At 70.8% G+C, this 180,653-nt stretch carries 159 protein-coding genes, 5 tRNA genes, 6 pseudogenes and 2 riboswitches (1 of these 172 only partly in view); of the genes and pseudogenes, 59 read left to right on the forward strand and 111 right to left on the reverse strand.

What is annotated here, in order from left to right; all coding sequences use genetic code 11:
- Positions 1-1,202, reverse strand: partial view of a signal recognition particle-docking protein FtsY gene (gene ftsY, locus ACZ5NH_RS22440; RefSeq protein ID WP_468777564.1) — the 5' portion only. 1 nt of this gene lie to the left of the window's left edge; only the first 1,202 of its 1,203 coding nucleotides appear in the window; it begins with the start codon at positions 1,200-1,202; the stop codon is cut by the window's left edge — 2 of its three bases fall inside, at positions 1-2.
- A 361-nt stretch (positions 1,203-1,563) separates the two neighbouring features.
- Here ftsY and ACZ5NH_RS22445 point away from each other — a divergent pair, with 361 nt between their 5' ends.
- Positions 1,564-3,033 carry a cytosine permease gene (locus ACZ5NH_RS22445; protein WP_468777565.1) on the forward strand — a complete coding sequence of 490 codons (1,470 nt, stop codon included), beginning with the start codon at positions 1,564-1,566 and terminating at the stop codon, positions 3,031-3,033.
- 6 nt (positions 3,034-3,039) lie between these two features.
- On the opposite strand, the gene ACZ5NH_RS22450 is transcribed toward ACZ5NH_RS22445, so the two are convergent.
- The gene (locus ACZ5NH_RS22450) at positions 3,040-3,240 is read right to left on the reverse strand and encodes a hypothetical protein (protein ID WP_468777567.1); all 201 of its coding nucleotides are present in this window, start codon (positions 3,238-3,240) and stop codon (positions 3,040-3,042) included.
- 91 nt (positions 3,241-3,331) lie between these two features.
- Between ACZ5NH_RS22450 and ACZ5NH_RS22455 the strand changes: the two genes are divergently transcribed.
- Entirely contained in the window at positions 3,332-4,303 is a 972-nt protein-coding gene (locus ACZ5NH_RS22455; protein ID WP_468777569.1) for an LLM class flavin-dependent oxidoreductase, read from the forward strand.
- 53 nt (positions 4,304-4,356) lie between these two features.
- Positions 4,357-4,716 carry a hypothetical protein gene (locus ACZ5NH_RS22460; RefSeq protein WP_468777570.1) on the forward strand — a complete coding sequence of 120 codons (360 nt, stop codon included), beginning with the start codon at positions 4,357-4,359 and terminating at the stop codon, positions 4,714-4,716.
- A 117-nt stretch (positions 4,717-4,833) separates the two neighbouring features.
- Here ACZ5NH_RS22460 and ACZ5NH_RS22465 read toward each other — a convergent pair whose 3' ends face one another.
- The 4 genes from ACZ5NH_RS22465 to ACZ5NH_RS22480 form a co-directional block, all read right to left on the reverse strand.
- A complete protein-coding gene (locus ACZ5NH_RS22465; RefSeq protein ID WP_451555997.1) occupies positions 4,834-6,252 on the reverse strand; it encodes a sugar porter family MFS transporter in 1,419 nt (472 codons plus the stop codon).
- A 212-nt stretch (positions 6,253-6,464) separates the two neighbouring features.
- On the reverse strand, positions 6,465-10,103 hold the full coding sequence (smc, locus tag ACZ5NH_RS22470; protein WP_468777572.1) for a chromosome segregation protein SMC: 3,639 nt from the start codon (positions 10,101-10,103) through the stop codon (positions 6,465-6,467).
- A gap of 243 nt (positions 10,104-10,346) precedes the next feature.
- The gene (locus ACZ5NH_RS22475) at positions 10,347-10,550 is read right to left on the reverse strand and encodes a hypothetical protein (protein ID WP_023546484.1); all 204 of its coding nucleotides are present in this window, start codon (positions 10,548-10,550) and stop codon (positions 10,347-10,349) included.
- A 380-nt stretch (positions 10,551-10,930) separates the two neighbouring features.
- Complete coding sequence (locus tag ACZ5NH_RS22480) at positions 10,931-11,212, reverse strand: acylphosphatase (RefSeq protein WP_388628077.1); 282 nt, start codon at positions 11,210-11,212, stop codon at positions 10,931-10,933.
- A 478-nt stretch (positions 11,213-11,690) separates the two neighbouring features.
- Here ACZ5NH_RS22480 and ACZ5NH_RS22485 point away from each other — a divergent pair, with 478 nt between their 5' ends.
- Positions 11,691-12,914 (forward strand): CAP domain-containing protein, encoded by a 1,224-nt coding sequence (locus ACZ5NH_RS22485; RefSeq protein ID WP_468777763.1) that lies wholly within the window; start codon positions 11,691-11,693, stop codon positions 12,912-12,914.
- 20 nt (positions 12,915-12,934) lie between these two features.
- Here ACZ5NH_RS22485 and ACZ5NH_RS22490 read toward each other — a convergent pair whose 3' ends face one another.
- The gene (locus tag ACZ5NH_RS22490) at positions 12,935-13,465 is read right to left on the reverse strand and encodes a tyrosine-type recombinase/integrase (RefSeq protein ID WP_468777575.1); all 531 of its coding nucleotides are present in this window, start codon (positions 13,463-13,465) and stop codon (positions 12,935-12,937) included.
- Between the two features lie 451 nt (positions 13,466-13,916).
- Between ACZ5NH_RS22490 and ACZ5NH_RS22495 the strand changes: the two genes are divergently transcribed.
- On the forward strand, positions 13,917-14,129 hold the full coding sequence (locus tag ACZ5NH_RS22495; protein WP_468777577.1) for a hypothetical protein: 213 nt from the start codon (positions 13,917-13,919) through the stop codon (positions 14,127-14,129).
- Between the two features lie 307 nt (positions 14,130-14,436).
- On the opposite strand, the gene ACZ5NH_RS22500 is transcribed toward ACZ5NH_RS22495, so the two are convergent.
- Positions 14,437-15,018, reverse strand: a complete 582-nt coding sequence (locus ACZ5NH_RS22500) for a flavodoxin family protein (protein ID WP_468777579.1) — start codon at positions 15,016-15,018, stop codon at positions 14,437-14,439.
- Positions 15,019-15,126: 108 nt separating this feature from the next.
- Here ACZ5NH_RS22500 and ACZ5NH_RS22505 point away from each other — a divergent pair, with 108 nt between their 5' ends.
- Positions 15,127-15,528, forward strand: coding sequence for a winged helix-turn-helix transcriptional regulator (locus ACZ5NH_RS22505; RefSeq protein ID WP_388628081.1), 402 nt, complete (start codon positions 15,127-15,129; stop codon positions 15,526-15,528).
- Here the strand turns inward: ACZ5NH_RS22505 and mutM are convergent.
- From mutM to recG, 8 genes are all read right to left on the reverse strand, one after another.
- Positions 15,501-16,361 carry a bifunctional DNA-formamidopyrimidine glycosylase/DNA-(apurinic or apyrimidinic site) lyase gene (gene mutM / locus ACZ5NH_RS22510; RefSeq protein ID WP_388628083.1) on the reverse strand — a complete coding sequence of 287 codons (861 nt, stop codon included), beginning with the start codon at positions 16,359-16,361 and terminating at the stop codon, positions 15,501-15,503. The genes ACZ5NH_RS22505 and mutM overlap by 28 nt on opposite strands.
- A gap of 83 nt (positions 16,362-16,444) precedes the next feature.
- Complete coding sequence (rnc, locus tag ACZ5NH_RS22515) at positions 16,445-17,353, reverse strand: ribonuclease III (protein ID WP_468777581.1); 909 nt, start codon at positions 17,351-17,353, stop codon at positions 16,445-16,447.
- A gap of 8 nt (positions 17,354-17,361) precedes the next feature.
- Positions 17,362-17,535 carry a 50S ribosomal protein L32 gene (rpmF, locus tag ACZ5NH_RS22520; protein ID WP_003951102.1) on the reverse strand — a complete coding sequence of 58 codons (174 nt, stop codon included), beginning with the start codon at positions 17,533-17,535 and terminating at the stop codon, positions 17,362-17,364.
- Positions 17,536-17,537: 2 nt separating this feature from the next.
- Positions 17,538-18,182, reverse strand: coding sequence for a YceD family protein (locus tag ACZ5NH_RS22525; protein ID WP_388628088.1), 645 nt, complete (start codon positions 18,180-18,182; stop codon positions 17,538-17,540).
- Between the two features lie 157 nt (positions 18,183-18,339).
- A complete protein-coding gene (locus ACZ5NH_RS22530; RefSeq protein WP_468777583.1) occupies positions 18,340-19,404 on the reverse strand; it encodes an ATP synthase F0 subunit B in 1,065 nt (354 codons plus the stop codon).
- Between the two features lie 66 nt (positions 19,405-19,470).
- Positions 19,471-19,950, reverse strand: coding sequence for a pantetheine-phosphate adenylyltransferase (coaD, locus tag ACZ5NH_RS22535; protein ID WP_055704332.1), 480 nt, complete (start codon positions 19,948-19,950; stop codon positions 19,471-19,473).
- 26 nt (positions 19,951-19,976) lie between these two features.
- A complete protein-coding gene (gene rsmD / locus ACZ5NH_RS22540) occupies positions 19,977-20,564 on the reverse strand; it encodes a 16S rRNA (guanine(966)-N(2))-methyltransferase RsmD (protein WP_451553470.1) in 588 nt (195 codons plus the stop codon).
- Between the two features lie 126 nt (positions 20,565-20,690).
- Positions 20,691-22,910: an ATP-dependent DNA helicase RecG gene (gene recG, locus ACZ5NH_RS22545; RefSeq protein ID WP_468777586.1), complete on the reverse strand. Its 2,220-nt coding sequence runs from the start codon at positions 22,908-22,910 to the stop codon at positions 20,691-20,693.
- A 152-nt stretch (positions 22,911-23,062) separates the two neighbouring features.
- Here recG and ACZ5NH_RS22550 point away from each other — a divergent pair, with 152 nt between their 5' ends.
- Complete coding sequence (locus ACZ5NH_RS22550) at positions 23,063-24,901, forward strand: HSP90 family protein (protein ID WP_468777777.1); 1,839 nt, start codon at positions 23,063-23,065, stop codon at positions 24,899-24,901.
- The gene (locus ACZ5NH_RS22555; RefSeq protein ID WP_468777588.1) at positions 24,898-27,885 is read left to right on the forward strand and encodes a tetratricopeptide repeat protein; all 2,988 of its coding nucleotides are present in this window, start codon (positions 24,898-24,900) and stop codon (positions 27,883-27,885) included. Before ACZ5NH_RS22550 ends, ACZ5NH_RS22555 begins: the two co-directional genes overlap by 4 nt.
- Before the next feature lie 7 nt (positions 27,886-27,892).
- On the opposite strand, the gene ACZ5NH_RS22560 is transcribed toward ACZ5NH_RS22555, so the two are convergent.
- Entirely contained in the window at positions 27,893-29,695 is a 1,803-nt protein-coding gene (locus ACZ5NH_RS22560; protein ID WP_468777590.1) for a DAK2 domain-containing protein, read from the reverse strand.
- A gap of 258 nt (positions 29,696-29,953) precedes the next feature.
- Here ACZ5NH_RS22560 and rpmB point away from each other — a divergent pair, with 258 nt between their 5' ends.
- The gene (rpmB, locus tag ACZ5NH_RS22565; RefSeq protein WP_003993230.1) at positions 29,954-30,139 is read left to right on the forward strand and encodes a 50S ribosomal protein L28; all 186 of its coding nucleotides are present in this window, start codon (positions 29,954-29,956) and stop codon (positions 30,137-30,139) included.
- A gap of 100 nt (positions 30,140-30,239) precedes the next feature.
- On the opposite strand, the gene thiD is transcribed toward rpmB, so the two are convergent.
- Positions 30,240-31,028, reverse strand: a complete 789-nt coding sequence (gene thiD / locus ACZ5NH_RS22570; protein WP_468777591.1) for a bifunctional hydroxymethylpyrimidine kinase/phosphomethylpyrimidine kinase — start codon at positions 31,026-31,028, stop codon at positions 30,240-30,242.
- A complete protein-coding gene (locus ACZ5NH_RS22575; RefSeq protein WP_330337600.1) occupies positions 31,025-31,990 on the reverse strand; it encodes a thiamine-phosphate kinase in 966 nt (321 codons plus the stop codon). Before ACZ5NH_RS22575 ends, thiD begins: the two co-directional genes overlap by 4 nt.
- A 245-nt stretch (positions 31,991-32,235) precedes the next feature.
- Here ACZ5NH_RS22575 and ACZ5NH_RS22580 point away from each other — a divergent pair, with 245 nt between their 5' ends.
- Positions 32,236-32,469: an Lrp/AsnC family transcriptional regulator gene (locus ACZ5NH_RS22580; RefSeq protein WP_003997603.1), complete on the forward strand. Its 234-nt coding sequence runs from the start codon at positions 32,236-32,238 to the stop codon at positions 32,467-32,469.
- A gap of 20 nt (positions 32,470-32,489) precedes the next feature.
- Complete coding sequence (locus ACZ5NH_RS22585; protein ID WP_450980401.1) at positions 32,490-33,011, forward strand: DUF3515 domain-containing protein; 522 nt, start codon at positions 32,490-32,492, stop codon at positions 33,009-33,011.
- 12 nt (positions 33,012-33,023) lie between these two features.
- On the opposite strand, the gene ACZ5NH_RS22590 is transcribed toward ACZ5NH_RS22585, so the two are convergent.
- From ACZ5NH_RS22590 to ACZ5NH_RS22600, 3 genes are read right to left on the reverse strand one after another with little or no spacing between them, the layout of a single operon-like run.
- Positions 33,024-34,181, reverse strand: coding sequence for a D-alanine--D-alanine ligase family protein (locus ACZ5NH_RS22590; RefSeq protein WP_388628111.1), 1,158 nt, complete (start codon positions 34,179-34,181; stop codon positions 33,024-33,026).
- A 58-nt stretch (positions 34,182-34,239) separates the two neighbouring features.
- On the reverse strand, positions 34,240-35,250 hold the full coding sequence (locus ACZ5NH_RS22595; RefSeq protein ID WP_388628114.1) for an NAD(P)H-dependent glycerol-3-phosphate dehydrogenase: 1,011 nt from the start codon (positions 35,248-35,250) through the stop codon (positions 34,240-34,242).
- Positions 35,247-36,026, reverse strand: a complete 780-nt coding sequence (locus ACZ5NH_RS22600; protein WP_388628117.1) for a lysophospholipid acyltransferase family protein — start codon at positions 36,024-36,026, stop codon at positions 35,247-35,249. The genes ACZ5NH_RS22595 and ACZ5NH_RS22600 overlap by 4 nt, the downstream gene beginning before the upstream one ends.
- 155 nt (positions 36,027-36,181) lie before the next feature.
- Here ACZ5NH_RS22600 and cofC point away from each other — a divergent pair, with 155 nt between their 5' ends.
- Both cofC and ACZ5NH_RS22610 read left to right on the forward strand, forming a co-directional pair.
- Complete coding sequence (gene cofC / locus ACZ5NH_RS22605) at positions 36,182-36,820, forward strand: 2-phospho-L-lactate guanylyltransferase (protein ID WP_388628120.1); 639 nt, start codon at positions 36,182-36,184, stop codon at positions 36,818-36,820.
- Between the two features lie 84 nt (positions 36,821-36,904).
- Positions 36,905-37,108, forward strand: coding sequence for a hypothetical protein (locus tag ACZ5NH_RS22610; protein WP_388628123.1), 204 nt, complete (start codon positions 36,905-36,907; stop codon positions 37,106-37,108).
- 69 nt (positions 37,109-37,177) lie between these two features.
- Here ACZ5NH_RS22610 and ACZ5NH_RS22615 read toward each other — a convergent pair whose 3' ends face one another.
- The 4 genes from ACZ5NH_RS22615 to leuC all read right to left on the reverse strand — a co-directional run bounded on the left by ACZ5NH_RS22615 (position 37,178) and on the right by leuC (position 40,480).
- The gene (locus ACZ5NH_RS22615) at positions 37,178-37,825 is read right to left on the reverse strand and encodes an HU family DNA-binding protein (RefSeq protein ID WP_468777595.1); all 648 of its coding nucleotides are present in this window, start codon (positions 37,823-37,825) and stop codon (positions 37,178-37,180) included.
- A 136-nt stretch (positions 37,826-37,961) separates the two neighbouring features.
- The gene (locus tag ACZ5NH_RS22620; protein WP_067130673.1) at positions 37,962-38,192 is read right to left on the reverse strand and encodes an SCO5555 family protein; all 231 of its coding nucleotides are present in this window, start codon (positions 38,190-38,192) and stop codon (positions 37,962-37,964) included.
- Positions 38,193-38,455: 263 nt separating this feature from the next.
- Positions 38,456-39,049, reverse strand: coding sequence for a 3-isopropylmalate dehydratase small subunit (gene leuD, locus ACZ5NH_RS22625; protein ID WP_468777597.1), 594 nt, complete (start codon positions 39,047-39,049; stop codon positions 38,456-38,458).
- Positions 39,050-39,055: 6 nt separating this feature from the next.
- Positions 39,056-40,480 (reverse strand): 3-isopropylmalate dehydratase large subunit, encoded by a 1,425-nt coding sequence (leuC, locus tag ACZ5NH_RS22630; protein WP_388628131.1) that lies wholly within the window; start codon positions 40,478-40,480, stop codon positions 39,056-39,058.
- A 208-nt stretch (positions 40,481-40,688) separates the two neighbouring features.
- On the opposite strand from leuC, the gene ndgR reads away from it, so the two are divergent.
- Entirely contained in the window at positions 40,689-41,405 is a 717-nt protein-coding gene (gene ndgR, locus ACZ5NH_RS22635) for an IclR family transcriptional regulator NdgR (protein WP_009320373.1), read from the forward strand.
- 76 nt (positions 41,406-41,481) lie between these two features.
- Here ndgR and ACZ5NH_RS22640 read toward each other — a convergent pair whose 3' ends face one another.
- Complete coding sequence (locus tag ACZ5NH_RS22640; RefSeq protein ID WP_388628134.1) at positions 41,482-41,991, reverse strand: DUF4188 domain-containing protein; 510 nt, start codon at positions 41,989-41,991, stop codon at positions 41,482-41,484.
- A gap of 79 nt (positions 41,992-42,070) precedes the next feature.
- Between ACZ5NH_RS22640 and ACZ5NH_RS22645 the strand changes: the two genes are divergently transcribed.
- Entirely contained in the window at positions 42,071-42,715 is a 645-nt protein-coding gene (locus ACZ5NH_RS22645) for a MerR family transcriptional regulator (protein WP_468777599.1), read from the forward strand.
- A gap of 51 nt (positions 42,716-42,766) precedes the next feature.
- Here the strand turns inward: ACZ5NH_RS22645 and ACZ5NH_RS22650 are convergent.
- From ACZ5NH_RS22650 to ACZ5NH_RS22675, 6 genes are all read right to left on the reverse strand, one after another.
- Positions 42,767-42,839, reverse strand: a tRNA-Glu gene (locus ACZ5NH_RS22650).
- A 28-nt stretch (positions 42,840-42,867) separates the two neighbouring features.
- Positions 42,868-42,939 (reverse strand) — tRNA-Gln (locus ACZ5NH_RS22655).
- Between the two features lie 21 nt (positions 42,940-42,960).
- Positions 42,961-43,033: transfer RNA gene (locus ACZ5NH_RS22660), tRNA-Glu, on the reverse strand.
- 29 nt (positions 43,034-43,062) lie between these two features.
- Positions 43,063-43,135: transfer RNA gene (locus ACZ5NH_RS22665), tRNA-Glu, on the reverse strand.
- Between the two features lie 21 nt (positions 43,136-43,156).
- Positions 43,157-43,228 (reverse strand) — tRNA-Gln (locus ACZ5NH_RS22670).
- Between the two features lie 90 nt (positions 43,229-43,318).
- The gene (locus ACZ5NH_RS22675; protein ID WP_468777601.1) at positions 43,319-44,050 is read right to left on the reverse strand and encodes an HAD family hydrolase; all 732 of its coding nucleotides are present in this window, start codon (positions 44,048-44,050) and stop codon (positions 43,319-43,321) included.
- A gap of 41 nt (positions 44,051-44,091) precedes the next feature.
- Between ACZ5NH_RS22675 and ACZ5NH_RS22680 the strand changes: the two genes are divergently transcribed.
- The gene (locus ACZ5NH_RS22680; RefSeq protein WP_468777604.1) at positions 44,092-44,376 is read left to right on the forward strand and encodes a type II toxin-antitoxin system RelE family toxin; all 285 of its coding nucleotides are present in this window, start codon (positions 44,092-44,094) and stop codon (positions 44,374-44,376) included.
- Positions 44,377-44,436: 60 nt separating this feature from the next.
- Here ACZ5NH_RS22680 and gltX read toward each other — a convergent pair whose 3' ends face one another.
- The 3 genes from gltX to ACZ5NH_RS22695 form a co-directional block, all read right to left on the reverse strand.
- Positions 44,437-45,921 carry a glutamate--tRNA ligase gene (gene gltX / locus ACZ5NH_RS22685; RefSeq protein ID WP_468777606.1) on the reverse strand — a complete coding sequence of 495 codons (1,485 nt, stop codon included), beginning with the start codon at positions 45,919-45,921 and terminating at the stop codon, positions 44,437-44,439.
- Positions 45,914-46,699 carry a fumarylacetoacetate hydrolase family protein gene (locus tag ACZ5NH_RS22690; RefSeq protein ID WP_388628145.1) on the reverse strand — a complete coding sequence of 262 codons (786 nt, stop codon included), beginning with the start codon at positions 46,697-46,699 and terminating at the stop codon, positions 45,914-45,916. The genes gltX and ACZ5NH_RS22690 overlap by 8 nt, the downstream gene beginning before the upstream one ends.
- A 190-nt stretch (positions 46,700-46,889) precedes the next feature.
- The gene (locus ACZ5NH_RS22695) at positions 46,890-47,081 is read right to left on the reverse strand and encodes a hypothetical protein (protein ID WP_388628147.1); all 192 of its coding nucleotides are present in this window, start codon (positions 47,079-47,081) and stop codon (positions 46,890-46,892) included.
- 573 nt (positions 47,082-47,654) lie between these two features.
- On the opposite strand from ACZ5NH_RS22695, the gene ACZ5NH_RS22700 reads away from it, so the two are divergent.
- From ACZ5NH_RS22700 to ACZ5NH_RS22735, 8 genes are all read left to right on the forward strand, one after another.
- Entirely contained in the window at positions 47,655-51,470 is a 3,816-nt protein-coding gene (locus ACZ5NH_RS22700) for a sensor histidine kinase (RefSeq protein WP_468777609.1), read from the forward strand.
- Between the two features lie 9 nt (positions 51,471-51,479).
- On the forward strand, positions 51,480-51,893 hold the full coding sequence (locus ACZ5NH_RS22705) for a roadblock/LC7 domain-containing protein (RefSeq protein WP_023546525.1): 414 nt from the start codon (positions 51,480-51,482) through the stop codon (positions 51,891-51,893).
- Between the two features lie 110 nt (positions 51,894-52,003).
- Positions 52,004-52,402, forward strand: coding sequence for a DUF742 domain-containing protein (locus ACZ5NH_RS22710; protein WP_030168425.1), 399 nt, complete (start codon positions 52,004-52,006; stop codon positions 52,400-52,402).
- The gene (locus tag ACZ5NH_RS22715) at positions 52,383-52,958 is read left to right on the forward strand and encodes a GTP-binding protein (RefSeq protein WP_351616939.1); all 576 of its coding nucleotides are present in this window, start codon (positions 52,383-52,385) and stop codon (positions 52,956-52,958) included. Before ACZ5NH_RS22710 ends, ACZ5NH_RS22715 begins: the two co-directional genes overlap by 20 nt.
- Before the next feature lie 390 nt (positions 52,959-53,348).
- A complete protein-coding gene (locus ACZ5NH_RS22720; RefSeq protein ID WP_468777611.1) occupies positions 53,349-56,603 on the forward strand; it encodes a nitrate- and nitrite sensing domain-containing protein in 3,255 nt (1,084 codons plus the stop codon).
- Between the two features lie 10 nt (positions 56,604-56,613).
- Positions 56,614-57,027 (forward strand): roadblock/LC7 domain-containing protein, encoded by a 414-nt coding sequence (locus ACZ5NH_RS22725; protein WP_004983065.1) that lies wholly within the window; start codon positions 56,614-56,616, stop codon positions 57,025-57,027.
- Positions 57,028-57,121: 94 nt separating this feature from the next.
- A complete protein-coding gene (locus tag ACZ5NH_RS22730) occupies positions 57,122-57,691 on the forward strand; it encodes a DUF742 domain-containing protein (protein WP_388628155.1) in 570 nt (189 codons plus the stop codon).
- The gene (locus ACZ5NH_RS22735; protein ID WP_026248371.1) at positions 57,672-58,253 is read left to right on the forward strand and encodes a GTP-binding protein; all 582 of its coding nucleotides are present in this window, start codon (positions 57,672-57,674) and stop codon (positions 58,251-58,253) included. The genes ACZ5NH_RS22730 and ACZ5NH_RS22735 overlap by 20 nt, the downstream gene beginning before the upstream one ends.
- A gap of 177 nt (positions 58,254-58,430) precedes the next feature.
- On the opposite strand, the gene ACZ5NH_RS22740 is transcribed toward ACZ5NH_RS22735, so the two are convergent.
- Positions 58,431-58,625, reverse strand: coding sequence for an acyl-CoA carboxylase subunit epsilon (locus ACZ5NH_RS22740; protein WP_351616948.1), 195 nt, complete (start codon positions 58,623-58,625; stop codon positions 58,431-58,433).
- Positions 58,626-58,682: 57 nt separating this feature from the next.
- Positions 58,683-60,278, reverse strand: a complete 1,596-nt coding sequence (locus ACZ5NH_RS22745) for an acyl-CoA carboxylase subunit beta (RefSeq protein WP_388628160.1) — start codon at positions 60,276-60,278, stop codon at positions 58,683-58,685.
- A gap of 398 nt (positions 60,279-60,676) precedes the next feature.
- On the opposite strand from ACZ5NH_RS22745, the gene ACZ5NH_RS22750 reads away from it, so the two are divergent.
- The gene (locus ACZ5NH_RS22750; RefSeq protein ID WP_351616954.1) at positions 60,677-61,273 is read left to right on the forward strand and encodes a YceI family protein; all 597 of its coding nucleotides are present in this window, start codon (positions 60,677-60,679) and stop codon (positions 61,271-61,273) included.
- Between the two features lie 159 nt (positions 61,274-61,432).
- On the opposite strand, the gene ACZ5NH_RS22755 is transcribed toward ACZ5NH_RS22750, so the two are convergent.
- A complete protein-coding gene (locus tag ACZ5NH_RS22755) occupies positions 61,433-62,800 on the reverse strand; it encodes a hypothetical protein (RefSeq protein WP_468777615.1) in 1,368 nt (455 codons plus the stop codon).
- Between the two features lie 47 nt (positions 62,801-62,847).
- Positions 62,848-65,862 (reverse strand): glycoside hydrolase family 3 protein, encoded by a 3,015-nt coding sequence (locus ACZ5NH_RS22760; protein ID WP_468777617.1) that lies wholly within the window; start codon positions 65,860-65,862, stop codon positions 62,848-62,850.
- Between the two features lie 108 nt (positions 65,863-65,970).
- Here ACZ5NH_RS22760 and ACZ5NH_RS22765 point away from each other — a divergent pair, with 108 nt between their 5' ends.
- Together ACZ5NH_RS22765 and ACZ5NH_RS22770 are read left to right on the forward strand one after the other, a co-directional pair.
- On the forward strand, positions 65,971-67,836 hold the full coding sequence (locus ACZ5NH_RS22765; protein ID WP_468777619.1) for a ricin-type beta-trefoil lectin domain protein: 1,866 nt from the start codon (positions 65,971-65,973) through the stop codon (positions 67,834-67,836).
- A gap of 91 nt (positions 67,837-67,927) precedes the next feature.
- The gene (locus ACZ5NH_RS22770; RefSeq protein WP_468777621.1) at positions 67,928-68,527 is read left to right on the forward strand and encodes a GPP34 family phosphoprotein; all 600 of its coding nucleotides are present in this window, start codon (positions 67,928-67,930) and stop codon (positions 68,525-68,527) included.
- Between the two features lie 18 nt (positions 68,528-68,545).
- Here the strand turns inward: ACZ5NH_RS22770 and cimA are convergent, their stop codons facing one another.
- From cimA to ureA, 5 genes are all read right to left on the reverse strand, one after another.
- Positions 68,546-70,156: a citramalate synthase gene (gene cimA / locus ACZ5NH_RS22775; protein ID WP_468777623.1), complete on the reverse strand. Its 1,611-nt coding sequence runs from the start codon at positions 70,154-70,156 to the stop codon at positions 68,546-68,548.
- A gap of 407 nt (positions 70,157-70,563) precedes the next feature.
- Complete coding sequence (locus ACZ5NH_RS22780) at positions 70,564-71,172, reverse strand: TetR/AcrR family transcriptional regulator (RefSeq protein WP_388628176.1); 609 nt, start codon at positions 71,170-71,172, stop codon at positions 70,564-70,566.
- Between the two features lie 17 nt (positions 71,173-71,189).
- Positions 71,190-72,227 (reverse strand): agmatine deiminase family protein, encoded by a 1,038-nt coding sequence (locus ACZ5NH_RS22785; RefSeq protein WP_388628179.1) that lies wholly within the window; start codon positions 72,225-72,227, stop codon positions 71,190-71,192.
- An 8-nt stretch (positions 72,228-72,235) separates the two neighbouring features.
- Positions 72,236-73,918 carry an urease subunit alpha gene (locus ACZ5NH_RS22790; RefSeq protein WP_388628182.1) on the reverse strand — a complete coding sequence of 561 codons (1,683 nt, stop codon included), beginning with the start codon at positions 73,916-73,918 and terminating at the stop codon, positions 72,236-72,238.
- Complete coding sequence (ureA, locus tag ACZ5NH_RS22795) at positions 73,915-74,598, reverse strand: urease subunit gamma (protein ID WP_388628185.1); 684 nt, start codon at positions 74,596-74,598, stop codon at positions 73,915-73,917. Before ureA ends, ACZ5NH_RS22790 begins: the two co-directional genes overlap by 4 nt.
- 143 nt (positions 74,599-74,741) lie before the next feature.
- Between ureA and ACZ5NH_RS22800 the strand changes: the two genes are divergently transcribed.
- Positions 74,742-76,178, forward strand: coding sequence for a cytosine permease (locus ACZ5NH_RS22800; protein ID WP_468777626.1), 1,437 nt, complete (start codon positions 74,742-74,744; stop codon positions 76,176-76,178).
- A 151-nt stretch (positions 76,179-76,329) separates the two neighbouring features.
- Here the strand turns inward: ACZ5NH_RS22800 and ACZ5NH_RS22805 are convergent, their stop codons facing one another.
- The 7 genes and pseudogenes from ACZ5NH_RS22805 to ACZ5NH_RS22835 all read right to left on the reverse strand — a co-directional run bounded on the left by ACZ5NH_RS22805 (position 76,330) and on the right by ACZ5NH_RS22835 (position 82,624).
- Positions 76,330-77,418, reverse strand: coding sequence for a branched-chain amino acid aminotransferase (locus tag ACZ5NH_RS22805; RefSeq protein ID WP_388628191.1), 1,089 nt, complete (start codon positions 77,416-77,418; stop codon positions 76,330-76,332).
- 246 nt (positions 77,419-77,664) lie between these two features.
- Entirely contained in the window at positions 77,665-78,708 is a 1,044-nt protein-coding gene (locus ACZ5NH_RS22810; protein WP_450980430.1) for a 3-isopropylmalate dehydrogenase, read from the reverse strand.
- 80 nt (positions 78,709-78,788) lie between these two features.
- Positions 78,789-78,920, reverse strand: coding sequence for a hypothetical protein (locus ACZ5NH_RS22815; RefSeq protein ID WP_283844273.1), 132 nt, complete (start codon positions 78,918-78,920; stop codon positions 78,789-78,791).
- Between the two features lie 285 nt (positions 78,921-79,205).
- Positions 79,206-79,325, reverse strand: a pseudogene (locus ACZ5NH_RS22820) (LysR family transcriptional regulator); the annotation flags it as partial.
- A 51-nt stretch (positions 79,326-79,376) separates the two neighbouring features.
- Positions 79,377-79,916, reverse strand: a complete 540-nt coding sequence (locus ACZ5NH_RS22825) for a GNAT family N-acetyltransferase (protein WP_468777629.1) — start codon at positions 79,914-79,916, stop codon at positions 79,377-79,379.
- A gap of 110 nt (positions 79,917-80,026) precedes the next feature.
- Entirely contained in the window at positions 80,027-81,658 is a 1,632-nt protein-coding gene (gene pruA, locus ACZ5NH_RS22830) for an L-glutamate gamma-semialdehyde dehydrogenase (protein WP_388628199.1), read from the reverse strand.
- 39 nt (positions 81,659-81,697) lie between these two features.
- Positions 81,698-82,624 carry a proline dehydrogenase family protein gene (locus ACZ5NH_RS22835; RefSeq protein ID WP_468777631.1) on the reverse strand — a complete coding sequence of 309 codons (927 nt, stop codon included), beginning with the start codon at positions 82,622-82,624 and terminating at the stop codon, positions 81,698-81,700.
- A 164-nt stretch (positions 82,625-82,788) separates the two neighbouring features.
- Between ACZ5NH_RS22835 and ACZ5NH_RS22840 the strand changes: the two genes are divergently transcribed.
- Positions 82,789-84,162 carry a PucR family transcriptional regulator gene (locus ACZ5NH_RS22840; RefSeq protein ID WP_388628205.1) on the forward strand — a complete coding sequence of 458 codons (1,374 nt, stop codon included), beginning with the start codon at positions 82,789-82,791 and terminating at the stop codon, positions 84,160-84,162.
- Positions 84,163-84,203: 41 nt separating this feature from the next.
- Here the strand turns inward: ACZ5NH_RS22840 and ACZ5NH_RS22845 are convergent, their stop codons facing one another.
- Positions 84,204-84,794, reverse strand: a complete 591-nt coding sequence (locus ACZ5NH_RS22845; protein ID WP_468777633.1) for a TetR/AcrR family transcriptional regulator — start codon at positions 84,792-84,794, stop codon at positions 84,204-84,206.
- A gap of 98 nt (positions 84,795-84,892) precedes the next feature.
- On the opposite strand from ACZ5NH_RS22845, the gene ACZ5NH_RS22850 reads away from it, so the two are divergent.
- Positions 84,893-86,431, forward strand: coding sequence for an MFS transporter (locus ACZ5NH_RS22850; RefSeq protein WP_468777635.1), 1,539 nt, complete (start codon positions 84,893-84,895; stop codon positions 86,429-86,431).
- Positions 86,432-86,521: 90 nt separating this feature from the next.
- Here ACZ5NH_RS22850 and serA read toward each other — a convergent pair whose 3' ends face one another.
- The 6 genes and pseudogenes from serA to ACZ5NH_RS22880 form a co-directional block, all read right to left on the reverse strand.
- Positions 86,522-88,111 (reverse strand): phosphoglycerate dehydrogenase, encoded by a 1,590-nt coding sequence (serA, locus tag ACZ5NH_RS22855; protein WP_468777637.1) that lies wholly within the window; start codon positions 88,109-88,111, stop codon positions 86,522-86,524.
- Between the two features lie 247 nt (positions 88,112-88,358).
- Entirely contained in the window at positions 88,359-89,357 is a 999-nt protein-coding gene (ilvC, locus tag ACZ5NH_RS22860; protein ID WP_388628216.1) for a ketol-acid reductoisomerase, read from the reverse strand.
- A gap of 131 nt (positions 89,358-89,488) precedes the next feature.
- Entirely contained in the window at positions 89,489-90,013 is a 525-nt protein-coding gene (ilvN, locus tag ACZ5NH_RS22865) for an acetolactate synthase small subunit (protein ID WP_055708145.1), read from the reverse strand.
- A gap of 22 nt (positions 90,014-90,035) precedes the next feature.
- Positions 90,036-91,883: an acetolactate synthase large subunit gene (locus ACZ5NH_RS22870; protein WP_388628219.1), complete on the reverse strand. Its 1,848-nt coding sequence runs from the start codon at positions 91,881-91,883 to the stop codon at positions 90,036-90,038.
- A 243-nt stretch (positions 91,884-92,126) separates the two neighbouring features.
- Positions 92,127-95,200, reverse strand: a pseudogene (locus ACZ5NH_RS22875) (putative bifunctional diguanylate cyclase/phosphodiesterase).
- Positions 95,201-95,587: 387 nt separating this feature from the next.
- A complete protein-coding gene (locus ACZ5NH_RS22880) occupies positions 95,588-96,541 on the reverse strand; it encodes a 2-hydroxyacid dehydrogenase (protein ID WP_468777640.1) in 954 nt (317 codons plus the stop codon).
- A gap of 76 nt (positions 96,542-96,617) precedes the next feature.
- Here ACZ5NH_RS22880 and ACZ5NH_RS22885 point away from each other — a divergent pair, with 76 nt between their 5' ends.
- Complete coding sequence (locus ACZ5NH_RS22885; protein WP_468777642.1) at positions 96,618-97,616, forward strand: aldo/keto reductase; 999 nt, start codon at positions 96,618-96,620, stop codon at positions 97,614-97,616.
- Between the two features lie 115 nt (positions 97,617-97,731).
- Positions 97,732-98,883, forward strand: coding sequence for a PQQ-dependent sugar dehydrogenase (locus tag ACZ5NH_RS22890; RefSeq protein WP_468777780.1), 1,152 nt, complete (start codon positions 97,732-97,734; stop codon positions 98,881-98,883).
- Between the two features lie 15 nt (positions 98,884-98,898).
- Here ACZ5NH_RS22890 and ACZ5NH_RS22895 read toward each other — a convergent pair whose 3' ends face one another.
- The 18 genes from ACZ5NH_RS22895 to ACZ5NH_RS22980 form a co-directional block, all read right to left on the reverse strand.
- Positions 98,899-99,117 (reverse strand): DUF6191 domain-containing protein, encoded by a 219-nt coding sequence (locus ACZ5NH_RS22895; protein ID WP_468777644.1) that lies wholly within the window; start codon positions 99,115-99,117, stop codon positions 98,899-98,901.
- 48 nt (positions 99,118-99,165) lie between these two features.
- Entirely contained in the window at positions 99,166-102,207 is a 3,042-nt protein-coding gene (locus ACZ5NH_RS22900; RefSeq protein ID WP_468777646.1) for a helix-turn-helix transcriptional regulator, read from the reverse strand.
- Positions 102,208-102,410: 203 nt separating this feature from the next.
- Positions 102,411-102,602 carry a hypothetical protein gene (locus ACZ5NH_RS22905; RefSeq protein ID WP_450980444.1) on the reverse strand — a complete coding sequence of 64 codons (192 nt, stop codon included), beginning with the start codon at positions 102,600-102,602 and terminating at the stop codon, positions 102,411-102,413.
- Between the two features lie 196 nt (positions 102,603-102,798).
- On the reverse strand, positions 102,799-103,377 hold the full coding sequence (locus tag ACZ5NH_RS22910; protein ID WP_468777648.1) for a hypothetical protein: 579 nt from the start codon (positions 103,375-103,377) through the stop codon (positions 102,799-102,801).
- Positions 103,378-103,412: 35 nt separating this feature from the next.
- Positions 103,413-103,988, reverse strand: coding sequence for a GNAT family N-acetyltransferase (locus ACZ5NH_RS22915; RefSeq protein ID WP_388628239.1), 576 nt, complete (start codon positions 103,986-103,988; stop codon positions 103,413-103,415).
- Complete coding sequence (locus ACZ5NH_RS22920; RefSeq protein WP_468777650.1) at positions 103,966-106,191, reverse strand: MMPL family transporter; 2,226 nt, start codon at positions 106,189-106,191, stop codon at positions 103,966-103,968. The genes ACZ5NH_RS22915 and ACZ5NH_RS22920 overlap by 23 nt, the downstream gene beginning before the upstream one ends.
- Positions 106,192-106,462: 271 nt before the next feature.
- Positions 106,463-107,977: an Asp-tRNA(Asn)/Glu-tRNA(Gln) amidotransferase subunit GatB gene (gene gatB / locus ACZ5NH_RS22925; RefSeq protein WP_388628245.1), complete on the reverse strand. Its 1,515-nt coding sequence runs from the start codon at positions 107,975-107,977 to the stop codon at positions 106,463-106,465.
- A 16-nt stretch (positions 107,978-107,993) separates the two neighbouring features.
- On the reverse strand, positions 107,994-108,236 hold the full coding sequence (locus ACZ5NH_RS22930; RefSeq protein WP_323377045.1) for a hypothetical protein: 243 nt from the start codon (positions 108,234-108,236) through the stop codon (positions 107,994-107,996).
- Positions 108,233-109,732, reverse strand: coding sequence for an Asp-tRNA(Asn)/Glu-tRNA(Gln) amidotransferase subunit GatA (gene gatA / locus ACZ5NH_RS22935; protein WP_468777653.1), 1,500 nt, complete (start codon positions 109,730-109,732; stop codon positions 108,233-108,235). Before gatA ends, ACZ5NH_RS22930 begins: the two co-directional genes overlap by 4 nt.
- A 5-nt stretch (positions 109,733-109,737) precedes the next feature.
- Positions 109,738-110,034: an Asp-tRNA(Asn)/Glu-tRNA(Gln) amidotransferase subunit GatC gene (gatC, locus tag ACZ5NH_RS22940; RefSeq protein WP_006130840.1), complete on the reverse strand. Its 297-nt coding sequence runs from the start codon at positions 110,032-110,034 to the stop codon at positions 109,738-109,740.
- Between the two features lie 184 nt (positions 110,035-110,218).
- On the reverse strand, positions 110,219-110,713 hold the full coding sequence (locus ACZ5NH_RS22945; protein WP_468777655.1) for a cupin domain-containing protein: 495 nt from the start codon (positions 110,711-110,713) through the stop codon (positions 110,219-110,221).
- A 22-nt stretch (positions 110,714-110,735) separates the two neighbouring features.
- Positions 110,736-111,107: a DUF4267 domain-containing protein gene (locus tag ACZ5NH_RS22950; protein WP_388628257.1), complete on the reverse strand. Its 372-nt coding sequence runs from the start codon at positions 111,105-111,107 to the stop codon at positions 110,736-110,738.
- A 244-nt stretch (positions 111,108-111,351) separates the two neighbouring features.
- Positions 111,352-113,592 carry a putative bifunctional diguanylate cyclase/phosphodiesterase gene (locus ACZ5NH_RS22955; protein ID WP_468777657.1) on the reverse strand — a complete coding sequence of 747 codons (2,241 nt, stop codon included), beginning with the start codon at positions 113,590-113,592 and terminating at the stop codon, positions 111,352-111,354.
- A 262-nt stretch (positions 113,593-113,854) separates the two neighbouring features.
- On the reverse strand, positions 113,855-116,047 hold the full coding sequence (ligA, locus tag ACZ5NH_RS22960; RefSeq protein WP_468777659.1) for an NAD-dependent DNA ligase LigA: 2,193 nt from the start codon (positions 116,045-116,047) through the stop codon (positions 113,855-113,857).
- 15 nt (positions 116,048-116,062) lie between these two features.
- Positions 116,063-117,070, reverse strand: coding sequence for a methionine synthase (locus ACZ5NH_RS22965; RefSeq protein WP_468777661.1), 1,008 nt, complete (start codon positions 117,068-117,070; stop codon positions 116,063-116,065).
- Positions 117,067-117,273, reverse strand: a complete 207-nt coding sequence (locus ACZ5NH_RS22970) for a hypothetical protein (RefSeq protein ID WP_468777663.1) — start codon at positions 117,271-117,273, stop codon at positions 117,067-117,069. Before ACZ5NH_RS22970 ends, ACZ5NH_RS22965 begins: the two co-directional genes overlap by 4 nt.
- Positions 117,270-117,968 carry an SDR family oxidoreductase gene (locus ACZ5NH_RS22975; RefSeq protein WP_468777665.1) on the reverse strand — a complete coding sequence of 233 codons (699 nt, stop codon included), beginning with the start codon at positions 117,966-117,968 and terminating at the stop codon, positions 117,270-117,272. Before ACZ5NH_RS22975 ends, ACZ5NH_RS22970 begins: the two co-directional genes overlap by 4 nt.
- Before the next feature lie 7 nt (positions 117,969-117,975).
- Positions 117,976-118,515 (reverse strand): LOG family protein, encoded by a 540-nt coding sequence (locus tag ACZ5NH_RS22980; RefSeq protein WP_388628274.1) that lies wholly within the window; start codon positions 118,513-118,515, stop codon positions 117,976-117,978.
- 65 nt (positions 118,516-118,580) lie between these two features.
- Between ACZ5NH_RS22980 and ACZ5NH_RS22985 the strand changes: the two genes are divergently transcribed.
- A complete protein-coding gene (locus ACZ5NH_RS22985; protein WP_388628277.1) occupies positions 118,581-118,904 on the forward strand; it encodes a DUF427 domain-containing protein in 324 nt (107 codons plus the stop codon).
- 37 nt (positions 118,905-118,941) lie between these two features.
- Positions 118,942-119,724, forward strand: coding sequence for an alpha/beta fold hydrolase (locus ACZ5NH_RS22990; RefSeq protein WP_468777667.1), 783 nt, complete (start codon positions 118,942-118,944; stop codon positions 119,722-119,724).
- A gap of 19 nt (positions 119,725-119,743) precedes the next feature.
- Here ACZ5NH_RS22990 and mnmA read toward each other — a convergent pair whose 3' ends face one another.
- Entirely contained in the window at positions 119,744-120,868 is a 1,125-nt protein-coding gene (mnmA, locus tag ACZ5NH_RS22995) for a tRNA 2-thiouridine(34) synthase MnmA (protein WP_388628284.1), read from the reverse strand.
- Between the two features lie 92 nt (positions 120,869-120,960).
- On the opposite strand from mnmA, the gene ACZ5NH_RS23000 reads away from it, so the two are divergent.
- Positions 120,961-121,590: an N-acetylmuramoyl-L-alanine amidase gene (locus ACZ5NH_RS23000; protein WP_468777669.1), complete on the forward strand. Its 630-nt coding sequence runs from the start codon at positions 120,961-120,963 to the stop codon at positions 121,588-121,590.
- A 292-nt stretch (positions 121,591-121,882) separates the two neighbouring features.
- On the opposite strand, the gene ACZ5NH_RS23005 is transcribed toward ACZ5NH_RS23000, so the two are convergent.
- From ACZ5NH_RS23005 to ACZ5NH_RS23015, 3 genes are all read right to left on the reverse strand, one after another.
- Complete coding sequence (locus ACZ5NH_RS23005; RefSeq protein ID WP_468777671.1) at positions 121,883-123,052, reverse strand: cysteine desulfurase family protein; 1,170 nt, start codon at positions 123,050-123,052, stop codon at positions 121,883-121,885.
- Positions 123,053-123,781: 729 nt separating this feature from the next.
- Entirely contained in the window at positions 123,782-124,060 is a 279-nt protein-coding gene (locus ACZ5NH_RS23010) for a DUF4190 domain-containing protein (RefSeq protein WP_468777673.1), read from the reverse strand.
- Between the two features lie 32 nt (positions 124,061-124,092).
- A complete protein-coding gene (locus ACZ5NH_RS23015) occupies positions 124,093-124,260 on the reverse strand; it encodes a hypothetical protein (protein ID WP_351619472.1) in 168 nt (55 codons plus the stop codon).
- A gap of 144 nt (positions 124,261-124,404) precedes the next feature.
- Between ACZ5NH_RS23015 and ACZ5NH_RS23020 the strand changes: the two genes are divergently transcribed.
- Positions 124,405-125,031 carry a TetR family transcriptional regulator gene (locus tag ACZ5NH_RS23020; protein ID WP_388628298.1) on the forward strand — a complete coding sequence of 209 codons (627 nt, stop codon included), beginning with the start codon at positions 124,405-124,407 and terminating at the stop codon, positions 125,029-125,031.
- Between the two features lie 126 nt (positions 125,032-125,157).
- On the opposite strand, the gene ACZ5NH_RS23025 is transcribed toward ACZ5NH_RS23020, so the two are convergent.
- The gene (locus tag ACZ5NH_RS23025; protein WP_468777675.1) at positions 125,158-125,538 is read right to left on the reverse strand and encodes a hypothetical protein; all 381 of its coding nucleotides are present in this window, start codon (positions 125,536-125,538) and stop codon (positions 125,158-125,160) included.
- A gap of 106 nt (positions 125,539-125,644) precedes the next feature.
- Positions 125,645-126,613 (reverse strand): helix-turn-helix transcriptional regulator, encoded by a 969-nt coding sequence (locus ACZ5NH_RS23030; protein WP_468777677.1) that lies wholly within the window; start codon positions 126,611-126,613, stop codon positions 125,645-125,647.
- A gap of 109 nt (positions 126,614-126,722) precedes the next feature.
- Between ACZ5NH_RS23030 and ACZ5NH_RS23035 the strand changes: the two genes are divergently transcribed.
- Positions 126,723-127,322 (forward strand): TIGR03086 family metal-binding protein, encoded by a 600-nt coding sequence (locus tag ACZ5NH_RS23035; protein WP_468777679.1) that lies wholly within the window; start codon positions 126,723-126,725, stop codon positions 127,320-127,322.
- 105 nt (positions 127,323-127,427) lie between these two features.
- Here ACZ5NH_RS23035 and ACZ5NH_RS23040 read toward each other — a convergent pair whose 3' ends face one another.
- On the reverse strand, positions 127,428-128,291 hold the full coding sequence (locus tag ACZ5NH_RS23040) for a thioesterase family protein (RefSeq protein ID WP_468777680.1): 864 nt from the start codon (positions 128,289-128,291) through the stop codon (positions 127,428-127,430).
- A gap of 151 nt (positions 128,292-128,442) precedes the next feature.
- Here ACZ5NH_RS23040 and ACZ5NH_RS23045 point away from each other — a divergent pair, with 151 nt between their 5' ends.
- Complete coding sequence (locus tag ACZ5NH_RS23045) at positions 128,443-129,696, forward strand: alpha/beta hydrolase (RefSeq protein WP_388628462.1); 1,254 nt, start codon at positions 128,443-128,445, stop codon at positions 129,694-129,696.
- Here ACZ5NH_RS23045 and ACZ5NH_RS23050 read toward each other — a convergent pair.
- The 10 genes from ACZ5NH_RS23050 to ACZ5NH_RS23095 all read right to left on the reverse strand — a co-directional run bounded on the left by ACZ5NH_RS23050 (position 129,605) and on the right by ACZ5NH_RS23095 (position 140,938).
- Positions 129,605-130,264 (reverse strand): trimeric intracellular cation channel family protein, encoded by a 660-nt coding sequence (locus ACZ5NH_RS23050; protein WP_388628313.1) that lies wholly within the window; start codon positions 130,262-130,264, stop codon positions 129,605-129,607. The two genes, ACZ5NH_RS23045 and ACZ5NH_RS23050, sit on opposite strands and share 92 nt — an antisense overlap.
- Before the next feature lie 46 nt (positions 130,265-130,310).
- Positions 130,311-131,702: a M1 family metallopeptidase gene (locus tag ACZ5NH_RS23055; protein WP_468777682.1), complete on the reverse strand. Its 1,392-nt coding sequence runs from the start codon at positions 131,700-131,702 to the stop codon at positions 130,311-130,313.
- 100 nt (positions 131,703-131,802) lie between these two features.
- Complete coding sequence (locus ACZ5NH_RS23060) at positions 131,803-133,119, reverse strand: ABC transporter ATP-binding protein (RefSeq protein WP_468777683.1); 1,317 nt, start codon at positions 133,117-133,119, stop codon at positions 131,803-131,805.
- A gap of 11 nt (positions 133,120-133,130) precedes the next feature.
- Positions 133,131-134,213 (reverse strand): ABC transporter ATP-binding protein, encoded by a 1,083-nt coding sequence (locus tag ACZ5NH_RS23065; RefSeq protein WP_388628318.1) that lies wholly within the window; start codon positions 134,211-134,213, stop codon positions 133,131-133,133.
- Positions 134,210-135,220 carry an ABC transporter permease gene (locus tag ACZ5NH_RS23070; RefSeq protein WP_468777685.1) on the reverse strand — a complete coding sequence of 337 codons (1,011 nt, stop codon included), beginning with the start codon at positions 135,218-135,220 and terminating at the stop codon, positions 134,210-134,212. The genes ACZ5NH_RS23065 and ACZ5NH_RS23070 overlap by 4 nt, the downstream gene beginning before the upstream one ends.
- Positions 135,221-135,310: 90 nt before the next feature.
- Positions 135,311-137,053 (reverse strand): ABC transporter substrate-binding protein, encoded by a 1,743-nt coding sequence (locus tag ACZ5NH_RS23075; RefSeq protein ID WP_468777686.1) that lies wholly within the window; start codon positions 137,051-137,053, stop codon positions 135,311-135,313.
- Between the two features lie 28 nt (positions 137,054-137,081).
- Complete coding sequence (locus tag ACZ5NH_RS23080) at positions 137,082-138,080, reverse strand: ABC transporter permease (RefSeq protein ID WP_468777688.1); 999 nt, start codon at positions 138,078-138,080, stop codon at positions 137,082-137,084.
- Between the two features lie 386 nt (positions 138,081-138,466).
- Positions 138,467-139,258, reverse strand: a complete 792-nt coding sequence (locus tag ACZ5NH_RS23085) for an enhanced serine sensitivity protein SseB C-terminal domain-containing protein (protein WP_468777690.1) — start codon at positions 139,256-139,258, stop codon at positions 138,467-138,469.
- A gap of 165 nt (positions 139,259-139,423) precedes the next feature.
- Positions 139,424-140,215 (reverse strand): enhanced serine sensitivity protein SseB, encoded by a 792-nt coding sequence (locus ACZ5NH_RS23090; protein WP_468777692.1) that lies wholly within the window; start codon positions 140,213-140,215, stop codon positions 139,424-139,426.
- A 66-nt stretch (positions 140,216-140,281) separates the two neighbouring features.
- Entirely contained in the window at positions 140,282-140,938 is a 657-nt protein-coding gene (locus ACZ5NH_RS23095) for an AAA family ATPase (protein ID WP_468777694.1), read from the reverse strand.
- A gap of 161 nt (positions 140,939-141,099) precedes the next feature.
- Positions 141,100-141,196, forward strand: a riboswitch (glycine riboswitch).
- A riboswitch (glycine riboswitch) is annotated at positions 141,197-141,309 on the forward strand.
- A 41-nt stretch (positions 141,310-141,350) separates the two neighbouring features.
- Here ACZ5NH_RS23095 and gcvT point away from each other — a divergent pair.
- The 6 genes from gcvT (at position 141,351) to ACZ5NH_RS23125 (ending at position 146,476) form a co-directional block, all read left to right on the forward strand.
- Positions 141,351-142,469, forward strand: a complete 1,119-nt coding sequence (gene gcvT, locus ACZ5NH_RS23100; RefSeq protein ID WP_468777696.1) for a glycine cleavage system aminomethyltransferase GcvT — start codon at positions 141,351-141,353, stop codon at positions 142,467-142,469.
- Between the two features lie 109 nt (positions 142,470-142,578).
- A complete protein-coding gene (gene gcvH / locus ACZ5NH_RS23105; protein WP_388628337.1) occupies positions 142,579-142,956 on the forward strand; it encodes a glycine cleavage system protein GcvH in 378 nt (125 codons plus the stop codon).
- A gap of 14 nt (positions 142,957-142,970) precedes the next feature.
- Positions 142,971-144,239 carry a serine hydroxymethyltransferase gene (gene glyA, locus ACZ5NH_RS23110; RefSeq protein WP_450980477.1) on the forward strand — a complete coding sequence of 423 codons (1,269 nt, stop codon included), beginning with the start codon at positions 142,971-142,973 and terminating at the stop codon, positions 144,237-144,239.
- Between the two features lie 82 nt (positions 144,240-144,321).
- The gene (locus tag ACZ5NH_RS23115; protein ID WP_388628343.1) at positions 144,322-145,689 is read left to right on the forward strand and encodes an L-serine ammonia-lyase; all 1,368 of its coding nucleotides are present in this window, start codon (positions 144,322-144,324) and stop codon (positions 145,687-145,689) included.
- A gap of 125 nt (positions 145,690-145,814) precedes the next feature.
- Complete coding sequence (locus ACZ5NH_RS23120; RefSeq protein ID WP_468777698.1) at positions 145,815-146,087, forward strand: hypothetical protein; 273 nt, start codon at positions 145,815-145,817, stop codon at positions 146,085-146,087.
- A complete protein-coding gene (locus tag ACZ5NH_RS23125) occupies positions 146,084-146,476 on the forward strand; it encodes a type II toxin-antitoxin system VapC family toxin (RefSeq protein WP_468777700.1) in 393 nt (130 codons plus the stop codon). The genes ACZ5NH_RS23120 and ACZ5NH_RS23125 overlap by 4 nt, the downstream gene beginning before the upstream one ends.
- Positions 146,477-146,597: 121 nt before the next feature.
- Here ACZ5NH_RS23125 and ACZ5NH_RS23130 read toward each other — a convergent pair whose 3' ends face one another.
- From ACZ5NH_RS23130 to ACZ5NH_RS23140, 3 genes are read right to left on the reverse strand one after another with little or no spacing between them, the layout of a single operon-like run.
- Complete coding sequence (locus ACZ5NH_RS23130; RefSeq protein WP_468777702.1) at positions 146,598-147,458, reverse strand: class I SAM-dependent methyltransferase; 861 nt, start codon at positions 147,456-147,458, stop codon at positions 146,598-146,600.
- A 20-nt stretch (positions 147,459-147,478) separates the two neighbouring features.
- Complete coding sequence (locus ACZ5NH_RS23135) at positions 147,479-147,823, reverse strand: VOC family protein (RefSeq protein ID WP_468777704.1); 345 nt, start codon at positions 147,821-147,823, stop codon at positions 147,479-147,481.
- A 1-nt stretch (position 147,824) separates the two neighbouring features.
- Positions 147,825-148,004: a ribbon-helix-helix domain-containing protein gene (locus tag ACZ5NH_RS23140; protein WP_055704477.1), complete on the reverse strand. Its 180-nt coding sequence runs from the start codon at positions 148,002-148,004 to the stop codon at positions 147,825-147,827.
- Between the two features lie 153 nt (positions 148,005-148,157).
- On the opposite strand from ACZ5NH_RS23140, the gene ACZ5NH_RS23145 reads away from it, so the two are divergent.
- Together ACZ5NH_RS23145 and ACZ5NH_RS23150 are read left to right on the forward strand one after the other, a co-directional pair.
- Entirely contained in the window at positions 148,158-149,195 is a 1,038-nt protein-coding gene (locus ACZ5NH_RS23145) for a phosphatidylinositol-specific phospholipase C domain-containing protein (protein ID WP_468777706.1), read from the forward strand.
- A gap of 36 nt (positions 149,196-149,231) precedes the next feature.
- Positions 149,232-149,786, forward strand: a complete 555-nt coding sequence (locus ACZ5NH_RS23150) for a glycoside hydrolase family 25 protein (RefSeq protein WP_468777708.1) — start codon at positions 149,232-149,234, stop codon at positions 149,784-149,786.
- Between the two features lie 11 nt (positions 149,787-149,797).
- Here ACZ5NH_RS23150 and ACZ5NH_RS23155 read toward each other — a convergent pair whose 3' ends face one another.
- Positions 149,798-150,460, reverse strand: a complete 663-nt coding sequence (locus ACZ5NH_RS23155; RefSeq protein WP_468777710.1) for an NADPH-dependent F420 reductase — start codon at positions 150,458-150,460, stop codon at positions 149,798-149,800.
- A gap of 123 nt (positions 150,461-150,583) precedes the next feature.
- On the opposite strand from ACZ5NH_RS23155, the pseudogene ACZ5NH_RS23160 reads away from it, so the two are divergent.
- Positions 150,584-151,117 (forward strand): annotated as a pseudogene (locus ACZ5NH_RS23160) (alpha-isopropylmalate synthase regulatory domain-containing protein); the annotation flags it as partial.
- 94 nt (positions 151,118-151,211) lie between these two features.
- Here ACZ5NH_RS23160 and ACZ5NH_RS23165 read toward each other — a convergent pair.
- The 9 genes from ACZ5NH_RS23165 to ACZ5NH_RS23205 form a co-directional block, all read right to left on the reverse strand.
- Complete coding sequence (locus tag ACZ5NH_RS23165) at positions 151,212-151,424, reverse strand: EF-hand domain-containing protein (RefSeq protein ID WP_388628471.1); 213 nt, start codon at positions 151,422-151,424, stop codon at positions 151,212-151,214.
- 59 nt (positions 151,425-151,483) lie between these two features.
- A complete protein-coding gene (locus ACZ5NH_RS23170; protein ID WP_468777712.1) occupies positions 151,484-152,395 on the reverse strand; it encodes a helix-turn-helix domain-containing protein in 912 nt (303 codons plus the stop codon).
- Positions 152,396-152,464: 69 nt separating this feature from the next.
- The gene (locus ACZ5NH_RS23175; protein ID WP_468777714.1) at positions 152,465-153,067 is read right to left on the reverse strand and encodes an ADP-ribosyltransferase; all 603 of its coding nucleotides are present in this window, start codon (positions 153,065-153,067) and stop codon (positions 152,465-152,467) included.
- 77 nt (positions 153,068-153,144) lie between these two features.
- Positions 153,145-154,332: a YVTN family beta-propeller repeat protein gene (locus ACZ5NH_RS23180; protein ID WP_388628373.1), complete on the reverse strand. Its 1,188-nt coding sequence runs from the start codon at positions 154,330-154,332 to the stop codon at positions 153,145-153,147.
- Positions 154,332-155,135 carry a polysaccharide deacetylase family protein gene (locus ACZ5NH_RS23185; RefSeq protein WP_468777716.1) on the reverse strand — a complete coding sequence of 268 codons (804 nt, stop codon included), beginning with the start codon at positions 155,133-155,135 and terminating at the stop codon, positions 154,332-154,334. The genes ACZ5NH_RS23180 and ACZ5NH_RS23185 overlap by 1 nt, the downstream gene beginning before the upstream one ends.
- Positions 155,136-155,220: 85 nt before the next feature.
- Entirely contained in the window at positions 155,221-155,724 is a 504-nt protein-coding gene (locus tag ACZ5NH_RS23190) for an ATP-binding protein (RefSeq protein ID WP_468777718.1), read from the reverse strand.
- Positions 155,725-156,022: 298 nt separating this feature from the next.
- Positions 156,023-156,790 (reverse strand): enoyl-CoA hydratase/isomerase family protein, encoded by a 768-nt coding sequence (locus tag ACZ5NH_RS23195; protein WP_388628382.1) that lies wholly within the window; start codon positions 156,788-156,790, stop codon positions 156,023-156,025.
- Positions 156,791-156,951: 161 nt separating this feature from the next.
- A complete protein-coding gene (locus tag ACZ5NH_RS23200) occupies positions 156,952-158,115 on the reverse strand; it encodes a L,D-transpeptidase (protein ID WP_468777720.1) in 1,164 nt (387 codons plus the stop codon).
- A gap of 349 nt (positions 158,116-158,464) precedes the next feature.
- Entirely contained in the window at positions 158,465-159,688 is a 1,224-nt protein-coding gene (locus tag ACZ5NH_RS23205; RefSeq protein ID WP_468777722.1) for a L,D-transpeptidase, read from the reverse strand.
- Between the two features lie 288 nt (positions 159,689-159,976).
- Between ACZ5NH_RS23205 and glgX the strand changes: the two genes are divergently transcribed.
- On the forward strand, positions 159,977-162,229 hold the full coding sequence (gene glgX / locus ACZ5NH_RS23210; protein WP_468777724.1) for a glycogen debranching protein GlgX: 2,253 nt from the start codon (positions 159,977-159,979) through the stop codon (positions 162,227-162,229).
- A 55-nt stretch (positions 162,230-162,284) separates the two neighbouring features.
- Here glgX and ACZ5NH_RS23215 read toward each other — a convergent pair whose 3' ends face one another.
- From ACZ5NH_RS23215 to ACZ5NH_RS23225, 3 genes are all read right to left on the reverse strand, one after another.
- A complete protein-coding gene (locus ACZ5NH_RS23215) occupies positions 162,285-162,809 on the reverse strand; it encodes a hypothetical protein (RefSeq protein WP_468777726.1) in 525 nt (174 codons plus the stop codon).
- Between the two features lie 298 nt (positions 162,810-163,107).
- Positions 163,108-164,982 (reverse strand): ABC transporter ATP-binding protein, encoded by a 1,875-nt coding sequence (locus tag ACZ5NH_RS23220; RefSeq protein WP_468777728.1) that lies wholly within the window; start codon positions 164,980-164,982, stop codon positions 163,108-163,110.
- A complete protein-coding gene (locus tag ACZ5NH_RS23225; RefSeq protein ID WP_468777730.1) occupies positions 164,979-166,793 on the reverse strand; it encodes an ABC transporter ATP-binding protein in 1,815 nt (604 codons plus the stop codon). The genes ACZ5NH_RS23220 and ACZ5NH_RS23225 overlap by 4 nt, the downstream gene beginning before the upstream one ends.
- A gap of 121 nt (positions 166,794-166,914) precedes the next feature.
- Here ACZ5NH_RS23225 and ACZ5NH_RS23230 point away from each other — a divergent pair.
- The 10 genes and pseudogenes from ACZ5NH_RS23230 to ACZ5NH_RS23275 all read left to right on the forward strand — a co-directional run.
- Positions 166,915-167,005, forward strand: a pseudogene (locus ACZ5NH_RS23230) (ABC transporter permease); the annotation flags it as partial.
- Between the two features lies 1 nt (position 167,006).
- A pseudogene (locus ACZ5NH_RS23235) lies at positions 167,007-167,123 on the forward strand (response regulator transcription factor); the annotation flags it as partial.
- A 110-nt stretch (positions 167,124-167,233) separates the two neighbouring features.
- Positions 167,234-168,940, forward strand: a complete 1,707-nt coding sequence (locus tag ACZ5NH_RS23240; protein WP_468777732.1) for an ABC transporter ATP-binding protein — start codon at positions 167,234-167,236, stop codon at positions 168,938-168,940.
- A complete protein-coding gene (locus ACZ5NH_RS23245) occupies positions 168,937-170,745 on the forward strand; it encodes an ABC transporter ATP-binding protein (protein WP_468777734.1) in 1,809 nt (602 codons plus the stop codon). Before ACZ5NH_RS23240 ends, ACZ5NH_RS23245 begins: the two co-directional genes overlap by 4 nt.
- A 270-nt stretch (positions 170,746-171,015) precedes the next feature.
- The gene (locus ACZ5NH_RS23250) at positions 171,016-173,061 is read left to right on the forward strand and encodes a M4 family metallopeptidase (RefSeq protein WP_468777735.1); all 2,046 of its coding nucleotides are present in this window, start codon (positions 171,016-171,018) and stop codon (positions 173,059-173,061) included.
- Between the two features lie 237 nt (positions 173,062-173,298).
- Complete coding sequence (locus ACZ5NH_RS23255) at positions 173,299-174,948, forward strand: M4 family metallopeptidase (protein ID WP_468777737.1); 1,650 nt, start codon at positions 173,299-173,301, stop codon at positions 174,946-174,948.
- Between the two features lie 71 nt (positions 174,949-175,019).
- Positions 175,020-175,541 (forward strand): DUF1990 domain-containing protein, encoded by a 522-nt coding sequence (locus ACZ5NH_RS23260; protein ID WP_468777739.1) that lies wholly within the window; start codon positions 175,020-175,022, stop codon positions 175,539-175,541.
- A gap of 44 nt (positions 175,542-175,585) precedes the next feature.
- A complete protein-coding gene (locus ACZ5NH_RS23265; protein ID WP_468777741.1) occupies positions 175,586-175,876 on the forward strand; it encodes a hypothetical protein in 291 nt (96 codons plus the stop codon).
- A 369-nt stretch (positions 175,877-176,245) separates the two neighbouring features.
- Positions 176,246-176,521, forward strand: a pseudogene (locus tag ACZ5NH_RS23270) (Scr1 family TA system antitoxin-like transcriptional regulator); the annotation flags it as partial.
- 8 nt (positions 176,522-176,529) lie between these two features.
- Positions 176,530-176,718, forward strand: coding sequence for a DUF397 domain-containing protein (locus ACZ5NH_RS23275; RefSeq protein ID WP_468777743.1), 189 nt, complete (start codon positions 176,530-176,532; stop codon positions 176,716-176,718).
- A 19-nt stretch (positions 176,719-176,737) separates the two neighbouring features.
- Here ACZ5NH_RS23275 and ACZ5NH_RS23280 read toward each other — a convergent pair whose 3' ends face one another.
- A complete protein-coding gene (locus tag ACZ5NH_RS23280; protein ID WP_468777745.1) occupies positions 176,738-179,356 on the reverse strand; it encodes a glycosyltransferase family 1 protein in 2,619 nt (872 codons plus the stop codon).
- A gap of 344 nt (positions 179,357-179,700) precedes the next feature.
- On the opposite strand from ACZ5NH_RS23280, the gene ACZ5NH_RS23285 reads away from it, so the two are divergent.
- A partial coding sequence (locus ACZ5NH_RS23285) for a maltotransferase domain-containing protein (RefSeq protein WP_468777747.1) occupies positions 179,701-180,653 on the forward strand: 953 nt, incomplete at its 3' end.

Below are 180,653 nucleotides of genomic sequence, written 5' to 3' on the forward strand. Positions count from 1 at the left end.
CAGTCCCCGATCAGCGCGTCCACGAACGCCTCCGGCTCGAACGGCGCGAGATCGTCCGCGCCCTCGCCGAGGCCGACCAGCTTGACCGGCACGCCCAGCTCGCGCTGGACCGCGACGACGATGCCGCCCTTGGCCGTGCCGTCCAGCTTGGTCAGCACGATGCCGGTGATGTCCACGACCTCCGCGAAGACGCGGGCCTGCACCAGGCCGTTCTGGCCGGTGGTGGCGTCCAGGACGAGCAGCACCTCGTCCAGCGGCGCGTGCTTCTCCACGACCCGCTTGACCTTCCCGAGCTCGTCCATGAGGCCGGTCTTGGTGTGCAGGCGGCCGGCGGTGTCGATGAGGACGACGTCGACCCCCATCTCCTTGCCTTCCTTGACCGCGTCGAAGGCGACGGAGGCGGGGTCGCCGGCCTCCGGGCCGCGCACGGTGTAGGCCCCGACGCGCTCGCCCCAGGTCTGGAGCTGGTCGGCGGCGGCGGCACGGAAGGTGTCGGCGGCGCCGAGCACGACCGTACGGCCGTCCGCGACGAGCACGCGCGCGAGCTTGCCGGTGGTGGTGGTCTTGCCGGTGCCGTTGACGCCGACGACCATCACGATGCCGGGCTTGCGGTCCGCGGGCTCGGTCTTGACCGTGCGGTCGAACTCCGTGCCGACGACCTTGAGCAGCTCCTCGCGCAGCAGGCTGCGCAGCTCCTCGGGGGTGCGGGTGCCGAGGACCTTCACGCGCTCGCGCAGGCTCTCGACCAGCTCCTGGGTGGGCTGCACGCCGACGTCGGCGGTGAGCAGCGTGTCCTCGATCTCCTCCCAGGTCTCGTCGTCCAGGTGCTCGCGCGAGAGCAGCGTGAGCAGGCCCTTGCCGAGGGCGGTCTGGGAACGGGACAGGCGGGCGCGCAGCCGTACCAGCCGGCCCGCGGTGGGCTCCGGGATCTCGATCTCGGGAGCCGCGACAGCGGGAGGCTCCTCCACGACGACCGGTGCGGGGCCGCCGGGGAGATCCACCTCCTCGATGGTCCGGCGCGGTTCTTCGCGCGGCGTCTCGGCCTCTTCGCCGATGTGCGGCTCGGCCGGGGGCGCGGTGATGTCGGGCGTCTTCGGAGGCGGCGGCGGCAGCGGCTTCTTGCGCCGGGTGCCCACCACCAGCCCGCCGAGTGCCGCGAGCACGACCACGGCGATGACTACAGCAAGGATGACGGTTTCCATAACAAGGCCAGTATGCGTGACCCCCGATCGGCCTGTTCGTTGTACGCGCAGGGGCCACTGGCCCGCCGGGCCGGGCTGGCCCGCGGTCCGACCTCGCGTCGGCCGGAAGCCCACATGGGCGGAGTCACAACGGGTCCAGTATCAGGACCGTCGGGTACGCGAAGCAGCGTCACCCAGTGCGTGTCACGGTTCATACGGTGGGCCGTGACACGCCCTCGCCGCAGGAGCCGGTTGTGGCTTCCTCCGAGAGACAAACGCCACTTATTACCAGAACTCGGAGAAAAGTACGATGGTGGCGACTCTGTCGACGCGCGTAGAGTCCCGACCGTCCCTGTCCCCCCACGTCTGGTGCCCCTTTTTCATGAGCAAAACCGTCGAGACCGAAGGCGCTCTCGAGACCCGAGGTATCGAGCAGGTCCCCGATCACGAGCGCACCGCGAAGACCCGTGAACTGTTCCCCACCTGGGTCGGCGCCAACATCAGCGTGCTCCTGCTGACGATGGGCGCGAGCCTGGTCGTGGCGTACCACCTGAACATCTGGCAGGCGCTCGTCGTCGCCGTGGCGGCGCCGGTCGTGTCGTACGGCCTGGTCGGTCTGATCGGTATCGCCGGCAAGCGCGGCGGCGCGCCCGGCATGGCGCTCTCGCGCGCGGTCTTCGGCCAGCGCGGCAATCTGCTGCCCGGTTCGCTGATCTGGGTCGCGCGCTGGGGCTGGGAGACGATCAACGCGGTCACCGGCGCCTACGCGATGCTCACCATCCTGGACATCCTGTTCGGCATCAAGGCGAACAGCGTGCTGGACATGGTGATGCTGCTGGTGTTCGTCGTGGCGACCTTCGCGATCTCGGGCCTCGGCATCAACGCCGTGCAGAAGTGCAACAAGTACGCCACCTATCTCTTCGGCGTCTTCTCGGTGCTGGTCCTGGTCTATCTCGTGGCGAACACCGACTGGTCGAAGGTGCTGCACCACGGCGGCGGCTCCACGGCCGCGGTGATCACCGGTGTCGGCATGATCGCGGCGGGCGGTGTCAGCTGGATCCCGACGGCTCCGGACTTCACCCGCTACCTGCCGCGTACGGCGTCGTCGAAGGCGATCGTCGGTACGGCGGTCGGCGGTGCCGGCATCGTCGTGCTGCCCATGGTCCTGATGGGCGCGGTGATGGCGGTGTCCACGCCGGACCTGGCCTCGGCCACCGACCCGGTTTCCTTCCTCGGTGAGATCCTGCCGACGTGGATCGCGGTGCCGTACCTGTTCATCGCGCTGATCGGCATGCTGCTGATCAACTCGATGTCGATGTACTCGGCGGGCTTCACCGCGCAGACCCTCGGCATCAAGGTGCCGCGGCACTGGGCGGTCTCGGTGAACGCCGTGATCTCGCTGGTCTTCGGTGGTGTGCTGATGCTGGTGGCGACGAGCTTCATGGGCTCGTTCATCGCCTTCCTGTCGCTGCTGGCGGTCGCCTTCTCCGCCTGGGTCGGTGTCTTCGGCGCGGACATGCTGCGCCGTACCGAGTACGACGGCCGCGCCATGACGGACACCACCCGCACCAGCGCCTACTGGTACAAGGGCGGCTTCTCCCCCGCGGCGGTGGCCGCCTGGGCGATCGGCCTGGTGTCGGGACTGATGTTCACGACCTCGGACTGGTTCACCGGCCCGCTCGCGAAGAACAACGTCATCGGCGAGTACGGCCTCGGCTGGGTCGCCACGATCGTGATCTCGGGCCTGCTGTACCTGGCGCTGCCGAAGCCGGCGGTGACGAAGCCGGCGGGGGCCGCCGAGCCGGCCGAGCTCGCCGAACCGGCCGAGGAGCGCGCGACCGCCTCCGTGTGACGGGCCTCAGCCGGGCAGGCCGCTCTTGTCCAGGGCGGCACTCGCCCGGAAGCGGAGCCGGGAGCAGCGATCCCGGGTCTCCTGGTCGGCGTCGGCGGGGCAGCAGCGGTGGCCGGCCGACCACCGCAGGTCGTCCGGGTCCAGCCACAGCGCGACCCGGCCACGCCCCGCCTCGGCCCGCGGATCCGCGGGTACGGCTTCGCTCATCCCGCGACCCTAACTCCTCTCCCCCATGGCGATCTGACGCACCGTCAGCTAACGTCCCCCTCCACCGCATCGCACCGGAGGGGGACTTCCCATGCCCGTCACGGTCGTCCGTTTCAACCTCGTCGCTCCCGGCGCCGGCCCCGCCGCCCTCTCCGCCCGCTACCGGGCCGCCCTGGAGATGGCCGCGTACGCGGACGAGCGCGGGATCAGTACCGTGCAGACCGAGGAGCACCACGGTGCCGACAACAACTGGCTGCCGTCGCCGTTCGCCTTCGCGGGCGCGGTGTTCGGGGCGACCCGCCGGATCGCGGTGACCGTGTCGGCGGTGATCGGCCCGCTGCACGACCCGCTGCGGCTCGCCGAGGAGATCGCCGTGCTGGACCTGCTGAGCGGCGGACGGCTGGTGACGGTGGCCGGGATCGGCTACCGGCCCGAGGAGTACGCCCTGTTCGACGTCGACTGGAAACTCCGGGGGCGGCTCCAGGACGAGTTGCTGCAGACCCTGCTGAGGGCGTGGTCCGGCGAGGAGTTCGCGTACCGGGGCCGTACGGTACGGCTCACCCCGCGCCCGTACACCGACCCGCACCCGCTCCTGCTGGTCGGCGGCTCCTCCAAGGCCGCCGCCCGCCGGGCCGCCCGGCTCGGCCTGCCGTTCTTCCCGAGCGCACACCTGCCGGAGCTGGAGTCCTACTACAAGGAGAGGCTCACCGAGTACGGCACCGAGGGCTGGGTCATGATGCCCGCGGCCGAGACTCCCCTGCTGCACATCGCCGAGGACCCGGACCGGGCGTGGGCGGAGTACGGCGAGCACTTCCTGCACGAGGCGCGGACCTACGCCTCCTGGCAGTCGGGCGGGATCCGCTCGGCGGTGCGATCGGCGGCCACGACGGTGGAGGAACTGCGCGCGGAGGGCGTGTACCGGATCCTCAAGCCGGAGGAGTGCGTGGCACTGGGCGCCGACAGCCTCGTACTGCATCCCCTGGTGGGCGGGATGCCGCTGGAGGAGGGGTGGCGGAGCCTGCGGCTGTTCGCGGAGCGGGTGATTCCGGCACTGGGCAACTGACCTGCGGCGATATCCGGTGGTCCGGGTGGGTCCGGCGGTGCTCCACTGGGACCGTGAGTCTGAGTGTGGATGTGGTCGTCCGCGGGCCGAACGGCGAGTTCGACGTGCTCGACGTGCCCGAGGGGTGCAATGACTCGGCCGGGTTCGAGTCCTGGCGGTGGAAGGTGTGGGGCTCGGAGGTGGTGCGCTCGCTGGGCGCCCGTTACCTTCCCCGGCTCGACGGCGACTGGATGGAGGTCCCGACCGAGGAGCTTCCCCGGTTCCTGGAGGAGATCGCCCTGTTGCGCACCCACCTGGACATGATCTGCGCGGCGCTCGGGGAGCATCCGTACGGCATCGAGAGCCGCCTGGACAACATCGAGGCGGCGACGCTACGGGCCCGGCGACTGGGCGCCCGCGTTCTCATCTGGTGACCGGCGCGTACGACACCGCCGCCCCCGGACCGGGCAGTGGCCGGGCCGGGGGCGGCGGAAGGTACGAGGAGAGGGGCAGCGGGGACTTGGCCCTTCTCCCCGAGTTCACGGGGCTGGTCAGCCCATCTCCTCCAGTGCCTTGCCCTTCGTCTCCTTGACGAACTTCAGGACGAACGGGATCGAGAGCGCGGCGAAGACCGTGTAGATGACGTAGGTGCCGGAGAGGTTCCAGTCGGCCAGCGACGGGAAGCTCGCGGTGATGGCCCAGTTGGCGATCCACTGCGCCGCGGCGGCCACGCCCAGGGCGGCGGCGCGGATCTTGTTCGGGAACATCTCGCCGAGCATGACCCAGACCACCACACCCCACGACAGGGCGAAGAAGAGGACGAACACGTGGGCGGCGATCAGGGCGACCCAGCCCTGGGTGCTGGGGAGCCTGCCGTCGACGAGGTGGTACGAGAACGCCCAGGCCTCCAGCGCCAGACCGACGGCCATGCCGATCGAGCCGATGAGGGCGAGCGGCTTGCGGCCGACGCGGTCCACGAAGATCATCGCGATCACGGTGCCGATGATGTTGATGATCGAGGTCGTGAAGGAGTAGAAGAACGAGTCCGTCGGGTCGACACCGACCGACTGCCACAGCGTCGAGGAGTAGTAGAACGCGACGTTGATGCCGACGAACTGCTGGAAGACCGACAGGCCGATACCGACCCAGACGATCGGCTTGAAGAAGAAGCCGCCGCCGAGCAGGTCCTTGAAGGTGGACTTGTGCTCGCTCGTCATGGCGTGCTCGATCTCGGCGACGCGGGCGTCCAGGTCGACGTCCTTGCCCTCGACCTCGGCGAGGATCTCCTTGGCGCGCTCACGCTTGCCGACGGAGAGCAGGAAGCGCGGGGACTCGGGGATCGCGAAGGAGAGCATGCCGTAGAGGACGGCCGGGACGACCATGACGCCGAGCATGACCTGCCAGGCCTCCAGGCCCATCAGGTGACCGCGCTGGTTGCCGCCGGCGGCGTTGAGCAGGCCCCAGTTGACCAGCTGGGAGATGGCGATGCCGACGACGATCGCGGCCTGCTGGAAGGAGCCGAGGCGGCCGCGGTACGCGGGCGGGGCGACCTCGGCGATGTAGGCGGGGCCGATCACGGAGGCCATGCCGATGGCGAAGCCGCCGACGACGCGCCAGACGGCGAAGTCCCAGAGCGAGAAGGGCAGCGCGGAGCCGACGGCGCTCACGACGAAGAGAAGCGCGGCGATCTGCATGACCCGGATACGGCCGATCCGGTCGGCTATGCGGCCGGCGGTCGCGGCACCGACCGCACAGCCGATCAGGGCGATCGCGATGACCTGGGCGAGGGCCGCGGAACCGATGTCGTACTTGGTCCGGATGGCCTCGACCGCGCCGTTGATCACGGAGCTGTCGTAGCCGAAGAGGAAACCGCCCATGGCGGCAGCCGCCGCGATGAAGATGACGTGCCCGAGATGTTCGGGTTGGGCCGTCCTGGCTCCTGACTGAGGTGCCTGCGTTGTGCTGGTCACGTAAATCTCCTCGGGCCACGGCAACGCTGCCGGTGGGGGTAGAGCCCTTACAGGTGAGACCTGAAGGTAAAAGCAACGTTGCAGAGACTATGCCTTCAAGTTTCGAAGTCAATAGTTCAGCTGCTGTGAGTTTTTCGATGTGCCCGAGGCCTCAGTGTTCACTTCTTGAACCCTGAGTGAGTTGATCTTGAATGGCGGCGCTGACCGCGGCGCTACCGCAGGCGCTGGGAGATGACCTTGGAGACGCCGTCGCCCTGCATCGACACGCCGTAGAGCGCGTCGGCGACCTCCATCGTGCGCTTCTGGTGCGTGATCACGATCAGCTGCGAGGTCTCCTGCAGCTCCTGCATGATCCGGATCAGCCGCTGGAGGTTGGTGTCGTCCAGCGCCGCCTCGACCTCGTCCATGACATAGAACGGGCTCGGCCGGGCCTTGAAGATCGACACCAGCAGCGCCACCGCGGTCAGCGAGCGCTCGCCGCCGGAGAGCAGGGAGAGCCGCTTGACCTTCTTGCCCGGCGGGCGCGCCTCGACGTCCACGCCGGTGGTGAGCATGTTGTCGGGGTCGGTCAGCACCAGGCGGCCGTCACCACCGGGGAACAGCCTGCTGAACACGCCCTCGAACTCGCGGGCGGTGTCCCGGTAGGCCTCGGTGAAGACCTGCTCGACGCGCTCGTCGACCTCCTTCACCACCTGCAGCAGGTCGGCACGGGTCTTCTTCAGGTCCTCCAGCTGCTCGCTGAGGAACTTGTGCCGCTCCTCCAGCGCCGCGAACTCCTCCAGCGCCAGCGGGTTGACCTTGCCGAGCTGCTGGTAGGCCCGCTCGGCGGCCTTGAGCCGGCGCTCCTGTTCGGCCCGGTGGAAGGGCTTGGGCTGGTTGCGCGGGTGCTCGGGGTCCTCGGGCAGCACCTCGCCCTCGGCAGGGGGCGAGGGCGGCACGAGCTGGTGCGGGCCGTACTCGGTCACCAGCCCCTCCGGCTCGACACCAAGCTCCTCCAGCGCCTTGGTCTCCAGCTGCTCTATGCGCAGCCGCTTCTCGGCGCCGAGCACCTCGCCGCGGTGCACCGAGTCCGTCAACTTGTCGAGTTCCGCCTTCAGTTCCCGACCTGCGGTGCGCGCGGCGGTCAGCTCCTGCTCGCGCCGCGCCTTGGCGGCCTCGGCGGCGGTGCGCTCCTGCTCGGCCCGGGCGAGGGACACCTCGATGTGCGCGAGCAGCTGCCGGGCGCCGGAGGCCACGGCCTCCGCCACGGCCGCCTCGTGCCGCAGCCGGGCGCGGCGTTGCTCGGCACGCGCGCGTGCCTCGCGTTCCGCGCGTGCGGCACGGTCGAGCGAGTCGGCCCGCCCGGCGAGCCCCTTCACCCGCTCCTCGTGGGTACGGACCTGGAGCCGGGCCTCCATCTCGGTCTGCCGGGCGTTGGCGCCGTCGGCGGCGAGCCGGTCGCGTACGGAGGTGTCCGGCTCCTCCTCGACCGGCATCTCCTCGGCGACCGCCAGCCGCTCGGCCAGCTCCTCGGCCTCCTGTACGGCCTTCTCCAGCGCGTCCTGCGCGCGTGCGGCGGCCGCGGCCGACCGCTCGGCCTCACCTGCGGCACCCCGCGCCTGTCCGGCGAGCCGGCCGAGCTGCTGGGCGACGGCCGACTTCTCCCGGTCCGCCGCCCGGCGCCGGTCAGCGAGCTCTTCCACGAGGGTGGCGGCCTCGGCACGCCGTTCAGCCGCCGTTCGCTGCTCCTGGGCCAGCGCCTCGCAGCGCACCGCCAGCTCGGCCAGCTCGGCCGCGGCCTGGTCCACGGAGGCCTGCACCTCCAGCAGGCTGGGTGCGCCGGCGGAGCCGCCGTGGGCGAAGTGGGCGCCGAGGAGGTCACCTTCGGCGGTGACGGCGGTCAGGTCCGGGTGGGTGCCGATGAGGTCCTCGGCGTCCTCCAGGGTGCCGACGACGACGATTCCTCGCAGGAGGCGGTGGACGGCGGGCATGAGGTCGGCGGGGCCGCGGACAAGGTCTGCGGCGAGGCGCCCACCGGGGGGTGCCATGGTCGGCGGTTCGGCGGCGGGTTCGTCGTGGCTGGTCGCGCCCTGCGGCGGAGCCGCATGTCGATGCTCCCCCGCGCCCCCTTGGGGTGCGCCTCCTGAGGCCGGCTCCATTGCCAGCAGCAGTGCCGCCCGACCGCCGTCCTGCTTGCGGAGCATTCGGATCGCCTCGGCCGCCGCCGCCGGGGTCGATACGGCGATCGCGTCCGCTGCCGCGCCGAAGGCCGCTGCCAGGGGGATCTCGTAGCCGGGGGTGACCGTGAGGAGTTCCGCCGCGGGGCCCAGGACTCCGGTGAGGCGGTCTCGGGCGCCGAGGAGTATGCCGGTGCCGTCCTTGCGGCGCAGGCCCAGGGCCAGCGCTTCGTGGCGGGCCTGGGTCGCGGCGCGGGTGCGTTCGGTGGTGGTGAGGGCCTCGCGGGCCGCGCTCAGGGCGGCTTCGGCCTCGGTGAGCTGCCGTTTGGCCGCCTCGTGCTGTTCGGCCAGGTCCGCGTCGTCGGCGTCGAGGCCGTCGACCTCGGCCTGCAGGGCCTCGTACTCCTCCTGGGCGCGCACCGCCCGTTCCTGTGCCTCGTCGCGGGCCGTGGCCAGGCGGTCGATCTCGGCCTGGGCGGAGGCAGCGCGGGAGCGGGCCGCGTTGACCTGGCCGGACAGGCGGGCCAGGCCCTCGCGGCGGTCGGCGATGGCGCGGGCGACGTCCTTCAGCCGGCGTTCCTCGACGGCCAGCTCCCGTTCCAGTTCGGCGCGGTGGGCGACCGTGTCGTCGAGGGCGTGCTGGGCCGCGTCCAGGGCCGCCTCCAGCTCGGCCTCCTGCTCACGGATCCGGGCGGCCTCGCGCTCCAGGTCCTCGGGCTCGCGGCCGCGCCGCTCGTCCGGGGGCGCGGACGTCGCGCTCTTCACGCGTGCGTCGGCCAGCGAGATCGTGCCGCGGACGCGCTCGGCCAGCTGGGACAGCTCGTACCAGGTCTGCTGGGCGCGCTGCAGGCGGGGCGTGAGCTGCCGTACCTCGTCCTCGAGGAGGCCCTCGCGGTGCAGGGCCTTCTTCAGGTCCTGCTCGGCGGCCTCCTTGCGTTCCTTCAGGGCCGCCTCGTCCGCGATCTCGGCCTTCAGCGCCTGGCGGAGGCGTACGAGGTCGTCGGCCAGCAGGCGCAGGCGGGCGTCGCGCAGGTCCGCCTGGATGACGGCGGCCCGGCGGGCGACCGCCGCCTGGCGGCCCAGGGGCTTGAGCTGGCGGCGGAGTTCGTCGGTCAGGTCCTGCACGCGCGCGAGGTTGGCCTGCATCGCGTCCAGCTTGCGCAGCGCCTTCTCCTTGCGCTTGCGGTGCTTGAGGACGCCGGCCGCCTCCTCGATGAAGGCGCGGCGGCCCATCGGGTCGGCGTGCAGGACGGAGTCGAGCTGGCCCTGGCCGACGATGACGTGCATCTCGCGGCCGATGCCCGAGTCGGACAGGAGTTCCTGGATGTCCAGAAGGCGGCAGGTGTCGCCGTTGATCTGGTACTCGCTGCCGCCGTTGCGGAACATGATCCGCGTGATGGTGACCTCGGCGTACTCGATGGGCAGCGCGCCGTCGGAGTTGTCGATGGTCAGGGACACCTCGGCGCGGCCCAGCGGCGGGCGGCCGGTGGTGCCGGCGAAGATGACGTCCTCCATCTTGCCGCCGCGCAGCGACTTGGCGCCCTGTTCGCCCATGACCCAGCTGAGCGCGTCCACGACATTGGACTTGCCCGAGCCGTTCGGGCCGACGACACACGTGATCCCCGGCTCGAACCGGAGCGTGGTCGCCGAGGCGAACGACTTGAACCCGCGGAGGGTCAGGGCCTTGAGGTGCACGCCGCTGGACTCTACCGGGCGCCGCTATCTCACTCCACGAACACTCGCAACCCCACGGTTTCGCCATTGAACATGCAGGGCACACCGTACGTTAAAGACAGTGAAAGGATGCGCGGGGCAAGAAGGAAGGGACGCCGAAGCGTCCCTTGCAACTCTGACGGCCGGGTTGCGGTCGTCCGATCAACTGAGCGGTTGATACGGCAGCCCGATCGCTGCGACTGCTGTCGTGGAGCGATGCAGTGATCAGGTGAGCGCAGGCTCCGCCTGGTGTGCGTCGATGCTCTCCATGATCCTGTCCTGAGAGGCGGCAGCCGTCAGCGCGTCGTTCTCCGCCTGGATCCTTACGAGCTCGGACTCCAGGTCCTGAACGCGCTGCTGCAGCCGTCGCATCTCGGCGAGGAGTCGAGGGTCGGAGCCGCCGACGTAACCGAGAAGCGCCTTTGCCATGATGGATGGTCCTCCACAATGAGTGACCGACCGATGCGGTGTGGGTCGTGAGGGATTGCACCCGCGGTGCTTGGCACATCCGGGTGTTGCTCTGCTGTTGCTCCATGCCAAACAGCTAAGGTGCGCGGGGCTTTCAGCGTCTCACCAAAAAGTTTGACGGTCAACACGATCACGCCCTGTATTGGCGGGCAAACCGGGGCGCGCGGCCGGAAAAATGGCGGCGCTGCAAGTCATCCGGAGCCCTCAGGGCGTGACGATCAGTTGTTGCTGGGGAGCCTGCCATGCCGGGCCGTTCTTGGCAACCACCAGGCCGTTTCTGCTGTGCGCATGTGCCCCCGGCAGCTCCCTGTGCGCCTGCCTGCGCCCTTTACAGAACCGGTTCAGCGGATGGCGAAGCCGTCGTAGCCGCCGCGGGGTGTGTCCCAGATCTCGGTGACTCCGTCCACGTGTCCGGGCGTGTCGTCGCCCTGGAGCCAGTTCAGCAGCCCCTCGCAGCCCTCGCGCGACCCCTCCGCGACGACCTGGACCCGACCGTCGGCCAAATTGAGAGCAAAACCACTCAGGCCCCCGATCTCCAGCGCCTTGGCGCGCGTGAACCAGCGGAAACCCACACCTTGCACGCGTCCACGCACCCAGGCGATCAGTCGCACATCCTCGCTCATGAGTGCAACCTAACCGGCCGATGTCACTCGGTTCACATCCGCCACCGATGGCAATGCGGTACCGTCCCGCCCAATGCATCTCATATGAAACTCACTCGATCGAGTGAGTTTGGTTGGCCATGAGGAGTCACTCGCCGCGCAGGCGCCGGTCGACCGCGAGGACGAGGAAGAGGGCAGGGACATGGGACGCCACCGTCGCTCCGCCGCCGGCCGCGCCGCCACGGACGTCACCCACACCCGCCACTCCCGCACCGGGACCGGCGCCCCGCAGGACTCGAGCACCGGTGAGCCGTGGCAGGACTCGTACGCGGGTGACTCCTGGCAGGACTCGTACGCAGGTGGCGCCCGGCAGGACTCGTACGCGGGTGACTCCTGGCTGGACTCGTACGCAGGTGGCGCCCGGCAGGACTCGTACGCGGGTGACTCCTGGCTGGACTCGTACGCAGGTGGCGCCTGGCTGGACCCGTACGCAGGTGGCATGCAGCGGGACTCGTACGCAGGTGAGGCCTGGCTGGACCCGTACGCAGGTGAGAGCGTCCGCCACGGCCCGTACCCGGGTGAGGTCGTCCGGCAGGACTCGTACCCGGGTGAGGTCCTCCGCCGCGAGTACCCAGGGTGGATCCTGCGTCGCGAGCAGACGGACATCGTCCGGCGTGCACAGGCTCCCCGGGGCATCGCGCCGTATCTCAACCCCGAGGCCTACACCCCGGCGACCGGTCTGCGGCCGCTGGACTATGCCGACGCGACCGCCAAGGCGCACGCCTATCTGTTCGCGGCGCAGGGCGGCGGGCCGGGCGGCTTCGGGGACGGCGGCTTCACGCCGGCCGGCGGCCCCTCCTCCCGCCACCGGCGCCGGAAGAAGGCCGCGCGGCCGGTGCGCTCGGGTCTGCTCGGGGTGTCCGCGGCCGTGGCTCTCGGTACGGCCGCGGTGGCCACGGGCGTGGTGCCGGGGCTGCAGAACTACCGGCTCGGCGGCGCCACGCACACCACCGGCGGCGAGCGGATACAGGCGGCGGTCACACCGAGCAACACGGCCGCCGAACAGGGCGGCACCTCGGGCAGTGCCGCCAACTCCGAGGGCGGCGCCGGCCCGAACTCCGGGGGCTCGGCGGCCACGAGCCCGTCCGCCTCCGCCGCCACGTCGAACCCGGCGACGGCGTCCGCCTCGCCCGGGCCCACCCCGTCGAAGACGGCGACCGGGAAGCCGACGCCGCGGGCGACGCCGGCCAGCAAGCCGACGAGCACCCCGTCGCGTACGGCGTCCAAGGCGCCGAAGACGCCCAAGGCACCGAAGACGAGTGCCCCACCGGTGGCGGTGTCCACGGCGGACGCCGTCGAGGCGGAGGTGCTGAAGCTCGTCAACCAGGAGCGGGCGAAGGTCGGGTGCAGCCCGCTGACGGCGCAGTCCTCACTGACGAAGCTGGCCGAGTCGTTCAGCGACGACATGGCGGCGCGGGACTTCTTCGACCACACCGACCCGGACGGCAAGACGCCGTGGGACCGGGCCGCGGCGGTGGGGATCACCGACCTCGGCGGCGAGAACATAGCCCGCGGTCAGGCCGACGCGGCGGCCGTCATGGAGGCCTGGATGAACAGCCCCGGCCACCGCGCCAACATCCTGAACTGCGACTTCAAGACCCTGGGTGTCGGCGTCCACTTCGGCCCGGGCGGGCCTTGGTGGACGCAGGACTTTGGGTACTGAGATTCCCGCAGGTCAGACGGCTAAGCACCCTCCTGGGCCGTGTCCGGGCCGTCAACCGTGGCTTCCTCGTCCGCAAAGACGCGATCCACGGCGGCCCGGGTCCGGGTCCCGCTCGACGGCATCAGGTGCGTGTACGTCCGCAGCGTGGAGCCGGGGTCGTGGTGGCCCAGGTACTCACTGAGAGCCTTGATGCTCTCCCCCGCGTCCAGCAGCACCGAGGCATAGAAGTGCCGCAGCGCGTGCATGCCGTTGTCTCGCCCGGTCTCGACGCCCGCCGCCCGGAGTGCCGGCCGCCATACCCGATCGTTGAAGCGGTTCCGGTCCAGCGGCAACCCCATGGGTCCGGTGAAGATCAGCGATGCCGTGACAGGCGGCCCGTCGAGGGTCTTCCACGGCAGCGTGATCCTCGCGGCCGGGTGCCGCTTGAGGTGACCAGCCAGCGCGAAGGCGACCGACTCAGGCAGAGGAACCTCACGCTCCTTGCCACCCTTCGGCGGGGCGAACACCGGCCGGGACAGCCGCAGTAGCTTGACCTGCCGTACGACGTGCACCACTCCCCGAGAAAGTCCACATCTTCCACGGCCAGGCCGAAGGCCTCACCCTGGCGCAGACCGCACCCAGCCGCGACGTTGACGAGGGCCTGATAGCGGTCCGGCAGCGCCGAGCGCACGTCCATGATTCGTTCGGCAGGCCACGGCTTGACCTTGCGAGGCTCCAGGCGCGGCGCCCGCACGGACCGAGCGCCGCACGGGTTGGCACGGATGATCCGGTCCTCTACCGCAGCGGTGAACACCGTTGAGACGTGGGCGAAGATCCCGCGCCGGTACCCGGCGGAAAGCCCACGATCCTCCAGTGTCCGCAGCCAGAGCCGAAGGTGCGACGGGGTGAACGACGCCAACGGCAGCTGTCACCCGAATGGCGCAGCATGACGCGCCCCCCACATGGGTGAAGATCAAGCTGACTAGTGGCCCCAACCGAGGCAATCCGTGAAAGGGGAACCAAATGGGCATTCGACGAATCCTCGCCGCCGTCATCGCCACGGCAGCCCTCGCCGGACTCAGCCTCACAGGCGCCGCCACCGCTGCCACCGCTGCCACCGCACAGGGTGCACTGTCCTACGTCACCCCTTCTCAGTGCAAGCAGGGCGGCGGAACGCCCGATCTGACGGACAACCTCTGCAAGGGCGGTACGTACAACGGAGAGAAGATCGACTAAACCCCACAAGGCGCCCCGCGGCCACGCGTCGCGGGGCGCTCCCGCGCGAGCGTAGCCGGGAGAGTCGCAGGGACTGTGCCGACCCGTCGGGCACGCTAAGTGGCCAACATTCGCCTTGTCCTAACACTCTCGCTAGGGGCCGCCTCTGGGCCGTGCGAGGGTGCTCAACGACGACCAACGCTGACAACCACCGACAGCTAAGTCGCAGGTCGCAGCGTTGATCGATTACGCGGCCGCAGGTCAGAAACCCGGCCCTTCACTTCTTCGGGTACTGAGAAGCGGAACGCCGTGAACCGTCGCTGAGCCCTCAGGCCGCGCGTCCCCGCGTGAACACCCGCGCCGTCTCGGTGACGCGGCGCCCGAGGTGCTCGGCCGTGGCGATGTCGGACTTGTGCACCGCGTCCGGGCCCTCGTCCACGTTGGTCTGGGCCGCCGCGCCCGTGAAGACACCGAGGCGGTTGAGGTCGTGCTCGGAGCCCGCGCTGTTGTTCCAGCCGGGGTGCAGGCCGAGGTTGATCCAGTTCATCCCGTGCTGCGCGGCGAGGATCTGGAAGAACTGCAGGGTGTGCAGCTTGTCGCCGCTCTTGGAACCGGAGTTGGTGAAGCCGGCGGCCAGCTTGTCCTTCCAGTCCTGGCCGAACCAGCGCTTGGAGGTGGCCTCGGCGAAGACGTGGAAGGCGCCGGAGGCGGTGCCCATGTAGGTGGGCGAGCCGAAGACGATCGCGTCGGAGCGGTCCAGCGCCTCCCACTGCTCGTCGGTGATCTCGTCCACCTTGATCAGGTGCACCTCGGCGCCCGCCTCGGCGGCGCCGGCGCGGACGGCCTCCGCGAGGACGGCGGTGTGGCTGTAGCCGGAGTGGTAGGCGATGGAAACGACAGGGGTGGTCACGATGTGTTCTCCTGAGATGGGCAGGTCACTGAGACTGATGAAAGGAAAGCACTAACTTCTAGTTAGTGCAACCTCCCAGTTAGCGCTGTGTTCGAGTACGCTTGGGGGATGGACACCACGCAGGAGCGCACCGAGACGCAGGACCTGCCGTACAACGTGTTCGCCAAGGCCTGCCCCTCGCGCGGCACGCTGGAGCACGTCACGGGACGCTGGGGCGCGCTCACGCTCGGCGCGCTGTACGAAGGCTCGCTGCGCTTCAACGAACTACGCCGCCGCGTGGACGGGGTGAGCGAGAAGATGCTGTCCCAGACGCTGCACGCGCTGGAGCGCGACGGCCTGGTGCACCGCGAGGCGCAGCCGACCAACCCACCGCGCGTGGACTACGAACTGACCCCCCTGGGCCGTCAGGTGGCCGGGCGGCTGCTGGCGCTCATCCACTGCGTGGAGGACGCCATGGACGACGTCCTCGCGGCACGCGCGCGTTACGACGACACGCGCGGCGCCCTCTGACACTTCGGGCAGAAGTAACTGGAGCGGTTCATCCAGGGACGGCGGCGGATCGGGGTGCCGCACCGCTTGCAGGGTTCGCCCTCACGGCCGTACGCGTCCAGGGACCGGTCGAAGTAGCCGGACTCGCCGTTGACGTTGACGTACAGGCTGTCGAAGCTGGTGCCGCCCACGGCGAGGGCGGCGTTCATCACGTCCCGGATGTGGCCGAGGAGTTCGGCGGTGACCGGACGGGTGAAGTTCGCCGTCGGGCGCTCGTAGTGGATGCGGGCGCGCCACAGCGCCTCGTCCGCGTAGATGTTCCCGACGCCGCTGATCAGCGACTGGTCCAGCAGGGCCCGCTTGATGGTGGTCCGCTTGCGGCGCAGCGCCAGGTGGAAGGCCTCGTCCTCGAACAGCTCGTCGAGGGGGTCGCGGGCGATGTGCGCGATGACGTCGGGCAGGCCGTCCGGGGTGTTGTCGTGCAACGACAGCCCGCCGAAGGTGCGCTGGTCGACGAACCGGAGTTCCGTGCCGAGTGAGTCGGCGAACCGGATCCGGATACGCAGATGTTTCTCGTCCGGCGCCTCGTGCGGCTGCACCAGCAGCTGACCGCTCATGCCGAGGTGGGCGAGGACGGACTGGTTGGTCTCCTCCAGCGGCAGCCACAGGTACTTGCCGCGGCGGCTGGGCGTGCCGATGTGGTGGCCCTTGAGCCGGTGCGTGAAGTCGTCGGGCCCCGCCAGGTGCCTGCGTACGGCGCGCGGGTGCAGCACCTCGGTCTCGGCGACGGTGCGGTGGGCGACCCAGCGCGCGAGACCGCGCCGGACGACCTCGACCTCGGGCAACTCGGGCATCGGGACCCCCGTACAGAGCGGTGGACGAGCGGAGCGCCCGCCCCGTCGGCAACGGCGGGGCGGGCGCTCGGTACTGCTGCGGGTCAGGCGGGAGCGGACGACGGGTCGCCGTCCTTGGCGACGGCTTCCCCGGCAGCCGGTTCGCCGTGTTTGGCGACGGCCTCCTTGGCCGCCTTGACCGCCTCGGCGTCCGCGGCGGCCGCTTCCCTGGCCGCCTTGGCGCGCTCGTCCGCGGCGGCCTTGATGGCCCGCCAGGCGGACTCGGCGGCCTGCTGCTCCGCCTCCTTCTTGCTGCGGCCGGTGCCGGTGCCGTACGAGACGCCTCCGACGCGGGCGGCAGCAGTGAAGGTCTTCTCGTGGTCGGGGCCGGTCTCCGTGACCAGGTACTCGGGCACGCCGAGTCCTTCGGTCGCGGTCAGCTCCTGGAGGGAGGTCTTCCAGTCCAGGCCGGCACCGAGGTTCGAGGACTTCTCGATCAGCGGGTCGAAGAGCCGGTGCACCAGCTCGGACGCCGAGTCGAGGCCCTGATCGAGATAGACCGCACCGATCACCGCTTCCAGGGTGTCGGCGAGGATGGACGCCTTGTCCCGGCCGCCCGTGCCCTCTTCACCGCGGCCGAGCCGGATGAAGGAGCCCAGGTCGAGGCCACGGCCGACCTCCGCCAGCGCACGCGAGTTGACCACCGCGGCCCGCAACTTGGCCAGCTGGCCTTCGGGCAGGTCGGGGTGGATGCGGTACAGCGTGTCCGTGACGACGAGGCCGAGGACGGAGTCACCGAGGAACTCCAGCCGCTCGTTCGTCGGCAGACCGCCGTTCTCGTACGCGTAGGAACGGTGGGTCAGCGCGCGCACCAGAAGGGCGGACTCGACCTGGTAGCCGAGCCGCCCTTCCAGAAGCGTGTGGGACGAGGCCTGGTTGTCCGCCTTCTTCTTGGCGGGTGCGTCCGCCTTGGCGTCTTCCGCCTTCTTGGGACTGGACACAGTGCCTCTCACCAGCCCGCTCAGACTTCGAGGACCTGGCGCTTGTTGTAGGTGCCGCAAGACGGGCACGCGATGTGCTGCTGCTTGGGCTCGTGGCAGCGCTCGCACGCAACCAGGGTGGGGACCGCAGCCTTCCACTGCGACCGGCGGTGGCGCGTGTTGCTGCGCGACATCTTCCGCTTCGGAACAGCCACGGCTACTTCTCCTGCTTCTCGTCGACGCCCGCTTCGGCGCCGCTCATCTCGTCCTTCTCGCCGTCTTCGAGTGAACCGGCGAGTCCCTGCAATGCCGCCCAACGGATGTCGACGGCGTCGTGGTGGTGGTCCGGGTCGTCCGCGAGCCGCGCTCCGCACTCGGAGCACAGGCCCGGGCAGTCTTCCTGGCACACCGGCTGCATCGGCAGTGCGAGCACCACCGCATCACGCAGCAGAGGTTCGAGGTCGAACAGTCCGTCCTCGAGGAAGTACCTGTCCTCGTCGTCCTCGGCGTCGTCGCCCGGTTCCGCGATCACACGGCCCCGGTCGTCGGCGTCAGGGTACGAGAACAGTTCCTGGAAGTCCGCTTCGAGCTCCAGCCCGACCGGCTCCAGACACCTTACGCACTCCCCCTCGGCCTGTGCACGGGCGGTGCCTGTGACGAGCACCCCTTCCATGACCGACTCAAGGCGGAGTTCGAGCTCCACCGGGGCGCCTTCCGGCACTCCGATGACCCCCTGGATGCCGAGATCGGCGGGAGCGTCGATGGTGCGGGTCAGGCGCTGCAGCGCGCCAGGACGCCGACCCAGCTCGTGCGTGTCGAACACGAGGGGGTTGCGGTGGTCGAGGCGGGCGTTGGAGGCCATTCCTGCTTTCGATCTTCGAGCTCGGAGGGCCGCCGCCCGTCGATGTCGAGGGCAGCGGTGATCGCGGACGTACACGCGACCGAAGAGCCAGGATACTGGACCTTTCGCTCTCGGCCCAATCCGGTGGTCGCGGGCGGTCGCGCGGCGCGTTCCGCGCCTACAGTCCCCGGCCCTGCTCGTACGCCCTCAACTGCTCCGCGCTGATCATGCCCGTGTCGAAGAGGCTGGTCTCGTCGAGAGCGTAGCCCTGCTGGGGCTGCTGTTGCTGGTGGGCCTGCTGGGGGTCGTAGGCGGCCTGCTGCTGGTCGTAGCCCTGATAGGCATACGGGTCGGCCTGCTGGTAGCTGTAAGGGTCCTGCTGGCTGTACGCGGGCTGCTGCGGGAAGCCGCCGTAGGGGTCGGGCTGCTGCTGCTCGTACGACGCGTACGCGGGCTGCGGGTCGTACGACGGCTGCTGCTGCGGCTGCTGCTGGCGGTCCGGGCGCTCGGCCGGGGTGTCCTGCTCGGCGAGGGCGGCGAGGTCGGCGAGGTAGTCGGCGTCGCTGGAGTGCTGGAAGGTCGTGGTGTCGTCGGCGAGGGCGCCGAGGTCGTCCGTGGCGATCCGGCCGTGCAGCTTCTGCCGGCCGCGGCCGACGGCCTCCAGGGTCTTGGCGAGCACCGCCTCGAAGGCACCCAGCTTGGCGTCGACGTACTGGTCGGCGTTGTGGCGCAGGGTCTCCGGGTCGTGGCTGCGCTCGGGGGCGTCCTCGTCCTCGTAGCCGTTCTCGTCCAGGCCGGGCCCGGTGCCGAGGAGCTTCTCGCGGCCCCGGCCCACCGAGCCGAGGGTCTTGGTGAGGACGACCTCGAAGTTGGCGAGCTTGGAGTCGACGTAGTCGTCGGCCTCGGCGCGGATCTCCTCGGCCTCCTTGCGGGCCTCGGCGAGGATCCGATCGGCCTCGGCCTGGGAGCGGCGGGCGATCTCGGTGTCGGAGATCAGCGAGCCGCGCTCGGCGTGCGCGTTGGAGATGATCAGCTCGGCTTCCTGACGGGCCTGCTCGACCATCTGGTCACGGTCGCCGATCAGCTCCTGCGCCTGTGCGAGGGAGCCGGGCAGGGCCTGGCGCACCTCTTCCAGCATCGCGAGCAGGTCGGCGCGGTTGACCACGCAGGACGCCGACATGGGCATGGACCGGGCGCCGGAGACCGTGGAGACGATCTCGTCGAGCTTCTTCTGCACGTCCACCTGTGCTCGCCACTCTCTACAGCCGGGATGGAGACGGACGGGACGACTGTAGTCCCCTCGGTCCCATCAAACCTTGCGCAGGCGCTTGTTCAGGGCTTCCAGCACCGGGGCGGGCACCAGGTGGGAGACGTCGCCGCCCCAGGCCGCGACCTCCTTGACCAGGGAGGAGGAGAGGAAGCTGTAGGTGGGGTTGGTGGGCACGAACAGCGTTTCCACGCCGGTGAGGCCGATGTTCATCTGGGCCATCTGCAGTTCGTAGTCGAAGTCGCTGACGGCACGCAGGCCCTTGACGATGGCGGGGATGTCGCGCTGCTTGCAGAAGTCGACGAGCAGACCGTGGAAGGCCTCGACCCGGACGTTGGCGTAGTCGGCGGTGACCTCGCGGATCAACTCGATCCGCTCCTCGATCTCGAACAGGCCCTTCTTGGACTTGTTGATCATCACCGCGACGTAGACCTCGTCATACAGACGGGAGGCTCGGGCAATGATGTCGAGGTGTCCGTTGGTGATCGGGTCGAACGACCCGGGACAGACGGCGCGGCGCACTTGTGATCCCTCGCTCTCCGGTCCGGTCATCGTGCGTCTTCGCACGTAGAGGCGGCGCGACCGTACCAAAACGTTCCCTCGCCGTAGCGACGGGACCTGATCGCCTCGAAGCCGTCCGGCCACTGGAATGCGCCACCTCTGGTGCTGCGCTCCACGGTGACGAGCGCTTGCTCAGCGAGCCAGCCTTCCGAGTGGAGTGTGAGCAGGATCTCGCGAAGATCGTGATCTGTGACAACGTACGGGGGGTCGAGGAAGACGAGGTCGTACGGCTCGGCGGGGGGTGCGGTCCTGATGACTTGTTCCGCTTTGCCCGCTCGCACTTCGGCGCCGGGGAGGCCGAGGTTCTTCACGTTCTCCCGGACGATCCTGGCTGCGCGGGCGTCCGCTTCCACGAGGAGCGTGTGGCTCGCGCCGCGGGAGAGGGCCTCCAGGCCCACGGCGCCTGAGCCGGCGTAGAGGTCGAGGACTCGTTCGCCGTCCAGGGGGCCGCCGAGGAGGGACTGCCAGGTGGAGAAGAGGCCCTCGCGTGCGCGGTCGGAGGTGGGCCGGGTTCCGGTGCCGGGGGGTACCGAGAGGCGCCGTCCGCCGGCCCGGCCGGCGATCACGCGGGTCATGTGGGGTCCTTCTTCGTGGCGGCTTTACGGTTCATTGTGGCTGCTTGCGTCATTGTGGCTGCTTGCGCCCGCGCGGCGGTAGCCGCATACGGAGCACGGCCCCGCGCCCCTTGGGGCAGGTCCGCCTCAGCCCTTCTCCAAGTACTGCTCCCTCTCCTCGTCCAGCAGGGCGTCCAGAGCCGTCCGCAGGCCCGGCAGGCGCTCCAGCTCCGGATCCGCCGTCACCAGGGCCGTCGCCTCCTGCCTCGCCTCCGCGATGACCTCCTCGTCCTCGATGACCGCGAGGACCCGCAAGGAGGAGCGGGCGCCGGACTGGGCCTGGCCGAGGACGTCGCCCTCGCGGCGCTGTTCGAGGTCGATGCGGGAGAGCTCGAAGCCGTCGAGGGTGGCGGCGACGGCGTTCAGCCGCTGGCGGGCCGCACTGGCCTCGGGCATCTCGGTGACCAGGAGGCACAGGCCGGGGGCGGAGCCACGGCCGACGCGGCCGCGGAGCTGGTGGAGCTGGGAGACGCCGAAGCGGTCGGCGTCCATGATGACCATCACCGTGGCGTTGGGGACGTTCACCCCGACCTCGATGACCGTGGTGGCGACCAGGACGTCCGTCTCGCCGGCCGCGAAGCGGCGCATCACCGCGTCCTTGTCGTCCGGGTGCATACGGCCGTGCAGGACCTCCACCCTCAGGCCCTGGAGGGGGCCGCGGCCCAGCTGGTCGGCGACGTCCAGGACCGCGAGCGGCGGGCGCTTCTCCGCCTCGTCCTCGGGGGACTTCGTCTTGCCGGCCTTCTTGGGGTCGTCCTCCTCGTCGCCGATGCGGGGGCAGACGACGTACGCCTGGTGGCCGTTCGCCACCTCCTCGCGGACCCGCTCCCAGGCGCGGGTGAGGAAGTGGGGCTTGTCGGCGGCCGGGACCACATGGCTGGCGATCGGGGAGCGGCCGGCGGGGAGCTGGTCCAGGACGGAGGTCTCCAGGTCGCCGAAGACCGTCATGGCGACCGTGCGCGGGATGGGGGTGGCCGTCATGACCAGCAGGTGCGGGGGCTGCTTGCCCTTGCCGCGCAGGGCGTCGCGCTGCTCGACGCCGAAGCGGTGCTGCTCGTCCACCACGACCAGGCCGAGGTCGTGGAACTGGACCTTGTCCTCGATCAGGGCGTGCGTGCCGATGACGATGCCGGCCTCGCCGGTGACCAGGTCGAGCAGGGCCTGGCGGCGGGCGGCGGCGCCCATGGAGCCGGTGAGCAGGACGACCTTGGTGGCGTGCTCGGTGCCGCCCAGCATCCCTCCCTCGGCCAGCTCGCCCATCATCTCGGTGACCGAGCGGTGGTGCTGCTGGGCGAGCACCTCGGTGGGCGCGAGCATGGCCGCCTGCCCGCCCGCGTCGACCACGGCGAGCATGGCACGCAGGGCCACCAGCGTCTTTCCCGAGCCGACCTCTCCTTGCAGCAGGCGGTGCATCGGGTGTTCCGTGGCGAGGTCGTCGAAGATCTCCTCGGAGACCTTCTGCTGGCCCTCGGTGAGGGTGAAGGGCAGGCGGTCGTCGAAGGCCGTGAGGAGGCCGTCGGGCCTGGGTGTGCGCGGGACGGCGGGGAGCTGGGTGTCCGCGTAGCGGCGGCGGGCCAGGGCGACCTGGAGGACGAAGGCCTCGTCCCACTTCAGGCGGGCGCGGGCGTCGGCGATGTCGGCCTTGGTGTGCGGGCGGTGGATCTTGAGCAGGGCCTCGGGGAGCGGGACCAGGCCACGGCCCTCGCGGAGGGAGGGGGGAAGCGGGTCCAGCGCTTCCTGTGCGGTGGGCAGCACCGTCTGAACCGCCTTGCCGATCTTCCAGGACTCCAGTTTGGCGGTGGCCGGGTAGATGGGGATCAGGGCGCCGGCCCAGCCCTCCACGGTCTCCTCGCTGTCGCCGCGCAGCAACTCGTATGCCGGATGGGCGAGTTGGAGGCGGCGGTTGAAGACCGAGACCTTGCCGGCGAACATCGCGCGCGTGCCCGGCAGCAGCTCCTTGTGGGGCTTGTGGACACCGTTGCCGAAGAAGACCAGCTGGAGCCGGCCGCTGCCGTCGGTGATCGTGACCTCCAGGCGCTGGCCCTTGCCGCGGGAGGCCTTGGCGGAGGCGAAGGTGTGCAGGCGGGCGTCGGCGACCTGGGCGACGACCGTGACGTGCTCGTCCATGGGCAGCTCGGCGAGTTGGGTGAGCTGGCCGCGCTCCTCGTATCTGCGCGGGTAGTGGTGGAGGAGGTCGCCGACGGTGTGCAGGCCGAGGTGCTCGGCCATCACCTTCGCGGTGGCGGGGCCGAGCACCGACTTCAGTGGCTGCTTCAGTGGTTCTTGCAGTGCGGGCACGAGATCCATTGCACACCACCGCACTGACAATGCCGCGAAACCCCTGGTCAGCTGGACTGTTCCGGCCCTAGGATGGCGCGCTCCGGCCATCCTTCGCGGTCACCGCCCCGCCGGGACCGCCCGACCCCGCGCCGCACGCACTCCCCTCCGGCGCAGTGACGATGGACTCCCAGACCTCACAGTCAGCCCAGGCATCCCAGTCACCTCACCCTCCTCACATGTTTCAGGTCGACCTGCGCGGTCTGGTGGACCTGCTCTCCCATCACCTCTATTCCAGCCCCAAGGTCTATCTGCGCGAGCTGCTGCAGAACGCCGTCGACGCCATCACGGCACGGCGGGGCGCGGAGCCCGATGCCCCGGCCCGGGTGCGGCTGCACGCCGACGGCGGCGGCCTGCGCGTGGAGGACACCGGGATCGGGCTCACCGAGGCGGACGTGCACGATCTGCTCGCCACCATCGGGCGCAGCTCCAAGCGGGCCGAGGGCCTGCAGGAGGCCCGTTCGGACTTCCTCGGCCAGTTCGGCATCGGCCTGCTCGCGTGCTTCGTGGTCGCCGAGCGGATCCGGGTGGTCAGTCGCAGCGCCCGTACGCCGGGCGCACCACCGGTGGAGTGGACGGCGCGCGACGACGGCTCGTACACCGTGCGGACCCTGCCCGACTCCGCACGGCCCGAGCCCGGTACGACCGTCCACCTGACCGCGCGGCCGGGGGCGGCCGAGTGGCTGGCGCCGGAGCGGGTGCTGGCCCTGGCCCGCGACTTCGGCGCGCTGCTGCCGTACGACGTCCGGGTGGGCGAGGAGCCGGTGACGGATCTGCCCGCGCCCTGGGACCGGCCGTACCCGAGCCCTTCGAGCAGAAGGGTGGCGCTGGCCCGGCACTGTCACGAGCTGTTCGGGTTCACCCCGCTGGACTCGATCGACCTGGACGTGCCGCTGGCCGGGATCCGCGGGGTGGCGTACGTGCTGCCGGCGGCCGTGAGCCCCGCCCAGCGGGCGACCCACCGGGTGCATCTGAAGGGCATGCTGCTGACCGAGCGGGCCGAACAGCTGCTGCCCGACTGGGCGTTCTTCGTGCGCTGTGTGCTGGACACCGACAGTCTGCGGCCGACGGCCTCACGGGAGTCGCTGTACGAGGACGAGACGCTGGCCGCGGTGCGGGAGGCGCTCGGGGAGAGGATTCGCTCGTGGCTCACGGGGCTTGCCGCCGGTGATCCGGAGCGGCTGACGGCCTTCCTCGCCGTGCATCACCTGGGGGTGAAGTCGCTCGCCCGGCACGACCGGGACATGCTGCGCACGATGCTGCCCTGGCTGCCGTTCGAGACGACCGACGGGCAGCTGTCGCTGGAGGAGTTCGCACAACGCCACCCGGTGGTGCACTTCACGCGGACCGTCGAGGAGTACCGGCAGGTCGCGCCGATCGCCTCCGCGCAGGGCGTCGGCGTGGTCAACGGCGGCTACACGTACGACGGCGACCTGGTGGAGGCGCTGCCGTCGGTGCGGCCGGGGACGGTGGTCGCCGAGCTGGACGCGGACACCGTGACGGCGCACCTGGACGCGGTCGACCCGGGCGAGGAGCTGGCCCTGTCCGGCTTCCTGGCGGCGGCGCGGGCGAAGCTGGACCCGCTGGGCTGTGACGTCGTCCTGCGGGCCTTCCATCCGCTGTCCGTGCCCGCGCTGCATCTGGACGACCGTTCCGCGCGGCACGAGCAGGCCCGCGCGGCGGCCGAGGAGCAGGCCGACGACCTGTGGGCGGGCATCCTCGGCTCGCTGCGCGGCAGCGCACCACGCGCGCGTCTGGTACTCAACCATCTCAACCCGCTGGTGCGGCGCATCGGTTCGCTGAAGGACCCGGAACTGATCGGCACCGCCACGGAGTCGCTGTACGGGCAGGCCCTGCTGATGGCGCAGCGCTCGCTCCGGCCGGCCGACTCGGCGCTGCTGAACCGGGCGTTCATCGGCCTGCTGGAGTGGGCGACCCATGGGGAGAGTGACGGGCGATGAGCGAGATCGCGGACTTCGACGCGCTGCGCCGGGCGATGGCGGAGAACTCCGAGCAGCCGGAGGGCCCGGCCCGCAACGCGCGCGCGGAGCGGCTGCTGGCCGAGGCGGAGGGCCTCGGCGTCCCGCTGGCCGTCATCGAGGCGCTCGGGCACCAGCTGAAGGTCTACAACTACAGCTCCGAGAAGGACAAGATGTTCGTCCCGTTCGCGCGGCTGCTGCGCATGTGGGACGAACGGCCCGAGGACTTCGACGCGTACGAGGCGCACTCGCTGCACTGGGTCTTCAAGTGGATGTCGGCGGGCATGCTGGACCAGCCGCACATCCCGCTCGCCTCGATCGAGAAGTGGCTCGCCGAGATGGAGCACCGCTACCGGCTCGCCGGGCACTCCGAACGTGCCGTGCGCGGCGCGGAGTTCACTGTGGCCGCGCACGTCGGGGACCTGGCGCGCGCGGAGCGGGCGTACGCCGCGTGGCTCGCCGCGGACCGGGACACGATGGCCGACTGCCACGCGTGCGAGCTGCACGGGCAGGGCGAGTGGCAGGTCCAGCGCGGCAGGGACGCTCAGGCCCTGGAGCTGTGGCGGCCGGTGCTGGAGGGCGAGTTCGCCTGCGCGCACGAACCGCACACCGTGCTGGCCTCCTCGCTGGCCCCGCTGCTGCGCCTGGGGCGCGTCGACGAGGCCCGCGCGAACCATCTGCGGGGCTTTCGTCTGGTCCGCCCGATGGAGTCGATGCGCGGCGCGTACGCCGACCATGTGGAGTTCTGCGCACTGACGGGCAATGAGGCACGCGCTCTGGAGCTGCTCGCCGAGCGGCCGGCGTATTTCACCGACACGGGGCATCCGCGCAGCCGGCTGGACTTCCTGGCCGTGGTGACGCTGCTGATGGACCGGCTGACCGAGCTGGGCCTCGGCGGACAGCGGGTGCCGGGTCCGGCCGGGCGGACCTGGACGGCACAGGAACTCGCCGGCCACGCGCGCGTGGAGACGCTGGACCTGGCCGAGCGGTTCGACCGGCGCAACGGCACGTCGAACATCGGCGCCCGGGCACGCGCGCGTATGGCTCAGCGGCCGCTGGTGGAGCGCCTGCCGCTGGGCGTGCGCACGGTGCGCACGGGGCCGGCGCCGGTGGCCGCGCCCCCGCCCACGGAGGGGCACGGCGAGCCCGGCCTGGCGGCCCTGCTCGCCGAGGCACGCCGGCTGTCGGAGACCCTGCGGCCACACGCCCTGGAGGCCTGGGCCGCGGTCCGGCGGGCCGCGCGCGGTACGGATCTGGAGCCGCGCGACCGCGCGGAGCTGGCCGAGCACGAGGCGATGGCCCGCGGCCCCGAGGGCATCGAGCTGTTCGAGCAGGCGGCGGCCCTGTACGCCGAGGCGGGCGACCCCGGCGAGGCCCTGGCGGCACGCGCGCGTGGAGCGTACGTCCGCGCCCTGACCGGCGACGTACTGGCGGCCCTGGACGTGGTCACCGGCCTGTACGACGAGGCCCTCGCCCTGTACGCCGAGGAGGCCACCGGCGTACGGCAGACGGCGTCGGTCCTGATGAGCCGGGCGCGGATCCTCATGCGACGGGTACACGAGGGTGCGCCGGTCCTGGAGGCCCCGGTACCGGGCGGCTCCGCGCCCGAGGACGCGTCGACCGACAGACGCGTCCCCGACACGTCGGTGTTCGCGCAGGTCGAGCAGGCCGTGCGTGAGGTGCTGGCGCTCGTCGAGGGGCGGACCGCGGATGATGTGCGGCTGGCCGCCCGGGCCGCTGAGGCGCGGGGCATGCTCGCCGAGCTGGCCGGGGTGCGCGGGGACGGCGGGCGGGCCGCGGAGTTGTTCCGGCGGGCGGCCGACGCGTATGTGAGCGCCGGGCTGCCGTGGTTCGCCGTGGAGTACGAGATGCAGGTCGCCGCGCTGGCCCATCAGGCCGGTGAGCCGGGCGAGGCGGAACGGGCGCTGCGGGCCGCCCTGGAGCACGGCGGGCCGTACCTGGAGCCGGTCGGCCGGGCCCAGCTGCATCTGCAGCTGGCCGAGGTCGTCGGCGCCCGGGGTGAGGTCGTCGAGGCCACCGAACATGCGCTGCAGGCCGCGCACTGGGCCGACGAGGCGGGCGAGAGCGGCACGCTGGGCGCCTGGGCGCGGCAGCAGCTGGGCGGTTTCCTGCTGCGGCAGGGGCGGTGCGCCGAGGCCGCCGAGGTGCTGGAGTCGGCGCTGGCCGACCTGTCCGCCGAGACGCACGGGGACGGAGCCGTCGTACAGGCGCAGTGGTGGCTCGGCGACTGCCTGGGCGAGCTGGGTGATCACCGGGCGGCGGCGGAACACCGGCTGCGGGCCGCCGAGACCGCCCGGCACTGGCCCGAGCAGCAGGACCACGCCACGCTCGCCCACCTCGCCGCCGAGTCGCTGAGCAAGGCCGGCCTGCTGGACGAGGCCGACCAGGCCTATGCGCGAGCGGGCGAGCTGTGGCGGGCGCTGGGCAACCCGGCCTTCCTCGTCCGCTCACTGCGCGCCCGCGGCTGGCTGGCGCTGCGCGGGGAGCGCGGCGCGGAGGGCGCGCGGGAGCTGATGGCGGAGGCGGTGCGCACGTGCGAGCGGGCGCGTCGGGCCGCGGCCGACCCGGTGTCCATGGCACAGCTCACCGGCGAACTCGCCCACACGCACGGGCAGTTCGGAGAGCTGCTGACCCGCTCGGCGACCGAGGGGGCGGAGCGGGCCGAGGAAACCGAAGAGGGCGCGATCCAGGCCGTGTTCGAGGCGGCCCTGATCCAGCTGGACCGCGCGGCCGACCTGTTCACCACGCTCGGCCCGGACGCGCTGCACGACCGTACCGGTGCCCAACTCGCCGCCGGGCGGCTGGCTGCGGACCTCGGCCGGCCCGCCGAGGCGGCGGCACGCGCGCGTGCCGTGCTCGTGGCCTACCGGGGCGCCGACGACGGGGACGAGACCGTCCGGGTGCGCCGGGTGGAGGCCGCCCGGATGCTGGAGCAGGAGTCGTGAACCCGGCTCACTCCACGCCGATGAGCAGCAGGGCCCCCTGCCGGCCGCCCCGGTACACGACCGTGTCCACGGCGAGGTAGGACTCCCGTACGCGGGCCTCCAACTGCTCGGCGACGGTCTCGGGGGCCCCGTCGCCGACGACGAGGGTGACCAGCTCCCCGCCGGCCTGGAGCATGCGGTCGAGGACGGTCCGGGCGGTGGCGGTGACGTCGGGGCCTATCACCGCCACGTCGCCGTCGATCAGCCCGAGCACGTCCCCGGCCTGGCAGATGCCGGCCGTCGTCCAGGACTGGCGTTCGGCGACGACGACCTCGGCGTAGCGGGTGGCGCCCGCCGCCGCGGTCATCTGGACCACGTCCTCGTCGAACCGGCGCGCCGGCTCGTGCACGGCGAGCGCGGCGATGCCCTGGATCGCCGAGCGGGTCGGGATCAGGGCCACCCGGATGCCCTCGGTGCGGGCCTGCTCGGCGGCCGCGGCGGCCGTGTGGCGCAGCTCGGCGTCGTTGGGCAGCAGGACGACCTCGCGCGCGTGGGCCCGCCGCAGCGCCTGCACCAGCTCCCCGCTGGCGGGCGGCTCCCCGGGGCGCGCGAGGACGGTCGTGGCGCCCGCCTCGGTGTACAGCCCGGCCAGGCCCTCGCCCGGCACGACGGCGACGACGGCACGCTGGGCACGCTCGCGTGGCGGCCGCTCGCCGCCGGTGTGCACGTCCCCCAGCCCGAAGTGGGTGATCCTGATCCGGTACGGCCGCCCGGCCTCGACGCCCGCCTCCACGGCGGCGCCCGCGTCGTCGACGTGCACATGGACGTTCCACAGCCCGTCGCCGCCGACCACGACCAGGGAGTCGCCGAGCGCGTCGAGGCGTTCCCGCAGCCGGGCCACGGCCGTGTCGCCGGCCTCCAGGAGATAGATCACCTCGTAGGCGGGCCCGCCGGTCTCGCCCTCGGCGCACAGGCCTGCGTCGGGCACGGCCACGCGGGCGTGCGCGCTCGCAGCGGAACCGGCGCCCACGCGCGCGTGCAGATCGGCATCCGCACCGGCGCCCGCAGCACCGCAGGCCCCGTGCACGCGCGCGTGCCCGCCGGAAACGGCGTCCGGTGCGTCCGCGGTGTCCCGCACCGCCGCGAGGCTCTCCCGCGCGGCCGGCACCTCCCGTACCGCCTCCCCCGTGAACGCCTCCACCAGCGCACCCAGCACCGCCACGAGCCCGCGTCCGCCCGCGTCGACCACCCCGGCCCGGCCGAGCACGGGCAGCTGGCGCGGAGTGGCCGCAAGGGCCGTCCGCGCACCCTCGTAGGCCGCCCGCGCGACCGCGCCGCAGTCGCCGTCGGCCTCCTCGGCGGCCTCGGCCGCGGCCGAGGCGACGGTCAGCACCGTGCCCTCGACGGGGTGGGCCACGGCCTGCCGGGCGGAGTCGGCGGCCCTCCGCAGCGCCAGCCGCAGCCCCGCGCCGTCGATGTGCGCCGCCTCACCGCCCTGGGCCAGCACCTGCGCCATGCCGCGCAGCAGCTGCGCCAGGATCGTCCCGGAGTTGCCCCGGGCCCCGATGAGCGCCCCGTGGGCCATCGCGTGCACGGCGTCCGCCAGAGAGGGCTCATCAGTACCCGTCTCGTACCCGGCGAACACCGCCTCCACGGCGGTGGCCGCCGATTCCAGGGTGAGGTAGAGATTCGTTCCGGTGTCGCCGTCGGCCACCGGATAGACGTTGATCGCGTCGATCTCCTCGCGCGCGCGACCGAGCGCTCCGAGCGCCAGACCGCACCAGGTGCGCACCGCGAGAGCATCGAGGAATGTCTGCGGCACCTGCGCCACCTGCGCCTCCCTGAACTGGCTGGACGTGGGACGCAGCGTAGACCCCGAAGCGGTGTCCACCGGAACAGGGCCGGGAGCGGGGTCCTGATCTGCCATGGTAGTTTCGTTCTACGGGCGCAGCCGTTGTATGCTGCTCCGGTTGCCCGATCCGATCGGGCCGTTCCCCTGGCACCGCCACTCAAGATCTCAGGTCTTAGGATCTCGATCCCGGCATGCCGGGATTAACCGTAAGTGCATCTGAAGTCTTTGGAGTGACCCGTGGCTGCCAACTGCGACGTCTGCGGCAAGGGGCCGGGCTTCGGCAACAACATCTCGCACTCGCACCGCCGTACGTCCCGCCGCTGGAACCCGAACATCCAGCGTGTGCGTACCGTGGTCGGCGGGACGCCGAAGCGCGTGAACGCTTGCACCTCGTGCATCAAGGCCGGCAAGGTCTCGCGCTGACGCTACAGCTGAGCGCGCGGCCACTGCCTGGTTCGCTGCACTGAGCCGGTCCACCCGAGGGTGGACCGGCTTTTTGCCGTACCCGAGACCCGGAAGCACATCAGGCACGGAAGCGCCAGCCGTGATCCACCGGCCCGATCCCCGCCCCCAGCGCGAACCCGGCGGCGATCGCGCCCGTGACGTACTCCTTGGCCGCCGTGACCGCCTCCGGCACGGAGAGCCCCTTCGCCAGCCCCGACGCGACGGCGGACGCCAGTGTGCAGCCCGTGCCGTGCGTGTGCCGGTTGTCGTGGCGGGGCGCACGCAGCCGGTACTCGTCGGCGCCGTCCGTGAGCAGATCCACGGCCTCGCCCGCCAGATGCCCGCCCTTGATCAGCACCCACCGCGGCCCGTACGCCAGCACGGCGTCCGCGGCCCGGCGCAGATCGCCCTCGGACTGGACCCGTACCCCCGTGAGTTGGGCCACCTCGTCCAGATTCGGGGTGACCACGGTCGCCACCGGGAGCAGCTTCGTCCGTACCGAATCCAGCGCGGACGCGGCGAGCAGCGGATCGCCGTGCTTGGAGACGCCCACCGGGTCGACCACGGCCGGCGCGTCCGTGCCGGAGATCAACTCGGCGACCGCCTCGACCAGTTCCGCCGAGGCCAGCATGCCGGTCTTCACGGCCTGGACGCCGATGTCGTCCACGACGCTGCGGTACTGGGCCCGCACGGCCGCCACGGGCAGCTCCCAGGCGCCCTGGACGCCCAGCGAGTTCTGCGCGGTCACGGCCGTGATCACGCTCATCCCGTGCACGCCGAGCGCCAGCATCGTCTTCAGGTCGGCCTGGATGCCGGCCCCGCCCCCGGAGTCGGAGCCGGCCACCGTGAGCACCCTCGCAAGACTCATGACTCGATGTCCCCGAAGTGGTCCCAGCCGCCCTTGCTGGTCCAGGGCGCCCCGTCGACGGTCACCTGCGGCAGCGCGGAGGGGTTGAGGACCTCGCCGATGACCTTCCAGCGGGCCGGGAGCTTGGTGTCCGGCGGGAAGGTCGCGACGATCGCGTGGTCCTCTCCCCCGGTCAGCACCCACTGCAGCGGATCGACGCCGACGGCCTGCCCGATGTCGTTCATCTGGCTCGGGATGTCGATCGCGCCCGAGCGGATGTCGATGCGGACCTTGCTCGCCTCGGCGATGTGCCCGAGGTCGGCGATCAGCCCGTCGCTCACGTCGCACATCGCGGTCGCGCCGAGCCCGGCGGCGGCCGGACCCGCGTGATACGGCGGCTCGGGGCGTCGGTGGGCCTCCACGAAGGCGCGCGGGGAGCGGAAACCGCGGGAGAGGACCGCGTAACCGGCCGCGGACCAGCCCAGCCAGCCCGTGACGGCCACCAGGTCGCCGGGCTGGGCGCCGGCCCGTGTGACGGGCTCCTGGTTGCGCAGATCGCCGAGCGCGGTGATCGACACCATGATCGTGTCGCCGCGTACGACGTCACCGCCGACCACGGAGGCACCCGCGACCTGGCACTCGTCGCGCAGGCCGTCCATCAGCTCGCTCGGCCAGGTCACCGGGAGTTCGGCCGGGACGACCAGGCCGAGCAGCAGGGCGGTCGGTACGGCGCCCATCGCGGCGATGTCGGCGAGGTTCTGCGCCGCCGCCTTGCGGCCGACGTCGTAGGCCGTGGACCAGTCGCGGCGGAAGTGCCGCCCCTCCAGCAGGATGTCGGTGCTCGCCACCACCCGGCGGTCGGGCGCGGCGACCACCGCGGCGTCGTCGCCGGGGCCGATCCGGACCGCCGGGGTGGTGGTGAGACGGGAGGTGAGCTCCCTGATGAGCCCGAACTCACCGAGCTCACCAACAGTGCCCTTCATTGCCTTGCTCCCCTTCTCTGCCATGCCATGCCCAGTCGCGCGCCATCAGTGTCCCCGATACGGTCGAGGTGACTGTCGATACGGTCAGGATGACCGTCGCAGCGGTCTTGCGACCGTCAACTTCCGTCGTGCCTGCACCCTGGCGCGCAAGCCCGGTTCCCGCAGGTCTCCCCGCGGGGAGCGGCGACGCGATACCGTGGCGTTCCTTTTCCCCACATGATCCTCGTGGCCGCCCTGGAGGTTCCGTGGTACAGGCGTACATCCTGATCCAGACGGAGGTCGGCAAGGCGTCGACCGTCGCCGAGACGATCAGCAAGATCCCTGGAGTGATCCAGGCCGAGGACGTGACGGGACCCTATGACGTCATCGTGCGCGCCCAGGCCGACACGGTCGACGATCTCGGTCGCATGGTGGTCGCCAAGGTCCAGCAAGTGGACGGCATCACCCGCACCCTGACCTGTCCGGTCGTGCATCTGTAGCCCCCGTCTACGCTTGGCCGGTGAAGTTCTTCGCTCACCGGCCCCTCGGCGTGCTCGCGCCCGCGCTGCTGCTCGCGGTCGCGGGCTGCTCCTCGGCAGACGACAGCGCGACCGTGGCGGTTCCCAGCCCCGACGCGAAAACGGCGCCGGTGTGCCGGAATCTGCACCGGGTGCTGCCGCAGAAGCTCGACGGGCGAAGCCGCAACGACCCCGAACCCCGGTCCGCCTACACGGCGGGCTGGGGAAACCCGGCGATCATACTGCGCTGCGGTGTCGTACGGCCGCCGAAGATGATCGACCCCAAGGTGGCCGAGGGCGGTGACCCCGACGCCATCGCGGGCGACGTGAACGGCGTCGACTGGCTGATGGAGAAGCAGGGCGACGGCACCTGGCGGTTCACCACGGCGGGCCGCGTGGCCTATGTGCAGATCGCCCTGCCCAAGGGGATGTCCGCGCAGGAGGAGGGCACGGCCGTGCTCACCGACATCGCGGCGGCCGTGAAGAAGGCGATCCCCACGGGGATCGCCTCCATGCGCGGGTGACTCGCGGGCCGCTCAGCGCAGTCCGGTCGAGCGGCGCAGCGCCGCCTGCACCAGGCGGTCGATCAGCTCGGGGTAGCTGACGCCGCTGGCCTGCCACATCTGCGGGTACATCGAGATCGGCGTGAAGCCGGGCAGGGTGTTGACCTCGTTGATCACGAACTCGCCGTCCTCGGTGAGGAAGAAGTCCGCGCGGACCAGGCCCTCGCAGGAGACCGCCTCGAACGCCTCGACCGCGAGCCGCCGCACCTCGGCGGTCTGCTCCTCGGTGAGCGGCGCGGGGACGATACCGGGCGTGGAGTCGATGTACTTGGCCTCGAAGTCGTAGTACGCGTGCGTGTCCGGCGGCGGGATCTCGGCCGGGACGGAGGCGCGCGGGCCGTCCTCGAACTCCAGGACGCCGCACTCGATCTCCCGACCGCGTACGGCGGCCTCGACGAGGATCTTCGGGTCGTGGGCCTGCGCGGTGGCGATCGCCTCGTCCAGCCCGGACAGGTCGTCGACCTTGGTGATGCCGATGGACGAGCCCGCGCGCGCGGGCTTCACGAACAGCGGCCAGCCGTGCTCGCCGGCGAAGTCGACGATCTTCTTGCGGGCGGCGGACTCGTCCCGCTCCCACTCGCGCGGCCGGATCACCACGTACGGGCCGACCTTGAGCCCGTAGGAGGTGAAGATCCGCTTCATGTACTCCTTGTCCTGGCCGACGGCCGAGGCGAGCACGCCGGCGCCCACGTAGGGCACCCCGGACAGCTCCAGGAGGCCCTGCAGGGTGCCGTCCTCGCCGTACGGGCCGTGCAGCACCGGGAAGACGACGTCGACCTCGCCGAGGGCCTTGGGCACCGAGCCGGGCTCGCTGTAGACGACCTCGCGGCTCGCGGGGTCGACGGGGAGCACCACGCCGCCCTCGTGCGACTCCGCCAGTTCCTCGACGTTGGGGGTACGGCGGTCGGTGATCGCCATGCGCTCCGGCTCGTCGGCGGTCAGCGCCCACCGGCCGTCCTTGGTGATGCCGATCGGCAGGACGTCGTACTTCGTCCGGTCGATGGCCTTGAGGACGGCGCCCGCGGTGACCACGGAGATCCCGTGTTCGGAGCTGCGGCCGCCGAACACGACGGCCACGCGCGGCTTGCGGGGCTGCTGCTCAGGGCTCTGGGGGAGGTTCTCGGTGCTCATATCGCGTTGAGAGTACCCGTTGGTAGAGCCCGGATACAGCGTCGACTCAGGGGTTCGCTCAGCGTCGTTCCGGCTTCGCGCTGCGCGACATCAGCTCCTTGACGGCGACCACCGGTGACTTGCCCTCGTGCACGATGGCGACGACCGTCTCGGTGATGGGCATGTCGACGCCGTGCCGGCGGGCCAGATCCAGCACGGACTCGCAGGACTTGACGCCCTCGGCGGTCTGCTTGGTGACCGCGATGGTCTCCTGCAGGGTCATGCCCTTGCCGAGGTTGGTGCCGAAGGTGTGGTTGCGGGACAGCGGCGAGGAGCAGGTCGCCACCAGGTCGCCGAGGCCGGCGAGTCCGGAGAAGGTCAGCGGGTCGGCGCCGAGCACCACACCGAGCCGCGCGGTCTCGGCGAGGCCCCGGGTGATGAGGGAGCCCTTGGCGTTGTCGCCGAGCCCCATGCCGTCCGCGATGCCGACGGCGAGCCCGATGACGTTCTTCACGGCACCGCCCAGTTCACAGCCCACCACGTCGGTTTCCGTGTACGGCCGGAAGTACGGCGTGTGACAGGCGGCCTGGAGGCGCTGGGCGACGGCCACGTCGGTGCAGGCGACGACGGCCGCGGCGGGCATGCGGGCGGCGATCTCACGGGCCAGGTTGGGCCCGGTGACGACCGCGATGCGGTCGGAGCCGACCTTGGCGACGTCGTCGATGACCTCGCTCATCCGCATGGTGGAGCCGAGTTCGACGCCCTTCATCAGGGAGACGAGCACGGTGTCCGGGGCGAGCAGCGGGGTCCACTCGGCGAGGTTGGCGCGCAGGGTCTGGGAGGGCACGGCGAGGACGGTGAAGTCCGCGTCGCGCAGGGCCTCGGCCGGGTCCGAGGTGGCACGCAGGTTCTCCGGGAGTTCGACGCCCGGCAGGTAGTCGGGGTTGGTCCGCGTGGAGTTGACGGCCTCGGCCAGTTCGGGACGGCGGGCCCACAGGGTGACTTCGCAGCCCGCGTCGGCGAGGACCATGCCGAAGGCGGTGCCCCACGAGCCGGTGCCCATGACCGCCGTCTTGACCGCCTTGCTCACTTGCCCTGCCCCTCCGGTTCCTTGCCCTTGGTCTCCGCCGTCTGTGCCTCGGTGCGGCGCCGCTGTTCGATCCGCTCACGGCGCGGGTCGTAGGGCGTCTCGGGCGCCTTCTCGCCGCGGATCTCCTCCAGGAGGCGGGTGATGGCCGCCATGATGACCTCGGTGGCCTCCTTGAGCAGGTCCGGGGTCATCTCCTTGTCGTAGAAGCGCGAGAGGTCCACGGGCGGGCCCGCGAGCACGTGATGGGTCTTGCGCGGGAAGAGGTTCGGCTTCCTGGCGTACGGCGGCAGCAGTTCGTTGGCGCCCCACTGGGCGACGGGGACGACCGGGCACTTCGTCTGCAGGGCGACGCGGGCGGCACCGGTCTTGCCGGTCATGGGCCAGCCGTTCGGGTCGCGGGTGAGGGTGCCCTCGGGGTAGAAGGCGACGCACTCGCCGCGCTCCACGGCGTCGATCGCGGCCCGGAAGGCGCTGAGCGCGTCCGTGGACTCGCGGTAGACGGGGATCTGCCCGGTGCCGCGCATGGCGGCGCCGACGAATCCCTTCTTGAATAGCCCGCTCTTCGCCAGGAATCGCGGAACCCGTCCGGTGTTGTACTGATAGTGCGCGTACGCGAAGGGGTCCACGTGGGAATTGTGGTTCACCACGGTGATAAATCCGCCCTCGGCCGGAATGTGCTCCATTCCACGCCAGTCCCGCTTGATCAGAACCACCAGCGGCGGTTTGCAGATCACCGCGGCGAAGCGGTACCAGAAGCCGATTCTGCGGCGGGGCACAAGGACACCTTCCTCTAGGGGGCTGCCACCCCGGCGGGGGCCGCACGATTGTCGCCCCGTGCCGCCGGTCTGTCGAGAACACCGTACGCCCCGCCACCGACGGCGCCAGATGGCGCGGGGGACAATGATCGCGACAAGAGAGGGACGGTATGCCGGTGCAGTGGACCTTGGTCATCCCCCTGAAGCCCCTGTCGCGGGCCAAGAGCAGGCTCTCGGACACCGCGGGCGACGGGGTGCGCCCGGGGTTGGCGCTCGCGTTCGCGCAGGACACGGTGGCCGCGGCGCTGTCCTGTCCGGCCGTGGCGGATGTGGCGGTCGTCACGGACGACGAGCGGGCGGCACGCGAGCTGGCCGTGCTGGGCGCGCGGATCGTCCCGGACACGCCGGCCGGCGGCCTGAACGCCGCGCTGGCGCACGGCGCGGCCGTCGTACGGGAGATACGCCCGCGCACACCGGTCGCGGCCCTCAACGCCGACCTGCCCGCGCTGCGCCCGGCGGAACTGGCCGTAGTCCTGGGCGCGGCGGCCGAGTTTTCCCGGGCTTTTCTCGCGGATGCGGCCGCACTGGGCACGACTTTGCTGACCGCGGGGCCGGAGCAGGAATTGCAGCCGGAGTTCGGCGTGGATTCCCGTGCCCGTCATCGCGCGTCCGGAGCGGCGGAAATCCAGCTGGCGGGGGTCGATTCGGTACGACAGGACGTGGACACCGGGAACGATCTACGAGCGGCGCTCGCGTTGGGCGTGGGACCGTATACGGCCGCGGTGTCGGCGGGGTTGCTGATCCCGGAGCCCTGAGGGCACCCGGCGCCGGGGCTGGGCGGAAGTTCGGGGCGCGGCCCCGCGGCGCATCCCGCGACGGCGAACATTAGGCTGGCCGTCATGCAGGCCACCGCATACACCTACGACCCCGAAACCCGCAGCGGACAGGTGCTCCTCGACGACGGCACCCCGGTGCCGTTCGACACCGCCGCGTTCGACGCGGGCGGCCTGTTGCTCCTGCGCCCCGGGCAGCGGGTGCGGATCGAGGCCGAGGGGCAGGGCGACGCGCTGCGCATCACCCTCGTAACCCTTCAGACCCTGTAACTGCCCTTACACACGCCGCGGGCCGGGCTCCCCAGGGAGTCCGGCCCGGCGCGTGAGTGCCTGGCATCCTTACGACGTCGCCTTGCGGGCGGTGGCCTTCTTGGCGGTGGTCTTGCGGGCCGTCGACTTCTTTGCCGGGGCCTTCTTCGCGGTGACCTTCTTCGCCGGGGCCTTCTTGGCCGTCGCCTTCTTGGCGGTGGCCTTCTTCGCCGCGGTGGTCTTGGCGGCCGCCGTGGTCTTCTTGGCGGGCGCCTTCTTCGCCGTGGTCTTCTTCGCGGCGGCTGCCTTCTTCGCGGGCGCCGCCTTCTTGGCCGCGACCTTCTTCGCGGCCGCCTTGGTGGTCTTCTTCGCGGCGGCCTTCTTGACCGTCGCAGCGGCGCCGCCGGTCAGGCTGCCCTTGGGCGCCTTCTTGACCGAGACCTCGCCACCGCGCGGCAGCTTCTTCGAGCCGCTCACCAGGTCCTTGAAGCCCTGACCGGCGCGGAACCGCGGCACAGAGGTCTTCTTGACCCGAACCCGCTCGCCCGTCTGAGGGTTGCGGGCGTAACGGGCGGGGCGGTCCACCTTCTCGAAGGACCCGAAGCCGGTGACCGAGACCCGCTCGCCCGCGACGACCGCGCGGACGATGGCGTCCAGGACATGATCGACAGCCTCGGCGGCCTGCTGGCGGCCACCCAACTTGTCGGCAATCGCTTCTACGAGCTGCGCCTTGTTCACGTCTTCCCCTTCGGAGACATCGCCAGAACGAAAGTGTTCAAGCTTTTTCGCACGTTAGGCAGATATATACCGCAAATCAAACACGAAACGGGCTAATCACCCTTGTGCCGCAACGGACTCGGTGATCTCGGGCTGTTCAGTGGTCCTCGTCGGGGATCCGACCCTCGTCGAGGTCCGCGTTGAACCGCTCGAGCCGCCTTGCCGCAGCGGCGAGATCGTGCTTGGCCGCGGCCGTAATGACCAGCAGCTTCCGGGTCAGCGCCATCCGTACGCCCTCCGGGACTTGCAGTGCGCGCACCCTTGCGTGCGCTTCCTTCAGTTGGTTCGCGACCGCCGTATAGAGCTGGAGTTGGCCGTCGTGTTCCATGCACAGATTGTGCCATCTGGGGCGAGTTGTCGCCTGCGCAGGGGGCAACTACCGCCTCGATTGGCCATTCAGGCACTTGCGGAGGGCGCGGTCCCAGCACTCACGTACCCAGGCAACGACCTTCGTAACGTGGCAAGTTGAGCACGAAGCAAGAAGCTCAGGGGGCTGTTCGGGTGCAGACATGGCTGTACCCCCAATCGTGGCGATCGGGGGTACAGACGGGGTGTTGGGGTGGCCGAAACGCGACCCGGCCGGGGCCCGGCTCAGGCCTGGAGCGTCCGCGGCTTGTACGACGGCCGCTTGTCCTCGTAGGCGGCGATGTCGGCCTCGTTCCGCAGCGTGATGGAGATGTCGTCGAGGCCGTTCAGCAGGCGCCAGCGGGAGTTCTCGTCCAGTTCGAAGGAGGCGGTGATGCCCTCCGCACGAACCTCACGAGCCTCAAGGTCCACAGTGACCTCAGCAGTGGGGTCCTGTTCCGTGAGTTCCCACAACGCGTCCACGATCTTCTGCTCCAGGACGACCGTGAGCAGGCCGTTCTTCAGCGAGTTGCCCCGGAAGATGTCCGCGAAGCGGGAGGAGATCACGGCCTTGAAGCCGTAGTTCTGCAGCGCCCAGACGGCGTGCTCGCGGGAGGAGCCGGTGCCGAAGTCGGGGCCGGCGACCAGCACGGTCGCGCCCTGCCGCTCGGGGCGGTTGAGGATGAACTCGGGGTCCTTGCGCCAGGCCTCGAACAGCCCGTCCTCGAACCCGTCCCGCGTGACCTTCTTGAGCCAGTGAGCAGGGATGATCTGGTCGGTGTCGACGTTGCTGCGGCGCAGCGGGACGGCCCGGCCGGTGTGGGTGGTGAAGGCTTCCATGACTGATCAGACTCCAGCGGGCACAGAGGTGTCGGACAGGTCGGCGGGCGAGGCCAGGTGGCCCAGGACGGCGGTCGCGGCGGCGACCTGCGGCGACACCAGGTGCGTCCGGCCGCCCTTGCCCTGCCGGCCCTCGAAGTTGCGGTTGGAGGTGGAGGCGGAGCGCTCGCCCGGGGCCAGCTGGTCCGGGTTCATGCCCAGGCACATCGAGCAGCCCGCGTGCCGCCATTCGGCGCCGGCCTCCTTGAAGACCACGTCCAGGCCCTCGGAGACGGCCTGCAGACCCACGCGCGCGGAGCCCGGGACGACCAGCATCCGTACGCCGTCGGCGACTTTGCGGCCGCGCAGCAGGTCCGCGGCGGCGCGCAGGTCCTCGATGCGGCCGTTGGTGCAGGAGCCTACGAAGACGGTGTCCACCTTGATGGAGCGCAGCGGCTGACCGGCCTCCAACGCCATGTATTCCAGGGCCTTTTCGGCGGCGAGGCGCTCCGAAGCGTCTTCGTACGAAGCCGGGTCGGGGACGGACGCCGAAAGCGGCGCACCCTGGCCCGGGTTGGTGCCCCAGGTGACGAACGGCGACAGTTCGTCGGCGTTGATGACGACCTCGGCGTCGAAGACCGCGTCCTCGTCCGTCCGCAGCGTCTTCCAGTACTCGACGGCGGCGTCCCAGTCGGCGCCCTCGGGGGCGTGCGGTCGGCCCTTGAGGTAGGCGAAGGTGGTCTCGTCGGGGGCGATCATGCCCGCGCGGGCGCCGGCCTCGATCGACATGTTGCAGATGGTCATCCGGGCCTCCATCGAGAGCTTCTCGATGGCGGAGCCGCGGTATTCCAGGATGTAGCCCTGGCCGCCGCCCGTGCCGATCTTCGCGATGATCGCCAGGATCAGGTCCTTGGCGGTGACGCCCTCGGGCAGCTCGCCCTCGACGGTGATGGCCATGGTCCTGGGGCGGGCCAGCGGCAGCGTCTGGGTGGCCAGCACATGCTCGACCTGCGAGGTGCCGATGCCGAACGCCAGCGCGCCGAACGCGCCGTGCGTGGAGGTGTGGGAGTCACCGCAGACCACGGTGGTGCCCGGCTGGGTCAGCCCCAGCTGCGGACCCACGACGTGTACGACGCCCTGCTCGACGTCGCCCAGCGGGTGCAGCCGCACCCCGAACTCGGCGCAGTTCTTGCGCAGCGTCTCCAGCTGGGCCCGGGAGACCGGGTCCGCGATGGGCTTGTCGATGTCGAGGGTCGGGGTGTTGTGGTCCTCGGTGGCGATGGTGAGGTCGAGGCGGCGCACCTGACGGCCGTTCTTGCGCAGCCCGTCGAAGGCCTGCGGGCTGGTCACCTCGTGCAGCAGGTGCAGATCGATGAAGAGGAGGTCGGGCTCGCCCTCGGCGCGCCGGACGACGTGGTCGTCCCAGACCTTCTCCGCGAGTGTCCTACCCATCGCTTTCCCTCCGGCCGGCAAGCATGCACCGGCCCAACTAGAGATCTTGGGGATGCGGTGGCTGCCCGTGTGCGGGCCCCATGAAGTCGTGATTCCGGGCGTCCACCGCCGGGCCCGTTGGTCTGCGGGCCGCTGTGTGATTCCAGAGTGGCGCGTTCCACGGAAAATTGAGCTTGCGTTTCACAGAGTGAGACGCGAGTATCGTTGCATGGACAACAGTAGCGGCGTCGGCGTTCTGGACAAGGCGGCCCTCGTCCTGAGCGCTCTGGAGTCCGGTCCGGCCACCCTCGCGGGTCTGGTCGGCGCGACCGGACTGGCACGACCCACGGCTCACCGCCTGGCCGTGGCTTTGGAACACCACCGCATGGTGGCACGCGACATGCAGGGCCGTTTCATTCTCGGCCCGCGTCTCGCGGAGCTGGCGGCGGCGGCCGGCGAGGACCGCCTGCTCGCGACGGCGGGCCCCGTGCTCACCCACCTCCGTGATGTCACCGGCGAGAGTGCACAGCTCTACCGGCGCCAGGGTGACATGCGGATCTGTGTGGCCGCGGCGGAACGCCTGTCCGGCCTTCGGGACACCGTCCCGGTCGGTTCCACGCTCACGATGAAGGCCGGCTCCTCGGCCCAGATCCTGATGGCGTGGGAGGAGCCCGAGCGGCTGCACCGCGGTCTGCAGGGCGCCCGCTTCACGGCGACGGCCCTGTCGGGCGTACGGCGGCGCGGCTGGGCCCAGTCCATCGGCGAGCGCGAGCCGGGCGTCGCGTCCGTCTCCGCGCCGGTACGCGGCCCGTCCAACCGCGTGGTGGCCGCGGTGTCCGTCTCCGGCCCGATCGAGCGCCTGACGCGCCATCCCGGCCGTATGCACGCCCAGGCGGTCATCGACGCCGCCGCGCGCCTTTCCGAGGCCCTGCGCCGCTCGGGCTGAGCCCGGACCCGGGAACACCGAGGAGGGCCCGCCTCAACGCCGCGGCAGACCCTCCTCGCTCCCCCGATCCCCCGGTTCAGCCGGTCTTGTCCGCCACCGGCTCCTGCTGCGACCGGTGGGCGAACCGGTCCTTGGCGTACCGGCCCCGCTTCTCCAGCGGGATCTGCCCGTGCGCGGCCGCGAGGCCGAACGCCGGCATGTCCCCGTAGATCGCCTCGTACGAGCCCTCCGGCACGACGTACGCCTCGTGCCAGATCCCGACCTGCCCGCGCAGCCTGCCGCTGCGCTCCTTGCGGTTGAGGGCGGCCCACGCCCGGTGGTGGAACGCGTCCGGCGCGGTCGCGTAGGCGTACAGCTTGTCCTTGGACTCCCAGTACTGCACGACGTAGTACGTCCGCAAAGACGCCGTCAGCAGCACCTTGGCGCGCAGTCCCCGCGCGGGGTCCTTCTCCAGCTCCCGCAGCATGCGGAACATCCCCAGCATCACCGGCAGCCATAGGTGCACCGCCCAGAAGCGGTTGATGCGCATGCCGATCAGCAGGACGACGACCTCGCCCTTCGCGTCGGCGGTCGTACGGGACACCATGACTTCCCCTCGTTGGTGAGCGACGCTATCCAAGTGGCGATGCTTGGATAGTGACGTTATCCAAGAAGGAGCGCAAGACATGCGGCTCGCCGAACTGAGCAGACGCAGTGGTGTGTCCACCGCGACGATCAAGTACTACCTGCGCGAAGGCCTGTTGCCGCCGGGCCGCCAGCTCAACACGACCACGGCCGAGTACGGTGAGGAGCACCTGCGCCGACTGCGGCTGGTGCGCGCGATGATCCAGGTCGGCGGTCTCCCGGTGGCCACGGTCCGGGAGGTGCTGCGGAACGTCGACGACGAGTCCCTGAGCCGCTCGATCCGGCTGGGCGCGGCCCTGTGGGCGCTGCCGCAGGTACCGGAGCCGGACGAGGAGGACGACTTCGTGCGGGCCGCGCACCGGGAGGCGGACGAGCTGCTGGACCAGTTGGGCTGGTCGAACGCGAAGCTGCTGACGACGATCTCCCCCGCGTACCGCTCCCTGGTGGTGGCGGTGGCCGCGTTCCGCCGGCTCGGCTACGAATGGGGGCACGAACTCCTCGCGTCCTACGCCAAGTTGATGCACGAGGTGGCCAAACTCGACCTGGACTTCGTGGAGACGCACCCGTCGGAGGCGGAGAAGGTGGAGACGGCGGTGCTCGGCGCGGTGCTGACCGAGCCGATGCTGCAGGCCCTGCGCCGACTGGCCCAGGAGGAGGAGTCGGGCCGGCGGTACGGCTTGGAGTAGGGCCGGGTACGGCGAAGGCCCCCCACCGAAGTGGAGGGCCTTCCCTGTGCGTACCCCCGACCGGATTCGAACCGGCGCTACCGCCTTGAGAGGGCGGCGTGCTAGGCCGCTACACAACGGGGGCGTGGACTCTGCGTTTCCGCAGGTCCGAGCTGGTCTACCTGGACTCGAACCAAGACTAACTGAACCAGAATCAGTCGTGCTGCCAATTACACCATAGACCAATGATGGTTTAGACCAGTCAGTACCCCCGACCGGATTCGAACCGGCGCTACCGCCTTGAGAGGGCGGCGTGCTAGGCCGCTACACAACGGGGGCCCTAGCGATCCCGACAGGATCAGGATCAGTACCCCCGACCGGATTCGAACCGGCGCTACTGCCTTGAGAGGGCAGCGTGCTAGGCCGCTACACAACGGGGGCTTTGCAGATAAGCTCTGCGAGCTGGCCTACCTGGACTCGAACCAAGACTAACTGAACCAGAATCAGTCGTGCTGCCAATTACACCATAGGCCACTGGAACTCAAGCCCCTGTGGGGTCCTCGTTCTAGCTTGCTCCTCGGGGCTCCGGCCTTTCGGCCCGCTCCCCTCGGCGCAGGAAGAACATTACCTGAAGGTGGACGGGGCTCCAAAACGGGTATCCGTGCGGACGAGCGCGGGGAGTTCGGCGAGGGTCGAGATCCGACGGCAGACGGCCTCTCCGGCGGCTGGTGCGGAACCCGTCCCGCGATCGATCCACACGGACAGCAGCCCGGCCTCGGCGGCGCCCCGCCCGTCGATCTCCGGGTGGTCGCCGACGTAGGCCACCTCGTGCGGAGGCAGCCCCAGTGCCTCGCAGGCCGCAAGGAAGGCGGCGGCCTCCGGCTTGGAGACGCCCAGCTCGGCGGCGCACAGCACGGCCTCGAAGCGGTCGAGGAGGCCGAGGGTGCGCAGCTTGTGCTCCTGGACCGTGATGCTGGAGTTGGACAGCACCGCGTGCCGGTGGCTGGCGGAGAGGGCCTCCAGGGCGGGCAGGACGTCCGGGAAGACGCTCCAGGCGGCCTCGTAGTGCCCGATGTACCGCTGGAACCAGGCGTCGGCCTCGTCGTCGGTCAGGTCCACGTCCAGGAAGATCCGTACGCGGTCGCGCCGCTGCCCCTCGAAGGTGGCCTCCCCCGCCGAGAACCGCGCCCACTGCCGGTCGGTGATCTCCCGCCACCGGGCGAGGGCCCGCTCGGGGCCGTCGTACCCGGCGAGCAGCCCTTCCGCCGCCAGATGCGCCCGCATGCCCTCGCGATCGGCGCTCGTGTAGTCGAACAGGGTGTCGTCCACGTCCCAGACCACGGCTCTGATCGTCATGCCACCGACGGTACCGCCGAACGGCTGGCACACTGGTCCGCATGAGCGAGTACCGCGTCCAGTTCACCGTCGAGGCCCGTGCGACGTTCGACGCCCTTCCGGCAGAGCGTCGAGCGCAGTTGGACAGGGCCGTACGGATACTGGCCCGTGACCCGTTCCGGAAGACATCGACCGCGCAACTGGGCCCTGACGAGCATCTGCGCAAGGCGTATGTGGCCCCGGGCGTCATGCTGGAGTACATGGCGGCCGGCGCGATCATGGTCGTCGTCGTGCTGGAGATCTTCGACGAGAGCGCCTATCTGATCGACGAAGCCGACGCCCAGTGACCGACGCAACAGGGGCGGCACCCGGAACCCTCCGGATGCCGCCCCTGACGCATGTGCCGGCTACGCGCTCAGCTTCACCAGCGCCGCGTCGATCCGGGCCAGCGTCTTCTCCCTGCCCAGGACCTCCAGGGACTCGAAGAGCGGCAGGCCGACGGTGCGGCCGGTGACGGCGACGCGGACCGGGGCCTGGGCCTTGCCGAGCTTGAGGCCGTACACCTCGCCGGCGGCCAGGACGGCCTCCTTCAGGGACTCGGGGGAGGTCCAGTCGGCCGACGCCAGGTTCTCCCGGGCCGTGCGGAGCAGGGCGTCGCTGCCCTCCTTCATCGCCTTGGTCCACGAAGCCTCGTCCTCGACCGGCTCCGGCAGGAAGAGGAAGTCGACGTTGTCGGTGATCTCCGACAGCACCTTCAGGCGGGTCTGGGCGTGCGGGGCGATCGCCTGCCACTTGGCCTCGTCGAAGTTCTCGGGCGCCCAGGGGGCGAACGGGGCCTTCAGCCACGGGCGGCAGCGCTCGGTGAACTCCTTCACATCCAGCATGCGGATGTGGTCGCCGTTGATCGCCTCGCACTTCTTCAGGTCGAAGCGCGCCGGGTTGGGGTTCACGTCGGAGATGTCGAAGGCGGCGACCATCTCGGCGATCGTGAAGATGTCCTGGTCCGCGGAGAGCGACCAGCCCAGCAGGGACAGGTAGTTGAGCAGGCCCTCGGGCAGGAAGCCCCGCTCGCGGTAGAGGTTCAGGGACGACTGCGGGTCGCGCTTGGAGAGCTTCTTGTTGCCCTCGCCCATCACGTACGGCAGGTGGCCGAACTGCGGGGTCTGCTTGGCGATGCCCAGCTCCGTCAGCGCCTTGTAGAGGGCGATCTGGCGAGGGGTGGAGGAGAGCAGGTCCTCGCCGCGCAGGACGTGGGTGATCTCCATCAGGGCGTCGTCGACCGGGTTCACCAGCGTGTACAGCGGGGCGCCGTTCGCGCGGACGATGCCGTAGTCCGGCACGTTCTCCGGGGTGAAGGTCAGCTCGCCGCGGACCAGGTCGGTGAAGGTGATCGTCTCGTCGGGCATCCGGAAGCGGACGATGGGGGTGCGGCCCTGGGCCTTGTACTCCTCGACCTGCTCGGCGGTCAGCTCGCGGCAGTGGCCGTCGTAACCCGACGGCTTGCCCGCGGCGCGAGCCGCCTCGCGGCGGGTGTCCAGCTCCTCCTGGGAGCAGTAGCAGTGGTAGGCGTAGCCGCCGTCCAGCAGCTTCCGGGCCACGTCCGCGTAGATGTCCATGCGCTGCGACTGCCGGTACGGCGCGTGCGGGCCGCCGACCTCGGGGCCCTCGTCCCAGTCGAAGCCGAGCCAGCGCATCGCGTCGAGCAGCTGGTTGTAGGACTCCTCGGAGTCGCGGGCGGCGTCGGTGTCCTCGATGCGGAAGACCAGGGTGCCCTGGTGGTGCCGGGCGAACGCCCAGTTGAACAGGGCGGTGCGGACCAGGCCCACGTGCGGGTTACCGGTGGGCGAGGGACAGAAACGGACGCGTACGGGGGAGCCGGGTGCGCTAGCCACGCTTGACAACCTTGTTGGTGAGAGTGCCGATGCCTTCGATGGAGACGGCGACCTCGTCGCCGACATTCAGGGGGCCGACCCCCGCGGGGGTGCCGGTGAGGATGACGTCGCCGGGGAGCAGGGTCATGGCCTCGGAGATGTTGACGACCAGGTCCTCGATGGGGTGGATCATCTCGCTCGTACGGCCCAGCTGGCGCTGTTCGCCGTTGACGGTGAGCTGGATGGTGAGGTCGTTCGCGCGGTCGAGGTCCAGACCGGTCTCCACCCAGGGGCCGAGCGGGCAGGAGGTGTCGAAGCCCTTGGCCCGGGCCCACTGCTTCTCGCGGCGCTGCACGTCGCGGGCGGTGACGTCGTTGGCGCAGGTGTAGCCGAAGATCACGTCCTTGACGCGGTCGCGCGGCACCTCGCGGCACATCCGGCCGATCACGACGGCCAGCTCGGCCTCGTGGTGCAGTTCCTCGGAGAAGGAGGGGTACTGGATGTCGTCGCCGGAGCCGATCACCGAGGTGGACGGCTTGAAGAAGGCGAAGGGGGCGTCCGGCACCTCGTTGCCAAGCTCGCGCGCGTGCTCGGCGTAGTTGCGGCCGAAGGCCACGACCTTGTTGGGGAGCACCGGCGGGAGCAGCCTGACCTTGCTCAGCGGAACCTTCGTACCGGACAACTCGTGGTCCGCGAACGGGATGCCCTTGATGATGTCAAGGACGAGTTCGTCCTGCTTGTCGCCCTCGACCGCGCCGAAGGCTACGTTCCCGTCGATGGAGAACCTGGCGATGCGCACGGGATCCTTGCGCCCCTTACTGAGAACCGGCGTACTGACGCCCCAGGTTAACCGGTATGACCGCCGGAGCCCGGCCGGAAAAGCGGTACGGCCCTGTCGCCGGGTGTCCCGGGAGGGCCGTACGGTGCGCCGGCGGCCGCGGGAGCGCGGCCGCCGGTGTGTTCAGGATGATCGCCAAGGCGCCCGTCGGCTACTCTGCGGTCGCCGTCGCGCCGACGGGGACGTCCACCAGCACCGTGCGCCGGGGGTTGGCCGTCTGGACGGGAAGGTCGAGGGAGTGCTCCGGCTGCTCGGGGATCTGCAGTTCGCCGGCGTCCTTCAGATGCGCCAGGGTGGTGCGTCGCGGGTTGGCGATCTTGTGGAACATCATCGTCGTCTTCACCGTTGTGATCCTGTGCCCTCTGGTCGGGTGGGTTGGCAGAGTCGTCCCTCTTGTAAAGCGTCAGGCTAAACATCCGATTCCCCGGCGAAGGCACCAAGTGCCGACGAGGCGTGTGTGAGTTTGCTCACGACCTCACGAACAATTCGGTCAAATCTCACGGTCAACGCGGCCCAGCGAAACGGACATTGACCCCCTGAAGCCATCATTCCGCTCCTGATCATGGCGACTCAGACACCTGACGCCCGGCGGCAACTCGCAGAGTTACGCCCGATATGCCCCGGATAGGCTTCCACTGCTGGTGACGCCGCACTCACAGCCCGTCACGGAGGTCACAGCTAGGGACACGGCCCTTGTTGGAGATCCGGCACTGTGCTGGAATTCCACGGACCGCTGCGGGGATCGAGCCGGCGCACAGGGGGCGCGAAGGAGCGCCGAGTGGCGGGTGAGATAGGGGGAAACCAGCGCCGGTCACCCAAGACCACCGGGGGGCGTATTCATGGCGCTTCCCAAAACGCCGACACCGTGTCCCGCCGTTCACGCGGAGGGGCGCCTGGTCCAGAGGTTGCGACGCTAGTGCAGGGACGTTTCAAGAGGGATGGCAGCGCTTCGGCGGAGCCGGAGTCGCACGACGGGACTGGCCCCATGAAGGGCAGCTCCTCGCCCCAGCACGCCCAGAACCCGGGCCCGGCCCCGTCCGCGGACGGCGGTGAGCGCGGCGGACGCCCCGGCGTGTCGGCCACCGGCACCGGCAACTCCGGCGCGGCCCCCGCGCCGCCCATCAAGCCCGCCCAGGGCTCCGCCGGCCCCGGCTCCCGCATGGCGCTGCGCAACTGGCGCATCTCCACGCGCCTGGTCTCGCTCCTGGCGCTGCCCGTGGTCGCCGCGACCTCGCTGGGCGCGCTGCGCATCGACCAGAACATCACCGACATCCAGCAGCTCGACAACATGAAGCTGCTGACGGACATGACCAAGCAGGCGACCGAGCTGGCCCAGGCGCTCCAGGACGAGCGCGACCAGTCCGCCGGTCCCCTGGCGCACGGCTTGAACGCGGGCGACTACACGGTCAAGGGCTACCGGGACAAGACCGACCGAGCGCTCGCGAACTTCGAGAACTCCACTCAGGAGATCGACGCCGCCAGCAAGAACGGCAACCTCCAGGGCGTTCGCGACAACCTCGTCGGCATCTTCAACCAGCTCGACCAGCTGGCCAAGATCCGCAAGGGCGCCTACGGGACGAAGGGCAACTCGACCCAGACGATCGAGTCCTACCACCGGCTGATCACCCAGCTGATCGACCTGTCCCAGGACATGGCCCAGGCGTCCAGCAACCCGGAGATGATCTCGCGCACCCGCGCCCTGGCGGCCTTCTCCACCGCCAAGGAGTACGCCTCCGTGCAGCGCGCCACGATCGCCGCCGCACTGCCCGCGACCACGTCGACCAGGGGCGACCTGTCGACGAACGACCGCCTCTACGGCCAGTCGGCGTACCAGAGCGAGAACTCCGAGATCTCGATCTTCCGGAAGATCTACGCGAACAACAACGCCGAGGAACTCCTCAAGCCGATCGACGCGGGCAACCCGACGATCGAGTCCGCGGACACCTACGCCAAGCGCGTCTTCGACTCCCCCGACGGCCTGCAGAGCGTGAACGCCCGCTCGTACAAGGACTGGGTGGACGACAGCTCGACCAAGATCGAGCAGATGAAGAAGATCGAGCACACGCTGCTCGAGGAGATGGAGCAGAAGGCTCGCGAGCTGAAGAGCGCCACCCAGCAGGACGCCATCATCTCCGGTGCGCTGATCCTGCTCGTGCTCGGTGTGTCGCTGGTCGGCGCGTTCATCGTGGCCCGCTCCATGATCCGCTCGCTGCGCCGGCTGCAGGAGACCGCGACCAAGGTCGCCCAGGACCGCCTGCCCGAGCTGGTCAAGCAGCTGTCGGAGTCCGACCCGCAGGACGTCGACACCTCCGTGGAGTCGGTCGGTGTGCACTCCCGGGACGAGATCGGCCAGGTGGCCGCGGCCTTCGACGACGTGCACCGCGAGGCGGTCCGCCTCGCCGCCGAGCAGGCCCTGCTGCGGGGCAACGTCAACGCGATGTTCACCAACCTCTCGCGCCGCTCACAGGGTCTGATCCAGCGCCAGCTGTCGCTGATCTCCGAACTGGAGTCCCGCGAGGCCGACCCGGACCAGCTGTCCTCGCTGTTCAAGCTCGACCACCTCGCGACGCGTATGCGCCGTAACGGTGAGAACCTCCTCGTCCTCGCCGGTGAGGAGCCCGGCCGCCGCTGGACCCGCCCGGTCCCGCTGGTCGACGTGCTCCGCGCCGCCGCGTCCGAGGTGGAGCAGTACGAGCGCATCGAGCTGGCCTCCGTGCCGACCACCGAGGTCGCCGGCCGCGTGGTCAACGACCTCGTGCACCTGCTCGCCGAGCTGCTGGAGAACGCCACCTCGTTCTCCTCGCCGCAGACCAAGGTCAAGGTCACCGGTCACGCGCTGCCCGACGGCCGGGTGCTGATCGAGATCCACGACACCGGTATCGGCCTCTCCCCCGAGGACCTCGCGGCGATCAACGAGCGGCTCGCCTCGCCGCCGACCGTGGACGTCTCCGTCTCCCGCCGCATGGGCCTCTTCGTGGTCGGCCGGCTGTCCCAGCGGCACGGCATCCGCATCCAGCTGCGCCCGTCCGACTCCGGTGGTACGACCGCGCTGGTCATGCTGCCCGTGGACGTGGCCCAGGGCGGAAAGAAGCCCGGTCCGGGCAAGCCGGGCGCGCCCGTCGCGACCGGTGGTCCCGCGGCCGCGCAGGCCGCGGCCGGTGCGGCCGCGGCCCGGCGCCAGGCCGGTAACGCGGGCGGCGGCGCCCCGTCCGGTGGCGGTCTGCTCGGTACGGGTCCCGCTCCGCGCGGTCAGGTCGGCGCCGGCCAGGGTCCCCGGGCCGCGCTGCCCGGCACCGGCCAGGGCGGCCGTCCCGGTGCGCCGGGCGGTGCGCGCGGTCCCCAGGGCGGCCTCGGCGCTCCCGGCGGTCCCGGTCTCGGTGGCCCGCAGGGCCGGCCGATGCCCGCGGGTGCGGGCGGCTTCGGCGGTCAGGCGCCCGGCGCCCCGCAGCAGGACGCCATCGGCAGTGACGCCTTCGGCGGCCGTGGCCAGCAGCGGCCCGGCTCCGACCAGGGCCGCCAGCCCCAGCTGCCGCCGCGCGGCGGCTCGCGGGCCGAGCTGCCCGGCGGTGACCAGCAGCCGCGCACCCCGGACTGGGGCGACACCCAGGCCCCGCTGTCGCGTGCCTCGCTGGACGCCCCGCGCGGCCACGACGAGCAGGACCCGGCGCACACCGCGCGCATGCCGCGCGTCGACGACCGGCAGGGTCCGGGCTCGACCGCCGAGATGCCCCGGATCGACGCGCAGGGCCCGGCCGCCACGGGCGAGTTCCCGCGCCCGGAGCCGAACGTCCTGGGCGGACCCCAGCACACCGGCCAGTTCCCGCGCCCGGAGAACCCGCAGCAGACGGGCCAGTTCACCCGTCCCGAAAACCCGTACCCGACCGGCCAGTTCACGCGTCCGGACAGCCCGCAGCAGACCGGCCAGTTCGCGCGGCCCGACGCCGCGCAGCTGCCCGGCCGGTTCGACGGCCCCGGCGACCAGCAGGGCACCGGCCAGTTCGTCCGCTCCGACGTCTTCGGCACGCCGGCGCCGCAGCAGGCCGACCCCGGGCTGAACTCGGGCCGGAACACCGGTCAGTTCGCGGCTCCGCAGGGCTTCGACGGCGGCTACGACGGCAGCTCCACCGGGCGGCACGCCCTGCCCGGGCGCCAGAACCCGGCCCACACCGGTCAGTTCGAGCGCCCACAGCCGGCCGGCCGGGACGACTTCGGCGCCCCGCGCCCGCAGGCCCCACAGCAGCAGCGGCCGGTGCACCGTGAGCCGGAGGCCCTGCCGCCGGCCAGCGGCCCGGTCGACGGCCGTACCCCGCTGTACGACACGCTGGAGACCAACTGGTTCCACGGCGGTTCGCAGCAGCAGGAGTCCGCGCCGCAGCAGCCGGCGCCCTCCCCGACGCCGCAGCGACCCACGGGCACGAACGGCAACGGCTCCACCACCGGCTCCTGGCGCACCTCGCCGAACGACGAGATCGTCCGCCAGGCCGAGCGCGTCCGGCAGCCCGCGGCGGGCGGTATCACCACCTCCGGCCTGCCGCGCCGGGTGCCCCGGGCGAACCTCGTCCCGGGCACGGCTCAGCAGCAACAGCACCAAGCCGGTCCGCAGGTCTCGCGTGCGCCCGATGACGTACGCGGACGGCTGACCAATCTCCGTCGGGGCATCGCTCAGGGCCGTCAGGCCGGCAGCGGCCAGACCGGCAGCTACCCGAGCCCCACTCACCAGCAGGAGCGTTAGTTGAGTCCGATGAGCCAGGCGGCACAGAACCTGAACTGGTTGATCACCAACTTCGTGGACAACACCCCCGGGGTGTCGCACACAGTGGTGGTCTCCGCCGACGGCCTTCTGCTGGCGATGTCCGAAGGCTTCCCGCGGGACCGTGCCGACCAGTTGGCGGCCGTCGCGTCCGGGCTGACCTCCCTCACGGCCGGGGCCTCCCGGATCTTCGAGGGCGGCACCGTGGCGCAGACGGTCGTCGAGATGGAACGCGGGTTCCTCTTCCTGATGTCCGTCTCGGACGGGTCGTCCCTCGCGGTCCTGGCCCACCCCGAGTGCGACATCGGTCTCGTCGGCTACGAGATGGCACTGCTCGTCGACCGCGCAGGGGCGGTACTCACCCCGGACCTGCGCGCCGAACTCCAAGGCAGTCTGCTTCACTGACCGCCCCGGCACCACCCACCTCACGAAAACACCGTCCGGCCGCCACATTCCCCCCACCGGCCCCGTACGACGGCTTGACTGACCGACTTGCTGTCCCGCCCGGAGGATTCATGACCCCGCCCACCGCCCATCACGATCCGTACGCGGAACCGTACGGTGACGAGGGCGACCAGCCACTGGTACGGCCGTATGCGATGACCGGTGGCCGGACCCGGCCGCGGTATCAGCTCGCGATCGAGGCGCTGATCAGCACCACGGCCGACCCGGCAGCGCTCATGGGACTGCTCCCGGAGCACCAGCGCATCTGCCACCTGTGCCGGGAGGTCAAGTCGGTCGCGGAGGTCTCCGCGCTGCTGACCATGCCGCTCGGGGTGGCCCGGATCCTGGTGGCCGATCTCGCCGAGGCCGGCCTGGTCGCCATCCACCAGCCGGGTGGCGACGAGAACAACGGCGGCGCACCGGACGTGACGCTGCTCGAAAGGGTGCTCAGTGGACTTCGCAAGCTCTGACGCGGGCCGGGCCACCACCTCCGCGAAGATCGTGGTGGCGGGCGGCTTCGGCGTGGGCAAGACCACGTTCGTCGGCGCCGTCTCGGAGATCAACCCGCTGCGCACAGAGGCCGTCATGACGTCCGCTTCGGCCGGCATCGACGACCTCACCCACACCGGGGACAAGACCACCACCACGGTGGCCATGGACTTCGGCCGCATCACCCTGGACCAGGACCTGATCCTCTACCTCTTCGGTACGCCGGGCCAGGACCGGTTCTGGTTCATGTGGGACGACCTGGTACGCGGTGCGATCGGCGCGGTGGTGCTCGTGGACACCCGGCGCCTCGCCGACTGCTTCCCCGCGGTCGACTACTTCGAGAACAGCGGCCTGCCGTTCGTCGTCGCCCTCAACGGCTTCGACGGCCAGCAGCCCTACGCCCCCGAGGAAGTGCGGGAAGCGCTGCAGATCGGTCCGGACACCCCGATCATCAGGACCGACGCCCGGCACCGGGCGGACGCCAAGAGTGCGCTGATCACCCTGGTCGAGCACGCTCTCATGGCACGGCTCAAGTAACACCGGCGTCCGTACTCAAGTACGACGTCACATACGGCAGTTGTCGTAAAGAAAGCCGGAGCCGACTGTGGCCTTTGACACGGTCGGCTCCGGTGTTCATAACAGTTCGGCAGAGGAATCCCCCGGCGTCACCACGCGACGCGTTCGCACAGTACCGCTGTGCTCACAATCGCCCCGCATTTTGCCGGGGCTCGCTCTTTATGACCGTTTTATCTGGGCCTTACAAGAGCATCACGAACGGGTTTCCGCTGTTTGGAAGAGCACTGGTCCACGTGCTGGAATGCCTGAACTGCCCAATAGTCAAAGACGTACTCACTAGTCGATGACGAACCGGGCTCTGAGAGACTGCGGCACGACGTAGGTGCCGACCGCCGAGAGGTTGTTGGTCGAGTGAGGCGAAGCAAGAACGGTCCCGAGCCGTCGGCGCGGGGCAACTTCACCCCGCCGCCGCGCGCTGCGGCGCCCACCCCTGTGAGCGGTGCGGAGCCGGCTGCCACTCCCGCGCCGAGCGGCGGCCGGTTCTCCCCGCGCAACTGGCGCGTGCCGACCAGACTGAACGCGATCCTGCTGATACCCGTGGCGGTGGGGCTCGTCATGGGCGGCTTCCAGGTGAAGACGTCGATCGACACCTGGCAGCAGGCCCGCGATGCCGAGAACACCGCCCGCCTGGTGCGCGCCTCGCTGTCGTACGCCAACGCGCTCGAGAACGAGCGCGACATCACCGCGGCCCCGCTGCTGAAGGGCAAGCTGGCGTCCCCCAAGGACAAGGCGACCATCACGGCGGTCCGCAATGCCACCGACCAGGCCGCCGACGCCTTCGACCAGGCCGCGCAGAACATGCCGCACCAGTCCGGCCTGGAGCGCCGGCTGAAGCTGTTCCGCGAGGCCGAGCCCTTCCTGCAGACGCTGCGTGCCGGCGCGTACACCTCCAAGTTCACCGGCGTGCAGACCGAGGAGGGCTACGTCAAGGTCGCCCACCCGCTGATGGAGTTCGCCAACGAGCTGGGCCTGGGCACCGGCAACATCACCTCCTACGGCCGTACCGTCTACGCGATGTCGCTCACCAAGGCGGCGCTGTCGCTGGAGCGCTCGATCGGCATGCACATGCTGGTCAAGCCGGGCCCGGACGCCCCCAACCTGGCCACCCAGCGCGTCGCCCTCTCCTCCTACGCCTACCTTGAGGGCATCGCCGTCGAGGAGTACATCGGCGGTGGCACCCAGGCCGACGCGGACAGGCTGGACGCCGAGAAGAAGGACATCCAGACCAAGGCCGCGGCGATGGCCCAGCAGGCCAAAGCCGCCGACCCGAACTACGTGGTGCCCCCGTCCAACCCGCAGAAGATGGTCACGGCCCTCGCCACGCTCGACTCCACGAGCCCGGCCACGCGTCAGCAGCTCGCTCTCGGTGGCGTCACCTACGAGAACTGGTGGGCGGTCAACACCCTCAAGTTCGACGCCTACCGCCAGATCGAGTCGGACATGGCCGACAAGGCGGTGAACGAGGCCTCGGACATCGCCGACAACGCCAAGACCTCCGCGATCATCACCGGTGCCGTCGTCGTGGTCGCCCTGCTGCTGGCCTTCATCCTGGCCGGTGCCGTGGCCCGCCAGATGAGCCGCTCGATGCGCCAGCTGCGCAACGCCGCCTTCGGCATCGCCGAGCAGCGGCTGCCGATGCTGGTCGACCAGCTCTCGCGCACCGACCCCGGCCGGGTCGACACCCGGGTCGCCCCGATCCCGATCACCACCAAGGACGAGATCGGCGAGGTCGCCCGCGCCTTCGACCAGGTCCACCGCGAGGCCGTCCGGCTCGCCTCCGAGCAGGCTCTGCTGCGGGGCAACATCAACGCGATCTTCACCAACCTCTCGCGCCGCAACCAGTCGCTGATCGAGGGCCAGCTGACCCTGATCACCGACCTGGAGAACAACGAGGCCGACCCGGACCAGCTGGAGAACCTCTTCAAGCTGGACCACCTGGCCACCCGTATGCGCCGCAACGGCGAGAACCTCCTGGTCCTCGCCGGCGAGGAGCCCGGCCGCCGCTGGGACCAGCCGGTCCCGCTGGTCGACGTGCTGCGCGCCGCCTCCTCCGAGGTGGAGCAGTACGAGCGCATCGAGCTGTCCGGCGTCCCCGAGGCCGAGATCCACGGCCGCGCGGTCACCGACCTCGTGCACCTGCTGGCCGAGCTGCTGGAGAACGCCACCACGTTCTCCTCCCCGCAGACCAAGGTCCGCGTCACCGCGACCCGTCTGCCCGACGGTCGCGTCATGATCGAGATCCACGACAAGGGCATCGGCCTGACCGCCGAGGACTTCGCGGACATCAACCACAAGCTGGCCAACCCGCCGACCGTGGACGCCGCGATCTCCCAGCGCATGGGCCTGTTCGTGGTGGGCCGGCTGTCCGACCGGCACGGCATCCGGGTCCAGCTGCGCCCCTCGGGCGAGCAGGCCGGTACGACCTCGCTGGTCATGCTGCCGGACGCGATCACGCACGGCGGTGGCGGCGAGACCCCGCTGGAGCGCGAGGAGTTCACCGTCTCGCAGATCATCCCGGAGCAGCAGTTCCAGGGTGAGAACTTCAACCATGCGCAGCCCCTGCGCACCGCCGCGGAACTGGGCTTCGACGACAGCCAGTACTCGGACGTCCCCGACGACATCCGCGAACTGGACCCGGTCGGCCGCTCCCTGATGCGCGAGGAGCGCCGGGCGGCCCTGGAGGCGCAGTCGCACGGCCAGCAGCCGGGCCTGCCGCAGCAGGAGGTCGCCGAGACCCCGGCGTACGAGGACCCGCTGCTGAACGGGCAGCCCGGCTACCATGATCAGCAGTCCCCGTACGCGGAGCCCGGGTACGAGGAGCAGCAGGCCGCGTACCGGGAGCCGTACCAGGAGACCTACGCGGAGTCGCCCTCGGCGTCGCACTCGACGTCCTACGACAAGCCGTACGACGAGCAGTACTACGCGCCGAACGGCGAGCAGCCGCGGCCCGACTCCTTCTCCCCGAACGGCGGTTACCCGGAGCCCGCGTACCCGGAGCCGGCCGCGAGCCCGTCGTACCAGGACGACTGGCCGCAGCAACCGCAGCAGGACAGCTACCAGAACGGCTATCCGGCTCATTACGCTCCGGAAACGGAATCCCCGCAGGCCGCTGACGCGAGTGAGCGGAACCGCGTAGGCTTCGACCGTCCGGGACCGGCCTCTCCCGCCGCCCACGAGCTGACCGACGCCGGGCTGCCCCGCCGCGGATCCGTCGCGAGCGGTTCCAACGGCTCGGCCGGCGCGGGCACGGCGCGCGTGCAGCAGGAAGCGCCGGCTCCCGCGCCGGGCAACGCTCCGGGGTCGAACGGCGACAGCGGCTGGCGCTCGCAGAACGACGAGCGCTGGCAGCAGGCGGCGCAGCTCCGGAAGCCCAAGGCAGGCGGGGTCACCGCTTCCGGCCTGCCGCGGCGGGTGCCCAAGGCCAATCTGGTCTCGGGTGCCGCCGAAACCACCCCCCAGGGGGGCCCACAGGTCTCCCGCGCCCCGGAGGACGTCCGGGGCAGGCTGAGCAACCTGCGTCGAGGCGTCCAGCGCGGACGCAACGCAGGCAGTGAAACGAACGGCCAGGGCTTCGGTCCTGACAGCACCTACAACCAGGAGCGTTAGTGTGAGCCCGATGAGCCAGGCGGCACAGAACCTGAACTGGTTGATCACCAACTTCGTGGACAACACCCCGGGGGTGTCCCACACGGTGGTGGTCTCCGCCGACGGACTCCTTCTGGCGATGTCCGAAGGCTTCCCCCGCGACCGCGCCGACCAGCTCGCGGCCGTCGCCTCCGGTCTGACGTCTCTGACGGCAGGCGCCTCCCGGATCTTCGAGGGAGGCAGTGTGAATCAGACGGTTGTGGAGATGGAGCGGGGATTCCTCTTCATCATGTCCATCTCCGACGGCTCGTCGCTCGCCGTACTGGCCCACCCGGAAGCGGACATCGGTCTCATCGGGTACGAGATGGCTCTTCTGGTGGACCGTGCGGGCACGGTCCTCACCCCGGATCTGCGTGCAGAGCTCCAGGGAAGCCTTCTCAACTAACAGACCAACGGTGCGTATACGCGTCCCGGGGCCGTAAGGTTTCGGGACGCGGCTCCACACGGATGGGTGCCCGGCGCAGTCGGAGGAGGAGAAAGTGGCAACACCCCCAGGCGGTTCGCATTCGGGAAACTGGTCGTACGGCCCTGCCCAGGGCCAGGACGGCGGTTCGGCGAACCGGTACAACTTCCCCTCCTCCCCGAGCCATCGGCAGCCGTACGCGCCGCAGGGCCCCGGCCCGTCTCCGTACGACCAGCCGCCGGCCCCGCGGATCCAGCCGGTGCAACCGCAGCGCCGCCCCGAGCCGGCGCCCGCGACGGCATCGAACAACCCCTTGGTGCGTCCGTACGCCATGACCGGCGGCCGGACCCGCCCGCGCTACCAGCTCGCCATCGAGGCACTGGTGCACACCACCGCCGCTCCGCACCAGATGCAGGGCCAACTGCCCGAGCATCAGCGGATCTGCAACCTCTGCCGTGAGATCAAGTCGGTAGCCGAAATCTCCGCGCTCCTGACAATCCCCCTCGGCGTGGCCAGGATCCTCGTCGCCGACTTGGCGGAGGCGGGCCTGGTCGCCATCCATCAGCCCGGCGGCGACGAGAACGCCGGTGGCCAGCCAGACGTGACACTGCTCGAAAGGGTGCTCAGTGGACTTCGCAAGCTCTAGCGGCGGTCCTTCCCGCTCCACCACCTCCGCGAAGATCGTGGTGGCGGGCGGCTTCGGCGTGGGCAAGACCACGTTCGTCGGCGCCGTCTCGGAGATCAACCCGCTGCGCACAGAGGCCGTCATGACGTCCGCTTCGGCCGGCATCGACGACCTCACCCACACCGGAGACAAGACGACGACCACCGTCGCCATGGACTTCGGCCGCATCACCTTGGACCAGGACTTGATCCTGTACCTGTTCGGCACCCCGGGCCAGGACCGCTTCTGGTTCATGTGGGACGACCTGGTACGCGGTGCGATCGGCGCGATCGTCCTGGTCGACACCCGGCGCCTGGCCGACTGCTTCCCCGCGGTCGACTACTTCGAGAACTCGGGTCTCCCCTTCGTCATCGCCCTCAACGGCTTCGACGGCAACCAGCCGTACAACCCCGACGAGGTCCGCGAGGCCCTGCAGATCGGCCCCGACACCCCGATCATCACGACGGACGCCCGCCACCGCGCGGACGCCAAGTCGGCACTGATCACCCTGGTGGAGCACGCTCTGATGGCTCGGCTTCGGTAGTTCGGCCACTGGGCCGCCGCGGCAGGTCGTACGCCGTCTGCGGGTGGTTCCCGGTTGCTCGCGCAGTTCCCCGCGCCCCTTACGGGACGCGGGGTTTCTTTTGCTCGGCGGCGTACACAGCAAGAAGGGCCCCTCCGCAGTGGAGGGGCCCTTCAAGAACCGGTGGAGCGGCGCAGCCTAGCCGTGCCAGCTGTGCGGCGCCCGGAAGCCGCCCTCGCGTTCCAGGCGGCGCCAGCCGGCCTTGGCGCGTCGGTGGGTGTGGACCGCAGGCGTCGGCTGGGCGGCGGCGCGGGCCAGGAGGACGGCCGTGATGGCGGCGACTTCCTCGGGCTCGGCGTGGCCCTTCTCGACGCGGATGTCAGGAGTGCTCATGGGTGTCAGTCTCCGTGAGAGAGAGGTCCGCGGGGTTGCCGCGGCGGGTCCGCTCGGTTACTGCGGGGGGTTGCCGTGCTTGCGGGAGGGCAGGTCGGCGTGCTTGGACTGCAGCATGGCCAGGGACTTGACCAGGACCTCACGGGTCTCGGCGGGGTCGATGACGTCGTCCACGAGGCCGCGTTCGGCCGCGTAGTACGGGTGCATCAGCTCGGCCTTGTACTCCTTGACCATCTTCTGGCGCATGGCCTCGGGGTCTTCCGCGCCGGCGATCTGGCGACGGAAGATGACGTTCGCGGCGCCTTCCGCGCCCATGACGGCGATCTCGTTGGTCGGCCAGGCGTAGGTGAGGTCGGCGCCGATCGACTGGGAGTCCATGACAATGTAGGCACCTCCGTACGCCTTGCGCAGGATCAGCGAAATCCTCGGCACGGTCGCGTTGCAGTAGGCGTACAGCAGCTTCGCGCCGTGGCGGATGATTCCGCCGTGCTCCTGGTCGACACCGGGGAGGAACCCCGGCACGTCGAGGAAGGTGACGATCGGGATATTGAAAGCGTCACACATCTGGACAAAGCGCGCAGCTTTTTCACTCGCCTCGATGTCCAGGACGCCGGCGAGGACCTGCGGCTGGTTGGCGATGATGCCGACGACCTGGCCGTCCAGGCGGCCCAGCGCGCAGATGATGTTCCGCGCCCAGCGCTCGTGGACCTCCAGGTAGTCGCCGTCGTCGACGATCTCCTCGATGACCTTGGCCATGTCGTACGGCCGGTTGCCGTCGGCCGGGACCAGGTCGAGCAGGACGTCGCTGCGGCGGTCGACGGGGTCGGACGACTCCACCCGGGGCGGGTTCTCCCGGTTGTTCTGCGGGAGGAGCGAGAGGAGGTACCGCACCTCGGCGATGCAGGTCTCCTCGTCGTCGTACGCGAAGTGGCAGACACCGGAGGTCTCGGCGTGGACGTCGGCGCCGCCGAGCCCGTTCTGGGTGATCTCCTCACCCGTGACCGCCTTGACCACGTCCGGGCCCGTGATGAACATCTGCGAGGTCTCACGGACCATGAACACGAAGTCCGTCAGGGCGGGGCTGTACGCCGCGCCGCCCGCGCACGGGCCCAGCATCACCGAGATCTGCGGGATGACACCCGACGCCTTGGTGTTGCGCTGGAAGATGCCGCCGTAGCCGGCGAGGGCGCTGACGCCCTCCTGGATGCGGGCGCCGGCGCCGTCGTTCAGCGACACGAGGGGCGCGCCGGCGGCGATGGCCATGTCCATGATCTTGTGGATCTTGGTGGCGTGGGCCTCGCCCAGCGCGCCGCCGAAGATCCGGAAGTCGTGGGCGTAGACGAAGACCGTACGGCCCTCCACCGTGCCCCAGCCGGTGATGACACCGTCGGTGTACGGCTTCTTCGCCTCAAGGCCGAAGCCGGTCGCCCGGTGCCGGCGCAGCTGCTCGACCTCCTGGAAGGACCCCGGGTCCAGGAGCAGCTCGATCCGCTCCCGCGCCGTCAGCTTGCCCTTGGCGTGCTGCGCCTCGGTCGCCTTCTCGCTGGGGCCGGCCACGGCCTGGGCACGAATGTCGTGCAGCTCGGCGACCCGTCCGCGTGCGTCCGTCGGCTCGCCGGTCGGCTCACCCGTCGTCTCTTCCAAAACGGTCATGTAGCGACCTTACGAAGGACACCAAGGAAAGAGGGCCGTTGACTCCGCACAGTCTCCGGACCGTTTTCCTGGTGCCAGTGAACAGAACCATGACCGCGTGCAGCCGTTCCGACTGCTCACAGGGCCTCGGGGTTGTAGGGGAGCCACAAAGACGTCACCTGAGAGCCACATCACATTCGTAGCTGGCGTATGCCATCGCCGGGGTGACACGGAGCCTCGGACGGCGGACCCGGAGGGACTCGACATCCCTACCGTACCGGTCGGCTCCTGGGGCATGCGATCACCAGACGTCACGGCGAAGTCACTCTGCGGATGAGGTTGAAAACCGGACGGAATAGGTCTACGGTCGGATCCGTTGAGTTCGTTGAACGTTAAACAGAAACCTCCAGGAGAACGACATGGGCATCTTCAGCCGCAAAGAGAACACCCCGCAGGCCCCTGCCGCCGGCGCCGACCTCACCGCGCTGACCGGCGACTACACCATCGACCCGGCGCACACCACGATCGGTTTCGTGGCGCGCCACGCGATGGTCACCAACGTCAAGGGCGCCTTCCAGGACTTCTCCGGCACCCTGCACCTGGACGGGGCCGACCCCAGCAACTCCACCGCCGCGCTCGACGTCAAGGTGGAGAGCGTCGAGACCGGCAACGCCGACCGCGACGGTCACCTGAAGTCGTCCGACTTCTTCAAGATCGACGAGTTCCCCGTCATGACCTTCCGCTCCACCAAGGCGGAGGCCCTGGGCGGCGACGACTACCGCATCACCGGCGACCTCTCCCTGCTCGGCGTGACCAAGCCGATCACCATCGACCTTGAGTTCAACGGCGCCGCGAAGGACCCGTTCGGCAACGAGCGCGTGGGCTTCGAGGGCAAGGCCGAGATCCTGCGCTCCGAGTGGGGCCTCACCTGGAACGCGGCGCTGGAGACCGGCGGGATGCTCGTCTCCGACAAGATCAAGCTGCACTTCGACATCTCGGCGATCAAGCAGGCCTGAGCCTCCGGCGCTCCGGCCGGCACCACCCCGAGCGCGCCCGCTCCCCGGAAACGGGAGGCGGGCGCTCGCGCGTCCGGCGAGCATGGCGCCAGAACGCGACGGCCCTCGCGGCGGCATTCGACGGGATCCCGGCAGGTCCGGCTGAGGCGGATCCGGCGTTCAGAATCCCCCGCCGAAGTCGCCCCCTCCGTCGCCCCCTCCCCCGCCGAAGTCCCCGCCGTCCCCGAACCCGCCGCCGAAGTCCCCGGCGTCGAAGTCCGTGCCGGAGACGTCGCCGCCCTGGTAGTCGCCCCCGAAGTCACCGCCGGGGCCGAAGTCGCCGTACCCGGTGCCGTAGTCGGCCGCGTACGAGGGGGTGGCCATCATGCTGCCGAGAAGGGTGCCGACGAGCAGACCGGGCAGGATGCCGCCGCCGAAGTAGCCGCCCGCCCAGGGGCCGTAGGCCGGGCCCGCGTCCCAGTAGGGGCGGCGGCCGTAGTCCGTGTCGACCTCGCGGATGACCGGGTCGCGGCCGTCGGCCAGCCGGGTGGCGTCGGCCGCGCAGACGGGGACCTCGCGCGGGGCGCCACCGGGCGGGGTCCAGGTGGCGTCGCTCACCGAGGGGCCGTGCCGCGGGTCGAAGAAGCAGGGCGGGCGGCGCTCGGGCAGGGGCCGGCCCTCGCGGCGGGCGGCCAGCCGGGCCAGGGAGAAGCGGCCGTCCTCCAGCGCCTCGGTGACCGTGCGGACGTCCTCCGGGCGGTTTGCGGCGGCCATGCGCTGCTTGGCGGTCTCGTAGGCGTCCAGGGCGTGTTCGTAGTCGGCGCGCATCGCGTCGTCGGCGCCGGGCTCGGCCGGCTGGAAGTCGAGCCGGTCCAGTTCCTCGCCGAAGGCGGTGATGTCCTCGTCCACGACCACCCGGAGGCGGTCCAGGGCGGCCCGCTGCTCCTCGGCGCGCCGCCGGCGGCTCCGGCGCACCAGTGCGTAGGCGCCGGCACCGCCCGCCACCAGCACCGCGGCCACCGCGATCAGGGCCGTACCGGAGGATCCCCCGCCCGAGCCGCCCCAGCTCTTCGGGGCGTGGCCTCCCATGTTGGCCAGGGCGCGGTCGGTGAAGTCGCTGAGCTGGGCCCCCGCCGGCTCGCCCTGGACGCTCGTGACCAGGTTCCGCCGGGCCGTCGCCGACATCACGGAGGAGTCCGCGCGGGCGTCGAAGCGGTCGCCGAGGCGGATGCCGTACAGGCCGGTGATGCCGGTGGCCGCGCGCAGGTCGAAGAAGAGGTGCGCGGTCGGGTAGCCGGCCGGGAGCACCGCGATGAACAGGGGCTTGTTCGCGTCCTTGATGCGTTTCGCGAGCGCGTCGGCATCGGCCCTCGGCAACTGGGCCGAGGCGGCCGGGTCGACGTAGACCGGGCTCTTGCGGAGGGCCTGGGCGACGGCGGAGATGCTCGTGTCCGCGCTCGCCCCGGGGGCGAACACGGTCGCCGCGACCAGGGCGAGGGCGGCCAGCAGCAGGGCTGGGAGGCTTCGGGTCCGCAGGACGGCCTTCATCCTTCGAAACTACCCGAAGCCTCCCGTAGCCGGGCACAGGGGCAGGTCTACCCGGCGGCCCGGTATGCCTCGACCAGCTTCTCCACCGCCTTTCCGTACCGGCCGGTCAGCAGCAGGTGGTCGGCGTCGGCGAAGGGCCCCGCCACCGCCTGTGTCATCCGCTCGCCCGTCTTCTGCTGGACGAGCAGCCGTGCCTTGGTCACCAGTTCACGTCCGGCCCGGTCGTCACCCTTCCGCTCGGCCGCCGTCGCCGCACCCAGCGCCTTCAGCGCGGCCGTGCCGCCCCGCGGGACGTCGGTGAGCGTGGTCAGGCCCCAGCCGTAGGGGAACTGCGGGTCGTACGACGCGTCTCCGACGTTGATCGGGAGCTGGGACTCGGACTTCGGCCAGGTGACGGGGAGCTGTCCGGTGAAGGGCCGCTTGCCGTAGAGGACGTCGGCGACGCCCTCGCCCTCGGTGCCGGGCAGCCAGGAGGCCACCAGCGCGTCGATCCTGTCGAGCCGGTCGCCGACGAGCTGCGGCCGGCCGGAGACGATCAGCACCGCGCACTTCATGGCCGCGCACACCTTGTCCACGGCCGCCTGGTCGGCCGCGGACAGCTGGAGGCTGTGGCCGTTGCCGACGTCGCCGACGCCCTCGGCGTACGGGGTCTCGCCGACGACGACCACGCCGACGTCGTAGCCGTCGGTCGGGGCGGAGGCGTCCTTGGAGTAGGTGACGTTCCCGCCGGCGTCCCGCATGCCCTGCAGGATGGTGGTGCCCTGGGTGTGGGGGCCGGACGCGCCCTGCCAGGTGAGGGTCCAGCCGCCGGTCTGGTTGCCGAGGTCGTCGGCGTTCGACCCGGCGACGTACACCTTCTCGCTCTTCTTCAGCGGCAGCAGCCCGCCGCTGTTCTTCAGCAGCACCTGCGATTCGGCGGCGGCCCGGCGGGCGACCGCGCGGTGGGCCGGGGAGCCGATGGCGGCGGCGCCGGACGTGTCGGCGTAGGGGCGCTCGAAGAGGCCCAGCCGGAACTTCTGGGTGAGGATGCGGGAGACCGCGTCGTCCATCCGCTTCTCGCTGATCCGCCCCGCCTTCACCTCGTCGACGAGCGTGCCGCTGAAGTCCTTGTAGGAGTACGGCACCATCATCATGTCGACGCCCGCGTTCACCGCGGTGCGGACGTGGGTCGCGTAGTCGCCGGGGAGCTGGTCGATGGCGTTCCAGTCGCTGATGACGAAGCCGGAGAAGCCCATCCGGTCCTTGAGCACGCCGTTGATCATGTCGCCGCGGGCGTGCATCTTCACCGCGCCCTGGCCGTCGCCGACGATGTTCAGCGAGGAGTACGACGGCATGACCGAGCCGATGCCCCGCTCCACGGCGGTCTTGTACGGCGCCAGGTGGATGTCCTCCAGCTGCTGCCGGGTGACCGTGGTGACGCCCTGGTCGATGGTGTAGGTGCCGGTGGTGGAGGAGCCGTACGCGGTGCCGCCGTCGCCGACGAAGTGCTTGGCGGTGGCGAGCACCTTGTCGTCGTCCTTCAGGTTCCGCCCGTCCGGGGCACCTTGCAGGCCCTGGATGATGGTCTCCATGGACTGCACGAGGGCCGGGTCCTCGCCGAAGGACTCGTAGGAGCGTCCCCAGCGTTCGTCACGGCTCACGCACAGGCACGGTGCGAAGTCCCAGGGGATTCCGGTGGCTCGGACCTCACTGGCCGTCACCGCGCCAGCCTTCTCTGCAAGTTGGGCATCCCTGGTCGCGCCGATGCCGATGTTGTGCGGCATGATCGTGGCGCCGGCCAGGTTGTTGTGGCCGTGGACCGCGTCGACGCCGTAGATCAGCGGGATCTGGAACCGCGTCGCCTGGGCGCGGAGCTGGAAGCCGTCGATCATCTTCGCCCAGGCCTCGGGGGTGTTGGGCGTGGGCGTGGAGCCGCCGCCGGACAGCAGCGAGCCGAGTCCGTACGTCGCGATGTCGCCCCCGCCTCCGACGGCCCCGCGCTCGGCCTGGGTCATCTGCCCGGCCTTCTCCTGAAGGGACATGCGGGACAGCAGATCAGCGACGCGCTTCTTCACCGGCAACCTGCCGTTCAGGTAGGGCAGTCCATGTGCGTCGATGACGACCTGCGGGGTCTCGGCGGGGGCCTTGGCGCCGGTGACCGTGAGCTTGACGGGGATGGTCTTCGCGGGTGCGGCGCCCTTGGTCTTCCGGGTGGGCACCGCGATGGTCCGCGCCGTTCCGGACGGGGTCCCGGCCGGGAAGGTGAGGGTGCCTTCGGCCGGGGTGTAGTCCCGGCCGGCGGTGGCGGTGCCGCCCTCCGTCGAGTACGTGACCGTCACGGGGTCCTCGATCGGCCGGTCCCCGGTCGTGGCCAGGGTGACCTTGACCTGGGCGGTGCCGCCCGCCTTGACGGGGTACACGGGTGCGTCGGTGCCGACGGAGGCGCGCAGCGACTGGTCGGCCTTGCCGTACAGCTCGACGTCGTCCATGGCGAAGTCGCCCTTGGTGCCTGCCGGGAGGGTGACGGCGTATCCCCACATCCGGGTGAGGCCGAGGACGTGGTCGATGCCGCCGACGGGCTGGTAGTCGGTGCGGTACTGGAAGTCGGTGAAGGGGATCTCGATCTGCTTCCAGCCGGTGAAGTCGTCGGTGAAGGAGGTCGTCCAGAGTTCGGAGGCCTCGCCGTTCGTGCCGCCGTCCTTGATCTCGAAGGCGATCTTCCGGCCGTTGTCCCGGCCCTCCCACCAGAAGCGGATGCCCTGGTGGGCGGACCAGTCGTGGGCGGGCCGATCGGCGGCGAAGTCGTGGGTGAACCCGCCGTAGCCGCTGATGTCGTAGGTGCCGGTGAGGACCTTGGCGCCCTCGGGGGCGTCGGTGCGGTCGGTGAGGTGCAGGGTGGGCGGGTCGTCGGCGTCGCTCCCCCAGGTGAAGATACCGTCGGCGGGCTGGGCGGCGAAGGGCACCTCGCCCTCGAAGCGGTCGACGGGGACCGGAGCGGGGTCGTCGGCGGCGTGCGCCGCGGCGGACAGGGGCAACAGGGCGGCGAGCAGGGCCCCGGAGACGAGCAGGGCGGTTCTCGGCATGGACCTTCCCTCGGCTCTCATGGTTCACTCATGGCTTAGATCACGCCGTGAGTTAACTAACGGCACCCCAACCCGTCAAGAGTGCACGTCAGTTGAAGGGCGACGCACATGAGGAGAACCCCCCGCACGGTCCGGCTGCTGCTGGCCGGACTGCTCTCCGCAGCCGGCCTCTTTGCCGCCGTACCCCCCGCGCACGCGGCCGGCGAGCAGGTCACGGCCTGGCTCACCACCACCGACGACTCCGCCGGCCGGCATGTCGTACGCGGCCTGCAGGCACAGACGCCGTTCACGTTCCAGTCCGGCACGGGCGGCGGCGGCACGAACATCACCGTCGACGAGAACACCCGCTACCAGACCTTCACCGGCGGCGGCGCGTCCTTCACGGACACCGCGGCCTGGCTGATGAACAGCAGCGGGGCGCTGTCCCAGGCCACCCGGGACGCGACCATGCGCAAGCTGTTCTCGCCGACGGACGGCATCGGACTGTCGTTCCTGCGCAACCCGATGGGCGCCTCGGACCTCGCACGGTACGGCTACACGTACGACGACGTGCCGTCCGGGCAGACCGACCCGAACCTCACCCAGTTCTCGATCGCGCACGACCTCGCGGACGTCGTGCCGCTCACCCGGCAGGCACTGCAGCTCAACCCGTCCCTGACGGTGATGGCCTCGCCGTGGACAGCCCCGGCCTGGATGAAGGACAGCGGCTCGCTCAACGGCGGCTGGCTCAAGGCCGAGGACTACTCGGCGTACGCCTCCTACTTCGTGAAGTACCTCCAGGCGTACAAGGACCAGGGGATCAACGTCTCCTACGTCACCCCGCAGAACGAGCCGACCTGCTGTTCCGGCTACCCGTCGATGAGCTGGAACGCCTCCGGCATCCAGTACTTCCTCAAGAACGACCTGCTGCCGCAGCTGCGGTCGGCGGGCCTTTCGACGAAGGTCCTGGCCCACGACTGGAACTGGGACACCTACGACTCCTACGCGGCCCAGAGCGTCGACGACCCGGCGATCCGCGACCACCCCAACTTCGGCGGGATCGCCTGGCACGGCTACGGCGGTGACGTCACCAAGCAGACCACCGTGCACAACCAGTACCCCTCGCTGGACGCCTTCGGCACCGAGCACTCCGGTGGCACCTGGATCGCCGACCAGCAGCGCGAGGACATGTCCAACATCATCGACTACACCCGCAACTGGGCGAAGTCGGTGACGAAGTGGTCGCTGGCGGTGGACCAGAACGGCGGCCCCCACAACGGCGGTTGCGGCACCTGCACGGGCCTGGTCACCGTGCACAACGGGGACGGGCAGAGCGGCACCGTGGACTACACCGTCGAGTACTACGACATGGGCCAGCTGACCAAGTTCGTCCGGCCGGGCGCCCAGCGGATCGCCTCCACGGCGTCCACCACCGTGCCGAACGTGGCCTGGCGCAACCCTGACGGCAGCAAGGCGCTGATCGCGTACAACGACTCCTCCTCGGCGCAGACGGTGACCATCAACTGGGGTTCGCAGCACGCCACCTACTCGCTGCCCGGCAAGACCTCGGCCACCTTCACCTGGTCCGGCACCCGGTCCGGCGGCGGCTCGAACACCGGCTCCTTCGTCGGCCTGTCCGGCAAGTGCCTGGACGTGGCGGGCGGTTCGAGCGCCAACGGCACGGCCGTACAGCTCTACGACTGCAACGGCACCGGCGCCCAGCAGTGGACGGTCATGGCCGACGGGTCGGTCCAGGCCCTCGGCAAGTGCCTGGACGTGGCATCGGGTTCGACGGCGGACGGCGCCAAGGTGCAGTTGTACGACTGCAACGGCACCGGCGCCCAGCAGTGGTCGTACAACGCGTCCACCGGGGACGTCGTGAACCTTGCCGCGAACAAGTGCCTAGACGTGACCGACAACTCGTCGGCGAACGGGGCGCGGGCGCAGATCTGGTCGTGCACCGGGGCCGCCAACCAGAAGTGGCACCTGCAGTAGCGCACCCCCACCAGGCCGTCGCCGACGGGTGCGGGTTCACCCGGGGGCGCCGCTGAGCGGCGCCCGCTCGTCGGCTGGGGGACGATGAGGTATGACCACACCGCAGGATCTCTTCCTCGTCAGCCTCGACGTACCCGGCGAGCACCCCGTCGAGCGCGGCGATCTGTCGCTGGCGCTCGCGGGGGCCGAGCTGATCGACCTGCTCGGGGCACGCGCGCTCACCCTGGACGGTGAGCGCATCGTGCCCGGGCCCGTGCTGACCACGGGTGACCGGATGCTGGACGAGGCCGGGGCGGCGCTCGTGCGCAAGGAGCCGTACGAGACGGTCGAGGACTGGCTGTGGCGCCGGGGCGAGGGGCTGGCCACGGCCTACCGCGACGTCCTGGACACCTCGGGGCAGCTCTCCGGGAAGCGGCACCGCTGGCCGCACCGGGCCGACAAGGCGGCCGCGGCCGACACCCCTGCCCGGCGCCATGCCGCCGACCGCTGGTGGTCCCGCGAGCCGGTCCTCACCGGGCTCGCCGCCACCCTGGGCATCCAGGGCGACCGGCCGCCGGAGGAGGAGCCCGGCGAGGAGGCGGTCGTCACCGTTCTGCTGGCGGTCGGCGACGCGGTGACGGAACTGGGGGCCGTGCGGGAGCGGCGCCGCATCGAGAACGCCGCTTTCGACAACATCTGGCGAGCGCCGTGACGCCCCGCCGGGGGTGCTCTACTCCGCCGGTTCCACCCCAGCCCGCAGCAGCCCGTACGTGTACGCGTCCTCCAGGGCCTGCCAGGACGCGGCGATGACGTTGTCCGCCACGCCGACCGTGGACCACTCGCCGGCGCCGTCCGAGGTGGAGATCAGCACGCGGGTGGTGGACTGGGTGCCGTGCTTGCCCTCCAGGATGCGGACCTTGTAGTCGACCAGTTCCAGCTTGGCGAGCTGCGGGTAGATCTTCTCCAGGGCGACGCGCAGGGCGCGGTCCAGGGCGTTGACCGGGCCGTTGCCCTCCGCCGTGGCGACGATCCGCTCGCTCTTGGCCCACAGCTTCACCGTGGCCTCGTTGGCGTGGGTGCCGTCGGGGCGGTCCTCGACGATGGCCCGCCAGGACTCGACGTCGAAGTACTTCAGCGGGCGGCCCTCGACCTCGGACCGCAGCAGCAGCTCGAAGCTGGCGTCGGCGGCCTCGTAGGTGTAGCCCTTGAGCTCGCGCTCCTTGACCCGCTCGACCACCCGGCCGACCAGTTCGCGGTCGCCGCCGAGGTCGATGCCGAGTTCCTTGCCCTTGAGCTCGACCGAGGCGCGGCCCGCCATGTCGGAGACCAGCATGCGCATGGTGTTGCCGACCTGCTCGGGGTCGATGTGCTGGTACAGATCCGGGTCGACCTTGATCGCGGAGGCGTGCAGGCCCGCCTTGTGGGCGAAGGCGGAGACACCGACGTACGGCTGATGGGTGGACGGGGTCAGATTGACGACCTCGGCGATGGCGTGCGAGATCCGGGTCGTCTCGCGGAGCTTGCCCTCGGGCAGCACCTTCTTGCCGTACTTCAGCTCCAGGGCGGCGACGACCGGGAACAGGTTGGCGTTGCCGACGCGCTCGCCGTAGCCGTTGGCGGTGCACTGGACGTGGGTCGCGCCCGCGTCCACGGCGGCCAGGGTGTTGGCGACCGCGCAGCCGGTGTCGTCCTGGGCGTGGATGCCGAGCCGGGCGCCGGTGTCGGCGAGGACGGTGGCGACGACGGCGTGGATCTGGGCGGGGAGCATGCCGCCGTTGGTGTCGCACAGGACGACGACGTCGGCGCCGGCCTCGGCGGCCGTACGGACCACGGCCTTGGCGTACTCGGGGTTGGCGCGGTAGCCGTCGAAGAAGTGCTCGCAGTCCACGAAGACCCGGCGGCCCTGGTCCTTCAGGTACGACACCGTGTCGCGGACCATCTCCAGGTTCTCGCCGAGCGTGGTGCGCAGCGCCAGTTCCACATGCCGGTCGTGTGACTTGGCGACCAGGGTGATCACCGGGGCGCCGGACTCCAGCAGCGCCTTGACCTGCGGGTCCTCGGCCGCTCTCGCACCTGCGCGGCGGGTGGCGCCGAAGGCGACCAGCTGGGCGTGCCTGAAGTCGATCTCCGCTTGGGCACGGGCGAAGAACTCGGTGTCACGGGGGTTGGCGCCGGGCCAGCCGCCCTCGATGAAGCCGACGCCGAAGTCGTCCAGGTGCCGTGCGATGGCGAGCTTGTCCGCGACGGTGAGGTTGATTCCCTCGCGCTGCGCGCCGTCGCGCAGCGTGGTGTCGAAGACGTGGAACGAGTCGTCGAGCTCGCTGGTTGCCGTCTCGGTCATGGTGTCAAGGCTCCTGTTGTGGATCTTCGGTCTTACCGGAATGACCGGCTCCACCGTCCCCCCAATGGTCCCTCGCGCACCGTTCCCGGCTGTAGGTGGGCCGGAAAACGAAAAAACCCCTCGCGGGTGCGAGAGGTCTGCGCGCGGGTCGAGGACGACGGTGGCCACCCGCACCTGGTCGTACGAGGTGGTCACTGCGGACCGGCGCGCCTGCTGCCAATAATCATGGCGAACGAGAGCACGGGGGCAGTCTGGCACAAATCTGCACCCGGCTCGCCGCCCGTCTCAGGATGCGGTCGTCAGACTGGAATCCGCGAGGGCGTACGGCAGGTCACACCGAGGCCTCCCGCCTGTGCTGCCACAGGGCGTGCAGGGTGCCGTGCTCCAGTCGGCCACGCCCCGCGCCCCTAGGGAACCACAGCGAGCCCCTCCTCGATGAACTCTCGTACGTGCGCCAGTACTTGCTCCCGACCGGTACCGCGCAGCCCGATGGCGACGTGGATGGAGAAACCATCGAGGAGCGCACGCAACCGCGCCGCGAAGCGGTCCGCGTCCACCCGTCGGAACTCGCCCCTCGAAATGCCCTCGGCGATCAGCGCCACCAGGTCGCGATGCCACGCGCCCTCGATGGCGACCTGCCGGGCGCGAGCCTCGTCGTCCGCGTTCTGCGAGCGGTTCCAGACCTCCAGCCACAGCGTCCAGTGCGGGTCGCGGTGGCCGTCGGGGACGTACAGGTCGACGTACGCGGACAGCCGTTCCCGCGCGGTTCCGGGACGGGCCAGCAGCCGGCCCCGCTCGGCACCGAGCCTGCCCTCGCTCCACTCCAGGGTCTGCAGCAGCAGCTCGTCCTTGGAGCGGAAGTAGTACAGGAGATGGCCGCTGCTCATCCCGACCTCGCGGCCGAGCGCCGCCATGGTGAGCTTCTCCAGACCGCGCTCGGCGATCATGTCCATGGCGGCGGCGAGCACCTCCTCGCGCGGCGGCGCGTTCTTCCGCGCCCGTGCCGCACCGGCCATCCCTGTCTCCTACACGCTCAGACCTTCGGCTGCTGCTGGGTGATGCAGTGGATGCCGCCCCCACCCGCAAAGATCGTACGCGCGTCCACCAGGGTGACCGTCCGCTCGGGGAAGAGCCGGCGGAAGATGCCGGCGGCGATCTCGTCGCGCGGGTCGTCGAAGCCGCACAGCACCAGGCCGCCGTTGCAGATGTAGTGGTTGATGTAGGAGTAGTCGGCCCAGTGGCCGTCGGCCTCCAGGGCGGTCGGCGCGGGCACCTCCACGACCTCCAGGGCACGGCCCCGGGCGTCCGTCTGGGAGCGCAGGATGCCGATGACCTCCTTGGTGACCTCGTGGTCGGGGTGGGCCGGGTCCGGCTGGGAGTGGGCCACCACGACACCGGGCCGGGCGAAGGCGGCCACGATGTCGACGTGGCCGAGGGTGCCGAAGCCGTGGGGCGGGTAGTCGCCGGTGAGGCCGCGCGGCAGCCAGATCGCCTTGCTGGTGCCGAGGTGGGCGTGGATCTCGGCCTCGACCTCCTGCTTCGACCAGTGCGGGTTGCGCTCGGGGCCGAGCTGGACGGTCTCCGTCAGCAGGACCGTGCCCTCGCCGTCGACGTGGATCGCGCCGCCCTCGTTGACCAGCTGTGAGGCGTACGTCTTCGCGCCCGCCAGGTCGGAGACATACGCGGCGATCTTGGAGTCGTGCTCCCAGCGGGCCCAGTCCTGGGCGCCCCAGCCGTTGAACGTCCAGTCGACGGCGGCCAGTTCACCCTTGCCATTGGTGAGGAAGGTGGGGCCGATGTCCCGCATCCAGGCGTCGTCCAGTTCCCGCTCGACAGTGTCGATGTCCGGGCCGAGCAGCGCCCGCGCCTCGGCGGACCGGCCCGGGCCGCACACCACGGTCACGGGCTCGAAGCGGCGGATCGCACGGGCCACCGAGGCCCAGGCGGCACGCGAGGCGGCGAGGTCCTCCGGGTCGTCGAAGGTGGGGTTGGGGCCCGGCCACGCCATCCAGGTGCGCTCGTGCGGGGTCCACTCGGCGGGCATACGGAAGCCGTCGGCGGCAGCAGACATGGTGATCCTTACAGGAAGTACAGGCGGTTGAGGGAGACGGAGTCGGCCGGCTCGGAGCGCAGCGGGTCGCCGTCGAGGGTGACCAGACCGGTGCGCTGATCGACGTCGACCGCTCCGATCCGGGCGTTCAGCCGCAGGTCGGCCGGGCCGATGCCCCGGGTGCCGCGCACGGCGACCCTTCTGCGCCGCGTAGGCATCGTGTCGTTGCCCTGGTCGACGGCGGCTCTGGCGACGAACGCGACGGAGAGGTCGGCCGCCGTGGCGCCGTACGAGCCGAACTGCGGGCCGAGGACCAGGGGTTCGCAGGTGTCGGTGGCCGCGTTGGGGTCGCCGGTCACGCCGTACGCCGGGAAGCCGGACTTGAGGACGAGCTGTGGTTTGGCGCCGAAGTACTCCGGCCGCCACAGCACGATGTCGGCGAGCTTGCCGACCTCGATCGAGCCGACCTCGTGGGAAAGACCGTGCGCGATGGCGGGGTTGATGGTCAGCTTGGCCATGTAGCGCAGGACGCGGGCGTTGTCGTCGCCCTCGCCGTCGCCCTCCATCGGGCCCAACTCGGCCTTCATCTTGCCCGCCATGGCGAACGTGCGGCGGACCGTCTCACCGGCGCGGCCCATGCCCTGGGCGTCGGATGAGGTGATGCCGATCGCGCCCAGGTCGTGCAGCACGTCCTCGGCGCCCATCGTGCCGGCCCGGATGCGGTCGCGGGCCATGGCGGCGTCGCCGGGCAGGTCGGGCTTGAGGTCGTGGACGGAGACGATCATGCCGTAGTGCTCGGCGACCGCGTCCCGGCCGAAGGGCAGGGTGGGGTTGGTGGAGGAGCCGATGACGTTCGGGACTCCGGCCATCTTCAGCACGTTGGGCACGTGTCCGCCGCCGCAGCCCTCGATGTGGAAGGCGTGGATGGTGCGGCCCTCCAGCACCCTCAGGGTGTCCTCGACCGACAGGCACTCGTTCAGGCCGTCGCTGTGCAGGGCGACCTGGACGTCGTGCTCCTCGGCGACCCGCAGGGCCGTGTCGAGGGCCCGGGTGTGGGCGCCCATGTCCTCGTGCACCTTGAAGCCGGACGCGCCGCCCTCGGCCAGCGCCTCGACCAGCGGAGCGCTGTGCGAGGACGAACCCCGGCCCAGGAAGCCGATGTTGACCGGCCAGGCGTCGAAGGCGTTGAAGGCGTGGCGCAGCGCCCAGGGCGAGTTGACGCCGACGCCCCACACGGGGCCGAACTCCTGCCCGATGATCGTGGTCACGCCGGAGGCGAGCGAGGCCTCCATGATGCGCGGCGACAGCAGGTGGACATGGGTGTCGACGGCCCCGGCGGTGGCGATCAGCCCCTCGCCGGAGACGATGGAGGTGCCGGTACCGACGACGACGTCCACGCCGTCGAGGGTGTCCGGGTTGCCGGCGCGTCCGATGGCGCGGATACGCCCCTCGCGGATGCCGATCGACACCTTGCGGATGCCCTGCACCGGGTCGATCACCACGACGTTGCTGATGACGACGTCACAGGTCTCACGGACGGCGGCGGCCTTCAGATGCAGCCCGTCGCGGGCGGTCTTGCCGAAGCCGGCCAGGAACTCGTCGCCGTAGCGCTGGGAGTCGGACTCCACCCGGACGGTGAGCCCGGAGTCGCCGAGGCGGATGCGGTCACCCGCGCGGGGGCCGTGGGTGGCCGCGTACTCGTAGGGGTTCATCGGTTCTCAGCTCCCAGGTATCCGCAGGCCTCGGCCCTGCGCAGGGCCTCCTCCTTGGCGCCGGGCGCGTCCAGCGGCCCGTCGACCAGTCCGGCGAAGCCGATCGCGACCCGGTCGCCGCCGATCGGCACGAGTCCGATCTCCTCGCTCTCGCCGGGGCCGAAGCGCACCGAGGAGCCCGCGGGGACGGCGAGGCGCATCCCGTAGGCCTTCTCGCGGGCGAAGTCCAGCCGCGGGTTGGCCTCGAAGAAGTGGAAGTGGGAGGTGACGGAGACCGGCACGGTGGCGGTGTTGGTGACCGTGAGCCGTACGACCGCCTCCGGCTCCACGTGCTCGGGCGCCGGGAGCAGCGCGCCCGGTGCCTGGTCGCCGAGGCCGCCGCCGATGGGGTCGGAGACCACCGCGAGCCGGGAGCCGTCGTCGAAGACCGCCTCGACCATCACCTCGGTGACGACGTCGGCGACCCCCGGGAGCACGTCCTCGGGGCCGAGCACGGACCGGGCCGCCTCGATGGCTTCGGCGAGCCGCCTGCCGTCCCGGGCCGCCTCGCACACGGTGTCCGCGATCAGCGCGGTCGCCTCCGGCACGTTCAGCCTCAGGCCGCGCGCCCGGCGGGCCCGGGCCAGCTCGGCGGCTCCGAAGAGCAGCAGCCGGTCACGTTCCGTGGGGGTCAGTCTCACGACGCGGCACCTCCTTGTCTTCCCTACTTTAGAACATCACTCTAAACACAGAATTCGTGAAACAGAAGCATTGACTGTCGGCCTTGCTTCACAGACATTGAACGTCGCTCAAACTGACCGGCGGCAGTCGAAGGAGACCAGGCATGCCGATAGAACAGCGCGGAGTCGACACCATCCCGGACGAGGAGCGGACCAGCGGTCCGCGCGATCTCGTCTCGATCCTGCTCGGCTCCAACCTCTGCCTCGGGGTGATCATCTTCGGCTGGCTGCCGCCGTCCTTCGGGCTCGGCTGGTGGGCGTCGGTCAGCTCGATCGTGGCGGGCACAATCGTCGGTACGGCGGTGACGGCACCGCTGGCCCTCATCTCCCTGCGCACCGCGACCAACCTCTCCACCTCCTCCGGCGCCCAGTTCGGCGTCCGGGGCCGGCTGGTCGGCTCGGTCGTCGGCCTGCTGCTCGCCCTCGGGTACACCGCGCTGACGGTGTGGATCGGCGGCGACGTGATGATCAGCGTGCTCGGCCGGATGTTCGGGCTGGCCGCGGACGGGGTGTCGTACGCCGTGGTCTACGCGCTGCTGGCCGGCGCCACGGTCGCGGGCGCGGTGTACGGCTACCGGGTGCTGCTGAACATGTCCAAGGTTCTGTCCATCGGCATGACGATCCTGCTGGTGCTCGGCGTCTTCGCCTACGCCCCGCACTTCACCACCGCGGCCATGCCCCAGACGGGCGGCTATCTGCTCGGCTCGTTCTGGCCGACCTGGTTCCTGTCGGCCGTGGCCGCCGGCCTGTCCGGTCCCATCGCCTTCATCACCCTGCTCGGCGACTACACCCGCTACATCTCTCCGGCCCGGCACTCGGGCCGCCGCGTCCTGAGGGCCACTTGGCTGGGGCTGACCCTGGGCCTGCTGGTGCCGCAGCTGTTCGGCACCTTCACCGCGTACGGCGCCCACGCGGCGCTGGACTACGCCGGTCCGCTGGTGGCGGCCTCCCCCACCTGGTACCTGATCCCGCTGCTGCTGTCCGCCTCGGCGGGTTCGGTCGGCAACGCCGGTCTGATGCTGTACTCCATGGGCCTGGACCTGGACGCCATCCTGCCCCGGGCGTCCCGCGCCCGTGCCACCCACACGGTCGCGATCGTCGCCACGGCCTGCGTGTTCGTCGGCCACTACGCCTGGAACGCGCAGTCCGCGATGACGTCGTTCGTACTGCTGCTCACCGCCATCGGCACCCCGTGGGCCGTGATCACCCTCATCGGCTTCGCCCGTTGCCGCGGTGTGTACGACGCCGACGCCCTGCAGGTCTTCAACCGCCGCTCGCGGGGCGGGATCTACTGGTACCGCGCCGGCTGGAACGTGCGGGCGGCCGTCTCCTGGGCGCTGGGCGCCGGCGTCGGGCTGCTCGCGGTGTCCCTGCCCTCGTACCAGGGCCCGCTGCTGCACCTGACCGGCGGTGTGGACTGCAGTTTCCTGCTGTCGGGCGCGGTCGGCGGCCTGATCTACCTGCTCCTGACGCCCCGGCCACCGGCATCGGCCCGCGTCGAGGCCGCGCGGGAACCGGTCGGCGCCGAGCACGGGCGCTAGGAAGTCGGCCTCCCCCGTGCCGGGTGTCACCCCGGATGCGTGTCCGCGGGGGCACGCGCCCCCGCGGAAGAGGTGGGTACCGGGGCGGGAACGGTGGCTACGCCTCGAACGCGCGCGCCTCACTCCCGTCGGACAGCCGGTCGAGCGGACCTCAGCCGATCTTGTGCATCCAGCCGTGCTTGTCCTCCGTCACACCGCGCTGGATGCCGAGCAGGGCCTCGCGCAGGCGGAGGGTGACCTCGCCGGGGTTGCCGTCGCCGTGGGTCCAGGCGTCCGTCTTGGTCTTGACGTGGCCGATGGGCGTGACCACGGCGGCGGTGCCGCAGGCGAAGACCTCGGTGAGGGCACCGGAGGCCGCGTCCGCACGCCACTGCTCCAGGGTGACCACACCCTCCTCGGCGGTGTAGCCGAGGTCGCGGGCGACCTGGAGGAGGGAGTCACGGGTGATGCCCTCCAGGATCGAGCCGGTCAGCTCCGGGGTGACGATCCGGTCGCCGTAGACGAAGGCGACGTTCATGCTGCCGCTCTCCTCGACCTTGGTGCGGGTGACCGCGTCGAGGTAGACGACCTGGTCGCAGCCGTGCGCGGCGGCCTCGGCCTGCGGCAGCAGGGAGGCGGCGTAGTTGCCGCCGGTCTTGGCGTCGCCGGTGCCGCCGGGGACGGCGCGGACGTGGTCCTCGGAGACCCAGATGGTGACCGGCTTGACGCCACCGGCGAAGTACGCGCCGGAGGGCGAGGCGATGAGCATGAACAGGTACTCGTTCGCCGGGTGCACGCCGAGCGCGGCCTCCGTGGCGAACATGAACGGACGCAGGTACAGGGACTGTTCTCCACCGTGCGGCGGAACCCAGTCGGCGTCCTGGGTGAGCAGCGCGTCCAGCGCGGCGATGAACAGCTCCTCGGGCAGCTCGGCCATGGCCATGCGGCGGGCGGAGTTGCGGAAGCGGCGGGCGTTGGCCTCGGGACGGAACAGCGCGATCGAGCCGTCGGGCTGGCGGTAGGCCTTCAGTCCCTCGAAGATCTCCTGGCCGTAGTGCAGGACGTGGGTGGAGGGGTCGAGGGAGATCGGGCCGTACGGGACGAGCTGGGCGTCGTGCCAGCCGCGGCCCTCGGTCCACCTGATCGTCACCATGTGGTCGGTGAAGTGGCGGCCGAACCCGGGGTTGGCCAGGATCGCCTCGCGCTCTGCGGCGGCGAGGGGGCTGGCGGAGGGCTTGAGCTCGATCGTGGGCGTCGTCATGAGTGGTTTGTCCTTCACCGGTTGTAGTGACGGGCCGCGCTCACACCCCGTCACTGCGACCTCTCAGTGATAGGACGTCCGAGCTTTCCCTCATACCGCGGCTCCGCGTTCGATTATCGCGCGGGGCCCACGGCGGAAGGAATGGGGGTGAAAGCGGCCCAGGGGTCGATGGTGGCACCCGGCGGGGACATGGAAAAGCCGCCGGGCGGTCGTCCGACCCGGCGGCTTCGTGGGTGGAGCGCCGGGTCAGCCGGCTACTCGGGCGGCGAGCGCGTCGCCGATCTGCGAGGTGCTGCGGGCACCCAGCGCGGCACGCTCGGTGAGGTCAGCGGCGACCGCGGTGTCGATGCGGTCGGCCTCGCCGTCGTAGCCGAGGTGGCGCAGCAGCAGGGCGACCGACAGGACCGTGGCGGTGGGGTCGGCCTTGCCCTGGCCGGCGATGTCGGGCGCGGAACCGTGGACCGGCTCGAACATCGAGGGGAACTCGCGGGAGGGGTTGATGTTCCCGCTCGCGGCCACGCCGATGCCGCCGGAGACGGCCGCGGCGAGGTCGGTGATGATGTCGCCGAAGAGGTTGTCGGTGACGATCACGTCGAACCGCGCCGGGTCGGTGACGAGGTAGATCGTCGCCGCGTCGACGTGGATGTAGTCGGTGGTGACCTCGGGGAACTCCTTGGCCACCTTGTTGAAGACGTTCGTCCACAGGTGGCCCGCGAAGGTCAGCACGTTGTTCTTGTGGACCAGGGTGAGCTTCTTGCGCGGGCGGGCCTGGGCGCGGGCGAAGGCGTCCCGGACCACGCGCTCGACACCGAAGGCGGTGTTGACGGAGACCTCGGTGGCGACCTCGTGCTCGGTGCCCTTGCGGATGGTGCCGCCGTTGCCGGTGTACGGGCCCTCGGTGCCCTCGCGGACCACGACGAAGTCGATCTCCGGCTGGCCGGCGAGCGGGGTGGCGACACCGGGCAGGAGCTTCGACGGGCGCAGGTTGACGTGGTGGTCGAAGGCGAAGCGGAGCTTCAGGAGGAAGCCGCGCTCCAGGACGCCGGACGGCACCGACGGGTCGCCGATGGCGCCGAGCAGGATGGCGTCGTGCTGCTTCAGCGCGTCGAGATCGGCGTCGGTGAGGGTCTCACCGGTGGCGTGGTAGCGCTTGGCGCCGAAGTCGTACTCCTTGGTCTCCAGCTTCACATCCTGCGGCAGGACGGCGGAGAGGACCTTGAGACCCTCGGACACGACTTCCTGTCCGATGCCGTCCCCGGGGATCACTGCGAGATTGATGCTGCGAGACATGCGGGCACCCTACTCCTCGTCCCAGGGGATGACATGCCCCGTCCGCCATATGGACGACGCGGACGGCATCGGACGGGGGCTCAGTGGCCGGTCTCGCCGCCGTTGTCGCGGCGGTCGAGGGCGCGTTGGAGGGCGGCGGCGGCGTTCTTGCGGTCGGACTCGCTGGCGCGGGTCACGTGGCGGACGCGGCGGCGGACGGTCGTCTCGGCCATGGGAATCGACTCCTTCGGCAAACACGGAGCACGGCGATGAGAGATTGCGAGACGCCGGAAGGGGCGGGGAGCGGGGGCCGCAGGGGTTGCCTGCACCGGGCCCGGCTCACGACCGCCATTCGCTTGATCGAGCGAGACGTTCGGCTCCTACAAAACTAAGGGAGCGGCCCGCTCCTGTCTCCATAATTACTCGGACTTCCTACTATCTGAGACGGCGGTCCCCGTCATACCGTCCTGAGCTGGGCTTTCGTGTGTTCGGGTGACGGCGTTCCGAGGGAGAGCACGGGGCATGACAGCCATGCCGAGCCCGCTGCCCACCATCGACAGCGCCGCCCCGTCGTCCTCGGCGTGGACGGTCGCCGCCGGTATCCAGTCCTGGGCGGCCCACCAGGCGCGCGTGCAGGAGCCGCGGCGGGAACTCGGGCAAGATCCTGGTCCGCGCGGCCTGGCGCGTCCTCAGGTGAGGTCGCCGTCACGCCAGTCGAAGACCAGCTCGCCGCCGTGGTCGAGGGGACCGGCGAGCGCGGGCCGCAGCCAGACGCCGCCTTCCTCCTCCTTGAGCCGCACGATTCCGTCCGGGGACAGGGCGTGCACCGGCCCGCCCCACTGCCGCCAGCCCCGGCCGGCGTACAACAGGGCCCCCTCCTCGCTCGCGGAGAGCGCGCCGAGGTCGTACGCCCGGTCGATCACCCGCTCCAGCTCCCCCATCACCCGCCCGCCGAGCCCGGTGCGCCGGGCGTCCGGCCGTACGGCGACGGCCTCGACATACCCGGTGCGCAGCCAGTGCCCCCGGTGCCGGAGGCGCCGCATCACCACGGACCCGTGCGCGGCGAGCCCACGCCCGTCCTGGACGAGCACATGCATCCCGCCGAGCCCGTGATCCCAGTCGTCGTCGGAGAAGTCCCCGCCGAACACCTCGTCCAACAGGGCCCGGACGGCGCCGAGTTCGGCCGGGTCGAGGGCGGAGGTGTGGGCGAGACGCAGTCGGACGGCCATGGCGTCATCGTCTCAGCCGGCTGCCGGGGAAGGACCGTCCGCGGATGGGAACGGGCCGGCAAGCCTGCTCAGAGGTCAGGCTTGCCGGCCCGTGTTCACGGGGCCGAGGGTCAGCCCATGTGCGGGTAGGAGTAGTCGGTCGGCGGGACCAGGGTCTCCTTGATGGCGCGGGTCAGGGTCCAGCGCAGGAGGTTCTGGGGGGCGCCGGCCTTGTCGTTGGTGCCGGAGGCACGGCCGCCGCCGAAGGGCTGCTGGCCGACGACGGCGCCGGTCGACTTGTCGTTGATGTAGAAGTTGCCGGCCGCGTAGCGGAGCTTCTCCATCGTGTAGGCGGCCGCCGCGCGGTCGTTGGAGATGACCGAGCCGGTCAGGGCGTAGTCGGAGACCGACTCCATCTGGGCCAGCATCTCGTCGTACTTGTCGTCCTCGTAGACGTAGACGCCGAGGACCGGGCCGAAGTACTCCGTGCGGAAGATCTCGTTCTCCGGGTCGGTGGAGACGATGACCGTCGGACGGACGAAGTAGCCGACCGAGTCGTCGTAGCTGCCGCCCGCGACGATCTCGCAGGTCGGGTCCTCCTTGGCGCGGTCGATCGCGGCCTTGTTCTTGGCGAAGGCACGGTCGTCGATCACGGCGCCGATGAAGTTCGACAGGTCGGTGACGTCACCCATGGTCAGGTAGTCGACCTCGGCCGCGAACTCCTCCTTGAAGCCCGAGTTCCAGATGGAGGCCGGGATGTAGGCGCGGGAGGTGGCACTGCACTTCTGGCCCTGGTACTCGAAGGCACCGCGGGTCAGGGCGGTCTTCAGCACCGCGCGGTCGGCCGACGGGTGGGCGACCAGGAAGTCCTTGCCGCCGGTCTCGCCGACCAGACGCGGGTACGAGCGGTACTTCTCGATGTTGTTGCCGACCGTCTTCCACAGGTACTGGAAGGTCCTGGTCGAACCGGTGAAGTGGATGCCCGCCAGGTCGCGGTGCTCCAGGGCCACCTTGGAGACCTCGATGCCGTCACCCGTGACGAGGTTGATGACGCCCTTGGGCAGACCGGCCTCCTCCAGGAGCTGCATCAGCAGCACGGCCGCGTGGGTCTGCGTCGGGGACGGCTTCCAGACGACGACGTTGCCCATGAGGGCGGGTGCCGTCGGCAGGTTGCCCGCGATGGCGCTGAAGTTGAAGGGCGTGATCGCGTAGACGAAGCCCTCCAGCGGGCGGTGGTCCAGGCGGTTCCAGACACCGGGGGAGTTCGCCGGGGGCTGCTCGGCGAGGATCTGGCGGGCGTAGTGCACGTTGAAGCGCCAGAAGTCGACCAGCTCGCACGGCGTGTCGATCTCGGCCTGCTGGGCGGTCTTCGACTGGCCGAGCATGGTGGAGGCGGCGATCGTCTCGCGCCAGGGGCCGGCCAGCAGCTCGGCGGCGCGCAGGATGATCGCGGCGCGGTCGTCGAAGGACATGGCGCGCCAGGCCGGGGCGGCGGCCAGGGCCGCGTCGATGGCGTCCTCGGCGTCCTGCTGGGTGGCGTTGCGCAGGGTGCCGATGACGGCCTTGTGGTTGTGCGGCTGGACCACCTGGAACGGCTCGCCGCCGCCCATCCGCCGCTCGCCGCCGATGGTCATCGGCAGGTCTATCGGGTTCTCGGCCAGTTCCTTGAGCTTGGCCTCCAGCCGGGCGCGCTCGGGCGAGCCGGGGGCGTAGCCGTGCACCGGCTCGTTGACGGGGGTGGGGACCTGGGTCACAGCGTCCATAGGTTCCTTGACTCCTTGTACGTGAGCGGGTGTTCGGACTCAGCCCTTGCTGACCATCGAGCGGAGGAAGAAGCGCAGGTTCGCCGGCTTCTCCGCGAGACGGCGCATGAAGTAGCCGTACCAGTCGGTGCCGTAGGCGGTGTAGACGCGCATGCGGTGGCCCTCGGCGGCCAGGCGCAGGTGCTCGTCGCCGCGGATGCCGTACAGCATCTGGAACTCGTACTCGTCGAGCTTGCGGCCGGCCTTGTGGGCCAGCTCCTGGGCGATGGCGATCAGGCGCGGGTCGTGCGACCCGATCATCGGGTATCCCTCGCCCTCCATCAGGATCCGCAGGACACGGACGTACGCCTTGTCGATCTCGTGCTTCTGCTGGTAGGCGACCTCGGCGGGCTCCTTGTAGGCGCCCTTGACCAGGCGGACGCGGCTGCCGGCGGCGGCGAGGCTGCGGGCGTCGGCCTCGGTGCGGAAGAGGTAGGCCTGGATGACACAGCCGGTCTGCGGGAAGTCCTTCCGCAGCTCCTCGTGGATGGCGAACATCGAGTCGAGGGTGGTGTGGTCCTCGGCGTCCAGCGTCACGGTGGTACCGATGGCGGCGGCGGCCTCGACGACCGGCCGGACGTTGGCGAGCGCCAGCTCGTGCCCGCCGTCCAGCGCCTGCCCGAACATGGACAGCTTGACCGACATCTCGACCTTCTCGCCGAGCTGCAGCTCCTTGAGGCGGTCGATCAGCAGCAGGTAGGCGTCCCGGGCGGCGGTGGCCTGCTCGGGGGTGGTGATGTCCTCGCCGACGACGTCCATCGTCAGCTCCAGGCCCTTGGCCGTCAGGTCCTTGATGATCGGCACGATGTCGTCGACGGTCTCGCCGGGGATGAAGCGGTCGACGACCTGCTTGGTCACCGGGGCCGCCGAGATCAGGCGTCGCATCCGGTCGCTGCGCGACGCGGCGAGAATCACGGGACCCAGCACGGGGCACCTCCACAGACAAGCATCAAATAGGCCATTACCCAACGCTTCGGGTACGGCACGGAGAACCACCGTGAAACCTAAGGATCTCTCCGATCGTGAGCCATCGACAGCTGTCACGCATCCGTGCACCGGATCTCAGACAGATGTATGAAGGCCGCCGGAAAATGAGGGAGAATGCCCGGGTGGCGGCGGATTTCAAGGCTTTCAAGGGTGACTACCAGGAGCTCGTGGACGAGATCTCGGAGCTGCTCGGGGTCCCGGCGACCCTGGAGAACCGCGACTTCGAGCTGATCGCCTTCGGGGCGTACGACAGCGACGACGAGCTGGATCCCTCCGCACTGGACCCGGTGCGCACCCGCTCGATCCTGACCCGGCGCTCCACGGCCACGGTCCGGGCGTGGTTCGAGGGCTTCGGCATCACCCGCGCGACCGGCCCGGTACGGATCCCGCGGAGCCCGGAGGCGGGCGTCTACCGCGGCCGGATCTGCCTGCCGGTACGCCACCGGGGTGTCGTCCTCGGCTACGTCTGGCTCCTGGAAGGCGACCCCGGGCCGACGGACGCCCAGCTGGCCGCCGCGATGGAGGTGGCCGGCCGGATCGGCGCGCTGCTCGCGGACGAGGCGGAGGCCGGGGCCGGGCTGAGCCGGGAGCTGCGGGCGGTGCTCACCGCCGAGCGCGGCTGGCAGCAGGACATGGCGGTGGCCGAACTGCGCACCGCCCTCGGCCCCCGCGCCGACGGCCCGTTCACCCTCGTCTGCGTGGCCCCCTGGCCGTCACCGGACCCGGACGACGCCCCCGCCGCCCGCACCATCCCCCACGCCACCGCCCTGTGCACCCTCCCCTGGGGCCCCTCGGAACAGAGCCTCGCGCTGCTGGTACGGCTACGGACCACGGAGGTGAGCACACCGGCCCTTACGGCGGCCGGGCGGTTGCTCAGGGAGGCGGAGGGGGCGCTTGGAGGGACAGTTGGTGGTGCGGGCGGTCGCGGTACGGCGGGTGGTGGCGGGGCGGCTCCTGGCGCATCGGGGAACGCGGCGCGCGGGGCCGGGGCGCGGGCGGCCGCGGCGGCCGCGGCGGGCTTCGCCGGAGCGGCGGCCCGGGTGGCCGCGGGTGCCGGATGCGCGGCCGGGGTCGGTGATGCCCGTAACGGACTCGCCGAGCTGGGCACGGTCTGGCAGGAGGCCACCGCAGCCGCGCGGGCCGCGCTGGCCGAGCCGCGGTTCGGGCCGGTCGCGGAGTGGGCGCGGATCGGGCCGTACCGGCTGCTGACCGCGCTGCCGCCGCAGGCCGCGCACGATCCCGTGGTCGGCCCACTCCTCGCCCCCGCCCACCGGGAACTGGCCCGCACCGCCGAGGTCTACCTGGACTGCGCGGGCCAGGCCGCCCGCGCGGCAGCCGAACTGGGCATCCACCGCCAGACCCTGTACTACCGCCTCTCCCGGGTGGAGCAGCTGACGGGCCTGGACCTGGACGACGGCGAGGACCGCCTGCTTCTGCACATGGCGTTGAAGCGGGCACGGATGGGCGGCAGACCCTAGCTCTCGGCCTACGCGATCTCAGCCCCGCCCGGCCCAGCCTCTCATCGAGTCTCCGCGCCCGCCGCCGCCATGATCCGCCGTAGCCCCGCCGTCAGTTGCTCGGCGGTGGTTGCCGAGGACGGGTCGAAGAGCCACTGGACCATGAGGCCGTTGAGAAGGGTCTGGTAGAGACGGCCCTCGGTGTCCACCGCCTCCGGGTCGACGTCGGACTCCGGGATGCCGCTGAACATCGCCACCAGACCGGAGCGGCCCTCCTTCTGGGCCTCGGCCAGGAGCTTGCGCACCTCCTCCAGTCGCTCGTCCTGGAACATCAGCTCGAAGCTCAGCATCCAGATCGCCCGTGACTCGGGCACCGTGCGGATGATGCTCGTCCACACCTCCTGGAAGCGCGCCAGCGAACCGGGAGGCTCGGTGACCGTCCCGCCGAGCCCCGGGTCGAACCGCTCCCCCACGCCCTCGATCAGCGAGACGTACGCCTGCACCAGCAGCTCGGCCTTCGACCCGTAGTGGTAGCCGATGGACGCCAGGTTGGTGCCCGACTCCTTGACGATGTCCCGCGCCGTCGTGCGCAGGAACCCCTTCTCCAGCAGGCAGCGCTTGGCGCCTTCGAGCAGATCTTCACGGTGTCCCATGCCCACCAACCCTACCGCCGATCCATACGGACGTCCTAGACAGATGACTTATACATTCGTTCTAGACAAGCGTTTAAGACGCCCGTACATTCACTGGCATGACGAACTCGACGAGCACCACCTCCTCCGCCGGCGCCGAAAGCGCCGCCCCCGCCCGCGCCGGGCGCCGCGAGTGGACCGCTCTCGGCGTGCTGATGCTGCCGCTGCTGCTGGTCTCGATGGACGTCTCGGTCCTGTACTTCGCGACCCCCGCGATCGCCGCGGACCTGCACCCGAGCGGCACCCAGCAGCTGTGGATCTTCGACGTCTACGGCTTCGTCCTGGCCGGCCTGCTGATGACGATGGGCTCCCTCGGCGACCGCATCGGCCGCCGCAAGCTCCTGCTGACGGGCGCCGCCGCCTTCGGCACCGCCTCGCTCCTCGCGGCCTACGCGAACAGCGCCGAGACCCTGATCGCGGCCCGCGCGATCCTCGGCATCGGCGGTGCGACCCTGATGCCCTCGACGATGGCGCTGCTGCGCACGATGTTCACCGACCCCGGCCAGCGGGCGAAGGCGATCGGGCTCTGGTCCGGCGTCATGACCGGCGGTATCGCGCTCGGTTCGGTGATGAGCGGCATCCTGGTCGAGCACTTCTGGTGGGGCTCGGTCTTCCTGGTCAACCTGCCCGCGATGGCGCTGCTGCTGCTTCTCGGCCCGGTGCTGCTGCCGGAGTCGAAGGACCCGAACCCGGGCCGTTTCGACTGGCTGAGCGTCCCGCTGTCGATGGCCGCCGTGCTCCCCGTGATCTACGGCCTGAAGGAGATCCCCTCCGAGGGCTGGCACCCGCTCTACGTCGTCTCCGTCATCGTCGGCCTGCTCTTCGCGGCTCTCTTCGTCCGCCGGCAGCGCACGAACGCCTCCCCGCTGATCCCGCCGGCCCTGCTGAAGGGCCACGGCTTCACCCCGGCGCTGGTCCTCAACCTCGTCGCCGCCCTCGCCATGATGGGCTCGGCCATCTTCACCACGCAGTACCTGCAGTCGGTCCTCGGCAAGAGCCCGCTGTCGGCGGCCCTGTGGAGCCTGCTGCCCTCGGTGTTCATCGGGTTCGCCGGTCCGGTCACCGCACAGCTCGTCCAGCGGGGCGTCAACCGGGGCTACGTCGTCGCGGGCGGCTTCGCGGCCATGGCGGCCGGCTTCTCGATGCTCGCCCTCGTCGGCACCGACTCGCTGTGGCTGGCGCTCGCCGGGGCCGGCGTCCTCGCCTGCGGGATGGTCGCGATCGTCTCGCAGCTGACCGACCTGGCCATGAGCGGCGCCCCGGTGGAGCGGGCGGGCACGGCCTCCTCCCTGCTGGAGACCAGCGCCGAGTTCGGCGGCGCGCTCGGCATGGCGGTCCTCGGCTCGATCGGTACGGCGGTCTACCGCCACGAGATGCCGGCCACCGCCCCGGCCGGGGCCCGCGAGACCCTGGGCGACGCCCTCGCCACGGCCGCCCACCTGCCCGGCGCCGCCGGTCGGTCCCTGCTCGCCACGGCCCGCGAGGCCTTCACCACCGGGATGCAGGGCGCGGCGATCGCCGGGGCGGTGATCCTGATGCTGGCTGCGGTGGGAGCGGCCCTGTCCCTGCGGAGGATCGAGGTGCGGGACGACTCGTAGGACAGCGCGGAAAAACGCCGGGCGGGCTGACGAAAGTCAGCCCGCCCGGCGTTTGTCGATGTGTCAGACGAGGTTCACGGTGTCGATGCGTCAGACGAGGTTCACAGAGCGGGCGGACGTCGCACCGATCTCCGAGGCCACCTCGGCCAGCACACCGGAGGCCACCGTGTCGTCGACGGTGAGCACGGCCAGCGCCTCGCCGCCGGCGACGGCACGCGCGACCTGCATGCCGGCGATGTTGATGCCCGCCTCGCCGAGGATGCGGCCGACGGTGCCGACGACACCGGGACGGTCCTCGTAGCGCAGGACGACCATGTGGTCGGCGAGGGCGAGGTCGACGTCGTAGTCGCCGACCGCGACGATCTTCTGGACGTGCTTCGGGCCGGCCAGCGTGCCGGAGACCGACACCTCCTCGCCGTTCGCGAGCGTGCCGCGCACGGTGACGACGTTGCGGTGCTCGGCCGACTCGGAGCTGGTGGTCAGCCGTACCTCGACGCCACGCTCCTGGGCGAACAGCGGCGCGTTGACGTACGACACCGTCTCGTCGACGACGTCCTCGAAGACGCCCTTGAGCGCGGACAGCTCAAGGACCTTCACGTCGTGCTGGGTGATCTCGCCGTAGACCTCGACGTCGAGGCGGTGCGCGACCTCACCGGCGAGGGCGGTGAAGATCCGGCCGAGGCGCTCGGCGAGCGGCAGGCCCGGCTTGACGTCCTCGGCGATGACACCGCCCTGGACGTTGACCGCGTCCGGCACCAGCTCACCGGCGAGGGCGAGGCGGACGGACTTCGCGACCGCGATGCCCGCCTTCTCCTGGGCCTCGTCGGTGGAGGCGCCGAGATGCGGGGTGCACACGACCTGGTCCAGCTCGAACAGCGGGGAGTCGGTGCAGGGCTCCTTGGCGTACACGTCGAGGCCCGCGCCGGCGACCCGGCCCTCCTTCAGCGCCGAGTACAGCGCCGCCTCGTCCACGATGCCGCCGCGCGCGGCGTTGACGATGCGCACGCTCGGCTTGACCTTGCGCAGCGCCTCGTCGCCGATGAGGCCGAGGGTCTCGGGGGTCTTGGGCAGGTGGACGGTGATGAAGTCGGAGACCTCCAGCAGCTCGTCCAGGGAGAGCACCTTGACGCCCATCTGCGCGGCGCGGGCAGGCTGGACGTAGGGGTCGTAGGCGACGACCTTCATGCCGAAGGCGGACATGCGCTGGGCGACCAGGGCGCCGATGCGGCCGAGGCCGACGACACCGAGGGTCTTCTCGGCCAGCTCGACGCCCGTGTACTTGCTGCGCTTCCACTCGCCGTTCTTCAGCGCGGCGTTGGCCTGCGGGATGTTGCGGGCGGAGGCGAGGATCAGACCGCAGGCCAGCTCGGCGGCGGTCACGATGTTGGAGGTCGGGGCGTTGACGACCATCACGCCGGCCTTGGTGGCGGCGGAGACGTCGACGTTGTCCAGGCCGACGCCGGCGCGGGCCACGACCTTGAGCTTCTTCGCCGCGGCGATGGCCTCGGCGTCGACCTTGGTGGCGGAGCGGATCAGGATCGCGTCGACGTCGGCGATGGCGGGGAGCAGTTCGGCTCGGTCGGCTCCGTTGGTGTGCCGGATCTCGAAGTCCGGGCCGAGCGCGTCCACGGTCGCGGGCGAAAGCTCTTCAGCGATGAGTACGACGGGTTTCGAGCTCACGTGAGGTCCTCACAAGTCCAGAGCATGCGGACGGCCGTCCCGACGGCCGCAGGCGGAGGAGGGGGGGCTAGCCGCGGAAGACGCACGACGCTGTGGGCCTGACGCGTGTTGTGTGCAGCAGTCTAGTGGCGTGGCGCAGGGCGTCTTGCGCCTCCACGGAAGGATCACCCGTCCGGGGCTGGACGGGGTGGACAACAGATGGAAGACGGGGGCCGGAGCAGCATGCCCCGGCCCCCTGACGTGAGGCTTACGCCTCCTCGTTCACCCAGCTCATCAGCTTGCGCAGCTGCTTGCCCGTGGTCTCCAGCAGGTGCTCGGCGTCCTGCTGCTTGTACTCGTTGTACTTCTTCAGGCCGCCGTGGTACTCGTCCATCCACTGCTGGGCGAAGGACCCGTCCTGGATCTCGGCGAGGACCTTCTTCATCTCGGCCTTGGTGGCGTCGGTGATGATGCGCGGGCCCGTGACGTAGTCGCCCCACTCGGCGGTCTCGGAGATGGACCAGCGCATCTTCTCCAGGCCGCCCTCGTACATGAGGTCCACGATCAGCTTCAGCTCGTGCAGGCACTCGAAGTAGGCGATCTCCGGCTGGTAGCCGGCCTCGGTCAGGGTCTCGAAGCCCGCCTTGACCAGCGCGGCCGTACCACCGCAGAGGACGGCCTGCTCACCGAACAGGTCGGTCTCGGTCTCCTCGGTGAAGGTCGTCTTGATCACGCCGGCGCGGGTGCCGCCGATGCCCTTGGCGTACGACAGGGCCAGCGCGAAGGCGCCTCCGGAGGCGTCCTGCTCGACCGCCGCGATGCACGGAACGCCGCGGCCCTCCTCGTACTGACGGCGCACCAGGTGGCCCGGGCCCTTCGGGGCGACCATGCAGACATCCACGCCGGCCGGGGGCTTGATGAAACCGAAGCGGATGTTGAAGCCATGGCCGAAGAACAGCGCGTCGCCGTCCTTCAGGTTCGGGGCGATGGACTCCTCGTAGACCTGGGCCTGGATCGGGTCCGGGACCAGGATCATGATGACGTCGGCCTCGGCGGCGGCCTCGGAGGGCGTCACCACGCGCAGGCCCTGCTCCTCGGCCTTGGCCTTGGACTTGGAGCCCTCGTGCAGACCGACGCGGACGTCGACACCGGAGTCACGCAGCGACAGCGCGTGGGCGTGGCCCTGGCTGCCGTAGCCGATGACCGCGACCTTGCGGCCCTGGATGATGGACAGGTCGGCGTCAGCGTCGTAGAACAGCTCGGCCACTTTGGGTTCTCTCCTTGGTGTGCAGGTTGTGCGTCCCACCGTATGCCGGTGAGGGGAAGGGAAGTTTCGGGATCTCGGCATCCGGGCGGACGGCGTGTCGCCGGCCGCCCGGTTTCAGCCGTACTTCAGCTTTACGCGGATCGGTCGAGGGCGCGCAGCGAGCGGTCGGTGATTGAACGGGCGCCGCGGCCGATCGCGATCGTGCCGGACTGCACCAGCTCCTTGATGCCGAACGGCTCCAGCATCTTGAGCATGGCGGACAGCTTCTCGCTGGATCCGGTGGCCTCGATGGTGACGGCCTCCGGGGAGACGTCCACGGTCTTGGCGCGGAACAGCTGGACGATCTCGACGATCTGGGAGCGGGTCTCGTTGTCGGCGCGGACCTTCACCAGGACGAGTTCGCGCTGCACGGCCTGACCGGGCTCCAGCTCCACGATCTTCAGCACGTTGACGAGCTTGTTGAGCTGCTTGGTCACCTGCTCCAGCGGCAGGTCCTCGACGCCCACCACGATGGTGATGCGGGAGATGTCGGGGTGCTCGGTGACGCCCACCGCGAGCGAGTCGATGTTGAAGCCGCGGCGGGAGAACAGGGCGGCGATCCGGGCGAGGATGCCCGGCGTGTTCTCCACCAGGACGGAGAGCGTGTGCTTGGACATGATCTTTTTACGTCTCTCTCGCTCAGTCGTCTTCGTTGTCGCCGAAGTCGGGGCGGACGTCCCGGGCGGCCATGATCTCGTCGTTGGAGGTGCCGGCGGCGACCATCGGCCACACCATCGCGTCCTCGTGGACGATGAAGTCGATGACGACGGGGCGGTCGTTGATGGAGTTCGCCTCCTGGATGACCTTGTCCAGGTCCTCCGGGCGCTCGCAGCGCAGGCCCACGCAGCCCATCGCCTCGGACAGCTTCACGAAGTCCGGCACGCGCGTGCCCTTGGCCTCCGGGTTGATGTCGTCGGGGCCGCTGTGCAGCACGGTGTTGGAGTAGCGCTGGTTGTAGAACAGGGTCTGCCACTGGCGGACCATTCCGAGGGCGCCGTTGTTGATGATGGCGACCTTGATCGGGATGTTGTTCAGGGCGCAGGTGGTCAGTTCCTGATTGGTCATCTGGAAGCAGCCGTCGCCGTCGATCGCCCAGACCGTGCGGTCCGGCTGTCCGGCCTTGGCGCCCATGGCGGCCGGGACCGCGTAGCCCATGGTTCCGGCGCCGCCGGAGTTCAGCCAGGTGGCGGGCTTGTCGTACTGAATGAAGTGCGCGGCCCACATCTGGTGCTGGCCGACGCCGGCGGCGAAGATCGTGTCCTCGGGCGCGAGTTGGCCGATGCGCTCGATGACCTGCTGCGGGGAGAGCGAGCCGTCCTCGGGCTGGTCGTAGCCGAGCGGGTAGGTGTCGCGCCAGCGGCTGAGGTCGCTCCACCAGGCGGTGTAGTCGCCCTTGTGGCCCTCGCTGTGCTCCTTCTGCACGGCCTGGACCAGGTCGGCGATGACCTCGCGGGCGTCACCGACGATCGGCACGTCCGCGGCGCGGTTCTTGCCGATCTCGGCCGGGTCGATGTCGGCGTGGACGATCTTGGCGTACGGCGCGAAGCTGTCCAGCCTGCCGGTGACGCGGTCGTCGAAGCGGGCGCCGAGGGCGACGATCAGGTCGGCCTTCTGCAGCGCGGTGACGGCGGTGACCGCACCGTGCATGCCCGGCATTCCCACGTGCAGCGGGTGGCTGTCGGGGAACGCGCCGAGCGCCATCAGGGTGGTGGTGACGGGCGCTCCGGTGAGTTCGGCGAGGACCTTCAGCTCGGCGGTGGCGTTCGCCTTGATGACGCCGCCGCCGACATAGAGGACGGGCCGCTTGGCGGAGGTGATCAGCTTGGCCGCCTCGCGGATCTGCTTGGCGTGCGGCTTGGTCACCGGGCGGTAGCCGGGCAGGTCCATGGTGGGCGGCCAGGAGAAGACGGTCTTCGCCTGGAGGGCGTCCTTGGCGATGTCGACCAGGACCGGGCCGGGGCGGCCGGTGGAGGCGATGTGGAAAGCCTGCGCGATGATCCGCGGGATGTCCTCGGCCTTGGTGACGAGGAAGTTGTGCTTGGTGATCGGCATGGTGATGCCGACGATGTCCGCCTCCTGGAAGGCGTCGGTGCCGATCGCCTTCGAGGCGACCTGGCCGGTGATCGCGACCAGCGGGACGGAGTCCATGTGGGCGTCGGCGATCGGCGTGACCAGGTTGGTCGCACCCGGGCCCGAGGTCGCCATGCAGACGCCGACCTTGCCGGTGGCCTGCGCATAGCCGGTGGCCGCGTGGCCGGCGCCCTGCTCGTGGCGGACCAGCACATGACGGACCCGCGTCGAGTCCATCAGGGGGTCGTACGCCGGCAGGATCGCGCCGCCGGGAATGCCGAATACCGTGTCAGCGCCGACCTCCTCGAGGGAGCGGATGAGGGACTGCGCACCCGTGACGTGCTCGACGGGGGCGGACTGCTGTCCTCCGGATCGGGGCCGCGGCTGCGGATGGGCCCCGGTGGCCTGCTCGGTCATCGGCATTCTCTTCTCGATGCTGAGGGTTTTTGCGAGGTTTGTACGGAGTTCACGCGCTGCACGAAAGGCACTCGTGCAACAAAAAACCCCTCGTGCCGCAAGGCAAGCGAGGGGAGCGCGCCGGTGAGGTCGCTGGGGTTGCCGGATCGTCCTCCGGTGGGTCCCAGCTCAGCCGACGCGCTGTCCAAGTACGAGAATTCGGGTGCGCATGGCACTGACCCTCCCCCTGACGCGCACCACGTGTCAAGTGGGTGGGACGGGAGTCTCAGAATGTGAACGAAGGGCACTGCCGCCTCCGAGGACAGCCGTAACACCCCCTGTGTACACCCCGGAGCGCCCCTTCGGCTCGCTCACACCTTTCCATGGCGCGTTCACCTCCGGGGCGCTCCAGTCGGTGTCGAGCCCGCGAACGCCGGCTCGGCCGGTGCGCGCGGCACCGGGTAGTGGCCGGATCCGAGCACCCGGCGCAGCCGGTACTCGTCCAGCGGCCCCGCGAACGCCATGCCCTGCCCGTGCGTGCAGCCCATCGCGCGCAGCGCGACGACCTGCTCCGGCAGGTCCACGCCCTCGGCCACGGACTGCAGCCCGAGATCCCCGGCGATCCGCAGCAGACCGCTGGTGATCTTGTGCAGCCGCGCGGACTCCACGACGCCCTCGACCAGACTGCGGTCGAGTTTCAGGACGTCGACCGGGAGCCTTCTGAGCGCCATGATGGCCGCGTAGCCGCTGCCGAAGCCGTCCAGCGCGATCCGCACCCCGAGCCGGCTGAGCGCGGTCAGCCGCCGCTCCAGGTCGTCCAGGCACACCCGCGGATCGGTGTCGGACAGCTCCAGGAGCAGCGCGCCGGGCGGCAGCCCGTGCCGGGTCAGCAGTGCCTCCACGGAGCCGAGCGGAATCGAGCGGTCCAGCAAGCGCCGGGCGCTCATCCGGACGGCCACCGGTACGACGGTCCCGGTCGCGGCCCGCTCGGCGGCCTGCTCGACGGCCGCCTGCAGGATCCAGCGGTCCAGCTCGGCGGTCTTGTCACCGCCCTCGGTCACCCGCAGGAACTCGGCGGGGGTGAACAGCACCCCCTGCGAGGAGCGCCAGCGCGCCTGCGCCGACACCGCCGTGATCCGGCCGCCCTCCAGGCACACCACCGGCTGGTGCAGCAGGGCGAACTCGCCGTCGTGCAGTGCGGCACGCAGCCGGGTGGCCAGCTCCGCCTTGCGTACGACGTCCTGCTGCATCTGCGGCCTGTACAGCTCGACCCGGCCCTTTCCGGCCGCTTTCGCGCGGTACATCGCGAGGTCGGCGTTGCGCAGCAGCTCGCCCGCGCCGAGGCCCGGTTCGGCGAAGGCGACGCCGATGGAGGCGTTGACCCTGACGTCGCTGCCGTCGATGGCGTACGGCTGGGAGAGGGTCACCCTGAGGCGGTCGGCGAGCTCCAGGATGTTCCGCTCCCGGGCGGCACGCTCCCGGGTACCGTCCCCGGTGATCAGGGCCGCGAACTCGTCGCCGCCCAGCCGGGATGCGGTGTCCCCCTGCCGGACCGCGTCCTGGAGTCTGCGGGCGGCCTGGACGAGCAGCTCGTCCCCGGCCTGGTGCCCGATCGTGTCGTTGACGGCCTTGAAGCCGTCCAGGTCGATGAAGAGCACGGCCGTGCCCCACAGGGCGGCGCCCCGGTCGGTGGCGCGGCGGCCGGACAGGGCCTGCTGCACGCGCCGTGTGAACAGCGCGCGGTTGGGCAGGTCGGTCAGCGGGTCGTGCTCGGCGTTGTGCTGCAGTTGCGCCTGCAGGCGGACGCGCTCGGTGACGTCCCGGCTGTTGAAGATCAGGCCGCCGTGGTGGCGGTTGACGGTCGACTCGACGTTGAGCCAGCCGCCGTCGCCGGACCGGAAGCGGCACTCGATGCGGGTGGTGGGTTCCTCCAGGGGGCTGGCGGCCAGGAAGCGGCGCACCTCGTGCACCACGCACCCCAGGTCCTCCGGGTGGATGAGGCCGGCCAGTTCGGTTCCCACCAGTTCCTCGGCGGAGCGGCCGTAGACCCCGGCGGCGGCCGGGGAGACGTAGCGCAGGACGCCGTTGGGCGCGGCGATCATGATCACGTCGCTGGAGCCCTGCACCAGGGAGCGGAAGTGGTTCTCCTTCTGCGCCAGTTCCTGGGTCAGGGTGATGTTGTCCAGCAGCATGATGCCCTGCCGGATGACGAGGGCGAGCACGACGGCGCCCGCGGTGATCAGCACGACATGGTCGGGTCGGCGCCCGTTGAGGACGTTGTACAGGATGCCCAGGGTGCACACGGCGGCGGCGAGGTACGGGGTGAGGGCGGCGAGGGAGCCGGTGAGCGGCCGGCCGGCCGGATACCGGCTGTGATCACCTCCCGGGGCGGGCTCGGGCACGTGGTGGTGGCCGGTGCCGCGCTGTCCGGGCACGTGCTCGTGGACCACGCGCGTGTGCCCGTCCGGTACGCGCGCCTCCGCCGCGCCCCTGCGGCGGGGTGCGGCCCACGGGGCGTAGGCGAGCAGCAGCGAACCGGCGAACCAGCCGGCGTCCAGCAGCTGTCCGGAGCGGTAACTGCTGTGCAGCAGCGGCGAGGTGAACAGCGCGTCGCACATCACGGTCAGCGCGAGCGCGCCGATCGCCGTGTTCACCGCGGTGCGGTTGCCCGGGGTGCGGCGGAAGTGCAGCGCGAGCACCATGCTGACGAGCACGATGTCGAGCAGCGGGTACGCCAGCGACAGCGCGGTGTGCGCCACGCTCGGTCCGTCGAACCGGGCCGCCTGGGCGAGTGCCAGGCTCCAGGACAGCGTGAGCAGCGAGCCGCCGATCAGCCAGGCGTCCAGCGCCAGGCAGATCCAGCCGGCCCTGGTCACCGGCCGCTTGGCGAGCACCAGCAGGCCCACGATGGCCGGCGGGGCGAAGCACAGGAAGAACAGGTCCGCGTAGGAGGGGCTGGGCACCGGCCGGCCGAGGACGACCTCGTACCAGCCCCAGACCGCGTTGCCGAGGGCCGCCATCGCGGAGGAGAGGGCGAACAGCAGCCAGGCCGAGCGGAAACGGACGCGCCGGTTGCGGGCGTACAGGAAGCACGAGACCGATGCGGTGCCCGCCGCGGCGCTCAGCCCGAAGTCGCCCATGATCAGTGCCACTTCGTCCGTACCCCAGTCGAACGCGGCCCCGACGGCGTAGGCCGCGCAGACCAGGGCGAGAACGAGTTGCTCCTTCGTGCGCGCGCGTTCACCGGCGGCCGGCCGCCGGGGCAGCGGCGCCTGCTGCGGATGCGAGGCGCGCACGGCCGCGTCGAGGGCGGTCGTCACCGAGGGCGGCGCGCTCACCGGGGCCTCCCGGTGAGCGCCGCTCCCGGGTACCGACGGTCCCGGTGTGCTGGGTGCGCATGCCTCCTGCGGCCGCTGTGCCTGCGCTGCTGATGGCTGTGGTGGCTGGTGTGGTGGCCGCGTCTGCGCGCGGCCGTGCGCCAGGGCCGCCGTCGGCGGCTCCGCCGCGTCGGATCGCTCGTCCATAGGCCGTGCATCGCCCGTCGCCCCCCTCACAAATCTGAAATGTCCATCCCCGGCGCCGAACGGTAGGCGGCGCAGCCCCTGTCCGGGACGATACACCAGGTTCGTCACTCAGGGACATAGGTTCTCTACGCTCCGTGACGACCAGCGGGGATGCGGGTACGGGCCGCATCCGAGGGGTTGCGGAGGGTGCCGAAACCGGGGTTACGCGCCCGTCGTCAGGATCACGTTGCGCAGGGGCTCGTGGTTCACGAACCGGGTCAACTGGTCGGCGAGCAGCCGCTTGGCTCGCGGCAGGAAGGCGGAGCTGGGTCCGCCCACATGCGGGGTGATGAGCACACCGGGGGCCCGCCAGAGCGGGTGTCCGGCCGGCAGCGGCTCGGGATCGGTGACGTCCAGGGCGGCGGTGACACGGCCGCTCTCCAGCTCCGCGAGCAGCGCCTTCGTGTCGACGACGGGACCGCGCGCCACGTTCACGAGCAGCGCTCCGTCCTTCATCCGGGCGAGGAACTCGGTGTCGACCAGCCCCCGCGTCTCCTCCGTCAAGGGCGTGGAAAGGATCACGACGTCGGCGTGTGGAAGCAAAGAAGGCAATTCGGTGAACGGATGCACCGGACCGCGCGCCGTGGTGCGCTCAGAGCGCGCGACGCGCGCCACCCGCGCGACCTCAAAGGGCGCGAGCCGGTCCTCGATGGCGGCGCCGATGGAGCCGTAGCCGACGATGAGGACGGACTTGTCGGCGAGGGCCGGGTGGAAGGCGCTCTGCCAGCGCCCGTGCTCCTGGGCCCGGACGAAGCCGGGGATGCCGCGCAGGGAGGCGAGGGTCAGGGCGAGCGCGAGTTCGGCGGTGCTCGCCTCGTGCACACCGCGCGCGTTGCACAGCCGGACGCCCGGCCGGATCGCGGACAGCCGCGACATGACGTCGTCGACTCCTGCGGTGAGGGTCTGGATCACCTGGACGTTGGTGAGCCGCTCCAGCGGACGCACCCTGACCGGCCACGGCTTCATGTACGGCACCACGTACAGGACGCAGTCCGCAGGGTCGCCGGGAAAGGGCTGGTCACCGTCCTCGCCCCCGTCCCAGAACAGGTACCGGGGCCCCTCGGGCAGCCCCTCGATCTCGTCCGGCGCCATGGGAAGCCACACGTCAGCACTCATGCCATGGAGGCTATGTCAGGTACGCGCGCGTGCAGAGGTTAGGTTGGGGTCCGGGCAGAGGGAGGTTCACGAGCAGGTGGAGCGCAGGACGATCGGCGCGGGGGCACTCGCGGTGGGGGCCGTCGGACTCGGGTGCATGCCGATGAGCTGGGCGTACAGCGGGTCGCGGCAGCGGGGCGACGAATCGCTCAGGACCGTGCACCGGGCGCTGGACCTGGGCTCGACCCTCCTGGACACGGCGGACATGTACGGCCCGTTCACCAATGAGCTGCTGCTGGGCCGGGTGCTGAAGGAGCGGCGCGCGGACGCCTTCGTGTCCACGAAGGTGGGGCTGCTGGTGGGTGAGCAGCACATCGTGGCCAATGGCCGCCCCGGGTATGTGAAGCGGGCCTGTGACGCCTCCCTGCGCCGCCTGCAGACGGACGTGATCGACCTCTACCAGCTGCACCGCGCCGACCCCGAGGTGCCTGTCGAGGAGACCTGGGGCGCGATGGCCGAGCTGGTGCGGGCCGGCAAGGTGCGGGCACTGGGCCTGTGCGCGGTGGGCGCGCGCGGCGGCCGCCGCTCCGGGGCTGGGCTGCACGACGGTACGTTGCGCCAGTTGCAGCGGGTGCAGCAGGTCTTCCCGGTGGCCGCGGTGGAGGCGGAGCTGTCGGTGTGGTCGCCGGAGGCGCTCCGGGTGCTGCTGCCGTGGTGCGAGGCGCGGGGCGTGGGTCTCCTCGCGGCGATGCCGCTGGGCAACGGCTTCCTGACCGGCACGCTGACCCCCGGCGAGGGCTTCGAACCGGACGACCTGCGGGCCCGCCACCCCCGTTTCACGGCGGAGATGATGGCGGCCAACCAGCCGATCGTCGCGGGCCTGCGCCGCATCGCCCGCCGCCACGGCGAGCACGTCACACCGGCCCAGGTGGCCCTCGCCTGGGTCCTGGCACAGGGCCGCCATGTGATCGCCCTGCCGGGCGCGAAGCAGGAACGCTGGGCCTTGGAGAACGCGGCGGCGGTCGACCTGCGCCTGACCGAGGAGGACCTCGCGGAGATGGCACGGCTGCCGGCGGCTCAGGGGTCCTGGGACTGAGGGCCTCCCGGGATCGGTGGTGCCGGGGCGGGAACCCGGGTGGGCGGTGTATGAGAACTTGCATCTGGTGCTGGACCACCGCCTCGAAGGGACCGTGATCGTGCAAGGACGAGCTGTGCCGGCCGTGTTCGCCGTGGCCGCCCTCCTGCTGACCGCCGGCTGCTCCTCGGGCGGAGGGGGACCCCTGGTCGGCCCTCCGGGGAGGACGACGGCCACCGGTACGGCACCGGGCACGGCCCCCTCCGGCCGCGGCACCGAGCCGGTGCCGCCGGCCAAGGGCTCGGTGAGGGTGCTGCGCACCGTGGCCGAGGGCCTGAAGACACCGTGGGGGCTGGCCCCGCTGCCCGACGGCGGCCTGCTGGTCTCCTCCCGGGACGACGGCACGATCATCCGGATCGACGAGAAGACGGGCCGCAGGACCGAGCTGGGCACGGTCTCCGGGGTCGCCCCGGCCGGCGAGGGCGGTCTGCTGGGCATCGCCCTCTCCCCCGCCTACACCTCGGACCACATGATCTACGCCTACTTCACCTCGGCCTCGGACAACCGCATCGTCCGCATGCGGTACGACGAGCGGAAGCCGCCCGGTGAGCAACTGGACGCTCCGGACACGGTGTTCAAGGGCATACCCAAGGGCGTCGTGCACGACGGCGGCCGGATCGCGTTCGGTCCGGACGGCATGCTGTACGCGGGCACCGGCGACAGCGGCGAGCGGGGTCTGGCCCAGGACAGGCGGTCCCTGGGCGGCAAGATCCTGCGCCTGACCCCGGAGGGCGAACCGGCCCCGGGCAACCCGTTCCCCGGCTCCCCGGTGTACTCCTACGGCCACCGCAACGTCCAGGGCCTGGCCTGGGACGACAGACAGCGCCTGTTCGCCTCGGAGTTCGGCCAGGACACCTGGGACGAGTTGAACGCGATCAAGCCGGGCGCGAACTACGGCTGGCCGAAGGCCGAGGGCAGGTCCTCCGACGCCGCCTTCCAGAACCCCGTTGCCCAGTGGCACCCCGACGAGGCCTCCCCCAGCGGCATCGCCTGTGTCAAGGGCGTGATCTGGATGGCGGGCCTGAGGGGCCGGCGCCTGTGGCGCATCCCGCTCAAGGGCACGGAGGCCGCGGCGGCACCGCAGGCCTTCCTCACCGGAGAGTACGGCCGGCTGCGCACGGTGGTCGCGGCGGGCGGCGACACGGCATGGCTGGTGACGAGCAACACGGACGGCCGCGGCCGGCCGAAGAAGGGGGACGACCGGGTGCTGGAGGCGGAGGTGAGGTAGCGCTCGCGGGACGGTTCACGCGGATCCGGGTCCCTCCTCCGGGCTCTCCTGCGGCTCCGTCTCCGCCCGTGACGGCTGCGGCAGCCGTATGACCGCCTTCCCGGAGGACAGGTCTATCGGGCCCCGTCCGGGGTCGTTGTCGCCGACGTCCTCGCGGGTCAGCTCCAGGCGGTTCTGTTCGTCCCGGCTGTGTTTGCGGCCGGGTGCGAACAGTTCCTCGAAGGCGTTGAACACGGCCTCTCCCCGCTTTCTCCCCCTTGCGGCACTTCTCCAGCGTATGTCTCAGCCCGCGCCTCCGGCAGTGAGCGTCCCGGCCGGGAACAGCCCCAGCCGGTGTGCCACCGCCGCCGCCTCGCCCCGGCCGGAGACGCCGAGCTTGCTCAGGATGTTGGAGACGTGGACGCTCGCGGTCTTCGGGGATATGAACAGCTCCTCGGCGATCTGCCGGTTGGTGCGGCCGGCCGAGACCAGGCGCAGGACGTCCCGCTCCCGGCTGGTCAGGCCGAGGGCCGCGGCCGGGTCGGCGGAGGCGAGGACCTGCCGGGGCGCGCGGGTCAGGGTGAGGCGGGCGCGCTGGGCGAGGCGGGCGACGGCGTCGGCGAGGGGGCGGGCGTCGAGGTGGGCGGCGACGGCGGCCGTCAGCCGGAGCAGTTCCACCGCGCGGTCGCGTTCGTCGTCGCCGCCGCCGGCCAGGAGCGCCCCGGCGAGGCGGTGGCGGACGCGGGCGAGCTCATAGGGGCGGTCCAGGCACTCGAAGGCGGTGACGACCGGCGACCAGTCGTCGGCGGTGTCCTCGCCCTGCGCGCGGCGCAGCTCGGCGCGGGTCCAGTGGTCGTAGGCCTGCCAGAGCGGGGCGCCGGTGGCGAGGTGCCGTACGGCCTCGCCGAGGCGGTCGAGGATCTCGGCGCGGCCCGGCTCGGCGGCGGACAGGGTCCGGGCCTCGGCCTCCGCGGTGGCGGCCGTCCGCAGCAGCGGCCAGCCGTAGCGGTGGGTGCCGGGCGGGAAGCCGTCGTCCAGGGCCCGCAGCAGTTCGGCGCGGGCGTCGGCGATACGGCCCTCCTCGGCGGCGACGCCCAGGGCGACCCGGGCCAGGGGCAGGACGTGCTGGGGCATGGGGTCGTGGGTGCCGTAGTGGGCGCGGGCGGCGGCGAGTTGCCGGCCGGCTTCGGCGAGGTCGCCCCGGGCCAGGGCGAGGTGTGCCAGGTGCACGGCGCCCGTGCCACGGGTTTTGGCGCTGTGCCCGGCCCGGGTCGCGTGGGTGGCGGCCTCGGCGGCCTCCGCCCAGTCGCCGAGCGAGTACAGGGCCGCGGCCAGGTTGCCGCGTATCCAGGACTCGGAGTCCAGCAGCCCCTGGGCGCGGGCGAAGGCGATGCCCTCGCGCAGGAGGCGGACCGCCTCCCGGTCGCGGCCGATGCCCTGCAGCTGGGAGGGAATGTTGACGTAGGCGCGGCCCGCGACCTGGTGCACGCCTTCGGCGAGGGTGTCCCGCAGCACCTGCCGCATTCGAGCCAGTCCTCGCTCCATGTCGCCGGAGTCCAGCTCCAGGCAGCCCAGGGTGAGCCGGGCGTGCAGTTCGATGTCGCGGGCGCCGACCATGCGCGCGTACTCCACGGCACGCTCGGCGGCGGCGAAGGCGTCGGGTCCGGGCCGGTGCAGCATGGACCAGTTGGCGGCGAGGGCCAGCACCTCGGCGTGCACCTCGGACGGCGGCAGGCCCCGCACCAGGTCCTGGGCGGTGGCCAGTTCCTGCCAGCCGTCGCCACGGGCCTGGGCCTGGATCAGCCGGGAGCGCTGCACCCAGAACCATGCAGCGCGCAGGGGATCCGGGTCGTCCTCCAGGAGGCGCAGGGCCCGCTTGGTGATCTTCAGCGCGCGTTCGCGTTCTCCCCCGAACCGGCCCGCGACGGCGGCCTCGGCCATCAGGTCGAGATAGCGCAACGGGGCGGTGGCCGGGTCGCAGCCGCAGGGCGGGTAGACCTCGGTGTAGTCCACCGGGCGCAGGGCCGAGCGCACCTCCTCCGGGACGCCGTCCCACAGCTCCATCGCCCGCTCCAGCAGGCCGAGTTGCTCGGTGTAGGCGTGCCGGCGGCGGGCCACGACGGAGGCGTCCAGGACGGCGGGCAGGGCCTTGGCGGGGTCGTGCGCGTGGTACCAGTAGCTGGCCAGGCGCATCACGCGGGCGTCGGCCGGGACCAGCGTGGGATCGGCCTCAAGCGCCTCGGCGTAGCGGCGGTTGAGCCGGGAGCGTTCGCCGGGCAGCAGGTCGTCGGCGACGGCCTCGCGTACCAGGGAGTGCCGGAAGCGGTAGCCGTCGCCGGCCGGGGTGACGGTGAGGATGTTGGCGCCGACGGCGGCCCGCAGTGCCTCGATGAGGTCGTCCTCGCCGAGCTGGGCGACGGCGGCGATCAGCCGGTACTCGACGGTGGAGCCGCCCTCGGCGACGATCCGGGCGACCCGTTGGGCTCTCTCGGGCAGCGCCTCGACGCGGACGAGTAGCAGGTCGCGCAGGGAGTCGGTGAGGCCGGTGCAGCAGCCGTCGCAGGCGGCGGCGGCCAGTTCCTCGACGAAGAAGGCGTTGCCGTCGGAGCGTTCGAAGATCTCGTCGACCTGTGCGGGGTCGGGTTCGGCGGCGAGGATGCCGGCGATCTGACGGCCCACCTCCTCGCGGGTGAAGCGGGCGAGTTCGATGCGGCGGACGGTGCGCAGCCGGTCGAGTTCGGCGAGCAGGGGGCGCAGTGGATGGCGGCGGTGGATGTCGTCGGAGCGGTAGCTGGCGAGGACGAGGAGCCTGCCTGCGCGCAGGGTCCGGAAGAGGTAGGCGAGGAGGTGGCGGGTGGAGGCGTCGGCCCAGTGCAGGTCCTCCAGGACGAGCACGACCGGGTGCTCTGCGGCGACCCGTTCCAGCAGCCGGGCGGTGAGTTCGAACAGGCGGGCCATGCCCTGCTCGTCGTGGCGGCCGGCGCCGGCCTCGCCCAGGTCGGGCAGGAGCCGGGCCAGTTCCTCCTCCTGCCCGTGGGCGGCGGCGGCGAACTCCTCGGGCAGGGCGTCGCGCAGGGCGCGCAGCGCTGCCGAGAAGGGCGCGAACGGCAGCCCGTCCGCGCCGATCTCCACACAGCCGCCGACGGCGACGACCGCGTGCGGCCCGGCGGCCGCGGCGAACTCCTCTACAAGGCGGGTCTTGCCGACCCCGGCCTCGCCGCCGAGCAGCAGCGCCTGGGGCTCGCCGGCGCGGGCGCGGGCGAGCGCGTCGTTCAAGGTGTCCAGCTCGTCGGTGCGGCCGACGAACACGGGACTTACGGACCTGGTCTCCACGGGCCCGAGCATCGCATGAGGCCCGGACGGCAGGGCAGCGGTTTTCCACAGGTTCGGTGCGATCGTCGTACCGGCGATCGGAAGGGGTGTGGAAACAGACGGAAGGGTCGTACGACTGGGGTGGACAGTCGTACGACCCTGGTCCGGCAGGTGCGAAAGGCGGCCGACCCCCGTACGGCCGCCATCCGCTCCGGGCCCCTGCGTCGGTCCGGTGTTCACGCGGTGCGCGGGATCCGGTGCCGGCGGGGCCGGTCGGTATGGGACTCGGCGACCGCGCTGTCACGGCCGGCGGACCCCTCGCGGCGGGCGGCGCGCCGGGCCCGGGCGGCCTCGCGGGCCAGGCGCTGCTGCTCGGCCTCGAGGATCAGCTGGGCGGAGCGCATCTTGTGGTACTCGATCTCGATCATGACGTGTCCTTCGAGGAGAGCCGGTGTCGTGCGTCGCGTTCTGCGATGCCTCCACCTTCGTCTCCCAGGGGGGTGCGCCACATCGGGAGAGTTCCGCATCTTCGGGCGGCGTACGGGCCCCACGCGCGCGTAAGGGGCCTTAGGGAGTCCGTGAGGTGCTCTCGGATTCCCTAAGGCCCCTGGGGCCTGTGGGTTCTCAGCCGGTCGAGGGCAGGGCGAGCAGGGCGTCGGAGTACTTCAGGACGGCCAGCAGCAGACCGATGACACCGAGCGAGACGCCGGCCCACGCGACCGACTTGATCCAGGGCGCCTGCGGGCGGCCCGGGGTGCCGAAGGCGGGCCGGGCGAGCACGACGACACCGGTGAGCAGGGCGGCCAGCGCGAACAGGCCGGCCCACAGGGCGGTGCTGTGCCAGGCGTTGCCGTAGACCGCCTTGATCTGGGTGGCGACGCTCGCGGTGGAGGAGGTGCGCAGCTGACCGACGAGCTGCTCGCGGGCGCCCGCGAGGGTGCCGATCCAGCCGCCGCTGAGCGAGACGAAGCCCAGCGCGGCGGAGACGACGGCACCGGCGCCCTGACCGACCCCGGAGGGCACCTTCTCCTGCGCGGGTTCCTGTTCCCCGGACTCCTCCTCGACGGCGTCCGCCTTCCCGGAGTGCTCCTCAAGAGCCTCCGCCCGCGCGGTGTCCTTCTCGGTGATGGCGGCCTCCACCGCCGTGTCGTCGCCGTGCGCCTCGGTGCCGGCCGTGGCGCCTTCCTCTGTCTTCGTAGCCATGCCCGGCACGGTACGGACCCTGTCTGAGAGGTGTCTTAATGATCGTTGTGGGCGGTACGCGCGCGTGCCGCACGCCATTCGGGCGCGAGCATCGACCAGATCTCGGTGCTGGCGCGCACGCCCCGGTGCGGGTAGTTCTCGCGGAACATGCCCTCGCGGGTCATGCCGAGCCGCCGGGCCACGTTGATGCTGGGCTCGTTGGCGGAGGACGCGTACCACTCGACACGGTGCATGCCGCGCTCCTCGAAGGCCCAGTCCAGCAGCACCCGCATGCCGCGGGTGACCAGCCCGCGCCCGGCCGCCGCGGGCTCCAGCCAGCAACCGGCCTCGCACACCCCGCTCGGGGTGTCCCACACCCGGAACAGCAGACCGCCGACCAGCTTCCCGTCCAGCCGGATGCCGTGCAGGCTGCCGGCGTCGGCGCCGCGCTTGTCGGCGTAGGACTTCAGGTAGGCGCGGGCGGAGTCCAGGTCGGTGATCACGTCCGGCAGTCCGATGTGACGGCCGATGAACTCCCGCCCCCGGTCGATGTTGGCGAGGAGCTCCTCGGCGTGCCAGACCTCCAGGGGCCGCAGCTCGGCGCCGTCGTCACCCAGGGATATCGCGTACATCGCGCTGCTCTTCCTTCCGCAGTTCCTCCACCGAGACCCTGCCGAGCCTCTCATGCGAGGCGCGGCACTCGGGCGGCTCGATGCTGACGTGCGGCAGGCGCTGCTCCAGCCAGGCGGGCAGCCACCAGTTGGCGGCGCCGAGCAGATGCATCAGCGCGGGCACGAGGAGGGTGCGCAGGACGAAGGCGTCCAGGGCGACGGCGGAGGCGAGCGCGATGCCGAACATGGCGATCACGCGGTCGCCGCTGAGCACGAAGGCGAGGAAGACCGAGATCATGATGACCGCGGCGGAGTTGATGACCCGGCTGGTCTCGGCGAGGCCCACGCGGACGGCGCGCCGGTTGTCGCCGGTCTCCAGCCACTCCTCGTACATCCGGCTGACCAGGAAGACCTGGTAGTCCATGGAGAGTCCGAAGAGCACGGACACCATGATCACGGGGAGGAACGGCTCGATGGGCCCGGCCCGGCCGAGGCCGAGCAGTTCGCTGCCCCAGCCCCACTGGAAGACGGCGACGACGATGCCGAACGCGGCGGCCACGGCGGCGATGTTCATCACGGCGGCCTTCAGCGGGATGCCGAGCGAGCGGAACGCGACGAGCAGCAGCAGGCAGCCGAGGCCGATGACCGCGCCGACGAACAGCGGCAGCTTGCCGATGATCACACCCGCGAAGTCGTCGTAGCCGGCGGTGACCCCGCCGACCTGGATGTGCAGGGAGGTGCCGGTCTCCGCGCGCGGCAGCACCTTGGTGCGCAGCCGGTCCACGAGTTCACTGGTCTGCTGCGACTGCGGCGCGGAGTCGGGGACGACGGTGAGGTAGGCGGTGCCGGCGGCGTAGGTGGCCGGGGTGACGGCGGCGACGCCCCGGGTGGTGCGCAGGGTCTCGTCGAGGTTGTCCAGGGCGAGCCTGTCGTCGGCGCCGTCCACCCGGGTGACCAGGGTGAGCGGTCCGTTCACTCCCGGTCCGAAGCCCTCGGCGAGCAGGTCGTAGGCCTTGCGGGTGGTGGAGGTGCGCGGGTCGTTGCCCTGGTCGGAGGTGCCCAGGTGGAGGGAGAGGGTGGGCAGGGCGAGCAGGGCGATGACGGCGACGGCGAGCGAGCCGAGCAGCTTGGGCCGGCGTTCGACGAGCGCCGACCAGCGGGCGGCGAGACCGGTGGGCAGCTCCGGACGCGGCCCGTGCTCGGCGAGCCGGCGCCGCTCGCGGCGGCTGAGGGCCCGGGGGCCGATGTACGACAGCAGGGCGGGCAGCAGGGTGACCGAGGCCGCGACGGTGAGCAGGACCGTCAACGAGGCGGCCACGGCGACGCCGTTGAGGAAGCTCAGCCGCAGTATCAGCATCCCCAGCAGGGCGATGCACACCGTCGCACCCGCGAAGACGACCGCGCGTCCGGTGGTGGCCACGGCGTTCACGGCGGCCTCGGTGACGCTCAGGCCGCGTTTCAGTCCGCGCCGGTGTCTGGTCACGATGAACAGCGCGTAGTCGATGCCGACGCCGAGGCCGATGAGCATGCCGAGCATGGGTGCGAAGTCGGCGACGGTCATGACGTGCCCGAGCAGCCCGATGCCGGAGTAGGCGGTGCCGACGCCGATCAGGGCGGTGGCGATGGGCAGGGCCGAGGCAGCGAGCGAGCCGAAGGCCACGAACAGCACGACGGCCGCGACGAGCACGCCGACCACCTCGGCCGTGTGCGCGCGCGGGGACGCGGTGAGTCCTATGGCGCTGCCGCCCAGTTCCACCTGGAGCCCGTGGCCCTCGGCGGCCTTGGCGGTGCGCACCACGGCCTGCGCCTCGGCCTTGCCGATGTGCTCGGCCTCCTGGGTGAAGGTGACGGTGGCGTAGGCCGTACGGCCGTCGTCGCTGATCCGGTGTGCGTCCTGGCGGCCGTACGGGCCGGTCACGGAGGCCACGCCGGGCAGCGAGGCGATCCGGTCCAGGGTGTGGGTCATGGTCTGCTCGACGCCGGCGGCGCGGACGGTGCCGGTGCCGGTGTGCCAGACGACGGTGTCGCTGTCCCCGCCCAGGCCCGGAAAGCTCTCCTTGAGCAGCTGTGCCGCGCGGCCCGCCTGGGTGCCGGGGACGTCGTAGGCGTTCGAGTACGACGAACCGGCCACGGCGGCGGCCGCGGTGACCCCGCCGAAGGCGAGGAGCCACAGCAGCACGGCGATCAGCCGATGCCGGACACACCAACGGGCGAGGTCTGCCACGGACGTGCTCCCAGGAGATGATTTGTGGATCTTTGATCGGGAACGATCGTCCATGAACTGAACAGCCCGCAAAGAACGCATGAGCAATCGCAAGACACTCTTGCAGGCGAAAATGATCGTTTGTCGCGATCGTGGGCTTATTCACAGGGCTGGGAGCGACATCACAGGACACTCCGGCGAACTCTGTCGCCTCATAAGGTTCTTGTAAGCGAGCGAGGGGCAGTACACCAGCTCCGGTGCACTGCCCCTCGGATGGTTCCCGCGGTGTCGCTCAGCCCTCGCTGACCCCCAGCTTCTGAAGGATCAGCTCCTTGACGCGGGCCGCGTCGGCCTGCCCCCGGGTCGCCTTCATGACCGCGCCGACCAGGGCGCCCGCCGCGGCCACCTTGCCGCCGCGGATCTTGTCCGCGACGCCCGGGTTGCCGGCGATCGCCTCGTCGACGGCGGCGGTCAGCGCGCCCTCGTCGGAGACGACCTTCAGACCGCGCTTGTCGACGACCTCGTCCGGGGTGCCCTCGCCCGCGAGGACGCCCTCGATGACCTGGCGGGCCAGCTTGTCGTTCAGGTCACCCTTCGCGACCAGCTCGGCGACCCGGGCCACCTGCGCGGGCGTGATCGCCAGCTCGTCCAGCGCCTTGCCGGACTCGTTGGCGCTGCGCGCCAGTTCGCCCATCCACCACTTGCGGGCGGAGGCGGCGTCGGCACCGGCGTCGATCGTGGCGACGATCAGGTCCAGCGCACCGGCGTTGATGATGGCCTGCATGTCGGTGGCGGAGATGCCCCACTCGGCGAGCAGCCGGGTGCGGCGGGCCAGCGGCAGCTCGGGCAGCGCCGCGCGGATCTCCTCCACCCACTCGCGCGTGGGCGCGACCGGAACGAGGTCGGGCTCCGGGAAGTACCGGTAGTCCTCGGCCTCCTCCTTCGTCCGGCCGGAGGTGGTGGAGCCGGTGTCCTCGTGGAAGTGGCGGGTCTCCTGGACGACCTTGCCGCCGTCGTTCAGCACGGCGGCGTGGCGCATGACCTCGAAGCGGACCGCGCGCTCCACCGAACGCAGCGAGTTGACGTTCTTGGTCTCGCTGCGGGTGCCGAACTTGTCGGCGCCCTTCGGCATCAGCGACAGGTTGACGTCGCAGCGCATCTGGCCCATCTCCATGCGGGCCTCGGACACGCCGAGGGCACGGATGAGCTCGCGCAGCTCGCGGACGTACGCCTTCGCCACCTCGGGGGCGCGCTCGCCGGCGCCGACGATCGGCTTGGTGACGATCTCGATGAGCGGGATGCCGGCACGGTTGTAGTCCAGGAGCGAGTGCTGCGCGCCGTGGATACGACCGGTCGCGCCACCCACGTGGGTGGACTTGCCGGTGTCCTCCTCCATGTGGGCGCGCTCGATCTCCACGCGGAAGGTCTCGCCGTCCTCCAGCTGCACGTCGAGGTAGCCGTTGAAGGCGATCGGCTCGTCGTACTGGGAGGTCTGGAAGTTCTTCGGCATGTCCGGATAGAAGTAGTTCTTCCGGGCGAAGCGGCACCACTCGGCGATCTCGCAGTTCAGCGCGAGACCGATCTTGATCGCCGACTCGACGCCGGTCGCGTTCATGACCGGGAGCGCGCCGGGCAGGCCGAGGCAGACGGGGCAGGTCTGGGTGTTCGGGTCGGCGCCGAGCGCCGTCGAACAGCCGCAGAACATCTTGGTCTTGGTGCCGAGTTCGACATGGACCTCAAGGCCCATGACGGGGTCGTACGACGCCAGCGCGTCCTCGTACGACACCAGGTCGGTCGTGGTGGTCACGGTGAAAACTTCCCTCTCAGCCCAGCAGGACGTCGTCGTCGCCCAGCCGCTTCAGCTCGCGGTAGAGGATCGCGAGGCCGGTCACGATGGCCACGGCCGAGACCGTGGCGTCGATCAGCCGCAGCGTGTCGTGCTCGGCGCGGGCCTTCTTGATCTGCTTGGCGACACCGACCGCGCCGAACGCGGTGGTGGCCATGGACAGGTACGTACCGGACTTGGACTTCTTGAAGCCCTTGGCCTTGGACAGTGCCTTGCTCACAGCGACGGAGCCTCCTCCAGCAGCGGGTGACCCCACTTTTCCACGAAGGCGGCCTCGACGGCGGCGCCCACCTTGTACAGGCGATCGTCCTGCATCGCGGGGGCGATGATCTGCAGGCCCACCGGGAGGTTGTCCTCCGGGGCGAGTCCGCAGGGCAGGGACATGGCCGCGTTGCCCGCGAGGTTGGTCGGGATGGTGCACAGGTCCGCGAGGTACATCGCCATCGGGTCGTCGGCGCGCTCGCCGATCGGGAAGGCGGTGGTCGGGGTCGTCGGCGAGACGATGACGTCGACCTGCTCGAAGGCCTTCTCGAAGTCGCGCGTGATGAGCGTGCGGACCTTCTGGGCGGAGCCGTAGTACGCGTCGTAGTACCCGCTCGACAGCGCATAGGTGCCGAGCATGATGCGGCGCTTGACCTCGGGACCGAAGCCGGCCTCGCGGGTGAGGGAGGTGACCTCCTCGGCCGAGTGGCTGCCGTCGTCGCCGGTCCGCAGGCCGTAGCGCAGGCCGTCGAAGCGGGCGAGGTTGGAGGAGCACTCGGACGGTGCGATCAGGTAGTACGCCGACAGGGCGAGGTCGAAGGACGGGCAGTCCAGCTCGACGATCTCGGCGCCCAGCTCCTTCAGCAGCTCGACCGACTCGTCGAAGCGCTGGATGACTCCGGCCTGGTAGCCCTCGCCGCGGAACTGCTTGACCACGCCGACCCGCATGCCCCGCACGCTGCCGTTGCGGGCGGCCTCGACGACCGGCGGGACCGGGGCGTCGATGGAGGTGGAGTCCATCGGGTCGTGTCCGGCGATGACCTCGTGCAGCAGCGCCGCGTCCAGGACCGTACGGGCGCAGGGGCCGCCCTGGTCGAGGGACGAGGAGAAGGCGACCATGCCGAAGCGGGACACCGCGCCGTACGTCGGCTTGACGCCGACCGTGCCGGTGACGGCGGCCGGCTGGCGGATGGAGCCGCCGGTGTCGGTGCCGATGGCGAGGGGCGCCTGGAAGGAGGCGAGCGCGGCGCTCGATCCGCCGCCGGAGCCGCCGGGGATCCTGGTGAGGTCCCAGGGGTTGCCGGTCGGCCCGTAGGCGCTGTTCTCGGTGGAGGACCCCATGGCGAACTCGTCCATGTTGGTCTTGCCGAGGATGACGACGTCAGCGGCCTTCAGCTTCTTGGTGAGGGTGGCGTCGTACGGCGGAATCCACCCTTCCAGGATCTTCGAGCCGACGGTCGTGGGGACGCCCTCGGTGGTGAAGATGTCCTTGAGCGCGAGGGGCACGCCGGCCAGGGGGCCGAGCTTCTCCCCTCGCTCCCGCTTCTCGTCCACGGCGCGGGCCTGGGCGAGGGCGCCCGCGCGGTCGATGTACAGGAAGGCGTGCACCTTCTCGTCGACGGCCTCGATCCGGGCGAGGTGGGCCTCGGTGACCTCGACGGCCGTGAGCTCGCCGGAGGCGATCTTCTCGGCGATCTGCGCGGCGGTGAGCTTGATGATGTTGCTGTCCGTCATGGTGGTCACTCCTCCCCCAGGATCTGCGGCACCTTGAAACGCTGCTGCTCCTGTGCCGGGGCGCCGGAGAGCGCCTGCTCGGGGGTGAGCGAGGGACGGACCTCGTCCGCGCGCATGACGTTCGTCAGCGGGAGCGGGTGCGAGGTCGGCGGTACGTCTTGGTCGGCGACCTCGCTGACGCGGGCGACCGCGCCGATGATGTCGTCCAGCTGTCCCGCGAAGTGGTCGAGTTCTTCGGGCTTCAGCTCCAGACGCGCCAGCCGGGCGAGGTGGGCGACCTCCTCGCGCGTGATGCCAGGCATGCAGCGATCCTCTGGGGTGAGTGTGTGTGGTTCGGGCTGGGGCCAGTCCTCCCGTTCCCGTCGTCCGCCCGAAGGGCGGGTCGCGCGGGCCAGGCGTCGCGCGACAGACGGGAATGGGACGACTAGCCCCAATCCTATGGGGCGGGGGCGGGTGGCCGTGAAACGGTTTCCCCGGCCCCGCGCGTCAGCCCCGGCGTCCGTCCCAGACCTCGCTCTTGAGGAAGTGGTTGTCGTACCGGTCCTGCACCTCGAGGATGCTCTCCGGGGTGGCCTCGCCGAGGCGGATGCGCTGCAGGTGGCGGAAGTACTCGAAGCGCTCGATGCCCGGGGTGAAGACGATGAGGATGTCCGCCGCGGCCTCCGGGACGGCGGCGAAGGCGTGCGGCTTCTCCGGCGGGACGATGACGAGGTCACCGCGCTCCGCGGTCACGATGTCGTCACCGGAGAGGATCTCGGCACACCCGTCGAGCAGGTAGAACATCTCCGCCCCGCTGTGGTGGAGGTGCGGCCGCGCGCCGTCGGCGCCCTCGGCCAGGGTGACGCGCACGGTGGACAGCGCCCCTCCGGTCGCACTCTGGTCGGCCAGCAGCTGTACGCCGACCGGGGCACCCCCGACCACCTCGGCCTCGGCGCCGCGCACGATCACGGAATCGTCGAACTTGGGCACGAACAGCGACATGATGCGTTCCCTTGTGTTGTGGTCAGACCGCGAAGAGCAGTCCGGCGCTGATCAGTACGACGATCGCGGTGGCGAAGTGGATGCCGAACGCGACCGCTTTCCTCCCGCCGTGGCGCAGGACTATCAGGGTGTCGACGAGCGGGACGAGTGCCACGCAGACCATGAACCACGCCTCCGCGCGGGCACCGGCGGCGGCCAGCAGGACCAGGCCCAGCAGCCCGAGGGTGCCGTCCCTGAGGCCTTTGACCGACAGGTAGGCGCCGGCGTCGCCCCGGGGGTCGGCTGCGACGCCGTAGCCGGCCGCGGCCGGGCCCGGCTGGAACCAGAACCGGTAGCCGAGGAACACGCAGAACAGGTCGAGCAGGACGGCCAGGGCGTACGCGGTGACGGCCATGGGATCTCCCCGATGCTTTCTAGCAGTGCTAGGAACAGGGGCAAAGCTAGCAGGGCATCGATAGATTGACTAGCGCCGCTAGGATCTGGGACGGAGGATGCTCCGGCGCCTCTGCGGGAGGCGAAGGCAGGCGCCGGGGGCTGTGTCGACGTGCGGCTCCCCCGCATGGGCGCGACCCGCCACGACGAACTGGCACCCGTCGACGGCGGCCGGCCAATCCCTTACTCGGCGGCAGACAACGCGGCTACTCGGCGGCAGGCAACGCGGCGCGGGGCCGTTGCCACCCACGGGACCCCCGCGCCCGCAACCACGCCGTCGTCTCCTCGGGCGGCATGGCGGCGGCAACGAGCCACCCCTGCACGGCGTCACACCCGAGATCCCGCAGCCGCTCCCACGTCTCGTCGTCCTCCACCCCTTCGGCGACGACGAGCAACCCCAGCGAATGCGCCAGATCCACCGTGCACCGCACGATCTCCGCGTCCTCGGTGTCCACAGCCAGCCGCGCCACGAACGACCGGTCGATCTTCAGCTCGCTCACCGGCAGCCGCCGCAGATGCACCAGGGACGAATACCCGGTGCCGAAGTCGTCCAGCGACATCTTCACGCCGTGCCCGGTCAGTCCCGCCAGGGTGTCCGCGGCCCGCTGCGGATCCTCCAGCAGCACATGCTCCGTTATCTCCAGCTGCAAGGCCCCCGGGGGGACCCCGTGCCGGGCCAGCCGCGCGGCGACCGACCCCGCGAACCCGGGCGTGTGGACGTCGCGCGGGGAGACGTTGACGGCGACCGGGACCCGCAGCCCCTGCGCGCGCCACTTGGCGACCTGCCCGAGCGCGGTCTCCAGGACGTACTCGGTCAGATGGGGCATCAGCCCGGAGGACTCGGCGATCGCTATGAACTCGTCCGGAGGGACCTTCCCGCGCTCGGGGTGCACCCAGCGCACCAGCGCCTCCAGGCCGGCGACCTGGCCGTCGAAGCGGACCTTGGGCTGGTAGTGCAGCTGCACCTCGTGCGCGTCCAGCGCCCGGCGCAGATCGCCCAGCAGACCGAGCCGGTCGGGGGTGTTGGAGTCCCGCTTGGACTCGTACACCTCGACGCCCGTACGGTCCCTCTTCGCCTGGTACATCGCCACATCGGCGCGCCGCAGCAGCCCTTCGGCGTCCAGCGCGTGGTCGGGGAAGACGGCGACGCCGGCGCTGGCCTCCAGGACGAGGGTGAGCCCGTCGAGGTCCAGCGGGGAGCTGAGCGCGGCGACCAGGCCGCGGGCGACCCGGGTGGCCGAGGTCGTGGAGTCGGCCACGGGCAGTAACACGGCGAACTCGTCGCCGCCGAGCCGCGCGGCCTCCGCTCCGCGCGGCAGGGCGAGCCGCAGCCGGTCGGCTATCTGGAGCAGCAGCCGGTCACCGGCGAGATGACCGAGGGTGTCGTTCACCGACCGGAAACGATCGAGGTCGATCAGCATGAGGGCGGAGCGGGCGCCGATGCGTTCGGCGTCGTCGAGGGCCGTCCAGATCCGCTCCAGCAGCCACTGCCGGTTGGGCAGCCCGGTCAGCGGGTCGCGCAACTGCTCCTCGGCACGCGCGCGGGCCATCCACAGGGTGGAGTCCAGGGCGATGAGCGGGATGGCGAACAGGGGGAGCAGGACCGGCCGGGCGACGGCGACGACGCAGAGCAGCGGTGCGATGCCGAGCAGCGCCACGGCGACCAGGCCCTGTCTCACCAGGGCGGTGCGGGCCACGGTGGGCAGTCCGCCGCCGCGCGGGGCGTACAGGTACCACTGCAGGCCGCGGCTGACGGCGAGGTAGGCGACGGCGGCGAGGATCACCTCGGGCGCGGTGGCGATGGTCCAGCTGTCGGGCCGCCAGGGCGTCTCGACGCTCGGGACGCGGCCGAACAGGCCGAGCAGCAGCGCTCCGGTGCCGATGCCGAGGATGTCCACCGCGCCGTGCAGCACGCCCTGCCGCCAGTGGTGGCGCCGGGCGATGCCGACCAGGACGACGACGGTGAGGCTGACCATGCCGGCCGGCACCCAGCCGTAGAGCAGCAGCACGGCGAGGGTGAGCGCGGCGCCGGAGCCCGTCCCGCGCCACCAGCGGGCGCGGCCCAGCATCACGAGGTGGCCGACGATGACACCGGTGAGCAGGGCCAGCGCCCAGCCGGCGGTGACGCTCGGGAAGAGGGCGTGGTGGCCGCTGAAGGCGCGGTAGAAGCCGGCGCCGAGGACGAACGCGGCGGCGGCCACGACGGTCGCGGGCAGGGTGGGCCAGGACAGGTGCCGTTCGGGGTCGGCGCCGGTCGGGCCGGGGGCGGGCGCGATGGCCACGGGTATGGGCGGGTGGGCGTCGGTGGCGGTGCCCGGTCCGGCCGCGCGGGCCCGACCGCCCGTACGTCCGTGTGCCCGGCCCGTCCATCGGGTGGCCCGCCAGGTGCACGCGCGTCGGCGCGGGCGCAGCCGTGAGTCCGGGGCGACGCTCTCGGTCGGTTCCATTCCCGTCCCTCTCACAGCCGGCGGTGCCCACGCCACGCGGCCCGATGTCCGACAGCCATCAGCAGCTCCGCGTTGAAGAAACCTTCCTCGCACGCCGGGAGCGCACGGGGATGCCCCAACCGCAGCTGGGCACGGCAGGTGCACATCTCAACAGTAGGCCGCGGAAGGCTTCCACGGGCACCGGTCGTCGACGGTTGCCCGAATGCGCCCGGGCCACCCGTATGCAACTGATATGCGCCGAACGGGTGACCTTCAACCGCTACTACTCGGTCGGAAGCGCGACTTCGGCCGCGGCTTCGGGGCCCTGCTCCAAGAGGACGCCGAAACCGTCCTCGTTCAGGACCGGAACCTTCAATTGCATGGCTTTGTCGTACTTCGATCCCGGGTTGTCACCCACAACGACGAACGAGGTCTTCTTCGACACCGATCCGGTCACCTTCGCGCCCCGGCTCTGCAGTGCCTCCTTCGCGCCGTCGCGGGTGAAGTTCTCCAGCGTGCCGGTGACGACGACCGTGAGCCCCGCCAGCGGGCGCGGGCCCTCGTCCTCGCCGGTCGAGGCGTCCTCCAGCGGGACTCCGGCCGCCTTCCACTTGCGGACGATCTCGCGGTGCCAGTCCTCGGCGAACCATTCCTTGAGCGCCGCGGCGATGATCGGGCCGACGCCGTCGGTGGTCGCGAGCTCTTCCTCGGTGGCCTGTTCGATGCGGTCGATGGAGCGGAACTCGCGGGCGAGGGCCTGCGCGGCGACCGGTCCGACGTGCCGGATGGACAGGCCGTTCAGGAAGCGCGCCAGCGGGCGGGACTTGGCCGCCTCGATGTTCTCCAGCAGCGCGAGGGTGTTCTTCTTGGGCTCGCCCTTCTGGTTGGCGAAGACCGTGACGACCTTCTCCTCGCCCGTCTTGGGGTCCCGCTTGGGCAGGCCGCTGTCGGGGTCGAGGACATAGGCCTTGATGGGCAGCAGCTTCTCCACCGTCAGGTCGAACAGGTCGCCCTCGTCCACCAGCGGCGGGTCGGCCGGCTCCAGCGGGCGGGTGAGCGCGGCGGCGGCCACCGCACCGAAGTGCTCGATGTCCAGGCACTCGCGTCCGGCGAGATAGGAGACGCGCTCGCGCAACTGGGCCGGGCAGGTGCGGGCGTTGGGGCAGCGGAGGTCGATGTCGCCCTCCTTCATGGGCCTGAGCGGGGTGCCGCACTCGGGGCACTCGCCCGGCATCACGAACTCGCGCTCGCTGCCGTCGCGCAGGTCGACCACCGGGCCGAGGATCTCCGGGATGACGTCACCGGCCTTGCGCAGGACGACCGTGTCGCCGATGAGGACGCCCTTGGCCTTGACGACCTCCTGGTTGTGCAGGGTGGCGAACTCCACCTCGCTGCCCGCGACCGTGACCGGCTCGACCTGGGCGTACGGCGTGACCCGGCCCGTGCGGCCGACGCCTACCTTGATGTCGACGAGCTTGGTGTTGACCTCTTCCGGCGCGTACTTGTAGGCGATCGCCCAGCGCGGCGCACGCGCGGTGGAGCCCAGGCGGCCCTGGAGGCGGATCTCGTCCAGCTTGACGACGACACCGTCGATCTCGTGCTCCACGGAGTGGCGGTTCTCGCCGTAGTGGGCGATGAACTCGCGTACGCCGTCGAGGTCGTCGACCACGCGGTTGTGCGGGGAGGTGGGCAGGCCCCAGGTCTTCAGCAGGTCGTAGGCCTGGGAGAGGCGGGTCAGGCCCTTGAAGCCCTCCAGGGCACCGATGCCGTGGACGACCATGTGCAGCGGGCGGGTGGCGGTGACCCGTGGGTCCTTCTGGCGCAGCGAACCGGCGGCGGCGTTGCGGGGGTTGGCGAACGGCTTGTCGCCGGCGGCGACCAGGCGTTCGTTCAGTTCGAGGAACTTCCCCATCGGGAAGTAGACCTCGCCGCGGATCTCCACGAGGTCGGGCACCTGGTCGCCCCCCAGGCGGTCCGGGATCTCGGCGATCGTACGGACGTTGGGCGTGATGTCCTCGCCGGTGCGGCCGTCGCCGCGGGTCGCCGCGCGGGTGAGCCGGCCGTTCTCGTACGTGAGGTTGACCGCCAGGCCGTCCACCTTCAGCTCGCACAGGAAGTGGTAGTCCTGGTCGCCGAGTTCGCGCGCGATGCGCTCGGCCCAGGCGGCCAGCTCGTCGTCGTTGAAGGTGTTGTCGAGCGACAGCATGCGCTGGCGGTGCTCGACCGCGGTGAACTCCGTCTCGTACGACCCCGCGACCTTCTGGGTCGGCGAGTTCGGGGTGCGCAGCTCCGGATACTGCTCCTCCAGGGACTCCAGGGTCTTCAGGATCTTGTCGAACTCGGCGTCGCTGATGACGGGAGCGTCCTTCACGTAGTACCGGAAGCGGTGCTCCTCGATCTGTTCAGCGAGCTGCGCGTGCTTGTCACGTGCCTCGGCGGGCACTGCCGTCTCCGCCTGCTGCTTGTCGCCGGCCACCGTGTTGTCCTCCCGTTACTCTGGGTTGTCCGCGAGGGATCTCGCCGCCCGGACGCAGTGGGCGAGCGCCTGGCGTGCGTAACCGGGGGAAGCGCCCGCCAGACCGCACGCCGGAGTGATGGTGACCGCCTCCGCGAGCAGCCCCGGATGCAGCCCCAGCCTGCGCCACAGCGTCCTGACACCCATGACGCTACCGGCAGGGTCTGACAATGGGCCGTCCGTGCCCGGCACGACACCGGCGAACAGCCGGGTACCGCCCTCGACGGCCTCGCCGATCGCGTCGTCGTCACGTTCGGTGAGCAGCGAGAAGTCGAGGGAGACGCCGGCCGCGCCGGCCCGCCGCAGCAGGGCGAGCGGCACGTCGGGGGCGCAGGAGTGGACGATCACGGGCCCGCCGCCATGGGCGCCGATCACGTCGCGCAGGGTGGCCTCCACAATCTGCCGGTCCACGGCCCGGTGCGTGCGGTAGCCGCTGGCGGTACGGACCTGTCCGCGCAGGACGGCGGTGAGGGAGGGCTCGTCGAGCTGGAGCACGAGCCGGGCGCCCGGGATCCGGCGGCGCACCTCGGCGAGGTGCAGGCGCAGCCCCTCGGCCAGGGAGGAGGCGAGGTCACGGCAGGCGCCGGGGTCGGAGAGGGCGGCCTCGCCGTTCTTGAGCTCCAGCGCGGCGGCGAGGGTCCACGGCCCGACCGCCTGCACCTTCAGATCCCCCTCGTAGTCCTCGGTGAACTCCTCCAGGGCGTCCAGGTCCTCCCTCAACCATGACCGCGCCCGCTGGGTGTCCCGGCCCGGCCGGTCCCCGATCCGCCAGCCGCTGGGCTCCACGCGTGCGTACAACTCGACGAGCATCCCGGCGGTACGGCCGATCATGTCCGCGCCGGGTCCGCGCGCGGGCAGCTCGGGCAGATACGGAAAGTCCTCGAAGCTGCCGGTGACGGTCTTGACCGCCTCCCTGGCGTCCCCGCCGGGCATGGACCCGATGCCGGTGGCCCCCGGGAACCTGAACTGGCTGTTCTCAATCACCCCGGCAGGGTATGCCGAACACCCAGGGGGCTCGCCCCCTGGACCCCCGGGGCCTTCGCCCGCCCACCCGACTCGGCCGGCCGGGAGACGGGCGGGTCGGCGTCTCGACAGATGTCGCCCGTGAACTCGCCCGTGGTGGTCGGCGCGCGCAGTTCCGTCAGCTCCTCCGCCGCGAAGACCTCGGCGCCGTCCGCCCCGCTCACCGCCCCGGTCGTACCGTCAGGTCGTTGATCTCCGCGTCTGCGGGCAAATCCAGGGCCATGAGGATCGTCGTGGCGACCGACTCGGGGTCGATCCACTTGGACGCGTCGTAGTCCTTGCCCTCCTGTTGGTGGACCTTGGCCTGCATGGGGCTGGCCGTGCGGCCGGGGTAGACCGAGGTGACCCGGATGCCGTTGGGGTGCTCCTCGTGGCGCAGCGCGTCGGCGAGGGCCTTCAGGCCGTGCTTGGAGGCGGCGTAGGCGGACCAGCCGGCGTGGGCGCTCAGGCCGGCGCCGGAGTTCACGAAGATCACATGGCCGCGGGCCGCACGCAGCTGGGGCAGGAAGTGCCGGGTCAGCTCGGCGGGGGCGATCAGGTTGACGTTGAGCTGGTGGTGCCAGGACTTGGGAGTCAGATCGCCGACCTCGCCCAGATCGACGACACCGGCGATGTGCAGCAGGGAGTCCACGCGGTCCGGGAGGGTCTGGTGGGAGAACGCCCAGGAGAGCCGGTCCGGATCCGCGAGGTCGCCCACCAGGGTGCGGGCGCCGGGGAACTCGGCCGCCAGTTCCTTCGCGCGGCCCGCGTCACGCGCGTGCAGGACGACGTCGTCCCCGCGCGCGTGCAGACGGCGGGCGACGGCCGCCCCGATGCCGGACCCGGCCCCGGTGATCACATGAGTAGCCATGCCCGCCATGCTCGCATCAGCGGATGCCGAGCGACTCCTCCAGGTACGCCAGCGCGCCGACCGGCTCCTCGGCGAAGAACACCAGATCGGACAGCGGGCGGGGCAGGAAGCCCTCCTCCTCCATGCGGCGGAACTGCTGCTTGAGGCCGTCGTAGAAGCCCGCGGTGTTCAGCAGGACGACCGGCTTCTCGGTGCGGCCGTGCTTCTTCAGCTCCAGGATCTCGGTGGCCTCGTCCAGCGTGCCGGTGCCGCCCACCATGATCACCACGGCGTCGGCCTTCTCCAGCAGGAGCTTCTTGCGCTCGGCGAGGTCGGCGGCGATGACCATCTCGTCCGCGCCGGGCCGCGCCTTGTTGGCGAGGAACTCCACGGACACGCCCAGCAGCCTGCCGCCCGCCTCGTGCACCCCGTCCGCGACGACCTTCATCAGACCGACGTTGGAGCCGCCCCACACCAGGGTGTGACCGGCCTTGCCGATGAGTTCGGCGAACTCGCGCGCGGGGCGCGTGTAACGCTCGTCGAGGTCGGCGGCGGACAGGAAGACGCAGATGTTCATGGCCCCTACCGTACGGCCCGCCCCGTACGCGGGAAGAAGCGCGGGCCCGCCAGTGCTGTCCCTGTATGACCGAAGGACACACGATCACCATCGACAAGAGCGAGCAGCACGTGCGCGTGGTGCACGGCGACCAGGTGCTCGCGGAGACCGACCGGCCGCTGGTGCTGCGCGAGACCGGCTGTCCGGTGCGGTACTACATCCCCGCCGAGGATGTACGGCTCGATCTGCTGACCCCCTCCACCACACACACCGTGTGCCCCTTCAAGGGCACGGCGTCCTACTGGTCGCTGCCGGACGCGCCGGACCTGGTGTGGGCGTACCCGGAGCCGAAGCCGGGGGTGGCGGAGATCAAGGATCACTTCTGCTTCTACGACGTCGACGTGTCGTGAGCGATGAGTCCGTACCGGTACGGCAGTCTGCACCGACATGGACAAGAAGACGACTTCTCGGGACGGAACGGCCCTCGCGTACCAAGTGACCGGTCAGGGGCCGACGGTGATCCTGGTGAGCGGCGCGATGTCCACCGGTGGCACCGTGGCGCCCCTGGGGCAGCGGCTCGCGGGCCGCTGCACGGTCGTCGTCTACGACCGCCGGGGCCGCGGCGAGAGCGGGGACACGAAGCCCTACGCGGTCGAGCGCGAGGTCGAGGACCTGGCCGCGCTGATCGACGCCGTGGGAGGCCAGGCGGCGCTGTTCGGGGTCTCCTCGGGCGGCGCGCTGGTGCTGGAGGCGGTGGCGAGCGGGCTGCCGGTCGGCCGGGCGGCCGTGTACGAGGTGCCGTACGCGGACTTCCTCCGGGGAGGTGCCGAGCGGGAGGCCACCTACAAGGAGCAGCTGAACAAGGCGCTCTCGGAGGAGCGGCGCGGGGACGCGGTGGAGCTGTTCCTGCGGCTGACGGGTCTGGCCGAGGGGATGATCCAGCGCGCCCGCCAGTCGCCGATGTGGGCCGGGATGGAGGCCGTCGCTCCGAGTCTGGCGTACGACGACTCGGTCATGGGCGACGGACTGCTCCCCCGGGACCGGCTCGCCGGGATCTCCGTGCCCGTGCTGGCGGTCGCGGGCGGCGCGAGCCCGGAGTGGATGCGCGAGGCGTGCCGGGAGATCTCCAGGACGGTGCCCGAGGCCGCGTACCGCGAGCTGGCGGGCCAGACCCACATGGTGGAGCCGGACGTCCTGGGGCCGGTGCTGGCGGAGTTCTTCGCGGGCTAGGCGGCGGGCTCGCTGCCGGCTACACCGCCGCGGCCGTCGCGCGCGTGGTCGACGCGATCGTCGCCGAGCCGACCACGCGCGTGCCGTCGTACAGCACGATCGCCTGGCCGGGGGCGACGCCGCGGACCGGTTCGGTGAAGCGCACGCGCAGTTCGCCGTCGACCGGCTCCGCGATGACCTCGGTCTCGCCGCCGTGGGCGCGCAGCTGGGCGGTGTAGGTGCCGGGGCCGGTGGGGGCGGTGCCGCACCAGCGGGGCTTGATGGCGGTGAGGGCGGTGACGTCCAGGGCGGCGGCGGGGCCGACGGTGACCGTGTTGGTGACCGGGGAGATGTCGAGGACGTAGCGGGGCTTGCCGTCGGGGGCGGGGGTGCCGATGCGCAGGCCCTTGCGCTGGCCGATGGTGAAGCCGTAGGCGCCCTCGTGCGTGCCCACCTTGGTGCCGGACTCGTCGACGATGTCGCCCTCCGCCCGGCCCAGCCGCTTCGCCAGGAAGCCCTGGGTGTCGCCGTCGGCGATGAAGCAGATGTCGTGCGAGTCGGGCTTCTTGGCGACCGCGAGACCGCGGCGCTCGGCCTCGGCGCGGATCTCCTCCTTGGTGGTGACCGTGTCGCCGAGCGGGAACATCGCGTGGGCGAGCTGCTCCTCGTCCAGCACACCGAGGACGTACGACTGGTCCTTCGCCATGTCGGAGGCGCGGTGCAGCTCGCGGGAGCCGTCCGCACGCACGATCACCTTGGCGTAGTGACCGGTGCAGACCGCGTCGAAGCCGAGGGCGAGCGCCTTGTCGAGCAGCGCGGCGAACTTGATCTTCTCGTTGCAGCGCAGGCACGGGTTGGGGGTGCGGCCGGCCTCGTACTCGGCGACGAAGTCCTCGACCACGTCCTCGCGGAAGCGGTCGGCGAGGTCCCAGACGTAGAAGGGGATGCCGATGACGTCGGCCGCGCGGCGGGCGTCACGCGAGTCCTCGATGGTGCAACAGCCCCGCGCGCCGGTCCTGAACGACTGCGGGTTCGCGGAGAGCGCGAGGTGGACGCCGGTGACGTCGTGGCCGGCTTCCGCGGCGCGTGCGGCGGCGACGGCGGAGTCGACTCCACCGGACATGGCGGCGAGGACGCGGAGGGGGCGCTGCGGGGTCTCAGTCATAGCTCCTCCAGGGTACGGGGCCGTGGGAACCGGGACCGCCGGATATCCGTTGACGATCACAAGGGGCGGAACGGGGCGTGTGCGGGGGCGGAATGAGTGACACGGATCGGCGGCTGGGGCGGCGGGCCCTGCTGGTCGGCGGCGCGGCGGCCGCCGTGGGCACGGCCGCGCTGGCCCGCGAGGAGCTGACGCACCTGTGGTGGCGGCTGCCCGGGGTGGAGAAGCCCCGGGTGGCGGGGGCCGTGGACTTCCGGGGCGCGCGCTGGGTGCCGGCCTCCCCGGCCAACTACCGGCGGGCGGACCGGCCGGACGACTACGCGGTCGACCGGGTCGTCATCCATGTCACGCAGGGCGGCTACGCGAGCGCGGTGAAGGCATTCCAGGACCCGGCGCACGGCGCGGCGGCGCACTACATCGTGCGCAAGGACGGCCGGATCACCCAGCTGATACGGGAACTGGACGTGGCCTTCCACGCAGGCAACCGGGAGTACAACGAGCGCAGTGTCGGCATCGAGCACGAGGGCTTCGTCGCGGACGCGTCCTCCTTCACAGACGCCATGTACTCGTCCTCGGCGCGGCTGACGGCGGCGATATGCGGGCGGTACGGCATACCCGTGGACCGTGAGCACATCATCGGGCACGTGGAGGTGCCGGGGACGGACCACACTGATCCGGGGCCGCACTGGGACTGGGACCGATATCTGAAAAAAATCAAGAACTAGGCCCTTTTTTGTCCGGTAAGTGCCGTTCTATGCTGGTTGCAAGACCTACGAGACGAGTGAGGGAGCCCAAGCGGAGTAGCCGACGTCAGCGAGAGATACCTGTTCTCTTCAAGGAGAGGTACATCGTCTCCGCTGGTGCCGACGTCGACGCTCGGGCTGAGAGGCCAGAAGGTCGCAAGGACTGGACCGGATGGCGACCCCCAGAACCTGATCCGGACAATGCCGGCGAAGGGAACCCGCCTCGTAGGTCGCTTTCATGTCCCGGTACGCGCCCCGGCGCCCGTTCGCGCCCTCAGCTGAGTCCCGCCGCCCGGGCGCGCTCCACCGCCGGGCCGATCGCCTTGGCGACCGCCTCGACGTCCGCCTCCGTGGAGGTGTGACCGAGGGAGAAGCGCAGGGTGCCGCGGGCCAGGTCCGGGTCGGTGCCGGTGGCGAGCAGGACGTGGCTGGGCTGGGCGACGCCCGCGGTGCAGGCGGAGCCCGTCGAGCACTCGATGCCCTGGGCGTCCAGCAGGAGCAACAGGGAGTCGCCCTCGCAGCCGGGGAAGGTGAAGTGCGCGTTGGCCGGCAGCCGGCCCTCGGGCGCCGGGTCGCCGCCGAGGATCGCGTCCGGGACGGCACTGCGGACGGCCGCGATCAGCTGGTCGCGCAGGGCGCCGACCTCCCGGGCGAACCACTCCCGCCGCTCGCCGGCGAGCCGGCCGGCTACGGCGAAGGCGGCGATGGCCGGGACGTCGAGGGTGCCGGAGCGGACGTGCCGCTCCTGGCCGCCGCCGTGCAGGACGGGTACGGGGGTCTGGTCGCGGCCCAGCAGCAGCGCGCCGATGCCGTACGGGCCGCCGATCTTGTGGCCGGAGACGGTCATCGCGGCGAGGCCGGAGGCGGCGAAGTCGACCGGGACCTGACCGAAGGCCTGGACCGCGTCGGCGTGCATCGGGATCCCGAACTCGGCGGCCACCTCGGCGAGTTCGCGCACCGGCAGGATCGTGCCGATCTCGTTGTTGGCCCACATCACGGTGACCAGGGCGACGTCGTCGGGGTTGCGGGCGATGGCCTCGCCCAGGGCGTCGGGGTGGACGCGGCCGTAGGAGTCGACGGGGAGGTACTCGACCGTCGCGCCCTCGCGCTCGCCGAGCCAGTGGACGGCGTCCAGGACGGCGTGGTGCTCGACGGGGCTGGCGAGGATCCGGGTGCGGGCCGGGTCGGCGGCGCGCCGAGACCAGTACAGGCCCTTGACGGCGAGGTTGTCGGCTTCGGTGCCGCCGGAGGTGAAGACGACCTCGCTGGGGCGGGCGCCGAGCGCTTCGGCGAGGGTTTCGCGGGATTCCTCGACCGTGCGGCGTGCCTGCCGGCCGGATGCGTGGAGGGAGGAGGCGTTGCCCGTGATGCTCAACTGGGCGGTCAGGGCCTCTGCCGCCTCCGGGAGCATCGGGGTGGTCGCGGCGTGGTCGAGGTAAGCCATGGTGCCCTGATTCTACGGCCCCCTTCCAGCGTGCCTCGGCCGCGAGGTCGCGCCTTGGCGGGGGGCGGCTTGCGGGGGCTGCGGCTGGGCCCGGCAGGGGTGCCCTGTGCCGGGCTTGCCGTGCGCCCTGCCGCGCAGCACCTGCGCGTGGTGGCGAGACGCCCTGCGTCGGGCCTGCCGTGCGCCCTACCCGAGCAGCAGCTGAGCTCGATGACGAGGCACTGTGCGTCGGGCCTGCCGTGCGCTCCACCCGCGCTGCACCTGAGCTCGGTGGCGAGACACCCTGCGCTGTCAGCCGTGCCCACCCGTTCCGCCCCAGCGGAACGACTGCCCACGGCGGTGGCGAGGTGGCCGGCCAAGCGCCCCGCGGCGAGAACGGCGGTGGCGGGCGGCGGGACGGCTGCCCTACGCCGGTGGCGGGCGCGGGACAAGTGCCACACCGTGAGAACGGCGGTGGCGAGCGGCGGACGGGGTGCCCCACGGCGGTGGTTGGGACCAGGCCGGATGCCCCGCGGCGGGAACGGCGGTGGCGGGCGGCGACCCAGATGCCCCACCGCAGTAGCAGGCAGCAGCCCAGATGCCCCACGGCGGTGGCGGCCCGGCGGACCACATGCCCCACGGCGGTGGTGGGAGCAGGTCGGATGCCCCGCGAGGGAACGGCGGTGGGGGGTGCTCGAGTTGTGGTCGGTGGCCCCGTCGTCCTCGGGGCACTGGCCGGTCAGGTGGGGGTCACAGGCTCCACGACAGGGTGTGGGAGACCTGCATGGCGATCGCCAGGGTGACCAGGTCGGCGACGCCCAGGGTCAAGCCCAGGAGGGCCCGGCCACGGCGGGCGGTGCCGCGCCAGAGGGCGGCGGCGGCAAGGACGATGGCGATCGGGCCGAGGAAGATGTTGAGGACGAGCAGGCCGAGAAGGCCGAGGATGAAGGACGCCACGGCCATGCCGTCGGCGTCGCGCGCGGCCGGGCGGGTGTCGTTGCCGCTCGTGACCGGTGCGGTGAGTTGCATGGTGCTCAGCTCCTGGAAGTCGTGGCGGACGGTCAGTTGGCCGGCGTACGGCGTCGGCGGCCGAGGCGCTCGCGGATCGCGAAGATGCCGAGCCAGACGGCGATGACGGCGGCGACCGCGGCGGTGACGGTCAGCGGCGCGTGGGCGACGGTGCCCAGCACGACACCGAGCAGCATGAGTGCGGCGACGAGGAACAACATGGGATCAGATCCCCCTCCGGGATACCTCGTATCGGGCCGGTGTGAAGCTTCGGTGAACGGTTGTAGTAACAGTTGTTCACTGACTTCTACTCTAACGCGCTTCTCGACTTCCCAATTCCAGAGAACAGTTGTTAACTGGATGACATGAGTCACACCCTCGGCATCCGGCAGGCGCAGAAGCAGAAGACCCGGCAGGCGTTCCTCGACGCCGCGCTCGCGCTGCTGGAGGAGCAGAGCCTGAGCAGCCTGGGTCTGCGCGAGGTCACCCGGGCCGTCGGCGTCGCCCCGACCGCGTTCTACCGGCACTTCCGCTCGACCGCCGACCTCGGTGTCGCGCTGGTCGACGAGGCGCTGGGCAGTCTGCATCCCATGGTGCGCACGACCGTGTCCGCGGCGGGCGACAGCGAGGAACGCATCGCGCGGGCCATCGAGTTGATCGCCCACCACGTGGACCAGTACCCCGCACATGTCCGGTTCATCGCCCGGGAACGGCACGGCGGCGTGCAGCCGGTGCGCGAGGCCATTCAGGCCCAACTGGCCCGGTTCGCCGAGGAGGTGAAGGCCGAGCTGGCCAAGGATCCCGAGGCCGCCGGCTGGAGCGAGGACGACCTGCTGATGCTCGCGCATCTCTACGTCGACCAGATGCTGATCACCGCCTCGCTGTTCCTGGAGGCCCTGGAGGCCCCGGCGGAGGAGCGGGAGCGCGTCACCCAGCTCGCCACCCGGCAGCTGCGGCTCATCAGCATCGGCCGCGGCCACTGGCTGGACTGAACCACCAGGGACACAGGAACCCGCCGGGCACAGAAACCCCACCGGGCAAGGAAAACTCCGGGCACAGGCAGGGGCGGCACGCCCAGCGCGCACCGCCCCCCACCGCCGCTCAGCCCCGCTGGGCGCTCAGCCCTGCCGGGCCTGTCCCCCGCCCGGACCACCACAGCCGCCACCCTGGCCGCCGCCGGTACCGCCCTGCCCGCCCCGGCCACCGGGCGCGCCGCTCGGCATGCCCGAGGGCACGCCGCTGGGTGTGCCGCTCGGCTTCACGGTGGACGCTCCCGACGACGCGCCCGACGGCACGCCCGACGGGGCACCGGACGGCATCCCGCTCAACCGGCGGCCGCCGGCACCGCCCGTGGGCATGCCGGACGGCGCCTGACAGCCCTGCTGCTGACCGGAGTTGCTGCCGAAGGAGGAGGGCGAATCGCCGGAGCCGCACGCCGTCAGCAGCAGCGGGGACAGGGCCAGCAGGGCGACGGCGGGCACGAGACGGACACGCTTCATGAGAGTCAGCTCCGGTGAGGATGAGGAAGTCCTGCGGAGCCGCACTCAACCAACGTCGGCTTGGCGGTACTTGAGCCCATCCTGTCCGCCGGCTGTCAATCCCGGCTCAAGGGCCCCCTTGGTACAAGGCGGTGACAGAACGGGCCGCCGTCAGCAGTTCCGCGCGGGCCTCGGGCGGGTCCAGCAGCTCGACCTGGTCGGAGAACGCGAGGAGTTGGCGGACCGCGCGCAGCACCGGAAAGACCAGCCGGGCAGTGACCCACTCGCTCTCGCCGTCGTCGTCGGGGAGTTCGATGAGCTGCGCGGCCATCACGCGCTGGAGCATGTCGAGGCGCGCCCGCCGCACCCGGACCGTGACCTCGGTCCCGCCCCCGGGCCGCTCCTCCACCTGGCGCCGCAACACCTCCCAGACGTCGGCGAGTTCGATGCCCGGGCGGCGCCGCACCGGCTCGTCCAGCGGCCGGGCCGAGCGGATCCGGTCGGCCCGGAACAGCCGGGGCGCTCCGCGCCGGTCGGCTACCAGGTACCAGACCCCGGCCTTGGCGACCAGGCCGTACGGGTCCACGGTGTACGTCCGCGGCTCCCGCTCCCCGCTGTGCCGATAGCGCAGCCTCAGGCGCCGGTCGGCGAAGACCGCCTCCTGCAGCACCTCCAGGTCGACCGCCTGCGGGGGGCCGCTCTTCCAGCGGGTGGCGTCGACCAGGATGCGACGGCTGGTCACCTCGGCGGCGGGCCGGTGCGGCGCCGGAAGCGCGGCCATCACCTTGCGCAGGGCCGAGCCGAGGGCCGCGTCCAGGCCGAGAGCGGCGTGGGCGCCCTGGGCGGCCAGGATGAACAGGGCGCGGGACTCGTCGGCGGTCAGTCCGGTGACGTCGGTGCGGAAGCCGGCGAGGAGTTCGATGCCGCCGTGCCGGCCGCGCTCGGCGTACACCGGGACACCGGAGGCCGACAGCGCCTCGATGTCCCGGTAGATGGTGCGGACCGACACCTCCAGCCGGTCGGCGAGTTCATGCGCGGGGACGCGGCCCCGGGTCTGCAGGAGCAGCAGGATCGACAGCAGCCGGTCGGACTTCACGCGCCCAGAATCCCGTCCTCGGCGAGCTTCTCGCAAATGTTGACGGGAGATGTCAGGTTATCCCGCGATCCTCGTCCTACCGACTCACGGAGAAACAGAGAGGCACACCATGACGACCACCGGCTTCACCGACCCGCGCCCCCTCTACACCCGTGCCACCGAGCAGGCGGCGACCCTTATCAAGAGCGTGCGCCCCGAACACCTCACCGGCCCGACACCGTGTTCCGAGTTCGATGTACGGGCCCTGCTGGGCCACATGGTCGGCGGCACCCGGCGGATCGCGGTGGTCGGCGAGGGCGGCGACGGAATGGCGGTGGAGCCGACCGCCCACGGGGTCGCGGACGACGGCTGGGCGGCGGCCTACGACGAGGTGCGCGTCCGCGTCCTGAAGGCCTGGGAGAGCGACGAGCGGATGACGTCACCGGTGCGGGTGCCGTGGGGCGAGGTGCCGGGGCACGCGGCGCTCTCCGGCTATGTCATGGAGATCGTGACCCACACGTGGGACCTCTCGGAGGCGGTCGGTCACCCGCTCGAACTCGACCCGGAGCTCGCCGGGTTCGCCCTCGCCACCGCCCGTGCGGTCCTGCCGGACTCCCGGCCGCGGGACGCCGAGACACCCTTCGACAGCCGCTGCGCGGCCCCCGAGGGCGCCGGCGTCTACGGGGAGCTGGCGGCTTGGCTGGGCCGCACCCCGCTGAGCCGAGCCTGACGCACGCCGCTCGGCCGAGCCCGAGTGCGGGGACGCGCCGCTGGGCTTGCGGCCACCTTCGCAGCCCAGCCGAGCCCCGATCCAGCCGAACCGGGGGAGACCGGGTCAGCCCAGCCTCACCCTGGCCAGCTGGCGGGACTGGGCGACCAGGTGGTTCTCGCTGTCCCAGATCTCGGCGTCCTCCTCCAGGAAGCCGCCGGCCAGGTTGCGGGTGGTGATGGACACCCGCAGCGGGCCGGGGGCCGGGCGGCGGCGGACGTGGACGGTGAGTTCGACCGTGGGCACCCAGCCCTTCAGGCCGAGCTCGAAGGCCGTGGGCGGCAGGGCGTCCACCGCGAGCAGCAGAGACAGCGGGTCGGGCTCGCGGCCGTCGGCCAGGCCGAACCAGGCCCGCATCTCGCCCTTGCCCGAGGGCGCGCCGAGGGCCCAGCCGAGGGTCGCCGGGTCCAGCTTGAGCATCAGGCGGTCGGCGATCGCCGAGCCGCCCTCGACCGGAGCAGGACCGTCCTCAGGGCCGAAGCACTCCTCCAGCGGCGGGATCGCGGGCGGCGTCGCCGTCGTACGGACGTCGTCGGGGAGGGCGGTGAGGTCTCCGTAGGAGGCGAGGACGCGGATGCGTTCGACCTCGTTGCCCTCGTCGTCGTACTGGGAGAGGGAGGCCTGGCCGGTGGACAGGGTGCGGCCGGTGCGGACCGTGTCCGTGCGGACGACCGCCGGGCCGGGGCGGGATGCGGTCAGGTAGTGCGCGGAGATCGTGAACGGGTCCGGGTGCGGCAGGGCGTCCGCGAGGGCCCGGCCGAGGACGGCCAGCAGATAGCCGCCGTTGACGGCGTCGAAGATGGTCCAGCCGGCGGAGAGGTCGATGTCGTAGACCCCGGGTTCGCGCCGGGTGACCGCGGTGTCGCGGTCGAACTCGCTGTCGCCGATCACGGCCCGCGACGGGGAGGGTGCGGAAGCTGCTTCTGGCATGGATGAACGGTACAACAGGAAGCTACTAAGCGGTAGCTTTCTCCTGGCGCCGACCGGCTGGATCCCTCTCCCGGGTGAGGTTCCGGCAATTCTTCGGTAAGTGTCCGGACACGTCCACAACCCCGAGCCCGGGTTTCCCCTCTATGGGGACATGAGCCTCACCGGGACTCCGTTCCTCTACACGACCATCGTGCTGGCGGTGGTCGCACTGATACTGCCACTCGTGCTGTGGTCGCGGTTGCGCGGACCCAGGCCGCTGCGTGCCGCGCTCCGGCTGCTGATGCTGCTGTTCGCCCAGGTCACGGCCGTCACGCTGATCTTCGTGCTGGTCAACAACCAGAACAACCTCTACGACAACTGGGCGGACCTGCTCGGCACGGGCAACCACGTGCAGCAGGCCGCCAACCTCGGTGCCGACGGCACCGGCGGCATCGCGTACAAGAAGCTGCCCAAGGTGCAGCAGAAGTTCACCCCCGCCGACGGCCCCGCCATGCACGCGGCCGGCGGCGTCAAGGTCACCCAGCTCAAGGGCCGGGTGTCGGGCGTGAACGCCGAGGTCTACGTCTGGCTGCCGCCGCAGTACAACGAGCCGGCCTACAAGAACAAGAAGTTCCCGGTCGTCGAACTGCTCTCGGGCTATCCGGGTTCGGCGAAGGCCTGGTTCGGCTCGCTGAAGGTGCACGAGCAGCTGGAGCCGCTGATGAAGAGCGGGCAGGTCGCGCCGTTCATCCTGGTGTCGCCGCGGACCAACCTGATCGCCAAGATCGACACGGGGTGCGCCAACATCCCCGGCACCGTGAACGCGGACACGTGGCTGAGCATCGACGTGCCGAAGATGATCACGGACAACTTCCGCGCCGAGTCCGCACCGGACGGCTGGGCCGCGGCCGGCTACTCGGCCGGCGCCCACTGTGCGACCAAGCTCGCGGTCGCGCACCCCGACCGCTACCGGGCCGCCATCAGCCTGTCCGGCTACAACGACCCGATCGGCGAGCGCAACTCGCTGGCCGCCGGGAGCATCGAGCTGCGGCGGGCCAACAACCCCTACTACATCCTGAAGCGCTACCGCACGCCGCCGAGGATCGCGCTGTACATCTCCGGCGAGAACGGCGACGGCTACCAGGCCGGTGTGGCGCTGGAGCAGATCGCGAAGCCGCCGACGTACGTGCGGGTGGTTTTCCTGCCGCGCAGCATGGGCGGGCACTCGATGGCGCTGTGGCGGCCGCAGGTACCGACGGTGTTCGAGTGGCTGACCATGGAGATGGGGCACGGCGGCACCGTGCGGCACAGCCACACGCACACGGCCAGCCCGCTCAGTCCTCGGTCACCGTCGACCGGCGGTTCCACGCACGCGGCGCTCGCCAGTGGAACCGCATCGCGAGCAGGCGCAGCACAAAGGCGGTGACCGCGGCGAGCCCACTGGTGAGGGGGGTCAGGACGTCATAGCGGATGCACAGCACCACCATCGTGGCGCCGACGATCGCTGGGACCGCGTACAGATCGCGGTCCCAGCGCAGCAGTGAGGGCACCTCGTTGGCCAGCACGTCCCGCAGTACGCCGCCGCCGACCGCGGTGGCGAGGCCCAGCGTCGCCGACGCGGTCAGGCCCAGGCCGTAGCTGTATGCCTTCGTCGTACCGCTGACGCAGAACAGGCCGAGGCCGGCCGCGTCGAAGACCAGCACCGCCGACTGGATGCGTTCCACGTGCGGGTGCAGGAAGAAGACGACGAGCGCGGCGAGCAGCGGGGTGAGGAAGTACCCGAGGTCGGTGAAGGCGGCCGGGGGGACGGCTCCGATGACCAGGTCACGGAACAGCCCTCCGCCCAGCGCGGTCACCTCGGCGAGGACGGCGATGCCGAAGACGTCGAAGTTCTTCCGGACGGCCAGCAGCGCGCCGGAGATCGCGAACACGAAGATGCCGATGACATCGAGCGTGTGCTGGACGGAGGGAGTGAAGAATGGCTGGAGCTGCACCCCTACATTCTCACCCGATGAACGGTGTGCGCCTTACAAAGCCAGGTCACAGGGCGGGTTTCCCTGTGGTGAACAACCAGGTGTCGAACAGGTCGCCCAGTTGCCGCCCGCTGACGCGCTCGGCGAGGCGGATGAAGTCGGCGGTGTCCGCGTTGCCGTACCGGTGGAGCCTGGTCCAGGCGGGCAGCAGCTTGAAGAAGGCCCGGTCGCCGATCCGCTCCCGGAGCATCTGCAGCGTCATCGCGCCACGCTGGTAGACGGCGGAGGCGAACATCGTGTCGCGCTGCGGGTCGGCGACCTTGATCTGCCAGAACGACGAGTCGGCGGGGCGGGCGTCGTAGGCGGCGCGGAAGGAGTCATGGGCCGACCTGGTCCCCTGGTGCTCCGCCCACAGCCACTGGGCGTAGGTGGCGAAGCCCTCGTTGAGCCAGATGTCCTTCCACTGCGCCACGCTCACCGAGTCGCCGAACCACTGGTGGGCCAGTTCGTGCACGATGGTCGTCTCGTTGCGCACGGCCGAGTAGGCGGGCTTGCTCTGCACCTCCAGCGAGAACCCGGCCTCGGGCATGTCGTCCACGATCGCGCCGGTCTCCTCGAACGGGTAAGGCCCGAAGAGCTGCGACCAGTAGTCGGTGGCGGCGGCGGTGACGGCGTACACGTCGACGCTGTTGCTGTTCTTCAGCACCGGATCGATAGCCACGTAGATCGGGATGCCGCCGGGGGTGCGCCCGGTGCGGACGTCGAACTTCCCGATGGTGGCGGTCGCGAGGTAGGTCGCCATGGGCCTCGACTCGCGCCAGTGGGTGTACGTCGAGCCGCCCTTGTCGTACGTCGACACGAGCCGGCCGTTGGACACGCCGGTCAGGCCCTTGGGCGCCTTGATCCGGATGTCGTAGGTGGCCTTGTCGGCGGGGTGGTCGCTGGACGGGAACCAGGTGGAGGCGGCGTTGGGCTCGCAGGCCACGAAGACGCCGTCTGCGGTCTTCATCCAGCCGTACTTGGAGCCGAACACGATGGGGCCGCCGAGGGGCTCCGGTATGCCGCCGTACGTGACGGTGACCCGGAAGGTGCGGCCCCGGGCGAGGCTGTGGCGCGGGGTGATGACGAGTTCGTCCCCGGTGCGCGTGAACTGGGCGTGTCTGCCGTCGACTTCGACGCCGCTGACATTCAGCTGCTGGAGGTCCAGGTCGAAGGAGGAGAGGCTCTGGGTGGCGCGCGCGGTGAGGGTCGTACGGCCGTCCAGGCGGCCGGTGTCGGGGGCGTAGGCGACGTCGAGGTCGTAGTGGAGGGCGTCGAAGCCGCCGTTGCCGAGATTGGGGAAGTAGGGGTCCTCGATGCCGGGGGCGCCCCGGGTGGGGGCAGGCGCGGCGGCGATGACCAGGAAGGAGACCGCCGCGGTCGCGAGAGTCCCCAGACGTGCCGAACGGGAGAGTGCCATCAGTCGTCCCTTTCGAGCGTGTACCGATCAGTGGTCGGACACGGACGACTGTGCACTCTCCCGTTCAGGCATGTACATGACTTTGCCCAGTTGTCATGTGCTACTTGTCGGTTGACTCCTGGGACTCGGTCTCGGCGGCCTCGGCGGACGCCTCAGAGGTCGCCTCGGTGGACTCCTCGGGAGTCTCGGAGGTCTCCTCGGAGGCCGGCTCGGCTGCTTCCTCGGCGGTCTCCTCGGCAGACGCCTCCGCGGACTCCTCGGCCAGTTCCGCCGCCACCGCCGCCGACGTCTCCGCCGACTCCGCGAGAACCTCGTCGGAGACCAGCTCGGCCGCCTCCTTGGCCGCGGAGAGCAGAACGGTGTCCTGCGGGGCCTGGTCCGCGAAGTTCTCCGGGTGGTGGCAGGCGACCCGCTGACCGGGCCTCAGCTCCAGCAGCGCCGGCTCGGTGGTCCGGCAGATCTCCGTCGCCTTCCAGCACCGGGTGTGGAAGCGGCAGCCGCTCGGCGGCGCGATCGGCGAGGGAACGTCGCCCTTGAGCAGGATCCGCTCGCTCTTCGTGTACTTCCGCTGCGGGTCGGGGATCGGGACGGCCGACATCAGCGCCTTGGTGTACGGGTGCATCGGCGCCTTGTACAGCGAGTCCCGGTCGGCGAGCTCCACGACCTTGCCGAGGTACATCACCGCGATCCGGTCCGAGACGTGCCGGACGACCGAAAGGTCGTGCGCGATGATCACGTACGTCAGGCCCAGCTCCTCCTGGAGGTCGTCCAGCAGGTTCACCACCTGCGCCTGGATCGACACGTCCAGCGCGGACACCGGCTCGTCGGCGACCACCAGCTTCGGCTTCAGGGCCAGCGCGCGGGCGATGCCGATGCGCTGGCGCTGGCCGCCGGAGAACTCGTGCGGATAGCGGTTGTAGTGCTCGGGGTTGAGGCCGACCACCGACAGCAACCGCTGCACTTCCTTCTTGATGCCGCCCTCGGGCTCGACGCCCTGGAGCTTGAAGGGAGCGCCGACGATGGTGCCGATGGTGTGGCGCGGGTTCAGCGACGAGTACGGGTCCTGGAAGATCATCTGCACATCGCGGCGCATGGGACGCATACCGCCCACGCCGAGGTGCGTGATGTCCTTGCCCTCGAACTCCACAGTGCCCGCGGTCGGTTCGAGCAGCCGGGTGATCAGCCGGCCCATGGTCGACTTGCCGCAGCCGGACTCGCCCACGACGCCCAGGGTCTCGCCCTTGCGCACCTCGAAGTCGATGCCGTCGACGGCGCGCACCGCCCCGACCTGCCGCTGCAGCAGGCCCTTGCGGATCGGGAAGTGCTTCTGGAGTCCGGTTACCTTCAGCAGGATCTCGCCGTCGGAGACGGCGGTGTCCTCGGCGGCGGCACCGTCACTCTGCGCGGGGATGCTCACTTTTTCGTCGCTCACAGCTTCGGCGCAATCTCTTCGGTCCAGATACGCTCCCGCTGCTCCTGCGTCATGTGGCAGGCCGCCCAGTGCCCGCTGCCGACCTCGGTCAGCTCGGGGCGGACCGTGCGGGTGACGTTGTCCTTCGGGATGTCCGCGTACGGGCAGCGCGGGTTGAAGGCGCACCCGGACGGGACGTTGATGAGGGAGGGCGGGGAGCCCTTGATCGGGATGAGCCGGTCGGTCTCCTCCCGGTCCAGCCGCGGCATCGAGCCGAGCAGACCCCAGGTGTAGGGGTGGCGGGGCGCGGCGAAGACCTCCTCGGCCGGCCCGCGCTCCACGCACCGGCCGCCGTACATGACCAGCAGGTCGTCGGCCATCTCGGCGACCACACCGAGGTCGTGCGTGATCATGATGACCGCGGAGCCGAACTCCTTCTGCAGATCCCGGATCAGGTCCAGGATCTGCGCCTGGACGGTGACGTCCAGGGCGGTGGTCGGCTCGTCGGCGATGAGCAGCTCGGGGTTGTTCACCAGCGCCATCGCGATCATCGCGCGCTGGCGCATACCGCCGGAGAACTCGTGCGGGTAGCCGTCGACACGCTTGGCCGGCTCCGGGATGCCCACGCGGTCCAGCATCTCGATCGCCCGCTGTTTGGCGACCTTCTTGCTGACCTTGTGGTGGACCCGGTAGGCCTCGACGATCTGCGCCCCGACCGTGTAGTAGGGGTGCATCGCGGACAGCGGGTCCTGGAAGATCATCGCCATCTTGCGGCCGCGCATCCGCCGGACCTCGTCCGGGTCGGCGGCGATCAGTTCCTGGCCGTCCAGCCAGACCTCGCCCGAGACGTGGGCGTTGGCCGCGCGGTGCAGGCCCATCACGCCGAGCGAGGTGACGGACTTGCCGGAACCGGACTCACCGACGATGCCCAGGGTCTTGCCCCGGCGCACGTCGAAGCTGACACCGTCCACCGACTTGACCAGGCCGTCGTCGGTGTTGAAGTGGATGCGCAGATCGCGTACGGAGAGGAACGCGTCGTCGGCGTCGGAGGGGGCGGAGCCGGCCGGTTCGCCGAGCGCCGCCTTTTCGAGCTTGCTCACGAGTACCTCACGCGGGGGTCGATGGCTGCGTACACCAGGTCGACGAGGAGATTGCACAAGACGATGAAGAACGCGGCGACCAGGGTCACGCCCATCACGATGGGCAGGTCGTTGTCCTTGATGGCCTGGATGGAGTACGCGCCGACACCCTGCAGGGAGAAGACGGTCTCGGTGAGCACCGCGGTACCGATGAGGGTGCCGAAGTCCATACCGAAGATGGTCACGATCGGGGTGAGCGTGGAACGCAGCCCGTGCTTGGTGACGACCACGGACTCCCTGAGGCCCTTGGCGCGTGCCGTGCGGATGTAGTCCTCGCTCATCGTCTCCAGCATGCCCGCCCGGGTGAGCCGGGCGTAGGTGGCGGAGAAGAGGAACGCGAGGCTGACCCAGGGCAGCAGCAGGTGCCAGGCCCAGTCGGCCGGGTTCTGGGTGAACGGCACGTAGTCGGTGCTGTCCCAGATGGGCCACTGGTAGACGAACAGCGCGTTGATCACCTGGCCGGTGAAGAAGATCGGCAGCGAGACGCCGGCGAGCGCGATGAACATCGAGATGCGGTCCACCGGCTTGCCCTTGCGGAGCGCCGAGACGACACCGGTCGTCACACCGAAGATCAGCCAGATCACCGCCGCGCCGACAGCCAGCGAGAAGGAGACCGGGATGCGCTGCTGGAGCTGGGGCCACACTTCGACGTGACTCTTGAAGGAGTACCCGAAGCAGGGGGCGCTGCAGTGCGTCGCGTCGGGGCCGAACTTGTAGTCGGCGCCCACGAACAGGCCCTTGATGTAGTCCCAGTACTGAACGTAGATGGGCTGGTCGAGTCCCAGGTTGTGCTTGATCGCGGCGACGGACGCGGGGTTGGCGTCCTTGCCGACGTACTGGGTGGCCAGCTGGGTGGCTGTCTGGCCGCCGAGCCGGGGGACCAGGAAGAAGATGGCGAAGGTGACTGCGCTGACCACCAGCAGCAGTACCAATGCGCCGAAGACGCGTCGGATGATGTACGCAGCCACAGCTGTGCGGCTCCGGGTGGCCGGGGCGGGGTGTGTCCGCCCCGGCCACCCGGTGCCTTCACCTGCCTTTCAGGGGTATCCGGCCTGCTGTTACTTCGAGGAGCTCAGCAGCAGGTAGTCGTACATGCCGAGGTACGCCTGCGTCACCGTGACGTTGGTCGCGGACGTGGGCCTGATCAGCAGGTTCTTGCGGTAGATCAGCGGGACGACCGAGGCGTTGTCGGCGACCATCTTGTCGATGTCACCCCAGGCCTTGGTGCGGGCCGCGCTGTCGGTGTTGCCGATGGCCGCCTTGAGAGCGGCGTTGATCTTCGGGTCGTTCAGCTCCATCAGGTTGTTGCCGCCCGAGGGCTTGATGGCGCTGCCGTCGATGATCTGGTCGAGGAAGCCGTAGCCGGTCGGCCAGTCGGCGCCCCACGCCATCATCATCATGCCGAGCTTGTGCTGGTGGACGTAGCTCGGGACACCGGCGAAGTTGGCGAAGTACTTGCCGGACGGGAACTGCTTGATGTCGACGTTGATGCCGACGGCCTTCAGGGAGTTCTGGATGGCCGTGGCGCCCGCGATCTCGGAGGGACGGTCGGAACGGGCCGTCAGCGTGGTGGAGAAGCCGTTCGGCTTGCCGCACTGCTTCAGCTCGTCCTTGGCCTTGGCCACGTCACCCTTGTGGCCCGCGGACGGGTACTCGTCGAACTTGGTGTAGCCGTTGACGGACGGCGGCAGCAGCGTGGTGGCCACGTCACCCTTCGGCGAGCCGCCCATGGCGTCGATCACCGACTGCTTGTCGACCGCCCACTGCACGGCCTTGCGGCAGTGCACGTTGTCGAACGGCGCGACGTGCAGGTTCAGCGCCATGTAACCGGTGGCGCCGGCGTAGGAGTTGTCCGTCTGCTTGGCGTACTTGCCGTTCAGGACCTTCGGCTGGGTCTGCGGCTGCACACCGGCGCCCGCGAGGTCGGCCGTGATCTTGTCAGCCAGCAGGTCGTTGTCGATCGAGACCGGGTTGACCTTGAACTTGACGTTGATCTTGTCCGGCAGGGCCTTGCGGATCGGGTCCGTCTTCGGGTCCCAGTTCGGGTTGCGGACGAGGGCGGCGCTGGCGCCCTCCTCGTACGACGCGAACTTGTAGGGGCCGGAGGACACGATGTGCTGGACGTACTTCGCACCGTCGTCCTTCGCCTGCGGCACGGGGGCCGTCTGGGAGAAGGTTGCCAGGTAGTCGAAGTCGGCGAACGGCTGGTTCAGGTGGAAGACGATCGTGCGGTCGTCCGGGGTGGCGATGGACGCCAGGCCGTTCTTGTCCTTGTACGGGCCCTTGTACTTGTCGCCGCCCTCCAGGTACGCCTTGAAGTACGTCGGGCCGTTGGACAGGGCCTCGGGCGCGAAGTTGGAGCGCTCGATCGCGTACTTGACGTCCTTGGACGTGATCGGCGTCCCGTCCTCGAACTTCAGGCCCGAACGCAGGTGGTACGTCCAGGTCTTGGCGTCCTTGCTGGGCGTGCCCAGGGACTCCGCGAGGTCCGGGACGACCGTGAGGCCGTCCTTGCCCGCGGCCGGCTTGAACGTGACGAGCGTCCGCGCGTACAGGCGCGAGAAGTTCTGCACGAAGCCGTAGTAGGTGTTGCCCGGGTCAAGGGAGTCCGGCACGTCAGAGTCTTCCAGGTTGAGCGTGCCTCCCTTCTTGCTCGACGCGTTGACGATGGAGTCCAGCGCCGCGTCCTTCGTTCCGTTGCCGCCACTGCTGCTCTTGCCGCCCCCGCCGCCGCACGCGGCCGCGCTCAGGGAGAGCACCGTGACCGATGCCACGGCGGCGATAACCCTTCTCGTCTTCACGTTGAGGAAGATCCCCTCTATCGATGGATCACTTGCTGCGAGGGTCGAGCGCGTCACGCAGCCCGTCACCCAGCAGGTTGAATGCCAGGACGGTGATGAAGATCGCCAGTCCGGGCACGAACATGTACTGCGGATCTGCGGTGTAGAGATCCACGGCGTTGCTGAGCATGCCGCCCCAGGAGGCCTGCGGCGGTGCGATGCCGACTCCGAGGAAGCTCAGCGCGGCCTCGAAGAGGATGTTCGTCGGGATGATCAGCGTCGAGTAGACGAGGATCGGCGCGACGAGGTTGGGGAGCAGTTCCCGGAACAGGATGTACGGGCCGCGGGCTCCCAGGCTGGTGGCGGCCTCGACGAATTCCCGCCTGCGCAGGGTCATCGTCTGAGCGCGCACGATACGCCCGATGTACGGCCAGCTGAAGAAGCCGATCACGAAGATCAGCACGGAGATCCGCAGCGGCAGACCGTTGAGCCCGAAGAAGCCGTCCTGCACGGAGGCCGAGATGGCGATGGCGAACAGCAGCAGCGGGAACGCCAGGAAGGTGTCCATGAGCTTGCTGATGATGCTGTCGACCCAGCCGCCGTAGTAGCCGGCGACAACGCCGAGTACGGCGCCGATGACCACCGAGAGGAGGGTGGCGCCACCGGCGACCAGGAGGGAGACCCAGGAGCCGTCGATGATGCGGGCGAGCATGTCGCGGCCGTACTGCGGGTCCACGCCCAGCGGGTGGGCCCAGCTCATGCCGCCGAAGCCGCCCTTGGGCGCGAGGAGCGCCGGGTCGATGAGGTCCTGGTTGAACTTGTCCGGATCGAGCCCGAAGATCCACTCGATCGGCTTGGCGAGCACCGCCATCAGCACGAGCAGAATGACGACGACGCCGCCCGCCACGGCCACCTTGTCCCGCTTGAACCGGGTCCAGGCGATCTGGCTGAGTGAACGCCCTTCGATCTGGCTCTTCTTGGCCCCGGCGAGCACAGACTCGGGAGGCGCTCCGGCCTCTGCCCCGGTGGTCTCGATCGGTGCGGTCACAGTTGACCTGACCCCTCTCGCCGGTGGTGACCGGCCTTTGTCCGCCGCTGTGGGCGGCTTGGTTCACTTACCTGCGCCGGCCGCACGTGGGTGACGGCCCAGAGAGCCAGCCGTTCCCGTGATTGGTTCGATCACAGGATCGATGGCCTCGCGTCTTGAGAGGCGAGTCTTCAACGCGCTCTCGATCACGCGCCAGGCCTGATGGAGAAAGTATGCGTAAACGTGATGCCGCCTAGGGGATTCCGTTATCCGAACAGGGAAGATCGCCTGCCGGACGTGGACATCAGGGGGCGTACCGGCCCTATTCGGGCGCGCAAACAGGGCAGTTGAGACCGATCGAGGCCGCCGGACCCGCCATCGTGACCGGCGTCACATCGGGCCGGTGGTCAGTAGGGCCTCGGGCTCGTGTACCCGTATCCGGGGTCGGGCGCGGGCGCCGGTGCCGCGTGGGCCTCGCGGTCGTAGAACGGGCGGGCGTTGACCCGCATCCACATCACGACCGGGTCGTAGTCGTCGGTCATGGCGACCGTCGACACCGGCAGGCCCTCCGGGACGGCGCCGACGGACTGCTGCATCATCGCGCGCACCGAGTCGACCGCGGCCGGGGAGGTGTCGTACACGTCCAGGCCGATGGCGAGGTAGGGCGCGCCGAGCGCCGGCTGCACCCAGGCGCGGCGCAGGGAGCGCAGGGCCGGGGTGCGGTGCGCGTTCTGCGCGAGCAGGGCGTAGAACTGCGGGATCGCGATGCCGGGTTCGGTCAGCCGGAGCGGGCCCGCGGGCTGGCGGTCCAGGCCCGTGGCGATGCGGCGCAGGTCCAGCCAGGGGATGCCGACGCCGCCGCCCGGGGCGTGCGGGTTGAGCCAGAGACCGTAGTGGTCGGGGTAGAGGGTGCGGGCCACGTCGAGTCCGTCGACGACCTCGTACGACCGGTTCCAGCCGCTGGCGGAGAGCTCCTGGGCGGAGGTGACACAGGGGGCGTACTGGAAGCCGTCGACCTCCATGTTCCCGTACTGGGCGTCCGGGGAGCCGGCCTGGCCGTGCCACAGGAGCATCCAGATCTGGCCGGAGGAGGGGGTGGCGAGGGCACGGAGCAGGGCTTCGTAGGCGTCGTAGCGGCCGGGGGTGACCTGGCGCAGCGTGTGTTCCACGCCGACGCTGCCGCTGTGGCTCGCGCTCACCTGTCGTGCCCTTCTTTTTGTGCCCCGGTGTTGGGAGACAGCTTATGCGCCCGGTAGCTCGGGGCCTTGGGTCCGTGCGCGGGTACGGGTGCGCGGGTGGTGATCGCGGCCACGCGGCGGAGCCGCATGCCGATACGGCCTACGGCCCCGCGTCCCTGGGCCGGCTCAGTGGCCGTACTGGTAGAAGGGCCGGACGTGCGACCTCAGCCATTCGGCCACCGGGTCGTCCGTCACGTCCAGGAGGACCAGGTTGACCGGCCACTTGACCGGGACTTTGCCGAGGGCCCGGCCCAGGGCCTGGAGGGGCAGGGCGCGCAGGTCGCCCTCCCACTGGGAGAGTTCGACGCCCACGAACATCACCGGCTCGTCCGTCTCTATGGCGGCCAGGCAGCGGCGGGCGGTGCGGACCACGCCGGTCTCGGCGAACTCGGCGGACGCGGCGGAGAGGAAGTCGACCGGGTCGTCCTGCCAGTCCGGCTCGAAGAGGCGGACCCGGGCGCCGGTGTTCGGGCCGTCGAGCGGGGTACGGCCGATGCGGCACAGCTCGGCCACCGCCGCAGGCGGAAGCGGGATGCCGACCAGGGCGTCGGGGTTCACCGCGATGCCGATCTGCGCGGGCAGGCCGCGGGCGAACTCCACGGCCGGGGCGATGGTGTACGGCATGTGGGAGCCGGCCGCCTGGCGCAGCTGCTCCTCGGAGCTGAACACCGGGACGTACGCCTGGCCGCCGATGTCCAGCGTGGGCAGGTCGAGCGGGCCGCTGTCGGGGCCGCCGCCGCTCGGCAGCGGAATCCAGAGCAGGCTCCGGCCCAGCACCTCGATGATCCGGCCGGCCGCGGCGGGTATGCCGAGGGAGGCCGAGAGCACCTCCTCCAGCTCGTTGCCTGGCCAGCCGCCGTGCGGCTGGGGGTGCGCCTGTGCCGGGAAGTCCGCGGGAATGTCCGCCGGGAAGTCCATCTGCCTACCGCCTGCTGGGAACCACTGCTGTGACCATGAAGGCTAGCGGGTGGCTGTGACAGTGCCTCACCTCGTGAAGGCGATCCGCCGCAGGGCGTTTGCCGCCGGCCGGTCCAGCAGCACGGCCGCACCACAGCCCGCGGGCAGCTCGCCGCGCTCGACCGCGTCCAGCAGCCGGGCGGTGGTGCGGCGGTGGCGGCGGAAGGCGTACCCGGAGACGCCCCGGCCGCGCTCGCGCTGGCCCTCGCGCGCGGTCTCGGGGGTGACGTCGAGCAGGAGCAGATGGAGGGTGCCGCCGCGGCGGCGGGCCTCCCGGGCGAGCCAGGCGCGCACCCAGGACTGGGTGCCGCAGTCGTGCACGACGACGCCCTCGCCGGTGCGCAGGGCGTGGCGCAGGCCGGCGTAGTGGGCGAGGCGGACCAGGGGGCGGTAGAGGGTGTAGGGGAGGAAGGCCGGCAGGCGGGCCGCCCAGCGGTCGCGGGTGTCCTGGGAGTCGATGCGGGGGCCGGTGACCGCGCGCCGCATCAGGGTCGACTTGCCGCTGCCGGGCAGGCCGGTGATCACGGCGAGGTCGCGGGGGCCGAAGGCCAGGGCGTGCGGGCCGCGGCCGGCCCGGTCCCGCAGGTCCCGGACGACCGGGGCCGGGGCGGGACGCTGCCTCGGCACCGCGATGCCGGTGGTGGCGGTGGCGGTGGCGGTGGCGTACACCGGGGTCCTGTTCACCGTGATCGTCCTCCCCTGTCGGCCGGTAATCTTCATTCCCCGACTGTGCAAAGAGAAGGTAATGGACGATGTCGTCGGCGGGGTCCGCGTCCTGCCACAGGTCGGTTACAAAAGCCCGCTCGCCATGCGATGATGTGGCCGCCAACTGCATACCGGCCGCTTGAATCCGCGCGGGAGAGTTCCCAGCAGCTTCGCTGGGGCGCCGAAGGAGCAAGTCCCTCCCTTGAATCTCTCAGGCCCCGTTACCGCGCGGGCGAGGCACATCTGAAAAGCGGGCCGCTGCGTCAGTGGCTCCACCCAAGGTGCAAGCCGTGATCGTCCCCGTGGCGGTCGTGGCGAACCTCTCAGGTTCCGATGACAGATGGGGAGGAACGTTCCTCGCCCGTCCTGCTTCCTGGGAGACGACCGACCGATGAGCAGTACCGAACTCCGTCACACCGCGCTCGATGCCCTGCATCGCTCGCTCGGTGCGACGATGACCGACTTCGCCGGCTGGGACATGCCGCTGCGCTACGGCTCCGAGCGCGACGAGCACATCGCCGTGCGGACGAAGGCGGGTCTCTTCGACCTCTCCCACATGGGCGAGATCACCGTCACCGGCGACGGGGCGGCCGCCTTCCTGAACTTCGCGCTGGTCGGCAACATCGCCTCCGTCGGCGTGGGCCGCGCCCGCTACACCATGATCTGCCAGGCCGACGGCGGCATCCTGGACGACCTGATCGTCTACCGGCTCGCCGAGACCGAGTACATGGTCGTCGCCAACGCCTCCAACGCCCAGGTGGTGCTGGACGCGCTGACCGAGCGCGCCGCCGGCTTCGACGCCGATGTCCGCGACGACCGGGACGCCTACGCTCTGATCGCCGTCCAGGGCCCGGAGTCCCCCGGCATCCTGAAGTCCCTCACCGACGCCGACCTCGACGGCCTCAAGTACTACGCCGGCCTGCCCGGCACGGTCGCCGGCGTCCCGGCACTGATCGCCCGCACCGGGTACACCGGCGAGGACGGCTTCGAGCTGTTCGTGAAGCCCGAGCACGCGGTCGAGCTGTGGCAGGCGCTGACCAAGGCCGGCGAGGGCGTCGGCCTGGTCCCGTGCGGCCTGTCCTGCCGGGACACCCTGCGCCTGGAGGCGGGCATGCCGCTGTACGGGCACGAGCTGACCACCTCGCTCACCCCCTTCGACGCCGGGCTGGGGCGGGTGGTGAAGTTCGAGAAGGAGGGCGACTTCGTGGGGCGCGAGGCGCTCACCGAGGCCGCCGCCAGGGCCGAGGCCAACCCGCCGCGCGTCCTCGTCGGGCTGATCGCCGAGGGCCGCCGGGTGCCGCGCGCCGGGTACGCCGTCGTCGCCGGCGGCGAGGTGATCGGCGAGGTCACCTCCGGCGCCCCCTCCCCCACCCTGGGCAAGCCGATCGCCATGGCCTACGTCGACGCGGCGCACGCGGCGCCGGGCACCGAGGGCGTCGGCGTGGACATCCGGGGCAGTCACGAGCCGTACGAGGTCGTGGCGCTGCCCTTCTACAAGCGCCAGAAGTAGACACTGGGCGCGGTCACTGTGTGACCCAGCGCACGTTTCCGCTGCTCACCAGCGGTCTCAGCAGTCCCCCCTTCATCAGCACTCCCGTGCGTACAGGAGAATTCAGGCCATGAGCAACCCCCAGCAGCTGCGCTACAGCAAGGAGCACGAGTGGCTGTCGCCCGCCGAGGACGGCGTGTCGACGGTCGGCATCACCGAGTTCGCGGCCAACGCGCTCGGCGATGTGGTCTACGCCCAGCTCCCCGAGGTCGGCTCCACCGTGACCGCGGGCGAGACCTGCGGCGAGCTGGAGTCGACCAAGTCGGTCTCCGACCTGTACTCGCCGGTCACCGGTGAGGTCACCGAGGTCAACGACGACGTCGTCAACGACCCGTCGCTGGTGAACTCGGCCCCCTTCGAGGGCGGCTGGCTGTTCAAGGTGCGCGTCGCGGAGGAGCCGGCCGACCTGCTCTCCGCCGACGAGTACACCGCCGAGACCGCCGGCTGAGGAGTCGTAGCCGTATGACCGTCCTGAACACGTCCCTGCACGAGCTGGACCCGGAGATCGCCGCCGCGGTCGACGCCGAGCTCGGCCGCCAGCAGTCCACGCTGGAGATGATCGCCTCCGAGAACTTCGCGCCGCTCGCGGTGATGGAGGCGCAGGGCTCCGTCCTCACCAACAAGTACGCCGAGGGCTACCCGGGCCGCCGCTACTACGGCGGCTGCGAGCACGTCGACGTCGCCGAGCAGATCGCCATCGACCGGATCAAGGAGCTGTTCGGCGCCGAGTACGCCAACGTCCAGCCCCACTCCGGCGCCTCCGCCAACCAGGCGGCCCTGTTCGCCCTCGCCCAGCCCGGGGACACCATCCTCGGCCTGGACCTCGCGCACGGCGGCCACCTGACCCACGGCATGCGCCTGAACTTCTCCGGCAAGCAGTTCAACGTGGTCGCCTACCACGTGGACGCCGCAACCGGCCTGGTCGACATGGCCGAGGTCGAGCGGCTCGCCAAGGAGCACCGCCCGAAGGTGATCATCGCGGGCTGGTCGGCGTACCCGCGCGAGCTGGACTTCGCGGAGTTCCGCCGGATCGCGGACGAGGTCGAGGCCTACCTGTGGGTCGACATGGCGCACTTCGCGGGCCTGGTCGCGGCCGGTCTGCACGCCAACCCGGTGCCCTACGCCGACGTGGTGACCTCCACCACGCACAAGACGCTCGGCGGTCCGCGCGGCGGCATCATCCTCGCCCGCGGCAAGGACTTCGCGAAGAAGCTGAACTCCTCCGTCTTCCCGGGCTTCCAGGGCGGTCCCCTGGAGCACGTGATCGCGGCGAAGGCCGTGTCCTTCAAGGTCGCCGCCTCGGAGGAGTTCAAGGAGCGCCAGCGTCGTACCGTGGAGGGTGCCCGCATCCTCGCCGAGCGCCTGACGGCGGCGGACGCGCGCGAGGCCGGGGTGAACGTGCTGTCCGGCGGCACGGACGTGCACCTGATCCTGGTCGACCTGCGCGAGTCCGAGCTGGACGGCCAGCAGGCCGAGGACCGCCTCCACGAGGTCGGCATCACGGTCAACCGCAACGCGGTCCCGAACGACCCGCGTCCCCCGATGGTGACGTCGGGCCTGCGGATCGGTACGCCCGCCCTCGCCACCCGCGGCTTCACGGCCGAGGACTTCGCCGAGGTCGCGGACGTGATCGCCGAGGCGCTGAAGCCGTCCTACGACGCGGAGGCCCTCAAGGCGCGCGTGAAGGCGCTCGCCGACAAGCACCCGCTGTACCCGGGCCTGAACAAGTAGACCCGGACAAGTAAGTCCCCGGTGGGGCGCCCGACGGAGATCCCGGAGGGTGCCCCGCCACCCCCTGTCTTGAGGAGTGACCGTGGCCATCTCGGTCTTCGACCTGTTCTCGATCGGCATCGGCCCGTCCAGCTCCCACACGGTCGGCCCGATGCGTGCGGCGCGGATGTTCGCCCGCCGCCTGCGCAACGAAGGGCTGCTGGAAAAGGCCGCCACCGTCCGGACGGAGCTGTACGGCTCCCTGGGCGCGACCGGGCACGGCCACGGCACCCCGAAGGCCGTCCTGCTCGGCCTGACCGGCGACTCGCCGCGCACGGTGGACGTGGAGACGGCGGACGCGCGCGTGGAGGCGATCAAGGCCGCGGGCCGGATCAGCCTCCTCGGCGAGCACGAGATCCCCTTCTCCTTCGACAAGGATCTCGTGCTGCACCGCCGCAAGGCCCTGCCGTACCACGCCAACGGCATGACGCTGTGGGCGTACGACGCCTCCGGCGCGGAGCTGCTGTCGAAGACGTACTACTCGGTCGGCGGCGGCTTCGTCGTGGACGAGGAGGCGGTCGGCGCGGACCGGATCAAGCTGGACGACACGGTCCTGAAGTACCCCTTCCGCACCGGCGACGAGCTGCTCCGCCTGACGAAGGAGACCGGCCTGTCGATCTCCTCCCTGATGCTGGAGAACGAGCGGTCCTGGCGCACGGAGGAGGAGATCCGCGCGGGCCTGCTGGAGATCTGGCGGGTGATGCGCGAGTGCGTCCGGCGCGGCATGTCCCGCGAGGGCATCCTGCCCGGTGGCCTGAAGGTGCGCCGCCGCGCGGCCGTCTCCGCCCGCCAGCTGCGCGCCGAGGGCGACCCGCTGGCCCACGCCATGGAGTGGATCACGCTCTACGCCATGGCGGTGAACGAGGAGAACGCGGCGGGCGGCCGGGTCGTCACCGCGCCCACGAACGGCGCGGCCGGCATCATCCCGGCGGTCCTGCACTACTACATCAACTTCGTCCCCGGCGCCGACGAGGACGGAGTGGTCCGCTTCCTGCTGGCCGCGGGCGCGATCGGCATGCTCTTCAAGGAGAACGCCTCGATCTCCGGCGCCGAGGTCGGCTGCCAGGGCGAGGTCGGCTCCGCCTGCTCGATGGCCGCGGGCGCACTGGCCGAGGTCCTCGGCGGCTCCCCGGAGCAGGTGGAGAACGCCGCCGAGATCGGCATGGAGCACAACCTCGGCCTGACCTGCGACCCGGTCGGCGGCCTGGTCCAGATCCCGTGCATCGAGCGCAACGGCATGGCCGCGGTGAAGGCGGTCACGGCGGCGAAGATGGCCATGCGCGGCGACGGCTCCCACAAGGTGTCCCTGGACAAGGTCATCAAGACCATGAAGGACACCGGCGCGGACATGTCCGTGAAGTACAAGGAGACGGCGCGGGGCGGCTTGGCGGTCAACATCATCGAGTGCTGAGGGGATGGGCCCTGACCTGCGCGTTCTTTTTTCAGCGCTGTCGGGGCCGTTCTCTTGTCACGCGGCGGAGAGGTCCCGGCTGAATCGCCTCAACCCAATAACAAGAGTCTTGTCAAACTCGCCGCATGGCTACCTCCCCGGCTCCCGGCGAAGGGCCCGTCCGCCCGGTCTCCGTCTCGCTCCACGAAGGCACCATCGCAGCCCTCAAAGCGCGTACCGGCAAGCGAGGCATGTCCGCCTACGTCGAGGCCCTCATCCAGCGCCAGTTGGAGCGCGACCGGCTGCGCGAGCTCATCGAAGACGCCGAAGCCGAACACGGCCCCGTGGACCAGGCGGCGGTCGAGGCGAAGCGAGCCGTCTTGCACGGTGACAACGCGGGCTCGGCGGACGCCGCGTGAGCGGCACCCTCGTCCTGGACTGCGAGGGCCTGTCGAAACTCCTACGGCGCACACCCGAACTCACCGAGTGGCTGGCCGCCGCCGAGGCAGCGGATGTCCGCGTCGTCACCGGCTCCGTCACCCTCGTCGAGGCTCGCGACCCCAAGACCAACCAGGCCCGCTTCGACTACGCCGTCTCCCGCGTGAACGTCATACCGTCCACCGAGGCCATCTCCCGCCACGCCGGCAAGCTCCTCGCCGCAGCCGGGCTGCACGGCCACAAATACGCCCTGGACGCCATCGTCGCCGCCACCGCACTGGCCTCCCCCTCCCCCGTCACCGTCCTCACGTCGGACCCCGAGGACCTCTTGAAGCTGTGCGGCACCGGCGTACGTATGGTCGAGATCTGACGCAGTGCGAAGTGCGCTGTCTTTCCGCACCGTCCGGACCGCCGGTAGCACCGAGGGCACCAGCTGCGCCTCACACACTTTCCCGGACGTGCCCTGACACGACTGACCGCCCCGGATGGCGTCAGGTCCGGGCCAGCAGCAGGTCCTCTCCGGTCGACGGGCGCAGGCCGTCGGTGCGGGCGGTGAAGTAGCGATGGGCGTGTGAGGCGCCCGGGACGTGGTGGGCCTCCCTGAAGCCGGCCTCGCGGGCCAGGGTCAGCATCTCGTCCGGGGTGTAGAAGCTGAGGAACGGCGTGCCGGATGCCCGGGCGCCCGCCGCGCTCGCCTTGAGGCCGGCCCGGTCGCGCTCGTCCACCAGGTCCTCCGGCAGCAGGAAGGTCATGGCGAGGGTCGAGCCGGGGGCGAACCCCGCGATCTGGCGCAGGGTGGCCGCCGTGGCCTCCTTGGTGAGGTACATCGTGACGCCGGAGGAGGCGACGACCGCCGGGCGGCCGGGGTCGAATCCCGCCGCTGTGAGCTGCTCCGGCCAACTCCCGGCGCTCGTCTCGAAGTCGACCGGCACCAGGTGCAGCCGGTCGGGGATGCCATAGCCGAGTTCGGCGAGGCGCCGGCGCTTGAAGTTCTGCGTGCCGGGCTGGTCGACCTCGAAGACGTGCACCCGGGACGCGGTCCGAGGACTGCGCTGGGCGAAGGTGTCGAGGCCGGCGCCGAGGAGGACGTACTGGTCGACGCCCCGGTCCGCCTGCTCGGCGACCAGGTCCTCGATGAAGCGGGCGCGGGCCACCATGGCGGCCCGGAATCCGCGGGTGGCCTCCGGGTCCATGTCCGGGCGGTCGCGCCAGCCGTCACCGGGGTCCACGAGCCGCAGCCCGATCTCGTCCTCCAGGACGTGGGGCGGCGGATCGACCCGGACGTGCATCGCCCGCCACAGGGCACACCGCACCGCGGTGTTGTCCGGCGTTCCGGTTCGCTCGTCGGTCACGGTGCTGCTCCCCGTTCCCGTCACTTCGCCGCGGGGGCCTGGAGGCTCCACAGCCGCCCGTCCGGGTCGCGGACCGTCATCATCCGGGTCCCGAAGTGGGTGTCCTCGAAGGGCGTGACCACCTCGACGGCGGGGTCGGCGCGGAACGCGTCCGCGTCCGGCACCTTCAGCACGATCTGCGTCCGCGGCTCGCGGTCCTCGGGGACCTCGGCGATGAACACGTACGGCCCGTCGCCGCACCGGAACTGGCCGGAGTTGTGGTCGGTCGCGAACTCCAGGTCGTAACCGAGCGCCTGGAAGAACTTCGCCGCCCTGCCCCAGTTGTGCGTCTCCAGGAAGACGGCCTCGATGCCCTTGGTCGCCATGTCAGCTCTCCTTCTCGGTCGACTGCTGTTCCTGCCCATGGGCGTCGTCGAGGTAGGCGCGCAGTGCTTCTGCGACCAGTGCCGACAAGGACATGCCCGACTCGATGGCGCGGTACTTGACCTGCTTGATCAGTCCGATCGGCAGGTACACGTTGAACTGCTTGACTTCCTCATCACCCACGCCTCGAGACTAGCATGCTAGCAATCTAGCCGCCAGCGGTGACGGACACCGCGCCGGCCGGAGAGTGGCTGATGTTCCTCCGGGGGCTACCGCGCAGTAACTGCTTGCTCCTACGCTGCCGCCAACTCAGTGACGACAAAGGGGAGTTGAGCAATGGGTGCGGTGAGACGGCTGGCGGCGCTCGTGGGTGCCGGTGCCCTGCTGATGGTGGGGCCGGGCAACGCCCACGCGGCGGAGCCGAAGTTCTCCGAGACGACGGCGATCGGCACGCACAACGCGTACGACAAGGCCAAGTACACCTACTTCGCACAGGCGCTGGACTCCGGCGCCTCGCTGCTGGAGCTGGACGTGTACGTGGACAGCCTCAGCCACCGCTGGCGGGTCAGCCACAGCAATCCGCTGGGCGACGACAACAACTGCGAGGCGGCGAAGACCCCGAGCGAGCTGTACAGCAAGAACCGCAACCAGGACTTCGGCAGCTGCCTGGACAACATCGCGGCCTGGAACCAGCTCCACCCCGGCCACCCGCCGATCGTCTTCAAGATCGAGATGAAGGTCGGCTTCAACAACAACGCCGGGCTCGGTCCGGACGAGTTCGACACGCTGATCAACCAGAAGCTCGGCAGCAGCGTGTACAAGCCGGCCGACCTGCTGGGCGGCACCTACGGCACGCTGGACGCGGCCGCCAAGGCCAACGCCTGGCCCAGCCGCGACTCGCTCAAGGGCAAGTTCATCTTCGAGGTGATCCCCGGCACCGTGGAGATGAACAACCCCTTCGACCACTACTGGACGGACCAGGAGTACGGCGACCACCTGCGCGACCTGCACGCGGCCGGGAACATCTCGCAGGCCGAGGCCTTCCCCGCGGTGCTGGGCGCGGCGAACGGCGACCCGCGCGCGACCCGCTGGACCTCCGACACCTCGATCCGCCCCTGGTTCGTGTTCTTCGACGGTGACGCGGCGACGTACGTCAACAACGGCTACGACACGTCGTTCTACTCCACGAACCACTACATCTCGATCATGACCGACGCCTACAACGTCTCCCCCGCCATCTCCTCCACCGACCCGACGGACGCCGAAGTCGCCGCCCGGCTGGACCTGCTGGCCAAGGACCACGCGAGCATCATCACCTCCGACTGGTCGGCGAAGTCCGCTTCGGTGCTGAGCGAGGTGACCGCCCGAAGCTGAGGTTCCGGATGCGGGCGCAGGGGGCACAACCCCTACATGCTGCACGGCATCGACGTAAGCGCCTTCCAGTCCTCCGCGTACGACACGGCCGGTCTCTCCTTCGTCTTCATCAAGGCGACGGAGGGCCGTTCGTACGTCAATCCCCGCCTCACCGCCCAGGCCAAGAGGGGCCGCGACGCCGGACTGGTCGTGGGCTTCTACCACTTCCTGTGGCCCGGCAACGTCACCGCCCAGGCCGAGTACTTCGTCCAGCACGCCCCGGAACGCGCCGGCGACCTCCTGGCGGTCGACTGGGAGACCACGGGCGACGGCACTCACGCGAGCAACGGGGAGAAGGACCACTTCATCCGCACGCTGAAGGAGTTACGGCCCCACAACCGGGTCGTTCTCTATACGAACAGGAACTACTGGTTGACGGTCGACACGACCTCGTACGCCGGCGACGGTCTCTGGATCGCCGACTACGTCACCGCCGGCCACCCCCGCATCAAGGCCAAGTGGCGGTTCCACCAGTACACCAGCACCCCGCACGACAAGGACGTGGCCGACTTCCCCAGCAAGGCCGCGCTGAAGGAGTGGGCCACGCCCTAGGACCGCGCAGTTCAGCCCCGGAATTCCGCCGGGCGTTCCGGGGAGGCCGCCGTGAGGGCCTTCTTCACTCCTTCCACGTCGGCGCGGAGGCCGTAGACGGGGGTGCCGGGCTGCTGGCGCCAGGAGTCGTCGATGCCGCCCGCGTCGACCGTGTCGAAGCCCAGCTCGTCGATCAGGGCCCGGACCTTCGCCTTGGCCGCCGCGTCGTCGCCGGCCACCGGCAGGGCGATGCGCTCGGGGTCGCCGGCGGGGCGGGGGCGGTCCAGGATGTCCTGGGCGTAGGTGCCGTTGAAGGCCTTGATCACCGGGTGGCCGAGGTGGTGCTCGGTCCAGCGGCTCTCGGTGCGGCCCTCGTCCTCGATGCCGGCGATCCGGCCGTCGCGCTCGCGCGGGTAGTAGTTTCCGGTGTCGATCACGGCCACGCCCTCGGCGGCTCCGTCCAGCAGGCCGGAGGGGAGGTTCGGGACCGCCTTGAGGGGGACGGTGACGACCACCACCTCGGCGCCCTTGGCCGCGTCCTCGGCCCGGACCGCGGTCGCTCCGGTCTCCTCGGCCAGTTCCTTGAGCGTCTCGGGGCCGCGGGAGTTGGCCACGGACACCTCGTGACCGAGGGCGGTGAGCCGCCGGGTGAGGTTGCCGCCGATGTTCCCCGCGCCGATGATGCCGATCTTCATGACAGTCCCTCCGGGATGATTGTATGCGTGCGCATGCGTCTGCCGGTGGCGACAACCCCTTGGGCGCGGGTGCTATTCCGTCCTTGCGCCGATCAAGCCCCAGCGCCCCAGCCCCATGCCGCGTACGAGGCGGTCATCCGCGTCAACTCCCAGTCGGGCAAGGGCGGGGTGGCGTATCTGCTGCGCACGCACGCGGGTCTGGACCTGCCGCCGGGCATGCGGCCGGAGTTCTCGCGGATCGTGCAGGAGGCGACGGACGTCAGCGGGCGGGAGGCCACTCCGAAGGAGCTGTACGAGCTGTTCCGGGCGGTCTGTCTGACGGAGGGCGAGATCGGGGTCGCCGCCTGGTCCACCCACCGGGACGCCGCCGGGGCGCACCGGTTCGTCTGCACGCTGACCCGGGCGGACGGCCACGCAGGCGACCACGAAGGCACCGGCGGCGGCCCGCTGACGGCCTTCGCGGACGCGCTCGCGGGCGCGGGGTGCGCGGTGGAGGTGCTGGACGTGGTCGAGCAGGCGGACGTGGACGGTGACGTGGTCGCCTACGCCCGCTGCCGGGTCGGCGACGAGGTCCTGTGGGGTGCCGGGCGGGACGGCTCGGCGCTCGCGGCCTCGGTGCGGGCGGTGCTGTCCGCGGTGAACCGGGGCCCGGGGTGACCTCCGCCGCCGGGTGTCCGGCGCTGCCGTGAGCCTCCCCGGGGCCCGGTCACGGCGAAGGGGCCCTCACCGCGGTGAGGGCCCCCTGGGCACGTCACTTGTTGAGGTACGCCCAGAACTCGTCGAACGACAGGACCTTGTCGCCGTTGAGGTCCCGCTGCTTGATGATGGCCTCGGCGACCGTCTCCGTGACGTTCCAGTCACCCTCCTGGGCCAGGGCGGACTTGAACTCCGCGGCGGTGATGAATCCGTCACCGTCCGCGTCGATCCGCTGGAACTGCTTGCGTGCTTCCTCGATGTCCGCCACCGATCCGCCCCTTTTGGTCGTGTTTCTCATGCCGTGCTGGCGTACTGACGCTGGTCAGATTAACGGCCCGGCCAGGCCTTCAGCGCCGCGACCACCCAGCCGAACTCCTCCTGGAACCTCGGGGGCTCCTGCTCGCCCTTGATCACGGCGGCCAACTCCCGGTAGCGGGCGACCTCGTTGCCGAGGTCGATACGGCGGAGCACGGCCGCGCGGTCGGTGTCCGCGCCGAGCAGTTCGGTCAGGACCGCGTCCGCCTCGGGTGACCGCGGGGGCACTCCGCGTTCCCGCGCGGCGCCGACCAGTTCGACCAGCCGCTTGAAGAACATCGCCGAGGCGCCGGCCGGGGTGTCCGGGGTGCGGTCGGCGGCGTTGAACTCGATCATCCGGCGCATCGCGGCCCGGAAGTCCGGGTTCTGCAGCAGTTCCGCCAGCTCCACCCAGGCGTCGACCTGCGCCGGGGTGGGGTCGTCCGGCAGCGCCACGCCGAGGGTCCGGGTGCGCTCCCGAATCCAGGGGTCGGCGGTGTCGAGCCCGTGGAAGATCTCCTCCACGAAGTCGTCCACGATCCGCTGCCGCTCCGCGGCCGACAGCCGCGCCAGTTTGTTCATGAGAGTCGCCTCCTGTGCCGTCGAGCCTCGTCGGGCGACCGTCGACAGCACCGCGCGGGTCACCTTCAGCGACCGGATCTGCGCGTCCAGGGCGGCGACGTGGGTGGCCGCGACCTCGGCGACCGTGCGCTCCTCGGCCAGCACCTTGCGTACGTCGTCCAGGCCGAGCCCCAGCTCGCGCAGGGTGCGGATCAGCTCCAGGCGGGCTGCGGCGGCGCTGTCGTAGAGCCGGTAGCCGCCGGTGGACCGGGTCACCGGGGTGAGGACGCCCTCGTCGGACCAGTAGCGGATGGTGCGTACGGTCAGCCCGGCGGCCCGGGCCAGCTCGCCGATGGTGAGAAGTCCGGTGCCGTGTTCGGTCATGTCGGCGAGTCTGGGCCTTCCAGTGGGTGGAGACTCAAGGAGCGGACCCGCGGTCCCGCTCCCCGGCCGTCAGTGCCAGGGCTGGTAGTACGGATTGCTCTCGCAGTCGCTCATGATCTCCACCTTGGTCCTCTTGTCGACCGGACAGACGCCGATGACGTACTGCCGGGCGACGCCGCCGGGGAAGGCGACCTCGACCTGCTCGGCCCACTTGTGGGTGTCGCCGATGGTCTTGTTGACGTCGATGCCGCCCGGGGCGTCGATGTAGTAGTTGTAGCCCGACTTGTACCAGGTCTTGTACAGGTCGTGGTCGTACGTCGTCGACACGTACGGGGACGGCTGGTTGACCAGGACGTACTGCTCGATGTCGTACTGGCCGTTCACCACGTCCTTGGGGTGGAAGCCCTGCTCGAAGACGGTCGCCGGGCCGCGGCTGTCGCTGCGGTAGAGCGTGCCGCAGGTGGTGCGCCAGGCCGGTGCCGGGGTGATCCGGCCGAGGTCCACGTTCCGGTCGGCGGCGGCCTTGAGCCTGTCCTCGAACTGGGGACAGGCGGGCACCCTCGCGGCCCGGGCCGGGACGGGGGTCGCGGGGGCGGTGGCGGCCGTGGTGGCGAGGACGGCGCCGAGGGACAGGACGGCGGCGGTGCGGCGCCGCAGACGGGTGATGATCATGCGCAGCACGATGTCGGTTGAACGGGTGTCGCGCGCGGATCATCACCCGATCGTCGGCGTGTCCAACTGCCGTGCGGTCAGCGGAAGATGCCGGTGTGCCCGAGCGAGTAGCGGCCCGGCTGCGGGTAGACGGCGAGGCCGTGCGGGCCGCTGCCGACCTTGATGCGGGCCAGTTCCTTGCCGGTCTGCGTGTCGATGGCGTACACCTCGGCGTTGTAGCGGCCGGACAGCCACAGCACCTTGCCGTCGGCGGAGACACCGCCCATGTCGGGGCTGCCGCCGCCGGGCAGATGCCACTTCTTGGTGAGCCGCTTCTTGGTGAAGTCGAAGAGGGAGATGGTGCCCTCGCCGCGGTTGGAGATGTACATCTCGCGGGAGTCGCGGCTGACGTAGAGGCCGTGGGCGCCCTTGCCGGTGTAGAGGAAGCGGGGCTTGGTGAACTTGTCGCCGTCGAGGATCCACAGACCGTTCGCCACCATGTCGGCGATGTAGAACAGCTTGCCGTCCGGGGAGATCTTGACGTCCTGCGGCATCGCGCCCTCGTACGGCAGCCGCTCCTGGCGGACGACCTTCATCTTCGCGGTGTCGACCTTGAGGATCTCGCCGCTGAACTCGCAGGAGACGATGAAGTAGCGGCCGTCCGGGGAGAAGTCGGCGTGGTTGACGCCGTAGCAGCTGACCGGCACGGCCTTGACGACCTTCATGGTGTGCGCGTCGCGGAAGACCAGCTGGCGGTCTCTGGAGGCCATGACGACGGCGTACTTGCCGTCCGGCGTGAAGTACAGGTTGTACGGGTCGTGCACGGCGACCGGCTTGCCGGCCTTGCCGGTCTTCGGGTCGATGGGGGTGAGGCTGTTGCCGAGGTCGTTGTTGACCCAGAGGGTCTTCAGGTCCCAGGACGGCACGACGTGCTGCGGCTGGTGGCCGACCGGGATCGTGTCGATGACCTTGTAGGTCTCCGGGTCGATGACGGTGACGGTGTCGGAGTTGGTGTTGGGGACGTACACCCGGGACGGGAAGTCCCTGACGACCGGGGAGAGTTGGTTCGGACGGTCCGCGGAGTAGAGGTCCTTCGGGTCCTGCACCGGGGGCATCCCGGGCAGCATGTTCATCTGCCGCCTGCCGTTGCCGGGCTGGGCCGGGGCCTTGCTGAGCAAGGCGTCGCCCGTGTGGTGCTGTGACTCCGAACTGCACGCGGACAGCAGCGTCAGGGCGGTGAGGGCGGCACCGGCGGCCAGCAGCCGGGCGGCTTTGGTGGTTCGCATCAGCTCAGCAGCTCCGTGGTGGTGACCGCGTGCAGCGCGCGGCGGTCGAGTTCGTGGAGGAGGGCGGGCAGGGCGGCGACCGTGTCCGGGTACCCGAAGTGCAGGCTCACCACCGACCCGCTGCGCACTTCGGCGAGAACCTTGCGGGTGACGGCGGCGGCGCCAGGCCGGGTGTAGTCGAGCGAGTCGACCTCGTACGACAGCACGTGCGGATACCCGGCGGCGCGGGCGAGCCGCGCGACGAGCGGGGAGGCGGTCGGCGAGCGGGAGGGGCGGAACCAGGTGCCGATGGAACCGGTGAGCCGCTTCAGCCGGTCCGCGCAGTCGGTGATCTCCTTGCGGGCGTCCGCCTCGGCCATGTCGTTGATGGAGATGTGCCGTTGGGTGTGGTTGCCGAGGTCGTGGCCGCCGTCGAGGATCCGGCGGGCGATGTCGGGGTGTTCGTCCAGCCACGTGCCGACGGCGAGCACGGTGAGCCGGGCGCCGTGCTGCTCGGCCGTGTCGAGCAGGGAGTGGGCGAGGCCGGGGTCGCCCTGGCCGTGGAAGGTGAGGGCGACCTGGGGGCGGGTGCGCGGGCCGTGGGTGATCTGGGCGGGCTGACGTGGGTAGGCGCGGGGGGCGGGGGCCGGGTGCGCACGGGCCGCGCGGTGGCCGGAGGGGGTGCCGGAGGGGGAGGCTGAGTCCGGGGCGTGGGGCGGGGCGGCCTGGCCTGCGCCGCAACCGGCGGCGAGCGCGCCGCCGGCGACGAGCCCGGCGCCCGCGCGCAGCACCCCGCGTCGGTTGGTGGTGGTCACCCGCACCATTTAAGGGGCGTCAGGTAAGAAAACCGTAGATTGCCCCGAAAGAGGGACTATTTCGGGTCGCGGTAGGGCGAATGACATCCCCTCGCTACCTGTCGGCCACCCGCATCTCGAACCAGGTCGTCTTGCCCCTCGGCAGCAGGTCCACGCCCCACCGGTCGGAGAGCTTGTCCACGAGGAAGAGGCCCCGGCCGCTGACGTCCATCTCCTGGACGGGCATCAGACAGGGCAGGCCGCGCGAGGGGTCGCGGACCTCCACCCGGATCCAGCCGGGGCGGCGGCGCATCCGCAGGCCGAAGACCCGGGCGCCGGTGTGCCGTACGGCGTTGCCGACGAGTTCGGACACGAGTAAGACGGCGTCCTCGGTCAGCTTGGGGGTGAGTCGCCAGGTGCGCAGCACCACGACCTGGGCGAGCCGGCGGGCGGTCGCCGCGGACTCCGGGCGGGACGGCAGCGGCACCTCCACCTCCGTCGGGTTGCCGAACAGTTCGAGCGCCTCGAGCGCCCGTTCGTCCTCGACCGCGGGCGACCAGCGCGCCGCGGCCGCACGGCTGTGTCCCCGCGGCTGTTCGATGCCCTCCAGCCCCGCCATGCCCCCATGATGGCGGCCCGGAGCCGTCTTGGGGGCCGTTCCGGCGGAATACCCCCCTTGCACGCCCCCGTTCTCCGCCGAGCGACTGTCATATGCCAACGACATGTCACTCGCCGGTACAGCCCGGTTGACCTGCGAAGACGGCTCACTTTGGGGCAATCGTCCGGCTCCCCGACGAGGCAGGCTTAAGGTTGCCTTAAGGCTCCCATAAACCGCCCCATCGAGGGACCCGGATGAGACGCCGAGTCAATTGCAAGGGCCCCCAGAGGAGTTACCGGGAAGTTCACACCGCTGACGCTCAGCGGAACTTGGCCTTGCCGGGGCCCTCCTCCACGAAGCTGCGCATGCCGGTCTCGCGGTCCTCGGTGGCGAACAGGCCCGCGAACCAGTTCCGTTCGACGGCGAGGCCGGTGTCGATGTCGGTCTCGAGGCCGGTGTCGACGGACTCCTTCGCCGCGCGCAGGGCGATCGCCGGGCCCTGGGCGAGCTTCGCGGCCCAGGCGTGCGCCTGCTCGTACACCTCGGCGGCCGGGACGACCCGGTCCACCAGGCCGATCGCGAGGGCCTCGTCGGCCTTGACCTGACGGCCCGTGAAGATGAGGTCCTTGGCCTTGGACGGTCCGACCAGCCGGGGCAGCCGCTGGGTGCCGCCGGCGCCCGGGATCAGGCCGAGCAGGATCTCGGGCTGGCCGAGCTTGGCGTTCTCGGCGGCGATGCGGTAGTCGGCGCACAGGGCGAGTTCGCAGCCGCCGCCGAGGGCGTAGCCGGTGATGGCGGCGACGACGGGCTTGGGGATGCGGGCCACGGCGGTGAAGGAGTCCTGCAGGGCGCGGGCGCGCAGGACCATCGCGGTGTGGTCCATGTTCTGCATCTCCTTGATGTCCGCGCCCGCCGCGAACACCCGCTCGCCGCCGTAGATCACCACGGCGCGCACGTCGTCGCGGCGCGTGGCCTCCTCGGCGAGCTCCTTGAGCCGGTCCTGGGTGGCGACGTCCAGCGCGTTCATCGGCGGCCGGTCGAGACGCAGGGTTCCGACGCCTTCGGCGACTTCGAGATTCACGGTCATGGAGGCAGGTTAACGGGCACTAACGGCAACCGGTCCGGTGCGGTCGATCACATTCGGCCGGGGGTCTGGGGGTTGTCCCCCAGGCAGGCACAGCACGGGCACTAACGGCGACGGACCCGGTGCCGTACCTCACAGCACCGGGTCCGTACGTCGGTGACGGTCTACTTCGTCCAGTCCGCCCACGACATGTTCCAGCCGTTGAGCCCGTTCGACGGGTCCACCGTCCGGTCGTGGGCGTTCTTCACGATGACCACGTCGCCGATGATCGAGTGGTCGAACATCCAGGCCGCCGGGGTGGAGCCGTCGTAGCCCCCGCGCACGTCGCGCAGGCCGACGCAGCCGTGGCTGGCGTTGTAGTTGCCGAAGGCGTCACCGCCCCAGTAGTTGCCGTGCAGGAAGGTGCCGGAGGTGGTCAGGCGCATGGCGTGCGGGACGTCCTTGATGTCGTACTCGCCGCCGTAGCCGACCGTCTCGCCGTTCATGCGGGTGACCGTCAGCTTCTCGCTGATGACCATCTGGCCGTTCCAGGTGTCGTAGCCGGGCTTGCCGGTGGTGACCGGGATGGTCCTGATGACCTTCCCGTCCTGGGTGACCTTCATCGTGTGCTTCTTGGCGTCCACGACGGAGACCTGGTTGCGGCCGATGGTGAACTTGATCGTCTTGTGCTGCTCGCCGTAGACGCCGGCGCGGCCCTCGACCCCGTCGAGGTCGAAGTCGACGGTGACCTTGGTGCCTTCCTTCCAGTACTGCTGGGGGCGGAAGTCCAGGCGGTCGTTGCCGAACCAGTGGCCCTCGACGTCGACGGCCGGCTCGGTCCTGATCCTGATGGCCTTCTCGACGGCCCGCGGGTTCGTGATGCCCCGGGTGAAGTTGACGGAGAACGGCATGCCGACGCCGACGGTGGAGCCGTCCTCGGGGGTGAAGTAGCCGAGGAAGGTGTTCTTCGGGGTCAGGGTGGTGAAGGTGGCGTCCTCGGCGGCCTCGCGGCCCTCGGAGTCCTTGGCGACCGCGTGCACGGTGTACTTGGTGGAGGCGGCCAGATGGGTCGACGGCGTCCAGGACGCGCCCCCGCCGGTGACGCTGCCGGCGACCGTGGCGCCCTTGGCGTCCTTGACGGTGACCTCGGTCAGCTTGCCCTTGGCGACACTCACCTTCAGCACGCCGCTGGTGTCGACGCCGGTGGCACCGGACTTCGGCGATATGGTGACGGCGGCGGTGGACTGCTGCTTGCCCTGCTGGGTGCTGGAGTCCTTGGCCTTGCCGTCCGAACCCTTCCCGCCTCCCCCGCCGCACGCCGCGAGCGCGAGCACCAGGGCGCCGGACATGAGCGCCAGCCCCCTACGGCCTCGCCCCCTCTTGTCGGTCGTTCGCCTCCGGGGCGCTCCAGCCGGTGTCGGGAGGCCGACCGTGCTCACCCCTTCGGGCCTCCGCGCGGTCGGCCTTCCGACACCGGCTCGCCCCTGCGGCTCACTCCCCGCCCCCGCCACCGACGCCCCCGATATAGGCCGCGTATTCAAGTTGGTCTCCCCTCGCCGGGCCTGGCCCAGGCCCGCTCCCCACCACATTGGTGCGCGCATATTAACCGCGTGGTTTTGAGCGGGGTGTCAGGCGAATGTCACCGTTCCGTCGCAACTTCCGCCCGCACCGCCGCCCGAAACCGAGCCCCTCACCTGGTTACTTCACCGCGCTGCCCGCTTTCCACTCATTCCAGCTCATGTTCCACCCGCCGAGGCCGTTGTCGGGTGCGACGGTCTTCTCCGTGCTGCCCACCACTTCGATGACGTCACCGACGAGACTGCGGTCGAAGAACCAGCCGGCGGGGGTGGCCGAACTGCCGCCCTTGACGTCCCTGAGGCCCACGCAGCCGTGGCTGACGTTGATCCGCCCGGGGGCCCCCGGCGACCAGTAGTTGCCGTGCACGAAGGTGCCGGAGTCGGTGAGCCTCATGGCGTGCGGGACGTCGGGGATGTCGTACTCCCCGCCGAAGCCGACCGTGCGGCTGTTCATACGGGTGACGTCCAGCATGTCCATCACCACCATCTTGCCGTTGTACGTGGGGTTCTGCGGGGCGCCCGCGGTGATCGGCACGGTGGCGAGCAGCCGGCCGTCCCGGCGCACCTGCATGATGTGCCTGGCCGCGTCGACCAGCGAGACCTGGCTGCGGCCGACGGTGAAGACGAAGGTCTTGTCCTGCAACCCGTAGACGCCGGGCGCTCCTTGGACGTCCCGCAGGTGCAGGTCGACGGTGACCTCGGTGCCGGGCTTCCAATACTGCTCGGGGCGGAAGTCGAGACGGCTGTTGCCGAACCAGTGCGGGCGGATCTCGACGGGGGGCCGCGCGCTGACCCGGACGGCGCGTTCGACGGCGGCCCGGTCGGTGACCTCCCTGCTGAAGTCGATCGAGACGATCATGCCGGTGCCGACGACGGCACGGTTCTCAGGGGTGACATAGCCGATGAACCGCTGGTCGGGGACGAACGTGGCGAAGGTGGTGTGCCGGGCCGAGCGGCGGCCGTTCGCGTCCTTCGCCACGACGTCGACGGTGTACTTGGCGGCGAGCGCCAGCCGGTCCCCGTCCGGCTGCCAGGTCCGGCCGTCGGCGCCGATGTGCCCGGGCACCGGGGAGTCCTGCGCGTCCAGCGACCTGACGACGGTCACCTTCTGCAGCCGCCCGTCGGGTACCTCGACCCGCAGCGGCTGGTCGGGACGGATGCCCTTGCTGTCGTCGTCGGGGGTGACGTGGATGACGTCCTCGGGTGCCGGGTGTTTGCCGGGCGCTCCGCCCAGCCCGAGCGCTCCGGAGCTCCCGAAGGAGCATCCTGCCAGCAGTGCCGCCGATGTCAGTACGGCGGCCAGCGCGACCCCCGTGCGCCGCGCGCGTCCTTGTACGTGCCTCACGCGGGTCTCAACGACCGGGCCCGCTCCGGGGAAACGTGAGTGCGACGCACGCACTGGGCAGAACAGAGGGAAGGACGACACGCTGGGGAGCCGCCGCGCCCGCGCCGGAGGGGGCGCCCTCTTGGATCGGATCGGCTGGAAGGGACGTGCGAGCGCGATCCGGAGGGCGCCCCCGACCGTCGCGGCGCAGCCGTACCGGGCGGCCGAGGATGCTGCGGGGCAGCCTCGGCTCCTCGGTGCGGCCGGCCGCGCCGCCCCGGGGCGAGCCACTGAAAGAGGGGCCGACAGGTGACGAGCGCAGCCGAGCAGCGGGCACCGGCCGGGGAGCCGGCCGCCGGGACCGGGCAGCAGCCCGCCGGGGTGAACGGCGCCCGGCGCGCCGCAGTGCCGGCCCCGGTGGTGTGGCCGGGCGCTCCGACGCCGCTGGGGGCCCGGTTCCGGGTGGGCCCGGACGGTGTCGCCGGCACCAACTTCGCGCTGTGGGCGGCCGGGGCCGAGGCGGTCCGGGTGTGCCTGTTCGACGAGCGGGGCCGCGAGACCCGGATCCGGCTGACCGAACTGACGCACGAGATCTGGCACGGGTTCGTGCCGGGCGTGATGCCGGGGCAGCGGTACGGCTACCGGGTGGACGGCCGCTGGGACCCGTGGACCGGCGCCCGCTGGAACCCGGCCAAGCTGCTGCTGGACCCCTACGCGCGAGCCGTCGACGGGGAGTTCGGCCTGCCGCCTCAGGTGTACGGGCACGTCCGGGACTGGCCCGAGCAGCGCGTGGCGGACACCGTGCGCGACGACCGGGACTCGGCGCCGTACGTGCCGAAGGGTGTCGTCGTCGACGACGACGACAACTGGGAGGACGACCGCCGGCCGAAGACCCCGTGGGCCGACTCGGTCATCTACGAACTGCACGTCCGCGGCTTCACCAAGCTGCACCCCGGCATCCCCCAGGAGCTGCGCGGCACCTACGCCGGCCTCGCGCACCCGGCGGCGATCGGGCACCTGGTGAGACTGGGCGTCACGGCCGTCGAGCTGCTCCCCGTCCACCAGTTCGCGCACGAGGACCACCTGCTGCGCCGGGGCCTGCGCAACTACTGGGGCTACAACTCCATCGGCTACTTCGCCCCGCACGCCGCCTACGCGGCCTCCGGTACGACGGGCCAGCAGGTCGGCGAGTTCAAGCGGATGGTGCGCGCGCTGCACGCGGCCGGCATCGAGGTCATCCTCGACGTGGTCTACAACCACACGGCCGAGGCAGGCGAGTTGGGGCCGACCCTCTCGCTGAAGGGCATCGACAACCGCGGCTACTACCGGCTCCAGGACGACGCCCGCCAGTACGCCGACTACACCGGCTGCGGCAACACCCTGCATGTCGTCCAGCCCCAGGTGCTGCGTCTGATCACCGACTCGCTGCGCTACTGGGTGACGGAGATGGGCGTGGACGGCTTCCGCTTCGACCTCGCGGCAGCACTGGCCCGCTCGATGCACGACGTCGACATGCTGTCCCCGTTCCTGGCGGTGATCGCCCAGGACCCGGTCCTCAGGCGCGTCAAGCTGATCGCCGAACCGTGGGACATCGGCTCGGGCGGCTACCAGGTCGGCGCCTTCCCCCCGCTGTGGACGGAGTGGAACGACCGCTACCGGGGCGCCGTCCGCGACTTCTGGCGGCACGCCCTGCCGGACGTCCGCGAGATGGGCTACCGCCTGTCCGGCTCCAGTGATCTGTACGCCTGGGGCGGCCGGCGGCCGTACGCCTCGGTCAACTTCGTCACCGCGCACGACGGGTTCACCCTGCGCGACCTGGTGTCGTACGAGCGCAAGCACAACGAGGCCAACGGCGAGGACAACCGCGACGGCAGCGACGACAACCGCTCCTGGAACTGCGGGGTCGAGGGCGAGACGAAGGACGAGCGGGTACGGGCCCTGCGCCGCCGTCAGCTCAGGAACCTGCTGACGACGCTCCTGCTGTCCACGGGCGTGCCCATGCTGGTGGCCGGCGACGAACTCGGCCGTACCCAGCGCGGCAACAACAACGCCTACTGCCAGGACAACGAGATCAGCTGGCTGGACTGGTCCCTGCTGGACGACCCGGCCTGGCGGCCCCTGTTCGACCTGGCCTGCCGGCTGATCGCCCTGCGCCACCGGCATCCGGTGCTGCGCCGCCGCGCCTTCTTCTCCGGCCGCGCCCACTCGGCGGACGGGCTGCGCGACCTGGCCTGGTTCACCGCGCGGGGCACGGAGATGACCGAGGGCGACTGGTACGCCCCCGCGGCCACGCTCGGCATGTACCTCTCCGGCCGGGACATCCCGGGCCGCGACGAGCGGGGCGCACCGGTCGCGGACGACAGCTTCCTCGCGGTCCTGCACGCGGGCGAGGGTCCGACGGTCTTCGCACTGCCGGGCCGGCCCTGGGCGGACCGGTACGAGGTGATCGTGGACACCTCCCGGGAGGACCAGGCCGAGCCGCCGGGCACGGTCCACCGGGCGGGCACGGAGATCACGGTGCCGGGGCGCTCCGTACTGCTCCTGCGGGTCGCCCCCGTGTGACGGGAGGGCCGGTACCTCCGGGAAGAGGACACCGACCCTCGCGGGGAGCGAAGACTCAGCTCAGGCCGAGGCTGGACAGGGCGGTCGTCCAGTCGGTCATGATGGCGTTCTGCGCGTCGGAGAGGCTGACGTCACCGGCGCACACGGCCTTCTTCAGCTTGTTCTCGACGGTGTCCTTGTTCGCGGAGGTCTCGGTGCCGTAGTGCGGCTCGGGCCAGAGGTTCTCCGGGCTCCTCGGGGCGCCGCCGAGTTCGAGCGGCACGAAGTGGTCCTCCTCGTAGTCGGAGAGGTTGGTGTCGGAGTAGCCGTACTCGGCGATCTGCTGCTTCTTCAGCGCGGTGGTGTAGGAGCTGGGGGGCCGTACGGTCGCGGTCCAGCCGGAGACGCAGATGGTCGAGTCGATGGTGTCCTGGGTGACGTCGGGGTTGAGGTCTCCGGGCGTGCAGACCGAGTCGGGCAGGGGGAGGTAGTCCTGGCTGCAACTGGCGGCGTGGGCGGTGCCGGTGGTGACGGTGAGGCCCGCTGCGGCGAGGGCGAGGGAGGAGAGGGTGGTCACCAGGGGGCGCGATATTCGGGACATGTGGGGTCTCCCGGTGCGGTGCCCGGCAGAAGTCCGGGCGGTCGTGAGCATGACAGCACCGGGATCATCTATGCGAGTAGACCCCTTTGCCCGACCGAGAGCCCCTTTGGTTGAACGTTTATCCGCGCGAGAACAGCGCGAGGCAAGGTCTTGACGCGGGCTTGACGGCGGGCCCGGCGAAGAGGCCCGGGCGGGCGCCGACGTCGGCGAGACCGCTCGCCGGCCACCCCCCACAGCCCGCGTGATCGCCCGTCAACCACCCACCATAGCCCGGGTGAACGCGCACTGAACCACGCACCTACGCCAGACTGTCCCGCCACGCCCTGTGCAGATCCGCGAACCGGCCCGTGCCGCCGATCAGCTCGTCCGGGCGGCCGTCCTCGACGATCCGCCCGTGCTCCATCACCAGCACCCGGTCCGCGATCTCCACGGTCGACAGCCGGTGCGCGATCACCACCGCCGTACGGCCCCGCAGCACCGTCGACATCGCCCGCTGCACGGCCCGCTCCCCCGGGATGTCCAGGGAGCTGGTCGCCTCGTCCAGGATCAGCACCGCCGGATCGGCGAGCAACGCCCGGGCGAAGGCGACCAGTTGGCGCTGGCCAGCCGAGATGCGCCCGCCGCGCTTGCGGACATCGGTGTCGTAGCCGTCGGGCAGGGCGCTGATGAACTCGTGCGCGCCGATCGCCTTCGCCGCCCGCTCGATCTCCTCCCGGGTGGCTTCGGGCCGGCCGATGGCGATGTTGTCGGCGACCGTGCCGGAGAACAGGAAGGCCTCCTGGGTCACCATGACCACCCCGCGCCGCAGTTCCGGCACCGGCAGCTCGCGCAGATCCACCCCGTCCAGCAGCACGCGGCCGTCGGAGGGGTCGTAGAAGCGGGCGAGGAGCTTGGCCAGCGTGGACTTTCCGGCGCCCGTGGAGCCGACCACGGCGACCGTCTGCCCGGCCGGCAGGGTCAGATCGAAGCGGGGCAGCACCTCGCCGCCGGTACGGTAGCCGAATCGCACCCCCTCGAAGACCACCTCGCGCCCCGGCAAGTCGCCCTCCAGCGGCGGGAGTTCACGGGGCGCCGCCGGCTCCGGCACGGACGGGGTCTGCGCCAGCAGCCCGGCGACCTTCTCCAGGGAGGCGGCGGCCGACTGGTAGGAGTTCAGGAACATCCCCAGCCGGTCGATCGGGTCGTACAGCCGACGCAGATACAGCACCGCCGCCGCCAGCACACCCAGCTCCAGCGAGCCGGACGCCACCCGGTAGGCGCCCCACAGCACGATCCCCGCGACCGCCGTGTTGGCCACCAGCCGGGAGCCGACCACATAGCGGGCCATCTCCAGCAGCGCGTCCCCGTTCGTCCGCTCGTGCCGCCGGTTGAGCACGGCGAACTCGGCGTCGTTGGCCGCCTCCCGGCGGAAGGCGCGCACCGGGCGGATGCCGTTCATGGTCTCCACGAACTTCACGATCACCGCCGCGATCGCCGTCGACCGCGCCCGGTACACCCGCCCCGCCCGCCGCTGGTACATCCGGACGAGCAGGTACAGCGGCACGAAGGAGGCCACCGCGACCGCGCCCAGGGAGAGGTCCAGCCACAGCAGCATCGCCGAGATGTAGACGAAGGACAGCACGACGGTCACCAGCTCCTGGAGCCCGTCGTTGAGGAGTTCGCGCAGCGACTCCACATCGGTGGTGGAACGGGAGATCAGCCGGCCGGACGTGTACCGCTCGTGGAAGTCGATGCTCAGCGCCTGCGCGTGCCGGAAGATCCGGCCCCGCAGATCCAGCAGCACGTCCTGGCTGACCCGCGCGGAGGCCTCGATGAACGCGAACTGCAGCACCCCGGAGGCGAGGGCGCACAGCAGATAGCCGACGCCGACCGCGATCAGCGGTCCGTGCCGGTGGTCCCGGAACGCCGGTACGGCGCTGTCGATGGCGTACGCCACCAGCAGCGGGCCCACCTGCACCGCCGCCTGCTGGAGCAGCAGCAGGAGCGTGGTCATCACGGCCCGGGCCCGCAGGGGGGCGAGCAGGGAGCGCAGCAGGGCGGCCGTGGCGCCGGGCGGGGCGGGCAGTACGTCCCGGTCGAAGACGTCGCCCGCGTCGGTGCCGGTGCCTTGCCCCTGCGGGCCGGGGAGTTCGTCGTCCTCGGCGGTGGGAGTGGAGGCGGTCGTGGTGGTCAACGGGAGTCCTCCGTGTCCTCGAAGTCTCCGGACATCAGATGCGCGTACTCGGCGTTGCCGCGCAGCAGTTCCTGATGGGTGCCGACGGCGGCGATCCGGCCGCCCGAGAGCAGGGCGACCCGGTCGGCGAGCAGCACGGTCGACGGGCGGTGAGCCACGATCAGCGCGGTGGTGTCGGCGAGGACCTGCCGCAGCGCGGCCTCGACGGCGGCCTCCGTGTGCACGTCCAGGGCGGACAGCGGGTCGTCCAGCACCAGGAACTCCGGTCTGCCGACCACCGCGCGGGCCAGCGCGAGGCGCTGCCGCTGGCCGCCGGAGAGGCTGAGGCCCTGCTCGCCGACGCGGGTGTCGGTGCCCTGCGGGAGGGCGTGCGCGAAGTCGGCCTGTGCGACGGCGAGCGCGCGGTCGAGGTCCGGCCCTCCGGCGCCGTCCGGGGCTCCCATCAGGACGTTCTCGCCGACGCTCGTGGAGAACAGCGTGGGTTCCTCGAAAGCGACGGCGACCTTGGCGCGCAGTTCCTCGCGGGACATCGCCTTGATGTCGACGCCGTCGAGGGTGATACGGCCCGAGGTGACCTCGTGCAGGCGGGGGACCAGGGCCGTGAGGGTGGTCTTTCCGCTGCCGGTCGCTCCGACGAGGGCCATGGACTCGCCGGGGCGGATGTGCAGGTCGATGCCGGTGAGGAGGGGCGGGGAGTCGGGGGGTGCGTCGGGGTAGCGGAACCGGACGTTCTCGAACCGGAGTCCGGTGTCGGCCGGTCGCGCCCGCCCGCGCTCGCGGGATGCCCCAGCGGCACGACCGCCCGCGACGGTGTCGTCCTCCGGCACCTCGTCCATCACCTCGAAGTAGCGTTCCGTCGCCGTCGCCGCCTCCTGGCTCATCGCCAGCAGGAACCCGATGGAGTCCACGGGCCACCGCAGCGCGAGTGCCGTACTCAGAAAGGCCACCAGCGTCCCGGCCGACAGCCCTCCGTCGGCCACCCGGATGGCACCCAGCACCAGCGCCGCCCCGATCGCCAGCTCGGGAAGCGTCACGATGACACCCCAGATCGCGGCGAGCAGCCGCGCCTTGTGCAGTTCCGTGCCGCGCAGGGTGACCGCCAGCTCGCGAAAGGCGCGCGCCTGGCTGCGGTGCCGGCCGAAGCCCTTGATGATGCGGATGCCGAGCACGCTCTCCTCGACCACCGTCGTCAGGTCGCCGACCTGGTCCTGGGCGCGCCGCGCCACCAGGGCGTACCGCCGCTCGAAGACCGCGCAGGTCCACATCACGGGGATCGCGGGACCGAGGATGACCAGGCCCAGCACCCAGTCCTGCATCAGCATGATCACCACGCCGACCAGGATCGTGACCCCGTTGACCAGCAGGAACGTCAGCGGGAAGGCGAGGAACATGCGCAGCAGCATCAGATCGGTCGTGCCGCGCGACAGCAGCTGGCCGGAGGCCCAGCGGTCGTGGAAGGCGACGGGCAGCCGCTGCAGCCGGCCGTAGAGGCTCGCCCGCATCTCCGCCTCGACGTGCGACAGCGGACGGGCCACCAGCCAGCGCCGTATGCCGAACAGGACCGCCTCGGCGATCCCGAGGAGGAGCAGATACAGCGCGCCGAGCCAGACGCCCGCCGGGTCCCGGTCGGCGACCGGCCCGTCCACGATCCACTTCAGGACGAGCGGGATCACCAGACCGGTACAGGAGGCGACGATCGCGACGAACGCGGCCGTGAACAGCCGCGCCCGCACGGGGCGGACGTACGGCCACAGCCGCAGCAGGGTACGAACGGCGGAGCGGTCCTCGGTGGTTGCACGTGTCGTGGGCATCACTCGCGAGCGTACGGACCGGCACTGACATCGCCCACCGAGTTTCGGCCGGACCCGGGTCCGCCGTTGGTCCTACGACCTGCCTGGACCTGACCGACGGCCGAACCAAGGAGGCCACGGCATGAACACCGCCGTCCTGCCGCACCGAGTTCCGGCTGTTCCGCCGGGAACCCGGCGCCGCTTTCTGGATCTTCCTGTTCCCGACGCTGCTGCCGGCTGTTCATCAGCGAGGCGACGGTGAAGACCCATCTCACCCATCTGTACGCCAAGCTCGGCGTCAACGACCGGGCGGCGGCGGTGGCCGTGGCGTACGACCGGGGGATCCTCGGACAGGTCCACCGCTGCCTTAATTGGCTGGAGCAGGCGTCCTCGCCCCCGATAGGTTCGACGTTTCCCAAGTTCGACGTTATCCACGGCGGGGCGAGCCGATCGGGGGATGGATGATCGACGCGTACGAGGACCCGGGCAGCCCGGACACGCGCGGCGGCTGGCGGTTTCTGTGGTGGCTGGTGCTGCGCCAGCCGGGGCGGTCGGTGGCCGGGGCGCTGCTGGGCAGTGTGTGGATGGTGCTGCTGGCCGCGCAGCCGTATCTGATGGCGCGGGCCGTGGACGAGGGGCTGGTGCCGGGGCGGCTGGGGGTGCTGGCGGCGTGGACCGGGGTGATGTTCGTGCTCGGGTCGGTGAACGCCTGGCTGAGCATCATGCGGCACCGCACCATGACCCGGGTGCGGATGGATGCCAACTTCCGCACGGTGAAGGTGGTCATGGGGCATGTGGTGCGGCTCGGGGCCACGCTGCCGCGCCGGGCCGGGGCCGGTGAGGTGGTGACGATCGGCGTCGGCGATGTGACGACCATCGCACAGGCGCTGACCGTGGTCGGCCCGGGCGTCGGCTCGGCCGTGGTCTACGTGGTGGTGGCGGGCCTGCTGCTTGCGGTCTCGGCGCCGCTGGCCGCCGTCGTCCTGCTGGGGCTGCCGGTGATCGCGCTGGTCACCGGGCCGCTGACGCTGCGGCTCCAGGGCGCGGAGACCTCGTACCGGGAACGGCAGGGCGTGCTGACCGCGCGCATCGGCGACCTCGCGGGCGGGCTGCGCGTCCTCAACGGGCTCGGTGGCAAGGGGCTGTTCGCGGACGCATTCCGGCAGGACTCGCAGCGGCTGCGTGCGCAGGGCTACCGGGTGGGCGCGGCGGCCAGCTGGGTGCAGGCGCTCGGCGTGGGCCTGCCCACCCTGTTCCTGGCCGTGGTGACCTGGCTCGCGGCGCGGCTCGCGGCCCAGGGGTCCATCACCGTCGGCGAGTTGGTGTCCGTGTACGGCTATGTCGCCGTGCTGATCGGCCCTGTCGCCTTCCTCGTGCTGATGGCCTACGACATGAACCGGGGCGTGGTGGCCGCGCGCCGGGTCGTACGGCTGCTGCGGCTGGAGCCGGAGCCGGACGAGGGCACGCTGCCTTCCCCCGAGGGGCCGGCGGAGCTGCACGATCCGGCGTCGGGAGTGCGGGTGGTGCCCGGCCGGCTGACCGCACTGGCCACGGCCCGGCCCGCCGAGGCCGCCGCCGTGGTGGACCGGCTCGGCCGCTTCGGGCCGACCGACGCCACCTGGGGCGGGGTACGGCTGGACGCGGTCCCGTTGGCGGACGTGCGCGGGCGGATCCTGGTCGCGGACAACGAGGCCGACCTGTTCGCCGGGCCGTTGCGGGAGGTCGTGGCCGCCGGGCGCACCGCCGACGAGGCGGAGCTCGGCCGGGCGCTGTACGCGGCGGCCGCCGACGACGTCGTACGCGGGCTGCCGGAGGGCCCGGACTCACCGGTCTCCGGCCAGGGCCGCAGCCTGTCGGGCGGTCAGCGCCAACGGGTGCGTCTGGTGCGGGCGTTGCTCGCCGACCCCGAGGTGCTGCTCGCGGTCGAGCCGACCTCGGCCCTGGACGCGCACACCGAGGCGACGGTCGCGCGGCGGCTGAGGGAGGCGCGGGAGGGCCGTACGACGCTGGTGACGTCCACCTCGCCGCTGATCCTGGACCACGCGGACACGGTCGTGTTCCTGGTCGACGGAAAGGTCACGGCGAGCGGCCCGCACCGCCGTCTGCTCACGACGGAACCGGGCTACCGGGCGCTTGTGGCCAGGGACACGGAGGGGGTCGTACGGTGACGGCGGCTGAAGGTCTGTTGCCGGTCGCCGACCGGGCTCGGGTGCGGCGGGCCGCGCTGCGGCTGGTGCGTGCCGACGGGCGGGCGTTCGTCGCCGCGCTGCTGCTGAACGCGCTCGCGGCGGGGGCGGGGCTGGTCGGGCCCTGGCTGGTCGGAAGGATCGTGGACGACGTGCGGGCCGGGCAGGGCGTCGGCGCGGTGGACCGGCTCGCGCCCTGGATCCTGGTGTGCGCGCTGGCCCAGTTGCTGCTGGCCCGCTGGGCGCGGTTCGTGGGGTACCGGTTCGGGGAGCGGACGCTGGCCCGGGTGCGCGAGGAGTACGTCGAGCGGGTGCTGGCACTGCCCGCGTCCGTGGTGGAGCGGGCCGGCACCGGTGATCTGACGGCGCGCGGCACGGCGGACGTGGCGACCGTGGGCACCACGCTGCGGGACATCGGCCCGGAGCTGCTGGTCAACACCGTGCAGGCGCTGTTCGTGCTGGTCGCGGTGTTCGCGCTCGACCCGCTGCTCGGGGCGTTCGGACTGCTCGGGCTGACCCCGATCTGGCTGGCACTGCGCTGGTATCTGCGGCGCGCCCGGGACGGCTATCTCGCCGAGGGCGCGGCCACGTCCCAGGTCGCGGAGATCGTCGCCTCGACGGCGGCCGGGGCGCGGACGGTCGAGGCGTTCGGGCTGAGCGAGCGGCGGGTGACGGCGAGCCGGGACGCGCTGGAGGAGGCCCGCCGTACCCGCTTCTACACACTGTTCCTGCGGACCGTGTTCTTCCCGGCGGTCGAGGTGACGTACACCGTGCCCGTGGCGGGCGTGCTGCTGCTCGGCGGCTGGCTGCACCAGCGGGGCGCGGTCGGGGTCGGCGCGGTGGTGGCCGCGGCGCTGTACCTGCGGCAGTTCACCGAGCCGCTGGACCAGATCCTGATGCGCGTGGAGCAACTGCAGAGCAGCAGCGCCTCGTTCGCGCGGGTGGAGGGGCTGGCACAGACGCCGTCCGGCAGGACCGCGGGTGTGGTGCGGACCGCGCGCTCCCCCGGGCCGGCCGACGACCGGATCGATGTGCGCGGGGTCCGGTACGCCTATGAGCGCGGCGGCGAGGTGTTGCGCGGGGTGGATCTGACGGTACGGCCCGGGGAACGGCTCGCGGTGGTGGGCCCCTCCGGCGCCGGGAAGACGACGCTCAGCAGACTCCTCGCGGGCATCGACCGGCCCGGGACCGGCACCGTGACGGTGGGCGGGGTGCCGGTCGCCGACCTGGAGCCGGAGCTGCTGCGCCGTCAGGTGGTACTGGTCACGCAGGAGCACCACGTCTTCCTCGGCACGGTCCGCGACAACCTGCTGATCGCCGAACCGGAGGCCGCGGACGCCGATCTGTGGGCGGCGCTCGCGGCGGTCGGCGCCGACGACTGGGTCCGGGACCTGCCGGAGGGCCTCGACACCCGGCTGGGCGCGGGCGGCTGTGCCACCGACGGCTCCCAGGCCCAGCAACTCGCCCTGGCCCGGGTGGTGCTGGCCGATCCGCACACCCTGATCCTCGACGAGGCGACGGCCCTGCTGGACCCCACGACGGCCCGGCACGCCGAACGCGCCCTCGCCGCCGTCCTGGAGGGCCGCACGGTCATCGCCATCGCCCACCGCCTCCACACGGCCCACGACGCGGACCGGGTGGCGGTCATGGAGGACGGCCGCCTGACGGAACTGGGCACACACGAGGACCTGGTGACGGCCGGCGGCGCGTACGCGGCGCTGTGGCACACCTGGCACGGGGACACCGACGGTGACTCCGGCTCTGCCTCGGCGCACGGGACTTCATGACCCTCCACCCCGGTGACGGTCCCGCATATCGAACATGAACATCCGATCAACGAACCATTTCCGGCCAAGTTTGTGACGCGGTCCTGACAGGAATGCTGATCCCCTGTCACTCTTCCCAGGCCGACTCACAGCAACCCCACAGTCACACCTGCTCGCGTGAGCCGGCCTGCACCTGGTTCCGCGTACCGCCCCGTTCTGCCCGGACGACCCCAACCCACCGTCCGGTCTCCCCTGGCCGCGCGACCCGCGGCCACGCAGAAGGAGTCAGTGTTGAGAAGCAGTTCCTCTCGCAGACGCACCCCCCACACCCCGCGTCGTACCGCCACCGTCGCCCTCGCGGGCGTCGCCGCACTGATCGCCGCCGCCGTCCAGACCGGCGCGGCCAGTGCCGCACCGGCCAAGCCACGGCCCGGCAAGGTGAATCCGGCCCATGTCGCGGTGAAGCTCACGCCCTCGCAGCGCGCCGAGCTGATACGCCACGCCGACGCCACGACGGCCGCCACCGCCCGGTCCCTCGGCCTCGGCGCCAAGGAGAAGCTGGTCGTCAAGGACGTCGTGAAGGACGCGGACGGCACCCTGCACACCCGCTACGAGCGCACCTACGCGGGCCTTCCGGTGCTCGGCGGTGACCTGGTCGTGGACAGCAACAAGACCGGCAAGACCATGGACGTCATCAAGGCCACCGGCGCCACCCCGAAGGTCGGCGGCCTCACCCCGGCCGTGTCGCAGGCCGCGGCGGAGAAGCAGGCCGTACAGCGGGCCAAGGCCCGGGGCGGGACGAAGTCCGCCGCGGACAGCGTCCGCAAGGTGATCTGGGCGGCGGCCGGCAAGCCCGTCCTCGCCTACGAGACGGTCGTCGGCGGCCTCCAGGACGACGGCACCCCGAACCGGCTGCACGTCATCACCGACGCCGCCACCGGCAAGAAGCTCTACGAGTACCAGGGCATCGAGACCGGCGTCGGCAACACCCAGTACAGCGGACAGGTGCAGCTGACGACGACCCAGTCGGGCTCGACGTACACGCTGACCGACGGGGCGCGTGGCGGACACAAGACCTACAACCTGAACCACGGCACCTCGGGCACCGGCACCCTGTTCTCGCAGAGCAACGACACCTGGGGCAACGGCACCACCTCCAACGCGGCCACCGCGGGCGCGGACGCCCACTACGGCGCCCAGGAGACCTGGGACTTCTACAAGAGCACCTTCGGCCGCAGCGGCATCAAGAACGACGGCGTCGGCGCCTACTCCCGCGTCCACTACGGCAACTCGTACGTCAACGCCTTCTGGGACGACGGCTGCTTCTGCATGACCTACGGCGACGGCTCGAACGACGCCGACCCGCTGACCTCGCTCGACGTCGCCGGTCACGAGATGAGCCACGGCGTCACCTCCAACACCGCGGGCCTGGACTACAGCGGTGAGTCCGGCGGCCTGAACGAGGCCACCAGCGACATCATGGGCACGGGCGTGGAGTTCTACGCCAACAACAGCTCCGACCCCGGTGACTACCTCATCGGCGAGAAGATCAACATCAACGGCGACGGCACCCCGCTGCGTTACATGGACAAGCCCAGCAAGGACGGCGGCAGCGCCGACTACTGGTCCTCGTCGGTCGGCGACCTGGACGTCCACTACTCGTCCGGCGTCGCGAACCACTTCTTCTACCTCCTGTCCGAGGGCAGCGGCGCCAAGGTGATCAACGGCGTCAACTACGACTCGCCGACGACGGACGGGCTTCCGGTCACCGGCATCGGCCGGGACAAGGCGCTGCAGATCTGGTACCGGGCGCTGACCACCAAGTTCACCTCCACCACCGACTACGCGGGCGCCCGCACCGGCACCCTCGCGGCGGCCGGTGAGCTGTACGGCGCCTCCAGCACCGAGTACAAGGCGGTGCAGGACGCCTGGGCGGCCGTGGCCGTCGGTTCCCGCTCCGACGGGGGCGGCGGAGGCGGTGGCGGCGGTACGACGTACGAGAGCAACGCCTCCGTCGCCATCCCGGACAACGGGCCGGCCGTCACCTCGGACATCACGGTCTCCGGCAGGAGCGGGAACGCGCCGAGCAACCTCCAGGTGTCCGTCGACATCACGCACACCTGGCGGGGTGACCTGGTGATCGACCTCGTCGGCCCGTCGGGCACCGCCTACCGCCTGAAGGACTTCAGCTCCTCGGACTCGGCGGACAACGTGAAGCAGACCTACACGGTCAATGCCTCCGCCGAGCCGGCCAACGGAACCTGGAAGCTGCGGGTTCAGGATCAGGCCACCTACGACACCGGAACGATCAACGGCTGGAAGCTGACGTTCCCGTAAATGGGTCGCCAAATGCCCGGGAACCGGGCGTCGTTCGAGGGTCCAGCACCCTCGGACGGCGCCGGTTAACACACCTGAAACGTTTCCCGGACAGCTGCTTTCCGGCCAACATCACTTCAGGGACCTGACATGTACGCGCCCCTGATGTCACCCTCTCTTCACCCGCCGCAGAGCTTCACCCCACCTCACCGGCCAGTAACCCCACGCTGACCGGACTCCCCACGAGAAGGAGCTTGCGTGACCCCCCGCTACACGCGTCACAAGCGCGCCACTCTGGCCGTCGCCACCGCCGTCGCCGCCGGAGCCCTGCTCTCCACCGGTCTGACCACCACTGCGACCGCCGCCGGCAAGGGCAGCGCGACCCTCGCCGCCGCGCCCGCCGCGCTGTCGGACTCGGCCCGTATCTCCCTGATACAGAAGGCGCAGGCCGACGCGGCCCAGACCGCGCAGCAGATAGGCCTCGGCGCCAAGGAGAAGCTGATCGTCAAGGACGTCGTCAAGGACGCCGACGGCACCGTCCACACCCGCTACGAGCGCACCTACGCGGGCCTGCCGGTGCTCGGCGGCGACCTGGTCGTCCACACCGCCAAGTCCGGCAGAACCGAGGGCGTCACCAAGGCGACCAAGGCGGCCATCAAGGTGGCCTCGCTCAAGCCGCAGATCACCGCCGCCAAGGCCGAGCAGCAGGCGGTGTCCGCCGCCAGGACCCTCGGCTCCGCCAAGTCCTCCGCGGACGGCGCCCGCAAGGTGATCTGGGCCGGCTCCGGCAAGCCCGTCCTCGCCTACGAGACGGTCGTCGGCGGCCTCCAGGACGACGGCACCCCGAACCAGCTGCACGTCATCACCGACGCCGCGACCGGCAAGAAGCTCTTCGAGTACCAGGGCATCGAGAACGCGACCGGCACCGGCAAGACGCTGTACTCCGGCACGGTCAGCCTCACCACGACCCAGTCGGGCTCGTCGTACAACCTGACCGACGCCTCCCGCGGCGGTCACAAGACCTACAACCTGGCCCGCAAGACCTCGGGCAAGGGCACCCTGGTCGCCAACTCGACGAACGTGTTCGGCACCGGCACGGCCTCCAGTTCCTCCAGCGACCAGACGGCCGCCGCGGACGCCGCCTACGGCGCGCAGGAGACCTGGGACTTCTACAAGAGCACCTTCGGCCGCAGCGGCATCAAGAACGACGGCGTCGGCGCCTACAGCCGCGTCCACTACGGCAGCAACTACGTCAACGCCTTCTGGGACGACAGCTGCTTCTGCATGACCTATGGCGACGGTGACAGCAACACCCACCCGCTGACCTCGCTCGACGTCGCCGGCCACGAGATGAGCCACGGCGTCACCGCGAACACGGCGGGCCTGGACTACTCGGGAGAGTCGGGCGGCCTGAACGAGGCCACCTCGGATATCTTCGGCACGGGTGTGGAGTTCTACGCGAACAACGCCTCGGACCCCGGTGACTACCTCATCGGCGAGAAGATCAACATCAACGGTGACGGCACCCCGCTGCGCTACATGGACAAGCCCAGCAAGGACGGCGGCAGCGCCGACTACTGGTCCTCGTCGGTCGGCAACCTGGATGTCCACTACTCGTCCGGCGTCGCGAACCACTTCTTCTACCTCCTCTCGGAGGGCAGCGGTTCGAAGACGATCAACGGAGTGACGTACAACTCCCCGACGTCCAACGGCTCCACGGTCACCGGCATCGGCCGCGCCAAGGCGCTGCAGATCTGGTACAAGGCGCTGACGACGTACTTCACGTCGACGACGGACTACAAGGCGGCCCGCAGCGGCACGCTGAGCGCCGCATCGGCCCTCTACGGCTCCGGCAGCACCGAGTACAAGGCGGTGGCCGCGGCCTGGTCGGCGGTCAACGTCAACTGACGCGCACGCAGTCGAGGACGGGCGGCACCCGGGGGAAGGACCCTCCGGGCGCCGCCCTACCCTTGTGACCCATGTCCTCGGCGCCCTTCACGTACGAGCCGGTCGGCGCGACTCGCGACGATCTCACCTACTGTCCGCCCGGCTTCCACCCCCTGCACGTCCGCACCCGCCTCGGCGAGGGCCAGAAGCTCTTCCACCGGGCCGCCGAGGCGGTCCTGACCTGGGAGATGCACCGCGCCCTGGGCGTGGGCATGGACGCCACCGCCGACCGCGCGGCCCCCGACGCAGCCGTCACGGTCACCCTGGCCGGGCTCATCAAGGCCCCCTGCCGCATCATCTGGACGACCGAGGAACCCCGCCGGGCCGGCTGGGCGTACGGCACCCTGGAGGGCCACCCCGAATGCGGCGAGGAGGCCTTCGTGGTCGACCGCACGGGAGACGGCACGGTCTGGCTGACGGTGGCCGCCTTCAGCAAACCGGCCAAGTGGTACGCGAGGGCGGCCGGCCCGGCGACCCGCGGCCTGCAGCACGCGTACGCCCGCCGCTGCGGGGCGGTGCTGCGCAAGTTGTGCGAGGGGTTGTCCGAGGCATGACCCGCTGAGCACTCCTCGTACCCCTGCAGACAGCAGCCGCCGCCGTGCTGCTGGTGGCCCGCGTGGTCTGGGACTCCGACACCTTCCAGCACTGCCGGTATCTGGGCCCCTCGACGCGCATGTATGTCACGTCCTGGACCGGCCTCGCGCGCGCCCTGGGCGCCCTGCTGGTGTTCGCCGCCCTGCCCCGCACCGAACGGCGCGGACTGGCGGCGGTCTCCGCGGTGCTCGGCGTACTGCTGGCGTTCGTGTTGCTCATGACCGCCTACTGGCTGTACGCCCCGGACCCGGCCGGCGGAAACGACTGCTCGGGGCTGCACCTGCTGCTGCCGTAGAGCGCACCGGGATCTGAATTCAGCCGACCTGCACGCCGGTTGCCCATTTCGCTTTGCGATGCGCAATGGGCTGATGTGATGATCCGAGGCATGTTCGAACACGGGGGCGATGCCAACTCGACGACTCGAATACCCAGGTCACGGCTGTACGACTACGCGGACATGGCCGGACCAGAAGAAGGGGAGTCCACGCCCTCGCCAGGCATCAGCTCGCCTGATGCCCGCTCTACAGCCGAGGTTGAGCGCAGGCGCCGGGAGTTCGCGGCGCTGTTGGGCGAGTTCCGTCGTACCGCCGTGCTCGTACCGGTGGACGAGGACGACGCGCCCCTGACGGGCGACTTCGGCGGCGTGCGCTGGATCTACGCGGGCAAGCTGCTGGAACGCTCCGAATCGGACGACGTCACCGTGCGGGTCATCCCCTTCGACCTGGACGGCTTCGCAAGAGCCGCCAGCTCCATGACGTACGCCGGTGGCCCTGTTCCCAAGCTGGACACGGTCGTGCGTGACGTACCCCACGGCTCGGCCTTCATCGACTCTGAGGCACAACTCAGCGCCTTTCGAACGCGCTTCCGTAAGGTGGAGGCCGTATCGCTCGACCCAGACCGGTCGCGCGACTTCATCCACAAGCTGGCGCAAGAGTTGTGAGGCATCCCATGGACACCCCCGACAACCGGCGGAAGTCGTCCTACTCGGGCCCCGACGACGGCAACAACTGCGTGGAAATATCCACCACCCCCACCCACACATCCATCCGCGACTCCAAGGACCCGGCCGTCGGCACCCTCACCGTCCCGGCCGGATCCTTCACCCTCTTCATCGAGGCCCTGAAGAAGACGACGTAGCGGAGACCTCGTCAGCCCCCTACCGCAACAACACCCCCGCCCCCTCCACCACCTCCTCCGACGGCACCGCCACCAGCCCCAGCTCCGCGCTCGACGCCAGCAAGCGGTGCGCGGGCAGGATGCGGACGGTGTAGCCGTAGGGGCCGGTTCGGTCCAGAGCAAGCGGGCCCTCGTACAGCAGGCGGCCCTCCAGATCCGGCGCGCCGACCGGCTTCAGGGGGACCACCGTCGCGTCCGTGATGTGGTCCTCCGCGTCCACCCGGCCCGACACCGCCTGGACTTCGACGTCGTCCGGAGTCAGTGAGCCGAGGGCCACCCGGACCCGCAGGCCCACCGTCGAGCCCAGTTCCGCGGTGGCGGTCGGGGCCGTCGTCTCCACGTGGTCCACGCTCACCCCGGGCCAGGCCGCCCGTACCCGGGCCTTCCAGGCGGCCAGCTCACCCGCCGTGTCCGGGGTCAGTGCGCGGTGGGCCTGCGCGGCGGGAACGTAGAGGCGGTCGACGTACTCGCGGACCATGCGGCCGGCCAGCACCTTGGGGCCGAGCAGGGTGAGGGTCTGGCGGACCATCTGGATCCAGCGGTCGGGGAGGCCGGCCCGGCCCTGCTCGTAGAAGCGCGGCGTCACCCGCTGCTCCAGCAGGTCGTAGAGCGCCGCCGCCTCGATGTCGTCGCGGCGGTCCGGGTCCGTGCCCGCGCCGTCCGCCGTCGGGATGGCCCAGCCGAAGTCCGGCTGGAACCATTCGTCCCACCAGCCGTCCAGGACGGAGAGGTTCAGGCAGCCGTTCAGCGCCGCCTTCATCCCGCTCGTACCGCACGCCTCCAGGGGGCGCAGGGGGTTGTTCAGCCAGATGTCGCAGCCAGGGTAGAGCTTCTGCGCCATCGCCATGCCGTAGTCGGGGAGGAACACGATCCGGTGGCGGACCCGCGGGTCGTCCGCGAAGCGGACCAACTCCTGCACCAGGCGCTTGCCGCTGTCGTCCGCCGGGTGCGCCTTGCCCGCCACGACGATCTGGATCGGGCGGTCGGGATGCAGCAACAGCTCCATCAGGCGGTCCCGGTCCCGCAGCATCAGCGTCAGGCGTTTGTACGACGGGACCCTGCGCGCGAAGCCGATCGTCAGGACGTCCGGGTCCAGCACGCCGTCGATCCAGCCCAGCTCGGCATCGCCGGCGCCTCGTTGCCGCCAGGACGCCCGCAGCCGCTCCCGCACCTCCAGCACCAGCCGTTCGCGCAGGGTGCGGCGCAGCTCCCAGATCTCCTGATCCTCGATCTCCGCGACCGAGTCCCAGCGCTCGGAGCCGCCGACGGTCAGCGCGTCCTCGGCCCGCTCGGAGCCGACCTGCCGGGACCCGAGCCTCAGCACCTCGGGGGCGACCCAGGTCGGCGCGTGCACCCCGTTGGTCACGGAGGTGATCGGCACCTCCTCGGGGTCGAATCCCGGCCACAGTCCCGCGAACATCTCCCGGCTCACCTGACCGTGCAGCAGCGACACCCCGTTGGCCCGCTGGGCCAGCCTGAGCCCCATCACGGCCATGTTGAACAGGTTCGGCTCGCCGCCGGGGTACGTCTCCATCCCCAGGGTCAGAATCCGCTGCACGTCGATGCCGGGAAGCTCGGCGTCCGCCCCGAAGTGCCGGGCGACCAGCTCCCGGTCGAAGCGGTCGATGCCGGCCGGGACAGGAGTGTGGGTGGTGAAGACCGTGCCGCCGCGCACCGCCTCCAGGGCGGAGTCGAAGTCCAGGCCGGCCGCGGACAGTTCGGCGATCCGCTCCAGGCCCAGGAACCCCGCGTGCCCTTCATTGGTGTGGAACACCTCCGGCTCCGGGTGCCCGGTGAGCCGGCAGTACGTCCGCACCGCCCGCACACCCCCTATCCCGAGCAGCATCTCCTGCAGCAGCCGGTGCTCGCTGCCGCCGCCGTAGAGCCGGTCGGTCACCCCGCGTTCGCCGAGGTCGTTCTCCTCCACGTCCGAGTCCAGGAGCAGCAGCGGCACCCTGCCCACCTGGGCCAGCCAGATCCGGGCGCGCAGCGCCTTGCCGCCGGGCAGCGCGAGCGAGACCTGGGCCGGGGCGCCGTCGGCCTCCTTCACCTGGGTGAGGGGCAGCTCGTTGGGGTCGAGCACCGGGTAGTGCTCCTGCTGCCAGCCGTCGCGGGACAGGGTCTGCCGGAAGTACCCGTGCCGGTACAGCAACCCGACACCGATCAGGGGTACGCCGAGATCGCTGGCCGCCTTCAGATGGTCACCTGCCAGGATGCCGAGGCCGCCGGAGTACTGGGGCAGCGCGGCCGTGATGCCGAACTCCGGGGAGAAGTAGGCGATGGCCGCGGGCATGCCGTCCGCCTGGGTCTGGTACCAGCGGCCGCCGGTCAGATAGTCGTCGAGGTCGTCGGCGACCGCGGTGAGGCGGCGCAGGAAACGCCGGTCCCCGGCCAGCTCGGTCAGCCGCGCCGGCCGGACCCGGCCCAGTATCCGCACCGGGTCACCCCCGGCTGCGGCCCACGCCTCGGGGTCCACGGACTGGAACAGATCGCGCGTTTCCGCATGCCAGGACCAGCGCAGATTGCGCGCCAGGTCGCTCAGCGGCCGCAGAGGTTCGGGGAGAACGGGACGGACGGTGAACCGACGGATCGCCTTCACACTTCCACCTCGGACGCGTTGCGGAGTGAGACGCACGGCGCTGTACGTCTCGTCGTCACCCTCGACGGTAGTGGGTTACCCGGGGGTCGGTGGGGACGCGTCCGGCGGGGGTGTCGGGGCGTGGGGAGACGACCCGCGGGCACACGGAAAGGAGACCCGGTGAAAGGGGCCGGTCTTGTGGGTGGACATACGCGGGAGTAGTTAACAAAGTTCCGGATTGCCCACCCGAACAGGGTGGGAAGGCTCCTCCGGTACGAATCCACAGGCGTCCCACAGCACCTCCGCAGGACCCACCTCACCACATCCATCCGCCCACACCCACGTTGACGCGGACAGGAGCGGTCATGCCCGCCACGCACCATTCGTCAGCACCCCCGACAAGCAGCAAGGCCCCGGCAGCAGCACCGGAGCAGGCCGCGCAGGCCGAGCAGGCCGAGCACGCCGCGCAGGCCGAGCACGCCGAGCACGCCGAGCACGAGCACGAGCACGAGCACGCCGAGCAGAACCCGGCCGGGCAACCGGCCGCGAAACCGGCCAAGAAGTCGGCCAAGAAGTCGGCCAGGCAACCGGCCAAGAAGACAACGGGCAAGAAATCCGTAAAGGCCGCCGCCGACGTGCCCGTCCCCGCGCAGGCCCCGACCGGTCCCCCGGACACCGTCCTCGGCCGCATCCCCGTCCTCGACGTACGTCCGGTGGTCCAGCACGGGCGCCGGCCGGCCAAGGCGGTGACCGGTGAGTCGTTCGAGGTGTCCGCCACGGTCTTCCGGGAGGGGCACGACGCCGTCGCGGCGAACGTGGTGCTGCGCGACCCGGCAGGCCGGCCCGGACCGTGGACGCCGATGCGCGAACTCGCCCCCGGCACCGACCGCTGGGGCGCCACCGTCACCGCGGGTGAACCGGGGCGCTGGACCTACACGGTGGAGGCCTGGGCCGACCCGGTCGCGACCTGGCAGCACCACGCCGGCATCAAGATCCCGGCGGGCATCGACACCGAACTGGTCCTGGAGGAGGGCGCGCGGCTGTACGAGCGCGCCGCCGCCGGTGTCCCGGCCGACCAACGGCCGGTCGTACGAAAAGTCGTGTCGGCCCTGCGGGACGAGAACCGGCCGGCCGCCTGGCGCCTCGCGGCGGCGCTGGCACCGGAGGTGAAGGACCTGCTGGCCCGTCATCCGCTGCGGGAGCTGGTCACCGCCTCCGATCCCATGCCGCTGCTGGTGGAGCGGGAGCGGGCCCTGTACGGCTCCTGGTACGAGTTCTTCCCGCGCTCGGAGGGCACGGCCGAGCAGCCGCACGGCAC

The sequence above is a fragment of the Streptomyces sp. NPDC031426 genome (assembly GCF_055581585.1).

Coding starts and splice junctions, on each gene's coding strand:
- ACZ5NH_RS22445 (WP_468777565.1), top strand. CDS start 1,564: ATGAGCAAAACCGTCGAGACCGAAGGCGCTCTCGAGACCCGAGGTATC.
- ACZ5NH_RS22450 (WP_468777567.1), bottom strand. CDS start 3,240: ATGAGCGAAGCCGTACCCGCGGATCCGCGGGCCGAGGCGGGGCGTGGC.
- ACZ5NH_RS22455 (WP_468777569.1), top strand. CDS start 3,332: ATGCCCGTCACGGTCGTCCGTTTCAACCTCGTCGCTCCCGGCGCCGGC.
- ACZ5NH_RS22475 (WP_023546484.1), bottom strand. CDS start 10,550: ATGGCAAAGGCGCTTCTCGGTTACGTCGGCGGCTCCGACCCTCGACTC.
- ACZ5NH_RS22480 (WP_388628077.1), bottom strand. CDS start 11,212: ATGAGCGAGGATGTGCGACTGATCGCCTGGGTGCGTGGACGCGTGCAA.
- ACZ5NH_RS22485 (WP_468777763.1), top strand. CDS start 11,691: ATGCAGCGGGACTCGTACGCAGGTGAGGCCTGGCTGGACCCGTACGCA.
- ACZ5NH_RS22495 (WP_468777577.1), top strand. CDS start 13,917: ATGGGCATTCGACGAATCCTCGCCGCCGTCATCGCCACGGCAGCCCTC.
- ACZ5NH_RS22505 (WP_388628081.1), top strand. CDS start 15,127: ATGGACACCACGCAGGAGCGCACCGAGACGCAGGACCTGCCGTACAAC.
- mutM (WP_388628083.1), bottom strand. CDS start 16,361: ATGCCCGAGTTGCCCGAGGTCGAGGTCGTCCGGCGCGGTCTCGCGCGC.
- ACZ5NH_RS22525 (WP_388628088.1), bottom strand. CDS start 18,182: ATGGCCTCCAACGCCCGCCTCGACCACCGCAACCCCCTCGTGTTCGAC.
- rsmD (WP_451553470.1), bottom strand. CDS start 20,564: ATGACCCGCGTGATCGCCGGCCGGGCCGGCGGACGGCGCCTCTCGGTA.
- recG (WP_468777586.1), bottom strand. CDS start 22,910: ATGGATCTCGTGCCCGCACTGCAAGAACCACTGAAGCAGCCACTGAAG.
- ACZ5NH_RS22550 (WP_468777777.1), top strand. CDS start 23,063: ATGGACTCCCAGACCTCACAGTCAGCCCAGGCATCCCAGTCACCTCAC.
- ACZ5NH_RS22555 (WP_468777588.1), top strand. CDS start 24,898: ATGAGCGAGATCGCGGACTTCGACGCGCTGCGCCGGGCGATGGCGGAG.
- thiD (WP_468777591.1), bottom strand. CDS start 31,028: ATGAGTCTTGCGAGGGTGCTCACGGTGGCCGGCTCCGACTCCGGGGGC.
- ACZ5NH_RS22575 (WP_330337600.1), bottom strand. CDS start 31,990: ATGAAGGGCACTGTTGGTGAGCTCGGTGAGTTCGGGCTCATCAGGGAG.
- ACZ5NH_RS22590 (WP_388628111.1), bottom strand. CDS start 34,181: ATGAGCACCGAGAACCTCCCCCAGAGCCCTGAGCAGCAGCCCCGCAAG.
- ACZ5NH_RS22610 (WP_388628123.1), top strand. CDS start 36,905: ATGCAGGCCACCGCATACACCTACGACCCCGAAACCCGCAGCGGACAG.
- ACZ5NH_RS22620 (WP_067130673.1), bottom strand. CDS start 38,192: ATGGAACACGACGGCCAACTCCAGCTCTATACGGCGGTCGCGAACCAA.
- leuD (WP_468777597.1), bottom strand. CDS start 39,049: ATGGAAGCCTTCACCACCCACACCGGCCGGGCCGTCCCGCTGCGCCGC.
- leuC (WP_388628131.1), bottom strand. CDS start 40,480: ATGGGTAGGACACTCGCGGAGAAGGTCTGGGACGACCACGTCGTCCGG.
- ndgR (WP_009320373.1), top strand. CDS start 40,689: ATGGACAACAGTAGCGGCGTCGGCGTTCTGGACAAGGCGGCCCTCGTC.
- ACZ5NH_RS22640 (WP_388628134.1), bottom strand. CDS start 41,991: ATGGTGTCCCGTACGACCGCCGACGCGAAGGGCGAGGTCGTCGTCCTG.
- ACZ5NH_RS22645 (WP_468777599.1), top strand. CDS start 42,071: ATGCGGCTCGCCGAACTGAGCAGACGCAGTGGTGTGTCCACCGCGACG.
- ACZ5NH_RS22675 (WP_468777601.1), bottom strand. CDS start 44,050: ATGACGATCAGAGCCGTGGTCTGGGACGTGGACGACACCCTGTTCGAC.
- ACZ5NH_RS22680 (WP_468777604.1), top strand. CDS start 44,092: ATGAGCGAGTACCGCGTCCAGTTCACCGTCGAGGCCCGTGCGACGTTC.
- ACZ5NH_RS22705 (WP_023546525.1), top strand. CDS start 51,480: ATGAGCCAGGCGGCACAGAACCTGAACTGGTTGATCACCAACTTCGTG.
- ACZ5NH_RS22710 (WP_030168425.1), top strand. CDS start 52,004: ATGACCCCGCCCACCGCCCATCACGATCCGTACGCGGAACCGTACGGT.
- ACZ5NH_RS22725 (WP_004983065.1), top strand. CDS start 56,614: ATGAGCCAGGCGGCACAGAACCTGAACTGGTTGATCACCAACTTCGTG.
- ACZ5NH_RS22740 (WP_351616948.1), bottom strand. CDS start 58,625: ATGAGCACTCCTGACATCCGCGTCGAGAAGGGCCACGCCGAGCCCGAG.
- ACZ5NH_RS22745 (WP_388628160.1), bottom strand. CDS start 60,278: ATGACCGTTTTGGAAGAGACGACGGGTGAGCCGACCGGCGAGCCGACG.
- ACZ5NH_RS22750 (WP_351616954.1), top strand. CDS start 60,677: ATGGGCATCTTCAGCCGCAAAGAGAACACCCCGCAGGCCCCTGCCGCC.
- ACZ5NH_RS22755 (WP_468777615.1), bottom strand. CDS start 62,800: ATGAAGGCCGTCCTGCGGACCCGAAGCCTCCCAGCCCTGCTGCTGGCC.
- ACZ5NH_RS22760 (WP_468777617.1), bottom strand. CDS start 65,862: ATGCCGAGAACCGCCCTGCTCGTCTCCGGGGCCCTGCTCGCCGCCCTG.
- ACZ5NH_RS22765 (WP_468777619.1), top strand. CDS start 65,971: ATGAGGAGAACCCCCCGCACGGTCCGGCTGCTGCTGGCCGGACTGCTC.
- ACZ5NH_RS22770 (WP_468777621.1), top strand. CDS start 67,928: ATGACCACACCGCAGGATCTCTTCCTCGTCAGCCTCGACGTACCCGGC.
- cimA (WP_468777623.1), bottom strand. CDS start 70,156: ATGACCGAGACGGCAACCAGCGAGCTCGACGACTCGTTCCACGTCTTC.
- ACZ5NH_RS22780 (WP_388628176.1), bottom strand. CDS start 71,172: ATGGCCGGTGCGGCACGGGCGCGGAAGAACGCGCCGCCGCGCGAGGAG.
- ACZ5NH_RS22785 (WP_388628179.1), bottom strand. CDS start 72,227: ATGTCTGCTGCCGCCGACGGCTTCCGTATGCCCGCCGAGTGGACCCCG.
- ACZ5NH_RS22790 (WP_388628182.1), bottom strand. CDS start 73,918: ATGAACCCCTACGAGTACGCGGCCACCCACGGCCCCCGCGCGGGTGAC.
- ACZ5NH_RS22800 (WP_468777626.1), top strand. CDS start 74,742: ATGCCGATAGAACAGCGCGGAGTCGACACCATCCCGGACGAGGAGCGG.
- ACZ5NH_RS22805 (WP_388628191.1), bottom strand. CDS start 77,418: ATGACGACGCCCACGATCGAGCTCAAGCCCTCCGCCAGCCCCCTCGCC.
- ACZ5NH_RS22810 (WP_450980430.1), bottom strand. CDS start 78,708: ATGTCTCGCAGCATCAATCTCGCAGTGATCCCCGGGGACGGCATCGGA.
- ACZ5NH_RS22815 (WP_283844273.1), bottom strand. CDS start 78,920: ATGGCCGAGACGACCGTCCGCCGCCGCGTCCGCCACGTGACCCGCGCC.
- ACZ5NH_RS22825 (WP_468777629.1), bottom strand. CDS start 79,916: ATGGCCGTCCGACTGCGTCTCGCCCACACCTCCGCCCTCGACCCGGCC.
- pruA (WP_388628199.1), bottom strand. CDS start 81,658: ATGGACGCTGTGACCCAGGTCCCCACCCCCGTCAACGAGCCGGTGCAC.
- ACZ5NH_RS22840 (WP_388628205.1), top strand. CDS start 82,789: ATGAGGGAGAATGCCCGGGTGGCGGCGGATTTCAAGGCTTTCAAGGGT.
- ACZ5NH_RS22845 (WP_468777633.1), bottom strand. CDS start 84,794: ATGGGACACCGTGAAGATCTGCTCGAAGGCGCCAAGCGCTGCCTGCTG.
- ACZ5NH_RS22850 (WP_468777635.1), top strand. CDS start 84,893: ATGACGAACTCGACGAGCACCACCTCCTCCGCCGGCGCCGAAAGCGCC.
- ilvN (WP_055708145.1), bottom strand. CDS start 90,013: ATGTCCAAGCACACGCTCTCCGTCCTGGTGGAGAACACGCCGGGCATC.
- ACZ5NH_RS22870 (WP_388628219.1), bottom strand. CDS start 91,883: ATGACCGAGCAGGCCACCGGGGCCCATCCGCAGCCGCGGCCCCGATCC.
- ACZ5NH_RS22880 (WP_468777640.1), bottom strand. CDS start 96,541: ATGAGTGCTGACGTGTGGCTTCCCATGGCGCCGGACGAGATCGAGGGG.
- ACZ5NH_RS22900 (WP_468777646.1), bottom strand. CDS start 102,207: ATGCTCGGGCCCGTGGAGACCAGGTCCGTAAGTCCCGTGTTCGTCGGC.
- ACZ5NH_RS22905 (WP_450980444.1), bottom strand. CDS start 102,602: ATGATCGAGATCGAGTACCACAAGATGCGCTCCGCCCAGCTGATCCTC.
- ACZ5NH_RS22910 (WP_468777648.1), bottom strand. CDS start 103,377: ATGGCTACGAAGACAGAGGAAGGCGCCACGGCCGGCACCGAGGCGCAC.
- ACZ5NH_RS22915 (WP_388628239.1), bottom strand. CDS start 103,988: ATGTACGCGATATCCCTGGGTGACGACGGCGCCGAGCTGCGGCCCCTG.
- gatA (WP_468777653.1), bottom strand. CDS start 109,732: ATGACGGACAGCAACATCATCAAGCTCACCGCCGCGCAGATCGCCGAG.
- gatC (WP_006130840.1), bottom strand. CDS start 110,034: ATGCCTGGCATCACGCGCGAGGAGGTCGCCCACCTCGCCCGGCTGGCG.
- ACZ5NH_RS22945 (WP_468777655.1), bottom strand. CDS start 110,713: ATGTCGCTGTTCGTGCCCAAGTTCGACGATTCCGTGATCGTGCGCGGC.
- ACZ5NH_RS22950 (WP_388628257.1), bottom strand. CDS start 111,107: ATGGCCGTCACCGCGTACGCCCTGGCCGTCCTGCTCGACCTGTTCTGC.
- ACZ5NH_RS22955 (WP_468777657.1), bottom strand. CDS start 113,592: ATGGAACCGACCGAGAGCGTCGCCCCGGACTCACGGCTGCGCCCGCGC.
- ACZ5NH_RS22975 (WP_468777665.1), bottom strand. CDS start 117,968: ATGGCGGGCATGGCTACTCATGTGATCACCGGGGCCGGGTCCGGCATC.
- ACZ5NH_RS22980 (WP_388628274.1), bottom strand. CDS start 118,515: ATGAACATCTGCGTCTTCCTGTCCGCCGCCGACCTCGACGAGCGTTAC.
- ACZ5NH_RS22985 (WP_388628277.1), top strand. CDS start 118,581: ATGACCGAAGGACACACGATCACCATCGACAAGAGCGAGCAGCACGTG.
- ACZ5NH_RS22990 (WP_468777667.1), top strand. CDS start 118,942: ATGGACAAGAAGACGACTTCTCGGGACGGAACGGCCCTCGCGTACCAA.
- mnmA (WP_388628284.1), bottom strand. CDS start 120,868: ATGACTGAGACCCCGCAGCGCCCCCTCCGCGTCCTCGCCGCCATGTCC.
- ACZ5NH_RS23000 (WP_468777669.1), top strand. CDS start 120,961: ATGAGTGACACGGATCGGCGGCTGGGGCGGCGGGCCCTGCTGGTCGGC.
- ACZ5NH_RS23005 (WP_468777671.1), bottom strand. CDS start 123,052: ATGGCTTACCTCGACCACGCCGCGACCACCCCGATGCTCCCGGAGGCG.
- ACZ5NH_RS23010 (WP_468777673.1), bottom strand. CDS start 124,060: ATGCAACTCACCGCACCGGTCACGAGCGGCAACGACACCCGCCCGGCC.
- ACZ5NH_RS23015 (WP_351619472.1), bottom strand. CDS start 124,260: ATGTTGTTCCTCGTCGCCGCACTCATGCTGCTCGGTGTCGTGCTGGGC.
- ACZ5NH_RS23020 (WP_388628298.1), top strand. CDS start 124,405: ATGAGTCACACCCTCGGCATCCGGCAGGCGCAGAAGCAGAAGACCCGG.
- ACZ5NH_RS23025 (WP_468777675.1), bottom strand. CDS start 125,538: ATGAAGCGTGTCCGTCTCGTGCCCGCCGTCGCCCTGCTGGCCCTGTCC.
- ACZ5NH_RS23035 (WP_468777679.1), top strand. CDS start 126,723: ATGACGACCACCGGCTTCACCGACCCGCGCCCCCTCTACACCCGTGCC.
- ACZ5NH_RS23040 (WP_468777680.1), bottom strand. CDS start 128,291: ATGCCAGAAGCAGCTTCCGCACCCTCCCCGTCGCGGGCCGTGATCGGC.
- ACZ5NH_RS23045 (WP_388628462.1), top strand. CDS start 128,443: ATGAGCCTCACCGGGACTCCGTTCCTCTACACGACCATCGTGCTGGCG.
- ACZ5NH_RS23055 (WP_468777682.1), bottom strand. CDS start 131,702: ATGGCACTCTCCCGTTCGGCACGTCTGGGGACTCTCGCGACCGCGGCG.
- ACZ5NH_RS23090 (WP_468777692.1), bottom strand. CDS start 140,215: ATGGACTTCCCGGCGGACATTCCCGCGGACTTCCCGGCACAGGCGCAC.
- gcvT (WP_468777696.1), top strand. CDS start 141,351: ATGAGCAGTACCGAACTCCGTCACACCGCGCTCGATGCCCTGCATCGC.
- gcvH (WP_388628337.1), top strand. CDS start 142,579: ATGAGCAACCCCCAGCAGCTGCGCTACAGCAAGGAGCACGAGTGGCTG.
- glyA (WP_450980477.1), top strand. CDS start 142,971: ATGACCGTCCTGAACACGTCCCTGCACGAGCTGGACCCGGAGATCGCC.
- ACZ5NH_RS23120 (WP_468777698.1), top strand. CDS start 145,815: ATGGCTACCTCCCCGGCTCCCGGCGAAGGGCCCGTCCGCCCGGTCTCC.
- ACZ5NH_RS23135 (WP_468777704.1), bottom strand. CDS start 147,823: ATGGCGACCAAGGGCATCGAGGCCGTCTTCCTGGAGACGCACAACTGG.
- ACZ5NH_RS23145 (WP_468777706.1), top strand. CDS start 148,158: ATGGGTGCGGTGAGACGGCTGGCGGCGCTCGTGGGTGCCGGTGCCCTG.
- ACZ5NH_RS23150 (WP_468777708.1), top strand. CDS start 149,232: ATGCTGCACGGCATCGACGTAAGCGCCTTCCAGTCCTCCGCGTACGAC.
- ACZ5NH_RS23155 (WP_468777710.1), bottom strand. CDS start 150,460: ATGAAGATCGGCATCATCGGCGCGGGGAACATCGGCGGCAACCTCACC.
- ACZ5NH_RS23170 (WP_468777712.1), bottom strand. CDS start 152,395: ATGACCGAACACGGCACCGGACTTCTCACCATCGGCGAGCTGGCCCGG.
- ACZ5NH_RS23175 (WP_468777714.1), bottom strand. CDS start 153,067: ATGATCATCACCCGTCTGCGGCGCCGCACCGCCGCCGTCCTGTCCCTC.
- ACZ5NH_RS23180 (WP_388628373.1), bottom strand. CDS start 154,332: ATGCGAACCACCAAAGCCGCCCGGCTGCTGGCCGCCGGTGCCGCCCTC.
- ACZ5NH_RS23185 (WP_468777716.1), bottom strand. CDS start 155,135: ATGGTGCGGGTGACCACCACCAACCGACGCGGGGTGCTGCGCGCGGGC.
- ACZ5NH_RS23190 (WP_468777718.1), bottom strand. CDS start 155,724: ATGGCGGGGCTGGAGGGCATCGAACAGCCGCGGGGACACAGCCGTGCG.
- ACZ5NH_RS23195 (WP_388628382.1), bottom strand. CDS start 156,790: ATGACCGTGAATCTCGAAGTCGCCGAAGGCGTCGGAACCCTGCGTCTC.
- ACZ5NH_RS23200 (WP_468777720.1), bottom strand. CDS start 158,115: ATGTCCGGCGCCCTGGTGCTCGCGCTCGCGGCGTGCGGCGGGGGAGGC.
- ACZ5NH_RS23215 (WP_468777726.1), bottom strand. CDS start 162,809: ATGTCCCGAATATCGCGCCCCCTGGTGACCACCCTCTCCTCCCTCGCC.
- ACZ5NH_RS23225 (WP_468777730.1), bottom strand. CDS start 166,793: ATGCCCACGACACGTGCAACCACCGAGGACCGCTCCGCCGTTCGTACC.
- ACZ5NH_RS23240 (WP_468777732.1), top strand. CDS start 167,234: ATGATCGACGCGTACGAGGACCCGGGCAGCCCGGACACGCGCGGCGGC.
- ACZ5NH_RS23260 (WP_468777739.1), top strand. CDS start 175,020: ATGTCCTCGGCGCCCTTCACGTACGAGCCGGTCGGCGCGACTCGCGAC.
- ACZ5NH_RS23275 (WP_468777743.1), top strand. CDS start 176,530: ATGGACACCCCCGACAACCGGCGGAAGTCGTCCTACTCGGGCCCCGAC.